217 protein-coding genes, 1 other RNA gene and 3 pseudogenes (2 of these 221 cut by a window edge) are annotated in these 230,686 nt (G+C 53.3%); 117 read left to right on the top strand and 104 right to left on the bottom strand.

All coding sequences use genetic code 11. From position 1 onward, the window contains the following. Positions 1-386 (top strand): annotated as a pseudogene (locus H616_RS15340) (DMT family transporter); its annotated part reaches 568 nt to the left of the window's first position; the annotation flags it as partial. A gap of 58 nt (positions 387-444) precedes the next feature. On the opposite strand, the gene trmB (H616_RS15695) reads toward H616_RS15340, so the two are convergent. Genes trmB (H616_RS15695) through thiS form a run of 3 tightly spaced genes read right to left on the bottom strand, consistent with a single transcriptional unit; the run spans position 445 to position 2,313 of the window. Then, complete coding sequence (gene trmB, locus H616_RS15695; RefSeq protein ID WP_027965792.1) at positions 445-1,248, bottom strand: tRNA (guanosine(46)-N7)-methyltransferase TrmB; 804 nt, start codon at positions 1,246-1,248, stop codon at positions 445-447. A 7-nt stretch (positions 1,249-1,255) separates the two neighbouring features. Beyond that, positions 1,256-2,053, bottom strand: coding sequence for a thiazole synthase (locus tag H616_RS0101640; protein WP_027965791.1), 798 nt, complete (start codon positions 2,051-2,053; stop codon positions 1,256-1,258). Positions 2,054-2,112: 59 nt separating this feature from the next. Further along, entirely contained in the window at positions 2,113-2,313 is a 201-nt protein-coding gene (gene thiS, locus H616_RS0101635; protein ID WP_027965790.1) for a sulfur carrier protein ThiS, read from the bottom strand. 136 nt (positions 2,314-2,449) lie between these two features. On the opposite strand from thiS, the gene H616_RS0101630 reads away from it, so the two are divergent. Continuing rightward, positions 2,450-2,845 (top strand): DUF423 domain-containing protein, encoded by a 396-nt coding sequence (locus tag H616_RS0101630; RefSeq protein ID WP_027965789.1) that lies wholly within the window; start codon positions 2,450-2,452, stop codon positions 2,843-2,845. On the opposite strand, the gene H616_RS0101625 is transcribed toward H616_RS0101630, so the two are convergent. Continuing rightward, positions 2,818-3,234 carry a PaaI family thioesterase gene (locus tag H616_RS0101625; protein ID WP_027965788.1) on the bottom strand — a complete coding sequence of 139 codons (417 nt, stop codon included), beginning with the start codon at positions 3,232-3,234 and terminating at the stop codon, positions 2,818-2,820. The genes H616_RS0101630 and H616_RS0101625 overlap by 28 nt on opposite strands. A 159-nt stretch (positions 3,235-3,393) precedes the next feature. Beyond that, positions 3,394-5,580 carry a malate synthase G gene (locus H616_RS0101620; RefSeq protein ID WP_027965787.1) on the bottom strand — a complete coding sequence of 729 codons (2,187 nt, stop codon included), beginning with the start codon at positions 5,578-5,580 and terminating at the stop codon, positions 3,394-3,396. A 219-nt stretch (positions 5,581-5,799) separates the two neighbouring features. On the opposite strand from H616_RS0101620, the gene H616_RS0101615 reads away from it, so the two are divergent. Both H616_RS0101615 and H616_RS0101610 read left to right on the top strand, forming a co-directional pair. Then, positions 5,800-6,801, top strand: coding sequence for an alpha/beta hydrolase (locus tag H616_RS0101615; RefSeq protein ID WP_027965786.1), 1,002 nt, complete (start codon positions 5,800-5,802; stop codon positions 6,799-6,801). After that, on the top strand, positions 6,798-7,298 hold the full coding sequence (locus H616_RS0101610; protein WP_240470512.1) for a hypothetical protein: 501 nt from the start codon (positions 6,798-6,800) through the stop codon (positions 7,296-7,298). The genes H616_RS0101615 and H616_RS0101610 overlap by 4 nt, the downstream gene beginning before the upstream one ends. Before the next feature lie 26 nt (positions 7,299-7,324). Here the strand turns inward: H616_RS0101610 and H616_RS14000 are convergent, their stop codons facing one another. Both H616_RS14000 and H616_RS13995 read right to left on the bottom strand, forming a co-directional pair. Beyond that, positions 7,325-8,917 carry a serine hydrolase gene (locus H616_RS14000; protein ID WP_084155629.1) on the bottom strand — a complete coding sequence of 531 codons (1,593 nt, stop codon included), beginning with the start codon at positions 8,915-8,917 and terminating at the stop codon, positions 7,325-7,327. 59 nt (positions 8,918-8,976) lie between these two features. Further along, positions 8,977-9,639 (bottom strand): annotated as a pseudogene (locus H616_RS13995) (ATP-binding protein); the annotation flags it as partial. Between the two features lie 141 nt (positions 9,640-9,780). Between H616_RS13995 and H616_RS13990 the strand changes: the two are divergent. The 5 genes from H616_RS13990 (at position 9,781) to H616_RS0101575 (ending at position 15,775) form a co-directional block, all read left to right on the top strand. Beyond that, positions 9,781-10,461 (top strand): heteromeric transposase endonuclease subunit TnsA, encoded by a 681-nt coding sequence (locus H616_RS13990; protein WP_022521280.1) that lies wholly within the window; start codon positions 9,781-9,783, stop codon positions 10,459-10,461. Further along, positions 10,454-12,382, top strand: a complete 1,929-nt coding sequence (locus tag H616_RS0101590) for a Mu transposase C-terminal domain-containing protein (protein ID WP_016916422.1) — start codon at positions 10,454-10,456, stop codon at positions 12,380-12,382. The genes H616_RS13990 and H616_RS0101590 overlap by 8 nt, the downstream gene beginning before the upstream one ends. Further along, positions 12,379-13,263, top strand: a complete 885-nt coding sequence (locus H616_RS0101585) for a TniB family NTP-binding protein (RefSeq protein ID WP_022521282.1) — start codon at positions 12,379-12,381, stop codon at positions 13,261-13,263. Before H616_RS0101590 ends, H616_RS0101585 begins: the two co-directional genes overlap by 4 nt. Continuing rightward, on the top strand, positions 13,263-14,351 hold the full coding sequence (locus H616_RS15790; RefSeq protein ID WP_081139052.1) for a TniQ family protein: 1,089 nt from the start codon (positions 13,263-13,265) through the stop codon (positions 14,349-14,351). Before H616_RS0101585 ends, H616_RS15790 begins: the two co-directional genes overlap by 1 nt. A gap of 518 nt (positions 14,352-14,869) precedes the next feature. Next, a complete protein-coding gene (locus H616_RS0101575; protein WP_016916423.1) occupies positions 14,870-15,775 on the top strand; it encodes a hypothetical protein in 906 nt (301 codons plus the stop codon). Between the two features lie 126 nt (positions 15,776-15,901). On the opposite strand, the gene H616_RS13985 is transcribed toward H616_RS0101575, so the two are convergent. Genes H616_RS13985 through H616_RS0101555 form a run of 4 tightly spaced genes read right to left on the bottom strand, consistent with a single transcriptional unit; the run spans position 15,902 to position 21,222 of the window. After that, on the bottom strand, positions 15,902-16,945 hold the full coding sequence (locus H616_RS13985; protein WP_016916424.1) for a L,D-transpeptidase family protein: 1,044 nt from the start codon (positions 16,943-16,945) through the stop codon (positions 15,902-15,904). A gap of 53 nt (positions 16,946-16,998) precedes the next feature. Then, positions 16,999-18,531: an apolipoprotein N-acyltransferase gene (gene lnt / locus H616_RS0101565; RefSeq protein WP_016916425.1), complete on the bottom strand. Its 1,533-nt coding sequence runs from the start codon at positions 18,529-18,531 to the stop codon at positions 16,999-17,001. 4 nt (positions 18,532-18,535) lie between these two features. Continuing rightward, positions 18,536-19,039 (bottom strand): signal peptidase II, encoded by a 504-nt coding sequence (lspA, locus tag H616_RS0101560; RefSeq protein WP_016916426.1) that lies wholly within the window; start codon positions 19,037-19,039, stop codon positions 18,536-18,538. Next, positions 19,036-21,222 carry a heavy metal translocating P-type ATPase gene (locus tag H616_RS0101555; protein ID WP_027965783.1) on the bottom strand — a complete coding sequence of 729 codons (2,187 nt, stop codon included), beginning with the start codon at positions 21,220-21,222 and terminating at the stop codon, positions 19,036-19,038. Before H616_RS0101555 ends, lspA begins: the two co-directional genes overlap by 4 nt. An 86-nt stretch (positions 21,223-21,308) precedes the next feature. On the opposite strand from H616_RS0101555, the gene H616_RS0101550 reads away from it, so the two are divergent. Continuing rightward, entirely contained in the window at positions 21,309-21,767 is a 459-nt protein-coding gene (locus tag H616_RS0101550) for a MerR family transcriptional regulator (RefSeq protein WP_082051477.1), read from the top strand. A gap of 28 nt (positions 21,768-21,795) precedes the next feature. On the opposite strand, the gene H616_RS0101545 is transcribed toward H616_RS0101550, so the two are convergent. The 4 genes from H616_RS0101545 to H616_RS0101530 all read right to left on the bottom strand — a co-directional run bounded on the left by H616_RS0101545 (position 21,796) and on the right by H616_RS0101530 (position 25,384). Then, on the bottom strand, positions 21,796-22,578 hold the full coding sequence (locus H616_RS0101545) for a ZIP family metal transporter (protein WP_027965781.1): 783 nt from the start codon (positions 22,576-22,578) through the stop codon (positions 21,796-21,798). 111 nt (positions 22,579-22,689) lie between these two features. Then, on the bottom strand, positions 22,690-23,679 hold the full coding sequence (locus H616_RS13980; RefSeq protein WP_051233885.1) for a M23 family metallopeptidase: 990 nt from the start codon (positions 23,677-23,679) through the stop codon (positions 22,690-22,692). After that, a complete protein-coding gene (locus H616_RS0101535) occupies positions 23,679-24,356 on the bottom strand; it encodes a DsbA family protein (RefSeq protein WP_022521292.1) in 678 nt (225 codons plus the stop codon). The genes H616_RS13980 and H616_RS0101535 overlap by 1 nt, the downstream gene beginning before the upstream one ends. Before the next feature lie 113 nt (positions 24,357-24,469). Next, positions 24,470-25,384, bottom strand: a complete 915-nt coding sequence (locus H616_RS0101530; RefSeq protein ID WP_027965780.1) for a cation diffusion facilitator family transporter — start codon at positions 25,382-25,384, stop codon at positions 24,470-24,472. Between the two features lie 205 nt (positions 25,385-25,589). Here H616_RS0101530 and H616_RS13975 point away from each other — a divergent pair, with 205 nt between their 5' ends. Beyond that, on the top strand, positions 25,590-26,075 hold the full coding sequence (locus H616_RS13975; protein WP_231125682.1) for a hypothetical protein: 486 nt from the start codon (positions 25,590-25,592) through the stop codon (positions 26,073-26,075). Here H616_RS13975 and H616_RS0101520 read toward each other — a convergent pair. Both H616_RS0101520 and merR read right to left on the bottom strand, forming a co-directional pair. Then, entirely contained in the window at positions 26,072-27,373 is a 1,302-nt protein-coding gene (locus H616_RS0101520) for an ISL3 family transposase (protein WP_027965779.1), read from the bottom strand. The two genes, H616_RS13975 and H616_RS0101520, sit on opposite strands and share 4 nt — an antisense overlap. 78 nt (positions 27,374-27,451) lie before the next feature. Then, positions 27,452-27,898: an Hg(II)-responsive transcriptional regulator gene (gene merR, locus H616_RS0101515; protein WP_006911920.1), complete on the bottom strand. Its 447-nt coding sequence runs from the start codon at positions 27,896-27,898 to the stop codon at positions 27,452-27,454. Between the two features lie 73 nt (positions 27,899-27,971). Here merR and merT point away from each other — a divergent pair, with 73 nt between their 5' ends. From merT to H616_RS13965, 7 genes are all read left to right on the top strand, one after another. After that, positions 27,972-28,322, top strand: a complete 351-nt coding sequence (gene merT / locus H616_RS0101510) for a mercuric ion transporter MerT (protein WP_027965778.1) — start codon at positions 27,972-27,974, stop codon at positions 28,320-28,322. 13 nt (positions 28,323-28,335) lie between these two features. Then, a complete protein-coding gene (gene merP, locus H616_RS0101505) occupies positions 28,336-28,632 on the top strand; it encodes a mercury resistance system periplasmic binding protein MerP (protein ID WP_022519794.1) in 297 nt (98 codons plus the stop codon). Positions 28,633-28,711: 79 nt separating this feature from the next. Beyond that, positions 28,712-28,888, top strand: coding sequence for a mercury resistance system transport protein MerF (gene merF / locus H616_RS13970; protein ID WP_240470511.1), 177 nt, complete (start codon positions 28,712-28,714; stop codon positions 28,886-28,888). 73 nt (positions 28,889-28,961) lie between these two features. Beyond that, entirely contained in the window at positions 28,962-29,201 is a 240-nt protein-coding gene (merF, locus tag H616_RS0101495) for a mercury resistance system transport protein MerF (protein WP_027965777.1), read from the top strand. Beyond that, a complete protein-coding gene (merA, locus tag H616_RS0101490) occupies positions 29,194-30,843 on the top strand; it encodes a mercury(II) reductase (RefSeq protein WP_082051506.1) in 1,650 nt (549 codons plus the stop codon). Before merF (H616_RS0101495) ends, merA begins: the two co-directional genes overlap by 8 nt. 5 nt (positions 30,844-30,848) lie before the next feature. Beyond that, a complete protein-coding gene (locus tag H616_RS15640; protein WP_169516148.1) occupies positions 30,849-31,052 on the top strand; it encodes a hypothetical protein in 204 nt (67 codons plus the stop codon). A 104-nt stretch (positions 31,053-31,156) separates the two neighbouring features. Further along, positions 31,157-31,651, top strand: a complete 495-nt coding sequence (locus tag H616_RS13965; RefSeq protein ID WP_246638315.1) for a bile acid:sodium symporter family protein — start codon at positions 31,157-31,159, stop codon at positions 31,649-31,651. Positions 31,652-31,761: 110 nt separating this feature from the next. Here the strand turns inward: H616_RS13965 and H616_RS0101475 are convergent, their stop codons facing one another. The 3 genes and pseudogenes from H616_RS0101475 to H616_RS13955 form a co-directional block, all read right to left on the bottom strand. Beyond that, positions 31,762-33,282: a hypothetical protein gene (locus tag H616_RS0101475; protein WP_050712864.1), complete on the bottom strand. Its 1,521-nt coding sequence runs from the start codon at positions 33,280-33,282 to the stop codon at positions 31,762-31,764. Between the two features lie 329 nt (positions 33,283-33,611). Continuing rightward, a pseudogene (locus H616_RS13960) lies at positions 33,612-34,460 on the bottom strand (YifB family Mg chelatase-like AAA ATPase); the annotation flags it as partial. A 96-nt stretch (positions 34,461-34,556) separates the two neighbouring features. Continuing rightward, positions 34,557-34,850, bottom strand: coding sequence for an accessory factor UbiK family protein (locus H616_RS13955; RefSeq protein WP_051233883.1), 294 nt, complete (start codon positions 34,848-34,850; stop codon positions 34,557-34,559). A 349-nt stretch (positions 34,851-35,199) separates the two neighbouring features. On the opposite strand from H616_RS13955, the gene H616_RS0101460 reads away from it, so the two are divergent. Further along, on the top strand, positions 35,200-35,538 hold the full coding sequence (locus tag H616_RS0101460; RefSeq protein WP_027965774.1) for a P-II family nitrogen regulator: 339 nt from the start codon (positions 35,200-35,202) through the stop codon (positions 35,536-35,538). Between the two features lie 50 nt (positions 35,539-35,588). Beyond that, on the top strand, positions 35,589-36,848 hold the full coding sequence (locus tag H616_RS0101455; protein ID WP_035572259.1) for an ammonium transporter: 1,260 nt from the start codon (positions 35,589-35,591) through the stop codon (positions 36,846-36,848). 2 nt (positions 36,849-36,850) lie between these two features. On the opposite strand, the gene H616_RS13950 is transcribed toward H616_RS0101455, so the two are convergent. The 8 genes from H616_RS13950 to trmB (H616_RS0101415) all read right to left on the bottom strand — a co-directional run bounded on the left by H616_RS13950 (position 36,851) and on the right by trmB (H616_RS0101415) (position 44,883). Continuing rightward, complete coding sequence (locus H616_RS13950) at positions 36,851-37,681, bottom strand: ion transporter (RefSeq protein WP_084155625.1); 831 nt, start codon at positions 37,679-37,681, stop codon at positions 36,851-36,853. A 37-nt stretch (positions 37,682-37,718) separates the two neighbouring features. Continuing rightward, positions 37,719-38,165, bottom strand: a complete 447-nt coding sequence (gene aroQ, locus H616_RS0101445) for a type II 3-dehydroquinate dehydratase (protein ID WP_027965772.1) — start codon at positions 38,163-38,165, stop codon at positions 37,719-37,721. A 63-nt stretch (positions 38,166-38,228) separates the two neighbouring features. After that, positions 38,229-41,210, bottom strand: coding sequence for a bifunctional [glutamate--ammonia ligase]-adenylyl-L-tyrosine phosphorylase/[glutamate--ammonia-ligase] adenylyltransferase (gene glnE, locus H616_RS0101440; RefSeq protein ID WP_027965771.1), 2,982 nt, complete (start codon positions 41,208-41,210; stop codon positions 38,229-38,231). A gap of 153 nt (positions 41,211-41,363) precedes the next feature. After that, on the bottom strand, positions 41,364-41,756 hold the full coding sequence (locus tag H616_RS0101435; RefSeq protein ID WP_027965770.1) for a diacylglycerol kinase: 393 nt from the start codon (positions 41,754-41,756) through the stop codon (positions 41,364-41,366). Positions 41,757-41,789: 33 nt separating this feature from the next. Continuing rightward, complete coding sequence (gene dacB, locus H616_RS0101430; RefSeq protein WP_027965769.1) at positions 41,790-43,241, bottom strand: D-alanyl-D-alanine carboxypeptidase/D-alanyl-D-alanine endopeptidase; 1,452 nt, start codon at positions 43,239-43,241, stop codon at positions 41,790-41,792. A gap of 139 nt (positions 43,242-43,380) precedes the next feature. Then, positions 43,381-43,710 carry a DMT family transporter gene (locus H616_RS0101425; RefSeq protein ID WP_027965768.1) on the bottom strand — a complete coding sequence of 110 codons (330 nt, stop codon included), beginning with the start codon at positions 43,708-43,710 and terminating at the stop codon, positions 43,381-43,383. Continuing rightward, positions 43,707-44,126, bottom strand: coding sequence for a PACE efflux transporter (locus H616_RS0101420; RefSeq protein WP_027965767.1), 420 nt, complete (start codon positions 44,124-44,126; stop codon positions 43,707-43,709). The genes H616_RS0101425 and H616_RS0101420 overlap by 4 nt, the downstream gene beginning before the upstream one ends. A 64-nt stretch (positions 44,127-44,190) precedes the next feature. Beyond that, positions 44,191-44,883, bottom strand: a complete 693-nt coding sequence (gene trmB / locus H616_RS0101415; protein ID WP_027965766.1) for a tRNA (guanine(46)-N(7))-methyltransferase TrmB — start codon at positions 44,881-44,883, stop codon at positions 44,191-44,193. Between the two features lie 209 nt (positions 44,884-45,092). Between trmB (H616_RS0101415) and H616_RS13945 the strand changes: the two genes are divergently transcribed. From H616_RS13945 to H616_RS0101385, 6 genes are all read left to right on the top strand, one after another. Then, positions 45,093-47,033, top strand: a complete 1,941-nt coding sequence (locus tag H616_RS13945; protein ID WP_084155649.1) for a beta-ketoacyl synthase — start codon at positions 45,093-45,095, stop codon at positions 47,031-47,033. Further along, positions 47,033-47,512 carry a pantetheine-phosphate adenylyltransferase gene (gene coaD / locus H616_RS0101405; protein WP_027965765.1) on the top strand — a complete coding sequence of 160 codons (480 nt, stop codon included), beginning with the start codon at positions 47,033-47,035 and terminating at the stop codon, positions 47,510-47,512. The genes H616_RS13945 and coaD overlap by 1 nt, the downstream gene beginning before the upstream one ends. Before the next feature lie 68 nt (positions 47,513-47,580). Continuing rightward, positions 47,581-47,832, top strand: a complete 252-nt coding sequence (locus H616_RS0101400; protein WP_027965764.1) for a YfhL family 4Fe-4S dicluster ferredoxin — start codon at positions 47,581-47,583, stop codon at positions 47,830-47,832. Positions 47,833-47,880: 48 nt separating this feature from the next. Continuing rightward, positions 47,881-49,248, top strand: a complete 1,368-nt coding sequence (locus tag H616_RS0101395) for an MATE family efflux transporter (protein WP_027965763.1) — start codon at positions 47,881-47,883, stop codon at positions 49,246-49,248. A gap of 92 nt (positions 49,249-49,340) precedes the next feature. After that, positions 49,341-50,648: a short-chain fatty acid transporter gene (locus H616_RS0101390; protein WP_027965762.1), complete on the top strand. Its 1,308-nt coding sequence runs from the start codon at positions 49,341-49,343 to the stop codon at positions 50,646-50,648. Between the two features lie 89 nt (positions 50,649-50,737). Beyond that, positions 50,738-51,262, top strand: a complete 525-nt coding sequence (locus tag H616_RS0101385) for an acyl-CoA thioesterase (protein WP_027965761.1) — start codon at positions 50,738-50,740, stop codon at positions 51,260-51,262. 113 nt (positions 51,263-51,375) lie between these two features. Here the strand turns inward: H616_RS0101385 and H616_RS0101380 are convergent, their stop codons facing one another. Together H616_RS0101380 and H616_RS0101375 are read right to left on the bottom strand one after the other, a co-directional pair. After that, on the bottom strand, positions 51,376-51,507 hold the full coding sequence (locus tag H616_RS0101380) for an entericidin A/B family lipoprotein (RefSeq protein WP_027965760.1): 132 nt from the start codon (positions 51,505-51,507) through the stop codon (positions 51,376-51,378). A gap of 90 nt (positions 51,508-51,597) precedes the next feature. Then, the gene (locus H616_RS0101375; RefSeq protein ID WP_027965759.1) at positions 51,598-52,344 is read right to left on the bottom strand and encodes a sulfite exporter TauE/SafE family protein; all 747 of its coding nucleotides are present in this window, start codon (positions 52,342-52,344) and stop codon (positions 51,598-51,600) included. A gap of 153 nt (positions 52,345-52,497) precedes the next feature. On the opposite strand from H616_RS0101375, the gene H616_RS0101370 reads away from it, so the two are divergent. After that, positions 52,498-52,920, top strand: a complete 423-nt coding sequence (locus tag H616_RS0101370) for an HIT domain-containing protein (protein WP_035572256.1) — start codon at positions 52,498-52,500, stop codon at positions 52,918-52,920. A gap of 28 nt (positions 52,921-52,948) precedes the next feature. Here the strand turns inward: H616_RS0101370 and H616_RS0101365 are convergent, their stop codons facing one another. Continuing rightward, positions 52,949-53,566 (bottom strand): hypothetical protein, encoded by a 618-nt coding sequence (locus H616_RS0101365; protein WP_156906402.1) that lies wholly within the window; start codon positions 53,564-53,566, stop codon positions 52,949-52,951. Between the two features lie 202 nt (positions 53,567-53,768). Between H616_RS0101365 and H616_RS0101360 the strand changes: the two genes are divergently transcribed. Further along, on the top strand, positions 53,769-54,242 hold the full coding sequence (locus H616_RS0101360) for a Dps family protein (RefSeq protein ID WP_027965756.1): 474 nt from the start codon (positions 53,769-53,771) through the stop codon (positions 54,240-54,242). Between the two features lie 114 nt (positions 54,243-54,356). Here H616_RS0101360 and H616_RS0101355 read toward each other — a convergent pair whose 3' ends face one another. From H616_RS0101355 to H616_RS13940, 6 genes are all read right to left on the bottom strand, one after another. Then, positions 54,357-55,559, bottom strand: a complete 1,203-nt coding sequence (locus H616_RS0101355) for a GIY-YIG nuclease family protein (RefSeq protein WP_027965755.1) — start codon at positions 55,557-55,559, stop codon at positions 54,357-54,359. Continuing rightward, a complete protein-coding gene (locus H616_RS0101350) occupies positions 55,552-57,615 on the bottom strand; it encodes a DEAD/DEAH box helicase (protein ID WP_027965754.1) in 2,064 nt (687 codons plus the stop codon). Before H616_RS0101350 ends, H616_RS0101355 begins: the two co-directional genes overlap by 8 nt. Before the next feature lie 13 nt (positions 57,616-57,628). Then, entirely contained in the window at positions 57,629-58,639 is a 1,011-nt protein-coding gene (locus H616_RS0101345) for a virulence RhuM family protein (protein WP_027965753.1), read from the bottom strand. Continuing rightward, complete coding sequence (locus tag H616_RS0101340; RefSeq protein ID WP_027965752.1) at positions 58,636-59,400, bottom strand: hypothetical protein; 765 nt, start codon at positions 59,398-59,400, stop codon at positions 58,636-58,638. Before H616_RS0101340 ends, H616_RS0101345 begins: the two co-directional genes overlap by 4 nt. Beyond that, positions 59,397-62,132 carry a class I SAM-dependent DNA methyltransferase gene (locus H616_RS0101335; protein WP_027965751.1) on the bottom strand — a complete coding sequence of 912 codons (2,736 nt, stop codon included), beginning with the start codon at positions 62,130-62,132 and terminating at the stop codon, positions 59,397-59,399. The genes H616_RS0101340 and H616_RS0101335 overlap by 4 nt, the downstream gene beginning before the upstream one ends. Positions 62,133-62,252: 120 nt before the next feature. After that, positions 62,253-64,418, bottom strand: coding sequence for a tRNA(Met) cytidine acetyltransferase TmcA (locus H616_RS13940; RefSeq protein ID WP_051233879.1), 2,166 nt, complete (start codon positions 64,416-64,418; stop codon positions 62,253-62,255). A 305-nt stretch (positions 64,419-64,723) separates the two neighbouring features. On the opposite strand from H616_RS13940, the gene dctP reads away from it, so the two are divergent. From dctP to H616_RS0101310, 4 genes are all read left to right on the top strand, one after another. After that, positions 64,724-65,827 carry a TRAP transporter substrate-binding protein DctP gene (gene dctP / locus H616_RS0101325; protein ID WP_027965750.1) on the top strand — a complete coding sequence of 368 codons (1,104 nt, stop codon included), beginning with the start codon at positions 64,724-64,726 and terminating at the stop codon, positions 65,825-65,827. A 177-nt stretch (positions 65,828-66,004) separates the two neighbouring features. Continuing rightward, positions 66,005-66,505 (top strand): TRAP transporter small permease subunit, encoded by a 501-nt coding sequence (locus H616_RS0101320; RefSeq protein WP_027965749.1) that lies wholly within the window; start codon positions 66,005-66,007, stop codon positions 66,503-66,505. Then, the gene (locus H616_RS0101315) at positions 66,502-67,836 is read left to right on the top strand and encodes a TRAP transporter large permease (RefSeq protein WP_027965748.1); all 1,335 of its coding nucleotides are present in this window, start codon (positions 66,502-66,504) and stop codon (positions 67,834-67,836) included. The genes H616_RS0101320 and H616_RS0101315 overlap by 4 nt, the downstream gene beginning before the upstream one ends. A 37-nt stretch (positions 67,837-67,873) precedes the next feature. Continuing rightward, on the top strand, positions 67,874-68,551 hold the full coding sequence (locus H616_RS0101310; protein WP_051233877.1) for a fumarylacetoacetate hydrolase family protein: 678 nt from the start codon (positions 67,874-67,876) through the stop codon (positions 68,549-68,551). Positions 68,552-68,626: 75 nt separating this feature from the next. Here the strand turns inward: H616_RS0101310 and H616_RS0101305 are convergent, their stop codons facing one another. Further along, positions 68,627-69,583, bottom strand: coding sequence for a homoserine kinase (locus tag H616_RS0101305; RefSeq protein ID WP_027965746.1), 957 nt, complete (start codon positions 69,581-69,583; stop codon positions 68,627-68,629). Positions 69,584-69,778: 195 nt separating this feature from the next. Here H616_RS0101305 and polA point away from each other — a divergent pair, with 195 nt between their 5' ends. The 3 genes from polA to H616_RS13930 all read left to right on the top strand — a co-directional run bounded on the left by polA (position 69,779) and on the right by H616_RS13930 (position 73,730). Further along, positions 69,779-72,586, top strand: coding sequence for a DNA polymerase I (gene polA / locus H616_RS0101300; protein WP_027965745.1), 2,808 nt, complete (start codon positions 69,779-69,781; stop codon positions 72,584-72,586). Between the two features lie 98 nt (positions 72,587-72,684). Continuing rightward, a complete protein-coding gene (locus H616_RS15175; RefSeq protein ID WP_051233875.1) occupies positions 72,685-73,080 on the top strand; it encodes a DUF4878 domain-containing protein in 396 nt (131 codons plus the stop codon). A 50-nt stretch (positions 73,081-73,130) separates the two neighbouring features. Then, entirely contained in the window at positions 73,131-73,730 is a 600-nt protein-coding gene (locus tag H616_RS13930; RefSeq protein ID WP_051233873.1) for a YiiX/YebB-like N1pC/P60 family cysteine hydrolase, read from the top strand. Here the strand turns inward: H616_RS13930 and H616_RS0101285 are convergent. Both H616_RS0101285 and H616_RS0101280 read right to left on the bottom strand, forming a co-directional pair. Further along, positions 73,684-74,034 (bottom strand): hypothetical protein, encoded by a 351-nt coding sequence (locus H616_RS0101285; protein WP_027965744.1) that lies wholly within the window; start codon positions 74,032-74,034, stop codon positions 73,684-73,686. The genes H616_RS13930 and H616_RS0101285 overlap by 47 nt on opposite strands. Positions 74,035-74,235: 201 nt before the next feature. Beyond that, complete coding sequence (locus H616_RS0101280; protein ID WP_420835253.1) at positions 74,236-75,255, bottom strand: Fe(3+) ABC transporter substrate-binding protein; 1,020 nt, start codon at positions 75,253-75,255, stop codon at positions 74,236-74,238. A gap of 305 nt (positions 75,256-75,560) precedes the next feature. Between H616_RS0101280 and H616_RS0101275 the strand changes: the two genes are divergently transcribed. Further along, complete coding sequence (locus tag H616_RS0101275; protein WP_051233871.1) at positions 75,561-76,739, top strand: ABC transporter ATP-binding protein; 1,179 nt, start codon at positions 75,561-75,563, stop codon at positions 76,737-76,739. 6 nt (positions 76,740-76,745) lie between these two features. On the opposite strand, the gene H616_RS0101270 is transcribed toward H616_RS0101275, so the two are convergent. Beyond that, on the bottom strand, positions 76,746-78,383 hold the full coding sequence (locus H616_RS0101270) for an ABC transporter permease (protein WP_420835254.1): 1,638 nt from the start codon (positions 78,381-78,383) through the stop codon (positions 76,746-76,748). A 502-nt stretch (positions 78,384-78,885) separates the two neighbouring features. On the opposite strand from H616_RS0101270, the gene glnA reads away from it, so the two are divergent. Continuing rightward, positions 78,886-80,292 (top strand): glutamate--ammonia ligase, encoded by a 1,407-nt coding sequence (gene glnA, locus H616_RS0101265; RefSeq protein WP_027965740.1) that lies wholly within the window; start codon positions 78,886-78,888, stop codon positions 80,290-80,292. A 76-nt stretch (positions 80,293-80,368) separates the two neighbouring features. Here glnA and H616_RS0101260 read toward each other — a convergent pair whose 3' ends face one another. After that, on the bottom strand, positions 80,369-81,082 hold the full coding sequence (locus H616_RS0101260; RefSeq protein WP_027965739.1) for a ZIP family metal transporter: 714 nt from the start codon (positions 81,080-81,082) through the stop codon (positions 80,369-80,371). Between the two features lie 90 nt (positions 81,083-81,172). On the opposite strand from H616_RS0101260, the gene H616_RS0101255 reads away from it, so the two are divergent. The 3 genes from H616_RS0101255 to glnG all read left to right on the top strand — a co-directional run bounded on the left by H616_RS0101255 (position 81,173) and on the right by glnG (position 84,400). After that, positions 81,173-81,835, top strand: a complete 663-nt coding sequence (locus H616_RS0101255) for a DUF4124 domain-containing protein (RefSeq protein ID WP_240470510.1) — start codon at positions 81,173-81,175, stop codon at positions 81,833-81,835. Between the two features lie 95 nt (positions 81,836-81,930). Next, positions 81,931-82,977: a nitrogen regulation protein NR(II) gene (gene glnL, locus H616_RS0101250; RefSeq protein WP_027965737.1), complete on the top strand. Its 1,047-nt coding sequence runs from the start codon at positions 81,931-81,933 to the stop codon at positions 82,975-82,977. After that, positions 82,970-84,400, top strand: coding sequence for a nitrogen regulation protein NR(I) (glnG, locus tag H616_RS0101245; protein WP_027965736.1), 1,431 nt, complete (start codon positions 82,970-82,972; stop codon positions 84,398-84,400). The genes glnL and glnG overlap by 8 nt, the downstream gene beginning before the upstream one ends. 36 nt (positions 84,401-84,436) lie before the next feature. On the opposite strand, the gene H616_RS0101240 is transcribed toward glnG, so the two are convergent. Further along, positions 84,437-86,251 (bottom strand): aminopeptidase P family protein, encoded by a 1,815-nt coding sequence (locus tag H616_RS0101240; protein ID WP_027965735.1) that lies wholly within the window; start codon positions 86,249-86,251, stop codon positions 84,437-84,439. Between the two features lie 205 nt (positions 86,252-86,456). Between H616_RS0101240 and H616_RS0101235 the strand changes: the two genes are divergently transcribed. After that, positions 86,457-87,794, top strand: coding sequence for a deoxyguanosinetriphosphate triphosphohydrolase (locus H616_RS0101235; protein ID WP_027965734.1), 1,338 nt, complete (start codon positions 86,457-86,459; stop codon positions 87,792-87,794). Between the two features lie 54 nt (positions 87,795-87,848). Beyond that, positions 87,849-88,619, top strand: a complete 771-nt coding sequence (locus H616_RS0101230; protein ID WP_051233869.1) for a ribonuclease T2 family protein — start codon at positions 87,849-87,851, stop codon at positions 88,617-88,619. A gap of 28 nt (positions 88,620-88,647) precedes the next feature. Here the strand turns inward: H616_RS0101230 and H616_RS0101225 are convergent, their stop codons facing one another. From H616_RS0101225 to H616_RS0101215, 3 genes are all read right to left on the bottom strand, one after another. Continuing rightward, entirely contained in the window at positions 88,648-89,541 is an 894-nt protein-coding gene (locus H616_RS0101225) for a nuclease-related domain-containing protein (RefSeq protein ID WP_027965732.1), read from the bottom strand. Between the two features lie 84 nt (positions 89,542-89,625). Then, entirely contained in the window at positions 89,626-90,000 is a 375-nt protein-coding gene (locus H616_RS0101220) for a translation initiation factor Sui1 (protein ID WP_027965731.1), read from the bottom strand. 46 nt (positions 90,001-90,046) lie between these two features. After that, positions 90,047-90,730 carry an HAD family hydrolase gene (locus tag H616_RS0101215; protein WP_027965730.1) on the bottom strand — a complete coding sequence of 228 codons (684 nt, stop codon included), beginning with the start codon at positions 90,728-90,730 and terminating at the stop codon, positions 90,047-90,049. Positions 90,731-91,063: 333 nt separating this feature from the next. Here H616_RS0101215 and folE2 point away from each other — a divergent pair, with 333 nt between their 5' ends. After that, complete coding sequence (folE2, locus tag H616_RS0101210; protein WP_027965729.1) at positions 91,064-91,957, top strand: GTP cyclohydrolase FolE2; 894 nt, start codon at positions 91,064-91,066, stop codon at positions 91,955-91,957. Positions 91,958-92,020: 63 nt separating this feature from the next. On the opposite strand, the gene H616_RS0101205 is transcribed toward folE2, so the two are convergent. Both H616_RS0101205 and H616_RS0101200 read right to left on the bottom strand, forming a co-directional pair. Then, a complete protein-coding gene (locus H616_RS0101205) occupies positions 92,021-92,848 on the bottom strand; it encodes an iron chelate uptake ABC transporter family permease subunit (protein ID WP_035572250.1) in 828 nt (275 codons plus the stop codon). Further along, complete coding sequence (locus H616_RS0101200; RefSeq protein ID WP_027965727.1) at positions 92,841-93,611, bottom strand: ATP-binding cassette domain-containing protein; 771 nt, start codon at positions 93,609-93,611, stop codon at positions 92,841-92,843. The genes H616_RS0101205 and H616_RS0101200 overlap by 8 nt, the downstream gene beginning before the upstream one ends. 162 nt (positions 93,612-93,773) lie before the next feature. Here H616_RS0101200 and H616_RS0101195 point away from each other — a divergent pair, with 162 nt between their 5' ends. Further along, entirely contained in the window at positions 93,774-94,823 is a 1,050-nt protein-coding gene (locus tag H616_RS0101195) for a zinc ABC transporter substrate-binding protein (protein WP_156906401.1), read from the top strand. Positions 94,824-94,916: 93 nt separating this feature from the next. Here the strand turns inward: H616_RS0101195 and H616_RS0101190 are convergent, their stop codons facing one another. Continuing rightward, positions 94,917-95,303, bottom strand: a complete 387-nt coding sequence (locus tag H616_RS0101190; RefSeq protein ID WP_027965725.1) for a Fur family transcriptional regulator — start codon at positions 95,301-95,303, stop codon at positions 94,917-94,919. Positions 95,304-95,605: 302 nt separating this feature from the next. On the opposite strand from H616_RS0101190, the gene pyrB reads away from it, so the two are divergent. After that, a complete protein-coding gene (pyrB, locus tag H616_RS0101185) occupies positions 95,606-96,637 on the top strand; it encodes an aspartate carbamoyltransferase (RefSeq protein WP_027965724.1) in 1,032 nt (343 codons plus the stop codon). A gap of 6 nt (positions 96,638-96,643) precedes the next feature. Here the strand turns inward: pyrB and ruvX are convergent, their stop codons facing one another. From ruvX to H616_RS0101165, 4 genes are all read right to left on the bottom strand, one after another. Then, positions 96,644-97,087 carry a Holliday junction resolvase RuvX gene (ruvX, locus tag H616_RS0101180; RefSeq protein ID WP_027965723.1) on the bottom strand — a complete coding sequence of 148 codons (444 nt, stop codon included), beginning with the start codon at positions 97,085-97,087 and terminating at the stop codon, positions 96,644-96,646. Further along, entirely contained in the window at positions 97,087-97,644 is a 558-nt protein-coding gene (locus H616_RS0101175; RefSeq protein WP_027965722.1) for a YqgE/AlgH family protein, read from the bottom strand. Before H616_RS0101175 ends, ruvX begins: the two co-directional genes overlap by 1 nt. Before the next feature lie 155 nt (positions 97,645-97,799). After that, a complete protein-coding gene (gshB, locus tag H616_RS0101170) occupies positions 97,800-98,768 on the bottom strand; it encodes a glutathione synthase (protein WP_027965721.1) in 969 nt (322 codons plus the stop codon). 85 nt (positions 98,769-98,853) lie between these two features. Continuing rightward, positions 98,854-99,531 carry a CvfB family protein gene (locus H616_RS0101165; protein ID WP_027965720.1) on the bottom strand — a complete coding sequence of 226 codons (678 nt, stop codon included), beginning with the start codon at positions 99,529-99,531 and terminating at the stop codon, positions 98,854-98,856. A 161-nt stretch (positions 99,532-99,692) separates the two neighbouring features. Here H616_RS0101165 and H616_RS0101160 point away from each other — a divergent pair, with 161 nt between their 5' ends. The 5 genes from H616_RS0101160 (at position 99,693) to H616_RS0101140 (ending at position 105,453) form a co-directional block, all read left to right on the top strand. Then, on the top strand, positions 99,693-100,859 hold the full coding sequence (locus H616_RS0101160) for an iron-containing alcohol dehydrogenase (protein WP_027965719.1): 1,167 nt from the start codon (positions 99,693-99,695) through the stop codon (positions 100,857-100,859). 289 nt (positions 100,860-101,148) lie between these two features. After that, complete coding sequence (gene ugpB / locus H616_RS0101155; protein ID WP_027965718.1) at positions 101,149-102,477, top strand: sn-glycerol-3-phosphate ABC transporter substrate-binding protein UgpB; 1,329 nt, start codon at positions 101,149-101,151, stop codon at positions 102,475-102,477. A 169-nt stretch (positions 102,478-102,646) separates the two neighbouring features. Continuing rightward, positions 102,647-103,531 (top strand): sn-glycerol-3-phosphate ABC transporter permease UgpA, encoded by an 885-nt coding sequence (gene ugpA, locus H616_RS0101150; RefSeq protein WP_027965717.1) that lies wholly within the window; start codon positions 102,647-102,649, stop codon positions 103,529-103,531. Between the two features lie 19 nt (positions 103,532-103,550). Beyond that, the gene (gene ugpE / locus H616_RS0101145; protein WP_027965716.1) at positions 103,551-104,399 is read left to right on the top strand and encodes a sn-glycerol-3-phosphate ABC transporter permease UgpE; all 849 of its coding nucleotides are present in this window, start codon (positions 103,551-103,553) and stop codon (positions 104,397-104,399) included. 1 nt (position 104,400) lies between these two features. Then, positions 104,401-105,453 (top strand): sn-glycerol-3-phosphate import ATP-binding protein UgpC, encoded by a 1,053-nt coding sequence (locus H616_RS0101140; protein ID WP_027965715.1) that lies wholly within the window; start codon positions 104,401-104,403, stop codon positions 105,451-105,453. Positions 105,454-105,509: 56 nt separating this feature from the next. On the opposite strand, the gene H616_RS0101135 is transcribed toward H616_RS0101140, so the two are convergent. Both H616_RS0101135 and H616_RS13925 read right to left on the bottom strand, forming a co-directional pair. Then, positions 105,510-106,868 (bottom strand): esterase-like activity of phytase family protein, encoded by a 1,359-nt coding sequence (locus H616_RS0101135; protein ID WP_027965714.1) that lies wholly within the window; start codon positions 106,866-106,868, stop codon positions 105,510-105,512. A 70-nt stretch (positions 106,869-106,938) separates the two neighbouring features. Then, complete coding sequence (locus H616_RS13925) at positions 106,939-107,652, bottom strand: HAD family hydrolase (RefSeq protein WP_051233867.1); 714 nt, start codon at positions 107,650-107,652, stop codon at positions 106,939-106,941. Positions 107,653-108,100: 448 nt separating this feature from the next. Between H616_RS13925 and H616_RS0101125 the strand changes: the two genes are divergently transcribed. The 6 genes from H616_RS0101125 (at position 108,101) to H616_RS0101095 (ending at position 114,548) form a co-directional block, all read left to right on the top strand. Continuing rightward, positions 108,101-108,571: a hypothetical protein gene (locus H616_RS0101125; RefSeq protein WP_027965713.1), complete on the top strand. Its 471-nt coding sequence runs from the start codon at positions 108,101-108,103 to the stop codon at positions 108,569-108,571. Positions 108,572-108,642: 71 nt separating this feature from the next. Continuing rightward, positions 108,643-109,092 carry a pyridoxamine 5'-phosphate oxidase family protein gene (locus tag H616_RS0101120; RefSeq protein ID WP_051233865.1) on the top strand — a complete coding sequence of 150 codons (450 nt, stop codon included), beginning with the start codon at positions 108,643-108,645 and terminating at the stop codon, positions 109,090-109,092. A gap of 145 nt (positions 109,093-109,237) precedes the next feature. Beyond that, entirely contained in the window at positions 109,238-109,726 is a 489-nt protein-coding gene (locus H616_RS0101115) for a GNAT family N-acetyltransferase (RefSeq protein ID WP_027965711.1), read from the top strand. 89 nt (positions 109,727-109,815) lie between these two features. Beyond that, a complete protein-coding gene (locus tag H616_RS0101110; RefSeq protein ID WP_027965710.1) occupies positions 109,816-110,559 on the top strand; it encodes a 3-oxoacyl-ACP reductase family protein in 744 nt (247 codons plus the stop codon). 504 nt (positions 110,560-111,063) lie between these two features. Next, positions 111,064-112,716 (top strand): ATP-binding protein, encoded by a 1,653-nt coding sequence (locus tag H616_RS0101100; protein ID WP_027965709.1) that lies wholly within the window; start codon positions 111,064-111,066, stop codon positions 112,714-112,716. Continuing rightward, positions 112,713-114,548 carry an ATP-dependent nuclease gene (locus H616_RS0101095; RefSeq protein ID WP_027965708.1) on the top strand — a complete coding sequence of 612 codons (1,836 nt, stop codon included), beginning with the start codon at positions 112,713-112,715 and terminating at the stop codon, positions 114,546-114,548. The genes H616_RS0101100 and H616_RS0101095 overlap by 4 nt, the downstream gene beginning before the upstream one ends. A gap of 157 nt (positions 114,549-114,705) precedes the next feature. Here H616_RS0101095 and H616_RS0101090 read toward each other — a convergent pair whose 3' ends face one another. From H616_RS0101090 to H616_RS0101080, 3 genes are read right to left on the bottom strand one after another with little or no spacing between them, the layout of a single operon-like run. Continuing rightward, positions 114,706-115,437 carry a 16S rRNA (uracil(1498)-N(3))-methyltransferase gene (locus H616_RS0101090; protein ID WP_035572246.1) on the bottom strand — a complete coding sequence of 244 codons (732 nt, stop codon included), beginning with the start codon at positions 115,435-115,437 and terminating at the stop codon, positions 114,706-114,708. An 8-nt stretch (positions 115,438-115,445) separates the two neighbouring features. Then, entirely contained in the window at positions 115,446-115,970 is a 525-nt protein-coding gene (secB, locus tag H616_RS0101085) for a protein-export chaperone SecB (protein WP_027965706.1), read from the bottom strand. A gap of 44 nt (positions 115,971-116,014) precedes the next feature. Next, positions 116,015-116,437, bottom strand: coding sequence for a rhodanese-like domain-containing protein (locus H616_RS0101080; protein ID WP_027965705.1), 423 nt, complete (start codon positions 116,435-116,437; stop codon positions 116,015-116,017). A 234-nt stretch (positions 116,438-116,671) separates the two neighbouring features. On the opposite strand from H616_RS0101080, the gene gpmI reads away from it, so the two are divergent. From gpmI to H616_RS13920, 3 genes are all read left to right on the top strand, one after another. Then, complete coding sequence (gpmI, locus tag H616_RS0101075; RefSeq protein WP_027965704.1) at positions 116,672-118,246, top strand: 2,3-bisphosphoglycerate-independent phosphoglycerate mutase; 1,575 nt, start codon at positions 116,672-116,674, stop codon at positions 118,244-118,246. Positions 118,247-118,262: 16 nt separating this feature from the next. Continuing rightward, entirely contained in the window at positions 118,263-119,414 is a 1,152-nt protein-coding gene (locus tag H616_RS0101070; protein WP_240470509.1) for a murein hydrolase activator EnvC family protein, read from the top strand. Positions 119,415-119,547: 133 nt separating this feature from the next. Then, complete coding sequence (locus H616_RS13920; RefSeq protein WP_035572244.1) at positions 119,548-120,852, top strand: S41 family peptidase; 1,305 nt, start codon at positions 119,548-119,550, stop codon at positions 120,850-120,852. A gap of 74 nt (positions 120,853-120,926) precedes the next feature. On the opposite strand, the gene H616_RS0101060 is transcribed toward H616_RS13920, so the two are convergent. From H616_RS0101060 to H616_RS0101050, 3 genes are all read right to left on the bottom strand, one after another. Then, positions 120,927-122,234: an FAD-dependent monooxygenase gene (locus tag H616_RS0101060; protein ID WP_027965702.1), complete on the bottom strand. Its 1,308-nt coding sequence runs from the start codon at positions 122,232-122,234 to the stop codon at positions 120,927-120,929. Then, positions 122,231-123,463: a 2-octaprenyl-6-methoxyphenyl hydroxylase gene (gene ubiH, locus H616_RS0101055; RefSeq protein WP_027965701.1), complete on the bottom strand. Its 1,233-nt coding sequence runs from the start codon at positions 123,461-123,463 to the stop codon at positions 122,231-122,233. The genes H616_RS0101060 and ubiH overlap by 4 nt, the downstream gene beginning before the upstream one ends. A gap of 172 nt (positions 123,464-123,635) precedes the next feature. Beyond that, positions 123,636-124,217 carry a UPF0149 family protein gene (locus H616_RS0101050; protein ID WP_027965700.1) on the bottom strand — a complete coding sequence of 194 codons (582 nt, stop codon included), beginning with the start codon at positions 124,215-124,217 and terminating at the stop codon, positions 123,636-123,638. A 172-nt stretch (positions 124,218-124,389) separates the two neighbouring features. Here H616_RS0101050 and H616_RS0101045 point away from each other — a divergent pair, with 172 nt between their 5' ends. The 3 genes from H616_RS0101045 to H616_RS0101040 all read left to right on the top strand — a co-directional run bounded on the left by H616_RS0101045 (position 124,390) and on the right by H616_RS0101040 (position 125,593). Beyond that, complete coding sequence (locus tag H616_RS0101045; RefSeq protein WP_027965699.1) at positions 124,390-124,689, top strand: cell division protein ZapA; 300 nt, start codon at positions 124,390-124,392, stop codon at positions 124,687-124,689. 55 nt (positions 124,690-124,744) lie between these two features. Beyond that, positions 124,745-124,930: non-coding RNA, 6S RNA (ssrS, locus tag H616_RS15330), on the top strand. Positions 124,931-124,951: 21 nt separating this feature from the next. Then, positions 124,952-125,593 carry a 5-formyltetrahydrofolate cyclo-ligase gene (locus H616_RS0101040; protein WP_027965698.1) on the top strand — a complete coding sequence of 214 codons (642 nt, stop codon included), beginning with the start codon at positions 124,952-124,954 and terminating at the stop codon, positions 125,591-125,593. A 580-nt stretch (positions 125,594-126,173) separates the two neighbouring features. Here H616_RS0101040 and ilvA read toward each other — a convergent pair. Next, positions 126,174-127,724, bottom strand: coding sequence for a threonine ammonia-lyase, biosynthetic (ilvA, locus tag H616_RS0101030; protein WP_276195107.1), 1,551 nt, complete (start codon positions 127,722-127,724; stop codon positions 126,174-126,176). Positions 127,725-127,867: 143 nt separating this feature from the next. Here ilvA and rpiA point away from each other — a divergent pair, with 143 nt between their 5' ends. Continuing rightward, on the top strand, positions 127,868-128,542 hold the full coding sequence (rpiA, locus tag H616_RS0101025) for a ribose-5-phosphate isomerase RpiA (protein ID WP_027965696.1): 675 nt from the start codon (positions 127,868-127,870) through the stop codon (positions 128,540-128,542). On the opposite strand, the gene waaA is transcribed toward rpiA, so the two are convergent. The 3 genes from waaA to H616_RS0101010 are packed head-to-tail and all read right to left on the bottom strand — an operon-like array spanning position 128,529 to position 132,358. Continuing rightward, positions 128,529-129,857: a lipid IV(A) 3-deoxy-D-manno-octulosonic acid transferase gene (gene waaA / locus H616_RS0101020; RefSeq protein ID WP_027965695.1), complete on the bottom strand. Its 1,329-nt coding sequence runs from the start codon at positions 129,855-129,857 to the stop codon at positions 128,529-128,531. The genes rpiA and waaA overlap by 14 nt on opposite strands. After that, on the bottom strand, positions 129,841-131,271 hold the full coding sequence (hldE, locus tag H616_RS0101015; protein ID WP_027965694.1) for a bifunctional D-glycero-beta-D-manno-heptose-7-phosphate kinase/D-glycero-beta-D-manno-heptose 1-phosphate adenylyltransferase HldE: 1,431 nt from the start codon (positions 131,269-131,271) through the stop codon (positions 129,841-129,843). The genes waaA and hldE overlap by 17 nt, the downstream gene beginning before the upstream one ends. After that, positions 131,261-132,358 carry a glycosyltransferase family 9 protein gene (locus H616_RS0101010; protein ID WP_027965693.1) on the bottom strand — a complete coding sequence of 366 codons (1,098 nt, stop codon included), beginning with the start codon at positions 132,356-132,358 and terminating at the stop codon, positions 131,261-131,263. Before H616_RS0101010 ends, hldE begins: the two co-directional genes overlap by 11 nt. On the opposite strand from H616_RS0101010, the gene H616_RS0101005 reads away from it, so the two are divergent. Then, positions 132,357-133,091, top strand: a complete 735-nt coding sequence (locus tag H616_RS0101005) for a 3-deoxy-D-manno-octulosonic acid kinase (RefSeq protein WP_027965692.1) — start codon at positions 132,357-132,359, stop codon at positions 133,089-133,091. The two genes, H616_RS0101010 and H616_RS0101005, sit on opposite strands and share 2 nt — an antisense overlap. A gap of 38 nt (positions 133,092-133,129) precedes the next feature. Here the strand turns inward: H616_RS0101005 and H616_RS0101000 are convergent, their stop codons facing one another. Next, on the bottom strand, positions 133,130-134,311 hold the full coding sequence (locus tag H616_RS0101000) for a glycosyltransferase family 4 protein (protein ID WP_240470508.1): 1,182 nt from the start codon (positions 134,309-134,311) through the stop codon (positions 133,130-133,132). 38 nt (positions 134,312-134,349) lie between these two features. Between H616_RS0101000 and H616_RS0100995 the strand changes: the two genes are divergently transcribed. Both H616_RS0100995 and H616_RS0100990 read left to right on the top strand, forming a co-directional pair. Continuing rightward, the gene (locus H616_RS0100995; protein ID WP_027965690.1) at positions 134,350-135,450 is read left to right on the top strand and encodes a glycosyltransferase family 9 protein; all 1,101 of its coding nucleotides are present in this window, start codon (positions 134,350-134,352) and stop codon (positions 135,448-135,450) included. Beyond that, the gene (locus H616_RS0100990; protein ID WP_027965689.1) at positions 135,447-136,223 is read left to right on the top strand and encodes a glycosyltransferase family 2 protein; all 777 of its coding nucleotides are present in this window, start codon (positions 135,447-135,449) and stop codon (positions 136,221-136,223) included. Before H616_RS0100995 ends, H616_RS0100990 begins: the two co-directional genes overlap by 4 nt. Here H616_RS0100990 and waaF read toward each other — a convergent pair. After that, positions 136,220-137,254: a lipopolysaccharide heptosyltransferase II gene (gene waaF / locus H616_RS0100985; protein ID WP_027965688.1), complete on the bottom strand. Its 1,035-nt coding sequence runs from the start codon at positions 137,252-137,254 to the stop codon at positions 136,220-136,222. The two genes, H616_RS0100990 and waaF, sit on opposite strands and share 4 nt — an antisense overlap. Then, positions 137,247-138,203 (bottom strand): ADP-glyceromanno-heptose 6-epimerase, encoded by a 957-nt coding sequence (gene rfaD, locus H616_RS0100980; RefSeq protein ID WP_027965687.1) that lies wholly within the window; start codon positions 138,201-138,203, stop codon positions 137,247-137,249. The genes waaF and rfaD overlap by 8 nt, the downstream gene beginning before the upstream one ends. A 118-nt stretch (positions 138,204-138,321) precedes the next feature. Here rfaD and glyQ point away from each other — a divergent pair, with 118 nt between their 5' ends. From glyQ to gmhB, 3 genes are all read left to right on the top strand, one after another. Next, positions 138,322-139,284, top strand: coding sequence for a glycine--tRNA ligase subunit alpha (gene glyQ, locus H616_RS0100975; protein ID WP_035572241.1), 963 nt, complete (start codon positions 138,322-138,324; stop codon positions 139,282-139,284). Positions 139,285-139,286: 2 nt separating this feature from the next. Further along, complete coding sequence (gene glyS / locus H616_RS0100970) at positions 139,287-141,353, top strand: glycine--tRNA ligase subunit beta (RefSeq protein ID WP_027965685.1); 2,067 nt, start codon at positions 139,287-139,289, stop codon at positions 141,351-141,353. Positions 141,354-141,564: 211 nt separating this feature from the next. Further along, positions 141,565-142,146, top strand: a complete 582-nt coding sequence (gene gmhB / locus H616_RS0100965; RefSeq protein ID WP_027965684.1) for a D-glycero-beta-D-manno-heptose 1,7-bisphosphate 7-phosphatase — start codon at positions 141,565-141,567, stop codon at positions 142,144-142,146. Between the two features lie 116 nt (positions 142,147-142,262). Here gmhB and gyrB read toward each other — a convergent pair whose 3' ends face one another. The 4 genes from gyrB to dnaA all read right to left on the bottom strand — a co-directional run bounded on the left by gyrB (position 142,263) and on the right by dnaA (position 148,535). Continuing rightward, positions 142,263-144,680, bottom strand: a complete 2,418-nt coding sequence (gyrB, locus tag H616_RS0100960) for a DNA topoisomerase (ATP-hydrolyzing) subunit B (RefSeq protein WP_027965683.1) — start codon at positions 144,678-144,680, stop codon at positions 142,263-142,265. A gap of 44 nt (positions 144,681-144,724) precedes the next feature. Beyond that, positions 144,725-145,822, bottom strand: coding sequence for a DNA replication/repair protein RecF (gene recF, locus H616_RS0100955; RefSeq protein ID WP_027965682.1), 1,098 nt, complete (start codon positions 145,820-145,822; stop codon positions 144,725-144,727). A gap of 42 nt (positions 145,823-145,864) precedes the next feature. Then, complete coding sequence (gene dnaN, locus H616_RS0100950) at positions 145,865-146,971, bottom strand: DNA polymerase III subunit beta (RefSeq protein WP_027965681.1); 1,107 nt, start codon at positions 146,969-146,971, stop codon at positions 145,865-145,867. An 82-nt stretch (positions 146,972-147,053) separates the two neighbouring features. Next, positions 147,054-148,535 carry a chromosomal replication initiator protein DnaA gene (gene dnaA, locus H616_RS0100945; RefSeq protein WP_027965680.1) on the bottom strand — a complete coding sequence of 494 codons (1,482 nt, stop codon included), beginning with the start codon at positions 148,533-148,535 and terminating at the stop codon, positions 147,054-147,056. 521 nt (positions 148,536-149,056) lie between these two features. Here dnaA and rpmH point away from each other — a divergent pair. The 4 genes from rpmH (at position 149,057) to mnmE (ending at position 152,971) form a co-directional block, all read left to right on the top strand. Continuing rightward, a complete protein-coding gene (rpmH, locus tag H616_RS0100940) occupies positions 149,057-149,191 on the top strand; it encodes a 50S ribosomal protein L34 (protein ID WP_027965679.1) in 135 nt (44 codons plus the stop codon). A gap of 13 nt (positions 149,192-149,204) precedes the next feature. After that, a complete protein-coding gene (gene rnpA / locus H616_RS0100935; RefSeq protein WP_027965678.1) occupies positions 149,205-149,579 on the top strand; it encodes a ribonuclease P protein component in 375 nt (124 codons plus the stop codon). Between the two features lie 198 nt (positions 149,580-149,777). Then, the gene (yidC, locus tag H616_RS0100930; RefSeq protein WP_027965677.1) at positions 149,778-151,484 is read left to right on the top strand and encodes a membrane protein insertase YidC; all 1,707 of its coding nucleotides are present in this window, start codon (positions 149,778-149,780) and stop codon (positions 151,482-151,484) included. A gap of 116 nt (positions 151,485-151,600) precedes the next feature. Next, a complete protein-coding gene (mnmE, locus tag H616_RS0100925; protein ID WP_027965676.1) occupies positions 151,601-152,971 on the top strand; it encodes a tRNA uridine-5-carboxymethylaminomethyl(34) synthesis GTPase MnmE in 1,371 nt (456 codons plus the stop codon). A 193-nt stretch (positions 152,972-153,164) separates the two neighbouring features. Here the strand turns inward: mnmE and H616_RS0100920 are convergent, their stop codons facing one another. The 8 genes from H616_RS0100920 to H616_RS0100885 all read right to left on the bottom strand — a co-directional run bounded on the left by H616_RS0100920 (position 153,165) and on the right by H616_RS0100885 (position 161,636). Continuing rightward, entirely contained in the window at positions 153,165-153,836 is a 672-nt protein-coding gene (locus tag H616_RS0100920) for a YiaD family glycine zipper/OmpA-like lipoprotein (RefSeq protein WP_027965675.1), read from the bottom strand. Between the two features lie 44 nt (positions 153,837-153,880). Beyond that, positions 153,881-155,056: a radical SAM family heme chaperone HemW gene (hemW, locus tag H616_RS0100915; RefSeq protein WP_027965674.1), complete on the bottom strand. Its 1,176-nt coding sequence runs from the start codon at positions 155,054-155,056 to the stop codon at positions 153,881-153,883. Then, positions 155,053-155,661 (bottom strand): RdgB/HAM1 family non-canonical purine NTP pyrophosphatase, encoded by a 609-nt coding sequence (rdgB, locus tag H616_RS0100910; RefSeq protein ID WP_027965673.1) that lies wholly within the window; start codon positions 155,659-155,661, stop codon positions 155,053-155,055. The genes hemW and rdgB overlap by 4 nt, the downstream gene beginning before the upstream one ends. A gap of 30 nt (positions 155,662-155,691) precedes the next feature. Then, positions 155,692-156,960 (bottom strand): P-loop nucleotide/nucleoside kinase family protein, encoded by a 1,269-nt coding sequence (locus H616_RS0100905; protein ID WP_027965672.1) that lies wholly within the window; start codon positions 156,958-156,960, stop codon positions 155,692-155,694. 48 nt (positions 156,961-157,008) lie between these two features. Next, positions 157,009-158,298: a glutamate-1-semialdehyde 2,1-aminomutase gene (gene hemL, locus H616_RS0100900; RefSeq protein WP_027965671.1), complete on the bottom strand. Its 1,290-nt coding sequence runs from the start codon at positions 158,296-158,298 to the stop codon at positions 157,009-157,011. A 210-nt stretch (positions 158,299-158,508) separates the two neighbouring features. Further along, a complete protein-coding gene (thiD, locus tag H616_RS13915; RefSeq protein ID WP_240470507.1) occupies positions 158,509-159,339 on the bottom strand; it encodes a bifunctional hydroxymethylpyrimidine kinase/phosphomethylpyrimidine kinase in 831 nt (276 codons plus the stop codon). Positions 159,340-159,359: 20 nt separating this feature from the next. Continuing rightward, the gene (hemJ, locus tag H616_RS0100890) at positions 159,360-159,791 is read right to left on the bottom strand and encodes a protoporphyrinogen oxidase HemJ (RefSeq protein WP_027965670.1); all 432 of its coding nucleotides are present in this window, start codon (positions 159,789-159,791) and stop codon (positions 159,360-159,362) included. Positions 159,792-159,848: 57 nt separating this feature from the next. Next, positions 159,849-161,636 (bottom strand): chloride channel protein, encoded by a 1,788-nt coding sequence (locus tag H616_RS0100885; protein WP_027965669.1) that lies wholly within the window; start codon positions 161,634-161,636, stop codon positions 159,849-159,851. Between the two features lie 156 nt (positions 161,637-161,792). Here H616_RS0100885 and argC point away from each other — a divergent pair, with 156 nt between their 5' ends. From argC to H616_RS13910, 21 genes are all read left to right on the top strand, one after another. Further along, positions 161,793-162,827: an N-acetyl-gamma-glutamyl-phosphate reductase gene (gene argC / locus H616_RS0100875; protein ID WP_027965668.1), complete on the top strand. Its 1,035-nt coding sequence runs from the start codon at positions 161,793-161,795 to the stop codon at positions 162,825-162,827. A gap of 100 nt (positions 162,828-162,927) precedes the next feature. Further along, positions 162,928-163,281, top strand: a complete 354-nt coding sequence (gene erpA, locus H616_RS0100870; RefSeq protein ID WP_027965667.1) for an iron-sulfur cluster insertion protein ErpA — start codon at positions 162,928-162,930, stop codon at positions 163,279-163,281. Between the two features lie 155 nt (positions 163,282-163,436). Then, a complete protein-coding gene (locus H616_RS0100865) occupies positions 163,437-164,195 on the top strand; it encodes a transporter substrate-binding domain-containing protein (RefSeq protein ID WP_027965666.1) in 759 nt (252 codons plus the stop codon). Between the two features lie 127 nt (positions 164,196-164,322). After that, positions 164,323-164,994: an amino acid ABC transporter permease gene (locus tag H616_RS0100860; RefSeq protein ID WP_027965665.1), complete on the top strand. Its 672-nt coding sequence runs from the start codon at positions 164,323-164,325 to the stop codon at positions 164,992-164,994. Continuing rightward, positions 164,991-165,782: an amino acid ABC transporter ATP-binding protein gene (locus H616_RS0100855; protein ID WP_035572233.1), complete on the top strand. Its 792-nt coding sequence runs from the start codon at positions 164,991-164,993 to the stop codon at positions 165,780-165,782. The genes H616_RS0100860 and H616_RS0100855 overlap by 4 nt, the downstream gene beginning before the upstream one ends. 542 nt (positions 165,783-166,324) lie before the next feature. After that, the gene (mnmG, locus tag H616_RS0100850) at positions 166,325-168,220 is read left to right on the top strand and encodes a tRNA uridine-5-carboxymethylaminomethyl(34) synthesis enzyme MnmG (RefSeq protein ID WP_027965663.1); all 1,896 of its coding nucleotides are present in this window, start codon (positions 166,325-166,327) and stop codon (positions 168,218-168,220) included. Next, a complete protein-coding gene (gene rsmG / locus H616_RS0100845; RefSeq protein WP_027965662.1) occupies positions 168,220-168,861 on the top strand; it encodes a 16S rRNA (guanine(527)-N(7))-methyltransferase RsmG in 642 nt (213 codons plus the stop codon). The genes mnmG and rsmG overlap by 1 nt, the downstream gene beginning before the upstream one ends. A gap of 60 nt (positions 168,862-168,921) precedes the next feature. Continuing rightward, positions 168,922-169,692: a ParA family protein gene (locus H616_RS0100840; RefSeq protein ID WP_027965661.1), complete on the top strand. Its 771-nt coding sequence runs from the start codon at positions 168,922-168,924 to the stop codon at positions 169,690-169,692. 41 nt (positions 169,693-169,733) lie between these two features. After that, entirely contained in the window at positions 169,734-170,642 is a 909-nt protein-coding gene (locus H616_RS0100835) for a ParB/RepB/Spo0J family partition protein (protein WP_027965660.1), read from the top strand. A 181-nt stretch (positions 170,643-170,823) separates the two neighbouring features. Continuing rightward, positions 170,824-171,210, top strand: coding sequence for an ATP synthase subunit I (locus tag H616_RS0100830; RefSeq protein ID WP_027965659.1), 387 nt, complete (start codon positions 170,824-170,826; stop codon positions 171,208-171,210). 14 nt (positions 171,211-171,224) lie between these two features. After that, entirely contained in the window at positions 171,225-172,049 is an 825-nt protein-coding gene (gene atpB / locus H616_RS0100825; RefSeq protein ID WP_027965658.1) for a F0F1 ATP synthase subunit A, read from the top strand. Between the two features lie 58 nt (positions 172,050-172,107). Further along, positions 172,108-172,335 carry a F0F1 ATP synthase subunit C gene (gene atpE / locus H616_RS0100820; RefSeq protein WP_027965657.1) on the top strand — a complete coding sequence of 76 codons (228 nt, stop codon included), beginning with the start codon at positions 172,108-172,110 and terminating at the stop codon, positions 172,333-172,335. Positions 172,336-172,411: 76 nt separating this feature from the next. Then, positions 172,412-172,882, top strand: coding sequence for a F0F1 ATP synthase subunit B (locus H616_RS0100815; protein WP_027965656.1), 471 nt, complete (start codon positions 172,412-172,414; stop codon positions 172,880-172,882). A gap of 10 nt (positions 172,883-172,892) precedes the next feature. Then, positions 172,893-173,432 (top strand): F0F1 ATP synthase subunit delta, encoded by a 540-nt coding sequence (locus H616_RS0100810; RefSeq protein ID WP_027965655.1) that lies wholly within the window; start codon positions 172,893-172,895, stop codon positions 173,430-173,432. Positions 173,433-173,448: 16 nt separating this feature from the next. Next, positions 173,449-174,993, top strand: a complete 1,545-nt coding sequence (gene atpA, locus H616_RS0100805; protein ID WP_027965654.1) for a F0F1 ATP synthase subunit alpha — start codon at positions 173,449-173,451, stop codon at positions 174,991-174,993. Between the two features lie 68 nt (positions 174,994-175,061). Beyond that, the gene (gene atpG, locus H616_RS0100800) at positions 175,062-175,946 is read left to right on the top strand and encodes a F0F1 ATP synthase subunit gamma (RefSeq protein WP_027965653.1); all 885 of its coding nucleotides are present in this window, start codon (positions 175,062-175,064) and stop codon (positions 175,944-175,946) included. A 66-nt stretch (positions 175,947-176,012) separates the two neighbouring features. Beyond that, complete coding sequence (gene atpD, locus H616_RS0100795; RefSeq protein WP_027965652.1) at positions 176,013-177,389, top strand: F0F1 ATP synthase subunit beta; 1,377 nt, start codon at positions 176,013-176,015, stop codon at positions 177,387-177,389. Positions 177,390-177,413: 24 nt separating this feature from the next. Next, positions 177,414-177,848 carry a F0F1 ATP synthase subunit epsilon gene (locus tag H616_RS0100790; protein WP_027965651.1) on the top strand — a complete coding sequence of 145 codons (435 nt, stop codon included), beginning with the start codon at positions 177,414-177,416 and terminating at the stop codon, positions 177,846-177,848. Between the two features lie 114 nt (positions 177,849-177,962). Then, complete coding sequence (mgtE, locus tag H616_RS0100785) at positions 177,963-179,333, top strand: magnesium transporter (protein WP_027965650.1); 1,371 nt, start codon at positions 177,963-177,965, stop codon at positions 179,331-179,333. 39 nt (positions 179,334-179,372) lie between these two features. Further along, entirely contained in the window at positions 179,373-180,170 is a 798-nt protein-coding gene (locus H616_RS0100780; protein ID WP_027965649.1) for an undecaprenyl-diphosphate phosphatase, read from the top strand. 55 nt (positions 180,171-180,225) lie between these two features. Beyond that, positions 180,226-181,359 (top strand): FAD:protein FMN transferase, encoded by a 1,134-nt coding sequence (locus H616_RS13910; protein WP_051233863.1) that lies wholly within the window; start codon positions 180,226-180,228, stop codon positions 181,357-181,359. A 51-nt stretch (positions 181,360-181,410) separates the two neighbouring features. On the opposite strand, the gene H616_RS0100770 is transcribed toward H616_RS13910, so the two are convergent. From H616_RS0100770 to H616_RS13905, 4 genes are all read right to left on the bottom strand, one after another. Further along, positions 181,411-183,057 (bottom strand): CapA family protein, encoded by a 1,647-nt coding sequence (locus tag H616_RS0100770; RefSeq protein WP_027965648.1) that lies wholly within the window; start codon positions 183,055-183,057, stop codon positions 181,411-181,413. A 69-nt stretch (positions 183,058-183,126) separates the two neighbouring features. Then, a complete protein-coding gene (locus H616_RS0100765; RefSeq protein ID WP_027965647.1) occupies positions 183,127-184,215 on the bottom strand; it encodes a M14 family metallopeptidase in 1,089 nt (362 codons plus the stop codon). 45 nt (positions 184,216-184,260) lie between these two features. Then, a complete protein-coding gene (locus tag H616_RS0100760) occupies positions 184,261-185,508 on the bottom strand; it encodes an MFS transporter (RefSeq protein WP_205619049.1) in 1,248 nt (415 codons plus the stop codon). 89 nt (positions 185,509-185,597) lie between these two features. Beyond that, on the bottom strand, positions 185,598-187,460 hold the full coding sequence (locus H616_RS13905) for a DUF1302 domain-containing protein (RefSeq protein ID WP_051233861.1): 1,863 nt from the start codon (positions 187,458-187,460) through the stop codon (positions 185,598-185,600). 280 nt (positions 187,461-187,740) lie between these two features. On the opposite strand from H616_RS13905, the gene H616_RS0100750 reads away from it, so the two are divergent. The 4 genes from H616_RS0100750 (at position 187,741) to H616_RS0100730 (ending at position 194,543) form a co-directional block, all read left to right on the top strand. Next, positions 187,741-188,832 (top strand): GlxA family transcriptional regulator, encoded by a 1,092-nt coding sequence (locus tag H616_RS0100750; protein ID WP_027965645.1) that lies wholly within the window; start codon positions 187,741-187,743, stop codon positions 188,830-188,832. 227 nt (positions 188,833-189,059) lie between these two features. Further along, a complete protein-coding gene (glmU, locus tag H616_RS0100745) occupies positions 189,060-190,427 on the top strand; it encodes a bifunctional UDP-N-acetylglucosamine diphosphorylase/glucosamine-1-phosphate N-acetyltransferase GlmU (protein WP_027965644.1) in 1,368 nt (455 codons plus the stop codon). A gap of 25 nt (positions 190,428-190,452) precedes the next feature. Then, positions 190,453-192,288, top strand: a complete 1,836-nt coding sequence (gene glmS, locus H616_RS0100740) for a glutamine--fructose-6-phosphate transaminase (isomerizing) (RefSeq protein ID WP_027965643.1) — start codon at positions 190,453-190,455, stop codon at positions 192,286-192,288. Between the two features lie 911 nt (positions 192,289-193,199). Continuing rightward, entirely contained in the window at positions 193,200-194,543 is a 1,344-nt protein-coding gene (locus tag H616_RS0100730; protein WP_027965641.1) for a sodium-dependent transporter, read from the top strand. A gap of 87 nt (positions 194,544-194,630) precedes the next feature. Here H616_RS0100730 and H616_RS0100725 read toward each other — a convergent pair whose 3' ends face one another. Next, positions 194,631-194,846 carry a PA3496 family putative envelope integrity protein gene (locus H616_RS0100725; RefSeq protein ID WP_027965640.1) on the bottom strand — a complete coding sequence of 72 codons (216 nt, stop codon included), beginning with the start codon at positions 194,844-194,846 and terminating at the stop codon, positions 194,631-194,633. Between the two features lie 227 nt (positions 194,847-195,073). Here H616_RS0100725 and hexR point away from each other — a divergent pair, with 227 nt between their 5' ends. The 3 genes from hexR to H616_RS0100710 all read left to right on the top strand — a co-directional run bounded on the left by hexR (position 195,074) and on the right by H616_RS0100710 (position 199,553). Beyond that, positions 195,074-195,928 (top strand): transcriptional regulator HexR, encoded by an 855-nt coding sequence (gene hexR / locus H616_RS0100720; protein WP_027965639.1) that lies wholly within the window; start codon positions 195,074-195,076, stop codon positions 195,926-195,928. A 183-nt stretch (positions 195,929-196,111) separates the two neighbouring features. Continuing rightward, on the top strand, positions 196,112-198,316 hold the full coding sequence (gene uvrD / locus H616_RS0100715) for a DNA helicase II (RefSeq protein WP_027965638.1): 2,205 nt from the start codon (positions 196,112-196,114) through the stop codon (positions 198,314-198,316). A 148-nt stretch (positions 198,317-198,464) separates the two neighbouring features. Continuing rightward, positions 198,465-199,553 carry a TRAP transporter substrate-binding protein gene (locus H616_RS0100710; protein WP_027965637.1) on the top strand — a complete coding sequence of 363 codons (1,089 nt, stop codon included), beginning with the start codon at positions 198,465-198,467 and terminating at the stop codon, positions 199,551-199,553. A gap of 70 nt (positions 199,554-199,623) precedes the next feature. Here H616_RS0100710 and H616_RS0100705 read toward each other — a convergent pair whose 3' ends face one another. Continuing rightward, the gene (locus H616_RS0100705; protein ID WP_205619048.1) at positions 199,624-200,025 is read right to left on the bottom strand and encodes an acyl-CoA thioesterase; all 402 of its coding nucleotides are present in this window, start codon (positions 200,023-200,025) and stop codon (positions 199,624-199,626) included. Between the two features lie 184 nt (positions 200,026-200,209). Here H616_RS0100705 and cysZ point away from each other — a divergent pair, with 184 nt between their 5' ends. Further along, positions 200,210-200,947 carry a sulfate transporter CysZ gene (gene cysZ, locus H616_RS0100700; protein ID WP_027965635.1) on the top strand — a complete coding sequence of 246 codons (738 nt, stop codon included), beginning with the start codon at positions 200,210-200,212 and terminating at the stop codon, positions 200,945-200,947. On the opposite strand, the gene ubiA is transcribed toward cysZ, so the two are convergent. Together ubiA and H616_RS0100690 are read right to left on the bottom strand one after the other, a co-directional pair. Next, the gene (gene ubiA / locus H616_RS0100695) at positions 200,937-201,830 is read right to left on the bottom strand and encodes a 4-hydroxybenzoate octaprenyltransferase (protein ID WP_027965634.1); all 894 of its coding nucleotides are present in this window, start codon (positions 201,828-201,830) and stop codon (positions 200,937-200,939) included. The two genes, cysZ and ubiA, sit on opposite strands and share 11 nt — an antisense overlap. A gap of 35 nt (positions 201,831-201,865) precedes the next feature. Beyond that, positions 201,866-202,414 (bottom strand): chorismate--pyruvate lyase family protein, encoded by a 549-nt coding sequence (locus H616_RS0100690; protein WP_240470506.1) that lies wholly within the window; start codon positions 202,412-202,414, stop codon positions 201,866-201,868. A gap of 103 nt (positions 202,415-202,517) precedes the next feature. On the opposite strand from H616_RS0100690, the gene H616_RS0100685 reads away from it, so the two are divergent. The 3 genes from H616_RS0100685 to H616_RS0100675 all read left to right on the top strand — a co-directional run bounded on the left by H616_RS0100685 (position 202,518) and on the right by H616_RS0100675 (position 204,554). Next, positions 202,518-203,678 (top strand): NAD(P)/FAD-dependent oxidoreductase, encoded by a 1,161-nt coding sequence (locus tag H616_RS0100685; RefSeq protein WP_027965632.1) that lies wholly within the window; start codon positions 202,518-202,520, stop codon positions 203,676-203,678. Positions 203,679-203,738: 60 nt separating this feature from the next. Beyond that, a complete protein-coding gene (locus tag H616_RS0100680; protein ID WP_169516150.1) occupies positions 203,739-204,119 on the top strand; it encodes an HU family DNA-binding protein in 381 nt (126 codons plus the stop codon). 78 nt (positions 204,120-204,197) lie between these two features. Next, on the top strand, positions 204,198-204,554 hold the full coding sequence (locus H616_RS0100675) for a hypothetical protein (RefSeq protein ID WP_027965630.1): 357 nt from the start codon (positions 204,198-204,200) through the stop codon (positions 204,552-204,554). A gap of 40 nt (positions 204,555-204,594) precedes the next feature. On the opposite strand, the gene H616_RS0100670 is transcribed toward H616_RS0100675, so the two are convergent. Together H616_RS0100670 and H616_RS0100665 are read right to left on the bottom strand one after the other, a co-directional pair. Beyond that, positions 204,595-205,101, bottom strand: coding sequence for a C40 family peptidase (locus H616_RS0100670; protein WP_051233857.1), 507 nt, complete (start codon positions 205,099-205,101; stop codon positions 204,595-204,597). Positions 205,102-205,144: 43 nt separating this feature from the next. Then, on the bottom strand, positions 205,145-205,600 hold the full coding sequence (locus tag H616_RS0100665) for a thioesterase family protein (RefSeq protein WP_027965628.1): 456 nt from the start codon (positions 205,598-205,600) through the stop codon (positions 205,145-205,147). Between the two features lie 72 nt (positions 205,601-205,672). Between H616_RS0100665 and gloA the strand changes: the two genes are divergently transcribed. Together gloA and H616_RS0100655 are read left to right on the top strand one after the other, a co-directional pair. Further along, a complete protein-coding gene (gloA, locus tag H616_RS0100660) occupies positions 205,673-206,206 on the top strand; it encodes a lactoylglutathione lyase (protein WP_027965627.1) in 534 nt (177 codons plus the stop codon). Between the two features lie 140 nt (positions 206,207-206,346). Further along, positions 206,347-207,333 carry a glycine betaine ABC transporter substrate-binding protein gene (locus H616_RS0100655; protein WP_027965626.1) on the top strand — a complete coding sequence of 329 codons (987 nt, stop codon included), beginning with the start codon at positions 206,347-206,349 and terminating at the stop codon, positions 207,331-207,333. A gap of 74 nt (positions 207,334-207,407) precedes the next feature. Here the strand turns inward: H616_RS0100655 and H616_RS13900 are convergent, their stop codons facing one another. From H616_RS13900 to H616_RS15635, 6 genes are all read right to left on the bottom strand, one after another. Further along, positions 207,408-208,931, bottom strand: coding sequence for an MFS transporter (locus H616_RS13900; protein WP_051233896.1), 1,524 nt, complete (start codon positions 208,929-208,931; stop codon positions 207,408-207,410). Positions 208,932-208,989: 58 nt separating this feature from the next. After that, positions 208,990-210,177: a beta-ketothiolase BktB gene (gene bktB, locus H616_RS0100645; protein ID WP_027965625.1), complete on the bottom strand. Its 1,188-nt coding sequence runs from the start codon at positions 210,175-210,177 to the stop codon at positions 208,990-208,992. A gap of 86 nt (positions 210,178-210,263) precedes the next feature. Further along, positions 210,264-211,247, bottom strand: coding sequence for a metal ABC transporter solute-binding protein, Zn/Mn family (locus H616_RS13895; RefSeq protein ID WP_051233855.1), 984 nt, complete (start codon positions 211,245-211,247; stop codon positions 210,264-210,266). A 35-nt stretch (positions 211,248-211,282) separates the two neighbouring features. Beyond that, a complete protein-coding gene (locus H616_RS0100635; RefSeq protein WP_027965624.1) occupies positions 211,283-212,176 on the bottom strand; it encodes a metal ABC transporter permease in 894 nt (297 codons plus the stop codon). Then, positions 212,160-212,894, bottom strand: coding sequence for a metal ABC transporter ATP-binding protein (locus H616_RS0100630; protein ID WP_027965623.1), 735 nt, complete (start codon positions 212,892-212,894; stop codon positions 212,160-212,162). Before H616_RS0100630 ends, H616_RS0100635 begins: the two co-directional genes overlap by 17 nt. After that, positions 212,894-213,055, bottom strand: a complete 162-nt coding sequence (locus H616_RS15635; RefSeq protein WP_169516149.1) for a hypothetical protein — start codon at positions 213,053-213,055, stop codon at positions 212,894-212,896. The genes H616_RS0100630 and H616_RS15635 overlap by 1 nt, the downstream gene beginning before the upstream one ends. 236 nt (positions 213,056-213,291) lie before the next feature. On the opposite strand from H616_RS15635, the gene H616_RS0100625 reads away from it, so the two are divergent. Continuing rightward, complete coding sequence (locus H616_RS0100625) at positions 213,292-214,374, top strand: DUF4349 domain-containing protein (protein ID WP_027965622.1); 1,083 nt, start codon at positions 213,292-213,294, stop codon at positions 214,372-214,374. A 140-nt stretch (positions 214,375-214,514) separates the two neighbouring features. Here H616_RS0100625 and H616_RS0100620 read toward each other — a convergent pair whose 3' ends face one another. Next, on the bottom strand, positions 214,515-215,384 hold the full coding sequence (locus H616_RS0100620) for a LysR family transcriptional regulator (protein ID WP_035572228.1): 870 nt from the start codon (positions 215,382-215,384) through the stop codon (positions 214,515-214,517). Positions 215,385-215,478: 94 nt separating this feature from the next. On the opposite strand from H616_RS0100620, the gene tmpA reads away from it, so the two are divergent. Both tmpA and H616_RS0100610 read left to right on the top strand, forming a co-directional pair. Next, entirely contained in the window at positions 215,479-216,624 is a 1,146-nt protein-coding gene (gene tmpA / locus H616_RS0100615) for a 2-trimethylaminoethylphosphonate dioxygenase (RefSeq protein WP_027965620.1), read from the top strand. Continuing rightward, complete coding sequence (locus H616_RS0100610; protein ID WP_027965619.1) at positions 216,621-217,220, top strand: HD domain-containing protein; 600 nt, start codon at positions 216,621-216,623, stop codon at positions 217,218-217,220. The genes tmpA and H616_RS0100610 overlap by 4 nt, the downstream gene beginning before the upstream one ends. On the opposite strand, the gene H616_RS0100605 is transcribed toward H616_RS0100610, so the two are convergent. The 7 genes from H616_RS0100605 to H616_RS0100575 form a co-directional block, all read right to left on the bottom strand. Beyond that, positions 217,217-218,113, bottom strand: a complete 897-nt coding sequence (locus tag H616_RS0100605; RefSeq protein WP_027965618.1) for an EamA family transporter — start codon at positions 218,111-218,113, stop codon at positions 217,217-217,219. The genes H616_RS0100610 and H616_RS0100605 overlap by 4 nt on opposite strands. Continuing rightward, the gene (locus H616_RS0100600) at positions 218,110-219,507 is read right to left on the bottom strand and encodes an FAD-dependent oxidoreductase (RefSeq protein WP_027965617.1); all 1,398 of its coding nucleotides are present in this window, start codon (positions 219,505-219,507) and stop codon (positions 218,110-218,112) included. The genes H616_RS0100605 and H616_RS0100600 overlap by 4 nt, the downstream gene beginning before the upstream one ends. A 76-nt stretch (positions 219,508-219,583) precedes the next feature. Continuing rightward, positions 219,584-220,402 carry a phosphonoacetaldehyde hydrolase gene (gene phnX / locus H616_RS0100595; RefSeq protein ID WP_027965616.1) on the bottom strand — a complete coding sequence of 273 codons (819 nt, stop codon included), beginning with the start codon at positions 220,400-220,402 and terminating at the stop codon, positions 219,584-219,586. A 17-nt stretch (positions 220,403-220,419) separates the two neighbouring features. Beyond that, a complete protein-coding gene (locus tag H616_RS0100590) occupies positions 220,420-221,541 on the bottom strand; it encodes a 2-aminoethylphosphonate--pyruvate transaminase (RefSeq protein WP_027965615.1) in 1,122 nt (373 codons plus the stop codon). A gap of 83 nt (positions 221,542-221,624) precedes the next feature. Next, positions 221,625-223,334 carry a putative 2-aminoethylphosphonate ABC transporter permease subunit gene (locus H616_RS0100585; protein ID WP_027965614.1) on the bottom strand — a complete coding sequence of 570 codons (1,710 nt, stop codon included), beginning with the start codon at positions 223,332-223,334 and terminating at the stop codon, positions 221,625-221,627. Next, positions 223,331-224,458, bottom strand: coding sequence for a putative 2-aminoethylphosphonate ABC transporter ATP-binding protein (locus tag H616_RS0100580; RefSeq protein WP_027965613.1), 1,128 nt, complete (start codon positions 224,456-224,458; stop codon positions 223,331-223,333). The genes H616_RS0100585 and H616_RS0100580 overlap by 4 nt, the downstream gene beginning before the upstream one ends. 61 nt (positions 224,459-224,519) lie before the next feature. Further along, the gene (locus tag H616_RS0100575) at positions 224,520-225,551 is read right to left on the bottom strand and encodes a putative 2-aminoethylphosphonate ABC transporter substrate-binding protein (protein WP_027965612.1); all 1,032 of its coding nucleotides are present in this window, start codon (positions 225,549-225,551) and stop codon (positions 224,520-224,522) included. Between the two features lie 205 nt (positions 225,552-225,756). Here H616_RS0100575 and H616_RS0100570 point away from each other — a divergent pair, with 205 nt between their 5' ends. The 7 genes from H616_RS0100570 to H616_RS0100540 all read left to right on the top strand — a co-directional run. Next, entirely contained in the window at positions 225,757-226,338 is a 582-nt protein-coding gene (locus H616_RS0100570; protein WP_027965611.1) for a DUF4202 domain-containing protein, read from the top strand. 332 nt (positions 226,339-226,670) lie between these two features. Further along, positions 226,671-226,988, top strand: a complete 318-nt coding sequence (locus H616_RS0100565) for a non-heme iron oxygenase ferredoxin subunit (protein WP_027965610.1) — start codon at positions 226,671-226,673, stop codon at positions 226,986-226,988. Between the two features lie 5 nt (positions 226,989-226,993). After that, entirely contained in the window at positions 226,994-227,299 is a 306-nt protein-coding gene (locus H616_RS0100560; protein WP_027965609.1) for a recombinase-like helix-turn-helix domain-containing protein, read from the top strand. A 42-nt stretch (positions 227,300-227,341) separates the two neighbouring features. Continuing rightward, positions 227,342-228,370 (top strand): aromatic ring-hydroxylating oxygenase subunit alpha, encoded by a 1,029-nt coding sequence (locus H616_RS0100555; protein WP_027965608.1) that lies wholly within the window; start codon positions 227,342-227,344, stop codon positions 228,368-228,370. 1 nt (position 228,371) lies between these two features. Next, complete coding sequence (locus H616_RS0100550) at positions 228,372-229,130, top strand: SDR family oxidoreductase (RefSeq protein ID WP_027965607.1); 759 nt, start codon at positions 228,372-228,374, stop codon at positions 229,128-229,130. Between the two features lie 201 nt (positions 229,131-229,331). Further along, positions 229,332-230,276, top strand: a complete 945-nt coding sequence (locus tag H616_RS0100545; protein ID WP_027965606.1) for a VOC family protein — start codon at positions 229,332-229,334, stop codon at positions 230,274-230,276. A gap of 5 nt (positions 230,277-230,281) precedes the next feature. Next, a protein-coding gene (locus H616_RS0100540) for an NAD(P)/FAD-dependent oxidoreductase (protein WP_027965605.1) crosses the window boundary here: on the top strand, positions 230,282-230,686 show its 5' portion. 804 nt of this gene lie beyond the right edge of the window; 405 of the gene's 1,209 nt are visible here — the first part of the coding sequence; its start codon is at positions 230,282-230,284; its stop codon lies beyond the right edge, outside the window.

Genomic DNA, 230,686 nt, shown 5'->3' with positions numbered 1-230,686 from the left:
TGTTAACACCTCCCAGCGCCAAAACTGCCACGTATCAGGCAGCTAATACCCGTCAGCATGAACCACTGGCACTGGCCACGCGCCTAGCATTGCAGGTCAGCGCCGCAGCGGGCCTATTTGTGGCCGCAGCACTACTACTAGAGCCCGGCTTGCCACCTCCGCCACCAGCCAATACCAGCGCATTGCTGGCACTGGCCTGGCTGGTTGTGTTGTCAACGTATGGAGGCTACGGTTTTTTTGTGGCCAGCTTAGGGCGTTTTGGTGTTACCACCACGTCAGGACTGATTGCCCTGACCCCTGCGGTCACCCTGATTATCAGCGCCCTGATGTTTGGCGAGCAACCCAGCGCGCTAGGTTTAACTGGGCTGATCTTGTCACTGTTCGGCGCGCTATGGGCGCTGGCTGCGGGTAACCAGCGCCGACGCCGTGCTGCCGTTTCGGGAATTAGTCAGCGCGGCGGTACATCAGGTCCCAGACACCATGTCCCAGCTTCTCCCCTCGGGTCTCAAACTTGGTCAGCGGGCGAAAGTCGGGGCGCGGGACATAAGGCGCCGTGTCGCCCTCCGCGCTATTGATGTAGCCTGGTGCAGCATCCAGCACCTCGGCCATCCATTCAGCGTACGCCTGCCAGTCGGTGGCCATGTGCAAAATGCCGCCGAGCTTGAGGCGAGTACGAATCAATTCAACAAACGCCGGCTGAACAATGCGCCGCTTGTGGTGTTTCTTTTTGGTCCACGGATCAGGGAAAAAAAGCTGTAAGGTATCCATGCTGGCTTCGGGAAGACATTGCTCCAACACCGCTAGAGCGTCTTCTCGGTAAACGCGCAGATTAGTCAGCCCGCGCTTATCAGCCTCATCCAGCAGTTTACCGACACCGGGGGCATGCACCTCAATACCGATAAAGTCGGTTTGTGGGTTACTCTCAGCCTGCTCAATCAATGAACCACCCATGCCGAAACCAATTTCCACCACCAACGGGGCACTGCGGCCAAATAGCTCGACAGGGTTTTGTCGCCCGTCCGCTATGCTTAGGCCCAGCCGCGGCCAGACCTCTTCAAGCCCGCGTTGCTGAGCAACGGTGGCACGTCCAGCGCGAATTACATAGCTTTTAATGCCACGCCGGTGCAGTGGGGCATCGGCACGCTCAGGGCCCGTGGTAGAGCTGGCTTGCTCAGTGTCCGCTGATGGCGTATCAGGCGTCGTATCGTCGCGTGTTTGCTCAGTCATACCCATGGTATCTTCAGTCATAAGTCTTTCATCGAGTGATGCGCCCTGCCAGCGGTGAAGAGGGCTCGGCCTTGCTACGACGCGGCATACGCCCAGCGAGGAAAGCCTCTCGCCCAGCGAGAACCGCACGCCGCATAGCGCTAGCCATCAACACGGGATGGCTGGCATGCGCGATAGCCGAGTTCATCAAAACTGCATCGCAGCCCAGCTCCATGGCTCGAGCCGCTTCCGAGGCAGTACCAATGCCCGCATCAACCAATACGGGAACACTGGCGCGCTCAATAATCAGCTGCAAATTGAACGGATTCTGAATGCCGTGGCCAGAACCGATCAGCGAACCCAGCGGCATTACCGCGCAGCAGCCCAGTCGCTCTAACTCAAGCGCTACAATGGGGTCATCGTTGGTATACACCATGACATCAAAGCCTTCCTTGACCAGAGTTTCAGCGGCTTTGAGCGTTTCTACCACATTGGGGTAAAGGGTACTGTCATCGGCCAAAACCTCTAGCTTGACCAAGCGATGGCCATCCAGCAGCTCTCGGGCGAGGCGACAGGTGCGCACAGCTTCTTTGGCATCATGGCAGCCTGCCGTGTTGGGCAACAGGGTGTAACGATCTGGTGAAATGGTGTCCAGCAAGTTGGGCTCAGAAGCACTCTGCCCCAAGTTAGTGCGACGTACAGCAAAGGTCACCACTTCAGCACCGCTGGCAGCAATAGCGTCGCCGGTCTCATCAAAATCACGATATTTGCCGGTACCCACTAGCAAGCGCGAAGAAAATTCATAGTCGGCAATGCGCAGGGGCGTATCCTGATAGAACTCAGTCATGGGAATCCTTGTAATGTTGGCAGTGAAAGCAGTCATTGTTTTTCAGGGCAACCCGCGTGTCAGCCACCGCCAATGGCATGAACAATCTCGATCCGATCACCTTCTACCAGTCTCATGGCCAGATGGGAACTTTTAGGAACAATATGTTCATTGACTTCCACCGCGATACGTCGCTCGGCCAAACCCAGTGCTTCAACCAGTTCGGCAACGGTGACTTCCTTTTCGACGCGATGCGCTTCGCCATTAAGCTGTATTTGCATAGCATCCTCTTGGGTCAGGTAAAAAAGGACAGGGGGCGTATTGTAGCCTCTTGACGTCATGCGGGGTACGTTAGCGGGCAATCTAAACAAACTGATTCAACATATTAGCTTCAACACATTTGCAAAGGAGTCACGCATGCAGGATCGCAACTGGTGGCTAGCAACCGCTCTGTCTGGCGCCATACTTGTAGCCGCTGGCGCTTTCGCGGCCCACGGGTTGTCGGGTCTTTTATCACCCAAGCTGCTGCAAACGTTTGAAACCGGCGTGCGCTATCAGGCCTGGCACACCCTGGCCATGCTTGGCGTGCTGGCATGGCGATCAGCCTGCCCGTTAGCTGGGCAACACCGAGTATTAGGGCTATGGATGCTTGGCATATTGCTGTTTTCAGGCTCGCTATATGCCTTAGCACTGAGTGGCGTTAGCCGTTTGGGCATCATCACGCCGTTTGGTGGCGTATTCATGATTGCAGGCTGGCTAGCACTCGCCTGGTGCGTCATGCGCACTCAGTCATCATTATCTGGCAGGACATAGGTCGCGGTCACTACGGCAACCGGTTCTTTTTCGCCGCTGGAAAATAGCAGCACTTCACCCACCGCTAAGCGGCGGCCCAGCTTGAGAATATGGGCGTTGGCAATTAAGTCTCGGTCACTACGTGGCCGCCGCAAAAAACGGCAGTGCAGGTCGCTGGTCACTGCCATGGGCTCAGGCCCAATTTGCGCCAAAATAGCCACGTATAGGCACACATCCGCCAGCCCCATCAACGTCGGGCCTGACACGCTGGCACCGGGGCGCAAATGCTCATCCTCCACTGCCAAACTCATGGTGGCGCGCATATCACTCACGGCCTCGATTGTGCCAGAACGCTGAGGGAACACCTCATCTAAGAAGTCTTCAATGGCAGAGGCCGTCATCATCGTCATGTGTCGCTCCCTACACGGCTGATGTTAGTAAAAACCTAAACTCTCAACTCTATCGATGCACCTTGGTCAACTTACCGCACACAGTAGCCGACCCTGATCACAAAAACATCGCCCCCGTGAAATGATCAACGAGGGCGATATCTCTACAGGCTGTTACCGTTAGCTGGCCTTGTGAACTTCACGCCAATGATGAAGCAGCGGCTCAGTGTAGCCCGATGGCTGAACACGGCCTTTAAAGATCAGATCAGAGGCGGCCTTGAAAGCATCAGACGCATCAAGGTTGTCACTCATCGGCGTATACGCCGGGTCGCCATCATTCTGTTTATCAACCACTTTTGCCATGCGTTCTAACGTTTCACGCACCTGCGCTTCGTCTATTACACCGTGCAACAACCAGTTGGCCAAATGCTGGCTTGAGATCCTCAGCGTGGCACGATCTTCCATCAAGCCCACATCATGAATATCCGGCACTTTGGACACACCAACACCCTGCTCTACCCAGCGAACAACGTAACCAAGAATGCCTTGGCAATTGTTGTCCATCTCCTGCTGGCGCTCCTCACTGGTCCAGTCGGCCGACTCTGCCACTGGCACGGTAAGAAGCTCGTCGAGTAGCTCATCACGCAGCTGTGCCTCATCCTCTGATTCTAGCTCACGCTGCACATCTTCTACGCTGACCTGGTGATAGTGCAAGGCATGCAGCGTTGCTGCCGTAGGCGACGGTACCCAAGCGGTGTTGGCACCCGCTTTGGGATGGCCCACTTTTTCTTCAACCATGGCCGCCATCAAATCAGGCATGGCCCACATGCCCTTGCCAATCTGCGCGTGGCCGCGCAGACCACAGGCCAAACCTACCAGCACGTTGCTGCGCTCGTAAGCGCTGATCCAAGGAGCGCTCTTCATATCGCCCTTACGGATCATCGGCCCAGCGTTCATGGCGGTATGCATTTCATCGCCGGTACGATCAAGGAAGCCAGTATTGATGAACGCCACGCGTGAGCTCGCTTGGGCTATACAGGCCTTAAGGTTGATCGAGGTGCGACGCTCCTCATCCATAATGCCCATTTTCAAGGTATCGCGAGCCATGCCCAGCAGGTCTTCAATACGCGAGAACAGCTCACTGGCAAAGGCCACCTCATCAGGGCCATGCATCTTGGGCTTAACAATATAGACTGAACCCGTGCGCGAGTTGCGCGGCTCACCTTCTGCCTTGTTGAGGTCGTGCAAAGCAATCAAGCTGGTTACGATGCCATCGAGAATGCCTTCAGGCAGCTCATTACCCTGCTCGTCAAGAATCGCAGGTGTGGTCATCAAATGGCCCACGTTACGCACAAACATCAGCGAACGGCCTTGCAGCGTCAGAGGCTCACCGCGCGGATTGTTCCACTGGCGGTCAGGATTCAGAGCACGTGTGTAGCTCTTGCCGCCTTTGGTAATTGCTTCACTGAGGTCACCTTTCATCAACCCCAGCCAATTGGCGTAAACCGCCACTTTATCCTCGGCGTCGACAGCCGCCACGGAGTCCTCACAATCCATGATGGTGCTAACAGCCGCCTCGACCACAACATCTTTCACATTGGCTGGGTCAGTCTTGCCAATAAAGTGATCAGCATCTATCTGAATTTCAAGGTGCAATCCATTGTTAGAAAACAGAATTGCCGACGGCGCACTGGGGCTGCCTTGATAACCAATCAGCTTACCCGGCTCTTTGAGGCCTGTTTCACGACCGTTTTCAAGCGACACGACCAAGCGGCCATCGCGTATGACATAACGCGTCGCCTCACTGTGGGAGCCAATTGCCAGCGGCACCGCACGGTTGAGCACACGTCGCGCATACGTCACCACTTTTTCAGCCCGCTTGGGGTTGAAGCTGGCCCCCTTCTCGGCACCCCCCTCTTCTGCGATGACATCCGTACCATAGAGCGCATCGTAAAGACTTCCCCAGCGGGCGTTGGCTGCATTCAACGCATAACGAGCGTTGTTGACCGGCACCACCAGCTGAGGCCCTGCCTGACTTGAAATTTCACGGTCCACATTGCTTGTAGTCACCTGCACGTCGTGCGGCGGCTCAACCAAATAACCGATTTTTTCCAGAAAGCTGCGGTAAGCGGCAAGGTCGCGTACCGGCCCAGGGTTCTGGCTGTGCCAGGTGTCCAACTCAGCCTGCAGGCGATCACGCTCAGCCAGTAACTGCTGGTTGCGCGGCGTCAATTCATGGAAAATAGCGTCCGCACCCTGCCAGAAATCATCAGGGGTAATGCCCGTGCCCGGCAACGCCTGCTCATTGATGAAACGGTCAAGTTCAGCTGCAACTTGCAGCCGGTGACGGGTGATGCGTTGGGTCATGAGAGCAACCTCCTAGTAAGAACCCGCCCTGCTTCAGGCCATGGGCAAATGCCGGATATGTGGACAAAATCACGTTATTACTTAATATTGTGGAAAAATTTTTCAGTTGTAAAGTGAGCCATCCCAACCCTTGGCAACTATCGACCAAAAGACTATTTAAGACACAATCTTTCACCGACTGCCGCATGACGCTAGCATGGCAAAATGATGGAGAAAACAATGCTCGACTTCAGCCCCTTGCTAGCACACGGCCCTCTCGCCCCTGCAGAGCAGAGCCTCATATTACGCCGTTATCTTGAGCATTACGGTATGGCACCTCTACTAACGGAGCGTGCCGGACTGGAAGTCGGCTACCTGGACGCTAAGGGGTATCGCCTCTGGACACAAATCTGGAGTCCCCCTACACCAATGGGCACCGCCTTCGTCGTCCACGGCTATTACGATCACCTTGGGCTATACCGCCATCTGATTGAACGCCTATTAGCTCATGGCTGGCGCGTCGTGTTGTGGGACTTACCAGGGCACGGTTTGTCTAGTGGCGAGCGCGCAACCATTGCTGACTTTGACGAATACGGCGAGTGCTTACGCAGCCTTCAACAACAATTGATGGCGCGTGGCCTTGCACCTCGTCCATGGTTTGGCGTAGGGCAAAGTACTGGGGCTAGCATTTTGGCCACTGATGCCTTGCGTCACGGCGGCGAAGACCACTGGGCTGGGATAGCACTACTGGCACCTCTGGTTCGCCCCCGAGGCTGGCCACAAACCAGCCTAGTGCACTCACTAGTCAGCCCTTTTTTAAGAAGCATTCCGCGCCGCTTCAATAACAACTCCAACGATGCCGAGTTTTCCAGCTTCCTGCGCGAACACGACCCGCTACAGCCAAACCGGCTCCCAGTCGAATGGATCAGCGCCATGCGCCGCTGGATTCCTCAGTTACTGGCATTACCGGCCAGCCAGATACCCGCCTTGATCCTGCAAGGAGAGCAGGACCGAACGGTAGATTGGCAGTGGAACCTGAAAATACTGACGGAAAAATTTCCGCGCGCTCAGGTCTACCGTCAGCCGGTAGCCCGTCATCACTTGGTCAACGAAACCGAAATCATACGTCAAGACCTGTTGGACACGTTGGGGCGCTTCATTGATAGCCTAGTCCCGGATGAGGCGAGCGACGACGTACCCGAGCCATCCGAGCCAGAACCACACAAAGGGCCAACGCTATGATGCGGCGACAACGGTTGATTCCACTACTCGTGCCGATCCTGCTGATGGCTCTGCTGAGCGCCTGCGCCAGCTCTCCTGACCGCCCCCAGACAGTTCGACAAACATTGCTTACTCTGGGTGAGCGCGGAGCCAATGCCGTGCTAAAGGCACCACAGCTACCAAAGCCCCAGTACGATCAAGTGCTGTTACTGGCCACACCAGAAATTGACAGCCAACTTGGCATTACCCCACAGCAGCTACTGGAAGGCCTCGCACGCGGACTGCTCAATGCTGACCAAGCCCCTCAGATTCTTGACTGGGCTAAGGAGCTGCCAGAAAACACCAACGATAACCTATGGTGGCTGGACAGCCGGCTAGAACTCACCTCGTTGCCGCTATCTGCCTCTGGCCGAGTAGTGTTGCCATACACACTAACTCTCACGCTACGTCGCCCCGGCAGCCAGGCTGCGCTATGGCAGACCAGCCTAGATGGCGCCTTAGACGCCAACGCACGCTAAGCCATGCTCGACCAGAAAATCGATACCTAACGGCCCTGCCGGTTAAATACCGCCAAGCCGTATTCATTGAGAAACTCCACCGTCATCGACCGCACCACACCATCACCTGAAACATCGAAGGTCAGCGAAGATACCGAACCTGATGGCATGTTTTCCGTGAATACGGGGAAATAGAAAACGTCACCCGCCCAGTGCTGCACCTCAAATGTCTGTTCATTTGGGCCAAGTGTCAGGACCAGCGTGGCGTCATTTTGCTGTATTTTCGCAGGGCCGAAATAAGCGTTGTCGTACTCCCCCTCCAACAACTCAAGATCAACGCTCGGCTCAGAATTCTTCGGGCGCTGCTGCCCCAAAAGTTCACCAAGGGGCGACGTCATTTGGGCAAATAACTGTTGATACCCCGCAAGCCATTCCCGTTGCACTTCGCCATATTGAACCAGATCCATAAATTGAGCCGTTATAGACTCAGCAGCGCCCACCGGAGCCGCATTGGTAAACACGGCAATGCCCAGCTCCTCTGACGGCAGCATCATGTAGTTGGTGCCAACACCCAAGGTAAAAGCTCCAGAGTGACTCAGCATGGTGCGCCCGGAGGCTTGAGTCGCCACATTGGTTCCGAAGCCGTAGAAGCTGGCACTCTCCACCGGCGTTGCAGGATGGCGTGAAATCACCTGAGGCGTAAGCGCTGGCGTCAGAGCCTCTTCTTCAATAATCACCTTGCCGTCATAGCGACCTTGCGACAGCAACATGATCATCCAACGCGAAAAATCAGCAACCGATGTACTGACCCCACCCGCTGGCGACTGAGGGTCTGGCATACGCTGAGCTATTGGCTCGAACATTCCCCCAACAATGGTATGGCTCACGGCGCGATTATCCTGTGCCATAAAGTCGTCGAACCGAGAGCTTGTGGAGGCCATACCAAGCGGCGCATAAAGTGTGTTTTCCGCCAGACTCGCCCAGTCCACTCCCGAGGCGGTTGCCACGGCTTCAGCACCAGCCGTCAACCCAAAATTGGTATAGGCATAGGTGTTGCGAAAGGCACCAAGAGGCAGATGTTTTAAGTGTTCCAGGATGTATTGCCGACCATACCCGATGTCTTCTAAGTCGTCTCCGGCATGATCAGGCAGGCCTGAGCGGTGAGCAAAGAAATCACCGATGCTGACATGTTCACTGACCCAAGAATCCTGCAGTTGGAACCAAGGCAAATACTGCTGAACCGAATCATCCCAACTGACGACGCCTGAACCCACCTGATGAGCGACCACACTGGCCGAAACAGGCTTCGACAGAGAGGCAATCTGGAACACGGTATCAGCGTCTATCCGCTCAGGCTTGCCTGCTTCACGTACCCCATACCCTTTGGCAAAAAGTATTTTACCTTGGTATACAACAGCCACCGCCAAGCCAGGAACACCTGTTTCTGTCATGGCCGTTTCGACTAAGCCGTCAAGCTGATCAACCGCATCCTTAACCTGGGCGGCAGTAATCGGCGACTCAACCACTTGCGCCCATGCTCCAGTCGCGCCAACGCCGAGTGCCAGAACCAGCGCCAACACGCCTCTTTTCGTCGTTCTAGACCAGTAAGCCACGCGTTTTCGTGCAATAACACTTTTCATAATACGGTCCCCACCGTGACTCGACATCAACGCACACGCTACATTTTAGTTACATTGTATTACCCCCCTTGTAGCTGGCGGTCAAGCTGGCGATAGCCAATTGCCTCCATCAACTGCTCACGGGCAGGCCGTGACTCACCGGCGAGGTCTGCCAGCGTTAACGCCACCCGCAAAACACGATGGTACGCGCGAGCCGAAAGTTTCAGCCGCTCTAGCGCAGCAGCTAACCAAGCCCGGTCGGCGCTTTCTAACGCACACACGTCTTCCAAATCACGGCCACTCAACAAAGCATTTAACGCACCTCGCTCAAGCTGGCGCTGCCTTGCCGCCAGTACCCGCTCACGCACATCGTCAGATGATTCACCGCGAGTTTGAGCGGTCAACTGCTCTGGTGGTAGTGCCGGCACCTCTACTTGCAGGTCGATACGATCCAACAACGGCCCTGACAGCCGTGCCTGATAGCGCTGTATCTGATTGGCGGTGCAGTGGCACTGCTGACGCGAATCGCCTAAATGCCCACAGGGGCAAGGGTTCATTGCCGCCACTAGCTGAAAACGCGCTGGATAACAGCGCTGATGATTGGCTCGAGCAATATAAATTTCTCCAGATTCCATAGGCTCTCGCATCACCTCTAGCACCTGACGCGGATACTCAGGCAGCTCATCAAGAAACAACACACCATGATGGGCCAGAGAAATCTCCCCTGGCCGAGGGCGCGAACCACTGTCATTTTCAGCAATTAGTGCGACCCTCAGGGCGTAATATCGGGCTATTATGGTAGTCTGTACAGGATTGAGTGCGACAGAATTAATAGCAATTGATGCGACAGGTCTTGTTTTATTCAACATTTGGTGCGACTGCCCATGCCACTGCCTACATCCGTTCGTAAAATCGGCCCTACCCGACGAAGTGTGTCTGGCTACTATGCCTTTCGCGGGGAGGAGTCTATTGCGTTCGAGTCGACGCTCGAACGTGATTTCCTCATCAAGGCTGACTTTGATGTGAGCGTCCTTGGTGTGATATCCCAGCCGTGCGAGATCCCGTTTCATCATCCCGTGACCGGTAGGCGCTACACCTACACACCTGACTATTTGGTTTATTACCGTCTCGGTAACCGTCATTACAGGGATTACCCAAAACCTCTCCTGGTGGAGGTCAAACCACGGGAAAAGTGGCAAGCACATTGGCGTGAATGGTCGCCTAAATGGAAGGCGGCGATACGGCATGCCAACAATGAGGGCTGGGCGTTTCGCATTCATGATGAAAGCCGCATTCGTGATAAGACCTTGGACAACATTACCTTCCTAGCGCGCTACAAGCGGATGGTGTTTCCCTCTGTCGAAAGCCAGGCAGTCCTCAACACGGTGAGGGAAATGGGGGTGGCGACCTTGGATTACCTGCTTTCTCGGCACTTTATGGGCGATATTTACCGGGCAGAGGGGATTGCGCATTTATGGCATCTACTGGCGACTCGGCAGTTAGATTGCGATATGGCCCAATCCTTCAGTCCTCTATCGGAGGTATGGGTACCCGATTATGAATAACCATCGTGGCAGCGCAACTGAACCCAATAACGGCGTCGCCCAAACACGCCAACACTTGCAGATTATGGTGGGTGAGCAGGTTCAGAAAGATGGCACCGTTTACCGAATTTCCCAGGTGCTCGATTTTGAGACAGTCATTGGCATTGCCGTTGAGTCCGGGCGTAGTTGCCCGCTTCGCATCAAAGAACTAGCGCCTCTCAATAGCGGGTCCGTATCCCCTGAGCAGGATATGTCCGAGATTGGGGATGCCGATTGGCGGGAGGCCGAGCATCGCTTTTCCATCATTAAGCCCTTGGTGGATCGCCATACGGTGGGGCGGGATGCAGCGGAGGAGCGTGCGAAACAAACGGGGGTTGATACGGCTACGATCTACCGTTGGTTGAAGCGGTATAAAGCGACGGGCTCGGTGCTCGCATTGATTCCTCAAAAGCCAGGGTGGAAGAAGGGAAAGTCGCGTATTCCCGCGCATGCCGAGGCAGTGATTCAGGAAGTCATCAAAGAGGTGTATTTGACGCTGCAGCGTCCGTCCGCACAAAAAGCGGTACAGGAAGTCATGCGGCGCTGCCATGAACGGCGCATCGACCCGCCGAGCCCTGGTACCGTTCGTGCTCGTCTGCGTGATATCCCAGAGCGTGACCGGTTGCGTGGCCATGGTTTTAGAGACAAAGCCATTAACAAGTTCCAGCCGGCTGCCGGAAAATTTCCCAATGCGGACTATCCGTTAGCCGTTATGCAGATTGACCACACGCCTGCCGATATTATTTTGGTCGATGACGTGTATCGCAAGCCGATTGGTCGCCCATGGATTACGTTGGCCATGGACGTGTTTACTCGCATGGTCACGGGGTATTACTTGTCGTTTGACCCGCCCTCTGAAACATCTGTCGGCATGTGTGTGGCGCACTCCATGCTTCCTAAAGATGAGTGGTTGCTACTGCATAATGTGGAGGCTGAGTGGCCGGTATGGGGCACACCCGCCACGATTCATGTCGATAACGGCCCAGATTTTCGCTCTGAGACGTTTCGGCGCTCATGCCTAGCCTATGGGGTCAACCTTGAGTTTCGGCCTGTTAAGCAGCCTCGTTATGGTGGCCACATTGAGCGGGTACTGGGCTCTCTTCTAAAGGAAATCCATAACCTGCCTGGGACGACCTTCTCCTCCATTAAAGAGAAAGAGGGATACGATCCAGAGAAGCACGCGGCCATGACGAAAAGCGAGTTTGAAGAGTGGCTGGTGACGTTGATTTGCAAGGTTTACCACCAGCGCCTTCATTCTGGGATTGGTATGTCGCCGATGAAAAAGTGGGAAATTGGTGTGTTTGGCAATGCGGATGTGCAGGGAGTGGGATTAGCGCCGAGGCCTGCTGACAGGCTCTCTGTATTGCTCGATTTTTTGCCCAGCTTTCAGCGTACGATCCAGACCTTTGGTGTGACCATCGATGGCATAAACTATTACGATGAAGCGCTAAGACCTTGGATCAATGCCAAAGATCCAGACATGCCAGACAAGAAACGCACCTTTGTTTTCCGGCGCGACCCTCGCGACATTAGTGTCATTTGGTTCAAAGACCCGGAGCTCGGGCACTATTTTCGCGTGCCCTTTGCCAATCTTGCCCTCCCCTCGATGAGTGTTTGGGAGTATGCCCAAGCTAAAGCGCGCCTTCGGCAGGAAGGAAGAAACTCGGTCAATGAGACTGAAATTCTACGCGCTATTAGTGAGCTGCGAACCCATGTGGAGGAGTCGCAAGCACGTACTAAGCGAAGTCGCCGTCAGGCACAACGACGTAAAGAGCATGAGAAGAAGGTGACGCCTGCAGATCCCCTTTTACATGCGCCCTCAACTGCGGCCCCTAAAGAGACACCCGCTCAAGGGGACGGTCTTTTAACGGGTGATATCGATGTGAACTGGGACATAGCATGAGCACACACCTTCATCCTGATCTTCGTCACGTCTTGGGGCTGTCCGCTAAAGAGCGAATGGAGTTTATGGATCAACCGCGCTGGTTGGGCTATCCATTGGCCAATCGTGTCATTGAGGTCATGCGTGGGTTGATGGAGAAGCCCAGTCGTCCTCGTATGCCTAACCTCTTGCTCGTGGGTGACTCCAACAACGGAAAGACAACCATCGTTCAACGGTTTCGTAAGCAGTACGGTGAAGGCTACGTGAATGAAGACGTAGAGCCCGTGAAGCCTGTTGTTGTCACTCAGGCTCCCCCGAGTGCCGATGAGAAAAGTCTGTATATCGCAGTGCTAGAGAGTTTCTGGGCTCCCTACCGGCCTACAGATCCTGTTCCCAAGCTGCGCTACCAGGTGATTCATCAACTGCGTGCTTGCCATACGCGCTTACTGATCATCGATGAGTTTCACTCTCTGTTAACCGGTGGTGCTGTTAAGCAGCGCGAAACGATGAATGCCATTAAGCTTTTATGCAATGAGCTAATGATTCCCATCGTTGGTGTGGGGACGCAAGATGCTGTGCGTGTGCTGCATTCAGACCCACAGCATGCGAGTCGCTTTGATGTGGTCGCGTTACCAAAGTGGGAGCTCAATCAGGAGTTTCAGAAGCTGCTCGCTGGCTTTGAGAAGATATTACCTCTCAAACATCCTTCCCAACTGCATGAGCCCCAATTGGCGACCCAGCTCCACGCGATTTCTGGCGGTAATTTGGGTGACCTGCACCGGCTGCTGATTGAGTGTGCAAATGCCGCTATTTTGTCTGGAGCTGAGTGCATCGATGAGAAAATTATTCAGAGTAAATCATGGGTGCGGCCCACCCGTGGCATTAGGGAAGTGATGCTGTAATGACCTGGGCGCTGAGTGTGCCCCTGCTGCCTGAGGAGTCCCTTTCATCATGGCTCGTTCGGGCGGCGTTGCGACAGGGGTGTGATCCTTTGTCGCTCACCGGGGCTATTTGGCCAACATGGCGTATATGGACGAGGGACATTGATAGGGAAATACCCCTCGCAAGAATGCGCCCATTAGTGAATGCCTCGGGGATATCTTCCGCTAAGTTTCAGAAAGCGGGGATGCGGGACGATTGTGAGAAAGTGGTCGGTTACTCGTTACCGGAAACCCGGACTTGGCCCTGGTTGTTGGCACTCGGCAGCCGAAATCGAACCCGCCATGGAGGACAACAGGTATGCACGTTGTGCTTGGCAGAGGACTCAACCCCCTACTTGCGCCGGCACTGGCGATTCGCTTGGCACACTGGGTGCCGCTTTCATGGGGTGCAGCTGGTAGATGAGTGCCCAGCATGCAAGGCCCCTATAGAGCCCCATCGCCTGACAGCGGAAGATCAACATTTAGCTCAATGCAGCCGGTGTCATAACGATTTTAGAAAGGCGGTATGCACGTCGCCTTTACCTGAAGCGTTCAGTGTTCAAGTGATGGCTGATCGTGTGTTAGAACAGGATAAGGTGACGTTTAGGCAGGCCTCTATCGCACCCGCCGATTGGTTTTCTATGGTGGCCTTTTTTATTGGCGTTATACGGCGTGCAAGTCGGCGGCCTGTGTCACCCCTGGCCGATGCGCTTCTTTCATTGGGCATTTCGGTTACGGATTGCCGAATGCCTGTGTCTGGCCTGGCGTTTGAGCTGCTGGCTGTCAGCGAGCGTAGTGCCTTATTGGTAGCGTTGGAACGCTTGCTCAGTATGGGCCTTGAAGAAACGTTCAGCGTTCTGGTCGCGTGCAATGTCAAAACGAGCGCGCTTCATGATCCCCGAAGGTCGCCCCCCGTTGTGTTGTTGCCGCTGCTATCACGGTTATCTCACCACCCTCATGGGCCGCATCGCCGCCGTGTTCCCCCGGCTTGTCGCCCCATGTCGGAACGCGCTGTTAGAGCCTCATGGGCGCGTTTAAAACGCAGAATGAAAGCGGAGCCAACCTCTTGAATCAACACCAAACGGTCGACTGCGATGAGTGTGGCCGAGAAGTCTCCAAATTGTGGCGACGCCATAAAGGGCACGGCTACTGTTCAACTTGCTATGCTCGTGTGTTTAAGCGGCGGATGTGCCCACGATGTGGTGAGTTAGCCCGTCTGCCTAAGAATGACCCAGACGCCGTCTGTCGTCAGTGCAACGTTGACAAACCGTGTGCACGATGTGGAAAAGCCAGTTCAGACTACAACATCGGCAAGGTCACTCCCTACGGCCCTGTCTGTATCGCCTGCGCTCCCTATTTCAAAGAACCAGAGCCCTGCGAGGCGTGTGGGAAAGCATCTCAACGTCTTACCCGAGTGGCGCGTATGGGGCATGATCATCGCTTATGTCCACGCTGTTCGACAGCAGACCACGGTACCTGTTCTGCATGTCGTCGACATCGTTTATTGGTGGTGGCACCCAACGGGGATGCGTTGTGCAAAGCCTGTAATGAGCAAGGGGAAATTGCCTGCCCATCGTGTGGTAATCCCATGCCAGCGGGTCGAGGTGATGCCTGTGAGCCCTGCTATTGGACGCGAACATGCCGTAAACGCATCACCATTGGCCAAGCCGGTATCACTACCAAAGCGTTAAGTGAGGCCTTTGGGGAATTTGGTGAATGGCTGATTCGTATCACTGGGCCGCATAAGGCTGCCCTCAAGATCAATCATTTCTTCTCGTTCTTCCTTGAGCTCGACCAGGCATGGTCACGGATACCGAGCTATTCGGAGCTACTTCATCACTTCGGGGCGGAGGGCTTGCGGCGTGTGAGGCTTCCCATGCGATGGTTGCATGAAGAGCAAGGGGTAGAGCCGGATCACCAAGCAAAGCGGATCGACTCAGAGAAAAGACGTATTCAAGCGTGTCTCAGTTCTATGCCGTTCGCTTCGCTATCAGACCAAGTGCTGCAAGCCTATTGGCTGCAATTGGAAACCCGTATAGAGGCGGGCAAAACGTCCCACACCTCCGCACGACTTGCACTAAGAGCGGCAGCCGCATTGCTACTCGCTACTGACCGGGAGGGGCAGCGACTGCCTCAACAGGGCGATGTGGACAACTATTTGCATGCGGTGCCCGGACAAGCAGCCTCGGTCACGGGGTTTACTAATTTCTTAAATCGCCAACATGCCACCACGTTGGCTCCTCGGGTGGATGTAAAACGGGCAAGAAAGCGGCGAAAAGAAACACTAGCCCGCACCCTGATGACGATGGCCCGGTGTGCTGATCAAGGAGAGGCCTGGAGGGAGGCATGGATCGTTGCTGCCATGGAGTATTTCCATGACACAAAATTAACGCAGAAAATGCTTCGACAACAGACCGTAGAGCGGACGACAGACGGGATACAGGTGGTAGTGGGTGGCGTTACCTACTGGCTGCCTCTGGATATTGAGTGCTAAGACACTGATAGCGCGCAGTCACTTGGAGGGCCCCGCGACTCTGTAGGCGAATGTCGCCCCGCCGTTTGGACGGGGCTATGGCTCTCTACCTATATGCCAGGGCTCAACGGGGTGCCAAAAGGCGTGTCATGACCGTTGAGATGACGTCAAAACCAGGTCTTCATAAATGCCCTTGATAGCCTTCTCTTCTGGGCTGTGGCGCTGTGGCTCCTGTTCCTGCTTTGGATGTAGTGGGGTTATAAGCCCGTTAGAGAGTGACAGGACATCGCTGAGCTGCTCGTAATCGAGGTTTACGTTATCGACATTGTATTGGTTAAGGCGTGTCATGGTCTCTGTGAGTGCGGTCATACTGTGCTCTTCTTCTCCAAGCGGCGGAAAGGCTTGAATCAGCGGCTGACCGCCTTCCCAACCTATCTTGATCGGCTGATTGATGATGTTGACTTGGGTGCCGGGTGGAATGCGGTCAAATATAGATTCGATGTCTTTGGGTAACATGCGGATACAACCTCGGCTTGCGCGCATGCCAATGCCATCGGGCTGGTTGGTGCCGTGAATCAAATAGCCATCGAAGCCTAGGATGATGGCATGGTCTCCTAGCGGGTTATCGGGGCCGGGCGGTACAACGCTTGGTGCGGTTTCGCCGCGTGCTTCCGCTTCACGTTTTACCGACTCAGGCGGGTACCATGCGGGGTTTTTAATGTTCATGGTAGTCTCGGTCACACCAAGGGGTGTATCAAACCCTTCGCGACCGATGCCGATAGGATAGGTCTCAACGCGCGGTGTCTCACCGGTTTTGACATCTGGGTAGTAGTAAAGCCGCAGCTCGGCGATATTGATGACGACCCCAGTACGCTCGACATTCGGCAGGATGAAGCGTCCTGGAATGGTTACTTCAGTACCCACTCCGGGCACCCAAATACTGACCTCTGGGTTAGCACGTACAATCTCCTGGTAGCCAAGGTTGTGACGTCTGGCAATATCAATCAGAGTATCCTCGTAATTCTTCACGATGAAGGTGTCAGCCTCTCCGATAATATTGCCTTCCTCAGGTAGCGGGTAATGCCCCTTGGGCCATTCCGTCTCCTGGGCAGTGGAAGGTTGTGCCGCCATGGCGACAGGGAGCCATGCCAGAAACGAAACCATCACACTCACGATGAAGCCGATCTGCATTGGCCATGGGAGGAATCTCTTAAGTATTGCTGCGTTCTTTGCCAAGAGCATCGCTAGGTTCCTTTTTCATCTAATGCGTCGTTTTTTGATCGAGATAAGTTCAGTTGTAACCCGAGCAGTGTCAGCACCGCAGCGAGTATCCAAGCGGGGCCACTACCGGTGCGTGTGAAAGGAGTTAGGCCCTGCATCGGGGTCACCTCGCCCGTTAAACTGGCCTGTTCAAACTGTGGGGCACGGGCTGTGACGTGACCTTGTGAATCGATGATGGCCGTCACGCCATTACTGGTAGCTCGAAGTAGGTGACGACCATTTTCTAAGGCACGTAGACGCGCCATTTGAAGATGTTGGTGTGGGCCAATGGAGCGCCCAAACCACGTATCGTTGGAAACCGTTAATAGCAGCTCGGCATTACGCGCCTGTTGGGCGACATGGTCGGCAAAAATGATTTCGTAACAAATGGCATTGCCAATGGTGGCTCCAGCCACGTGTAACGGAGCCTGTTCGCCTGACCCTGGGGTCAGGCGAGGTACTGGCAAGTCGAAAAAAGCAAGGGTGCCAGCGAGGAGACTTTGGAATGGCAAATACTCGCCAAAGGGCACCAAGTGCGCCTTCTGGTATTCGCCCTGCACATCATTTAGCCCTATGACGCTGTTATAAGAGCGCCCTTCACTGTCGCGTTGCAAAATGCCGGTCAACAAGGCGGTGTCAGGCCCCAGGTCGGACGCTACTTGCTCAAGTATTTGCTGTGCTTCCTGCTCAAGCATGGGAAGGGCTGCCTCAGGCCAAACGATGAGATCGATATCCCTTGCTTGCTCCCGTGTCATCGTCGTGTAGATACTGATCGCTTCGCGCTGCCCTTGGGCAGTCCACTTAATGCGCTGGTCAAGATTCCCTTGCAGCAATGCCACCCGGATGGGCTTGCCAGCCGGGGTTGTCCATTGGGCGGGCAATAGGAATGGAACGATCCACAAGGCGGCCATTGGGACAAGGAAACTCCAGCGGCGACGCAGTACCTCTACCCCTAACGTACCTGTCAGCGCGGTCATGAGTGACAGCAAGTACACACCACCAACGGGCGCCCATGGGGCTAGTGGAGAATCAATCTGAGAGGTGCCCAGCAATAACCAGGGAAAGCCGGTGAGCATCCAAGTGCGTAGCCATTCGCTCACCACCCACATACCGGCAAAGCTAAGAAAGGCGAACCGTGGCCCCGTGATGCGTCGATAGAGCCCAAAGGGGACTGCAAAGAAGAGCGCCAGGACGCTGACAAAAAGAGTGGTGAGGAGCATCGCCACCAAGGCCCCGGTGCCACTGAAATCGTGAATAGCAACGAAGACCCACGACGTGCCTGAACCGAACAGGCCTACCCCATAGCACCACCCACGCAGGGTGGCCATGGCGGGCGTTAGCGACGCTATTCTCCAATAGACCAGTGCCACGCTCACTGGGCCAAGCCACCATAGGGAAAAGGGGGCGGCACTCAAGGTGGTCAGCACCCCAGCGGCGAGCGCTACAACGCAATCGACTATTGGTGAGGAGCGCCCAGCAAAAAGCGTATATTCTTTATCTTTATCGACCACATCCATAGCGTTACTCAGAGCGCTTAAAAGCAGGACTTTCACGCCATAACGCCACCGCGAACATCAATACACCGGCAAATAGCGCGATATCGGCCATGTTAAAGGCGGGCCAATGCCATTCGCCCCAGTAAATGTCCAGATAGTCGACGACGTACCCTCGCGCTAAGCGATCAACAGTATTACCGAGCGCGCCGCCAAGAATCAGGCTGTACGCACAGGCCTCCAAGCGCGACAGGGGTTTGCATAGCTGCACAACCAATACGACGACCACCACCAACGCTAAACCAAGAAAGAGGTAGCGCTGCCAACCCCCTGCTTCTGCGAGAAAGCTGAAAGCGGCTCCTGTGTTCCCGGTATAAACCCAGTTAAAAAACGGCGTTAGCGGAATGACTTGGCCAAACGACATCTGGGCATGCACAATTTCCTTGACCAGTTGATCGGCTAGAGCCATCACGCAAGCTAATGTGAACCATGGCCAGCGACGTGAAGGGCTATCGTTTGGCGCTGTTCTCATGACGTTGTTTTTCCTTGTGACAGGCCTGTCATTGCGGTACTGGGCGAAAAGCGGTAACCCAGCAGTCGCATGGCGTTCAACGTCACCAGGACGGTAGCACCGGTATCGGCCATCACCGCAATCCACATGCCGGTAATACCCAGCGCCGTTGTAACTAGGAAAATGGCTTTTAAGCCAAGGGCGAGAACAACGTTGGTTTTCACATTGCGCAGCGTGGCACGAGAGAGGTCTATCAGCTCAGCGATGCCGGTAACGCGGTTCTTGAGCAAGGCTGCATCGGCGGTTTCCAACGCCACATCCGTGCCACCCCCCATCGCGATACCCACATCTGCTGCCGCGAGTGCCGGTGCATCGTTGATGCCATCGCCTACTTTACCGATGGGGCCACGGCCTGCCGCTTGCCAGTCTCGAACATACGCTGCCTTGTCTTCAGGCATTAGTTCGCCGTACGCTTCAATGCCTAAGCGACCCCCCGTGGCAGCGACGGTGCGGGCATTATCACCGCTGAGCATGACCGCCTGTACGCCTAAACGGGATAGCGCCGCTAGGCCTTCCATGGCATCTTCGCGTGGCTCATCGCGAACCGCGATCAAGCCCAGTAAACGCTCGCCTTCGACGAGGAGAGCGAGGCTCTTACCGGCTTCTTCTAACGCGACAATCCGAGCACTGAGACTTTCCTCAAGGATGACTTTCTCGTGAAGGTGACGAGGCGTCATTAAGCTCAGCTCGCGACCCTCCACCTGGCCGGAAACACCGCGCCCCGCCAGAGCGCGGCCGCCGGTGACGGTGGGGAGGTTGATGCCCGACTGTCGGGCATGCTCAACGATAGCCGTGGCGATAGGGTGACTGGAATCCCGCTCTATTGCGGCGGCGAGCCGCAATACGCTGTTATCGTCTTCCTCAGCAATCCAAGACTCCACATCTGTGACTCTTGGGGTACCCGCAGTGAGGGTGCCCGTTTTATCTAATGCCACCAAGCGAAGCTTACCTAACTGTTCAAGAACGGCTCCCCCTTTGATCAGTAGTCCGCGCCGAGCTCCCGCCGAGAGACCGGCGGCGATGGCGGCAGGGGTGGAAATGACTAACGCGCAGGGGCATGCGATTAACAGCAATGCTAACGCACGGTAAATCGACTCCGACCATGCCATGGTCGATACCAGCGGTGGCACTATCGCCATCAGTAGGGCGAGTAAGACGACGGCGGGCATATAGTAATACGCAAAACGATCAATAAAGCGTGCTATCGGTGCCTTGGCGGCCTGTGCTTCTTCAACCAGACGAATAACGCGTGCGATCGTATTGTCATCAGCGCCTCGTGTTACCTCCACCTCCAGGGCGGCATCAAGATTCACTGTGCCAGCAAAAATGTCATCACCAGGCGCTCGCGAACGAGGTATGGACTCGCCGTTTACCGGCGACTCGTCAATGTCGGAGGTGCCCACCAGGATGCGTCCATCGCAGGGTACGCGATCACCGGGCCGCACCAGCACACGCTGACCGGGTTTAAGTGACTCCGCCGAGACATCACGCAGATGGCCGTTGTCCATCAGCCTCGCCGTTGAGGGTGTTAAGTTTGCCAAGGCTGAGATACTGCGGCGCGCCCGTGACGCAGCTACCCCTTCGAGTAGCTCACCTACGGCGAACAAGAACACGACCATCGCAGCTTCAGCAGCAGCATTGATGGCCAATGCGCCAACCGCAGCGATGCACATCAGCATCTCGATGGTAAAGGGGTTGCGCATTTTGAGGGCGCCCCAGGCACTCTGCGCAATGGGCATTAAGCCGACCAGCGTGGCCAGAATGAACGGCACATTACCCAGCGCAGGCCATGCTAAACGAAGCGCGAAGGCTACGATCAGCAGATTTCCCGTGATAATGACCAAGCGCCCTTTAGCGGTTTGCCACCAAGAGGATGAAGCACCAGATGCGCGTGTTTGGCCAGCAGGGGAAGTCACTTGATAGCCTAGTTCGTTCAGGATGCCCTCAATGGTCTGTTGCGAGGGGCCTCCATGATCGCGCTGGTGAATCTTCACCGATCCTGTGACGGAGCTTGCCGTGACTTCCTCAATGCCGTCCAGCCGCTCTAGCGCCGACACAACCTTGCGCTCACAACCGCCGCAGTCCATGCCTTCAACACGCAGTGTCAAGACGGTAGGCGCTGTCGCCTGCGTTGATGTTTTCATGGTGCCTCTTCTCCCAATGAGCTATGGTTTTGAAGTGTAAACCTTGTAGCAACTACAGCTTCAAGCCCTGCGTAAGGAGTTTTACCATGTCGATGATGGGGCAAAGTATCAGCATTGGTGAGTTAGCACGACGAGCCGATTGCAAACCTGAAACGGTTCGCTATTACGAGCGTATTGGGCTGTTGCGCGATGCGACACGAACCGGCGGAGGACAGCGCCGCTATGGAGACGACGCTGTGCGGCGCTTGACCTTTATTCGTCATGCCCGTGACTTTGGCTTTTCGGTGGAGTCAGTGCGAGAGCTTTTGGCCATGTCAGATCAACCTGATATGCCTTGCCAAGAAGTCGATGCCATCGCCACGCATCACCTAAAGAAAGTGGAGTCCCGCCTTCAACGACTGTCCATACTGCGTGAGGAGCTTCAACGGATGGTCACACAGTGTGCCGGTGGTAAAGTGGAAAGCTGCCGAATCATTGAGGTCATCAGTGATCATCAGCTCTGTATCACTGAAAAATCGCACGGAGGGGCTCACGACTTGGGTTAGCACTAACGCTACGCCCCACGCCCAATGGTTAGCCCAGCGAAACATCCAAAAACAGCATGAGTACCAATCCGATGGAGAGGCCCAGCGTGGCCTTTTTTTGGTGCCCGCTCCGATGAGTTTCGGGAATAATCTCATGACTGATCACATACAACATCGCCCCCGCTGCAAAGGCCAACCCCCAGGGCAGTAGCGCTTGTGACATGCTGATGACTCCAGCGCCTAATAAGCCACCCAACGGCTCAACAAGCCCCGTAAGGGCGGCAATCGTCCATGACCGCCAACGTGAATAGCCCACGCTTAGCAGTGATACTGCTACGGCCAGTCCTTCTGGGGCATTCTGAAGTCCAATGCCAATCGCTAGCGGCATGCCTCCTTCGCTTCCCCCTGCGCCAAAGGCCACGCCAACGGCCAGCCCTTCTGGCAGGTTGTGTATCGTAATGGCAATAATAAACAACCAGATACGGCGTAGTGAGGCAGCCTCTGGCCCTTCTCGCCCCTGTTCGAAGTGCTCATGAGGTAAGAGCTCGTTCAGTAGTGCGACCATTCCAATCCCTAGCAAAATGGCCGCACAAGCAATGGCAGCAGGTACCACGCTACCGCCATAACGCAGCTCCGAGGCTTCTAAGGAGGGTATGATCAGTGAGAAGAAAGAGGCCGCTAGCATGACACCAGCGGCGAACCCCAACGCTAAATCGCGAACACCACGATTCGGTGTTTTGGTAAACAAGACAGGAAGCGCCCCTACAGCCGTCATCAAGCCCGCCGCAAGGCTTGCCAATACCCCCATGGTGACGGGAGAAACCTCTTCCATACCGATTACCTGTGTTGTGATAGATGAGTGATTACACGGCTTGGGTTCCATAACGAGACAAGCGCACGTTCACGTTACTAACCCCCATGCAACGTTGTTAAGCACGAGTGGTTACGGCTCGTTAAACGAGATCAAGTCATAAAGTGACGCCGTACCGATAGCTTGTTCTAAGCGATCTCTTGCCTCGTAAAGTGACGCTTGATATTCACTTTGAGTCGGCTGTTCGCCTAGCATGATGCGTTGACCTTGACCAAGGGGGTCAACAGGCTGGTTATTGACTCTCACTTCGTAATGTAGGTTGGGCCCCGTGGCGACCCCAGAGGCACCTACCTCTCCGAGCGACTCTCCCGCATTGACTAAATCCCCAACCACTAGCTGTGGGGAAAATCGGCTAAGGTGTGTGTAGCGACTGATTGCCCCTGTGTCGTGCTCCACCTCGATCACCTGCCCATATCCCCCTTGGCGACCCATAAAGGATACGCGCCCAGGTGCGGTGGCAATGACCGGCGTTCCTGTCGGCGCAGCCAAGTCAATTCCATTATGAGGACGCATCCCTCCATACACAGGATGTCGCCGATTCCCAAAGCGAGACGTTAAGCGGGCACTAAGCACGGGCAACCGCAACGTGCCTAGCAGGGTGTCGCTTTTGAAAAGAGCTACGTCCCCCTTTTGGGTGACCGGCCATATGACCTCCAAGGGCTCTGCCTGATCAGGCAGAGCGGCATAACTGAGGCGTGGTGGCCCAACACGGGCGCCGTCCTGGCGTCGATCTTCCTCCCACACTAATTGAATACGTTCACTGCCAGAAAACTCCAGCGGCGCTGCGATAAACTCGCTGAGCAGTGTTTCCAGTTTAGTGGCGAAACGCGTTGGGACACCTTCTGCTGCCAAGGCCTCGTAGAGGGTGGTATCAATGACGACATCACGCCCAAAGGTTAGGGTATCAACGCTATCGAGCGGTAATGTGCCTTCTTGCTCGCTAGCCGCCTGTAACTTGACAGGGCTAAGTTCAGACGGAGGCAATGACAGATGCGTTTGCCAATTGGCTTCGGCTAGCAAGGGGTAAAAGCCCACCAAGCCTAGTAACCACCAGCGCTGCATCACTGGCCATCCTCTTCCCCAGAGATCTCCGCTACTTCACTCTCGACGGCATCAATCAGCTCTTGCATACCAAAGGGGTCTAAAGGCTCGCCATTGACAAAAAAGGTAGGTGTTTGGCGAATCTGATTGGCTCTGACATCCGCCATGTCTTGGTCAATCACCGCCTGCACCTCAGCAGAAGTCAGTTGCTCTTCGGCAGCCGCTAAATCAAGGCCTCCTTGGCTCGCGATATCGAGGATAGCGGATTCATCAAAACTGCCATGTGAAGCCCATTGATCCTGGCGAGCCAGCAGCCTCTCCAGTACCGGTTCAAAGACGCCCTGACGACGAGCAACTTCTAATACCCGAATGGCCTTGTCCGATACGTCGCCGTGGAAAGGAGTGTAGCGCACGATGAGCCGCACTTTTTCTGGGTAGGTTTCCAGAATACTTTTTGTCAGGGGATAGAAAGCACGGCAGGCTTCGCAAGCCGGATCGAAGAATTCCACAATCGTCACCGGCGCGTCTTCTCGTCCCAAGATGGGGGAGTGTGAACGCACCAAGGAGTCCTCGGCCTGGACACCGCTCTCTTTTGCTGCCTGAGCTTGCATGTCTAAGAGGGCAGGCTTCGATACGGCGACGATCGCAGCGGTCAGCATTAACGTACCGGCCAATATAAAAGACGCTTTTTTGAACATGTTTCTCTCTCTGTCTCAACGATGGGGTGGAAAAGTAGGGTTGAAAAATAAGCCAATCGCTATGGGAGTAAGCTGCTCGCTATCTACCTGAGCTGGGAGCCGGCCTCGGTCTGTCACTCATGCCCATATAGATTGGCATTTTGATGCGCGTGGTCACTATGCTCAAACTCTAGGCTGGAATGAGCAATACTGAAGCGCATTTTAAGCTGCTCCTTGATCTCTGCTTTGACGGATTCAAGCTGCTGCCAGCCGGTTTCTGTCAGAACCACGTGGCAGTCAAGGGCTGCCATGTTTTCCTGCATCTGCCATAGATGCACATGGTGAATATCCTGGACTCCCTCGATATCTCGTACGGTCTCAACGACTGCCTGCCCGTCAATGTCCGGGGGAGATCCCAGCATTAGCGTACGGATAGGGCCGCCAATTTCAGAGAAGGCTAGGTAAAGAATATATAGCGCAATCCCTATCGTGATCGCGGGGTCTACCCAGCGCATGTCGTACAGTAAAATAAGCGAACCACCGATAATCACGGCGATGGAGGCAAACGCATCCGATAAGTTATGCAGAAAAAGGGCGCGGATATTGACACTCTCTTTTTGCATTGACCACGTGAGCATGGCGGTAAGGGCATCGACGACGAGCGCGACGCCACCAATAATCACGATCGTCCATCCCTCTATCTCAGGGGGATCGACCATCCGCATAGCGCCTTCGTAAATCAGGTAGACACCGACAATAATGAGGGTGGTGTAATTGATGAGTGCTGCCACTATCTCGATGCGGCCATAGCCAAAGGTCATATGCACATCGGCAGGCCGTCTGGCGATTTTACGAGCAGCAAAGGCAATGACTAATGCTGCCATGTCAGAAAAGTTATGTAACGCATCAGCGATCAGCGATAGGCTCCCCGCCATAATGCCACCGACGATTTGAGCGATGGTTAAGAGCCCATTGGCCCAAATGGAGATGCTGACGCGCCGGTCGCCAGAGGCAGGATCAATGTGGGGATGATCATGATGATGTCCCATCTGTTACCTTCTCTCGAATTATCTGTTCTTGGTACTATAAAACCTCTAGCAACTAAAGCTTCAACCCTTGAGCATTATCTATTTGCATCGCTGGATTGGGAAGCACGTCCCTAGCTACCAAGCGAGCCATGGCGCGCTGGGCCGAAGGTGATCATGTTTTAGGTGCGGGGCTCAATCCACTTCAACCGGTAACGTCTAATCCACCATGGGTAGATTCATTTATTTTGTCGAGGCGCACCTTGTCTGGTTTGTAATCGTCGTCGCGGGGGGAGGCTTACTCTTTCCGGCCACCGGAATAATGCTTAAGTTCGCGATTGGGCCATTACTGGCATTACTGATGTTGATTATCAGCCTCACATTCGATGCGCATGCAGTGCGCATCGTGTTCCGAAAGCCGTCACGGCAGTTGTTGGCATTGGGGCTGGTCTATGGGCCTATGTCGATTGCCGGGTGGCTAACGGGCCGTCTATTTTTTGGAAGCGGCCCGCTGGCTGCTGGCCAAACCTTGCTCGGCACGCTGCCGACAGATGTGTCCTCTCCTCTTTTGGTACTGATGGCAAAAGGCAATGTGGCGCTTGCCGCTGTTTTCAACGCAGTCAACACCGCGTTATGTCCGTTTATTGTTCCCTTCCTGTTTTGGGTATCCGGATTAAGTGGTAGATGGAGCCCCCTTGCTCCTTCGAACCCTTAACTCTCCCAGAAGGTTGATAGATCGACGCCGTAGTTTTTCTCAGGCTCGGGAAGACCCATGCTGTAGGTCATGGTGGCCTTGCCCAGGAAGGGGGATTCCTTGATCTGCGGCACCTTCTTCTTGTGCTTGGTGGTGTAGAGCATCCGGGCCCGCATCACCTCGAATGAGTAGCCCCGGCCATCGCGGTTCTTGTCCTTGGCCAGCCGATTGATCGACTCCGTGAAGGCGTTGGTGATTGGGGTGTCGGTTTCGAAGTAGGCCAGCACCTCCTCGCGCCATCCGCTGACGGCGCTGACGAGATCCTTCCACACCTCTTTCTGCCCCTGTGGAATGTCGTCAATCCAGCGGGCCAGCGCCTTTTCGGCATCACGCCGGGTGGTGCTGTCCCAGATGTGGTAGAACCGCTCCTTGTGCTCGTAGGCCGCCAGGAGCTGAGGGAAGGCCCCTGTCCATGTCTCCATGATAAGCTGCTCGCGATCTGAAACGTCGTGGGCACGCTTCAGCAGGATCTTCCTATCGCCCTTGAGGGTCCGCCGCTGGTTTGGCTTCAGATCCTTCCTGAGTCCCTTACGCACCTTCTCCAGGGCTTCGTTGGCCATCCGCACCACATGGAACTTATCGACCACAATGCGAGCCTGCGGCAGTACCGCCTGGACAGCACGGCGGTAGGGTTTCCACATATCCATGCTGACGATCTCGACCTGGTGGCGCTCGGTCATGCTCATGAGGCGCCTCGTCACCGCGTCCTGCTGGCGACCGGGCAGCAGGTCCAGTAGGGTACGCTCCTCCAGGTTGGTCAGGATGCAGCGGTAGCGGCGGTTCAGGTACAGCTCGTCGATCCCCAGGCAGCGGGGTGTCTCGAAACGATGCCAGGCTGCCAGGAACTCAGCCTTCTTCTTGAATATCTCGCGGACAGTCTTCTCGTCGAGGCCCGTGGTATCAGCCACGTAGGCGTAGGGGTGATTGAAGGCTTCCTTCTCGACGTGGTTGTAAAGCCTCCGCGTCATGCGGTGATCGTCTACCATTTCCGGAAGAGCTGGCCGGAACGTCCTTCCACACGCCCGGCAGGTGTAGCGGCGACGGACCACCCAGAGGGTGACCCGCTTTCCGTGGATGGGTAGGTCGCGATAGGCCACATCGCGCTTGCCGAACCTGACAAACTCACTCTCAACGCCGCATTCCTCGCAAGCTAGAGGCTCAGGAGCTTCGACCTGGTAGTGGAGATCATGCTCTTCCATCTTGGTGCCTAGGACGTGGTACTCGGGAAGGTGAAGGATGTTGTCAGGCAAGCTAGTCATGCAAACTTTCCTTGTCGACATGGTCCATAGATGATCGCGACTCTTTGACCGCGTTGTTTTCAACGAACTGAAGGTGAGTTACTCCCTTGGGTCTTCTGCTTCTCTGAGCCCTTCATGCAATGACGCAATTAGCGGGCAAGTGATATTGCCTTGTTGTGCATGGCATCTGTCGACCATTTCGCTCAGCACCTTCTCAATTCTTTCAAGCCTGTCGATCTTCTCGCGAACGTCCCCTAACTTGTGCTCTGCGAGAGCACTGGCTTCTTGACAGTGGGCGCCATCTTCCAGCCGAAGTAGGTCACTGATCTCATCCAGACTAAAGCCCAGCTGCTGCGCCGTTTTCACGAACGTCAACCTGTCGATATCGGCGGCACTATAGCGTCGAATACCTCCGGGAGGGCGTTCGGGCTCCGATAATAGCCCTCGTCGCTGGTAATAGCGGATTGTCTCGACATTGACGCCGGCCGCCTTGGCCAGGCCGCCAATGGTCATGGTGTCCGCCACTTTATCTGCATGTCTCTTCATGATGCTTGACTCCGTACCAAGCTACGGAAGTAACCTTATCGTAGCTCCCCCCATCCCGAAAGGAGAATCGTCAATGCGGACATCTAAAACGGGGCGAGGGCCCCTGGCCGCCGGAGGAGTCGCGGCCCTCCTGGCCTCGGCGTGTTGCCTCGGCCCGCTGGTGCTGATCACGCTGGGCGTTTCCGGCGCCTGGATCAGCAATCTGGCGGCGTTGGAGCCCTATCGCCCGCTCTTTATCGGCGTCGCGCTGGTGGCGATGTTCTTCGCCTGGCGTCGCGTCTTTCGGCCAGTGGAAAAGTGCCAGCCGGGAGAGGTGTGTGCCGTGCCACGGGTCAGGACGGGCTACAAGGCGATCTTCTGGCTCGTATCGCTGCTGGTGCTAATCGCCCTGGTATTCCCCTACATCTTGCCCCTGTTCTATTAAAAGGAGATCTACCATGAAAGCTCGTTTCGCCTTCATCGCGCTACTCGCCCTGCTCAGCACGCCCGCCTTAGCGGCCCTGCAGACCGTGACGCTGTCGGTGCCGGGCATGACCTGTGCCGCCTGCCCGATCACCGTCAAGGCCGCCCTCAACAAGGTGGACGGCGTCTCGCAAGTCGACGTGAGCTACGCGGATCTCGAGGCCGTGGTCACCTTTGACGACGCCCGAACGTCGGTGGAGGCATTGACCGAGGCCACCATCAACGCTGGGTATCCATCAACCCCGACATCCTCGCAAGCGGATCGAGAGTGATCATGAAGAATCCCAAGCCCCTGCTGCGCGTGAGCGTGATCGGCACCGTCCTGGTGGCATTGTCTTTACGCCGATCCTGGTGATCCTGCTTGGCACGGTGGGCCTGGCGGGGCTGACGGGCTATCTCGACGTTGTGTTATTGCCGGCCCTGGCCTTCTTCATCGGCCTGACCATTTATGCGATTTGGCGTAAGAAGCAGTTCGACGCCTGTTGTGACAACGGCTCTATCAAATCAAGGAATACGCCCCCTGAGTGACATCAAGCAGCTGCACATCGCGGTCATCGGGTGAGTTGTTTACGAGCTTGCCCGCCACGGTGAAGGAATAAGCGTGAAAGATTCGCAGAAATTTTTAAGCGTCGTGCTTGGCACCGGGTTGATGGTGCTGTGTTGCGCCGCGCCAATCGCCCTGGTGCTATTCGGTACGGCGGGCCTGGCCGCGTTGGCAGGCTATCTCGATTACCTGCTGTTTGCCGCCCTGGCCATCGGCTTACCTCTCTACGCGCGATACCACAAGCGGAAGCAGGATGCCGGCTTTACTAATGAAGACTCGGAGAAACGTGATGATTGAACTCAACGTGAGTGGCATGACCTGTGACCGCTGTGCGGATCATGTCAGGGAAGCCCTGGAGAAGCTGCCCGGCGTGCAGTCGGTGGAGGTATCCTATCCTCAGGGGACGGCATCGGTAGCCGTTGATCCGGAGACACCGGCCTCGGCGTTGACGTTTGCCGTGACCCGACTTGGCTACCAAGCTCGACTGGCCAACAGTGGGCCCACTTCCCCGGCAGGCGCATCGGTGTCCAAGGGCCGTGATGAAGACGCCCCGCACATCGCGGTGATCGGCAGCGGCGGCGCCGCCATGGCGGCGGCCCTGAAAGCCGCCGAGCGCGGCGCCCGGATCACCCTGATCGAACGCGGCACCGTCGGCGGTACCTGTGTCAATACAGGCTGTGTGCCTTCGAAGATCATGATTCGCGCGGCCCATATTGCCCACTTGCGTACGGAAAGTCCCTTCGATGCAGGCCTGAGCGCCCAGGCGCCGGTGGTGGATCGGGCCAAGCTGCTCGAGCAGCAGCAGCGACGTGTCGAGGAACTGCGTGACGCCAAGTACGAGGGGATTCTGCGCGACCACCCGGCCATCACGGTCCTGCACGGCGAGGCCCGGTTTATCGATGCCCATAGCCTGATGGTCAAGCTGAACGAGGGCGGCGAGCAGGTCGTCCACTTCGACCGCGCCTTAATCGGTACTGGCGCCCGACCGGCAGTACCGCCGATCCCGGGTCTTGCCGACACCCCCTACCTGACCTCTACCAGTGCGCTGGCCCTGGACACCCTTCCCGAGCGGCTGATTGTGATCGGCGCCTCGGTGGTGGCCCTGGAACTGGCCCAGGCCTTCGCCCGGCTGGGCAGCCGGGTCACGGTGCTGGCCCGCAGCCGCCTGCTCTCCCAGGAAGACCCGGCGGTAGGGGATGCGGTGGAGGCGGCGTTTCGCCGCGAGAGCATCGAGGTCCTCAAGCAGACCCAGGCGAGCCGCGTGGACTACACCGACAATGAATTCATTGTCGATACCAACGCCGGCACCTTGCGGGCGGATCAACTGCTGGTGGCCACCGGACGGACACCCAATACCGAGGCCCTGAACCTGGCGAGCCTCGGCGTGGAAACCGCACGTGGGGCGATTCTGGTCGATGAGCATCTGCACACCACGGTGCCGGGGCTCTATGCCGCCGGTGACTGCACCGATCAGCCGGAGTTCGTCTATGTCGCCGCCGCCGGGGGCAGCCGGGCTGCCGTCAACATGACCGGGGGCGAAGCCACCCTGGACCTGAGCGCCATGCCGGCGGTGATCTTCACCGACCCCCAGGTGGCCACCGTCGGCCTGACGGAAGCCGAGGCCATCGAGCAAGGCTTCAGCGTCGATACCCGCGAGCTGGACCTGGAAAACGTGCCGCGTGCGCTGGTGAATTTCGACACCGGTGGTTTCATCAAGCTGGTGGCCGAACGCGACTCGGGCCGGTTGCTGGGGGTGCAGGCGGTGGCGGGGGAAGCCGGTGAGCTGATCCAGACGGCGGTGATGGCGCTACGCGCACGCATGACCGTACACGACATCGCCAATGAGCTATTTCCCTACCTGACCATGGTGGAAGGGCTCAAGCTCTGTGCCCAGACTTTCACCAAGGATGTGACGCAGTTGTCCTGCTGTGCCGGGTGAACGATATGAGCGCGACCGTGGTGCCACTGGGCGGCGGCACCACGGGTTTTGGGCATGGACACCACAGGGAGCTCTGTCACGATGAACACGACACTACCCGATTGCGGGATGATGGGGGCGATGGGCTGGATAATGCCAGTGATCGGAATTGCCCTACTATTGCTGCTGGTCCTGGGCATCGCCTGTTTGGTGAAGTATCTGCTCTCTAGCAAGTGAGCGTACTGAGCGAGCCATCAACCAGCTAATCCGTTGTGGGTTGAGTTTGTCGGCCACCTTTCTCTCTCGCATACCAACCAGATAATCCGGATACCCCCTGTTTTTATGGCTCACCGGCCTTCAGTTAGACGTGCCGCTTGGATCAATTATTCTTGAATTAACACTAATCGTGCTTCTTCCTACCGTGATTGGGGTCAGCTTGCGTACAAAGTTCTCGGCTTTCTTTGCACGGCATGATTCAGCGTATGCAGGGATAGGGTCGATTCTGTATCTGCTGATCCTACTCGCCGTGGTCGGGCCGAATGCCACCACGATCATTGGCTATGGCTGGTATGCGTTTGTGATTGCGGGCGCGGCCCTGTGCCTCAATTTGATTGGGTACCTGGTAGGTATGTCCTCACGGTTACTCACCTCTGATCGCAAAGAGGTGATTACCTATCTTTTCACGGTCAGTAAAAAGGAATTCAGCATCGCTGCAGCGTTTGTCGCTGTTTCCGGCTTGCCATCAGAGATCGCGATTCCAGCCGCTTTTTTTGCCGTGATTCAAATGATCACTTCGCCCATCGCAGCGAAGATCCTCGCCCGCCACTGAAGGGATGGCCGTATCGGCTCTTCGTCAGAAGAGCAACCTGCACACGGGGTGTACAGGTTGCTCTTAGCGACAAAACAGACACCGCTACTCATAAAGGTGGCAAATAGTACCTATGCTAAGTCACTGCGACCAATACTGACCTTGCTAAAAGCATTTAACACAGAGGCTTCGCAGGGTATCTGTTCCTTTTTGGATTTAGGGTGCTTGAACGTATCGGCGAATCCTGGGCAGTGACCAACTAGTTTTTGGACAACACCTTCTACGTGCCGCACGTTAGACAGCACTTGGCGTAACCACTGCTCGAAGCTGCCTTGGTGGCTCAGCGTGAAGACTAAACCTTTATAGGAAGGAGGCTTGGATGCCTCCTCGCTACCGCCAGCTCTGGGTTTTGGAGGGCGTCGTTGGATCTCCATGAGATAGAGCGTTTGATCTAACACATGCACCCGAACGACGAGCACCCCGCGAGGTACCTTGGTCTGAGTATCAATGTAAACCCAATTAGCGACTGACGTTTCCACCTCCTCGTCTATTTCGAAAGGTTCGAGGCTGATCAACCGAGGGTCGGGGGAAGTGCTAAAGCCGTCTTCAAAGGTAAACCAGCTAACGCCACGAATCGTTTCGGGATAGGCCGATTGCAAATAGAGAAGCGCATTCCACATATCACGTAGAAAGCCCTGTGATTCCAGTGTAATAGGAGCATGAATAGAGGCCTGTCCGACCCCTTTTCCTGATCCATGCGGCTCCCCAGTGGAGAAAATAGTTTCGTCACCCGGAACGGGGACGCCTCGTGTATCGGGCACATTTTTTCGAGTATATCGTTTATCCAAGACGGCGCGAGGCTTACCTAAAATAACGAATTCGTCCTCAGGAAGGTCTAGCCAAGAAGAGCCATGGTCGGGCTCTTCATCATCCGTCAGGTCAATGACATCGGGGATGTCTTGAAGCTGATGATAGGGAAATTGAGTGGGAGCATCATCGCCATCGGTGGCTGGTACTGTCGTTGACTTCTCTCTTTCGCGGTGGATCGTGGCACCATCGGGCTGCGTACAGCCTAATATCTGCAAGCCTAGGAATGTGTTGCCACCATCAATTGGAACGCCAGAAACAGAGATTTCCCCGCTGCCTTGAAACCATGGGGTGGCTTTTAAAAGCATCTCATCTGGCGTGGAGCTGGTTTCAAATTGTGAATATATATATTTTGCAGCGCGCTTGGCATACGGATCGTACAACATATGCGCGAGCAAAATGGCATCGTGTTTATGAACATGATAGGTAAATTTGACAGGCCACGTACCTGGGGATGCAGGCGCATCAAGCGGTCGATAAAGACGTTTTTTGACTTCTTCCCAAGGGTAAGTGGCGAGCACTCGCTTGATTTCAGAAGATCGGCCGTAAACGCGAATAAAAAATTCTGTGCAAGGGATGAGCAAGTGTTTGCCATCTGGAAGGTCAAATTCAATCAGGTATGTTTTGTGCTGATTTTTCTGGGGTAAGTAGTTCGAGTCATGAAAAGCGGTATAGAGGCTTCGTCCTGATTGTCGTAAATCATCTAAGGTGACAATTCGCCAGCCGCCTGGAGAAAAAGAAACGGAGAATTTTCTTTCCTCGTAGGCAATACGCGAGCTACTCACGCCCTTTTCCCATACTGACCCTATTCTCAATAGCCCAAGATGCGTTAAGACAGTCTCACGTCTCATCACGCCTCCTAAGTTATTTTCATGGTCGATGGTTCTTAAGAAGATATGGATTTTAGGGACGCTTCGTAAGCGATTGTTCTTAAATATAGGCCCGTACCACCAAACGACCAAGCGCTCTGCCTCGTTTTTTAGGGTGCCATCATGGAAGCTAAAGGTTCTGGATTGTTTAAGAGAAACGGTCACAAAGGCGCACTCTATGTAAACTCAACATAGAGATTGTCGCAGCAATTATTGTTTAGTCGCAACAATTGTTGGAAATGACAACCACCGCCCACTAAGGCCACAGCACTGGCCGTATGGTGCGGCGTGCGAAAAGGCCGCTGCCCCCAGCCCGCCGTAATGGGTAAACCGCTGACCGAGCGTACCGCCGCCACTTCCAGCGCTTCCTCCTCACTCAGCGGCGGGAGGATGCCGGGTAAGCGACTCGCCAGCATGGTTTTGCCCGTACCCGGTGGGCCACAAAACAACAGGTTATGGCCTCCCGCCGCCGCCACTTCTAATGCCCTGCGCGCTTGGAACTGGCCACGGATATCACTCAGATCAGCAATATCTGCTAACACTTGCTGAGGCGGTGATGACATCACATGCGCTGCAATTGGTACTTGGCCCAGCAGGTGCGCCACCACGTCACGCAAGTGATTCGCAGGGTAAACCGAAACATCGCCAGCCAATGCCGCTTCATCGGCATTGGCGGCAGGTACAATCAGCCGGTGCCCAGCGCGGCGTGTCGCCAGCGCAAAAGGCAATACGCCTTGTACTGAACGCAGGCCACCATCCAGCGCCAGCTCACCAGTGCACTCCATACCATCAAGCGCGTCAGCAGGAATCTGGCCCGACGCCACCAGCAAGCCCAACGCAATTGGCAAATCAAAACGCCCGCCGTCCTTAGGCAGGTCGGCGGGCGCAAGATTCAACGTAATACGGCGTAATGGAAACTCAAAGCCAGCATTAATCAACGCGCTACGCACACGCTCACGACTTTCCTTAACCGCTGCTTCGGGTAAACCCACTAACGTAATGCCAGGCAGGCCATTGGCCAGATGAACTTCTACAAGCACCTCGGGGGCCTCAAGACCAAGGCCAGCTCGAGTGCGAATAATCGCTAGTGTCATCAGCGTTCCCTCGCTTAGATATGCTCAAAGCCTAGACCAGAGCAGCGAGAGACGCGCACCAATATCTGTTTTTCAATCGGATTCTGTGATTCTGAATCAGCCCTCAGAACGTTTTGTGGTGCCTGTCTCTGTCTCCGTGGCTGTCTTGGCCTCCAGCGCCGCCTCCAACGCAACCACCTGTTTTTCTAACGCCTCGACTCGGCTGCGAGTACGCTGCAGCACATCCATCAGGATGTCGAAATCTTCTCGGGATACCAATTCGAGCCGATCAAAGGCACTGCGTACCACTTGCTGAACGCTTTTTTGGGCGTCTTCCGGCGCCTGTGAAAAGTCCTGTAAACGCTCACCAACCTGCTGAGCCAAACGATTGAGTCGATCCTGACTGATCATGGTGCAGTCTCCTGAACGCTACCTAAGCAATAGTAAATGAATCTGTTCACAGGATACGCAAGGCCTGCCTTCTGTGCATTCCTGTTATGCGTCCTATCGGTTCGCCCTATCTATGTGGCTGACAACACGACAGCACAGGCCTTTTACGCACCAAAATGGTGCGCAAAGGGTTGTCACGTGTCTGGTGTTGACCTAATGCTTCGCGACAAACGTTAAAAGCCTTCCAAAGAATTTTTCTAACATGCTGATTTTTTAACAACATTTAAAACTTCCGGCACGAACTATGCATTGACTTAGCGAACCCCTCCATTGCGGCACCGCCGCTTATGCCACCTTTGGGAGAATCGTAATGAAGCTGATTACCGCGATCATCAAGCCTTTCATGCTCGATAACGTACGTGAGGCGCTAGCTAGCACCGGCGTACAAGGCATTACCGTTACAGAGGTCAAAGGCTTCGGCCGACAGAAGGGTCATACCGAGCTATATCGCGGCGCAGAGTATGTCGTCGACTTTCTTCCCAAAATGAAAATCGAGGCAGCCGTAGACGATGAACGCCTAGAAAGCGTGCTCGATGCGATCTGTACAGCAGCCAATAGTGGAAAAATTGGTGATGGAAAGGTCTTCGTGACCGCTCTCGAAGATGTCATTCGTATCCGTACAGGAGAGCGTGGCGCTGATGCGGTGTGATTTGAAACAGCTTTTTGATTGCCACAAGGCATAGTTACGGAGATAAACACATGAATGCACTAAATGAGCTGAGCCAGTTGTCTTATGCGCTCGATACATTTTACTTTTTGATCTGCGGCGCATTGGTAATGTGGATGGCTGCAGGTTTCTCAATGCTTGAAGCTGGCCTGGTCAGATCAAAGAATACCGCCGAGATTCTCACCAAAAACATCGCTCTATTCGCCATTGCCTGCACCATGTACTTGGTGGTGGGCTACGCCATCATGTACTCAAGTGACGCTGGCGGAGTTCTACCACGGCTGGGCATGCTAATTGGCGCTGAAAACAGCCTCGATACGATATTGGCCGGTGGCGATGATGCACCCTACTATGCTCAACGTGCCGACTTTTTCTTTCAAGTTGTGTTCGTGGCAACCGCCATGTCCATCGTTTCTGGGGCGGTGGCTGAGCGCATGAAGCTATGGGCCTTCCTGGCCTTTACCGTAATCATGACCGGGCTGATTTACCCTGTCTCCGGTTACTGGACCTGGGGCGGCGGCTGGTTGAATAAGCTGGGTTATTTCGACTATGCCGGCTCAGGCATTGTCCACTTGGCGGGTGCATCAGCAGCCCTGGCTGGTGTGTTGGTGCTAGGACCTCGAAAAGGAAAATATAGTAAAGACGGTGCCATCTTTGCCATTCCCGGCGCCAACCTTCCTTTGGCAACGCTAGGTATGTTCATTTTGTGGATGGGGTGGCTTGGTTTCAACGGGGGGTCGGAACTGAAGATTTCTGATGTCGTGTCAGCCAACAATGTCGCTCAGGTATTTTCCAACACCAACGCCGCTGCGGCTGGTGGCGTTATCGCGGCCCTACTGCTAGCCAAACTGTGGTTCCGTAAAACAGACCTTACCATGGTACTCAATGGTGCCATTGCTGGCCTGGTCTCTATTACCGCTGACCCTTTATCACCCACCGTATTAGGCGCCACACTGATTGGTGCCGTAGGTGGCGTACTCGTCATCGTCGCCATCGTCACGCTCGACAAGCTACAGCTTGACGATCCCGTTGGGGCGATTTCTGCTCACGGCGTCGTCGGCATCTGGGGCGTATTAGCAGTACCGCTGTTCAACGCAGACGCCAACGTTTCCTCCCAACTGGTCGGCATTCTAGCCATCAGTGGATGGGTGTTTTCAGCCAGCCTGATAGTGTGGCTAGCTCTCAAGGCCATCATGGGAATTCGCGTCAGCGAAGAAGAAGAATACAGTGGGGTAGACTTGGCCGAGTGCGGCTTAGAAGCCTATCCGGAGTTCAGCTCCAGTAGAAAGTAGTATCAGGACTCATCTGAGGTATTGTCTGGCGGATCGCGAGGCGGTACCTCAGATACAGGGGTTGCTCGTGGCGGGGAAGCCCCATGACTTACAGGCAACTCCGCACGCAGGGCATCGAGCTCTTTACGCAAGGAAACAACCTCATGATAGAGCTGACGCGTTAGCTCACGGCTTGCCTTGTGCTGGCGAGCATTTTCGTCTTCTTGATCGCCGATAAACAAGGAACTGATATAGGCAGCAAAACTACCAAATAGCCCGACACCAGCAACCATCAACGCCACAGCCACCACTCGCCCTAACGTAGTCATTGGGTAGTAGTCACCATAGCCAACTGTGGTTACAGTCACAAAAGCCCACCACAGCGCTTCTTCAGCGGTATCAATACTACTTTCAGGATTGGGGCTTTCCACCAGCAGTATGGTCATTGAGCCAAATGCGACCAATAACAGCGTTGCCGTCGCCACCGACGCAAACAGCCCTTCAGCACGGTTGCGAAATAGGATACGCCAGATCATATGCAGCGACTTGATCGCCCGTAGCACTCTAATAACCTGCACCACCCGCACCAAACGCCCAGCAAACAGTAGCCCAGCGGGGATGCTGGCCAATAGGTCAATCCACCCCCAGCGCATGAAGCGCCACTTACTGGGGGCCGCACGAAAACGAATAGCAAAGTCGAGGAAAAAGAAAAAGCACACCACCAAATCGATGTAGTGCAGCAATTGCGACATTTCGTCAGACAAGTCAAAAAGCACGTCTACAGCAAGCGCGCCAATGACATAAAAAGACAACACCAGAATCATCAGCTGAAATGCTGATAGATTTTCTTTCATGGACTCCGCCTCTTAACGCACCACCCCCATCGCCACGTCACGCGTTAGGCTTCTCGCTGGCTATCAATGCGCTCAGCGCAGCCTGATATCCCTGACTACCCAGCCCAGCAATCACGCCATCAGCACGCAGCGAGACATAAGAATGATGACGAAACGCCTCTCGCTTATGCACATTAGACAAGTGAACTTCAATCACCCGCCCTTCAAAAGCATTAAGCGCATCAAGAATGGCGACTGACGTGTGGGTATAAGCGGCAGGATTGATAATGATTGCCGCCGTAGCATCGAGACGCGCGGCATGTATCCAGTCGATCAATTCGCCCTCGTGATTACTCTGCCGGCAAGTGACCTCCCAGCCAGCCAATACTGCTTGCTCGCGTAGCCCATTATCGATATCGGCCAGCGTTTCATCACCATAAATTTCAGGTTGCCGAGTCCCCAGCAGGTTGAGGTTAGGGCCGTGCAGAACCAGTACCTTGTTCATGTGTGCTTCCTAGATATGCAGAAGTAATACAGCAATGCATTAGCTGATTTGATAGTTAGCATCTCATGCTGTCTCTGACGCCAGCAATTTATGCCATAAGGCAGCGACTGCCTCGCGGTGAGCGGCAAAGGCGGCCACGTCGCCCTGGGCTGGCTGGCCGATAAGCGAGGCTCGATGGGCCCCGCTTCGGCAAGCCAGGTAAGCGTCTCGTAATCCATCAGCCTCACTGGGCAATAGTCTACCGCTCGCCTCTAGGGTATCGAGAATCCGCATATTATCACTCCACTCAAGCAGTTCGGGCGTCTCATGAGCCATGGCTAACACCGCAAACTGGCACACAAATTCGATATCCACCATACCGCCCGCATCGTGCTTGAGATCAAACATCCCAGGGGCCGCTTTGCCGCCTAGGTGCCCACGCATTTTTTCACGCATTTCAACCACATCACGGCGCAAATCCGTCAACGATCGCTCGCGCCCCAGCACCTCTGCGCGCAGCTGCTCGAAGCGCTCTGCTACGTCAGGACTACCCGCGACCACCCGAGACCGCACTAGCGCCTGGTGCTCCCAGGTCCAGGCTTCCTTACGCTGATATTCGGCAAACGCATCAAGGCTTGCGACCAATAAGCCAGAGTTACCGGAAGGCCGCAGGCGCATATCCACTTCATACAAGCTCCCCGTGGGAGTCACCGCGGTTAGCAAGTGAATAATGCGCTGACCAAGCCGAGTAAAGAAAACGGCGTTATCGATAGGTCTCGCGCCGTCGGTTGCCCCCTGGCTCGACCCATCATGCAGAAACACCAGGTCAAGGTCGGAGCCATAACCCAGTTCAATGCCCCCCAGCTTGCCATAACCAACAATCAAAAAGTCTGGCTGCTGACCACTACGCGAACCGTCGTGGCGCTCAGGAAAGCCGTGTTTACGCGTGAGGTGCTTCCAAGCCATCACTAACACGGCATCAAGAATCACCTCGGCGATATAGGTTAAGTAGTCACTCACTTTCATCAGGTGCCGAGTACCCGCAATATCTGAAGCTGCCACATGAAGTACCTGAGCATGTTTAAAAATACGCAGGGCTTCTAACTGGGCTTCTTCGTCATCTTCTGGAATCCGACCCAAGGCCTGACGAAGCTCATCGGCCAGCCGCTGCCGATCTGCCGGGGTATACAGCGTTTCTGGCGTTAATAATTCATCAAGTAGAATAGGATGACGTGCCAATTGCTCGGCGATCCAAGGGCTGGCGCTACACAACCGCATCAAGTGATCAAGCGCACCTGGGTTTTCCCGCAGCAAGGCCAGATAAGCCGTGCGCCGTAGCACGGCTTCGACCAGTGGCAACACGCTGGCTAGGCTACGATCAGGCGTCTCACTGACGGCGGCGGCATCCAGCAATAGCGGCATCAGCGCATCTAGGCGAGCATAGCCGATACGCTGCATAGACTGCACCGCGCGCGAGTCACGCAGGGTACGCAGCCGTTTAAGGCTGTCTGCTGGGTGATGAAAGCCGCCCTTAGCAAGCAAGGCACAGGCATCGTCCTCAGGCTGATCATCACGCCACAGCACGCGCCACTGCTCCAACGCAACACCATTACCCTCATCGACAGCCTGGCTGTCTTCTTCGAATTCGTCTTCAGGGTCAGCGATGACCGCATCGAAATGACGGCGCACTCGATCGTGCAGAGTATCGAGCACCTCACTCAGCGCCGCCCAGTCGGGCTGGTGCATGGCAAAGGCCACGCGGCAGCGCCCTTCCTCATCATCTGGTAGCGTTTGGGTTTGGCGGTCTTCTCTGGCTTGCAACACGTGTTCTAGGTCACGTAAATAAACATAATCTGGCATTAGCTCGTCGGTTACACTGGGCGGCAACAGGTTCAAACTAGGCAGTCGCTCCAGTGCCAACTTCAACGACGTAACCTGCAACTCTGTATCGCGCCCACCACGAATCAGCTGGAAAGCCTGCGCCACAAACTCAATTTCGCGGATACCACCACGCCCCAGCTTAATATTGCTTTGCATGCCCTTGCGACGCACTTCCCGGTTGATCATCGCCTTGAGTTCACGCAGCGATTCAATCGCACCGAAATCGATATACTTGCGATAGACAAAAGGCCGCAAGGTATCGAGCAGCTCTTCCCCGGCAGCAATATCACCGGCCACCGGCCGGGCCTTGAGCAAGGCGTAACGCTCCCACTCGCGCCCTTGGTCTTGATAGTAGCTTGCCAGCGATGCAAAGCTTCCCACCAGCGGCCCGCCGTCACCCAGCGGGCGCAAGCGCATATCAACGCGAAACACAAAACCGTCAGCGGTCATGGCGTCCAGCGCACCTATCAACTTCTGACCCAGCTTGGTGAAATATTCCTGATGCTCGAGAGACTTGCGCCCTCCATGGGTCTCACCTACGGAAGGGAACGCAAAAATCAGATCAATATCTGATGACAGGTTAAGCTCGCCGGCCCCCAACTTGCCCATGCCCAACACTACCAGCCGCTGAGACTTACCATCCGGTTGCAGCTGAGGATATCCCCAGCGCGAGGATAAATGCGCTTCAAGCCAACCCAGCGCCGACTCAAGGCATACCTCAGCCAGGCGTGAGACCGCCGCCGCGGTTGCCCACATATCACTGCCCGGCGGGCGAATTAAGTCGCGCCATATGATGCCCAGCATGCGTACCCGACGAAAACGGCGCAGCACCGCATACAATCTGGCTTCATCCTCAGCCTGCTCCAAGCACTCCGCCAGCGCCTGACCCAGATCAGGCAGCGGCTGCGTCAGCTCACCACTGGCCTGCAGCTCAAACAGTAATTCGGGATAGCGCGCCAGTGAGTCCAGCACGTAATCGGAAACCACCAAAACCCGCGCCAGTTCAGCTCGACGCGTATCAGACAGCGTTTTCCAGCGCTCGCTGGGAGCGGGCGCACTCTGCAACTCGGCAAGATTGTCTGCCTGCTCAAGCGCCTCCCGTAAACGAGACTCAGCATGCCTCAGCACACCTCTCAGCGACTCGGGAACACTATCCAGCGGCAGGAAATCATCAGGTAAGGCCATGGGGAGCTCGCTTGCAGAAGGAAAACAACCTCAGCATACCCAAGCACAGGCGCGAACGGCCAGCCAAAGCAAGCGATAAGCATCAGGCGCTTAGCCTGCCTGGGTCGCGTAAGTTCAGGCGTTAGTGCACCTCTGCTTCGCTTATCAAACGGGCTAACCTCCTGCTAGGCGTGCCCACAGCAGCAAGCCCCAGGTCAGCCCCGCAATACACAACGCCAGCATCACCGCGGCTGAGCCAATATCCTTGGCGCGTCCAGAAAGTTCATGGTGCTCAGGGCCGATGCGGTCCACGACGTTCTCTACGGCACTGTTGAGCAGCTCAACAATCAGTACCAGCAGGCAACTACCGATTAGTGCAATCCATTCCAGCGGTTCACGACCCAGCCATACCGCCAGCGGCAGCAAAATTACGCATAACGACAGTTCCTGACGAAAAGCGGCTTCATCACGAAATGCGGCTCGCAGCCCTTTAAACGAATAGCGAGTGGAGTTAACCAAGTGGCTAACGCCCGTGCTACTGGCACGAGGTTGCTTATCAGGCGTCATACGTACTCTCCTTGCATTGCCCTAAAACGGTTATCAGTTCGCATTTATCATCGGCTCAAGGTCAGCGGCAATGCTATCAACCACTCGGGTCCAGCTCAGGTAGGGCGTAGATGCTGTGCCATTAACCAGCACCGTAAACACGCCCCAACGATTCGTGCGAGTCCGGAAATAGCCCGTCATGGCACGCACAGTAACTGGCTGACTGAGGGTGCCGGTCTTAATCATGACGTTGTTCTGGAAGGTTGGCGAACCACGACGAATAAAGCGCATCACGCCATTTTCTGGCGACTGCAGGCCTGCCACGAAGCTGGGAAACAGAGAGGAGCGTTGAAACATGCCCTCCAGCAGTACGTTGGTACCAGCGGCGGTCACGCGGTTGGTGGTGGTCAGGCCGCTACCGCTGTCTAACCTGAGCGGCCCTTGGCCTGGCAAGCTGTGTGCAAAGGCGCTAACGGCAGCTCCGGCCTGAGCAAGATCGGGCCTTGGGCTATCCACCAGGTTCAACGCCATCATATCGGCCATGAAATTGTTGGAGTAGTTCAGCATGCGCAGCAGCCCTTCCTGCAACGGTTTACCATCAACCGCCGCCAGCTGGTGTGAGCCGCTGACGGGCTGAAGGGTGCTGATAGCGTAGCCATCACGCACACTGATGCCTGACTGAGTCAGCATATCCAGCAACAACTCGCCAGTCTGGGCAGCAGGGTCTGAACTGGCGCGGTAAAGCTGTCGTGGATAGGCGTTGGTAGAAATCTTTCCCGATACCTGCAGCACGTCACCATTGACATCACTCACACGGCGCGCTGACAACTCTGTACCGCCATTGGCGGCTTGAGTCGTGACACTATTTTCAATGCGCGGCAACGCCACCTTGCTGTCACAGCCGACAACGCGAGCAGGCTGGCCAGCCTGCTCTGCTGGCGCAACCGCGACACACCAACTGCCATAGTTAACGCCAACTGAGCTAAGCAACGCGCTATACGCATTATCAGAGCGCTCAGACACACGGCAACGGTCAGTTGTCAGACACTTTACTGGGCCAAAACGCCACTGGCTGATAATTAACCGCCCGTCAACCTGACGCACACCGGCCTCATGCAGCCGTTGAGCCAGTCGCCACAGGTCTTCGCTGGTAAAGCCCGGGTCGCCGCCGCCATCAAATACCAAGTCCCCTATCAGCACGCCATTGGCATCGGGTTTAGCTTGGCTCATCAGACGAGTAGTAAAGCGGTGCTGTGGGCCGAATTTGTCTAACACCGCGGCGGCAGTGTAAACCTTGGTAACTGACGCTGGAGACAGCTCACGAGCAGGCGACATACTGCCCAGGATACGGCTCGGGTCGTTGCCCACAGGCAGTAGACGAGCCTCTGCGCCGATCTGAAACCCCTCACTTTGCAGGGTTGCTAGCGATGGAAAGCCACTGGCCAATGCAGCAATGGGAAGCCACAACAAGAGAAAAAAACACACCAACAGCGGGCGAAATAGCATGGGGCATCCTGTCCGAGCATGAGAGTTAGATAGGCAATAGCGTAACGCCATGATGATCATCACCGAGCGCTCGGCAAAAGTGTCCTTATAACGCCCACAGTTTACCTGCACCACCGGCACGTTTCGACTCTGAAAACGCTCAGTGGGGCGACACGGTCGACCACAGCTGAATGATCAACACGCCGCCAACAATCATCGCCATACCTAATATTGCTGGCAGATCGGGCCTCTCGCCATACACCACGACCCCCACCATAGTGACCAGCACAATACCCAGCCCAGCCCAGATGGCGTATGCCACGCCTACCGGCAGGCTGCGCAGTACCAGCGACAACATATAAAATGCTAGCCCGTAACCTGCCACTACCATCAAGCTTGGCCACAGCCTTGTAAAACCCATGGAAGATTTAAGTGCCGAGGTAGCAAACACTTCAGCCACAATCGCCACAGCCAAATATACATAACTCATACAGAGCTCCTTGCTGCCAGCAGTCGTAACATCAGATGGTCAAACAGCGTATTGAACCCCATGGCATAAAGTAAGAAAAAGATCATAAAGCCAATATCCATCACAAAGGCATCAAGTAGGCCAATTTCAAGCCACCAGGCAATTAGCGGCAGCGTAGTCACTAACAGTCCCAGCTCGAAACCCATCGCCTGAGCGAAACGCTGTCTCAACGTACGGCGACGGCTGGGCACCCAGAGGTCAAAAATCCGATTCCAAACCAGATTCCATAACATAGCCATAGTGGCAATTACTGCCGCCAGCCCCCCAATTTCCAACAGGCCATGGCCACTCAACCAGCTGGCCAGCGGTGTCACAATGAGCAGGCCACCCAACTCAAACAACGACATATGAACAACCCGCTCTTTCCAAGTACGCATCGCTTACCTCTCCACCATCAGATACACATCACGCTTTTGGGCAATGCCTTATTTTTTGGCGACGCTATCGGTCAATCGGTAGCAGACCAGGACGATACGGCAATGTCGCCACCAGCCGCCATAACGGCTGACCGCTGCGATGATATTTCGCCTCGAAGGGCGTCAAAAAGTCATTCTCAGGCTGATACTCCTCAACATCCACTTCAATGCCAGCAACCTGATACAACGCTAGAGCAAACTCTTGAACGTAGATTTTCCAATTAGAGCGCAGCTCCAGTTGCCCCCCCAGTGCCGCAATAGCCGGAAATACCGGATGCCCAGGCCAGCGCATCTTAAAATGCCCGGGCTTCGGGTAAGGGTTCGGATAAAGCAGATAATGGCGCTGCGGCTGCCACCCCCCAGCCAGCGCCAAACGCCAGAAATCGATCAAATCTGCGCGCACCAACAACGCATTGGCCGGCAGTTCTCCATGATCACGAGACAGCCGGTCGGCACTACGGTCTATACCAATCACAATGTTGTCAGGAAAACGCCTAGCCAAGTGGCGCGTAGACAGCCCAACACCACAACCTGCATCAATGATCAGCGGCGATTCAAGGTGCCGGCATCGCCACGCATCCGCCTGTTCAAAGGCTATTCGGGTGTGCTCAGCAACAGGCTTACGCAGCGGGTATTGCAAGGCACGACCCACGCGACGGGAAAGATCCTGGTGCGGCGCTGTCTGGGCACTTAAAACGCGCCGTGAAGTGTCAGGCATCATGGTTACAGGCTCGTGAAAAAGTGTATTTCATGGCTAAAACGGCACATTCTACCACTAGCGAGCCATCAGTCTGCGGTGGTCAATGACGCCACACCAACCCAAGTGCTATGATCCCTATCCTGCTTTGAGATATATCATCGACTCCCAATCGCATTACATTGCACAATGAGGACTCCGGCTTGTCACATTTACCGGTGATCGTAGGCATGGGCGGCATCAATCCCGCCGGCCGCACTTCTGGGCATCAAGCGTTTCGCCGTACCGTGCTCAGCGCCCTGCCCGACGATATCCAGACCCGCACATTATTGGGCTTGGCCGCTATGATGCGACTAGCCAGCGTAGGTGATGACGGCCAATGGCGTGATGCTAACGGCTGCTCACTTGACGTAACCTCTCTGGCGGAACAGACCTGCCAGCAGGTGCTCAACCACACGTTGATTCGTCGTATTGAAGACCCACGTTTCAACGATGAAGGGTTGCCAGCCAATCGTCGTGCCAGTCTGGCTCTTGAGCAACCACTCACGTTTCGTCTCTCGCGTCGTCAACTTCCCGAGTCACTGCCCGCCGACTGGCAGGTGCAGGAAGTTGACCGCAAAACTCTGGAAGTCACAGTACCCGCCAGTGAAATGAGCGTAATGCTGCCCGACGCCCGCCACGCAAGAGTACGCACGGCAGGCCAACTACCCAGCGGTTTCGCTCCCGAAACGCTCTACCACAGCGTGCATCACCCGCGCGGGCTGGCGATGTCGGTTTTTGCCGCCAGCGACTGTCTCAACGACAGCGGTTTGAGCTGGGAATCGCTGATTGATCGGCTCGACCCCGACCAAGTCGCTGTTTATGCAGGCAACTCCATTGGACAGATGGATGAGCCCGGCTGGGGCGGGCTGCTCAAAAGCTTTGCTGATGGCAAGCGTGCCACCTCAAAACAGATGCCACTGGGCTACGGCCAAATGCCCGCTGACTTCCTGAATGCTTATGTGCTGGGCAGTGTAGGCGCCACTGGTGCGGCGTTAGGCGCGTGTGCCAGCTTTTTGTACAACCTGCGCTTGGGTGTTGATGATATCCGCTCGGGTCGTCGTCGTATCGTCATGGTTGGCACCGCTGACGCGCCGATTACCCCAGAAGTTGTCGAAGGTTTTCGCGCCATGGGCGCACTGGCCGATGACGACAGCCTCAAGACACTCGACGCACTAGAGTGCCTGACCGACGCCGACTACCAGCGCGCCAGCCGTCCTTTTGCTCGTAATTGTGGCTTCACCATGGGCGAAGCCAGCCAGTTCATCATGTTGATGGACGATGCCTTAGCGCTAGAAGTAGGGGCCGACATTCTCGGCAGTGTGCCAAACGTATTCGTCAATGCTGATGGCTGGAAACGCTCAATCTCAGCCCCTGGCATCGGTAACTACATCACGCTGAATAAAGCCGCAGCTCTAGTGCGCGACTTACTCGGCAGTCACTCCCTACGCGAACGCACCTTTTTACACGCCCATGGCACCAGCACGCCGAAGAACCGTGAAACCGAGTCTCACGTGTTCGACCAGGTCGCTAAGGCCCACGGGATCGAACAATGGCCCGTCGTAGCCATAAAAGCGTTTATTGGCCACTCCCAGGGTAGCGCCGCAGGCGACCAGCTAGTCAGCGCCTTGAGCAGCTTTCAGCATGACCTGTTGCCCGGCATTCCTACGCTGGATGACGTAGCCGACGACGTGCACGCTCAGCGCCTGCGTTTTTTCCAAGAGCCGCTGGCTTTCCGTGGCGATGCATCGTTCATTAATGCCAAAGGATTTGGCGGTAATAATGCTACTGGCGTGGTGCTGTCCCCTGATGTTACCGAACGCTTAATGACGAAGCGTCATGGCAAACCGGCAATGGAGGCATGGCGTCAGCGCCGCGCAACCACACGCCAAGCAGCGGCGGCTTATCACCAGCGCGCTGACCAAGGCTACTTTGCGCCGCGCTACCGCTTTGGTGACGGCGTGCTGGAGGGGCCTGAGCTTAGAGTAGAGGCTGATGCTGTACACATCCCCGGCTATGCCAACCCCGTCGCCATGACGGTCGACAACCCCTTCGGTCGACTTAATGACGGCCAAGAAGACCTTGATGCGCATTCTGATAACCGCTCTAGTGATCATACGAAGGAGCCCTGATGCAGGCTGCAATCTATCCCGGTACGTTTGATCCCATCACCAACGGACATTATGAAATGATCAGCCGTGCCAGTCGGCTGTTTGAGCGGGTGGTGGTGGCTATTGCCGGACGTCCCGAAAAGAGCCCTAATCTAAGCCTAGCGGCGCGCATCGAGCTAACCCGCGAAGTGACAGCTGGGCTTGATAACGTCGAGGTCATTGGCTTTTCGGGATTACTCACCGAGCTGATGGAAAAGCAGCAAGCACATATTATTCTGCGCGGCCTGCGCACAGCGTCTGACTTCGAATACGAGCTGCAGCTAGCCAACATGAATCGCGCTCAGATGCCCGAGCTAGAGACGGTATTTCTGACCTCAGAGGCCCAACATTCTTACATTTCGTCGACCCTGGTACGTGAAATTGCCAAGCTAGGCGGCGATGTATCAAAACATGTGCATCCCGCTGTCGCGCAAGCTCTACGCAGCCATTATAATACCTGATTAATATACTCAGCTTTTCCCGCTGATAGCTAACACCATTCTGGCTGCAAACTCCACGAGGCACCCCCATGGCACTGATGATCACCGATGAGTGCATCAACTGCGATATCTGCGAACCCGAATGCCCTAACGAAGCAATTTCAGCAGGCGATGAGATCTATATTATCGCACCTGAGCTGTGTACCGAATGTGTTGGGCATTACAACGAGCCCCAGTGCCAACAAGTATGTCCCGTGGACTGCATTCCACTCGATCCGCAGCGGCCAGAAAGCCGCGAACAGCTAATGGAGAAATACCAGCGCATCATTGCCGAGCGTTAATCTCAGCATCAACAGCCTGCTTCACATTAGCGATGGTAAGCCCGCCTCATGACAGAACCTTCTACTAGCTACCGGCGTTTGTGGACACTGGCTTGGCCCATCATTCTCTCCAATATTACTGTGCCGCTGTTGGGGCTGGTGGATACTGCCGTTGTCGGCCACCTGCCAGATGCGCATTATCTGGCTGCCGTCACGCTGGGTGCCACGTTATTCAGCTTTCTGTTCTGGGGATTTGGCTTTCTACGCATGGGAACCACCGGCCTTACCTCCCAGGCCGCTGGACGCGATGACGACGAAGCCGTGCGCAACCTGCTGGGGCAATCGCTACTGCTGGCTATAGCGCTAGGGGCAGGGCTGATTATTGCTGGCAGCCCTTTGATTAGCCTAGGGTTATGGCTGCTTGATGGCAGTGAGCAGGCCTCTCTGCTGGCCGCCGAATATGCCAGTATTCGTCTGCTTTCAGCCCCCGCCGTGCTGGCCAACTATGCGATTCTCGGCTGGTTTCTGGGCCAGCAAAACTCGCGGGTAACATTGGCCATCATGCTACTCACCAACGGCGTCAATATTGTGTTTGACCTGCTGTTCGTCATTGGGCTTGGCATGACGAGTAATGGCGTGGCCTGGGCCACTGTAATTGCCGACTATAGCGGCTTAGCACTTGGCCTATGGCTGATCAGCCGCCAATTAAAACGTCTCGAAGGCCGTTTTTTGCGCCACCACCTGCTCCGTTTGGCTGCCTACGCAGAACTGTTCAACGTTAATGCCAATCTATTTGTGCGCACCCTGGGGTTGCTGTTTGCCATGGCGTTTTTCACCGCTCAGGGGGCGGCACAGGGCGATATTGTTCTAGCCGCCAACGCCGTGCTGCTACAGTTCATTATGCTAACCTCCTATGGCCTGGACGGCTTTGCTCATGCCACCGAGTCGCTGATTGGCCGAGCCATCGGCAAACAAAACCCTCACATATTCAACAGCACCCTTCGCGCTGCCACGCTCTTATCCGTTATCACCGCTGGCCTCGCCACCCTCGCCTTCCTTATTGGTGGCCAAGAGCTAATTGCCCTGCTTACCGGCCTTGATGCTGTACGTGATACCGCCGCGATCTATCTACCGTGGATGATTGCCCTACCGTTGATTGCCGTTTGGAGTTATCTGCTTGACGGTGTATTTATCGGCGCTACCGCCATCAAACAGATGCGTAACAGCGTATTTATTGGCTTAACAGTATTCTTGACACTGTGGTGGGCATTTCAGTGGCTATTCCGCCAGCAGTTACTGGCTGACGGCTTACTCAACCATGCACTATGGTTATCTTTCATGGTGTTCTTTATCGTCCGCTCGGGAGTACTGGTTGCCTACCTGATGCCCTTGCGCCGCCGCTATGGTGACACCGGCGAAGCCACTGGCACGCCCTGATCATAAGGCTCTTTGACACCCTAAAGTTTAGTTGTAAAACCTCTGAAGCAACGCTGATAACAACGTGGCTCAACAAAAAAAAGGATACCCAAATGCTCAGACTTATCTCCCGACCTGCCGTCAAACTGGTTGAGCGCTACCTGCCCGACCCCTACGTTTTCGTATTACTGCTAACGGTGATTGCCGCTGCGGCTGCCATAGGCATTGAGCGCCAATCACCGTTAGCAGTATTAGAGTACTGGGGCGATGGTTTCTGGGGCCTGCTCAGCTTCTCTATGCAGATGCTATTAGTGCTGGTCACTGGCTTCATGCTGGCCAGCTCCCCGCCCGTCAAGCGCCTGCTACAGCGCCTGGCTGGGCTGGCTAAGAATGCTGGCGCTGCCATTGTGCTGGTCACTCTGGTGTCGTTACTGGCCAGTTGGATCAACTGGGGCTTCGGCTTGGTTGTCGGGGCGTTATTTGCCAAAGAGCTAGCTCGGCAGATCCGCGTTGACTACCGACTACTGGTCGCCAGTGCTTACTCAGGGTTTTTGGTGTGGCACGGCGGCCTGGCGGGCTCCATCCCGCTAACCATTGCCACCGATGGCCACTTTTCTGCGGCACAAATCGGAGTCATCAGCACCAGCCAGACCATTTTTTCGTTTTTCAATCTCGTCATTGTGGTTGCCTTGTTCATCGCGGTACCGCTAATTAACCGATTGATGCTGCCCAGCGAAAAAGAAAGCATCTATATCGACCCCGCACTTCTGGACGATGACGAGCCAACGCGTAAGCGCCTGACCCGCCCCGCCGAGCGCTTGGAAAATAGCATGACACTGGCGTTGCTGGTCGGTGTGCCGGGGCTACTTTACCTAGTCAACTATTTTGTTGGCGGCGGCGGCCTCAACCTGAACGTGGTCAACTTCATGTTCCTGTTCTTAGCCATAGTGCTGCACCGCACACCCCAAAGCCTGCTTAACGCCCTGAATGAAGGCATCAAAGGTGGCGCTGGCATCATCATCCAGTTCCCCTTCTATGCTGGCATCATGGCTATCATGGTTCAGTCGGGCCTGGCCGAAACCATGTCAACGGCACTAGTCTCTATTGCAACAGAAACCAGCCTACCGTTCTGGTCATTTATTAGTGCTGGCATCGTTAATATTTTCGTCCCTTCAGGTGGTGGCCAGTGGGCTGTACAAGCTCCCGTCATGCTGCCCGCCGCCGAAGCACTAGGCGTAGACATCCCACGGGTTGCCATGGCTGTTGCCTGGGGTGATGCCTGGACCAACCTGCTGCAGCCCTTCTGGGCACTACCCGTACTGGGTATTGCCGGACTCAAGGCCAAAGACATTATGGGCTTCTGCCTGATCCAGCTGCTGTTTACCGGTATCATTATTTCCGTCGGCCTGACTTGGCTATAGCGGCATCTGCAGCCAGCTTCATAGCCCAGCGCCAAGACACTTCCTAACACAACCCAAGCGTCTCAAGGACGAGCCAAGGACCATTGCCAATGACTTATCACAACCTGCCCGGCCCCCATGAACTGTCAATGACGGTACTGATGACCCCGGATATGGCCAACTTCAGCGGCAAGGTTCACGGTGGCGCCATTCTCAAAAAACTTGATGAAGTGGCCTATGCCTGCGGGAGTCGCTACTCGGGAACCTATGTCGTCACCCTATCGGTTGACCAAGTGCTGTTCAAACAACCGATCCATGTTGGCGAACTGGTGACTTTTTTGGCCAGCGTCAATCACGTCGGGCAATCTTCCATGGAGATCGGCATCAAAGTGATTGCAGAAGATATCCGCAATAAGTTGATTCGTCATACCAATAGCTGTTATCTCACGATGGTGGCCATGAGTGACGATGGCCAACCAGTCAAGGTGGAGCCGTTAGAGCTCAACACACCGATACAGAAACTGCGCTTTGAAAAAGCGGCTCGCCGTAAGCAATTACGCAAACAAGCCGAGAGTGAAGAGCGCCGTGTCAGCCGCGAACTAGAAGAAAAGATACGCCAGAACACCTCGGCATAGACGCCCCCTGTAACACGCCACACAAGCCCCTGATGCAACGGTGCCAGGGCAGTAACAACATGGGTGCCTCATTGGGCACCCATGTTCTGTATCAAAACACTCAGCGTTAGCGATCAGCTGGACGACTTCTGAATCGCTTCCCCGCCTTTCTCAATATCCTGCCCCACACCGCGCACAGTGTTACAGCCTGCCAGCAGCGACAGAGCCATCAGCCCAGCCAACATGAATAGTAAACCTTGTTTCATCGCTCTTTCCTCGGAACAGAGATTGTGAAATAACAACAACGCCTTCAATTTAGCCGCAATCAAGTGGCATAACGCAAATTCGACACCGCTTCAGTACAGTAAAAGTCGCACAATAATGGCTGCGATAGCCGCAAGAGTCAGCCACCTTACCCACAGCGCCCCTTGTGGCCCCATATTCACCTTCACAGCAAGCCAGGCACCGGTCATGCTACCGACGGCCAACACCAGGCCATAACTCCAGCGCACTTGATCGTTAAATACGAAAATTGCCAGCGCAGGCAAGGTGTACAGCAACACAATCAATACCTTGAAAACGTTTACCTGAGCCAAGTCTATCTTCAGCATGCGATACAACACGACGATAAACAGCACCCCGACACCGACTTGGATAAAGCCGCCATATAAACCAATGCACAGCATCGCCAAGTACACCATCGGCGTCAGACGCTCAGGAGTCAGTGGCTGGGTATCAACGGCTCTCTGAGGGAGTAGCATCATCACGGCAGCCCCCAGCATGACAACAACCAGAATCGCTTCAAACAGCGCATCGCTGACCCGTAACGCCAACCAAGCGCCCAACAACGAACCCACCACAGCAGGCACCGCCAACCGTAGGCTAAGTGCAAACTGACTGGCACCGGCACGCCGAAAATTGCTGACCGCTGAGATACTCTGCAACACGATTGACACACGGTTAGTGCCGTTCGCTGCCTGTGGCGGCAACCCTAAAAACATCAACAGCGGCAGCGTCAGCATCGAGCCCCCTGCCGACAACACATTAATAAAACCAGCTAACGTGCCAATACCCAGCAAAGCCACTATCTCGAACCACGCCATCACACTATCCCCATTAGTTAACTACAGTGCCCAAACCTAACGACCTGCCGTGACATGAGGAATAGCGCCGCGCCTATGTCATCATACAGGCCAGTAACGTCATCTATCTGTCTTGCTATTCAGCGCTCATATCTCACAATAAGGAATCACCGCATGCCTAGCTTCACGCCCGATGCTCGCTTGGTGGCCGACAGCCATCTCGTCGCCGAACTCCCCCTGTGTCAACTACGCATGATGAACGACCAACGTTATGTCTGGTTGATCCTGATTCCGCGTTACGCCGATATCCACGAAGTTTATGAGCTTTCTGCCGCCGACCAGCGGCAGTTATGGCAGGAAGGCACCTTGCTCGGTCAGGCAATTAAACAGCACTTTGCTGGCGATAAACTCAATATCGCCACCTTAGGCAATGTGGTTTCACAGTTACATTTGCATGTTGTGCTGCGTCACCAGCGTGACCCCGCCTGGCCGGGGCCCGTTTGGGGCCACAGCCCAGCCGAACCCTACACTAATACTCGGCAGAGTGAGATGCGTCGTCAGCTACTCACACTGATTAACACCATCCGCTGGGAATAGCCCACCCTCACCGAGCAGAAGAACAGATTCACTGGCGCTGAAGCGCCGGCACTTGCTCAACCAGTGCCGCGGCAGCCTGCTTTGTTAGCAGGCTACGTAGCGATTGACAAAATACAGCATCCGAACCGTCGCGTGAGGCCTTTAGCTCCCCGCGCCAGCCAAACGTTCGCATATCTCGGCGGACCTGCACCTGTCGGCCATTCACGCGCACTGACACCTGCTCAATCAAAGTGGCATCTTCACGCTCTCCGCGCCCCATGCCATCCATTCCAACCGAGATACCCACACCACTGCTGAAACCGCCACCGCTTCCACCCAACACAAAACCGCCCAAACTTGGCCGAGGCGTGTGTCTGTCATAGTAAACCGTGGGGCTGGAGCGCTCAGCACTGACCAGTCCGATCCCCGACTCTGCCGCTCGCACCTCAAAGCCCTCGCTTTCCAGTGCTGCGGCTACCTGGGCGACGGTCATCGGCGAAAAGCTGTCTGGCAAGGCCCAGTCACAACTGGCATGAGGCGCACTCTGTGCAGCAAGTGGCGGCGAGGCGTTTGTCTGACAACCCGCCAACATGATAGCCAGCACAAGCATTACCAGCAGCGACATGTGCCTAGCCAAGAACATAGTGAACTTCCTGTATTGAAACATCGCGCACTCCCTGTTGCTGTAGACAACAAATCATCGCCCTTGAAGAGCCTAAGGTCCATCCTCATGTCATATAGTAAGACTATGGTGCTGATACATAGAATGAGCTAACGATAGTTTCCGTCTCTTCGGTATCATTTTGTTCGTACCCTTTCATCCAGCACGTTACTAAGGATGATGAAGCAACGACTAAGGAGAAGTAAGCATGTCTGATACCAATAGCATTGGTCTGCACGAAGCTAGCGCCAGCCAGCTGGCTGAACAACTTAATTCACTCCTGTCGAACTACCAGCTGTTCTACATGAACGTGCGCGGCTACCACTGGAACATCAAAGGTTCTGACTTCTTCGAACTGCATGTCAAGTTTGAGGAGTTCTACACCGACTTACTGACCAAGGTTGATGAAGTTGCCGAGCGTATTCTGACCCTAGGCCACCAGCCAGTACACGCTTACAGCGATTACTTCCGCCTTTCCAGCATCGAAGAAGACAAGAACGTCACCGACGGCGAAACGTGTGTACGCGGTGTATTGAAAGGCTTTCAAACGCTGATTGAGTTACAGCGCGAACTGCTCTCAGTGGCTTCTGATGCCGATGATGAAGGCACCGCTGCTCAAATGAGCGACTATATTCGCGAGCAGGAAAAGACGATCTGGATGCTCAACGCCTACCTAGGCTGAATTTGAGCGAAGAAAGTAGCGAACTGAATTTTAAGTTCACGGAGCTAACAAACAAGGGCCTGCGCCACGGCGCAGGCCCTTTTGTATATGTCATTGCATAGGCAATAGCATGTCTTATACCGACGTTAGACCCGCCGTTTGCGGATCATACACAACTCCCGTAATCGACCCGTCGCGCATCCGCGCTACCGCCTCGTCGATCACGTGTAAGGGCACCAGAAACCACTCGCGTGGCTTAACCGGGTGGCCAAAGCGGTCTTGAATCGTCAGCTCAAGCTGTGCGGGGGCGAATATTCGATGAAAAAGCGCTTCCAGTTTGCGGCGGTTAATACCGGCCAGCTTGTAGGTGGCGACTACCTCCACATCCGCCAGCAGGTAGGTAGCATCATGGGCGGCGTTTGCGATGCGAGCTTCGACCTTGCCACCTGTCACGCCGATTTTGTGGATCAGCTCGCGATGTTCCGCCACAAACGAATGCTCAGATAGGCTGCGCAGCACGTAGATGGTGCCGCTTTCTATATCGTTTTCTTCCCAGGTCTCGCTGAAGCTGTTTTCAGTGGGCTGTTGTTCAGCAAACAGAGGTCCGGCATCGGGTTCGGTAATACGGCGGCTGGCCTCATCTTTGTAGAGCGCTCTAACCAGCGACAGGCGTAGCAGATTGCTTTCTGTGCCGTTGGAGAAAATCACTCGCAGACGGGCATCTTTCTTGCCTTGGGGTGAATCAAATTCCTCACCCTCCTCGGCCACATAAGCCGCTTGCCCATCCACGATGAACCACTGCCCGACCTCGATAGTAGCGTTCTTGCCAAAACGACGCGTGGTTCTTAGCCCACTTTTCAGCTCGCTTTCTATTTGCTCAAACAGCGGCTGGTAGGTCGTAAAATCGTCGCACTTCTCTCTGTTGGCTACCTCTTCAGCGGCACGTTTCTCGGCGCTTGAACGCACATGCTTTAGCTCAGTCAGCTCAGACGCCCCAGAAATCCCTGAAAGCTCAATCAGCAAGGCGTCATCGTCCAGCGTACCTGTTGCGTTCACGTCGCTGGTACTGTTGCCATCTAACAAGCCTTGGTGATCAAGGAGTTCCACTAGGGTTCGGCACTCATCAAGCGAACGGATGCGATCAAGACGTACGGCATAGAGCCGTTCAAAAATATCGTTGCCTTCACCGTGCTGGGGTGCACGGCCATGCTGCTCAACAAAGCGCTGAATCTCTTCAAAACCAGCAATGATGCGCTCTTCACGTGCCGAAAGGCCTTTCTTCTTCTCAGGTTGAGCTAACTCATCAAGCTCGGCGCGCAAGTCGTCCAGATCAGTCATAACGCCCCTCGTCTTTAAAGCGTACGAATGCAGAAGCACCTTCGGCCATGCGCTTTTCCCAGGCATCTTGGGAACTGATAGAAGGCAAGCGCCCTCGCTCTTTTTTAAATTTGACCGCTCTCATCGCCAGCTCTTTGGCTTCATCAGGCGTCAGATTGGTACGTTTGCCAGAGATGACAGCAGCCACTTGCTTCAAGCTGTCTTCGCTCATGCTCTTGGCCAGAATCGCGTAGGCCTCACTGAAAGGGTTGATGCGATCAATTAAATCAATATCGAGCTCCCGCACGTCCATGGCGAACTTGCGGACCCCTGCTATTAATGCGGTGTTAGGCTTTGGCTCATTGCTACCAATATCGACAGCCTCACTACCCGCTAGCAGCTGCTTGGCCTGCTGGGTGAGGTTGAGCGCAGCGATGGCATGCTGGCGAACGGCTTCTTGGTCTTGCTCGTCCAGATTGGGATAGCGCTCTTTGATGATCTTGCCCATGCGTACCTGAGTGAGCTCTTCAGGCACCAGTTCTTCATCAAACAAACCGCGCTCAATGGTGGTCTTGTCCTGCACGAAGCCTGTAATCACCTCATTCAGGTCTTCTTGGCAAATCCGGGTCGCTTCTTCGCTTTTGAGTTCTGCCAACCCCTTGATTTCGATGTGATATTTACCGGCTTCTTCGTTAACGCCTACGTTGCATTTGCTGGGGTTGTAGCCTTCATCACCGTAGTCAAACCCTGCTTGCGGGCCGCTGGTGGGGTGCTTTGGCTTGAACTCAAAGCGCGGTGCTAGCACTTGCTCCATCAATAAGCTGGCAGCGATGGCTTTTAGAGTATCGTTAATGGCTTCGGTGACGGCCTGTTCAGCCGCATCCGGCTCAGCGATCAAATTCGTAAAGCGTGCCCGTGTCTTGCCCGGCGCATCCCGCGTGGCGCGACCAATGATCTGCACAATCTCCGTTAGGCTGGAGCGGTAGCCCACCGTCAACGCATGCTCACACCAAATCCAATCAAAGCCCTCTTTCGCCATGCCCAGGGCAATGATGATATCTACATGGTCACGGTTATTTTTCTGCGCAGGGTCTTTCAATGCGCTCGATACACGCTCACGTTTGGTTGAATCATCATCTACCAAATCAGCAATTTTAAGCAGCCGCCCTTCTGGCGTTTTCACCAGTTGAAAACCAGTGGCCGGATCAGCCCCCTGCCACTCCCCCAACGCTTCGATGATGTGTTCAACCTCACGTACCTTATCCTTAGAGCTCTCGCGAGAGTTGACGTTGGGAATATGAAGAATGGTCTTCTCAGCAGGATCAAGCACTTTGAGGATGTCATCAGCGTACGAGCCAGAATAAAAGTAGTAGCCGATATCCAGCTGCTTGAGGTACTCGTACCCGTTAAGCTGCTCGTAATAGGTGTAGGTCACCGTATCAAAGCGCGACTCATCCTGCGGGGCCAACACCGCCTCGGTGTCGCCTCGGAAGTAGGAGCCGGTCATCGCGACGATGTGGACCTTATCGCGGTGGATAAAGCCGCCCAAGTGAGCACCTAACTTATTGTCGGGGTTGGCCGAAACGTGATGGAACTCATCTACAGCGATTAAGCGGTCATCAAAGGCTGCTAACCCAAACTGATCAATCGCAAAGCGGAACGTGGCATGGGTACACACCAACACCTTGTCGCTACTTTCGAGGAAAGCGCCTAACGATTTGACCTTGCCGCCATTGTCCGTGCCTGGTGCGTTGCACAGGTTCCATTTAGGTTCTACATGCCAATCAGCCCAGAAACCATAGTCACTCAGCGGCTCGTCATTAAAGCTGGAGCCGATAGACTTTTCCGGCACCACGATAATCGCCTGTTTCAGCCCCTGGTTGTGCAGCTTATCCAGCGCAATAAACATTAAGGCACGACTTTTGCCGGATGCGGGTGGTGACTTAATCAGCAGATACTGCTCGCCTCGCCGCTCGTAGGCACGCTCTTGCATGGGCCGCATGCCCAGTTCATTGGACGTGGTAGAACTGCCATTGCTGGCGTACGAGACGGAAACTGAAGGTACTCTTTTCGTCATAATGCAATCCCTGTCAGAGCTTCTTGCCCTTGTATTTGAGGTCTTGTTCCAGCTGTTCGATTTCTTTTAGGTCAGCGGCATCGGCTGCTTTTGCTTCCGCCGTGCGCCGTTGCTGGTCGAACACCTCATAACGCTCACGGGCAATCTTTTCCATGTTTTCACGGCTAACCGAGCCTGCGCCTTCGAGGATGGGCTGGTCATTAAACGCCAGCATCTTATCGACGTTGTTACGCCAGAAATCCAGAGTAAGTTCTTTCTGGTTCTTGACCCTGAGCTCTGCCTGTTCGAGGAAGATCACCACCAAACGGTTTAGCGTGTCGATCTCGTCAGCCGTTAGGTAGTTTTTGGCCACGATGACATCTTGCTTGCGAACCCGTGAGCCACTCCAGTTAGTCAACGCCATATTGGGCATAGTCGGGTCTGAGCGTTTTAAGATCAGCTCAGCAGCGGTGTGGCTTGTGGCCGCATACAGCAGCTTGTTTTGCACTTCGGCAAAAAACTGTGCCGTCTCGCGTTCGCGAGCCTGGTAGTCAGAGCTAAGCGCAAAGAGATCGCGAACTTTCTGGTAGAAGCGCTTTTCCGAGGCACGTATGTCACGGATGCGCTCCAAGAGCTCATCGAAGAAATCCCATCCACCTGGGTTTTTAAGGCGCTCGTCGTCCATCACGAAGCCCTTAATCAGAAACTCCTTCAGGTGAGTGCTGGCCCACTGGCGAAACTGCACGCCGCGAGACGAGCGGACGCGATAGCCAATGGCCAGGATCAAATCGAGGTTGTAGTAACTGATCTTCCGCTTGACCTGACGCTTACCCTCGGATTGAACTGTCAAGGAATCCTTGACGGTTGCCAAAGGGTCTAACTCATTGTCTTCAAATATATTTTTGGCGTGCAGAGAGACGTTCTGCTTGGTGGTTTGAAACAGCTCAGCAATTTCCAGCTGGCTTAGCCAGATACTGCCGCCTTCTACACGCAGGTGCAATTGGGTTCGGCCATCGTCCGTGGTGTAGAGAATCAATTCGCTCATGGCTGCCCCTGCTGCTTAAAGGTATGGAACTTATCCAGCAAGCAATAAAAAATCTCAGCCTGCTCGCCCTCTTGCGTTGTAGGGCTAATTGCTGGCTTATCGCAGTAGTCGGTAAATTTCTTTAACTCATCCAAGTTCTTGAGCACAGGAATATCGAAAGCGCCCCTGGTATCGATACGCCTAAGGCCACAGGAGTGATCTTTTCCGCGTTCGTGTGTGAGGTATTTCTGATACGCATACTCAACGCTGTCTTTCAGATAGAAATAAAAACGCCCTTCACCAATCGCGACCCAATCAGGTGCAACTGCGATTTTTTTGCCGCCATCAAAAATCACAATGTGTATTTTTTTCAGCAATAACTCACTTTTGAAAGCACCCACATAGTAGGCGCCGTTCCCTATTTCACTATGGTAACCAATCTCTCCGCGTGTCCACTCCTGCCGATAGTCAAGGTGTGGCATGTCCTCATCAACAGGTGAGAGCGTGAATTCTGGGTTAGCAACGTAGTAATCACTCGACCCCGACTTTTCCCACCCCATAACGTCGAGAAGGTTTTTTCTTATCTTCGAGAGTGGCGATTCCTTATCTTGACGATGATGATAGATTTCCAGGCCTACCAAGCCGCTAGCAAAAAAAACAAAGACAGGCCAAGTCCAATGCGTTGGAGACTGGTCAACGTCTATAAAAACGGCGACCACGCCAAATAGAACGAAAAGAACCGCCTTCAGTAACGATGAGTAGTTCTCCAGCAACCCTCTCATGCAGACGCCTTAGCTGTCATCTTGGTATACAGCTCAAACAGCTTCTCCAGGCGCTCCGTATCATTCTTGAAGCGACGCCCGATGTAGATGCGCTCTAGCACCTCATCATTTCGCTCATGGGCCTCACGCAGATTGTCGGGCATTTTTTCAGGGTCGTAGAGGTCAGCGATTGTGGCAGGAAAATGCGTTTCACGAGCCAGCAGAATATTTTCAGCGCAGCGGGTCAAATCGGCTTTATTTTTTTCGGTTAAGTTTGGAACAGGGAAAGTATTCCAACCCAGATCGTTTGAGTACCGATAATCTTCTTTTAATCGACCACAGATTGCTGCTATCCATGTAAAATGGATTTTAGATAGCAAAATAGACAGCTGCCATACTTCACAATCGTATATCCCAAAGGCTTGCCCAGAAAGACGGGCTTCCGAATTTAAAAGACCACATGGAATGTAGTCACGCCTTACCGAATTCATAATCGGTATAATGACGGTGCTTTCTTTCCCGCAATGCATTTCCCGAAACTGGTGGGGATAGTTTGCGAGCTTTTGATTTCCACGATCAGGACTATCAAGCCGAACCTGCCTTACGCTGGATATTCGAGAAGCCAATCCTTTAATCTGCATTGCCTCGCTAACGTTCTCATCAGTTATCCATAGGCAATATCTTAAAATATTATTATTAAACTCTCTAGAACCATAATAACGCTTAATAAATTTTTTAGCATTCGTCGATACAGCTTCGAGCTCCTTAAACTCAGAATAATTAAGCGATAGAAACCCTCCATCGTTAGCTTTATTCCCAAGCTGCATTAAACCTAAATCGATAGATAAAGGTTTTGTTCGTGTTGCAACATAAACCCCGGAGCCTGGCGTGAGATAAGCAGAGATGGAATCCACTTTTTTTCGCTCAGTCTCTGTATAAATATATTTATCTCGATTACTTTCACTAGTAAAACCCACAATTACACACATAACAGCCGCGTTGTGAGTTGCACTATTAGCCCACTTAAAAGTGGTATGCGCAAAACACAATTCGCTCCCTGAGGCTTCAATCTCTGACCATATCAGTGGTGCTTGGCGTCCCTGGCAGATCGAATTTGTAGCTACAAATGCTGCCACGCCAGAGTTTTTTCTGAGAAAATCCGCTGCCTTAACGAGCCAGCAAGCTACATAATCAATATAGCCATACTTTGGCACTCGGTACTCAAAGACACTTTTCATCTCAGCTTTTTGGTCGCTACTCAGCTTACCTTTTCCCAAATAGGGGGGATTGCCACAAATATAAGTTTCTCCCCCCTCATTCTCAAAATCGATCTGCGCCTGATCCAACGGTGACTCAAACAGATCATCTGCGTGAAGCTTAACGCCGGTTCCTGTTGGCGGACAAATGCTCAGCCAATCTAGCCGCAGGGCATTACCGCAGGTAATCCAGTTATCGGAGCTGAGGGGTAAAAACTCGGCCAGTGCCAGCTTCTTACCACGATAATGCAGGTCACACTGGTACTCGGCAATAATCAACGCGAGGCGAGCAACCTCAGCTGAGAAATCTCGCAACTCAATGCCTCGGAAATTGGTCAGCGGTATATCGGTTGGCCGATTTGGCTCACAACGACGCTGATTGATCTCTGCCTCAATTTCACGCACCTGCTTGTAGGCTATGACTAAGAAATTACCCGAGCCGCATGCAGGGTCAAATACGCGAATTTTGGCCATGCGGTTGCGCAGATTCAGCAGTTTGCGGGCGTTGTCGCCTGCGTCTTCCAGCTTTTCGCGCAGGTCATCCAGAAATAGTGGGTTCAGCACTTTCAAAATGTTCGGCACGCTCGTGTAGTGCATGCCCAATGCACCGCGCTCTTCGTCGTCGGCCACCGCCTGGATCATCGAGCCGAAAATATCAGGGTTGATCTGTGTCCAGTCTAGGCTGCCGATGTGGAGTAGATAAGAGCGTGCAATTTTGCTGAAACGCGGTACGTCGACACTGCCGGAAAACAGACCACCGTTTACATAGGGAAACTTCCCCGCCCAGCGGGGGATGTTCGCAGCAGCATGCTCTTCTTTCCGCGTGTTCATGGCGCGGAAGATTTCGCTAATCACTTCATGGGTATTGACAGAATCTCTGGCGCTCATTTCTGAGACGGTGTCGGTAAATAACCCGCTACCGGCAAAGATGTCCGTATCTTCGGCAAAGAAGCAGAAAATAAGCCTAGCCATGAAGTGATTCATCTCATGGCGCTGCTCTTCCGTGCCCCAGCTTGGGTTATCTTTCAGAAGCTCCACATATAGCCGGTTCAGGCGGCTGGTGGCACGAATATCAAACGAGCTTTCACGCACCTGCTTAACAGTGGTGATGCCCGCCAGGGGCAAAAAGAAACCGAAGTGATCCGGGAATTCTTCATATTTGCAGGCAACCGTCTCGCCGCTTTCCAGCTCCTCGGCCTCTAGCATCTCACCATCGGTGGCAAGCACGAACTTCGCCTTGGCACGCGGAGTCGCAGGGCTAGCCTTCAACGCAGCTAGGGTTTCGGTAACGGCACCAGCCTCCGCCACCGCGATATGGATATTGTTGGTCTGCAGCACACCACCCAGATCAGAGCGATTGGTGCTACCAGAACGCAGACGCTTGATAGTGGTGGCTTTGCTGCCAAACGCCTCCAGAAACGCGAAAGGAAACTCCTTTGAATCAAAAGGCTGACGGGCAAGCTCCGATATGGCTTCTTCAATTTCTACGGCGTTCATGGTGTTCCAGTGGTTCAAGAGGCTCTTGTAAAAAAACGCTTGTTCAACGCGTTTGTTAAAGCCATAACAAAAAGTAGTGGCTCTAGTTTACACATTTCCCTTTCCCGCAAGGCGGGTCCTTTAGCAGGTAGACAGCTCGGCACATCCCAACAGCTCGGTCAGCTGCTTACGCCGCCACGCATCCACTTGTCGCGCACCGGTGAGCCCCAGCCGCGTGGCTAGCCAGTTATCGCTGCGCCCTTGAAAAGCCCACCCCACGAGGAGGGCAAGTGCCGGAGTGTAAAGCCCAGCCCGCATGCAGTGGCATAATAACGCTTGAATAGCTGGACGGCTCATCGCGGCGTCGCGGTTAGCCAATGCCACATCGTGAAGGTCTTGCACGTCACTGTCGTGCCAGAGGCTTGAACCACTAACACTCGGTGCTTCGGCCAACAGCTGCGTGGCAATTTCGGGGACAAGTTCTCGCAACTCAAACGCTAACAGCCCTGGCAACTGGCGATGAAAACGCTGAACCAGCCGTTGCTCCAAGAGCTGCCCCTGTGTACTGGTGGCAGTCAAAACCATGACGGCATGCTCACCGGTAGAGGTTTCTCGGGCTAGCCCTAGTCTCACGCTGCTCATGCCTTCATTGCGCCAAAACGCCATCAACCCTGGCTCAGCACCAAAGCTAGCACCCAGCAAAGCAATACCCTGCTGTGCTGCAAGCTCGCGCTCCGCCTCAACCAGCCAGTGGCCCAGCCCCTCCCTGCGGCGCTGTGGATGCACCGCAATACGCAGCACTCGACGCAGTCTCGCGGTCAGCGCATCACGCTCACCGGCATGGGCAGCCAACGACTGGGCTAACAAATGGCCGCGCAAACGACGCTCTCCCCGGGCGACATGCTCGGCAAGCTCGGGGGAGAAACCGCCTTCATCAGCAACAATCATTACTGCCTGGGGGCCGTTATCGTCTTCCAGTGCCACCAGCCGCGTGTCCGGGGCATCCAGCAGCCGGCGCAGATCGCTTGGCGTGGTGCGATAGTGGGCCTGCACCAGTAGGCCGAAGAATGCCCGCAGGCGCGGTTCATCATGACTCAGCTCGGCGGCGGATAACTCAATTCGGCGCAATTTGCCATAGCTAGGCGACGCGGGCTCGGCATCCAACATCAGCAGCTGGCTAGTCAGCATCTCCAGAGGGTCGTTTAGCGCCCAGCGGATGGGCTGGCTCAACGTCATCGCCTGCCAGTTGGGGGTATGCTGTTCCAACCGCTGACGAAAGCGCAGCGCAAAGCCACGCCCAGCGCCTTCGTAACCGTGCACGGTGGTAGCAAAGGCCATGCGTGGAAAAGCAGCCAGCCATTGCCCTAATAATGCAGCAGGAATGGCGGCGGCTTCATCCACCAACAGGCACTGGCCGAGGCCTCCCGCCTCTCCGCGCGCAACTCGCTCACACAACGCATCTGGGGCAATAAAGCGCACCGCGCCAGCATTGACATAAAATGCCAAACCACAACGATCGCCATGCGGATACAGGGCAGCCAAGCGTGCAAACAACGGCTCCACCGCACTAGAGCGCGGCGCGGTAATTAATATTTCCGTGTCGCCAGCGGCCAGGCGTCTAGCACAGGCGATACCCAGCGCAGCACTCTTACCACGCCCACGGTCAGCCGTAATCACCAGGGGACGACGACGGCGCAACGCCTCCAGCCTAGCCACAACATCGGCTTGATCTTGGGTGAGGCAGTCGGGGTCATCCGGTAGCACGGCGGGCTCGCGAGTCATCGGCCATTCAGGAATCTGTGGGGACTCCCCCGCAGACCACCGAATCACTCGGGAAGACTCACCCAACAGCCGAGCCAAACGTGCTAGATAGTGTGAGCTAAGCGATTCAGCTTGCCACGGGTACGCCGCCAGCCGAGCATAGTCAGCATCTGGGGCTGTGCCCCAATGCTCAGGCGTCATCAAGATCAATAGCCCACCTGCTCGCAACGTGCCCGACAACGCGCCGAAGGCATCGGGATCAAACCCAGCACCGGGTGACACGGCATCCAACACAATCAGATCATGCTCACTGCCTAGCAACTGTCTCGCCTTGCGTATCGGCAACATCTGGCTAGCCACCTCGGGCGGCACATCGTCACTGCCACTCACCCACAACGGTGCCTCAGCAGATAACGCCAGCCACAGTGAACAGGCACGATGCTTGCAATCCTGCGCGTCCCCCGTCAGCCATACCAACCCGCGCCAACGACGCAACAGTAATTGCTGCTGGGTATCACGTAGTGCCTTAAGAGCGATTGACGACATTTTCTGCGTCCTATGACGTTAAACTTTGGTCGTGTTTTGCGAAAAAGTCGATAAAAGCGACCCAAGGGTTTTAGCGGCCTTGCCACCGGCAGGTGATGATTTTCATCCCTTAGTAACCACTCACCTTCTTGATTTTAAAAAGCTTCTGTTCATAAGATATTTTCAACTATACGCTGCGCTGGCGCCTGACTCGTAACCTAAAAATACTCGTTCTTTGCACCATGAGCATGCTAGCGTATTTGTGATCTTCAGACGCACCAAACCACTGCTACTCCAATGTAATAATGATAATCAAGGGAGCACTTATGAAGAGATCATCGTTCATCATGACCACGCTGGCCGCCGGTATTGCAATGGCCGCCATCAGCAGCAGCGCCATGGCCAAGGAAGAATGGACCATGACCACCACGTGGCCAGATAACCTGGACCTGATCCAGATTGATCGCCACTGGGTTGAGCTGGTCAATAAACTGGCTGGCGATGAATTGGAAATCAATTTCCGTGCCGGTGGTACCCTAATGCCCGGCACCGAGGTGTTCGACGCAACGGAAACCGGCAGCATTGAAGCAGCGGGCGATTGGCCGGGTTACTGGGCCGGCCTCAGCCCGGCATTCTCGCCATTGGCCACCACGACCAGCCTGTTCAACGGCGTGGACTACCTAAACTGGATTCAGCAGTGGGGTGGCTGGGACCTTTATCAGGAAGTCTATGGCCAGTACAACATGGTCTACCTGCCCTACGGCATTACCAACAACGAGTCTGGCTTCCGCGGTAATACACCAATCGGCAGTCTGGCAGAGCTTGAAGGCAAACGCTTGCGCCTTTCGGGCCGTGACCAAGGCCGCGTGTTAGAAAAGCTAGGCGGTTCTCAAGTGACGCTGGCAGGCGGCGAAATCTATCAGGCTATTGAGCGTGGTGTCATCGATGCGGGTGAGTTCTCTACACCAGGCGTTGACTACAAGGCGGGCTTCTCTGAGGTAGCAGACAACTGGTCCGTGCCAGGCTGGCACCAATCAGCCAGCGTGTTCGGCGTAATGATTAACAAAGATGCCTGGGATGCGCTTTCTGAAGAAACTCAGGAAAAGCTGAAAATTGCCGCCGACGCTACTATGACCTGGTCGCTGGCCTGGTCTGAGCGCGAGTCCAACGAAGGCACCAAGAAATTTATTGAAGACGGTACCGAGATTAACCAGCTATCTGCCGAGGATTTGGCTGAAATCCAGAAGGTTACCAACGAGGTAATTGTTCAGGGTGCCTGTGAAGATCCGCTGCATGCCAAGGTGTATCACTCGATGATTTCTTACATGCAAGACTACGCCACTTGGCGTGATATCAGTGCGCCTTACAACATGAGCCGCGTGATCGACACCCTTCCGTCACTGGAAGAAATTGAGGCCTGCATGGAGTAATACGCGCTGCTGCAATTCTCTTTTGAATTCAGGGCTAACATCGGCCGCTGTCCTCTCGGCGGCGGCCGATTCGTTTCATACCGCGTAGCGTTACCGACGTATTCTCGGCTAGCACGCGGAAGCTGACACACTGCTCCCAGTTCAACTCATACGGCAACGCCACACGAGACCTCGCTCATGAATGCCATTGCCAGAGCTATCGATGCCCTTAACGAAGGGTTCGGACGCCTGATCGCTCCGCTGCTCGCCGTGATCACACTCATCGTGATCTACGACATCGCCATGCGCTTTTTCTTCGGACGCCCCAGCGACTGGGCCTTCGATATCACAAAAATGTTGTTTGGTGCCCACTTCATGCTAATGGCCGCTTACGGCCTGCGCCACCATGTGCACGTAGAGGTTGACGTAGTAAAACGCCTGCTGTCGTTGCGTGGCCGCGCACTCATCGAACTGCTCGGCTACGTCATTTTCTTTACTCCCTTTATTTGGATGCTGCTGACCTACGGCTGGCGCTTTTTCGAACGCTCCTTTACCCGCGGTGAAACCACCTACGGCATGGTGTCGATTCCGGTGTACCCGGTGAAAGGCGTCATCGTTGTTACCGCCGCTCTTCTCCTGTTGCAGGCCATTGCGATTGTCCTGCGTGCCATTCAAGTACTACGGGAGGAAGCCGCATGAACCTGAGTCCTGAACTGCTCACTCTTTTCATGTTCGGTGGCCTGCTGGTCGGTCTGTTCATGGGTCATCCGCTAGCCTTTGTCTTGGGCGGTGTCGCCGTGATGGGCGCTCTGCTAGGCCCAGGCATCAAAGTGCTTGGTACACTGGTCAACAATATCTACGGCAACTCCATGGACAATTATGTCCTGGTCGCTATTCCACTCTTCATTCTCATGGCGCGCTTTCTTAACGACTCGGGTGTCACCGAGAAAATGTTTGATGCCATGCGCCTGCTGCTGGCTAACCTACGCGGCGGCCTAGCCCTAACCGTAGTTATCGTCTCGGTGCTGTTGGCGGCCACTACCGGCATTGTGGGAGCGTCTATTGCCGTCATGGGTATGATCGCCCTAGTGCCAATGCTCAAATATTCCTACAACAAGGAACTGAGTACCGGCGTCATCATGGCCAGTGGCTGTCTTGGCATTCTCATTCCCCCTAGCATCATGCTGATCTTGATGGCCAGCTACTCGCCGGTTTCAGTCGGTGCGCTATTCGCTGGTGCACTGGTGCCGGGCCTGATGCTTGGTGTGATGTATGCCCTCTATGTACTGATCATCTGCATGATCAAGCCAAGCTATGGGCCAAAAGTTCCCGCCGAAGAACGTGCTCAGGTGTCTACCAAACAACTGTTGGTGATGCTGGCTAAGTATGTACTGCCACCCATGTCATTGATTCTTGGTGTCTTAGGGGCCTTGTTCACGGGCATTGCCACGGCGACTGAAGCCTCGGCAATTGGTGTGTTCATTGCCTTCATCCTGTTTTTGATCTTCGGTGACCGCAAGGTCTCGACCTGCTACTGGACGCTCATCGAAGCCAGTAAAACCACCACCATGGTCATGCTGGTACTGGTCGGTGCCACTGCCTTCACCGGCGTTTTTTCACGCGGTGGTGGCATGAATGTCATCAGCGAGCTGGTCATGGCAATGCCTGGCGGCACGGTCGGTGCGCTGATCCTGATGCTGTTCCTAGTGTTCATACTGGGGATGTTCCTGGACTGGACCGGCATCGTACTGCTCAGCTTCCCGATCATGCTGCCCATTGTCGAAAGCATGGGAGTGGATGTGCTGTGGTTCGTGGTCATGGTGGCCGTGGTACTACAAACCTCGTTCCTGACCCCACCTTTCGGCTATGCGTTGTTCTACCTGAAAGGCGTCGCACCACCAGAAATTGAAACCCTGGATTTGTACCGTGCGGTTATTCCGTTCTGTGCTCTTATCTTACTGGCGTGCGTCCTGATGGCATTTTTCCCAGCGCTGGTCACAGGCCTGCCCAGCCTGCTGCTAGGGCGCTGACGCCAATGAAACAGCCACCTGAGAAAGGAGAAACTGTGTGAGCTTTACACTGCAACTTACCGATGGGCAGCTGTTTTCTCAGCCCTTGGGCAAAATCGTCTGCGTCGGCCGCAACTACGCTGACCATGCCAAAGAGCTAAACAACCCGGTGCCGACAGCACCGCTGTTGTTCATCAAGCCGGTAACTAGCGCCGTTAACCTGATCGAGCCATTAACGGTGAATCATCATGACGAGTCCGTTCACTTTGAAACCGAGCTGACCTTACTGATCGGTGAAAAGTTACGCCATGCCAGCCCGGAACAAGCAGAACGCGCCGTGGCAGGCATTGGCTTAGGACTAGATTTAACCCTGCGTCAGTTGCAGTCGCGGCTCAAAGAAAAAGGTCACCCTTGGGAAATTGCCAAGGGCTTTGATGGTGCCTGCCCGCTATCGCCGTTCGTCGCTCTCAGCGCCACACCAGACTGGTCTGCACTGGAGTTTACGCTGTCCATCAACGGTGAGCTGCGTCAGCACGGCTTAAGCTCGGAAATGCTGTTCCCGATTCCACAGCTACTGGCCGAAATGAGCCGCCATTTCACCCTGCTGCCAGGCGATGTGGTACTCACTGGCACTCCCGTAGGCGTCGGCGTCCTTGAAGCGGGCAGCGAGTTAGCCTTCACTCTGAGCAACGGGCAGGACACTCACCTTGAACTCACCACCCGAGTGGCTGATTAACCGAGCCTACGTTTCCCACTCGCTATGCAACAAAAAAGCCGTCGATCGACGGCTTTTTGCTGTGAGGCGTTTTATTCAAGCAGCTGGCTCGGGCAGCGGCAAGGCGCCCTCTGCAATACGACGCTTAAGAATGATGCGAAAGTGCTCTGGGTCATGAGGCGTAAGATCGTGGGCTGGTGGGTCGACATACACAACCAGCAAACGTGACAACCAGTAACGTAACGCCGTCATACATAACATGGTTGGCCACAGCTCACGCTCAGCTGGAGTCAGCGGGCGCTGAGCCAGATACGCCCCAAGCAATACATCATGGCGTTCCGCATTAATCCTGCCATCCGCATCGGTCGCCCAGTCATTAATAACAATGGCCAAGTCAAACAACAAATCACCCGTACAACCATTATAAAAATCGATGAGGCCGCCCAACTGGTCGCCATCATATAGTGTGTTGTCGCGGAACAGGTCGCCATGAATCGCACCTTGCGGCAACACAGCATCCGAAAATGCCTCCTGGTAGCGGTCGACCTCGTCTTTCATCAACATCTGGTCGTCACTGGAGATATAGCTCAGCACCTGCGTGTGCATGGCCTGTAACCAATACACATCACGCGGGTTTGGACGATGCCCAGTAAAGTGCTGCGACACACGGTGCATGCGTCCCAGCGCATCACCCAGCGCCTGACACTGGTTCAGGTTAGGATGTTTGGGATAGGCACCCGGCAAGCGTGGAAACAGCAGCGCAGGCTTTCCGGCCAGGCTGTGTAAAGCAATGCCTTCCCTATCATGCACCGGGCCAGGCACCGGCAGACGATGGTCATCGAGGAAATCCAGCAGGCTGACAAAAAACGGCAGTTCAGCCTTGTCCCCCTGCTCAAACAGCGTCAGCACCAGCTCACGCCGGTCAGTCGTCACGAAAAAGGTGCTATTTTCCGTTCCGGCAGGTACACCTGCCAAAGAAACCAGCGAGCCCACATCATAACGTTCCAGAAACGCCGCTACCTGGGCGTCGTCAAGCGGTGTAAATACAGCCATTTGTCATCCCAACCGGATTTTCCAAGGCGCTTATTGTACCCAACTACATCGCATCACACGACGCATGATACGCCTTCAATACGACTTCGCTCAGCCACAGCAGCGCAAAGCGCCGCCGCAATGCGTATCATAGCGACGATAAAATTTACTCATTACCCCGTTTTCTTTACCCAATTACCTGACGGACACCGACTCATGACCGACACGCCTATCGTACTCGTCGACGGTTCCTCGTACCTATACCGCGCCTTCCACGCCCTACCGCCGCTAACCACTTCGAATGGTCAACCGTCGGGTGCCATTCGCGGCGTGCTTAACATGCTCAAGCGGTTGATCAAAGACTACCCCGCAAGCCCCATGGCAGTCGTGTTTGATGCGCCGGGCAAAACCTTCCGCGACACCATGTTTGATCAGTACAAGGCTAATCGCCCCCCCATGCCTGATGAGCTGCGCGCACAGATCGCCCCGCTGCATGAGTGCGTCAGGGCGCTGGGGCTACCACTGTTATGCATTGACGGGGTAGAAGCTGACGATGTTATCGGCACACTCGCGCGCCTGGCCACCGACGCCGGGCGCGACGCAGTGATCTCCACCGGTGACAAAGACATGGCCCAGCTAGTTAACAGCCATATCACTCTAGTCAACACCATGAAAGATGAAACTCTGGACGTGGCTGGGGTGGAAGAAAAATTCGGCCTGCCACCGTCACTGATCATCGATTTTCTGGCGCTGATGGGCGACAAGGTCGACAACATCCCCGGCGTACCAGGCGTGGGCGAGAAAACCGCACTGGGGCTGCTACAAGGCATGCAAGGCGGTCTTGATACCATTTATGCCGACCTCGACAAGGTAAAAACACTCACGTTTCGCGGCGCAAAAACACTTCCTAAAAAACTCGAAGAGCACCGCGACCAGGCCTATTTATCGTATCAACTTGCGACTATCAAGACCGACTGTGAACTTGAGCACGGGCTGGACGATCTGGCCATTGCCGAGCCCGACCGCGAGGCACTCAAAACGCTCTACCGCCAGCTTGAGTTCAAGGCATGGTTAGCCGAGCTGCTGGAGGGCAACGATGAAGGCGTCGATGACATTGAGCGCGGCACCCCAGTGGAGCCTACCCCCCCTCACCAAGCCAACGCTGATGCGGCGGTAGCGGCAACCAGCAGCGCAGCGCGAACTGACATCATCATCACCGAACAGGTTCAGCTCGACGACTGGCTTGAGCGGCTACGCACCGCTAGGGCGTTCTGTTTTGACCTGGAAACCACCAGCCTGAACTACATGGAAGCCGATATCGTCGGCGTCGGCCTAGCGCTAGAGCCGGGCGAGGCGGCCTATATTCCACTGGGCCACGACTATTTAGACGCTCCCGAGCAGCTCGACCGCAAGGCCGTACTGACCGCCCTGAGTGAGGCGCTCAGTGACGAGCGTATTACCAAAATTGGCCAGAACCTCAAGTACGACATCTCCGTTCTGGCGCGCTACAGCATCGTGGTCAAAGGCCCGCTGATCGACACCATGCTGGAGTCTTATGTTCTCGACTCCACTGCCACTCGCCACGACATGGACTCATTGGCACTGAAGTACCTGGGCGAGACAACCACCTCTTTTGAAGACGTCGCCGGCAAGGGAGCCAAGCAACTCACCTTTAACCAAATCGCGCTAGAACAGGCGGTACCTTACGCCTGCGAAGATGTGGATATCACGCTGCGTCTGCATCAATTATTACGCCCCAGAGTCGACGCTACGGGCCGTTTAGCGACAGTGCTCGACGAGTTAGAGCACCCGCTAATTCGTGTGCTGTCGCGCATGGAACGCCACGGCGTGGCCCTGGACGCCAAACGCCTACACACCCATAGCCAGGAGCTGGGTGAGCGCATCCGCGAACTGGAGACCAGAGCCTATGAGCTAGCCGGACGCGAGTTCAATTTAAGCTCGCCGAAACAGCTGGGCGAAATCCTATTCGAGGAACAGGGCATCCCTGTACTCAAGAAAACGCCCAAAGGAGCGCCCTCTACTGCCGAAGCGGTACTGGAAGAACTGGCACTGGATTACCCACTGCCCAAAGTGATCATGGCGCACCGGGGCTTATCTAAGTTGCGCTCCACTTATACCGACAAACTGCCCAAGCTGGTTGATCCGGCCACCAGCCGTTTACATACCAGCTACCATCAGGCGGTTACCGCCACTGGGCGACTGTCGTCATCCGACCCCAACCTGCAGAACATCCCCATCCGCAATGAAGAAGGTCGTCGCATCCGCCAGGCATTCATCGCTCGGCCCGGCTACCGTATCGTCTCCGCCGACTACTCGCAGATCGAGCTGCGTATCATGGCCCATTTATCGGAAGATAAAGGCTTACTACAGGCCTTTGCCGATGGCCGTGACATTCATGCCGCCACCGCGGCTGAAGTATTCGGCGTAGCACTGGACAAAGTCAGCGCCGATCAGCGTCGCAGCGCCAAAGCCATCAACTTCGGGCTGATTTACGGTATGAGCGCCTGGGGACTGGCCCGCCAGCTGCACATCGAGCAGAGCCAGGCCAAGGTATATATCGAACGTTATTTCGACCGTTATCCTGGCGTAGCGCGCTACATGGAGCGCATTCGTACCCAGGCCGCCGAAGACGGCTTCGTTGAAACCGTCATGGGGCGCCGACTGTACCTGCCGGAGATTCATGCCCAAAACCGAGCCCGCCGCCAAGGTGCCGAGCGCACCGCCATCAACGCCCCGATGCAAGGCACCGCAGCGGATATCATCAAGCGTGCCATGATCGACGTTGACAGCTGGCTGCAGTCCCAGGCGGAAACGAGGAACAGCGACACCTTCGACGCCTGGATGGTCATGCAGGTCCACGATGAGCTGGTCTTCGAGGTCAAAGAAGATCAGGTTGAAGCGTTTATCGCTGAGGTGAAAACGCGGATGCAGGACGCCGCCCAGCTAGACGTGGCGTTAGAGGTAGAAGCCAACCACGGCGCCAACTGGGATGAAGCGCACTGAGCCACGCCAAAATGATGTATAATTTTATTAGCTTTTCTTGAAGCAAACCCGACTAGGCAGCCGCCTGTCACTCTCAGTTCGATACAAGGATGTGTGAAATGAACGTGATACTGCGAACTCTGGCTCTGTCTCTAGCAGCCCTTTTGCTGGCCGGCTGCGGCGGCAGCGACTCTCCTCAGGAGGTCTTAACTGAGTTTTACGAAACCGTCGCCGACAATGACGCCGATAAAGCCATTGACTACGTCTCTACGTCTGGGCTCAAAGAATCAGAAATGAGCATGGCCAAGGGCAAGCTACAGATGATAGTGGGAGAGTTCTACGGTAAGGCCGAAGACAAGGGCGGACTCAAAAACATCGAGATCACCGATGTCACACTCAGTGACGACGAAACTCAAGCTCAGGTCAAGGTCGTGCTGACCTTCGGTAACGGCGAAACCATGCGCAGCACCGACAAACTTGTCAAAGAGGACGGTGACTGGAAACTCAGCCTCTGATCACGTTTGCTCGGCAGTTTGCTCGGCAACTACGGGGGCTTCCCGCTGGGTTGATTCTACTGCTCACTGGCAATGCCTGGGCGCTTGAACACCCACCAGCCCCCGGCGACATGGTCTTCCGCCAAGGCACTGAACCTGTCAGCGATGTGGTGATGGCTATGGACAACAGCGGCTACAGTCATGTAGGCATGCTAGTAGGCGAGCCGGATAATTGGCAGGTGCTTCACGCCATCCCCGAAGCTGGCGTTACCCTTGAGCCACTGGCGAGCTTCATTGCGCCAGAGCAGGCTTCCCTCCATGCTATCTACCACATAGAGGCGAGCCATAAGCTGCGCCAGCAAGCCGTCGCTTTCGCCGAATCTCGACTTGGCGAACCCTTCCGTATCACTGCTCATGACGCCAGTATTGAAATCGATCATGAAGCAAGCCCCAGTACTGGCACCTACTGCACGTTGCTAATCCATGATGCTTGGCTCGCCGCCGGCCTAGACCTACAAGCATCTTTTAAGAGGATTAATATGCCGCTGGCCAGAGGTGACTTCTTACTACCCAGCGGCCTACAGGCATCACCACTAACACACCTTATTTCACAAGATACGATAATCAGCGGTGATAAAAATACAGATAAGCAAGCCCAAACGGAGCAATAAAAACAGCCCATGACCAACACATCAATATGGTGAAAAATTTTACGGGCAACATGATAATGAGCGGAAGAAAAAATACATTGTCGCCCATTATATAACCGACAATCTGCTCATAAACGAAACGGGCATAGGGATAAAGCAACGTGTTAATTACGAAAAATAACACGGCAAAAAGCGGCACAACCTCTCCACTAGCTCGAGTTACCAAAAAATAGAGACAAACCGACAGACCAAGCCCGAATAAAAATTGCCTAAAGTAGTAATGAACAGACAGGCCGCCAAACGTATTAGCAAGCAACGAATGCATAAGATCTTTCCTTCCATGGAATAAAAACACTGAGTAACTAATTCAGCTTAGCTATATAGCACCGACACCTCTCAATATTAACATAAGCTAAACAAGATGAACAGGAGTGCAGCTAGCCTCCAAACCCCAAGGCCCGCAACAGTTAAACTGTCGCGGGCCTTGGCTTCCAGTGCGGGCTGTCAGGCGATTAGCCGTCCAAGCTTAACGCCAGTCGACACGATCAAAGATCTTCACCGCTTCTGGGTTATTGTTGCCCAGCTCGCTGATGTTCAGATCATCTTTTTTAAACTCGCCCCAGCCCATCAGGATTTCATTCATTTCCACCCCATCAACCACTGGGAACTCGTAGTTGCCGCTGGCCAGCAAGTGCTGAGCCTCGTCGGAAGACAGGAACTCCAGGAAGCGCACGGCATTGTCGTGGTTCGGCGCACCTGCCACAACACCGGCACCACCAACGTTGACGTGAACACCACGGTCATCTTGGTTGGGGAACAGGATCTCGACCTTTTCGGCCACTTCACGATCCTTGGCATCATCAGAATTCATCAAGCGTACATAGTAGTAGTGGTTACTAACGGCGACATCACACTCGCCGCTGGCCACACCACGAAGCTGGTCACGGTCACCGCCTTCTGGGCTGCGCGCTAGGTTATCGACCACACCCTGCGCCCACTTCTCAGCCTCTTCCTCACCGTGGTGGGAAATCATGGAAGCCAGCAATGACTGGTTATAGATGCTGTTAGACGAGCGAATACATACCTCGCCCTCAAGCTGCGGATCAGCTAATGCTTCATAGGTGGCAATATCAGCTGGGTCAATTTTTTCCGGGTTGTAGAAGATCACCCGTGCACGCTGGCTGAAGCCAAACCATTTGCCTTCAGGGTGACGCATGGAATCTGGCAGGCGCTCATTAAGCACCTCTGATTCAATGCTATCGAAAATGCCTTCCTGCTCTGCACGCCACAAACGCCCAGCGTCAACCGTCACCATCACATCCGCAGGGCTTGCCGCACCTTCGCGCTTGATGCGCTGGATCAACTGATCAGAATCACCCTGCAGCGCATTAACCTTGATGCCCGTTTCCTCGGTAAACGCGTCATACAGCGCTTGGTCAGAGTCATAGTGGCGCGCGGAGTAAATATTAACTTCTTCAGCGGCCTGCACAGCAAAACTGGCGCTGGTCATGAGAGCAGCTAAGGGCAGGACGATTCGGCGTTGCATTGACATCGGTCACCTCGGGTGGCGTTAAGAGAACTAATGATAACGAGTTGCATTTAGTTTTTTTAATTGAAACGCGTCGCCCTCTTCGCGTCAAGCCCCATTCACATCTCGCCTGATCCTCATCAAAAAACGCCCTCTCGGCCACCACTAAAATAGCCGTACTTTTACAACATAGGCAGTCTCAAGCCCCAAGCACTCCGCTGCCCCCTGATATTCAGAATAAACACGCCCAAAATAGCAACGCACTTAGGAAGCTTTCGCGTTATCATTAGTGGTCAAATCACCAAACGGTCGGGATATCCGCAATGCCCAACAATCAGACAGTGACCAGGCCCGTCGCCCCATCACCTCAGCAGCAAACTGCCACGCCTTCTGCTGCCGATACTGACATACCCGTACTGACGATGCGCAACATACGTCATGCCTATGATGGCGACAAAGGCCACATTGCTGTTGAGCACGTTGACTTGGATATTTTTCCCGGAGAAGTCGTCTGCCTGCTAGGGCCGTCTGGCTGCGGAAAAACTACGCTGCTGCGTATCGTCGCTGGCTTAGAGCAGGTTCAACAAGGCAGCGTCACACTTAACGGCACGGTGGTTGGGCAAGCCGGCATGTACCATCTCCCTCCCGAAAAGCGTAACGTCGGCCTAGCGTTCCAGGAATCTGCCCTGTTTCCCCACCTGAGTGTGCTGGAAAATGTCATTTTCGGGCTTGAATCACTACCTCTCCGGGCACGCAAAGAACGTGCCATGACGCTACTTGAGCAACTAGGCATGGCTCAACATGCAAAAGAATACCCGCATACCCTGTCAGGCGGACAACAGCAGCGCGTAGCACTGGCCCGTGCTCTAGCGCCTTCACCACAATTGATGCTGCTGGATGAACCGTTTTCCAGCCTGGACGCTCGGCTGCGCGATCAAATTCGTGACGACACACTGCATGTGCTAAAAGATGTTGGGGCAGGCGCTCTGCTGGTTACTCACGACCCCGAAGAAGCCATGTTCATGGCGGATCGTATCGCGCTGATGCGCGACGGCCAAATTATTCAGATCGGCACCCCTGAAGAGCTTTACTGCACACCCAACGACCCATTCGTGGTGCGCTTTTTTGGTGAGGTTAACGAGCTGTCAGGTGTCGTCTGGCAAAACCGAGTGATCACACCACTTGGCGACGTCGACGCCCAGGGAATGGAGGATGGCACACACGTGCGCGTCATGATTCGCCCTGAAGCACTCTGTATTAAAGCAATCGACCAAGAGCCTGCTGCCAACCACGACAATGAACACAACAGCCATGTTCTGATGGCGCGCTTATTGGGGCGCACCAGTTTGCTACACATTTGTGCCCACGGTGCTGATGGCAACGAAACGCACATGCACGCTAGAGTGCCAGGCGTGTTTCTTCCCCAAGAAGGCCAACCTATCAACCTAAACTTGGATTGCTCACAGGTGTTCGTCTTTCCTGTCGAAAATAACGGCTTATAATCCCCCCTACTCTCCGGTGCTGCGGCGCGAGCCGCGCATCGCCATACTCAGCAGTACCACCGGAATAATTCCCACCGCAACAATCGCCAATGACGACGTCGCCGCTTCGGCAAGCCGCTCATCTGCCGCTAAATTATGTGCGCGTACCGCTAGCGTATCAAAATTAAACGGACGCAAAATAATCGTCGCTGGCAGCTCTTTCATGACGTCAACAAACACCAGAATACCAGCGGCAAATAAGCTGCCACGCATAATCGGTGTATGTATTCGGCGCAACGTGCCTCCAGCCGTTTTACCCAGCGTTCGCGACGCCGCGTCCATACTGGGCGTAACCTTACCTAAGCTGGCCTCCAGCGCATTAAAAGACACTGCCAGAAAACGCACCACATAGGCATAAATCAGAATGAATGCCGAGCCGCTGAATATTAGCCCAACAATCATGCCGTAATTATCACGAGTGTAGGTATTAAGGGTGTGATCAAGCCAAGCAAAAGGAATCAAGATACCCACCGCAACCACCGAGCCGGGAATCGCATAACCCATCGCAGCAATGCGCGTGGCCGTGCGTGTCAAAGAGCCAGGGTGCAAGCGCGCACCATAGCTAAGCAAAAGCCCGAAACCCACTGCTGCTAGCGCCGCAATCGTTGCCAATATCAAACTATTACCCGCAATCGATACAAACGCACTGCCCAGCAAGCTGTCACCGGTACGCATCGCCATGTGCCCGAGCAAAGCTCCGGGGAGAATGAAACCAATCAATACCGGCGTAACGCACGCCGCGATTGCCGCTACGGCCTTACCGCCACGCAACTCAAAATACTGCAGCTGCTGATAACGACCCGCACTTTGATAATAGCGTCGCTTACCACGCGACCAGCGTTCCAATAGAACAAAAATGATGACAAAAGCCAGCAGACATGCCGCCAGCTGAGCGGCAGCTATCTGCTCACCCATACCAAACCAAGTGCGATAAATGCCGGTAGTAAAGGTGTCCACGCCAAAATACTGCACCGCACCGAACTCATTGAGCGTTTCCATCAGCGCCAGCGATACCCCACCAACAATCGCTGGCCTCGCCAGTGGCACAGCAATAGTTGTGAACAAGCGCCAAGGGCCACGCCCCAGCGTTCGCCCAACATCAAGTACACCAGCCGACTGCTCCAAAAAAGCTGCCCGTGCCAGCATATAAACATAAGGATAAAGCACCATGGTGATCAGCATGGCGGCACCAGGCAAAGAGCGAACATTAGGGAACCAGTAGTCGCCGCGATCCCAGCCAAAGAGTTCTCGCAGTAGCGTCTGCACAGGCCCTGCGTATTGGAAAAAATCCGTATAGGCATAAGCAATGACATACGTGGGTACCGCCAAGGGTAGCAGCATGGCCCACTCAAAAATCTTCCGCCCCGGAAAACGACACATCACCACTAGCCACGCCGTCCCCGTGCCAATGGCAAACGTGCCGATACCTACAGCAATAACCAAAAACAACGTATTCAGCAGATAGCGAGGCAACACTGTACTGGCTAGGTGAGACCAAATATCTCCCGCAGGCATGAAGATATGCACCAAGATCACGATCACTGGTAGCGCCACCACGGCAGCAATACCCAGTGTCAGAATGCTCCATACATCAAAGCGCGGCAGCCGAGACTTCGCCGTAGCAGGCTTGGCAGCAGTGGTTCGAGACACGAGTGACTCCTTGCCGGTGAGTAGAGAAGCAGCCTCGCAATGAGAGCATTTTACCGGCGCGAATATTATCAGTTGAGCCGCTCGACTGCAGCTAGTTGTCACCACTATGCCCGCGCACCAAAACAAGAAAAATGATGTTTTCTAGCACCACATTGGTGCAATAAAATATCTCAAACACTTACCTTCTACGCTGACTCGCTTCGTCTAGCATGAAAGCCAACACTAGAACAAAAATAAATCATAATAAATTCAAACATATACAATATATAATTGAGAAACAAAAAAAATGGCACGGTTTATGCATTTCTATCTGTGTATTCACACTTTTACTGTAAGCACCTGTGTAAAACACGCTGTACCCCGTAAGATGGGAAATCAGCAATGGTCGCAAGGCGCGACCTAGCCGGTGCTTTTTTGCAGAGACATTTTTGCCTTACGCTCACTCTGGAGGATGTTCATGTCCGACAAGACACTCGCCCTTATCGAAGAACACAACGTCAAATGGGTTGATCTACGCTTCACCGATACCTGTGGCAAAGAACAGCACGTGACCATTCCGGCCAGTGCTGTCGATGAAGAGTTTTTCGAGAACGGCCAGATGTTCGATGGCTCATCGATTCGCGGCTGGAAAGGAATCAACGAATCCGACATGATCCTGCGCCCAGATGATGGCACAGCTTTCCTCGATCCGTTCACTGACGACACCACACTGATTTTGCGCTGCGACATCATTGAGCCTGTCACCATGCAGGGCTATGAGCGCGACCCACGCTCCATTGCCAAACGTGCCGAGGCGTTTCTGCAGGCCACTGGACTGGGCGACACGGCTTTTTTTGGCCCAGAGCCTGAGTTTTTCATCTTTGATGAGGTGCACTGGAAAACTGACGTGCAAGGCACCATGTTCAAGATTTCCTCTGAGGAAGGAGCCTGGGCTACCGACAGTGTGGTTGAAGGCGGCAATCACGGCCACCGACCGCGCCTCAAGGGGGGCTATTTCCCCGTGCCTCCGGTCGACAGTTTCCAGGATATTCGTGGTGCCATGTGTAATACCCTAGAAGCCATCGGTCAAAGCGTTGAGGTTCACCACCATGAAGTGGCTAACGCAGGGCAGAACGAGATCGGGGTTAAATTCAATACCCTGGTTAAGAAAGCCGATGAAGTTCAGGAAATGAAGTACGTTATCCACAATGTGGCTCATGCCTACGGCAAGACTGCCACCTTCATGCCTAAGCCTCTGGTGGGTGATAACGGCAGCGGTATGCATGTACACCAGTCGTTCTGGAAAGATGGCGTCAACCAGTTCGCCGGTGATCAGTATGCCGGGCTCTCTGATATGGCCCTGTATTACATCGGCGGCGTAATCAAGCATGCGCGCGCCCTGAATGCCTTCTGCAACGCCTCCACCAACTCCTACAAGCGTTTGGTGCCAGGCTTTGAAGCACCGGTCATGCTGGCCTATAGTGCTCGCAACCGCTCAGCGTCGATCCGTATCCCTTACACCGCCAGCCCCAAGGGCAAGCGTGTTGAAACGCGTTTCCCTGACCCAACCGCCAATCCATACCTGTGCTTCGCGGCACTGCTGATGGCGGGTATCGACGGTATCAAAAACAAGATTCACCCCGGCGATGCGATGGATAAAAACCTTTATGACCTGCCGCCGGAAGAAGGCAAGGCCATCCCTACCGTGGCCGAAAGCCTAGACCAGGCACTGGTTGCGCTCGATACCGATCGCGCCTTCCTCACCGAAGGCAATGTGTTTACCGACGATATGATCGACGCCTATATCGCCCTCAAGGAAACTGAGGTTGAGCGACTGCGCATGGCAACTCACCCAGTCGAATTCGACATGTACTACAGCTGTTAATTATTGGCTAAGCCAATCAGCTGAAAACAAAGGGCACCTGACGGTGCCCTTTTTTCATGCTCGCCGTAGTTAATAGTTAACTAATCAACATATCGCCACCCAACCCCAAGGCAAAGCCCAGTACCGCACCTAAAGGCGGCGCCCAGTGCTGATCAAGCCGCGCTTCGGGGGCTAAATCCTGAAAGATCGAATAAAGAATCCCGCCCGCGGCAAACAGCATGATGCCTGATACCAACTGAGGGTAGTGCGACAACCAAAACAAGCCGCTAAGACCGGCGACTGGCCCAAGTAATGCCATCGCGGTAAACGTTAGCAGCAGCCGATACCTGCTGTAGCTTGTAGAGCGCCCCAGCTCTTGAATGGCACTGAAGCCCTCTGGAAGGTTCTGTAGTGCCATCAGCGCGGCCAGCAGTACACCGCCTTCACCGCTCAATGCAAAGGCTGCACCCAACGCCAGCGCCTCGGGAACGAAGTCCGCTAGCATCGCCGCCAATTGGCTAGCTTGGGTACCACTACGCTGAAGCCACACATCCAACCCCATGAACCCCAGGCCTCCGGCCAGCAAACACCCAACAGCTATCGGCATCTCCAGCTCAGCAGACCCTTCTGGCACCAACACCAGTGCCACGGCTGATAACAGCGCACCGCCACCAAATGCGACAATGCCGTGCCTTAATTCGCTATCCAACCAGGCAGGGCCAAGCCGACCGACGCCCGACAACCACCCCCCCAAAGGCATGGCCATACCCGCCATCAACGTCAACAATATCACCGTATGCCAGCTTTCCATGGATAGCGTCTCCCGTGTTTGTGTGCGCCAAGCAACTATACTACTAATACATCATCGAAAAGTGATGACTGGGCCAAGGAGGGCCCCCAGATGAGTCATAAAACTCACCCGCTATCCTCTCGCCTCACGCTTATCGGTACGATGCTCTGCGCCACTATTTTTCCGCTGAGCTTACTGCCTAACCAACAGGCTCAGGCCCAGAGTATCTATCAAACAACAGACAAGCATGGCAATGTCGCCTTTACTGACAACCCTCATCACGGCGGCACACGTATCCACCTTTCACCACTGCCACTGCTCCCCTCCATGGCGCCACAACAAATAGCGCCCATCGCTGCATCACAACCCATGCCTGAGGCGAACCAGGCACAAGCTAGCCCAGGCCAGCCGTTCATGCCCTACGACACCTTCGCCATTAATACACCGGCCAACAACCAAACCTTGCCACAAGGTGCCGCTGGCAACGTTCAAGTGTTATTGAACATCCGTCCGACCTTACGCAAGGACCACCAGACACGTCTGTTGCTAAACGGCAACGTCAGTCAAAGCGCCATGCACACCACCACCTTCATGCTGTCGAATCTTAGCCGCGGCTCACACCAGCTACAGGCTGAGTTACTTGATGCTTCTGGCACCGTACGACACCGCACACCGGCACAAACATTACACGTTCACCGAGCCAGCATTCATATGCCGCATAACCCCAACAATCCCAACGCCTCTCCCCGCCCTGTCATAAAACCCACACATTAAGCATGTACCAACGCCAAATGTTCAGGTATTACTGATCACCCAGCCTGCTCTTCATAGCCAGCCAAACCATGAACTCTCGGGACCAACACTTAGGCATGTACCAACGCCTGCTAGAACACATGTCCACCGCTGTCTTGCTACTCAATGACCAATTACAGCTACAGTGGATGAACCCAGCAGCCGAGGCGCTACTGGCGCTCAGCCTTGCTCGGGTTCGCGCTCAAGCATTACTTGAGCTGATCCATGTCGATGAGACTATCGGCGAACGTCTTTCCCAGTCACTGCGGGAGCGTCACCCTTTTACCCAGCGCGAAGCACGGCTGACACTTGCCACCGGTGACACCCTAACGGTTGATTACACGGCCTCGCCGATCAGCGAACATGAGTTGCTGCTAGAAGTAGAGCCTCGGGATCGGCTGCTACGAATCTCTCGCGAAGAAGCACTCCAGGCGCGACAAGAAACCATCAAAATACTGACACGCGGACTGGCCCACGAGGTCAAAAATCCACTGGGCGGCATCCGTGGCGCAGCCCAGCTGCTCGAACGTGACCTGCAAGACCCTGCCCAGGCCGAGTTTACCCATATCATCATTGAAGAAGTGGATAGGCTCCGCGACCTAGTCGACTCCATGCTCGGCCCCAACCACGTTGTTCGCCACAGCGCGCTGAACATTCACCGGGTACTTGAGCACGTGGCGGTCTTGTTGACGGCGGAATACCCTTGCATCAACATCATCCGCGACTACGACCCCAGCCTGCCTGCGCTTCACGGCGATGAGTCCCAACTGATTCAGGCCATACTCAATATCATGCGCAATGCCGCACAAGCCATGATTGAAGGCACCACTGAGCAGCCCGAACTGGTGCTTCGCACGCGAGCACGCCGCCAATTCACCCTGGGTGCCAAACGTCACCGTCTGGTCTGTAAAGTGGCCATTATCGATAATGGCCCAGGTATTTCCGACGGTTTTGGAGAAACCCTGTTTTATCCCATGGTGTCTGGTCGTGCTGAAGGTAGCGGCCTGGGGCTATCCATTGCCCAGTCAATCCTGCACCAGCACCACGGACTCATCGAATACGAATCACGCCCCGGCCACACCGAGTTTCGCCTGCTGATTCCCCTGGAGACACCCCATGACTGATGTCGCCCACGTTTTGGTCGTTGATGACGACCGCACCATCCGCTGGGTACTTGAGCGCGCGCTTGATCAGCCAGACTTAAACGTCGAATGCGTGGACCGCGCCGAAACCGCATTAACCAAACTGCTAGCAGACCCACCCGACGTGCTACTGACGGATATTCGTATGCCAGGCATCAACGGCCTCGACCTGCTAGCGCGAGTACGCGACGCGCAGCCAGAGCTGCCCGTTATCGTGATGACAGCGCACTCCGACCTTGATAGCGCAGTCGCCTCTTATCAGGGCGGTGCTTTCGAGTATCTCCCCAAGCCGTTCGATGTCGACGATGCCCTAGCGCTGGTACGGCGTGCAGTGGCTCATGCCCGAGAGCGCAAACAGCCACTGGCGGCCCCCGAAGACCAAGACGCCGAAATCATTGGCGCAGCACCTGCTATGCAAGAAGTCTTTCGCGCCATCGGCCGCCTCTCTCAGTCGCATATCACGGTACTAATCAATGGCGAGTCAGGAACAGGTAAAGAGCGCGTGGCTAAGGCACTACACCAACACAGCCCTCGCGCCGCTCAACCATTCATTGCACTGAACATGGCAGCTATTCCGCGCGACTTAATTGAGTCCGAACTGTTCGGCCATGAGAAAGGGGCGTTTACGGGTGCCACCGCACAGCGCCAAGGCCGCTTCGAGCAGGCCAACGGCGGCACGCTGTTTCTCGATGAAATCGGCGATATGCCTGCCGAAGCCCAAACCCGACTGCTGCGAGTGCTAGCCGATGGGGAGTTCTATCGAATCGGTGGTCATATTCCGGTGCAAGTCGACGTACGTATCATCGCCGCGACCCATCAAAATCTCGAAACACGGGTAAGTGAAGGCCATTTTCGCGAAGACTTGTTTCACCGCCTTAATGTCATTCGCGTACGCTTACCCACACTGGCCGAACGCCGCGAAGACATACCACTGCTCGCTCGCCACTTCTTGAGCGAAGCCGCCCGCGAGCTAGCCAGCGAAACCAAAGTTCTCACCGAAACTGCCGAACGCGAGCTTACCCGCATGCCATGGCCCGGCAACGTGCGCCAACTGGAAAATACCTGTCGCTGGCTTACTGTCATGGCCTCGGGGCGTGAAATTCTAGTGGAAGACTTACCGCCCGAACTGCTGGACAGCAATCAACCCACACCCACGCAGAATACCGCAACAGCAACACCTGATGACTGGCAGAAAACACTGAGTCACTGGGCGGAACAAGCCCTGAATGAGGGTAAGGATTCCCTGCTGCAACACGCGGTCGCAGACGCCGAGCGAGTACTGATCCGCGCCGCACTCAAGCATACCGGCGGTCGCAAGGGCGAAGCTGCCGAGCACCTCGGCTGGGGGCGCAACACCCTGAGCCGCAAACTCAAGGTGCTACTACCCGAGTTATCGGATGACTAGCTGTTGCCCCGCCCCCGCCACAACCGCATGGGGTCTCTAGCGAGCCAACGGCTGGGTGCGCTTTTCAAGCCAAGCCAGCGCCTCGCCTTCAAGCTTAGGCGTCAACCGCTCTCTAACATCAGCGTGATAGTCATTCAGCCAAGCAATTTCATCGTCAGACAATAGCGCAGGATTGATAGGACGCGTATCAATAGGACATAGCGTCAACGTTTCAAAGCGCAAAAAATCGCCAAACTGACTGTCATCCGCTGGGCGGTTGGCAGCCAGGTTCTCGATACGAATACCCCACTGACCCGGACGATAAAGACCGGGCTCTATTGAGGTAATCATGCCTGACTGCATAGCACCTTGGGGAGTGGCCGGCGCATGCCAGGAAATCACCTGAGGGCCTTCATGCACATTCAAAAAATAGCCCACCCCATGACCCGTGCCGTGGCCATAATCGCGCCCAGTGGCCCAAAGCGGTGCTCGCGCAATGGCATCCAGCTGTGGCCCGGGAATACCCCGCGGAAACTGAGCCCGCGAGAGCGAAATTGTGCCCTTAAGCACCAACGTATAATCATCACGCTGCAAGTCGCTGGTCTCGCCCACTGGCACAACTCGGGTAATATCCGTGGTGCCACCAAGGTACTGACCGCCAGAATCAATCAGCAACAACCCGTTGCCTTTGATCTGTGAGTACTGCTGTTCGGTCGCGCGGTAGTGGGGCAATGCCCCGTTAGCATTGAAGCCAGCAATCGTGTCAAAACTGCGGCTAACAAAATGCGGCCGCCGAGCACGCGCTGCGGTGAGCTGCTCATCCACATCTAACTCCGTCAACACCTCACCACGCGCCAACGCGGCCTCCAACCATGCAAAAAATTCACACAACGCAGCACCGTCTTCTTCCATGGTACGGCGAACATGGTCAAGCTCAGCGTCGGTCTTACATCCCTTGGCCAAAGTGCTGGGCTGAAACGCCTCACAGAGGGCCGCGCCTTCAGGCAGCGCTTTGCGCGTTGCCAACGAGATACGCGCCGGGTCTAGCAAAATGCGTGACGTCGCTGAAAGCTGGCTGAGTCGGGGCGCCCATTCGCTGTAGTCAGCGACATCAATGCCATCCTCACCCAGCGCCGACATCAACGAGGCATCCAACTTACTGGGCATTACAAACAACGTGGCACCCTGCTGGCCAACCAGCAAATGCGACAGAAATACCGGATTAAACGCAACATCGCTGCCACGCAGCTGGGTCAGCCAGGCAATATCATCTAGGGTAGAAACCAAGTGCCAGTCCGCGCTTTTCTCGGCCATGGCCTCACGCAACTGGGCTAAACGCGTGCTACGCGGCTCATCCAGCCACTCCTGCGCATGGGCATAAATTGGCGCTTGCGGCAAAGCGGGGCGTTGCGGCCAAATCGCATCTAACAAATCCGGCCCGTGACGACGACGAATGCCTGCCGGTGCTAAATAGTCCGCCAGCTTTCGCGCCATGGCCAACGAGACTACCGCTGGGTCAAAGCCCACACACTGGCCCTCCTCCAACGATTCGGCCAGCCAGTGCATCGGCGCATCCGACTGGCCTGGCTGTAACTTCATCAGCGAAATGCCGCTGCCTGCCAGTTGCGCCTCAGCCTGTTCCCAGTAGCGGCTGTCTACCCACAGCCCCGCATCTTGCTGAGTGACGATTAAAGTCCCTACCGAGCCATCAAAACCCGACAGCCAAGCTCGCCCCGCCCAATGCTCCGGCAAATACTCTGAGCTGTGGGGGTCAGAAGATGGCAGCCACCAAGCATCTATGTCGTTCTTCTGCATAGCCTCACGCAGATCGGCAAGCCGCTGGGCTGCTGGAAACGTTGCGTTGTTACTCATCTATTGCACTCCTGTCGTTACCCGCAGATGGGACAGTGAAGGCTGCGTCGCCATTTTCTAAAGTCATCAGAAAATGGGCAGCATTAGCGAATCATACCTGTCATCATCGCGCTCAGCAGCGCCTACAAGCAACTGCTGCCGCAGAGCTGACTAGGCGAGTGGCACCGTAACGGCGAGAATACAGGCTTCAAGGAGAACACTCTGCATGACGCAAATGAGCTGGCAGCGCTTACTTGATCCAACACGGTTGCACGATACTCGGGGTGCGCTTCCCGAAGAACCAGGCCGCAGTCCCTTTCACAAGGATCACGATCGTATCGTGTTTTCTGGGTCATTCCGCCGCCTGGGCCGCAAAACGCAGGTTCACCCGCTAACCGAAAACGACCACATCCATACACGCCTCACCCATTCACTGGAAGTTGGGTGTGTCGGTCGCTCGCTGGGCATGAGTGTTGGCGAAGCACTTCACCACCGGCTGCCCGAAGCTATCACCCCAGCGGACCTAGGCGTTATCGTCCAGGCAGCTTGTCTAGCGCATGATATTGGCAACCCGCCCTTTGGGCACGCGGGCGAATATGCCATTCGCGACTGGTTCAAGAGTGCAAACATCAACGGCAGCGGCTTACTTGATGGCCTGTCTGAAGACGAGCGCCACGACCTGCTGACTTACGAAGGCAATGCTCAAGGTTTCCGCATCGTCACCCAGATTGAATACAATCAGTTTCGTGGCGGCATGCGCCTAACCACAGCAACCTTGGGCACTTTGCTGAAATACCCGTGGACCGTCTCGCATGGCGGCAAAGCAGGCAAGTTTGGTGCCTACCAAAGTGAGGCGCCACTGCTATCCGAGCTAGCTGACCGCCTTGGCCTAATATCACAAGGGGCGCAACGCTGGTGCCGTCACCCACTGGCCTGGCTGGTCGAAGCCGCTGACGATATCTGCTACGCGCTGCTCGACCTAGAAGACGGCCTAGAGATGGAGATTCTGGACTACAGCGAAGTCGCCGACGTGCTGATCCAAATTGCTGGAGGCGCACCCAGCGACTACCTTGCCATGCAAGAACAGGGGGCTTCCCGCCGCCGTCTCGTTGCAGCACTGCGTGGCGCCGCCATGGAGCGTGCTGTCAGCGACGTTAGCGACGTGTTTGTCCAGTACGAACACGAACTGCTAAGCGGCAGCCTACAACAGGATCTGTTGGCATTGTGTCATCCTGACCTGGACTGGGGCGTTAAGGCGGCTAAACAGCTGGCCCGCGAGCGTATCTTCCGCAACGAACGCAAAGCTAAACTGGAAATTGGCGCTTACACCACCCTGGGTATTTTACTGGAAGCGTTTATTGGCGCAGCCCACGAGCTGCACCATACCGGCAGCTCATCCTTCAAGCATGAGCGCGTATTGGCGCTAATTGGCGAAAATACCCCGCTGCCTTCTTGGTCGCTCTACGATAGCTACCGGCGTATGCTGGACTTCATTGGCGGCATGACAGACCACTTTGCCGTTGATCTAGCCCAGGAAATGGGCGGGCGACTGCGTGGCTACTGACCGTGTTATAAAAATGGCGATTAACGTGCCACAGACCATCAGAGCATCGAAACCATGCTAAATCTACTGTTAAAACGCCTTAACGCACTACTTGTCGCACTGCTGTTCAGCCACTCAGCCATGGCAGACATTCCAGCCATTCAAGCGGAAGGTTTTACGAGCTATACCCTTGCTTTAACTTGGCACGGCGGCTTCTGTGAAAGCCGCTCACGCCCACCGCGCGAATGTCGCAATGCCTCGTTGTCCCGCGGGGCTGACGACGGCTTTGTGCTCCATGGGCTGTGGCCGTCTCTGCCTCAACGACTACGCGAACAAGGCGTTACAGCCAGCCAATGGCGTAAAAAAGGCTGTTTTCTGGAATCTCCGCGCCCTAGCGGCAGCTTTTGCCGCAACCCACCATTAGCACTTTCCAGCAACCTCAGCGATGCGCTTGACTACAGCATGCCAGGCCGCGCCAGCTGTTTGGGCCGCTACCAGCACGCCAAACACGCGGCCTGTCTTGGCATCACTGCCGACGACCTGTTCGATACCTCAGTCGCGCTAGTAGAAACCGTCAACAACAGTGATTTTGGTACCTTTGTTCGTGATAACAGTGGCCACAGCGTCGACAGAAACGCGCTGATTGATGCTTTCGAAAACGCCTTTGGGCAAGGTACGGGGCGGGCTCTTCACCTAACATGCGGTGGGCGAGGTAAAGGCACACTGACTGAGGTGCGCATTGGTATTCATGCCGATCAACTCACCCGCTTCCCCGCGCGAAACAGCCTGATGCACTTGAACCGCGGCAACTGCGCACGACAAATCAAACTACCAGCCCCTAGGTGAGCAGCAGGCTTATTGGTCAGCCCAAGCCTCACAAAGCCTCCTGACGCCGCTGCAGCGCGGCGATTATTTCACGGTGGGTGGCAGGGTCCATGTCTGGCCCTTGCCAGCGCCTGAGTTGGCCAGCCAGCCCCTCTCCACTGACAACCCATAGCTCACTATGAGGTTCAGCCGGAAGCTCCGCCGCAACAACCTGCCAGCCGGGCAGCACCAGCACTCCCTGTACTGGCACGGTTTTACGCAACTCACGCTCTAACCAGACTGCCAGCCAACGCGTGGACTGAAGCGCCTCTTGCATCGGACGGCGCTCGTTCCAGCTACCAAACCGTAACCGCTGATGCTCTACCGTTACGATGTTATGTGACACGCCATCCAAACTAACGCTCGGCGTTCGGGCGCGGGTCTCAATAACAAATACACGGTTAGGTGTAACAACCACATGCCCTAGCGTGCGAAATTTTCCAGGCAGCCCCTTAAACACCACGTAGGGGTGCGACTCGGGGCGAATCAACCGTTTGAGCTCTTCACCCACGGCAAGCTCACAGGAAAGGCCGAGCTTAAGCCGCGTGATTTTCTGAAAATCACGAATCAGCCGCAGCCCGAAAACAAGCGCCAGTACGCTGATCAATGCGCCAATCATGGCCCACTCCAGCCATATCTGCTCGCTGGCAAATAGCATGCGCCCCATGCCATAAACCAATGGTGACAAAATGAGAATTGGCCCCAGGGCACCATTGATAAACAGACTTACAAAACATCGATCAAGGCGCTCGCGCAGTGTCTGCCCCGATTCATCAAGTGGTTGGGTATCGAAGGGAGAAAACGGCTGACTGCTCAGCAAATGACGCAGCGTTAACACAGCCGCACCGGTTGCAGCCAGCGGGAACAGAAACAACAGCGGCAGAAGGTACTCGAACCAAACCATGACGCTATGCCTTTATTCAGGAACACGGGCATGTTAGCCCAGTTATATGATCAGCCCACCTGAGCCTGACCATCGACTACTCTATTACCCACCGCTGAGCTTAACCCGATAACCACGCTGCTCTAGCTCAGTCTTGAGCACGTCACGTTGGTCACCCTGAATTTCAATCACACCCTCTTTCAGGGCGCCTCCCGTGCCACAGCGTTTCTTGAGTGCTTTGGCCAACGTTTTCAGCGCCTCATCCGCCAGCGGCACACCCTCAATTAACGTTACGCCTTTACCTTTACGCCCCTTGGTTTCACGGCGCAGCCGCACAATGCCGTCCAATGCTGCCAGACGCTGCTGTTCAGCATTCTCATCGCAACGGCACTGGCCTATGGACTCGCGGCACTCAGGGCAGATATCGCCATGTTCCGTGGAATAAACTAGCCCGCGCAGCTGATCCTGCATTGACGCCATGCACTACCTCTTTTGCTTTCCAATAGTCAAAAATAATCAGCGAAACTCAGCCGGAAGACAGCAGCTGGCGCGTATTGGTCAGGCGTGCAACGACTGTCGGGAGCTGCAACATGCTGGTAATCATGATGGCGCCTTCCGGTGTCGGCTCAACATCAGGAAAACGATTAAGGTGTACCACCACACAGCCGGCATCCAGCGCCGCCTTCACACCAACTAGTGCGTCATCAATGGCGACACAGTCTTGTGGATGATAGCCCATTTTATTCGCCGCATACTGGTAAAGGCCAGGGTCAGGCTTCCAGCAGCCCACTTCATACGCGCTAAACAGGTTGTCTCCAAACGCACGTTCAAGTGCCGTAGCGCTCAGCGAAGTACGCACTTTTCTTAGTGGCCCATTGGTCACCACCCCCATAGGATGCCCAACCAGCGCTGCCAAGGCTTCGGCGGCACCATCTATCATTTCAAGATCAACCGCCAGCCGCCGATCAAGATTGGCGCGCATGCGCTGCTCAAGCATCTTGAGGCGGTCAGCGTCCACACGGCCATAACGAGCTTCCAGCGTTGCCACGATATGGCGAAAACGCGCGCCACGAAACTCACCAACATAGTCACTGGCCCGAAACGGCAGCCCGGCCTCTGTCAGGCTATGCTCCATTTCTTCCGCCAACAGCGGCTCGCTGTCGACAAGGGTGCCGTCACAATCAAAAAGCAGACAGAGCGGGCGGACCATTGGCAGACCTCTCGGCATCAAGGGGCGTAGTTAATACCCAACCAAAACGTTTCGGGCATTGAGACTACTCATTAAAGACCAGTTTCAGCATTTTGTGAACAGTGTTTTTAAATGAAATCTGTCAATTCTTCTAGCGTATTCAATATTGTTCAAACACGCCACTTTGACCAACAACGCAACACTCGTCCATTGCCGCACAGCACATACCAGCGAACAAGGTTAGCAGACCACTTAATGTTATGTTATAACGTTTATTTTCCTGTGCTGTACGTTGCTTAGCACCGCACGCTCACCATGCCCAAAGCAACGTCAGCACTCTCAAGTGAGCATGACATGGAACAACACCCGCTAGAAGATATTGCCACCGCACCTGCCGAACACCTTGGTGCCTTAAGCTGGGTCGGAATGGAGGGCATCGCTCTGCCACTCCAAATCGCTGGTCAGCCTATTACTGGCCGCGCGTCAGCAGGCGTCAGCCTTGATGAGCCCACGGCCCGTGGTATTCACATGTCGCGCCTTTATCTAGCGCTGGCTGATTTAGCGCACCAAGAACTGACACTGCCGCAGATAGCCGCAGTGCTCGATACGTTTCTAGCCAGCCATGACGGGTTATCTGAAGCAGCGTTTCTCGACCTAGAAGGCGAGGCACTGTTGCGCCGCCCAGCGCTACTCAGCCCCCTTTCTGGGTGGAAAACATACCCTTTCACCCTGCGCTGCCGGCGTGATAGCAGCGGACTGCACGTCATTCTTGACCTCAGCGTGGGCTACTCTTCTACCTGCCCCTGCTCCGCCGCCCTTGCCCGTCAGCTGGTTCAACAAGCCTTCGACAAAAACTTCAGTGAAGCCCCCATAACCCACGAAATGGTTAGGGAATGGCTAGGCAGTGATCAAGGCATATTAGCCACGCCTCACAGCCAGCGCAGCCAAGCCCATCTTTCCGTTCGCGTCGCGCCCAACCAAGAATCATTACCTTTACTGGCACTGGTTGATCGTGTCGAGCAAGCTCTTGGCACCGCCCTGCAAACCGCCGTCAAACGCATCGACGAACAAGCCTTTGCCTTGGCTAATGGCCAGAACCTGATGTTCTGCGAAGATGCAGCACGGCGTCTTCATGCCACGCTGAGCGAGCAACCGAATATCTCAGGGTTTTCTCTGCGCGTGGTGCACGCCGAGAGTCTGCACGCTCATGATGCGGTGGCCCGCAGTGAGTGGAACTGGCAGGATTAATCACGCCCTTTGGTCGTAAACGCTTGACCACAGACAGACTAAGAAAAGCGAGAGCCGGGCGGCTTAGCGAAGAGCGTCAGAAGAGGCAGCAGGCCGTGCCAATTTACGCTTAAGCAGTGCCACAAAACTAGACAACACAAACAAAACCGCGGCCAAACAAACAATGGTGGGTCCAGTAGGCGTATCGAACCAATAGGCGGCCTGCAAGCCGCCTGTGGTTGAGGCAGCTCCAACCACGGCCGCCAATAGCACCATGGCCTCTGGCGTACGACAGAAAGGCCGAGCCGCGGCCGCAGGAATAATCAACAGGGCAGCAATCAATAACGCACCCACCACCTTCACCGCCACCGCAACCACTACCGCCAAAGATAGTGTTAACACCAGCTGTTCACGCTTAGGGTCAATACCGCTCGCTCGAGCAAGGTCTGCATCCAGTGTTGCGGTGAGCAATGCCGACCAGCGCCACCCCATCAAGCCCACCACCAATAACACGCCCACTGCAATGAGAGCCAAGTCTTGTGGAGCAACAGCAAGAATGTCGCCGAACAAATAGGCCATTAAATCCACACGGACCCCTGAAAGAAATGACACGGCCACCAGCCCGAAAGCCAGCGCCGAATGTGCCATAACGCCAAGCAACGTATCCATGGCATAGCCCCGCCCGCTCAGCAGCGAAACCAGTGTCGCCATCAGCAACGACACCACCAGTACACCCGCAAAAACAGAGGTTGAAAGCAACAACGACAGCGCCACACCAAGGATAGCCGCATGAGCGGTAGCATCACCAAAATACGCCATACGCCGCCACACCACGAAACAACCTAACGGCGCAGCCGCAAGCGCCACACCAAAGCCGGCCAGAGCAGCGCGTACCAAAAAATCATCAAGCATTAACATTGGCTCCTTGGTGACTGGCATCCGCCGTAGACGGCGCAGATGCAGCGGTAAAGTGGTCATGGTCGTGCCCGTGGCGATAAAGCGCTAGTGCATCACCGGTACCAGCACCGAATAACCCTTGATAAGCCGGCGAAGCAACAACTCGCTCGGGAGTCCCTTGGCAGCAGATATGGCGGTTCAGACAAACCACACGATCCGACGTACGCATCACCACATGCAGTTCATGGCTTACCATCAGTACGGCGCAGCCTAGCTCACGGCGCACTGCTTCAATTTGACGATAGAAGTCAGCCGTACCGCGATAATCAAGCCCTTGAGTCGCCTCATCGAGCAACAACAGGTCGGGTTTTTCCAACAAGGCCCGAGCAAGCAAAATGCGTTGCAGCTGCCCGCCTGACAGGTCGGTCACCTGGTGCTGCATCAGCCCAGGAACCCCCGCCTGTTCCAGCGCCTGACGTAACACTCGGCTCGAATGGCGGCGCGGCAAATTCAGAAAACGCGCCACCGTCAATGGCAAGGTAGGGTCGATAGCTAAGCGCTGTGGCACATAGCCAATCGTCAGGCCCTGCTCTCGCACTAGCTGGCCACGGGCAGGCTGCACGGCACCGATAATCACACGCAGCAAGGTCGATTTACCGGACCCATTAGGGCCAATCAAAGTGACAACTTCACCACGATCAATGTGCAGGTCGATATTCTCAAGAATGCAATGCCCCCCAAGGGCAACATGCAAATCATCAATCGACAGAAGAGGCATGGTGGGTCTCCGGTGTTGTCGTGACGAGGGCCGGAAAAACTGGCATCAGGCAACCATCGAGCAACGTTGACGTGACCACGAATGTTATAATATAACGATGGCTCTCTCAATAGCTCTGCTGATTGCCCACATAAAACTGCTCACATAACGCTTGGAGAAACCATGATGAACAAACTGCTACGTCCGCTCAGCCTGCCTTGGCTGATGGTGCCTGCTATTGCAGTGGCTGACGTACCCTCGGTAACAGTAGATATCCCCCCCGTCTACTCTCTGGTCGACCAGGTTATGGGGGAACTGGGCTCTCCTAAACTAATCATTCAGCCAGGCGCCTCACCCCACGGCTACGCCATGCGGCCTTCAGAAGCCGATGCCCTATCACGAGCAGATGTTGTTTTTTGGGTCAGCGATGATTTAACGCCATGGCTACCCAAAGTGCGGAAGTCGCTGGCAAGTGGCGCGGTAATGGTCGAGTTGATGGAGACTGACGGGACACAGCAGCTAGCGTATCGCCAAGGGGCGACGTTCGATGCGCATGACAACCATGACCACGACCACGACCACGACCACGACCACGACCACGACCACGACCACGACCACGACCACGACCACGACCACGACCACGACCATCATAATCATGGGCATGACTCACATGACCATCAAGCGCATAATCACACTCATGAAGGCATAGACCCTCATGGTTGGCTCGACCCTGTCAACGCACAAGCCTGGCTTGGCGCTATTGCTGAATCGTTAGCCAACCTCGATCCTGAGAATGCGGGCACTTATCGCCAAAACGCAGCGCAAGGTCAAGCCGAGCTGGACACCCTGATTAACACACTGAATGACCGACTAGTCGCAGCTCCGGAAGCACGCTTCATTGTCTTTCATGATGCTTATCAGTACTTTGAAAACCGCTTCGACGTACCAGCCGCGGGCGCGATTTCTTTAAGCGATGCCTCAAGCCCCAGCCCAGCACGCATCCGCGAAATTCAAACCCGCGTGTCAGACGAAGGCATTCAATGCGTGTTCCGAGAGCCACAATTTAACCCCGCATTAATCGACAGCGTATTCGAAGGTACGGGTGTTGAAACATCGATTGTCATCGACCCGCTGGGCGTTGGCCTACCGCTGGACACAACGCTCTATCCACAATTATTGACTCAACTCGCAGATGGTATCGTGCGCTGCGCCGAACACTCATTGACGCGCTGACTGACCCAAAAGCGCCCTTAAGCATGACAAGTGCTTCTCTCCTCGGGGCACACGGATGATCCACCACCGTGACCCCGAGGTCGGTATACCGCTTTAGCTAGATTCAGCGCAACGTCCGCAAATACCGTGCAATTCGATTGTCGCACTGCGTAACGAGAAACCTTGGCGGCTAGCCATATTCACCAGCTCACCCTGCAGCTCGGAATCCTTTAACTCATCGAATGCCCCACAGTTTTCGCAGATGATAAACGCCGCAGAGCCACGGCAACCACCCGGCAAGCTGCAGGCAGCATAGGCATTGAGCGATTCAAGGCGATGGACCAGACCAAGCGCCTGCAGCTTGGTCAAAGGGCGGTATATCTGAACTGGCGCACTAAACCCTTCCCCACGGAGCCGGTCAAGTAAGGCATACGCGCCTAATGGTGCATCTTCTTTATTCAAGACATCCAGCACCAACTGTTCTTTTTTGGTTAGCGTCATCACCCTGTCCTCATTGTCTTCTCGCCCCATTATTTCCAGTAGGCCACCATGCTTGCCATGCCTGTCAAAAATAGCGGTATATTTTCTTTTAAATCAAACGGCTCTAGAAAAGAAACGGTTCGAGAGGCTCACCCGTTATGGGGCAAAGACTAGCGACCTAGATGCCGCCCTGCAATGGCGCCAGCCACACCATACGGCATGGCCAACACCCCACTCAGGATTAATGCGCCGACTACTGCGTGAAGCCAGCGCCTGTGCAGAGTACACTAAGCGGCGTTATCCACCGCCAGCCGAGGCCTGCGATGAGCCCCCACCTGCTCTCCATTGATTCCCTGTCCCGCGATGATGTCAATCACCTGATCCGTGTCGCCGCACGCATGGAACCCATCGCCCAACGACGCAAGATCACCCGAGTACTGGAAGGTGCCGTACTTGGCAACCTGTTCTTCGAAGCCAGTACCCGTACTCGAGTCAGCTTTAATGCCGCCTTCTGTCGCTTGGGCGGCACCGTATGCGACACCACCGGCTTTACTTTTTCGTCCATGGCCAAGGGGGAATCGCTGTACGACACCAGCCGAGTGATGAGTGGCTACTGCGATGCCATTGTGATGCGTCACCCCGACCAGGGTTCAGTGGCTGAGTTCGCTCGTGCCACCAACGTGCCCGTCATTAACGGCGGCGATGGCCCAGGTGAACACCCAAGCCAAGCGCTGCTGGATATCTACACCATCAACAAAGAGTTCACACGGCTGGGCAAGACGCTAAACGGCGCCCATATACTGCTAACCGGCGATCTAAAATACGGCCGCACAGTGCATTCATTAATTCGACTACTGTCTCTCTTTGGGCCGATGCGCGTCACCTTAGTGTCGCCACCAGGACTTGAAATGCCTGCTGCGCTGATCGACACCGTTAGCGCCCGTGGATTACAGATAACCTCACGCGACAACCTAAATAGCGACTTCTCCGATGTCGACGTGGTGTACACCACACGTATTCAGAAAGAACGCTTCACTCAGGAAATGAGCGAAGGTTTTGGCGTGTTATCACGAGACTTCACCGTTGACCTGGCTTTCCTCAACCAGCGTTGCAATAACAACACGATTGTTATGCACCCGCTGCCCCGAGACAGCCGCCCCGAGGCCAACGACCTAGACGTAGACCTCAACGGCGACCCGCGCTTAGCGATTTTCCGCCAAACCGACAACGGTATTCCCATGCGCATGGCAATATTCGCCAAGCTATTGCAGGTTGAAGATCAGATTGAGAAAGACTTACGCGACGTGCGTTGGTTCGTACCGAAGACCATCGGCGTGGACGACGCCGGGTTTTAACTCAACTCAAGCGCTCGGCAAGCCTTCTTGCTGCGCCAGCCAAGACTCAAGAATCAGCACCGCAGCAATACCATCGACGCTTTCAGCACGATAGTTGCCGCGGTGCCCTGCCTGTTTAGCAATTGTCTTGGCTTCACGGGTTGAGCCGCGCTCATCAGCCATCTCACAGGGCACCCCAAAACGCCCATAAAGACGCTTACCGAACTTACGCGCACGGGTGCTCATCACACTTTCACTGTCATCCATGTTGAGCGGCAACCCAACCACAAACAAATCGGGCTGCCATTCTTTCACTAGCGAAGCCACCTGCTGCCAATCGGGAATACCGTCGCGCGCGGGTAGAGCTGGTAACTCACGGGCTTTGCCAATCAGCTCATTGGCCACCGCGACACCGATACGCCGCGTACCAAAATCAAACCCGAGAATTAGCCGCTGGCCCATGGCAGTCATTAACTGTGCCCAGCTTCACGCGTCATCAGGTTCAGATCAACACCCAGCGCACCGGCACTGGCCTGCAAGCGTTGCTCTGGCGGTAGCTCAAACAAAATGTCAGCTCGGCCTTCCACCGTTAGCCAAGCATTATCTTTAAGCTCTTCTTCAAGCTGGCCGGGCTCCCAGCCCGAACACCCCAGGCACACCAAAAAGTGCTCTGGACCTTCGCCCTTTGCTAACGCCTGCAAAATATCCATCGAAGTGGTCAAAGCAATCTCTTCGCTCACCTGCAGGCTGGAGTCCCAGTCGCTGCTGTCACCACGATGCAGAATAAAGCCACGATCTTTATGCACAGGGCCGCCAAAATACACTGGGGCACTAAGGGCCGACGGGTCCTGAATTTCAAGCTCCAGCTGCTCAAGCAGCGCATCAAGCGTCAGCTCCAAGGGGCGATTAACCATCACTCCCATGGTGCCATTGTCGTCGTGGTCGCAGAGATAACAAAGCGACCCAGCAAACGGGGAATCTTCCAAATGCGGCATTGCCATCAGGAAGTGATTTTTTAGGCTTAGCATCAACGTCTCCGGCAGGGCTACTGCTCGCCGTATGGTAAATCTTGCCAACAGGAAAAATGAGCAAGAAAGCAACAGGCCACGGGAACTCGCAGCAATTGCTCTCACTCTTATCTCGCATTAATTGTAACACTTATCCCTGCACAACTGAGTGCAGGCTATGCTTGCTGGCCGTCAAAGTGGCGGCGAATAACGTCCATCAAGTCACTGGCAATATCTGTGCCGCGCTGGTCGTCAATTTCACGCACGCAGGTTGGGCTGGTGACGTTAATCTCGGTGATGTAATCGCCGATAACATCAAGGCCGACAAAAATCAGCCCCTTCTCACGAATCATCGGCTTCACCTGATCCACCAGCCATAAATCACGATCCGTCAGCTCACGGCTAACCCCTGTGCCACCCGCCGCCAGATTACCGCGCGTTTCACCGGCCATCGGGACTCTCGCCAAGCCATAAGGCACCGGCTCGCCATTTACCAGCAGAATGCGCGTGTCGCCGTTTTTAATCTCAGGCAGATAGCGCTGAGCCATAATCTGGCGCTGGCCATTGTTAGTCAGCATCTCTAACACCGCACCTAAATTGCGGCCATCTGGCCCAACATGGAAAATACCACTACCGCCCATACCGTCCAGCGGCTTAAATATCACATCGCCGTGCTCAGCATGAAAGGCGCGCAGCTCACTGTCGCGGCACGAAACCAGTGTCGGCGCACAGCACTGCGGGAACTGCTGAGCAAACAGCTTCTCGTTACACTCCAGCAATGCACGGGTTGGGTTAACCACTAACACACCGTCACGCTCAGCAAAGCCCAACAGATGCACCGCATTAAGAAAATGCTCATCAACGGGTGGGTCTTTGCGCATCAGGATTACATCGAGATCAGCCAATGGCCTAACCGCAGGCTCGCCCAGCGAATACCACCGTTCGGTATCACGATAGACCTCAAGGTCACACATTCGCGCATGAGCGCGACCATCGCGCAGGAAAAGATCCTCCTGCTCCATGTAATGCAAGGACCAGCCACGATCACTGGCAGCCCATAGCATGGCCAAGCTGGTATCTTTTTTGTAGGTCAGGTCGGCGATGGGGTCCATCACCACACCAATCCGCAATGTGCTATCGCTCATGATTCCTCTCGTCGGTACCGCGCCTGAGCGCACCGGAATAAAGTCTTGGGCAGTATGCAGCAGCCAGCAGAGTGACTCCAGCGACTCAGCTCGACCGAGACGCCTCACCTACTGCCAGCCGAATGCCGTCAGGCTCAATCACAATACGCTGCTGTTTATAAAGTCGGCCAATGGCTTGCTTGAACGCGCCCTTGCTAACACCTAAGCGCGCTTTGATCTCGCCTGCGGGCGAGGCATCGCTCAGCGACAGATAGCCACCGCTTTCGCGTAGCGCTTTAAGTACCGTGTCGCCCACCACATCCAGTCGCGCCGAGCCAGAGGGCAGCAACGACAAGTCTAGCCTGCCATCTTCCTCACGCACGCGCTTAACGTAACCCTGAACACGCTGGCCACGGCGCAGCGGCCGAGTCACATCATCGCGATACAGCAACCCCCAAAAGCGGCCATTCACCGTCGCTTTGTAGCCCAAGTCAGTCTGCTCAGCGACCACCAGCGCTACCTCATCACCGGCGTTTAGCCCTACCGCTTCATCGACCAAATGGCGGTCCAACCGTTGGGTAGCCACGGGCCGCCCCTGGTCATCTTCATAGAGCAATACCAGCACACGCCGACCAACAGTAGGCCGAAACTGCTGCTCGCCATAGGGCAACAGCACATCGCTGGCATGGCCCCAGTCGAGAAAGGCGCCAGTATTATTGACTGCCACTACCGGCAGGTAAGCCACCTCGCCCACGGCCGCTTGGGGCTCTCGCCCACGGCGCATAGGCTCACGGCGCGAGACACCATCACGGGCAGGGCGGCGATCACGGGGATCAGACATATAAACTTTTCCGCAAAATGAACGTATTGCTCTTAGTATGGGGGCGAGGCAACAAGATACAAAGGACCATATGCCGCCCAACCTCTAATAATAACGGAGCTACCATGTCATCCCAGATTATTCTGCCGCGCCTGATGCAAGTTGGCGACAACGCCAGCCAAGAGCTGCCCGCCGTATTACACAGCCTTGGCTGCCAGCGCCCGCTGATTATCACTGACAAAATGATGGTGCAGCTTGGCTACAGTAGCCAACTTCACACCCTGCTTGCCGAGCACAATATCGCCGCCGATGTCTTCGACGCCACCGTGCCAGAGCCCACAGTTAGCTCCATTCAGGCGGGGGTAAACATGGCGCGTAACGGCAACTACGACTGCCTGATTGCGCTGGGCGGCGGCAGCCCTATCGACAGCGCCAAGGCCATCGCGATACTCGCCAAACATAGCGGCGAAATGTACGACTACAAATTTCCGCGCCAGGTTAACGAAGCGGGCCTGCCGATCATCGCTATTCCCACCACCGCTGGCACCGGCTCTGAAGCCACGCGCTTCACCATCATTACCGACGAAATCAGCGACGAAAAAATGCTATGTGTCGGCATGGGCTTCATGCCAGTCGCCGCATTGATCGACTATCGCCTGACCCTAAGCCTGCCACCGCGCACCACCGCCGACACCGGCATAGATGCCCTAACCCACGCCATGGAAGCCTACGTCAGCAAAAAACGTAACCCCTACAGCGACAGCCAAGCTCTTTCGGCCATGCAACTGATCGGCCCTAACCTGCGCCGCGCCTACTACAATGGCAACGATCAGCAGGCCCGCGAAGCCATGATGCTTGGCTCCACCCTGGCTGGCATCGCCTTCTCTAATGCATCGGTTGCGCTGGTTCATGGCATGAGCCGCCCCATCGGCGCTCATTTCCACGTACCCCACGGGCTTTCTAACGCCATGCTACTGCCCAGCGTAACCGCCTACTCGATACCCGCCGCCGCCGAGCGCTATGCCGACTGCGCTCGAGCCATCGGCATTGCCAGCGAACAGGACAGCAACGACACCGCCAATAGCAAACTGCTCGATGAGTTAACCGCGCTAAATGCAGAACTGCAGGTACCCACACCCGAGCAATTCGGCATTGAACGCCAACGCTTTGTTGAATTGATGCCCAGCATGGCAGAACAGGCGCTAGCTTCCGGCTCCCCCGGCAACAACCCCCGCGTGCCCAGCGCCGACGAAATTATCGCTATTTACCAGCAACTGTGGCCAGAAAGCTGACGTAACGTAACCTCAACAGCCTAACCAAAAGCCGCCGTTTTCAACGCTCTCCAGCGAAGCAAGCGGCGGCTGTTTAGCTTGAGTTTTACGCCTAGATGCCAATCACACCGAACGAGAAAGATATATAAGGCCAGAAGAGCACCACACCTATGACATTCAGGCGTCTTATCGCCCCTTCATCCCGCCTTCATCAAAGCGTCACTTATATTATCTATAGTTTAGTGCGCTCAATAACCTCAGCAATCATATTTCATTTTCTGACTGGGTTCGGGTCTATAAGGAGTTTTTTATGTCTTGTTTCACATTACGCACTGTTTCAGCGGGTATCGCGGCAGCAAGCCTTAGCTTATCGGCTCACTCAGCAACTGAAATTACCTGGTGGCACTCTATGGGTGGTGAGCTAGGCGAGCGCTTAAGCACCATTGCTGAGGAGTTCAGTAACTCTCAGGATGAGTTCGTCGTTGTGCCGTCTTACCGTGGAGAATATGAAGAATCCATGGTCAACACCATTGCCGCGTTCCGCGCAGGTGAGCAGCCTCATATTGTTCAAGTCTACGAGGTAGGCACGGGTACGATGATGGCAGCCGAAGGTGCTGTTTATCCCGTCTACCAACTAATGGAAGACCACGGAAATAATTTTGATCCGTCAGCCTATCTTCCGGTAGTAACAGGATATTACACTGACACCAATGGCAATATGCTTTCTATGCCATTTAACTCGTCAACACCCATCCTTTATTACAACAAAGCTATTTTTGAAGCCGCCGGACTTGATCCCGAAACCCCGCCATCAACATGGCAGGAAATGGGAGAAATGAGCCAAAAAATTCTTGATTCTGGTGCTGCTTCATGCGGTTTCACGATGGGTTATGCCGCCACTTGGGTGGGTTTAGAAAACTTTTCAGCGTTACATAACCAGCCATTTGGCACGCTGGAAAATGGCTTTGGCGGCCTAGACACTGAGTACAGCTTCAACGGTGAGCAACAAGCACGTTTTTGGGACCAGCTAAAAGAATGGAGCGATAGCGACATCTTTATGTATGGCGGTCCCGCTGAAGGGTCCGATGCAGCACCGGCCTTCAATTCCAGCAATTGTGCTATGTACATGAACTCCTCTGCATCGCGCGCTAATGTCATGGCAAATACCGACTTTGACGTTGGCTTTGGCATGCTACCTGTTTACAGCGATGTCGATGGCGCACCGCAAAACTCTATTATCGGTGGTGCCACCCTATGGGTGCTATCAGGCCATGATGATAGCGAATATGAAGGCGTCGCGAAATTTCTTGACTACCTCTCATTACCCGAAGTTCAAGCAGAATGGCACCAGGGCACTGGTTACTTACCCATTACCATGAAAGCCTTTGAACTTAGCCAAGAGCAAGGCTACTACGACGAAAACCCTGGGACAGATATCGCCATTAAGCAAATTAACCTTAACGAGCCAACGGCTAACTCGAAGGGTTTACGCTTTGGTAACTACCCCCAGGTGCGCATGGTGTTAGACGAAGAGCTTCAAGCCGTACTTTCGGGCAGCAAAACAGGGCAAGAAGCGCTTGATGATGCCGCTGAGCGTGGCAATAAAATTCTTCGCGAATTCGAAAAAGCCAACCAATAATGCACTAAGCGCTCATCGCACAGCCCCAGCTTATACAGGCTGGGGCTTCTGCAACTCCTCGTTGATTTTAACGCTACCGCAGCATACGGGCACCCACCTATCGGCCTTTCGCCGAACGTCGCTGCCGTCAGCTATCTAGCTCATTGTTTCCGTAAGAAAGGATGACCCCATGCAGACCAAACGGTCTACTTACCAGAACCGATGGCTACCTTATCTTTTATTAGCACCTCAGCTAATCATTACACTGGTATTTTTCATATGGCCTGCTAGCCAAGCCGTAAAATCTAGCGTTGAACGCACAGACCCCTTCGGATTCAAAACAACGTTTATAGGGCTAGAAAATTATGCGCAAATACTCGCAGACATAACGTATTTAAATGCACTAGGAAGAACCGCCGTTTTTTCTGTGTCTGTTACATTACTTTCTATGGGAATAGCCTTACTCCTAGCAGTGTGTGTTAACCGTGTATTACGCACGTCTAAATTTTATACCACTCTCTTGGTCTGGCCATACGCAGTTGCGCCAGTGGTTGCCGGGGTGCTCTGGTGGTTTTTATTCAACCCAACAATTGGGCTGATCCCCCACCTTCTTGACTGGTTCAACATCAACTGGAATCACCGTGTATCAGGCACTCAAGCGATGATTCTGATAACAATAGCTGCCGCTTGGAAACAGGTATCGTATAACTTTTTATTTTTCTTAGCCGGCCTTCAGTCTATTCCTCAGCCCTTGATAGAGGCTGCCGCAATTGACGGAGCAAAGCCATTTAAAAGGTTCTGGAGCATTGTTTTCCCTTTACTCTCACCCACAACATTTTTCCTAATTATCATCAACATAAACTATGTGATGTTCGACACGTTTGGGGTGATTGATGCAACCACAAAGGGCGGGCCAAACCAAGCAACAATGACTCTTGTCTACAAAATATATAACGACGGTGTTGTTGGCCTTAATATCGGCTCATCATCGGCTCAATCCGTCATGCTAATGGGCATTGTTCTCCTATTAACGTTTATACAATTTCGCTTTGTGGAGCGTCGGGTAAACTACTGAGCATTACAAGGATCTTCTCATGGTGGAAAATAGGCCGTTTCTCGACTTCATGACACACCTGGTTCTGATAACCGGGGTCATCGTTGTCGCCTTTCCTGTTTATGTGGCTTTTATTGCCTCTACACATGAACCTGACGCTTTTGTCCGTGGCGTCATGCCACTGTTACCTGGGGACAACCTGATTGAGTCCTACTCAACAATGCTCAAATCAGGCTTGGATATTGGCGGCACCCCACCGGTATGGCTAATGCTAGGCAACTCCCTGGTTATGGCGCTTATTGTTGCCTTTGGGAAAATATTTATTTCTATTCTTTCTGCCTTTGCCATTGTGTATTTCCGGTTTCCTTTCCGAATCCTGGCTTTTTGGATCATTTTTATCACACTTATGTTGCCCGTTGAGGTGCGGATCATCCCCACCTATGAGGTCGTGGCCAATCTAGGAATGCTAAATTCTTATGCCGGCTTGACCCTTCCTTTAATTGCCTCAGCAACCGCAACCTTTTTGTTTCGACAGTTCTTCATGACCGTTCCCGACGAGCTAATGGAAGCCAGCCGCATGGACGGCGCCGGCCCGATGAAATTCTTTCGTGACATTCTCATCCCGGTTTCTGTCACGAATATCTCGGCGCTATTTGTGATCATGTTCATCTATGGCTGGGTTCAGTACCTCTGGCCACTGCTTGTCACCACCGAGGAAGGGTTTTACACCATCGTAATGGGAATAAAGCGCCTGATGGCTACCGCTGACAGGGAGCCAGCGTGGAACCTGATCATGGCGACCGTAACGCTCGCTATGCTTCCCCCTGTACTTGTGGTGCTTTTCATGCAGCGACTCTTTGTAAAAGGCCTAACCGAAACGGAGAAATAAGATGGCTAGCATTACGTTGGAAGGCCTTAAAAAAACCTATTCAGGCGATGTACACGCTGTACAAGGCATCGACCTAACTATTCAGGATGGCGAGCTTGTTGTGCTAGTCGGCCCGTCAGGGTGCGGAAAATCAACGCTTTTACGCATGGTTGCCGGGCTTGAAACCATCACCCAGGGCACACTAAAAATCGGCCACCAAGTGGTGAATACACTGGAGCCTGCTGAACGCGATATCGCCATGGTATTTCAGAACTATGCGCTTTACCCCCACATGACGGTATATAACAACCTCGCTTACGGGCTAAAAAACCGCGGCTTCAAAAAAGAAGAGATTAAAAAACGCGTACACAATGCCGCCAAAATTCTTGAAATAGACGATTTCCTAGAGCGCAAACCACGCCGGCTCTCTGGTGGCCAACGCCAACGTGTGGCCATGGGCCGCGCACTGGTACGCGACCCAAAAGTGTTTCTGTTCGATGAACCCCTCTCAAACCTTGACGCTAAGCTACGTGTTCAAATGCGGGTGGAAATCAAAAAACTACAGCGCCGCCTAAAAACCACTAGCCTGTATGTCACCCACGATCAACTTGAAGCCATGACGCTTGGCGATCGCTTAGTGGTACTGAATGCTGGAAAAATCGAACAAGTCGGTACGCCAATGGAAATTTATTCCCGCCCAGCCACCATGTTTGTTGCTGGATTTATCGGCTCTCCTGCAATGAACATGGTGCCATTGAAGTATATTCAAGACATTGATAATAAAAACCTTTCCCTCAACCTTCCCGCCCCGACCGACACTCTCGGAATCCGCCCTGACGCTATCTGTCTGTCCCCTCCTGAGTCACCTCACTTAACCATTGAGGCAACCCTAGAGCTGTTTGAAGCCGCAGGTTCCGAAAGCCACTTATATATACGCCTCGCAAACAGTGAGCAACCAGCGGTTATTCGCACCAACGGGCAACCACCGCAACATGAAGGCGAAATGCTCCGCGTATATGTTGCCCATGAAGCGCTTCACCCTTTTGATAGCCGCACCGGAAAACGCACCGATTAAACCTCTAAGAAGCTGGGGCCACCGCCTCGCACTAGGCAGCCCCAGCTCAGCTCAAGCTATCGAGCGTTCAGAAAATCAGCAACATCAAGCAGAATGAACTCATTATCGGCCGCCGCATCTAGCTGTCGGCCCGTGGAGCCTGGCAGGTTATTATCATTCGCCACCATGATATGCCTGTCGTCTACCTTCACTACGTTTTCAATAGTAAAAAACGGGAAGGTGAACTGCGCACTCAAATCGCGATTCGCCTGAGTATCGAGTCGGCTTTTATCGTCAGGGTCGGCAATTGCCATCAGATCAACGTAGCCTAAGCGAGCTACTCGGCCATTTTCATCCAGCGTGGAAGTGTCAATCAACACCACTCGCTTATGCTTGGCCGGGTGCGGAAAACAATCGGGCCGGGCGTCGCCCTGGCAAGCCAAGCTGGGGTCTCCTTCACCGTTGTCACGCTCTATTACTAAGGCACGGTCGCGGTCAATAAAGTTAAAGTCGCCAATGGCGGTGGCTCCATCAGCCAGCGGAAAACGAAAATGTTCTCCGGTCCATTCACCTGCAACGGGGTCGAAGGCCATAACGTTCAAGTCACGGCCATCTGGCTCACCATTGGCATCAAGCAAGGGCTTCTCCAGCATCGCCCATAACAGCCCCGTTTCAGGCTGTAGTGCCAACCCTTCAAAGCCGCCTGAGCGGGGAACCTGCCAATCGCTACCCACATTAGCCAGCGCACTGATGCTGGGGTTATCCGGGCTTTTCAGCGTGGCACCGTTCAACTGCGTGGGATATACCGCTCGTATTGTGCCGTCTAGCCCAGCGCGAATCAGGTAAGGACCAAATTCTTCACCAATCCAAATTTCATCATTCACCAACTGAATACTTTCGGGGTCGAAATCGGCACCAGTTAAGTAGCGAGACTCAGTACCTTCGTAAGCAATACGGAAAGGTATTTTGGCGCCTGGGTCGCGTAAATAAATTGTCTCTTTAACGTCAACTTGGCCGGTATCGAAGTTCGGTGCCATGCGGTGGAAAAACAACATGGCATCTGGGCTGTTAGCTTTAGAGCCAAAGCCGTTATCAGTCAGCACGTAAAAGGCACCATCTGCGTCTTGCTCCATCGCAAAGCCTGACAACCCTTGCAGTGGTTGGCCAATAAACGGCGTAGCCAGCTCGGTGCTGCGGTTACCGTGTAAGGCACCGGTGTTGCCATACCGGCTCATAGGAACCTGGTTGCGCGTGGCGTCAATAAACTTACCGCTTAACCAGGCATCTTGAGGCGCATCAGCGGGCGGGGTAAGCAGTGACAGCGCGGGTATCCAGGCATGGCCAACCAACGTGGCGGTATACGATTTCTCTTCCGCTTGAATGACACCGCTCAAGCCAAGAGTGGCCAACAGCACGGCGCGAGATATTCGCTTCATTTCTACTCCTGTTACATTGAGTTAACAATCAGGCGTAGTAAAAAGGCGATTGAAGACAAGCGCATTACAGCTAGGTGACGATAGTAAAGTAGCCGTTAGCGGCTTGATCAAAACCCGCGGCTTTATTGCCACGCCACTGCAGGCATGGCCACCCCTCAACACGGGCCACTTCAGCCAACACTGGGTCAGGGTTTACCGTGATGGCTCGGTCGACTCGGCTAAGCAGCGGCAGATCATTTTGAGAGTCAGAATAAAAGCTTACATGACTGGCTATCATATTCTGTTCAGCTAACCACGCATTCAACCTAGCCACTTTACCAGCGCGGTACGAAAGTTCGCCGCGAGTCTCGCCGGTAAATCGGCCATTTTCACTTACCAGATCAACAGAAATGACATCGTCAATGCCGAGCGCTTCGGCGACTGGCCCAACTAGGTGACGCGATGAAGCGGAGATGAGTAACAGCCTGTCTCCTTGCTGCTGGTGTCGAGCCAGTAACTCACGCCCCTGGGGAAATAGCCGCGGTACAATCCTCGCCGAGACAAAAGTCGCCACCTCTTTACTTACCTCATCCACCTCCCGCCCAGCCAAGGGCGCAAGGGTCAGGGCTAAGTAATCTTCCAGCCTGAGCCGGCCTGCGTGATAGGCCGCATTCATTGACTGCGTGCGTGCCAGGAACTCGCCAGGCGACGTGACCCAACCACGCTCGACCATCCAGTTATTCCAAAGCGCACTACAGTCGCCATCCGGCAGTGTGTCATCAAGGTCAAACAAGGCGAAACGCATGACATCCTCCAAAGGCCAAGTAGCAACGGCTCAATAGCCTGCGCCAACGGCATGACAGGGGCATGACATATGCACAACCCGACAAAACCAGGCACCTCACCAGCGCTGACTAACCACCCGATAGCGACTTCACAGCAGCAACAAGCACAGGCCATTACGCTTGGAAGATATTTACCAACAACGCCTTTCGCCGCTTGGGATTCATCGACCAACAATGCTAAATTAAGCTAATGCTTATAGGAAAGGCTGAAACAACAGCAAACGCCTGCGACGTATAATGCAACACGCCTAGCGACTTATGTTCTCAAACAGAGCCATGGTAATTTATGTATATGTCAAACAGCTGTCGAGCCAACGTATAGGCAAAATAACATTATGGAAGGCACGCGCATTCAAGTGAATAAACGAGCGTGCTACCTACTACCTGTTAGGTTCAGGAGATGCTGAGATGTTTGAGTTTCTCATCGTGGGAATTTCCATATTTGGTGATGGCCATTGGAGCTGCTCCTATGAATATGAGTATCCTCAGCAAAATGTAAGAGAAAAATTCATTAGCGATATTAAATACGACAATGATCTTTCGTATGTTTCTTCAAGCAAAATAATTTATAGCCACATAAATGAAAACGAGGTGTTTGCCCAGTTCTCATATGAAGGAGAAGGCGTGGCCAAAGTGCAGGGTAACCAGTTTTACCTCGACGGGCATGTGTTCAATGTAGTGAAGGATTTCGACATAACTGGACATTTCGGAGATGGATACACTAACGAGATTTTAGAATTTTTCAATGCGCCAATAAGCCCCGAAGAGGCGACGTTAACTGTGATCTCAAGAAGCAGCACCAACATGGTGGTTGAACATGAACGGTCCGGAACGCTCACGGAGTGCGAGGCACTAAGTCGTGAGCCGTACAACACTTAACCAATCGCGTCACGCGGAAAGGCTAAAGTGAGCTGGTACGCTTTGGCGTTATACAATAAATGGCGTTCACTATGAAAATGATAGATTATTCGGAAAAAAGTGTTCTTTGTTGGCTAGCAACGAGTGATCTTGATGCAACCCCCAATGTCTCACCAAAAGAGATTTTTCAGTTCTTAAATGAAGACCACATGCTCATCGCCAATATAGCGTCACCAGAAAGTGAGCGGAATATTCGAAGCAACCCACAAGTATGCGTATCATTTATCGATATTTTTGAGCAACGAGGTTTCAAAGTAAAAGGCTCTGCGCGGGTAGTTACTTCCAGTGATACTGAGTGGACTGGTTATCTATCTATTTTGGCAGAGCTTGCGGGCGAAAACTTTCCAATAAATAGCATTTTTGAAATTACAGTAAAGTCATCATCGAAAATTCTAGCGCCAAGTTATTTTTTATTCCCAAAAACCACCCCGGAAAGCCAGGTAAAGGGCGCTTTATTGACATACAACGTCCAGAAAAAATAGTTGCACAAAGAAGCATTTAAGAATGATTTATAACGCTTAACATTTTTGAATTATGTTTGGCTTTCATGTTTACGGCACAGTAATTTTAGGTTAAGCGGCAACGTTTATCATACCTTAATCTCAGAGTTACTAAAGAGAAAAAGCAGTGAATATTAGAGAAGCAATAAAAGAAGACTGGGATTCGATATGGCCAATATTCCATGAAATAATTCTGGCCGGTGAAACATATGCATACGAAACGAATACCACCAAAGAACAGGCTGAAAAAATCTGGTTAGAGGCACCACGCAAGACCTATGTATTTGAGGAAGATGGCAGAATATTAGGTACGTATTACTTAAAAACCAATCAAGCCGGCCCTGGTAAGCATGTTTGTAATTGTGGGTATATGGTTTCTTCACTGGCAAGGGGCAAAGGTCTAGCTACATCCATGTGTGAGCATTCTCAAAAAATAGCAGTGGAGCTGGGCTACAAAGCCATGCAATTCAATTTTGTTGCATCAAGCAATGAAGGTGCTGCTCGCCTATGGGGCAAGCTAGGCTTCGACATCGTTGGTCGTTTGCCAAAAGCATTTAACCATCCGACACAAGGCTACGTAGATGCCTTGGTAATGTATAAATGGCTACACGCATAATAAGGCCAGTCAGCAGAACACGCTGAAGCGAGCTGGGGCGCTTTGGCGCTAGGCATTTCGTATCATTCATCAATAATGGAAAGAGAACCATGAAACATCAATTTAAAGGAAAGCGCGTTTTGGTAACAGGCGGCAGTCGTGGAATTGGCGCGGCCATCGTTACACGTTTCGCCCAGGGTGGCGCAGATGTCGCCTTAACGTATTCCAACTCGGCGAAACGCGCAGAAGACATGGTAGAACTAGCCAAAAATCTGGGTGTAAAGGCAATTGCTATTCAGGCAGATAGCGCAGATGCCAATGCCGTTATAGCGGCAGTTGAGCACACCGTATCTGAACTTGGTGGCATTGATATTCTTGTCAATAATGCTGGGGTGGCGCTGATGGCACCTCTTGAGGAATTTACATTAGAAGACTTCGATAAAACCTTGGCGGTAAATGTCCGCGCAGTATTTGTTGCAACGCAGGCGGCAAGCAAATACATGCAGCAAGGAGGTCGTATCATCAATATTGGCAGCACCAATGCTGAGCGTATGCCGGTCGCTGGTGGCGGTGTCTATGCCATGAGCAAATCCGCACTGCAAGGCTTGGTTAAAGGCCTGGCTCGGGACTTAGGCCCACGCGGAATAACCATTAATAATGTACAGCCAGGGCCAGTGAACACAGAAATGAACCCAGAAAGCAGTGAATTTGCCGAAACACTTAAGGGGTTTATGGCGTTATCTCGCTACGGCACTGTCGAGGAAATTGCTAGCATGGTAGCTTATTTAGCGAGTACTGAAGCGGGGTATGTTACTGGCGCAAGTTTAATGGCCGACGGTGGATTTAGCGCATAGCACTCCTACCAAGGCTAAGTACGGCGACGCCTGCGACATAACGGCTTCGCCTCTATTCCATAAAACCACGGACCTCGGAAACAGCCATGCTGGCTGGGTAACGCACACCATGAAAGCGAATGACACCGCGTATTCAATAGCAGTAAGTTTTCTCGGTACGCGGGCTGTAACGCGTCACCCACATGGCAGCCTTGACACAATCCATAAGCTTTGGCGGCTTGGTCTGCGTATCCATACAACAGCTTCTTTTTTGTATATCTATACAGTATTATTGGTTCCGGCAAATCGCGCAAGCGCGCGAACTCTGGATAGGTGGCCGAACTATATTTAGGTGCTTGAAAAATCAATGAGTTGGAGGAAATGACGCGCGCCAGATAATATTATTGAACGCGCAAGGTTGTTCATCCAATATCAGGACGCGCAGTCTAATCACTGTTAAATGGCCTTGCATAACCTCAGCTTAAAACTGTGGCGAAATCCTCTAACTAATAAGGAAGTTATAAATTGACAACATCATTAAGAGAAGATGCATTAAAATTTGGTAAAATTAAAGAAGTTGACGGTGCCTCAATTATACTTCATGCAGATATTCTAGAGCGCGAGTTTCAAGGTATAAAGCACTGCGCTGAGGTTGGTGCTTATGTTAACTGTGGCGGAGCGCACGGTAATACAATTTGTACCATAAGCAAAGTTCAGATCACTGAAATTGAGAAAACAAAAAGATCAGATGATGGGTTTGAAATTGTTAGGGAAGAGAGGAAAGTAGTAACCCTTTCAATATTGGGTTGTGCTATTAATGGTAAGTTTAATCGAGGCACCAAACGTCTTCCCACAATAAATTGTGATACATACTTTCTTAGCAGTGACCAAGTAAACCAATTAATAGGCATAGACCTAGAAGAAGACAAAGAGCACTTTTGCGTTACTGATTCAAACGATGATAATCAAACGTATTTAAACTTAGATAAGCTAATGGGGCGGCATACAGCCATATTGGGTACTACAGGTAGTGGTAAAAGTTGTACCGTTGCATCGATAGTTCAATCAATATTATCAAGCTATGAGTGCCCTAGAATATTATTTTTTGATATTCATAATGAATACCCTTCAGCATTTGGCTATAACGATAAAGCACCAAACGAAGACTTTAAAAATAGAACAAATGCAATTCCTTGGAATAAATTTACACTCCCATACTGGTTTTTAGATTTAGAAGAGTTCTTCGGTGTTTATAATCTTGAGCCTGGATCTAATCAGAAAGCCATAATAAAAAGGCTTATAACGAAACAAAAAGAAATAGAAGCTAAAAAGCAAAATATTGATGATGTAGTAGTTTCTGCAGATTCACCAATATTTTTCAATATTGATACTCTTTTAGATGAAATAGTAACTGAAAGAGACGCTCAAAATAATGCCACAGCCAAGAAACCATATGAGAGCATTCTCCTAAAGCTCCAAGCTGTTCGACATGATACTCGTTACTCATTTCTTCATAGGAAAATTAATAGTGAAACCTCAATAGTCGAATACTTTGAATTTATATTAGGCCTAGCTAAATCTGAAGCATACTTAAACATATTAGATTTAAGTGGCTTGCCATCAGAAGTAAGAGCTGTATGTGTTGGTGTTATATCAAGATTGTGTTTCGATTTTAAATATTGGGATATAGACCCTGAAAACATTCCTCTTAACTTAGTATTAGAAGAAGCTCACACTTATATTCCAGAAGAAAGCGATTCAAAATTCAACATAGCAAAAGAACGGGTTGAAAGAATTGCTAAAGAAGGCAGGAAGTACGGTATTGGTTTGACAGTTGTTACCCAACGCCCATCAAATGTTTCTACGACAGTGTTATCGCAATGTGGTACATACATTGCCCTTCGACTTACCAATGATCTAGACCAAAACAAGATTAAAAGGTTATTGCCAGACACATTAGCTGGTCAAGTTGACTTCTTACCTAGCCTTAGAGACGGTGAAGCATTTGTTTCTGGAGATTCAATTAATTTACCAAGAAAAGTTCAATTTCGAGAGCCTAACCCAATGCCTAGAAGTAATGATGTTAGATATCATAAGTCTTGGAAGTTAGGGAAGCCTGAGAGCTATTCATTAAAAGCCTTGGTTGACTCTTGGCATAAGCAGGAAAAATCTAAATGAAGATTGACTCCATAAAACTTTGTGGTTGGCGCTCATATGATTTAAATGGCGTCTATATGAGCGGCTTAAAGTCAATTAACTTAATTATTGGACCAAATAACTCAGGGAAATCTAATTTAGCGAAATATTTTAATTACTTAAAAAGTATAGCTAGTGAAAACCTGAATGTTGGAACTGCGATTTCAGTTGCCACTGAACTTGATGAAAGCCAAACATGGGGCTGGGAAAAGGAGAAAATTAACTGTGAAATTTTACTTTCAAACGATAATATCTTCACGGAAAATGATAAAATTTCTTATACGGTAAGTGAGAATGAAGTTACGCTAGATTGCTACCATGACGTTAGTTCTAATACATCTGTTTTAAACATGAAGGTTAATGGTAAGCATATCTTCAATGATAGTAATTTAATCTGTTCTGATTTGGAAGCAGATACATGGATAGACCCGACTGACGATGTAGCAGGGTTTAGTGATAATGAATTTTATTGGAGAAGTTTCTTAAATTCATTGGTATTTGTTGACCCTATTCGACATCACTCGCGTAATTCGAATAATGAGCAAAGCTACTATTTTGATGGCGCAAAAATTATTGAAGAGCTTGATAAGTTAAGACTCGACAGAGCAACTCCATCAAACTGGGCTGGATATAAAAAACAAATTAAGCTGTGGCTAACTGATATTTTATCTGAGCAAGTAACTAATATTGAAGTTGTAGATAAGGATTTAAATCTTGAGTTTACATCAGGACTATCCTTTTCTTTAGATCAGTTAGGTACTGGGGTTTCTCAAATAGTGATGTTGCTATCACACCTTTGGATTAACAAGGAAGTCAATTTAAACGTCTTTCTTGAAGAACCAGAAGCCAATTTACACCCAGAAGCAGTAGTTAAACTTATAAGTATTTTTGAGAAAGAGCTAATAAATCATAGATTCTTTATCACTACTCATTCTCCATCCCTTATTGACTGCCTAAATGAAAACTGGGCTGTATACAGAACTTTAAAATCGCCCAATGGCGCAAGCTCGATTACCCCGAATGACAATGTAATCAAGTATTATGAAACATTAGATTCATTGGGCGTAAAAGCTTCTCAAATACTTCAAGCTAATACTGTTTTATGGGTTGAAGGGCCTAGTGATAGGATTTACTTGAAAAAATGGATTGATATATATTCTGACGGAGAACTGAAAGAAGGAAAAGACTACTCCTTCTTATACTTTGGTGGTACAAACTTAGCCTCTTTCACAGTACTAGATGATATTGGTGAAAATCTAATTAATATTTTTAGCACCAGTAGGAAGGCATGCTTGATTGCCGATTCTGATTGTTCTTCGCAAGCAGACCGAGATGATGAGGGTTTTAAAGCATATCTAAGTTCTATGTTGGATAAACTTCGAACAGCCAATGCTGATAATGCTGGTTTAGATTCAACATTAGATGATTATGTCAAAGTGTGGATTACGGAAGGTCGTGAAATTGAGAATTATATTTGCAAAGATCTATTCTTTGATATTTTAACTAGTCAAGGTTTCAAGCGTGAATCAATTGGTCAGGGAAATAACCATAAGAAACTGTCGTTAAAATCAACTCAAGCTTCAGACTTTATATTCGAAAAATTTGATTCATTCGATAAAGCTATTTCCGATTGTTATCAATTTGATGATGCTACTCAGCCAGATGCACCTTCATTGAGTAATATTGCTTTAAGTTATGCAAGAAAAAAAGTACCTATTGCTAAAGCGGTAGTCGATAAGCTCGATAAAACACATTGTTCGATGCATGACCTAGAAAATAAACTGAAAGATTTAGTTGAGTTTATTCGGAAATAGTTTGGTTGGAATCGGCCATTTAACAAGGCCATTAAGTCGGATTCGTAACAGCTTGCTCGGTTCCACTTCGTTTCACATTTTAGCAAGCTATTGCTCACCGCTTATGGCGGCGTTAAACACAAGATACGTTGTTCACCCCTTAAGCGAGCGTTATTCCTCAAAAATCCCCGAACCGGTCCTGTAGCAGCGCTAGCGCGACAACGGGGGCGGTTTCGGTACGCAGGATACGTGGGCCAAGGGTGAGGGCGTCGAAGCTGGCAGCCTGGGCGTTTGCTACTTCTGCAGCGCTAAGCCCGCCTTCGGGGCCTATCAACAGAGCAGCGCTTGCTGGAGTGTCTTGGCGCTCTAACGCACCGGGAGTCCCAGGGTGTAGCACCAGCCGCAGTGCTTCGTTGCGTAGCGCCAGCCAATCAGCCAGTGCCATGGGTGGATGAACAGGAGGCAAGGTAGCACGGCCACATTGCTCGCAAGCGCTGGCAGCAACGGCTTGCCAGTGGGCGAGCTTTTTGGCTTCGCGGTCGCCTTTGAGGCGCACGTCACCGTGCTCGGTATAGAGCGGCGTAATGGCGGCAACCCCCAACTCAACGGCTTTCTGAATGGCGTAGTCCATCCGGTCGCCCTTCGAGATCGCCTGGCCCAGGTGTACCGCCAACGGCGACTCGCCCAGCCCTTCGGTAACGCTTTCTATGCGTGCCACTACGCGCTTGCGTTCGGCTTCGACCAGCACGGCGCACGCTTCGTTGCCGTTACCATCAAACAACCGCAACGGTGCGCCCGTGCCCAACCGCAGCACTCGGGCAACATGACGTGCCGGCCCTTCAGGCAGAACGACCTCGCCGCCGGCTATTAGCTCGGCGGCGAGGTGGATGCGCGGTCCGCGAACCGTCATCGGTTGCCTTACTCAGCCGAGGGCGCGTTGTCGCCCTGCTGTTCAACGTCCTGCTTCTTACGCTGAGCGTAGATAGCTTCAAAGTTAACCGGCGCCAGCATCAGCGGCGGGAAACCACCACGGTTAACCAGGTTATCGATGCACTCGCGGGCATACGGGAACAGCAGGTTAGGGCAGAACGCGCCCAGAGTGTGGTCTAGCTGAGCCCCTTCAATGCCACCGATGCGGAACAGACCGGCTTGCTCAACTTCGGCCAGAAAAGACGTTGCACCGTCTTCATTGTGGGTCACTTGCGCGGTAACTTTGACCACCACTTCGTAGAGGTCGTCACGGATGTGGCGCGAGCTGGTGTTAAGGTCTAGCCCAACCTTAGGCTTGAAGCCCGCTTCAAAGATGGTTGGCGAGTTCGGCGCTTCAAAAGAAATATCTTTTACATAAACGCGCTGCATAGAAAACTGCACTTGCGGGCGCTCTGCATCACCGGCCTGGCCAGCCTGTCCGTTGGCTGCGTTTGGCGTGTTGTCTTCTGCCATGAATACTGTCCTTTTGGGTCAATGATTCGAAATGATTGGGCTGTTTACTTCCTAACCAGCGGCAAGCTGTCTGACTGCCACTGCATAATGCCACCCTGCAGTTTAAAGACGCGCTCAAAACCGGCTTTACTCAGTTTGGCCTGGGCAGCGCCCGCGGTTTGACCAGTTTTGCACACAATAATGATCGGCTCGCTCTTGAACTTGTCGAGCTCGCTCATACGATCCTCCAGACGGCTCTGGGGAATATTGCGCGCACCAGCAATATGGCCGGTTTTGAAGTCCTTGGCCTCGCGGGTATCTACCACAATGGCATCTTCGCGGTTGATCAACTGGGTCGCCTCGCTGGTGCTCACGCCATTAGACTGAGCACTACGCATCTCATAAACCAGCCAGGCCAGCAGCACCACAACAAAGGCACCCACCAGCAGCGGGTTATTCATTACAAATTCAATAATCTGGTCAATCATGACGTAGGCTAAACTCTTGTCAGGTGCGTGTCAGGTGCGCGGTAGTAAGTCGTGATAACAGTGTCCGATACATCAGCGCGGTTAGTATACATGAAGCCGTAGCTCCACGACTCAAAGGGTGTACCAAATGACGTCTGGTAAGGCCATGCGATATGATGCCGTAAGCGAAGACAAGTCGCGACCCCAGTCACACTTGCTGCTGGGATCGGGTCAGGCCCCAACACGAGACAAACCATGAACGATGCTACCACCTCTACTGCCCGCCCCGTGGCGCTGATCATCCTTGATGGCTACGGACACAACCCAGACGCCGTACACAATGCCATTATGGCGGCCAACACGCCCACCATGGACAAGCTGCAGCGTGAGCGCCCTGCAACGCTGATTCATACTGATGGCCGCAATGTAGGGCTGCCCGATGGCCAAATGGGTAACTCTGAAGTTGGCCATATGAACCTGGGTGCAGGACGCATTGTCTACCAAGACTTCACCCGCATCACCAAGGCGATAGAAGATGGCGAACTGGCAGCCAACTCGGTATTAACAGCGCCTATTGATGCCGCGGTGGCGGCGGGCAAGGCCGTACATTTAATGGGCCTGCTGTCGCCCGGCGGCGTACACAGCCATGAAGACCACATCATCGCGGTGGCCGAGCTAGCGGCAGCGCGCGGCGCTAAACAGATTTACCTGCATGCGTTTTTGGATGGCCGCGACACGCCGCCACGCAGTGCCCAGGCGTCTATTGAGCGGCTTAACGCTCGTCTGGCTGAGCTGGTTGGTGCCGAACACGGGTTTATCGCCTCGCTGATCGGACGCTATTTCGCTCTGGACCGCGACAACCGCTGGGACCGCGTTGAACAGGCCTATCGCCTAGTTACGGAAGGGCATGCCAGCTATCAGGCCACAACGGCTCTGGCTGGGCTGCAGGCAGCCTATGCCCGTGACGAGAATGACGAGTTTGTCACGGCCACAGCCATTACTCCCCACGGCCAGCCTGTGCATGTGGAAGATGGCGATGCGCTGTTGTTCCTGAACTTCCGCTCTGACCGTGCCCGCGAGCTGAGCCGCGCATTTGTTGACGACGATTTCACCGGTTTCAGCCGTAACCTGCGCCCACAGTTGGCGGGTAACGGGCTGGTCAGCCTGACTCAGTACGCGGCAGATATCGCAACATCAATTGCCTTTCCGCCAGCCACGCTCAACAACACCCTGGGTGAGTTGATGGAGCAACGCGGCCTCACTCAGCTTCGTATTGCCGAAACCGAGAAATACGCTCATGTAACGTTTTTCTTCTCTGGCGGCCGCGAAGAGGAATATCAGGGCGAAACCCGCATTCTGGTGCCCTCGCCCCAGGACGTGAAAACCTACGACGAAAAGCCCGAAATGAGCGCCGTCGAGGTCACTGATCGGCTAGTCGCTGCTATTGCGTCGGGCGACCATGACCTGATCGTGTGTAACTACGCCAACGGCGACATGGTCGGTCATACCGGCGATTTCGAGGCGGCTGTAGCAGCCATTGAAGCCGTAGATGCTTGCATTGCCCGCGTGGTGGAAGCCATCGAGAAAGCGGGCGGCGCTTGCTTGGTCACCGCCGATCACGGTAACGCCGAGCAAATGGTCAACCCCGATACTGGCGCACCCCAAACCGCACACACCACCTTTCCGGTGCCGCTGGTTTATGTCGGCCAGCGCTCACTTGAGCTAGCGCCCGACGGCAGGCTATGTGATATCGCCCCCACCCTGCTAACGCTGATGAATCAGCCAATACCCGCGGAAATGACCGGCCTAAGCCTGATTCGCGAGGCCTAAGGGAGTGCGATTGGCCTTGGCCCAACGTTCGCGCCTGAAAACCACGCTGCTAGCCGCAGTGCTTGGGCTATGCCTGCTGCCGATGTATGCGGCAGGCCAAAGCGTTAATCAGGCCAAGGCCACACTTGATGACATCGGCCAGCAGATCAAGAATGCCAACCGCGACCTGGCGACCACTCATTCGGCCCGCGACAGTGCCAGCGCCGAACTGCGCGCGCTGGAAACCAAGCTGGCCGACACTCACCAGCGGCTGTCTGCGCTACAGGAAGAGCAAAACACCCTAGAGCTCAGCATCGGTGAACTACAAGCGCGTCAGGAGCACCTTAACCGCGCGCAAGAAGAGCAACTGCAAGCACTGGCAGAACAGCTGGATGCTCTCTATCGGCTGGGCCAGACGCCACAGCTTAAACTGCTGCTCAACCAGGATGATCCGGCGCAGCTTGACCGCATCCAGACCTACCTTAATCATCTCACTCGGGCTCGCCAAACCATTCTCAACACACTGGCCCAGCTAGAAAGTGCGGTGGCTGAAAACACCCAAACGCTCCATGAACGAGACAATGAGCTGAATATTCTGGCCGAGTCTCTTGAGCAAACCAGCGCTGATTTAGCGCGCCAAGTGGCCCAGCGTGAAACGCTGGTCAAACAATTGAACGAGCAATACGCCAGCGAAGAAGCGCGCTTGGTGAAACTGGACCAAGATCGCGCTCATGCCGAACGTATTTTGCAGCAGGTTCAAGAAAAGCTGGCACGTATGAACCGCCCACCGCCCTCTACAGGTATCGAACAAACCCGAGGAGATTTGCCCTGGCCAGCCCAGGGGCGAATTATTTCAGGGTTTCGTCATGGCCGGGGAGTACACCGTAACGGGCTCGTTATCGCCGCCAGTGAAGGCACCCCCGTCACGGCAGTACATGCCGGCCGCGTGGTGTTTGCCGACTGGATGCGCGGCTTTGGTAACATGTTAATCATTGACCACGGTGACAACGTCATGACGCTACATGCGCACCTACAGCACTTTTCGGTAGACGTTGGCCAGCCGGTGCAACGTGGTCATACGCTGGGGGCCGTGGGCTCTAGCGGCGGGCAGCCTATCGCTAGCCTGTATTTTGAAGTACGCCGCAACGGCAAGCCGATTAACCCCAGGCAGTGGATGGCACGGCGCTGATTCGGTCAGCACAGCCAACGCAACACGACCCGAGCCAGAACGACCCGAGCCACACAGAACGGGTCAGCTATTCCCAGTCCGCCAGTGGCACGCTATGCTGCCAATACACTCGCTTCAACTCATGAGAGCCTGAATGCCTTCACGCCTCTTTACCAATTTGCTTCCTGCGCCGCGCGTTGCCGCGGCGTGGTTAAGTACCTGCTTGCTGGCGCTGCCGCTGGCAGCTAACGCTCAGCAACCGGATGACTCCGACTTACCCGTGGCCGAAATTCAGGCCTTTGCTGAGGTTTTCGAGCGCATCAAACGCGCCTATGTCGATGAAGTCGACGATGCCACGCTGTTGCAAAACGCCATGCGCGGCATGCTCAACGAACTTGACCCGCACTCGGCCTATTTGGATGCCGACGCATTTCGCGACATGCAGGAAAGCGCCAGGGGCGAGTTTGGCGGCGTGGGTGTCGAAATTGGTAAACGCGACGGCCAACTCATGGTAATTACGCCGCTGGATGATACACCGGCAGCTCGCGCTGGCATCATGGCCCGCGACGCCATCCTGCGTGTCGATGACACCCCTACCGAGGGGCTGTCGCTGCAGGAAGCGCTGGAGGTTATGCGCGGTGATATCGGTACACAACTTGAATTGACGATTCTGCGCGATGGCGAAAGCGCACCGCGCAACATAACGCTGACACGAGAAACGATCAGCACACGCAGCGTAAAACATGACTTGCTGTCACCGGGTTACGGTTACTTACGCATCAGCCAGTTTCAGTCCAATACGGGTGAACAGGTCAACGAGGCGCTTGCTACACTGGCTGCCACGGGCGAGCTTAAAGGGCTGGTACTTGACCTTCGCAACAACCCTGGCGGAGTGCTTCAGGCCGCCGTTGATGTGTCTGACAGCTTTCTGGAAAGCGGTTTGGTCGTCTATACCAAGGGGCGGCTGCCGGGTATCGACCAGCGCTTTTCGGCAACAGCCACCACCGCCGCCCCAGATATCCCGCTGGTTGTACTAATCAATGACGGCAGTGCCTCGGCAGCAGAAATTGTCGCCGGTGCCATACAGGATCAACGCCGCGGCGTGGTGATGGGCACCAAAAGTTTCGGCAAAGGGTCGGTGCAGCAGCTAATTCCTCTGGGTGAAAATGAAGGACTCAAGCTCACCACCGCCCTGTATTACACGCCCAATGGCCGCTCGATACAGGCGCGAGGCATTACCCCGGATGTGGAAGTGGTGCGCGGACGTCTTGAAGTCTCTGAAAACGCCTCACAACGCCTGCGCGAAGCCGATCTTGACGGCCACCTAAAAGGCAACAATGACGTTCCCGAATACAATATTCTCAGTACCCGGTTGGAAAACGACTACCAGCTGGGCGAAGCACTCAATTTGCTTAAAGCGCTGGATGTGCTCGGCGAGCGGGCGCCGAATCGGCCATAGCTAGATAGCTACCCTGCGACAAGCATCAACGCAGGCACCGGCACCGCTTGGCGCAGCACAACGACTGATGCGCCTTAGCGCGTGGCTTTACGGCACGACAGTGGCAACCGCCCGCGCTGGCCACTCGCCTGCTGAAGAAGCAAACGCTTCACTAGGCCAAGACGATCGATGCCCGACATGCCCATATTACGCATGAGCGTCAGCGCCGGATGCTCGGCACCAAACAAGCGCCAAAAGCTCTCCATCAGTTTGAGCATCGAGGCATTGTCACCACGCCGACGTCGGGCATAACGCGCCAAACTCAGTGGGTGCCCTGCAGGAAGCCCACGCTTACGCGCCAACAACCACTCTTCGGCTAACACAGCAGCATCCATCAGCCCCAGGTTAACGCCCTGCCCAGCCAGCGGATGAATGCTGTGGGCGGCATCGCCCACCAACACAAGCCCCGGCAAATGATATTGATCGGCATGACGCTGAGTTAGCGGTAACCCATAAGCACGATCAACCGCTTGGGTTTCACCCAGCCGATGGTCGATACCCGCCGCTAGCGCCCGCCCAAGTTCCTCTGCCGGCAACGCTTGGAGTTGCTTGGCATGCGCCGGCGTAGTTGACCAAACAATTGAGCTATACCGCGAGTCGCCATCTACCGTTAACGGCAAAAACGCCAGCGGGCTACCGTCAACAAAGGCTTGGCGGGCCACACCACCATGAACGCGCTCATTTCTGACCGTGGTCACCACCGCGACATGGCCCGTATCCTGGCTTTGATAGCCAATACCGGCCATATCGCGCAACGCTGAACGGGCACCGTCGGCGGCAACTATCAACGGTGCGGTAATTGTCTCACCGTTCTCAAGCACCAACTGGTACCCATCGGTTTCATCATCCCCATAACGAACACGCTGGCTTTCAAGCCCTGAGACTCGCACACCAAACCGTTGCTGCACGTTAGGTAGCTCTGCTAAGCGTGTTTCAAGCGCAGCAACCACCACATCGTTTTCCACAATATGGCCCAGCACAGGCAAGCCCGCTTGATCGCCAATGAAATTTACCTCGCCGCTGCCTGCGGCGTCCCACACCTGCATGGCGTCGTAAGGCGTAGCACGGCGCGCGATAATCGTTTTCCAAACACCCAACCATTCCAGCAGGCATTGCGACACAGGAGAAAGCGCGCTAACTCTAACAGCCGGCTTGCCACGTCCTACCGCTTGGCTGTCCAGCTCGGTGTCTCGGGCATCCAGCAGCAATACACGAATACCTTCAATGCCCAACAAACACGCCAAACCTGCCCCCACCATGCCACCGCCAACAACCACAACCTCTGGCGGCAGCTCTCCGCTGACATTGTTGTTGCCTGTTTCGCTGAGTTTTGTATCGCTCACCGTAATACCCCCATGGCTCGGCGGGCCAGGCCGTGTCTGAGTGGCCCTGCCAGATTAAATCCTACCAGCCCCGCGGCGCGGGCATGAGACAATAGCCGATGCTCAACACCAAACAGCCGAATCAGCCCGTCGCTAAAGCGAATCACTCCATCACGGTCCGCCTCTCGGCGCTGTTCAAAATCAAGCAAGGTCGTGAGGCTGCCCAACGGCTCGCCCTGTTCGAGCCCTTCAGAAAGCGCCGCGACTAAATCCATGACCCCACGAAGCGCCAAATTGAAACCCTGGCCAGCAACGGGGTGTAAGGCATGCGCCGCATTGCCCAAAACAGCCAGCCCTGGGCGCACCGTTTCTTCAGCAGTAATCAAGCTAAGCGGGTACGCGTAACGCTGGCCGACACGCCGAAAACGCCCGGCGCGGTCACCGAAAGCACACTGCAGCTGCGCAAGGAAGTCTCCATCAGAAAGTGCCATACGCTGCTTTTCCAAGCCCTGCTCATGCGTCCAGATTAGCACCATGGTTTGGCCGGACATCGGCAACAGCGCAATAGGCCCCTCGTCGGTAAAGCGCTCATAGGCGATGCCTTTATGGGGATGGCTCACCTCAACGCTGGTAATTAGTGCCACCTGCTCGTAATCACGCACTTGGCTGTGGATACCCAGTTTTTCCTTGAGCCCCGAGCGGCCACCATCAGCCAATACCGTCAAACCTGCCTCTAGGCGATTACCGTCTGACAGTGTAAGCAAATGACCCGCAGCCACCGGCTGAATGTCTTCAACCCGTGCAGGACAGTGCCAGCCCAGCGGCAACTCGGCCAAACGCCGATGTAACACTTGGCCCATCCAAGCATTGGGGATGACATACCCCATGGCCTGCTGGTCAAGATCTTCAGCGCGTAATCTGGCTGCCCCCAGGCGACCACGTTCACTGATATGGATACAACGGATCGCCATGGCACGCTCAGCCATGGCCTCCCATAGCCCCAAGCTCATAAAGTGCTGGGCCGAGCCGAGTGCAATCGCACTGGCTCTGGCGTCAAAACTGGGCTGCCCGCGTTGCTCGCTGGCGTCAGTGAGTGAAGGTAACGGCGCCGCTTCAATAACCGCGACCGAGAGCTGGTGCCGGTCAATCAGCTCAGACAGCGCGCAGCCCAAGCTGGCACCCACCAGGCCACCACCAATAATCGCCACATCAACCTGCTGCGGCGCTGGTTTTTGATCATCTTCCCGCATGACGCACCCCACAGCCATAATGTAATTACGTAAAAAAATATATCGGGCTGTTTGAGGCTTTTAAAAAACTATTTTATCGCCAAAAAACAGCTAGCTAAGCAAACGCCAAGCAATCATCAAGCGGCGCAAGCCTGTCTTTGCTCTGGAATAGCCCGTGCGCTCAACACAACATTCAATGCTGTGTTTCCGAGCCATCAGAGCGCTCCACCTGCGGGACGCCGGGGTGCTGTTCGGTATACAGCAGCATGGCAGCCATACGGGCGTGCTCAGCTAGTGAAAACAAGTCGCCCTCGTTTTCGGCGCTGTCATCAATATCTGTTTCCATCTCACCCAGCCCACGCAAATCGTCTATGGCCTCACGCAGATCATTCGACCAGCGGGCGCTGGTTTTTTCGTCGGTATCATCAATGACCTCTAAAAACCCCTGCGTCCACTCTTTAAGACCCTGGGCCTGCTCTGCCAAAGAAAACAGCTCATCTGGCAACAATGGCTCAAATTTCAGCTCGCTAGCCGATAGGCCCTCCAACGCCTGACGCCGCCAACCTAGCAGGTGTTCGGCCGACGCTTGGTCTCTGGGCTGCTCAACGCCCAGGTTCAAGCAAACCGCTTCAAGCCAAGCTTCAGCGCTCAAGTCATGCAACGCTAGCCCAGCGCTAAGGCGGCCATCAAGAAAGGCCGGCGATTGCATGCTGCCATGTATCAGGAATACATCGGCAATCGTGGAAAAATCTTGGTGTTCATCGATCAGTGACATAATAGTATCCATGCTGGTAGGCCACATGCCGCGTTGACCACGGTTAAGCGGCTCTCTTATAGTGGCTCGCTTAGAGTAACGAGAATATTCCACCCGAGATGTTAACGCATCGGGCCACCCGGACGCGCTCCTATCGAGATGTCACGCCCGCGGCCCACGCCGGAGCCCCGTAATGACCGACGCCCAGCGGCCAACAATCGACATCACCCTGCTCGACAGGCAGTACACGATTGCCTGCCCAGAAGACAAACAGCAGCAGCTGGATCGTGCTGCGCAGTATCTTGATCGCGCCATGCAGGGCATTCATTCGCAACGCAAAGGAATGGACCGTGAGCGAATTGCCATCATGACAGCACTTAACATCGCCAATGAACTGCTTGAGGTGCTAGACGAGCGGCGAACTGGCGAACAGCAAATGACGGAGCTTACCGAGCGCCTGGATCGCGTCTTGAACAAGCCATCAAACGGCTAACGCTTAAATACAACGCGCCCCTTTGGTACGGCGGGTCATTCTGCTAGGATAGCCGCGTTCCCTGGGGTGTTTGCCAGTTGTTCATCGTCCCTCGAGCCTATGCGCTTTACCCTGGAGGCCAATAGCTAGTCGGTCCTGTGTGCATGTCCGTGCGACGGAAAGCCTGACGGATCGACTGCTGGCCACCGCCTTGAACCAGTAGGTTCAAGGGCCAGAACAGCAGCGGCACCTTGGGGAACCCTCTTTCTGGATGGCAGCACAGATGACCCAGCAGCTTCAGGCTCTTAGCACTCAGCAGCTTCAGGACCGACGCGCTCTGCGTAAAATGCTGCGGCAACGGCGTCGTGCTCTTAGCCCAAAACAGCAAAAAAACGCCTCTAACCGCCTGACACAGCGCTTACGCCAGCTGCCTGACATTCAGCGCGCCCGCCACTTGGCCCTATATCTGCCCAACGATGGCGAGATTGACCCCACAGCGTTATTGCCCTGGTTAACATCTCGTAACGCTCGGGTGTATCTGCCCGTGCTCAGACCACTGGCTGATAACAGTCTGTGGTTCGTGAATTACCACCCACAAACCCCCATGGTGGCCAACCGATTCGGTATCTCAGAGCCCTCCACGCGCCATGCAGCACATCCATCACGCAGACGCCCAGCCTGGGCGCTAGATGTCATTCTGCTACCGCTTGTGGGCTTTGATGAGAATGGTGAGCGCCTAGGTATGGGCGGCGGCTTCTATGATCGCACCCTCGCTCGGCTGAAAGATAACGGTTCACGCCCTCGTTTGATCGGCATCGCTCACGACTGCCAAGGTGTCGAGCGCTTACCCACCGCCCCTTGGGATATCCCGCTGGACGCCATTGTCAGCGATAGTCGGCTGGTTATTCCTGAGCACCACAGATAAACGACGAACGGCTAATGAAAAAGCGACTGCATTTAGCCCATGAACCTAGGCTTGGCAGTCGCTTTTTTATCAGCATTTCATACATCAATTGTTAGAGATTGCCTCTCAAATGGTTGGTTAACCAACCAGCGCCTGAGCGTAGCCCGTAACCACAACACCGAGTGCAAACACCATCACAAGAACCATGATCATGTCGGGTTTACGGTTCATTATTGGTGCCTTTATTTAATTAATTAAAAGTTAATAACAATTTACAAAAATTCATTCAAGCCAATACCAACAGCTTGATTTACAGACATAAGATTAACCAATAAACACACACGTGACAACCGCCGCTTTTAACACACTGAAAAATTTTTCTTTATTTATGACTAAAGATTAACAATAAATCATTTTTTGATCTGGCGCATGTATCAGCTAAATAATGATAAGTAGATTTTCTGAAAACACAGTGATAGCCAACATTAGACAAGCTAGCCCGCCAAAGGTTCATTTTTGCCCCGTTCAATCCTGAATCACGTTGATACAGGATTGAACGGAGGCGTATTTACAAGCATTTTAAAAGGAGTGAGTACTCACATCACGCCATGAACAACTGATAGGCGGGGTTTTCAGACTCTTTCCAGTAGCGGTAGCCAATCGCATCAAAGTAACCTTCAACATTCGCTCTATCGCCATTAGGCACTTGCATGCCAACCAGCACTCGGCCAAATGCCGCTCCGTGGTTACGATAATGAAATAATGAGATATTCCAGCCTTGCGGTAAGTGCGTCAGAAAGTTCATCAATGCGCCGGGGCGCTCCGGAAACTCGAAACGGTACACTTCTTCTTCAAAGTGCTGCTGCGGACGCCCACCCGCTAGGTGGCGCAGATGAAGTTTAGCCAATTCATTATCGCTCAGGTCTTCAACTGGGTAGCCTGCTTCACGCAACCGCTCAATCAATGCCTGGCGGTCCTGCCCGTCCGGTTTGACCTGCACGCCAACAAAAATGTGCGCCTGATCCCCTCCTGCGTAACGGTAAGCAAACTCCGTCACCATACGCTTGCCGATGGTGCGGCAGAACTTCTTGAAGCTACCGGGCTTTTCAGGAATAACAACGGCCAGTATGGCCTCACGCTGCTCTCCCAGCTCTGTGCGCTCAGCAATATGCTGCAGACGGTCAAAATTAGTATTGGCACCAGAGTTGATACACAGCAACGTCTGATTTTCGATCTCATTATGTTGAATATATTTCTTGAGACCTGCCAGCGCTAAGGCGCCAGAGGGCTCCGACACGGCCCGCGTGTCGTCGAAAATATCCTTGACTGCCGCACAAATCTCATCGGTATTAACCGTAATCACACCATCCACTAGGTCGCGCATCAGCGCGAAGGGGACTTCGCCAACCTGTGCTACAGCCACGCCTTCGGCAAATACACCCACTTGTTCAAGCACCACGCGCTCACCGGCCTCTAGCGCGGCCTTAAGGCAAGCGCTATCTTCCGACTCAACGCCAAACACCTTAATTTCAGGGCGCAGATACTTCACATAGGCAACAATACCGGCAAGCAACCCGCCACCGCCTACCGGTACAAAAATAGCGTCCAGCGGGCCGGCATGTTGACGCAGAATTTCCATCGCCACTGTGCCTTGCCCAGCGATAACATCAATATCATCAAACGGTGGAATGTAAGTGTAGCCGTGCTCGTCAACCAACTCGCGTGCATGCTCGACAGCCGCAGCAAAGGCATCGCCTTTGAGCACCACTTTAGCGCCTCGAGCACGAACCGCCGCCACCTTAATTTCAGGTGTGATTTGCGGCATGACAATAATCGCTTTCACTCCCATCAGCTTGGCCGCCATGGCCAAGCCCTGTGCATGGTTACCGGCTGATGCAGCAATCACGCCTTTGCTCTTCTGTTCATCTGTTAGCTGCGCCATTTTGTTATAGGCGCCACGAATCTTGAATGAATAGACGGGCTGCAGGTCTTCACGCTTGATCAATATCTGATTTTTGAAACGGCGTGACAGAAAAGGCGCCGGTGAAATAGGCGTTTCGTGTGCGGCCTCATAAACATGGGCCTTGAGAATTTTCTTAACAGTAGCTTCAAGCATCCTGGTATCCCGATGGGTAACACGAGCACACCGCAAACGCGGCCGAGGTGTAACGAATGTGCAACAAGGAAAAACCTCCTATTGTTAGCACTGAAATAACCTTGCCGTCCAGCATGCGAGAGCTGGCTCGCTTATAATGTCGCTGCATTTATCATCCAACATATAAGTGAGCCTTCCCCATGACCCAGGACGAACTCAAAGACGCTGTGGCTGCAGCAGCCATTGACGAGATCCGCCCGCTACTTGGGCGCGATGTTGTTATCGGCATTGGTACCGGCTCCACAGCTAACTGTTTCATTGACCGCCTGGCCGCTCTGCAAGGTGAGTTTCGCGGCGCTGTCGCCAGTTCTGAAGCCAGCGCCCAGCGCCTTGTAAGCCATGGCATCGATGTCTTTGAGCTTAATGAAATAGGTACACTTCCCGTCTATGTAGACGGTGCAGACGAAGTAAACGCTCACTTACATATGATCAAAGGTGGCGGTGCTGCTCTAACTCGCGAGAAAATTGTTGCTGCCTGTGCTCAGCGTTTTATTTGCATTGCCGATGCCTCAAAACGGGTTGAGCGCTTGGGCAACTTCCCATTACCGGTCGAAGTTATTCCCATGGCTCGCTCCTATGTCGCCCGCGAGCTGGCCCAGCTAGGGGCTGAGCCAGTCTACCGAATGGGCACACTAACCGATAACGGCAACCAAATTCTTGACTGCTATGACTTCGCAATAAGCGATCCACTGACGATGGAAGCGCGAATCAACGCCATCGTCGGTGTTGTGACCAACGGCCTATTCGCTGCTCGTGGGGCAGACCTGCTACTGCTGGGAAGTAAAGACGGCGTAGAAAAAATTAGCGCCGCGTGAAGGAAGGCAACAGCACATCTAACCCAGCCATGGTGCGCTCAAGCGCGCCACGGTTGGCTTCCACCACGCGCTGAGCCGCCTCACCCAGCTGGCGCCGAGCGACAGGATCGCTCAACAAGCGCTTCAACACGTCAGCCAACGTCACCTCATCCTCCACCTCCACCAGCGCATCAGCCGCGCGCATCACCTCTGCCACATCGCTAAAATTGGCCAGCTGCGTACCGCTAACGACCGGTATGCCAAATACTGCCGGCTCCAGCAGGTTATGCCCACCAACAGGCACTAGGCTGCCACCTACGAACGCCAGTTGCCCAGCGCAATACAGCGCCTGCAGCTCGCCCATGGTATCGCCCAGATAAACAGAGGTTGCCTCATCCGGCAGCTCGCCTAAAGAACGACGCGCCAGCGTAGCGCCTTGTTCGTGACACAGCTGTGCTACGGCATCAAAGCGCTGCGGGTGTCGCGGCACCAAAATCAGTAGCGCATCCGGCAACCTTTCACACAACAGGCGATGGGCGGCCAAAACCTGCTCGTCTTCTCCAGGATGGGTCGACCCGGCAACCCACACTGGGCGTCCCGACACACAAGAAAGCAAGTGCTTACTTACCTCAAAGAGCTTTCTATCAGAGGAAACATCAAACTTTAGCGACCCCGTTATCTGCGATTTTTCAGCGGCCATGCCCAAGCAATAGAAACGCGCGGCATCTGCCTCAGATTTGGCACCTAACCAGTCCACATGGGAAAGCGCATCGCCCATCAAGCGTCGCACTTTGCGATACCCAACAAAGGCGCGCTCAGAAAGCCGGCCGTTAACCACGGCAACCGGCACGCCATAACTTGAGCAGGACGCAAGCAGGTTAGGCCACAGTTCGGTTTCAAAAAAAATAGCCAATGAAGGGCTCAGGCGTGCCACAAAACGACGGGCGGCACAGGGAAAGTCTAACGGCACAAAATGGTGGCGAATCATACCGTTGCTGTTGTTGGCCAGCCTCAGGGCTTGCTGAGCACCAGTAGCTGTCATGGTGGTAATGACTAATGGACGTTGCGGGTAAGCTTTCCGCAGCGTGTCAATTAGCGGCTTTGCCGCGACAACCTCTCCCACTGACGAACAATGCAGCCATAGTGAGCGCTCACTACCACTCAGGCAGTCAGGGGCAGCGGGGATATAGCCCAAGCGCTCCAAGCGCGATCGCCCAGGTAGCTGCTCGCGCCAAACGCGATGCCATATCAGCGGTGAGAGCGCCATCAACGTGGCGCTATAAAACCGCCGAATCCAGGGGTGACCGGCCACTTGCTGGCTAGCGCTCGCGGTCAAGAATGGTCGAAATCATGGCGGTGGTGGAAACACCGTCTTCAAAGTCAAGCACACGCACGTCGCCTCCTGCAGCCCGCACAGCGTCACCTCCTGCAATATCATCAGGATGATAATCCCCGCCTTTCACCAGCACATCGGGTAACACCGCTTCAATCAACCGTTGAGGGGTATCTTCTGTAAACGGCACCACCCAGTCCACAGCACCAAGGCCCGCCAACACCTGCATACGCCGCATTAGCGGGTTAATCGGCCGTGCTGGGCCTTTAAGGCGTACCACCGAGGCATCGTCGTTAACCGCCACAATCAACCGTTCGCCCAAGCGACGCGCCTGCTCCAGATAAGCCACATGGCCAGCGTGCAGGATATCAAAACACCCATTAGTCATTACCACACGCTCACCACGCGCCTGAGCCGCCTTGACTGCAGCCAACAGTGCCGTTTCCTCGATAACGCCATAGTCGCCCAGTGTATTGCCGTGCAGGGCGGTATAAAGCTCAGCAATAGACAGCGTTGCGGTGCCCGGTTTAGCAACAACCAAACCCGCCGCCAAATTCGCCAACAGCATGGACTCAGGCCAGCCATGCCCTGCCGCCAGCGCCAGGCCCAGTACACCTATCACGGTATCGCCCGCGCCAGTCACGTCATAAACTTCACGGGCTCGTGTGGGCAAATGTAGTGGCTCATGGCCTTCGCACACTAACGTCATGCCTTTTTCGCTACGCGTGATAAGCACCGCTTCGAGCGCTAGCTCCCTACGCAGCGCTTCGCCACGCAGCGCCAGAGTGGCATCATCGGGGCAGTGCCCCACAACTGCCTCAAACTCGACCAGATTTGGCGTAATAACACTGGCCCCTCGGTATTTAGAAAAATCACTACCTTTGGGGTCCACCAATACGCGTTTGCCTTGCGAACGCCCCAGAACAATCAGTTTCTGAACGTCTGACAGCGTGCCTTTACCGTAGTCAGAAAGAATCATCACGTCTGCAGAAGGCAGTGCTTCTTCGACTTGAGCAGCCAGCCCTGCGGGGTCTACCTGCTCCAAGCCTTCTTCGAAATCAAGACGGATCAGTTGCTGGTTACGGCTCATTACCCGCAGCTTAGTAATCGTTGGTATTTCGCTGTCATAGTCGAAGTAAGTACTTACACCGGAGTCATTGAGCCGCTGTTGCAGGCGCTGGGCATTATCATCATTACCCACCACACCAGCCAACCCGGCATGAGCCCCCAGGGAGGCAATATTCAGTGCCACATTGGCCGCACCGCCAGGGCGGTCTTCGGCCTCACCAACACGCACCACCGGTACGGGGGCCTCGGGCGAAATGCGAGAAGTAGCACCATGCCAATAACGGTCGAGCATCACATCGCCCACCACCAACAAACGGCTATGCTCTAGGGCGGTCAGATTAAGCTTCATAAGGTAGCTCCGTTATCTTGCGGCTTGCTGAAGCGGCCAGCAGCGCGTCGAGCGAGGCGATGACATCATCTGCGGTAATTAACGACATCGCTTCTGGGTGACGAACCCTCTGCCCCCAGGTAATGGTTTCAGGGTCTTTATGCAGATATTCGCGCACCGCGTCAGGGTAGCGATTAACGACAAAATCGCGCCAACGCCAGGGGCCGGCTCGGTCAGGATTGGTCGTGGCAAAAAGCCCCACCACAGGTGTGTTCAGCGCATTAGCCATATGAACGGGCCCTGAGTCTGGTGCGACCACGGCCCGCGCCCGGTCAATCAGCGCCAGCAATCCTTTAAGCGATGACTCGCCGATCAGGTCAATCACTGCCCCTGGCTGAGAGAGCTCAGCAATACGTTGCCCTACCTCACGCTCTTCAGTGCTTCCTCCTCCGGTTAGCACTGTCGGCAGGCCGTGCTGAACCCACAGGTGCTCTACCACCGCGGCATAGCCTTCAGCAGACCAGTTACGAAAATTGCGTAACCGCGGGTTAGCGCATGGACTCATTAGTACATAGGGCCCCGTTCCGGCCAGCCCAACAGCTTCTTGGTATGCCGTTTCGGGAATGGATAGTCCCCATTCTGGGGTGAGATCTTCAACGCCCAGCAAGCGTGCGAAGTCCATGAAAGAATCCAGCACATGGGCGCGTGGGTGCGCAGGCAGCTGGCGCTGGGTAAACCAGTGCTGAGCATCTTTGGCGCGCGCTTTATCATAGCCGACTCGCACGTCAGCCTTCAGACCTAGCGACAGCACGCTAGCACGCAACGCCTGCTGCATATGCAGCAAAACGTCAAACCGAGTGTCGGCCAGCTCACGCCACAGGGCGCGCATGCCGGACAGTCCGCTTGTCTTGTCATAAACGACAAGCTCGACCCCAGACAGGCCCGACAGTAAACTGTATTCGCCCTTGCCGACGATCCAAGTGATTCGCGCCTCGGGCCACTGGCGTTGAAGGGCGCGTACCGTTGGCACCAGGTTACAGACATCACCCAGAGCCGAGAGTCGCAGCACGCCGATATGTGCAGGCCGGGCGGGCAGAGGATGCTTCATGCGATTGGCAACATTTCAGACAAGAAAGACCTGCATTCTATATGATGCTGAGCGTTTATGTGACGCCAAGCATTATCCGCGTATTCAGGTGGCGCATTTCACGCCCGATTTCTGGCGTAATCAGCAGCGGGTATTAGGTACAGCACCAGGGCGTGGCAGCAGCGTATTTATCAATCCCTCTAACTTAAGCAGTGACCCTGCCTGGGTGCTTCGCCCTTATTTGCGTGGCGGGATGGCGGCAAAAATCAGCCGACAGCGTTATCTATGGACAGGGCTTGAGCGCACTCGCGCATTTTGTGAAATGCGCTTGTTAGCTAAGCTTTACCAGCAAGGGCTGCCGGTACCTCGCCCAGTAGGAGCCTGTGTTACCCGCGCTAAGCTCACCTGGAGCGGAGCGCTGATCACCGTCTGTATTCCTCAGGCCCGCACATTGGCCGACCTGGTGCTGGCGCATGGCGCTGATTCCACCCTACTCGAGCAGGTCGGCAGTGTTATTCGCCGTTTTCACGAAGCGGGGCTTGATCATGTTGATCTCAACGCCCGCAACCTACTGATTGATGCTGAGAACAAGGTCTGGCTGATCGACCTGGACCGTTGCCGGCTGCGCCGCCCAGGGCGGTGGCAGTCGGCCAATCTTGCACGACTAGGCCGCTCATTGGCTCGCTTTGACAACGCCTCTGACAGCGCCATGGCAGACATTCAACTTGGCTATCGCAATGTCTCTTCATCTTGATTATTCATACCTTAAAACCGAAGTAAGTACTTACTTTTTTATGGCATTAACAAGGCTTCCGTGTAAGCCTCAACCAACCGAGCTACATGGCGCTGCTGGGTGAAGTCTCGCGCCACTTGCTGCTGCCCAGCACGCCCCATCTGGCAACGAAGATTCGCGTCCTGAATGAGCTCCAGCATAGCGTGTGCCCAGCCGTTAGCGTCATCAGGATCAACCAAACGGCCAAATGTTGGGTTGACCAGCTCAGCAATGGCCCCACTATTGGCACCGATCACTGGGCGTGATGCGGCCATAGCTTCAATGACCGTGAGTCCGAAAGCTTCATTGCGTGAAGGCACGCAAACAATATCCAGCACATTCAGGCAGTGTGGTAGGTCATTACGGAACCCGGTGAACGTCACCTGTTGTTCAAGTCCGGCCTTCGCAACCCGCTGGCGCAACTCAGCCACCAAGTCTGCATGGCTGCCTTGCTCTGCCGTCAACCCGCCGATCACAAGCGCATGCCAGCGCTGCGACGAAGGTATGTCAGCCAACCGCACCAGTGCGTCAATGAAAACCCGCTGCCCTTTTCCCGGAGTAATACGGCCAGGTAAACCAATAGCGACTGCACCTTCGGGAATCCCCAGTTCAGCGCGAAATGCCTCGTGCTCCTGAGGCCCCAGCGGCGTGTCATAAGACGCTGTATCAATGCCGAGATACAGCCGCTCGATACGCTCGGAAGGTAGCGGAAAAGCAGCAAGGTTACGTTGACGTGTTGTTTCACTGATCGAAAATAATCGCGTTACCCGACCATAGGCCCAGCGGTGGTACAGGTCACGCTTGGGTCGCGTCACCCCCATATGATCCGTAAAAAACAACCGCAGCCGTGAATTGAGGGTAACCAACAAGGCCCCCAAACGCAGGTCACTGGATTTATGGCAGTGCAGTACGCGAATATCATGGGCTTTCAGGTAGCTTAGTATCGACGTTACCGATAACAGCGCCCGAGTGCGCGACGACATCGTTAGTGGTTCGATACCTGCACGACGTAAACTATCAGCCACTAGAGAGCCTTCAAGCGCCAAGCCGTGGACCTCCCACCCTTGGCGCGTCAGCTCCGGTATAATTCGAGCAGGATACATCTCCAGACCGCCCCAGCCGCTCGAGAGACACACATGCATGACCTTACGAAAATTCGTCTTGTGAAAATCTGCCTTATGAGACTCTGTTGTATTGAACAAGGGGTCCTCCTTGACGGTAACGGGACGCGAGAGCCCCAATGAAACATACCCAAGCTACCGAACCCAGCAAAATACTGGTCGTACGCAACGATAAACTGGGCGACTTCATGCTGGCTTGGCCTGCGCTGGCCACACTCAAGGCGGCATCGCCCAAGCCACACATTACTGCGCTGGTGCCTAATTATACGGCAGCCTTAGCCAGAGCCTGCCCGTGGATCGATGACATTATTCTTGATCCAGGCGACCAGGCCGATGCTCAAGCTCAGCGAAAACTGCGCCAAGACGTCACTGAGCGAGGCTTTGATGCGCTGTTAACGCTGTTTTCCACACCGCGTATCGGCTGGCTTGGCTGGCGCACTGGCATCAAGTTACGCCTAGCACCTGCCACCAAGTGGGCACAGATTTTTTATAATCGGCGTGTCACGCAGCGTAGGTCCCGCTCACAGAAGCCGGAATATATTTACAATATCGAACTGGCCGAGGCGTTGCTCAACGAACTTGGCATAACGCTTCCTGAGCGCCCTGTGCCACCTTACTGGCCAATAGCAAACGACCAGCGCAGCCGCCAGCGACACGCCATTACACAAGCACTTGGAATACGCGCAGAGAATGACGCAGATACGCCTTGGATCTACCTCCATCCTGGCAGTGGCGGCTCAGCAGTTAATCTGACTCCCAGAGCGTATGCGCTGCTGGCACAGGATGTCGACAGCCGTTGTCGCTCAGCGGGCCTCACTCCTCACTGGATCATTACCTCTGGGCCGGGTGAGGAAGCCATCGCCGACTCGTTGTGCAACACCATGCAAAACTGCCACCTGAAAGCTTCCCGTTTACCGCCAGGCAGCGGCATTGTTGCCTTTGCACATCAACTGTCAGCGGCAGACATGTTTATCGCTGGCTCTACTGGGCCACTGCATATTGCCGCCTGTTTAGACCGCCCCACCGCTGGCTTCTACCCTTCACGGCGCTCAGCTACCCCACTGCGCTGGCAAACCTGTAATCAGCCGGCCCGACGGCTAGCATTTTGCCCCCCCTCTGATGCTGATGAGGCTGACATGCAGTCCATTGACCTGCCAGCTGCCGCAGCGCAAATTGCTCAACAGCTGACTGACACGTTCACACAGGAGATCCGTGAATGACGCCTATCACCGGCATTATCATCACGCTCAACGAAGCCGATAATATTACAGAATGTATCGCGTCACTGAAGCCAGTGTGCGATGAAATCATTGTGGTCGACTCTAACAGCCAGGATGACACCGCAGTACGGGCAACAGCGGCTGGCGCACAAGTCATTTCTCAGTCGTACCTAGGCGATGGTCCGCAGAAAGCGTTTGCCGTTCCCCAGGCTAAGAATGACTGGATCCTAGCGCTGGATGCCGATGAGCGCTTGGATGACGATGCCATTGCGGCAATTCATCAGCTGGCATTGGATGACCCGAAAACAGCTTATCGCTTTCGGCGGCGCAATTTTGCTGGCCATCACTGGGTAAAAGCTGCCGGGTTCTACCCAGATCCGGTCACTCGGCTGTACAACCGCACCACATCAGGCTATCTGCCCAAAAAAGCCCATTCATCGGTTAAGGCGCCTAAGGAGGTCGACCTCAACGCCCATATCTGTCATTTCACCTATCGTGACTTGTCACACTGGATTACTCGTATCAACCAGCTATCAAGCCGCGACGCCTGGGCCATGAAAGAGCGCGGGAAAAAGCCATCAAACTGGCGTCCAGCGCTGCATGCCATCAATGCCATGCTACGCAAGCTGATTTTCAAGGGCGGTATTTTTCAGGGCGCTGACGGTATGACGGTAGCTATCACCACCGCCTTTCATGCCTACATGAAATACGCCAAGCTCAACGAGCTGTATGAAAACGAACGAGCCGCCAAACACAACGACTCGACCGATTAACCGGCTGTCTGCTCCGCTAAAATGGCGTGCAGTAAGCGTTCTGGAGAAAGATGGTTCAAGCAATTGGTATGCCCCAAAGGGCACACGCGTTTGAAACACGGCGAACAATCGAGCGCCAGATAGTGAATAACAGCGTTGCTGGTCATGGGGGGGGTGTAAGTGGGCGAAGAGGAACCGTAAATCGCCTGAATCCTGGTACCCGCTGCCGCTGCTACATGCATTAACCCCGAATCATTGGTTACCGCCTGCTGACAGGCGGCTAACAGATCTACCGCATCTGCCAGCTGGGTACGGCCGCATAAGTTATACACATGGCCCAAGCCTTCGGCGATGGCATCACCATCACTTTTATCCTTGGGCCCTCCCATCACCCATACCTCAAACCCGCGTTCGACCAGCGCCTCAGCAAGGCGATGGAAGTGCGCTAGTGGCCATTGCTTAGCCGGGCCGTATTCCGCCCCTGGCATGAAAGCTATCGCTGGGCGATTTGCCAATGCCAGCTCGCTCAGCAAACGCGCTTGGTTGTCTGGGTCACAACGCAGCCGAGGCGCTGGCAACGCAAAATCGCCCCGCTGTGCGGCTTCTTGGCTGATACCCAAAGAAACAAAACGTTTGACCGTCTGATCCAGCACGGCCTTATCGAGCTGACGACGCTCATTGAGCAGCACCAAGCGCTGCTCACCGATAAACCCTGTGCGCTTGGGAATGCGCGCCAGAAATGGCACCAGCGCAGACTTCCATGAGCGCGGCAACACAATGGCACGCTCAAAGCGCCCGCGCAGCTGGCTAGCCAGTCGCCAGCGCGTAGCAAAACCGAACTCACCATGCCCTACCTCAAGCGCTACCGCTTCATCCACCTCATCCATGCGTTCTATAATCGGCAACGACCACGCCGGCGCGACTACACAGAGATAGGCACTAGGGTTGCTGGCCTTGAGTGTCATGAACAAGCTCTGCGCCATCACCATGTCGCCGACCCAGGATGGGCCGACCACGAGAATGCGCTCGCCAGAAATGCCAGCGTCAGCCATTCAACTGCTCCAGATACTCGCGCACGCCTTGAGCTACTGTGCGGAACTCCTTGATATACCCTGCATCACGCAGCTTACTGATATCGGCCCGGGTATAACTCTGATAGCGGCCCTTAAGTTCATCGGGAAACTCAATAAAATCGATCTGCCCACGGCCATAATAATCAACTACTGCCTCACCAATCGCCTTGAAGGGTTCGGCGCGGCCCGTGCCAAGGTTAAAAATGCCAGAGGCGTCGGGGTTATCGAGAAACCACAGGTTCACGTCAACCACATCACCGACGTAAACGAAGTCGCGGCTCTGCATACCGGCGTCGAAACCATCCCAGGCACCAAACAATTTAAGATTCTGGCCGCTGGCAATCTGGGTATGGTGGTGATATGCCACGCTGGCCATCTTACCTTTGTGCTGCTCACGCGGACCATAAACATTGAAGTAGCGAAAACCTACCACCTGACTTTCAAACTCGTGCTGACGTGCGCGCACATACTGGTCAAACAGCAGCTTGGAATAACCATAAACGTTAAGGGGCTTTTCATGCTCCGGTGCTTCAACAAACACCTCGCTACCACCGTAGGTGGCCGCCGACGAGGCATAAATAAACGGGATACCTTGGCGCTGACAGAAGTGCAGCAGCTCTTTGGAGTATTCAAAGTTGTTCTGCAACATGAAGCGGCCATCCCACTCGGTCGTATCCGAGCAGGCACCTTCATGAAAAATCGCTTCGATAGGCGGTAAATGTGAAGGCTTGCCGTTAAGCGCCGCACGAACCCGCTCAAGAAAGTCATCTTTATCCAGGTAATCGCCTAGCGTGGCATCAGCCAGGTTCACGAACTTGGTGCCGTCGCGAAGATCATCCACAACCAAGATATCGTTATGGCCACGGGCATTCAGTGCCTTTACCAGATTCGAACCGATAAAACCGGCTCCGCCTGTCACTACAATCATGGAATCATCCTCTTTTTTTGCGGGCCATACAGATTGCTGAAGGACTGCGCCTATAACCCACCTCTCGGGAATTGTATACTTGACGGCTCGTTAATTCATGGCCAATGGTGCTTCTCCAATGACACAGTCGATGCCAGACGTGACAACCTTTCAGGGACTGATTCTTGCCCTGCAGCAGTACTGGGCCGATCAGGGCTGCGTAGTACTCCAGCCGCTGGACATGGAAGTCGGCGCCGGTACGTTTCATCCGGCAACCTTCCTACGCTCCATCGGCCCAGAAAATTGGAATGCTGCCTATGTGCAGCCTTCCCGTCGCCCGACCGACGGCCGCTACGGCGAAAACCCTAATCGCCTACAGCATTACTACCAGTTCCAGGTAGTAATGAAGCCTTCACCGGAAAATTTTCAGGAGCTATTTCTAGGCTCGCTCAAGCACCTAGGGCTTGATCCGTTAGTGCATGATATCCGTTTTGTTGAAGATAACTGGGAATCACCAACGCTGGGCGCTTGGGGCCTGGGCTGGGAAATCTGGCTTAACGGCATGGAAGTCACCCAGTTCACCTACTTCCAACAAGCTGGCGGTATCGAATGCTACCCCGTCACCGGCGAGCTAACCTATGGCCTTGAGCGCATTGCCATGTATCTCCAAGATGTGGACAGCATCTACGACCTCGTCTGGACCGTGGCTCCAGATGGCTCGAAAGTTACCTACGGCGATGTCTATCTACAAAATGAGCGCGAACAATCAGCCTACAACTTTGAACATGCTGATGTTGATACGCTGTTTGGCCACTTTGACTACCACGAAAATGAGTGCACCAAGTTGCTGGAGGCCAAGCTTCCATTGCCCGCCTACGAGCAAGTACTCAAGGCATCACATACCTTTAACCTGCTCGATGCTCGTCACGCCATTTCAGTAACCGAACGCCAGCGCTACATTCTGCGCGTACGCACCATGGCTCGTGAAGTGGCTCAGGCCTATTACAATTCACGCAAAGCTGCCGGCTTCCCATTGGCTTCCGAGGCACTTCGTAACGAACTGCTTGAGCAAGACAATCACGCCGAACAGGGAGATGCATAAGCATGACTGCCCATACCCTACTGGTTGAACTCGGTGTAGAAGAATTGCCGCCGAGCGCTATTGATAGTTTATCCGATGCGTTTGCAGCAGGACTAAAACGCGGCCTTACCGACGCAGGTGTTACCTTCGGCCAGGTCACGGCTCATGCCAGCCCTCGCCGCCTGGCTGTTACCATCGACGCGCTGGCTGACAAACAGCCGGACCGTGATGTCGAGCGCCGCGGCCCTGCGCTAGCAGCCGCATACAAGGATGGCCAGCCGACCAAGGCTGTCGAAGGGTTCGCTCGTTCCTGCGGAGTCAGTATTGATCAGCTGATCCATCTAGAAACTGACAAAGGGACTTGGCTTGGCTACCGCGATGTACAACAGGGTGAAGCCACTGTAGCACTGCTACCGGCCATTCTTGAAAAAGCCATTGCTGCACTGCCGGTACCCAAATACATGCGCTGGGGTGCATCACGAATTGAGTTCTCTCGCCCTGTTCATTGGTTAGTCATGCTCTACGGCAATGATGTGGTATCGGCTAATGCGCTTGGCTTGAGCGCTGACCGTATCACTTATGGCCATCGTTTCCATGCCCCCCAGCCCATCACCCTTGACCACGCTGACGACTATGTTTCAGCGCTGAATAACGCCTGGGTACTGGTTGATAGTGACGTTCGTCGTGAGCGCATCCGTGAGCAAGTACTCGCTGAAGCCGAGTTAATGGGCGCATCTGCCGTTATCGACGAAGACTTGCTGACCGAAGTCAACGGCTTGGTGGAATGGCCAGTGGCATTGGCCGGTAGCTTCGACGAACGTTTCCTAGACGTGCCAGCAGAGTGCCTGGTGTCGTCCATGAAGGCTAACCAGAAATACTTCCACCTGCTGGATGAAAACGGCAAGCTCAAACCAGCGTTTGTCACCATTTCCAATATCGACAGCCAAGATCCCGAACAAGTGATTTCTGGCAACGAAAAAGTCATTCGCCCTCGCCTAGCCGATGCAGCCTTCTTCTATGAAACTGATCGCAGCAAAAAGCTTGCTGAACGAGTGCCGCTGCTTGAGAGCGTGGTGTTTCAAAAGCAGCTGGGCAGTTTGGCTGACAAAGCCAAACGCAGCGCAGTTATTGCCGCTCATATTGCTAACCGCATCGGCGGTGATGAAAGCAACGCTCAGCGCGCCGCTAGCTTGGCTAAATGCGACTTGATGACAGAGATGGTGCTCGAATTTCCCGAGCTTCAAGGCATCATGGGCCACTACTACGCTAAACACGATGGCGAGGATGCAGAGGTCGCTCAGGCAATTGAGGAGCAGTACCTGCCGCGTCATGCTGGCGATGCCATTCCTACCACTCGTACTGGCCAGGCACTCGCCATCGCTGACCGACTGGATACCTTGACCGGTATTTTCGGTATCGGACAGCGTCCAAGTGGCACCAAAGACCCCTTTGCTCTGCGCCGTGCGGCTATTGGTGTGCTTAACATTCTGATTAAAGGTGAGCTCTCGCTGGATCTTCGCGAACTACTGGAGTTAGCAACCGCTCAGCACCATGACCTATCCAAAGCCGATGGTCTTGCCGATGATGTACTGAACTATATGCTCGACCGATTCCGTGCCTGGGCACAGGAAGAAGGTATTGGCCCTGAAACTTACCTGGCTGTGCGTGCGCGGCCAGTTACTGCACCGCTGGACTTCGCTCGTCGCCTGAGAGCCGTTCACCAGTTTGCCGGACACGAAGAAGCCGCCGCATTGGCTGCCGCTAACAAACGTGTTTCTAACATCCTTGCGAAACAGAAGCATAGCGGAAGCACGACGGTCGTTACCGAACTTCTTCAGGAAGATGCCGAGAAGGCACTTCAACAGGCGCTGGACGACCGCCGCTCTGCGGTGACACCGCTGCTTGCCGAGGCTCGCTACAGCGAAGCGTTAGATGCTCTGGCCAACCTTCGCAAACCCGTCGATAGCTTTTTTGACCAAGTAATGGTCATGGCAGACAATGATGCCGTGCGCAACAACCGCTTAGCACTGCTGGCTAGCCTGCAGGCGCTATTTCTGGAGGTCGCGGATATCGCCGAACTGCAGCACTAAGCGTTGAAAAACAGCTAGCACCTCACCGAAAATAAATAAAAGCATTCCCAGGCGCCATGTTTCATGTGAAACATGGCGCTTTTTACTCTCTAGCAACGAAACATTTCACAACACTCAGCACAAAACGCCCCCGGCAGAACACGCATTGTTTCACGTGAAACACCGGCTTAAACTGACCAGGGTTCTTCTTATTAGTACAAGGCTTTCCAGAATGGCTCAAAAACTCGTCATCCTCGACCGTGACGGCGTTATTAACCACGACTCGATTAACTACGTGAAACGTGTCGAAGAGTGGATTCCCTATCCCTCTTCAATCCAAGCAATTGCACGCCTGACCAAAGCAGGATACCGAGTAGCGATTGCTACCAATCAGTCAGGTATCGCAAGACAGTACTACAACACAGATACGCTAAACCAGATTCACCAACGGATGAGCGATATCGTGACAGAAGCAGGAGGTCACCTTGATCATATTGCTTATTGTCCACACGTGGATGCCAACGAATGTGATTGCCGCAAACCGCGCCCAGGCTTGCTGTACCAAATCCAGTCAGCTCTTGAGCTGCCCGATTTAGAAGGCTCTTGGATGGTAGGCGACAGCTTACGGGACATTCAGGCGGGTAGCCGTGCAGGTTGCCAGCCTGTTCTCGTGCGCACAGGCAACGGCAATGACACCCTACGGGACTGCCCCGACATCACCCGCCTTGTTCCTGGCACCTTGGTATTCGATGACTTAGCGAGTTTTGTTGAGCAGTTATTGAGCGCATCATCGAAAAACACTCACACCGCTTAATTCGGTATAAAAAAAGCCCCGACCACTAGTTAAATAGGCGGGGCTTTAGCATTGCATTACGACTTACGTTGACACTGTTACTTACCTGGCTGTTTCACGTGAAACAAAAAAGCAAGTTAGACATCCAGGTTTGCCGTCAGCGCATTGCGATCAATAAACTCTCTGCGCGGCTCGACTTCGTCCCCCATCAATGTGTTGAACATCATATCTGCCGCAACAGCATCCTCAATGGTTACACGCAGCATACGGCGCGACTCTGGATCCATGGTGGTTTCCCACAACTGGTCGGGGTTCATCTCTCCCAGCCCCTTGTAACGCTGAACTGACAGCCCTCGCTGGGCCTCAGCCATCAGCCATTCCAAGGCTTGAGTAAAGCTAGATACCGGCTTGCTGCGCTCGCCTCGGGCAACTTTTGCGCCCGCTTCCAGAAGGTTTTCCAGGCGCTCACCTAATGCAGCTAAAGCGCGGTAATCGATGCTGTTGAAGAAGTCCTCGCCCCAGACATAGTCGGTAGTCACACCATGCACGACCAGCGATGCCGAGGGTAAGAAGAAACCACGCTCACTGTCTTCTGTCAGGCTGAAGGTATAACGCGGGCCACCCTCATGAGCGATCAGTGCATCAATCTCGCTTTGCAGACCATCAATCCAAGTCTGCATAGTGATGCGATCAGTGAGATTACTTTCCTCAAGCGGCGCTGCATAAACAATCCGTTGCAGCACAGCATTTGGATATACGCGTGACAAGCGCTCAATACGCTGCATAACATCACGGTATTGATGCACCAGCTCTTCCAGCTGCTCACCTTGAATAGGCGGCGCATCAGCATTAACAAAAAGCCGCGCGCCATCCAGCGCCGTAGATGTCAGATAATTGGTCATAGCTTCCTCATCTTTGAGGTAGCTTTCTTGCTTGCCGCGCTTGATCTTGTATAGCGGCGGCTGCGCAATAAACACGTGCCCGCGTTCAATCAGCTGGACCATTTGGCGGAAGAAAAAGGTTAGTAACAGTGTACGAATATGCGAGCCGTCTACGTCAGCATCCGTCATGATGATGATGGAATGATAACGTAGCTTGTCAGGATCGAACTCTTCGCGGCCAATACCACAACCCAATGCAGTGATCAGCGTACCGACTTCAGCAGAAGACAGCATTTTGTCGAAACGTGCTTTTTCAACGTTAAGAATTTTACCCTTCAATGGAAGAATGGCCTGGGTGCGGCGATCACGCCCCTGCTTAGCACTGCCACCAGCTGAGTCACCCTCCACCAGATACAGTTCAGAAAGGCTGGGATCTTTTTCCTGACAGTCAGCCAGTTTTCCAGGCAGGCCAGCAATATCGAGCGCCCCTTTGCGGCGCGTCATATCCCGCGCTTTACGAGCCGCCTCGCGGGCTCGCGCAGCATCAATCATTTTACCAACAATGGCCTTGGCCTCATTGGGCTTCTCGGTCAGATACTCAGAAAACAGCTTCCCCATTTCCTGCTCAACCGCAGTCCGGACCTCTGACGAAACCAGCTTCTCCTTAGTCTGAGAAGAAAATTTCGGGTCTGGCACCTTCACCGAAATAATTGCCGTCAAGCCTTCCCGAGCATCATCACCAGATGTCTGCACTTTCGCCCTACCAGCTAGGCCTTCTGCTTCAATATAATGATTAAGCGTACGAGTTAAGCCAGCACGAAACCCAGCCAAATGAGCACCGCCGTCGCGCTGGGGAATATTATTGGTGTAGCAGAAAATATTTTCGGTAAAGGTGTCCGTCCATTGCATGGCCACTTCAACACCCACACCATCTTCCCGCTCTTCATTGAAATGAAAAACAGGATTCAATACCGTTTTATTGCTATTAAGATGATCAACGAAGGCTCGCAACCCACCCTCATAATGAAAGAGCTCTTCCTTCCCAGAGCGCTCATCAAGAAGGCGAATAGCCACACCTGAATTAAGAAACGATAACTCACGCAGGCGCTTGGCTAAAACTTCATAATGAAATTCAATGTTCTCAAACGTTTCAGCAGACGGCCTGAAGTGAACTCGGCTGCCACTTTTCTCTGTTTGACCGACCACTTTCAGCGGAGAGGCAGGCACCCCATGATGGTAAACCTGTTCATGCACTTCATTATTTCGCCAAATAGTAAGCTTAAGCTCTTCTGACAGCGCGTTAACAACAGACACACCTACGCCATGGAGCCCACCAGACACCTTGTAGGAATTATCATCAAACTTTCCGCCAGCATGCAGTACCGTCATGATGACTTCTGCTGCAGAAACTCCTTCTTCCTCATGGATATCTGTGGGTATTCCGCGCCCGTTATCACTAACAGTAATCGACTCACCAGGATGAATGACTACGCGAATTTCGCTGCAGTGACCCGCCAGCGCTTCATCAATGGAGTTGTCCACCAGCTCAAAAACCATGTGATGAAGGCCTGTGCCATCATCGGTATCACCGATGTACATGCCAGGCCGCTTGCGTACCGCATCCAGGCCCTTGAGCACCTTGATGCTTGATGAATTGTAAGCCTGCTCGGTCATTTATTACTCCATCGTAGCGTCTGTCTGTCCATTGGCGACCTCTACTATCTTTTCTCGATTTCGCCATGTTTCACGTGAAACATCGAAACTGCCGTGTCCGTTTGCCAGCCGCCATTTAGTGCCTCTGGGTCAACACTGGTAATGAATGCCTGGCAGCGCATTTTTTCAAGCCACTGGCAGAATACCCGCCGATGACCAGCATCCAGTTCTGCCGGAAGGTCGTCGACGAGGTAAAGGCATGAGCGCCCTGTCGCCTGTTCCAACAAGCGCCCTTGAGCAAGCTTGAGCGCGCTGACAACGAGCTTTAACTGCCCTCGGGAAAGCACCTCAGTAGCTGGCCGCTTACAATAGCGAACAGCCATATCAGCACGCTGCGGCCCTTGCTGAGTAAAGCCCATTTGCCGATCCGTGCCTCGCCCCTGCAACAGCACCTCAACTAATTCTCGTTTCCGGTCCCAGCCTCTTGTGTAACGCAGTTCTAAGCCCGGTAAATCAATCAACCCACTAAGCGTTTCAATAAATACTGGATCAAAAGCCTGCATCCAATCACGACGCATGGCATCAAGCGCTTCACCCCAGTTTACTAATTCCTGGTCCCAAACATCGAACGCTGAAGCGTCCATTCTATCATGTCTGAGCAAGGCATTCCGATGTTTGAGCGCTCTACGAAAGTTGCGCCAAACCGTCATGAAGTCATGTTTCACGTGAAACACACCCCAATCAATAAACTCACGCCTGCCACCTGGCGCCCCCTCAAGAAGGCGAAACGCATCAGGGTTAATCAGTTGCAAGGGTAACGCCTCAACAAGCCGAGCAAGGCGATCAACTTTCTCGCTGGCTAGACGAATCTCCAGTTCGCTGGCGTCTCGGTGTCGTCGAATACCTACCGGCACAGAGGGAGCGCCAAGCGGCTCACTAGGCAGACGCGCGTGCAAAAGGAGCTGGTCGGATTCGTGAGATATCGCATGACGAAGGTGCCTGGTTCGAAAAGACCGTCCCATACCTAGGATATGAATTCCTTCCAACAGGCTGGTCTTGCCGCTACCGTTATCGCCAACAAACACATTGATGTCAGGGCTTGGCTCTAGCACAAAATGCTTAAGATTCCTAAGCCCTTGAAAGGAAAGATGATTTATAGGCATGTAACGCCTTTTTTGGCAGCACAAAAAGTCCTGCCAAAACGATTAAAGGCGCATTGGCATGACAACATAAAGTGCATCACCACCACCCGGCTCCTCTAGCAGAGCACTGCTGCTTGAGTCCGCCAACGTGATTTGAACACGATCCTCATTAAGTACACTGAGTACATCAATCAGGTAGCTGACGTTAAAACCAATCTCCAGGGATTGGCCGCTATATTCCACACCAACATACTCTTCGGCTTCTTCTTGCTCAGGGTTGTTAGCCATCACCTTGAGGCTACTTTCTTCAAGATAGAGCCGCACACCGCGATATTTTTCATTAGATAAAATGGATGCGCGTGACAAAGACTGACGCAAACCCGCACGATCAGCAATCAGCACTTTGTCTCCCCCTCGAGGTACTACACGGTCATAATCGGGGAACTTGCCATCAACCAACTTGGACGTGAAAGTAAAGTCACCGGTATGGGCCCGCACATGGCTTGTGCCCAACGTTAAGCTGACGGGGTCGTCACCATCGTCCAGCAAGCGCACCAGCTCTGTTACCCCCTTGCGCGGCAAAATGAGCTTATGTGTCTCACTCAGGGGCGTTTCTACTGGGCGGGTACACATCGCCAGGCGGTGGCCGTCAGTTGCGACAGAGCGCACCATATTGCCACTGAACTCCAACAGCATACCGTTGAGGTAATAGCGAACATCCTGCTGCGCCATAGCAAAAGCAGAGGTATCGATGAGGTGTTTGAGCGTTCCCCGCGGCAAACTCAGCTCAATATCAGACTCGCTATCATCAATGCTCGGGAATTCTGCAGATGGCAATGTAGATAGCGCAAATCGTGAACGCCCACTACGCAACACAACACGATCATTTTCTTCCAACGAAAATTGCAATTCCGCCATATCTGGCAATGACTTGCAGATATCCATCAGCTTACGAGCCGGCAAAGTAATGCTGCCAGGCTGATCAACATGACTCGCGATTGTGCGCCCCACCAACTCCACCTCAAGATCACTGCCTGTCAGTGACACCTGATCCTGCTCTACCTGGACCAGCACATTGGAGAGCACCGGCAGAGTATTACGGCGGTCAACTACACCAGCAACAAGGGCTAGTGGTCGCAACAGTGCTTCTCGGGAAATGGAAAATTTCATTTCGTCTCCGCGTCTTGTCCTGTAACGATCCAAATCTACCGCACGCGATTCGGATCAGTCTGAGCGTTGTATCAATATCAGATCAGCTGGTCAGTAACCGCAGCAGATTCTGGTAATCTTCGCGAATATCCGCGTTTTCTTCCTGTAGCTCTTTCACTTTTCGGCATGCATGCAGAACCGTTGTATGATCACGGCCTCCGAAGGCATCACCAATTTCTGGCAGGCTATGGTTGGTCAGCTCTTTGGCCAATGCCATCGCCACTTGCCGTGGTCTGGCAATTGAGCGCGAGCGCCGCTTTGACAGCATTTCATTCAGCTTCAGCTTGTAATACTCAGCAACCGTGCGCTGAATGTTATCTACTCCAACCTGCTTGTCCTGAAGCGCCAGGAGGTCTTTGAGAGACTCGCGAATGAAATCCTGAGTAATGGGCTTGCCCATAAAGTGAGAGTCGGCAATGACTTTTTTCAGCGCCCCTTCAAGCTCACGAACGTTAGAACGTATTTTCTTGGCAATAAAAAACGCCGCTTCGTGGGGCAAGTCTACCTTGGCCTGGTCGGCCTTTTTCATCAGGATTGCGACTCTGGTTTCAAGCTCAGGAGGCTCAATTGCCACCGTCAACCCCCAGCCAAACCGCGACTTCAGACGTTCTTCTACTCCACTGATCTCTTTGGGATAGCGGTCAGAGGTAAGAATCATTTGCTGGCCGCCCTCAAGCAGCGCGTTAAAGGTGTGGAAAAACTCTTCCTGAGACCGCTCTTTGCCAGCAAAAAACTGAATATCATCTATCAACAGCGCATCGACACTACGATAAAAGCGCTTGAAGTCGTTAATGGCATTCAGCTGCAGCGCCTTGACCATATCAGCCACAAAACGCTCAGAATGCAGATAGACAACCCGAGCATTGCTGCGCCGAGTGGCCAGTGCATTACCTACAGCATGCATCAGGTGGGTCTTACCCAAACCAACACCACCATACAAAAACAACGGGTTATACGCACCACCAGGATTCTCTGACACCTGGCGTGAAGCGGCTTTTGCTAATTGGTTCGACTTACCTTCGACAAAAGTATCGAAAGTAAAGTTAGGATTCAGCCCACTGTTATGTTTGATGCTGCCCTCTACCTGCACTTGCCGCTCAGCAGGGCGCTGGAACTCACTGCTCGTGCCCTCCCTCGCGGGCCGGCTACCTGCATCACGGCTGCTATCAGAACCACCACCCACTGCTGGAGTGTGTATAGAAGAAGCGCTAGGTGTAGCAGATACAGGCTGACCCAGCTCGCGTGGCATCGGGGCAGATGGCGGAGCAGCAGCACGGCGGCTACCAACCACGACGACCAATTTAGGTGGCTGACCTGATGAAAAATCACGCATTAGCTCCGTGATGCGCTGCACATATTTGTCACACACCCAGTCGCGCACGAAACGATTGGGAGCCAACAGTCGCAACTGATTAGCCCCTTCTTCTTCCTCTGCTTGAAGAGGACGAATCCAAGTATTGAAATGCTGTGAGCTGAGCTCATCCTGCAGGGTTTCCAGGCATTGTTGCCAAAGTACAATCGACACGCGGCCGCACCCCTGGGTTAAAAAGCGAATTTAAGAACGGCGGTTATTGTATCGCTCAAAAGCACAGTTATCCACACCCAGCGAACCGGCGACAACTTGTGGAAAAGTGGCAATAGAGACAGGTATTTTATGGTGATGGTCTGTCAGCATTGTTAGCGCTGTGGGTAACATCGCATGTTATTCACCGATGATCCACAGCTTTCCAGCGGCTTGCCACACGCTTTTTCACAGAGAAATCACAAGCTCAACCTTTTGTTTTAAAAAACATTAAATAGATTATCAACAGATTTTATCCCCATACATAATAACAAGGTATTACAGAACTTCTATATAATAGTTATTATTAAGGGTAATTCTGGACAACAACAGAAACCCCTCTCATCTCATCAGAAGAATTGCGCCGCGCCGCGCAAGTCTCTACAATCTCCGGTCCTTGACCGAATCTGTTTGGATTCCGAAAGGAACCCAACACCAATGCAATACCCGATTTTTCAGAAACCTACTTGTGGGAATGACCTGTTATGAAACGCACATTTCAACCCAGCGTTATCAAGCGTAAGCGCAACCATGGCTTCCGCGCTCGCATGGCCACCAAAGCCGGCCGTGCTGTCCTGGCGCGTCGTCGCGCTAAAGGACGTAAGCGTCTCAGCGCCTGATTGCTGATTGCGCGTGTCCTGTCAGGGCTACCCCCGGCGGCTGCGATTGCTGACCGCCGGTGATTATCGTCACGTATTTGATACGGCAACCTGCAAGGTACATGGCAAAGGCTTGATGGCACTGGCAGCACCAAGCAACCTGGGGCATCCGCGCCTTGGTTTGATTTTCAGCAAGAAAAATGTGCGCCGCGCCGTCGACCGAAATCGCTTCAAACGTATCGCACGAGAGTCCATCCGGCTTCGCCAGCACCAGCTCCCACCTGTGGATATTGTGCTGCTGGCACGGCGTGGACTTGTTGAGCTGGATAACGAAACGGTTCATCGACAGCTTCATGGCATGTGGCGACGCTTAGATCGAGAATTACAGAAACTCGAAAACAGCCGTTGACTATCTGAGTGCCATGACCACAAGCCTTCGCCGTTCACGTTTTGTCATTCACGTTGATGTACTGCTTGACGAAGCCGTGTTAAGCACCGACGCTCAGTACCTGACATTGGCCTGCCCCTGGCAGGCTTTTGTTCATCTCAGGTGTGCGAGCTATGTTTCGCCATCGGAATGTTCACTCCCCCATCGGGCAGACCCTTCATGGACATAAAACGACTATTTCTGCTGATTCCACTGGCGCTTCTTGCCTACCTGATCATCGTGCAGTGGAACAAGGACTACGGCCAGCCAGTCACCGCGCATCAGGCGCCACCGACGGTAACCAACCAGCAAAACAGTGAGCCCTCGGGGTCAGCTGATAGCGCGTTATCAGCCCCCAGTCAGCCGGCCAGCAACGATGGTCTTGCAGGCTCTCTTCCTGGGCAGGTTCCTGTGCAGGCCGCCACTAACAGCCGTGATCTGATTGCTATTACCACCGATGTTTTAGATCTGCGCATCGACCCAGTTGGTGGTGATGTGGTCTATGCGGCGCTGCTTAAGCATGATCAGACCCAAGAAGGTGACCAACCCTTTGTGCTGCTGAACATTCCCACAGCAAATAAAGGGGGTTCGTATTACACCGCAAAATCTGGGCTCAGCCTGAGTGACTACAAAGGGCGTATCGACTACACGTCACAAGAGCCGGAATATCGCCTCGCAAAAGGGGATGATCAGTTGGATGTTGCGCTCACTGCCAACATCAACGGAGTCGATGTCATCAAACGTTTCGAGCTGGAACGTGACAGCTATGCAGTAAAAGTTTCTTACCATTTAGCCAATGAAAGTGAGACACCCGTCACGGCACGCTTTATCGGCCAGCTCGTCAGAGACAACAGCCCCGACCCGTCTAGTGGCCCCAAAATGGGCATGAAGTCTTTCTTGGGTGCGGCTTTTTCATCGCCTGATACACGCTATGAAAAAATCAACTTTGATGACATTCAAGAAGGAAAAGTTGATAACCGTGATGCCAAAGGTGGCTGGGTTGCCATGATCCAGCATTACTTCACTACGGCTTGGGCTCCCCCTCAGAATCAGCAAAACCTCTACTACACCAGCACCGATGCCCAGGGCCGTAACTTGGCCGTGTTTGCCGGCCCCAATGTCACCGTGGCACCAGGTAGCAATGCTGATCTAGAAGCAACGCTATATATGGGCCCTAAGGTGCAAAAAGACCTCAAAGAAGTCGCGCCTAACCTGGAGCTGACCGTCGATTTTGGCTGGCTATGGTTCATCGCCAACCCGCTGTTTTGGCTGCTCGAAAAGATCCACAGCCTGATAGGTAACTGGGGCTGGTCTATCGTTCTCTTGACGGTGATGGTCAAAGCCGCATTGTGGCCACTATCTGCCAAGGCATACAAATCTATGGGGCGCATGCGTAAGCTCGGCCCAGAAATGCAACGCCTGAAAGAGCAGTTTGGCGACGACCGCCAGAAAATGTCTCAGGAAATGATGAAGTTCTACCAGAAGGAAAAGATCAACCCTCTGGGTGGCTGTTTGCCAATACTGATACAGATGCCGGTATTTATTGCCCTATACTGGATGTTGTTAGAGTCGGTTGAGCTGCGCCACGCGCCTTTCATGTTCTGGATTCATGACCTGTCGGTCAAAGATCCTTACTTCATCCTGCCGATTCTGATGGGTGCCTCGATGTTTGTGCAACAGATGCTCAACCCGACACCTCCAGACCCGACTCAGGCCAAGATCATGAAGATGCTGCCTATCGTCTTCACTTTCTTCTTCCTGTGGTTCCCTGCTGGTCTGGTCATCTACTGGGTAACCAACAACGTCATTTCGATCGCGCAGCAGTATTACATCACGCGTCAGATTGAAAATGACCCATCCGTCGGCAAGGGGCTTAAGACCAAGTAGCCCAACGGTTGATCACACTCTGATCTACCCGATTTCAGGCCCCCGCTTTTGCGGGGGTCTGGCGTTTATGGCCGCTGATACTGACAATATGAGCATCATACTTTCAGGAGCCACTGATGGCTGAACACCTTTATACGCAAGATACCATTGCCGCTCTGGCAACCCCTCCAGGCCGCGGCGGTGTAGGTATTATTCGTGTCTCTGGGCCTGCTTGCCGTGATATCGCATACGCCGTACTTGGAATATATCCCGAACCAAGAAAAGCACTGTATACCCCCTTCAAAGGCGACACAGGCCCCCTCGATGAGGGAATTGCCCTTTACTTCCCAGGCCCACATTCTTTTACAGGAGAAGATGTTCTTGAGCTACAGGGTCACGGCGGCCCGGTTATCATGGACATGTTGCTTGAACGCTGCCTACAGCTAGGTGCTCGCTTAGCCCGGCCCGGCGAATTTTCTGAACGTGCCTTTCTCAATGACAAGTTAGATCTCGCTCAGGCAGAAGCCATTGCAGACCTTATTGAAGCGAGCTCACGTAGCGCTGCTGAAAACGCACTGCATTCCCTACAAGGGGAGTTTTCTAGCCGCGTCAAAGCGTTAGTAGAACGTCTTATTCAATTGCGGCTATTTGTTGAGGCCGCCATCGACTTTCCTGAAGAAGAAATCGACTTTCTGGCTGATGGGCAGGTGGAGGCCAAACTTCAGAACGTCTGTAATGAGCTCCGTAAAGTGCATGCGGCAGCTGGCCAAGGCGCACTGATGCGCGAGGGCATGAATGTTGTGATCGCCGGCCGCCCCAACGCCGGAAAGTCCAGCCTACTCAACGCGCTAACTGAACAAGATACCGCTATCGTTACTGATATCGCTGGCACCACGCGTGACGTACTGCGTGAGCATATCCAGCTGGACGGTATGCCACTACATATCATAGACACCGCAGGGCTCAGGGATACCCCAGACGCTGTGGAAAAAATCGGGGTCTCCCGCGCCTGGGCAGAAATAGAAAAAGCCGATCGCGTGCTACTGCTGCTCGATGCAACTACTACCAAAGCCACTGACCCAATGATGATCTGGCCGGAGTTTGTTGAACGCTTACCAGATCAAAGCCGGCTAACCCTGGTGCGCAATAAAATTGATACTAGCGGCGAAGACGCAGCTATCGATTTATCCACACCCCAACCGGTTATCCGCCTATCAGCACACACTGGTGAGGGTGTGGATAACCTAAAAGAACACCTCAAAAGTGTCATGGGCTTTTCAGCTACCACTGAAGGGCGGTTTTCTGCGCGTCGTCGTCATCTGGATGCACTAGAACGCGCCGCCAATGCGTTAGCTAATGGCCAGGCTCAGCTGCAAGGTCACGCGGCTGGTGAACTACTCGCCGAAGATCTGCGCGATGCTCAGCAAGCACTGAATGAGATTACTGGTGAATTTAGCGCCGATGACCTGCTAGGAGAAATATTTAGTAGCTTCTGCATCGGGAAGTGATTTCTAACCATGGTTAACGCACGTCTGCATTATTTACAGGGATATGATAGGTAGTATTTCGAGAGACCACGTCTCAAAAAACATCGATACGTAACTAATAATTCATTACGTAAAAAATCAACAAGCCCGCTGTACCTGAGTTACAGCGGGCTTGTTGATATCGATTGGTATCGGTCAATACACGCGGGTAATACTACGGTTGCGCAATCGGGCTCAAGGTAATTTCTACGCGACGGTTTTTAGCACGTCCGTTTTCCGTGTCATTACTGGCAATCGGTTGGTTTTCACCGTAGCCCATCATGTTCAAGCGATTACCGGACACACCGGTTTGCATGAGGTAATTTCCAACACTGCGCGCACGACGTTCAGACAATCCCTGGTTGTAGCCTGCATCCCCTGTGCTATCTGTGTGGCCAGCGATATTCACTCGAGTATCGGGGTACTGGATCAATACACTAGAGACATCATTAAGAGCACTTTTTGCAGTTGACGTCAGATTGCTGGAATCAAACCCGAAGGTTACGCCGCTGGGCATGTTAAGAGTAATATCGTCGCCACGGCGATCTACCTCTATTCCTGTTCCCTGCATGTTTCGGCGCAATTGCTGTTCTTGTTTGTCCATATAGGCACCAATGCCGGCACCAGCGGCAACACCAACAGCAGCGCCAATCAAGGCACGGTCACGACGACTGGTGCTGCCCTCTCCACTCAGTGCCCCCGCCGCCGCTCCAACAGCCGCACCAATAGCAGCACCGGTGCCAGTATTACCGCGTTGGGTCTGTCCTGAGTACGGATCATTAGTGGCACAACCTGCCATTAACATGACAGCTGCCAGCGGGGCAATAAAACGCGTTGTCCTATACATACAAACACTCCTTCGATGAAATAAGCGGAATTAACTGGAATCTATCATCTGCTTTGGCCTGTTTCGTTAATCATAGCCAACAGTTCATTCAGAAACAGTAGACCGCGCTCCGTCGCACAAAACTCATCCTTGTCATCAATTAACAGCCCCGATTCACGTGCTCTGCCAAGGTGGGCCTCTAACTGTTGGCGCGTTCGGCCTGTATTGAGATGCCATGATGACATCGCGACACCTTCTGTCAGTCGCAACGCATTCATCGAAAATTCTAGCGGTAACTCGGCGTCTTCTAAGCGGCGTTGGCCAGCAACAAATCCTCTAGGATCGTGGATTCGACGCAAGTATGAATCGGGTTGACGTACTTTCCAGCGCCGTTCAATAAGCAGTTCATGGCTACGCGCAGCACTGATTTTTCCGTGAGCACCTGCACCAATACCCAAATAATCACCGAACTGCCAATAGTTGAGGTTATGCTGAGAACGGCAATGATTAGCCGCATAAGCTGAAATTTCATAACGCTTGAATCCCGCCGACTCAAGCCGCTCATGGCCAATATCCTGAATATCCCACAGCGTTTCTTCCTGCGGAAGAAGCGGTGGGTGCGAGTGGAATTCGGTATTAGGCTCAATAGTGAGCTGATACCAAGACAGATGCGTAGGCGACAAAGCAATCGCCTGATCCAAGTCGGCTAGTGCCAGCTCTGGGGTCTGCTCTGGCAGGCCGTGCATCAAGTCGATATTGAAATTATCGAAGCCAGCACGTACCGCTTCATCAACAGCCGCCAGCGCATCCTGGCCACTATGAATCCGCCCCAGTGCCTTAAGCTGAGGTGAATGAAAGCTCTGCACACCAAGCGACAGTCGATTAATACCGGCCTGCCGGTAACCTGTGAAACGACCGTGTTCCAAAGTGCCAGGGTTAGCTTCTAGAGTGATTTCAATATCATCGGCCAAAGGTAAGCGAGCAGCCAGAGCATCTAACAAGCGCTGATAAAAATTAGCACTCATCAGACTGGGCGTCCCCCCACCAATAAATACGCTGACCAGCTCACGCCCCGCAACCAACGGCAATTCTGCATCCAGGTCGGCAATCAGAGCATTAAGGTAATCTTCTTCAGGCAAATCCTCATGACGACCCACGCCGTGTGAGTTGAAGTCACAGTAAGGACATTTGCGCACGCACCAAGGCACGTGAACATAGAGAGATAGCGGAGGAAGTCTCACGCTTGATTTCCAGAAGACAACCGCTCTACGAGCCGCCTGACTGCACGCCCACGATGACTAAATTGATTTTTCTGTGTTGCATCCAGCGCCGCAGCCGTTTTGCCCAGGCCGGTGACGTGAAATAACGGATCATAGCCAAATCCGCCATCACCATTAGGTTCTTCCAATATTTTTCCTTCCCAACTCCGCTGGACAATAATCGGCACAGGATCGTCAGGATGACGCATCAACACGACGACACACCAATAACGCGCTGTACGCTGAGCCGAAGGGACCTCGGCTAATAAGTGCAACAGGTGTTGATTATTACGCTGATCACTTTTTGGCTCACCGGCGAAGCGTGCAGAGTAAATGCCCGGCTGGCCATTAAGGGCATCCACTTCTATACCTGAGTCGTCAGCTAACGATGCCAAGCCACTGACGCGGCAAGCTTGCCTGGCCTTAAGCAATGCATTTTCGACAAAAGTGAGCCCCGTTTCATCAACCTCGGGTACACCGAATGCCGACTGAGCTATCACCTCATAACCCAGCGGCGTCAGCAATTCATTGAACTCACGCAGCTTGCCGGCATTTCCACTGGCCAGTACTAATTGAGTGGCTTTCATTGTCGGGCTTCCTGTCGGCTGAACAACGGCTCAACAGAACCTGACGTTTTCCTTAATCAAGGAAGCCAGAGTTTCTGCGGCATTGTCAGCGGTGGTATCAAGTCGAACGAGATGTAACCGCTCTTCATCGTCAAAGGGTTCAAAGGCTTGTCGCTGGGTATCAAACAACGCAAGACACTCCGCTTCCGTCATGCCCAAGCGCACCGCGCGCTTACCTAAACGGCGCCTGAGCGTTGTTTCATCTGCCTCAAAGCTAACCAATAACACAGGCAAACCACGCTTCTCGGCTTGCTGCCATAGAAGACGACGCTGTTCACGTGTCAGGCTAGTGCTATCAACACATGCAGGGATCCCCCCGTCTAGCAACCAGCCTATGCAGTCGGCCAGTCGCTGGTAGGTGGCCGCGGTTATCTCCGGCGAGTATTTATCCACAGGGCAGGCACTCTCACCCTGCTGTGGATTATTTTTAAACTCACTGACCCTCCGTCGCTCGCTATATGAAGTTAACCGCACCGCCCCAAGCCCCGTTACCAGCGTTCGGGTAAAGCGACTCTTACCACTGCCGGAAACACCAACGCCAATAATTAATGGCGGGAAACGAAACTCTGCATATTGCTCAGCAAGGCTAAGATAACCTCGCGCCAACCCAAGATGCTCAACCATCCAGGAGGAGGGCGACATCTCGCCCAGCGCTTCATGAGTCTGTTGGTGCAGCGCTGCCCACGCGGCACGTAAGCTCGCCAACACCAAATAAAATGAGAGCAAACGGGCTATAGGGTAGTCACCGCTGTGACGCAAGTAGCGATCCAGCGCATCGCGAGCCAGCTCTTGCCTGCCAGCCATTTTCAGCCCGACCAGAAGCGAAGCAAGGTCTTCGGCAGGATCCTGACATGCATCGATACCGCACTGCTCAGCCACACGACCAACGGCCTGCGCCAGCAACACCTGGTTGTCGTCTATCAGACGATGATCCCCATGGTCTCTGGCCCAGCTACACGGCAACGCCCGATGAGCACGAGTTTCTATCTGTGGTGTCAGGCGCTCAACACTTTCCCACAACCAGCCACCTAACGCCTTAAGCCGACGTTGATCTTCATCACCCTGCAGGGCATCACCCAAACCTCCCAGACACAGCGTTATCTGACGTGCCAACGAGTCAAGCAGTTGCGATGCACTATCGCTATGGGTGGCATGATGTTCCTGCCATTCACTCAGCGTTTCGATGAGTGAATCAAGCGTCAGGCTTTGCGTATTAGCTGACGCCTGATGTGGTGAAGCCTTTGGGTCGCGCTGCGTCATACTGATTCTCCTTGGTCCTGACTACCTGACACCAGGCCAAACACCTGCTCAGCGTTTGCCCATCGTGGCAAATACCGCCTCAGCTGCATCAAGAGTTGCCTGAATATGCTCAGGCGTATGTGCACTGGACATGAAACCCGTTTCAAACGCTGAAGGTGCCAAGTAAACGCCTTGGTCAAGCATACCGGAGAAAAACCTACGGAATGCTTCACTATCACAGGCAGTCGCTTGAGCAAAGTTATCCACACGACTCTGGCCGGTGAAGAAAAGTCCGAACATACCGCCAGCACTTTGGGTAATCAGGCTGATCCCTGCCGCCTTGGCACGCTCTTCAAGCCCCTGGCACAGCGTATTAACACGCTGTGCCAACGCATCATGAAAACCCGGCTCACGCACTTTGCTAAGCAGTGCAACGCCAGCGGCCATGGCCAGTGGGTTACCTGCTAATGTACCTGCCTGATAAACAGGACCCAGCGGAGAGATTTTTTCCATGATATCGCGACGCCCACCAAAAGCGCCTACCGGCATACCGCCACCAACGATCTTACCCAAGCAAGTCAAGTCAGGGGTGATTCCATAATGGGCCTGAGCCCCTCCCAACGCGACGCGAAAGCCAGTCATCACTTCATCAAAAATCAATACGCTGCCGTGTTGGTTACACACATTACGCAATGCCTCAAGGAAGCCTGGCTGAGGAGGAATACAATTCATATTCCCAGCGACTGGTTCAACGATGATACAGGCAATCTGATCACCAATTTCCTCGAAACAGTCTTCCACTGCATCAATATCGTTATACGACAACGTAACGGTGTGCTCGGCCAAAGACGCTGGCACACCTGGCGAGCTTGGCTCACCATGAGTCAGTGCGCCAGAACCCGCTTTCACCAGCAAAGAATCCGAATGGCCATGATAATTGCCCTCGAATTTGACGATTTTGTCGCGTCCGGTATAACCACGAGCCAAGCGTATCGCTGACATGGTGGCTTCCGTACCAGAACAGGTCATACGAACCATTTCGATGGACGGAATAATGTCGCAGATTAGGTCAGCCATGGTGGTTTCAACCGCCGTTGGCGTACCAAATGACAATCCCTGTTCAAGACGCTGACGCACAGCATTAAGCACTTCTGGGTCAGCATGGCCGGTAATCATCGGTCCCCAGGAATTCACATAGTCGATATAGCGCTTGCCTTCCACATCGTAAAGATAAGCGCCTTGAGCTCGCTCCATGAAAACGGGTGGGCGGTGCAGCCCTTTGAAGGCACGAACCGGCGAGTTCACACCGCCAGGGATGTGTTGGCAAGCCTGTTCAAAGAGCTGTGCAGATGTGGTCATATCAACCCCTATACCCTGTTGAAGGAAAAGTAAATATTTACTGGAAGCCTTGTATGACGCGGCCTAAGCTTGTGGATAACTTTATGGAAAACCTTTTGGTAAGCCGTGGGTTTTCCGTGGAAAGCTGGTGCATTTCTGCCAATCAATACCTCTTGGGGCATCATTTTCAATGACCATAGCTGCAAAAACCAACCACTGGAGTGTCCACTATCATACCGCTGTAAAAGGAATGGTGAACGAGGTATTTGGTAACTGCCATAACCGCCGTGGCAAGTACTGGTCCTTTCCAGGCTGCCAGCCTCGCTTAAGCGCTTGCCAAGTAAAGGCCTGTGCCTGCTCACAAGCACTAACAACACCTTCCCCTATGGCTAAACGTGCCGCCAATGCGGCAGCTAGAGTGCAGCCCGAACCATGATAACTGCCCGCTAATCTGGGCCATTGCCACTGCCGATCACCATGCGGGCGGTGCAACGTATGCATCACATGAGACACAGCAACACCTGGAACAGGGTCATCGGTACCGGTCACCAATACAGCCTGACATCCTCGGTGCAAAAGTGCAGTGGCACGTTGAGTGTCATCGGTACTATCAGGCCCAGCCAGGCGCGCCAGCTCATAACGGTTGGGCGTCACAATATCCACTTGAGGCAGCAGCAGCTCACAAAACGTATCAACAAGCTCAGCATCCGATAACTCAGCACCACCGCTTGCTTTAAGCACGGGGTCAACAATGACCGGCACACCAGGGCGCTGCCGAATGATTTCCATAACCGCTAACAGGCTGTCAATACTCGCGATTAGGCCAACTTTGATAGCCGCCACGGGAAGGTCTTCCAATGCGTTAGCCATCGCTCTGATTTGCGAACCACTCACCGGAGCAACTGCTTGTACATTACGGCAGTTCTGCACCGTCAATGCTGTGGGGATTGTCATTGCCCAGCCACCACAGGCCGCAATTGCTTCGCTGTCCGCCACCAGCCCCGCCCCTCCGGTTGGATCATGACCAGAAAACACCAGCACGATGGGAACATCAGCTGACACAGCAGGCACCATCCTGTTCATCAGAACGGCTTCAAGACGGCAAGAAAGACAATGATCAGTAAAGCAATAACGGGTAATTCATTGAAAATACGGAAAAAGCGATGTGTTTTTGTACACCGGCCTTGAGCAAACTGTTTCAGGTAAATCATGCAGACGTGATGATAAACGATCAACAGCAGTACCAGTGTCAGCTTGATGTGCATCCAGCCTTGAGAAAGCCAGCTGGGCATCAGATACAGCAGGGTGCCACCGAACAACAATAACGCAATCATCGACGGCATCATGATACCCCGATATAGCTTGCGCTCCATCACAATAAAATGATCTATCGCCTGAGTTTCTCCCTTGTCACGGGCCATAGCGTGATACACAAACAGCCGGGGGAGATAGAACAGTGCTGCAAACCAGGTCACCATGGCAATTAGGTGCAGGGCTTTTATCCACAAGTACATCGTGGCTCCTTAATCAGATTAGTCAGACGGTCCTGTTTCATTTTTCCACGCGTCATTTTACCTGTTTTTTGTCGTGGACTGGTCCTCGTAGCGATAGTAACGCTCAATCGCACTGCGTGTGATGATACCGGAAATGCGTGGTTTGTCAGGCCGACGGCCGTGTACCACATACAGCGCATCTACCGGATTCTCATTAAGACACTGGTAAGCCTCCGACAAAGTCGCCTGAAGATGAATGGGCGCCAGCTCTAAGCGCTCCCCAGGAATTTCCAGCAAGTCAAACATGCCCTCGGCGTCGATCAATACATCATCGGCGGTGTGTTCCAGCAGCCAGCGAGCCAAATGTGCCGCATTCATTGCCAGAGCTGGTTTATCATCGCTGGAGCGTTCAATAATGATCCACTCTGGATTCGCATCCAGCAAAGCACTCGCCTGCTCATAACTCAAACGCCTTCTGGTTCGTGTGAGATTTCTTTCCATAACCGCAGGTACAGAAATACGGCTCAGCGCTTGCATCAAGGGTTGTTGCAAAGGGTGCATGCCATAACGCGTTACGCTAATAAAAAAACCATCACAGCCACATAACTGACGAGCCGTCAGACAGGCAACCACCACTGCGAGCATGCTTGGTAACATCAGCTGCGGGTTGTGTGTCAGCTCCAGCAGCGCCATCAGTGCCGCCATGGGTGCCTGCAATACGGCAGCCATCATAGCCGCCATACCAATCAAGGCATACAAAGCCGGATCAGTGTGCACACCAGGTAACAGCATATTGCCGACCATGCCACACAAGGCCCCAGCCGCACCCCCCGCCACCAAAATGGGGCCAATAATACTCACCGGTACTCGACAGGCGACAGCACCAGCGGTGAGGATAAGTTTGCCAATGGCTATTGCCATCAACACATCAACCGCAACGTTCCCTTCTAGGGTTAAGCGCATGCTGTCATAGCCCATACCTTGTACTTCGGGATACCAGAATGCTGTCAGCCCTACGGCAACACCGACTAACCCCAAACGTAAAGCAAATGGCAGAATATCCAAACGCGATGCGCTGCGTGCCAAGCGTACAAAACCACCGGCAAGCAGGCCGATCAGTAACGCACTGGCCGCAATCCAGGGCAGGTGGATAAAAGAATCCATTTCTACGCCGGCTTTCTGAAAAGGTGGGTCAAATCCAAATACCGACTGAGAAATCACCGATCCCATGAAAGAAGCGAGAATAACCGGTATAAAGCCCACAGTGGTGTACTCCATCATCACCACTTCCATGGCAAAAATGACACCAGCCAAAGGTGTATTGAAAGAGGCAGAAATGCCCGCTGCAGTGCCGCAGGCAACTAACACACGCAAACTGTTGTGAGGCAATTTCAGCGCCGTACCTAAGCCGCTGCTGGCCGCGGCCCCAAGATGAATTGCCGGCCCTTCTCGCCCCGCCGACAAACCACCAAGCACAGACACCAAACCTATCCACCACTGACTTATCCAGTTGCGAATTGGAAAACGCCCCTGTTGATAAGTCAGGCGTTCAATCACATGAGCAATCCCAATCTGATGACGACTGCCGCCCGAGTGTAGAGCTAGCCACCCGCCTATGAGCGTGACGGCTAATAACGGTAAGGCACTACGCAGCATCGGCGTTAACTGCTCGAATGCTTCAGGATCATTATCCGGCATGAAAAACATCGCACCCAGCTTAAGCAGCATGCGAAACAACGTCATCAGACAGCCAGTAATCACACCGGCGATAACGCCCAAAACACACAGCTGGGGCAACGCATCTACACTGGCTAACTTGCGCCGGAAACTTTCTAAACTAAAGCGATGAGGGTTGGAATTTGACAAGCCATCTTCCTTTTCAAACACAGTCCATGTTATCCACAAGCTTGGTCTGATAGGTTTTCATCTTCGTACCGGTACCAATGATAGGCTGCTTTGAGTTAGCTTCACCTATCTTGTGTATCATATTGTCAATCAAAGCGCTTACATGAGGAATCCACTGTGATCAAGGTCGGAATCGTCGGCGGTACCGGATACACCGGCGTCGAACTACTCAGGTTGCTGGCGGGGCACCCCCAAGTCTCCATTGAATGCATTACCTCGCGCAGTGAGGATGGAGTTGGCGTTAGTGAGCTCTATCCGAACCTGCGAGGTCATTATGACACCTTGAGTTATAGCATGCCGGACCCCGAGCGTTTAGGTAGCTGTGATGTGGTTTTCTTTGCTACCCCTCATGGTGTCGCGCATTCCTTGGCAGGTGATCTGCTGGCGCGAGGAACCCGAGTCATCGACCTATCTGCTGACTTCCGACTGCGAGATGCCAAACTATGGGCCGAGTGGTACAACCAGCCCCATGGGGCCCCACAACTTCTGGAAGAGGCGGTTTATGGCCTGCCCGAAGTCAATCGCGATAAAATTCGTCAAGCGCGCTTGGTGGCTGTCCCCGGTTGCTACCCTACAGCGGTGCAGTTAGGGTTACTGCCACTACTGGAAGCAGGCGTAGTCAACACCGACCCGTTAATTGCTGACTGCAAGTCCGGCGTTACCGGCGCAGGTCGCAACGCCAAGATTCCCTTTCTGCTGGCCGAAGCCAGTGAGTCCTTGAAAGCCTATGGCGCTTCAGGCCATCGTCATTTACCTGAAATTAACCAGGGGTTGGAAGATGCTGCAGGGTCTTCGGTTGGGCTGACATTTGTGCCACACCTAATTCCAATGATTCGCGGTATACACGCCACACTTTACGCCAAATTGAATCAGCCGGTAGACGATCTACAAACGCTATTTGAGCAGCGCTATGCCAATGAGCCCTTTGTTGATGTAATGCCCGCTGGCAGCCACCCTGAAACACGCAGTGTTAAAGGAGCCAACGTCTGTCGGCTAGCTGTGCATCAGCCCCAAGGCAGCGATACCGTCGTCGTACTTGCCGTCATCGACAATCTGGTCAAAGGCGCTTCCGGCCAAGCTATTCAGAACCTTAACCTGATGTTCGGTTTCGAGGAAAACACGGGATTACAGGCACCTGCACTACTTCCCTGATGCCATCTTTTCCCTATTTCTGAACAATTGTTGACCCTTTTGCTCAGGAATGGGGATAATCGGGGCTAACTCTCATCCAATCGCTCCCGAGGAGTTTCCCATGAGTGATGTTGAATCATTCGAACCAACTCCGCTAATGCTCTCTGACAGTGCTAAAGCACAGTTGAATCGGCTAATTGAAAAAGAAAGCAATACAGCACTCAAGTTGCGTGTGTATGTCACTGGTGGCGGCTGTTCCGGCTTTCAGTATGGCTTTGATTTCACCGAAGACGTTGCCGACGATGATACCCAGGTCGATTTTTCAGGCGTTTCATTGGTTGTTGACCCCTTGTCATACCAATATTTGGTAGGCTCAGTTGTCGACTTTGAAGAAGGACTGGCAGGTGCACGTTTTCTGGTTAAAAACCCCAATGCCACAACCACTTGCGGCTGTGGCTCCTCCTTCATGATCTGACTTTTTTATTAATCAACGTTGGCAACTAAACGTTGACAAAACGCAAAAGCCAGCACCTCTTTTAACTTGACGCTTGTCATTCAAGCCGCCATTGTAATCTGTATGCTTGATATTCATGCATTCGCTATTTTTCAATAAGCTATGAGGAATAATAAATGAAACACTCTCTCAAAACGCTATCTCTTGCTAGTTGTATGGGCCTTAGCGTAGCTTTTAGCGGCATGGTTGCGGCAGATACGGTGAAGATAGCCACCGACCCCAGCTTCGTCCCTTTCGAAATGCTGGACCAAGAAACCGGCGAAATGACCGGCTTTGATATGGATATCATCCGTGAAATTGCTGATCGAGCTGGTTTTGATTACGAAATCAACACCATGGATTTCAATGGCATCATTCCAGCCGTTCAAACAGGTAGCGTGGATATCGCCATTGCCGGTATCACCATTACCGATGAACGCACTAAAATTGTTGACTTCTCATCTCCTTACTACGATAGCGGCCTGCAAATTTTGGTTAGCGCTGACCAGGAGGGTGTGGAAACCATTGACGACTTATCTGGCATGAAAGTCGGCACGAAAATTGGTTCCACCAGTTACGACTTTTTGACTGAGAACCTGAGTGACGATACTACCATCACGCCTTACCCTGGCTCTGCCGACATGTATATGGCCCTGATGGGCGGTAGCGTTGATGCAGTGTTCTATGATGCACCAAATGTTGGCTACTTCTCTCAAACTCGTGGCAATGATCGCGTCAAGGTTGTAGGCCCTCTCTATGAAGGTCAACAATACGGTATCGTATTCGTCAAAGGCAGCGACCTAGTCGAGCCAGCCAACGCGGCACTAGCTGCCATGCGTGAAGATGGCACCTATGATGAGATCCATAGCAAGTGGTTTGGTAGCAGCAACGAGTAATACCTGAGCTTTCCCATGGTTGCTGATTCAGCTACCACTCTGTTGTAGCGGCACGGTATTCCTGATGCTCGAACTCAGGGATAGCGTGCCGTTTTCTTGTTAACCCTGTGCCCGCGGAGCTCCAATTGTGGACATCACTTTCCATTTCAACTGGCAAGCTGCCTTTGATTCAATCCCTTATCTGCTGAAAGGGGTGCCTTATACGCTACTAATTTCCTTTGGTGGCCTGGCTATCGGTTTCTTGCTGGGTATTTTCTTCGGCCTGCTACGTATCAGTCCTATGCAATGGCTACGCTGGCCCGCTATCACCTATATTGAGGTTTTCCGCGGCACCCCCGTACTGGTGCAGGTTCTTTTTATTTTCTATGGGCTACCTCAGCTTCTCGGCGGCCCTATTGATGCTGTCACCGCGGGTATTGCAGCCATTGCTGTTAACTCAGGTGCCTATATCTCAGAAATTGTACGAGGTGGCGTTCAATCCATTGAGCGTGGCCAGCGCGAAGCAGGACTTTCTCTTGGCCTATCACGAGTGCAAACCTTTCGCTATGTCATCTGGCCTCAAGCGTTTCGCCGCATGATTCCAGCCTTAGGAAATCAAGGCATCATCAGCATCAAAGATACCTCTCTTTTTGCCGTGATAGGCGTTGGTGAGCTGGTACGTCAGGGACAGATCTATATTGCAACAACGTTCAATGCACTCGAGGTGTATATGATGGTTGCCATCATGTACCTGATCATTACTCTGACACTCTCAATCGCACTACGCATGCTTGAACGCAAAGGGCTAGTTGGACAATGAATAAAGACACCACACTAAGCAGATCCTCGGTTGATACTAACGCTACACCTATCGTATCCATGCAGAAGCTCAACAAACACTTCGGCAAACTGCATGTTCTGAAAGATGTTGATCTTGAAGTGACTCCTGGTGAAGTCGTTGTGATTATTGGTGCCAGCGGATCAGGTAAGTCCACCATGATTCGCTGCATCAATGGGCTAGAAGAGTTTCAGAAAGGGCAGCTTACTGTAGACGGAAACAGTCTTTCCCCTGATGGAAAAGCCAATCGAGCCCTACAACAAATTCGTACTGAAGTTGGCATGGTATTCCAACAATTCAATCTCTTCCCTCACCTCAGCGTACTGGACAACGTTACCCTGTCACCGATGAAAGTGCGCAATACTCCCCGTGCCGAAGCGACCCAAACAGCCAACCGCTTACTCGAACGAGTGGGAATTGCTGATCAATCCGACAAGTACCCAACCCAGTTGTCAGGCGGCCAGCAGCAACGTGTGGCACTAGCCAGAGCTTTAGCAATGGAACCTAGGCTCATGTTGTTTGATGAGCCCACGTCAGCACTTGATCCTGAAATGATTGGTGAAGTGCTCGATGCTATGCGTGAGTTAGCCCGCGAGGGGATGACCATGGTGATTGTAACCCATGAAATGAACTTTGCCCGTGAGGTTGCCGATCGTGTGATCTACATCCACAAAGGCGAAATTGTTGAACAAGGCACACCAGAAGACGTGTTCGATAACCCTCAGAATGAACGCACACAAAGCTTTCTTGCTCGAGTACTGACGCACTAATTTTCTGGTTGTTCACGCACCATATTGAGCCCTGTCGGTTACGACAGGGCTTTTTTATGCCTGTGGATAATATTTTTTATGATGACCGAATGAACTCAGCTCACGTCAGGCAGACCGCCTGCTCTAGCTATTTTACGAACGGACGAGCTAATTGTTCACAGGTGTAAGGAAAAAGCATCTCAAGCTCTGTGGGCAACTGCGGGACAGTCATCGCTGTGCATAACCTTCTTTTTTACCCACAGCCACCACACAAGCTACGCGCAAGATTCAAGCACCTTTCAAACCTATAAAACAACAAGCTATCTTTTTGATATAGAAGAAATATATTGAGTTTTCAACAGATTTTTGCATGTCTAATAATTACAACATCAATAGAACTTCTTATTTATATATTTATTTTTATATTGTAATCAAAAACACAGGCTAACAGCATGAGTCGCCCTGTGTGGAAAACCCTGACGTTTACCCACAGGAGCAGTTATACTGCCGAGCTAAATTTCATTTTTCCTAGGCATTGGCTTTGATGCCAAACGAGGTGTTTCTTGGATTATCCCGACCGCTTCGACGTCATCGTCATTGGTGGTGGTCATGCAGGTACAGAGGCAGCTTTAGCTGCCGCCCGAGCTGGTAGTCAGACACTGTTACTGACACACAACATCGAAACACTCGGGCAAATGTCCTGTAATCCCGCTATTGGTGGCATTGGCAAAACCCATTTGGTCAAAGAAATTGATGCACTTGGTGGTGCTATGGGGCTGGCTACCGATGCGGGTGGTATTCAGTTTCGTGTACTCAATGCGCGTAAAGGGCCAGCAGTGCGTGCGACCCGGGCCCAGGCTGATCGTGCACTGTATAAAGCTGCTATCCGTAATACCTTGGAAAACCAACAGAATTTAACGATTTTTCAACAAGCTGCTGGCGACCTGATAGTTGATCAAGACAGGGTGACCGGAGTTGTCACCGAAACAGGTATTCGCTTTCATGCCCATGCGGTTGTGTTATGCACAGGGACTTTCCTTGGTGGTGTTATCCACATAGGGTTAGATACCTCTCATGCTGGTCGTGCTGGTGATCCGCCCTCCAATGCACTGGCAAAACGATTACGTGCAATGCCTTTACGGGTTGATCGATTAAAAACTGGCACGCCTCCACGTATTGATGCCAAGTCAGTAGATTTTTCACAACTTGACGAACAACCTGGTGATACGCCAACGCCAGTAATGTCGTACATGGGTAGCCAACAGATGCACCCACGTCAAGTCAGCTGCCATATCACGCATACCAATGCCCATAGTCATCAGCTGATTCGTGATAATCTTGACCGCTCACCTATGTTTAGTGGGGTTATTGAGGGCGTTGGGCCACGTTACTGCCCATCGATCGAAGACAAGGTTCATCGTTTTGCTGATAAAGACAGTCATCAGATATTTCTTGAACCCGAAGGTCTCAACACCCACGAGCTGTACCCCAATGGTATTTCCACCTCACTTCCTTTTGATGTGCAGCTGCAAGTCGTTCGCTCTATCCGTGGTTTGGAAAATGCTCATATCACACGACCTGGCTACGCCATTGAGTATGATTATTTTGACCCGCGCGATCTCAAACACTCGTTAGAAACGCGCTGCTTGCATAATCTATATTTTGCTGGGCAGATTAACGGCACAACAGGTTATGAAGAAGCGGGAGCTCAAGGGCTACTCGCTGGATTAAATGCCTCTCGGCGTGCCCAAGGCCTTGAGGCATGGTGGCCGCGGCGTGACGAAGCCTATCTTGGTGTATTAATTGATGATCTGATTACCCTAGGCACCCGTGAGCCTTATCGTATGTTTACTTCACGTGCGGAATACCGATTATTATTGCGCGAAGATAACGCCGATATGCGACTGACCGAAACAGGGCGCGAGCTCGGATTGGTTGATGACACACGTTGGAACAGTTTTTCCCGTAAGCGTGATGCGGTAGCTAGTGAAAGCCAGCGCCTTAAAAGCACGTGGATTCAACCGGGTAGTGAAGCGGCAAAAGCGCTTGAAACGCGACTACCTAAACCGCTGACACGAGAGTACAACCTGATAGATCTTCTGCGTCGCCCAGAACTTGATTACGCTAGCGTGGCACACCTCAACGGTGAACCAGTGAATGACCCGACGGTTGCTGAGCAAGTACAAATTCAAGCCAAGTATCAAGGCTACATTGAACGCCAGCAGGATGAGATTGATAAACTCAAGCGCCATGAAGCGACACCATTACCTGCCGATTTAGATTACAGCGGGGTGGAGGGTTTATCTAATGAGATTCGTCAGAAGCTCAATGAATCACGCCCTGAGACACTAGCTCATGCGACACGTATTCCCGGTATGACCCCTGCTGCAGTCTCGCTGTTACTGGTGTATCTCAAAAAACGCCGTCAATTGGGTGATAAACAGCAAATGGTTAATTAATGAACAGTGATAACAAGGGAATTGAGAAACGGCTTGATCAAGGCGTTGCACAACTTGGCTTAGCACTGGATGATCAGCAGCGTGACAAACTGTTGGGCTTGGTGAACCTGTTGCACAAGTGGAATCGTGCCTATAATCTCACCGCGGTACGTGACCCGCTGACCATGGTCAGCCGTCATTTACTCGATAGTGCAGCAGTTGCTCCTTTTGTCACTGGCCCTAGCGTACTTGATGTGGGGTCTGGCCCAGGGCTGCCAGGGCTAGTATTGGCGATTTTAAACCCATTGCTAAATGTCACACTGATTGACAGCAACGGCAAAAAGGTGCGTTTTCAGCGTCAGGCTGTCATGGAGCTAGGATTAACCAACGTAACGCCAGTACAAGCTAGAGTGGAAGGCCAGAAAACGCTGGATGGCCAATTTGATCAAGTGATTTCACGTGCCTTTGCCAGCTTGCCCGACTTTATTTCACTGAGTCAGGCATGGCTTGCAAAAGACGGTCAGTGGCTAGCCATGAAAGGCCCCGCAGTAGACGATGAACTGGAAGGATTGGCTGCTGATGTACGCGTTGTTGACCGCCATCGACTGATAGTTCCTTTTGAAGAGGGACACCGCTGGTTGGTTGTACTTGAGCAACATTAAATTCACCGGAGCCTGCGTCGAGTTATTCGCCGAGGTATCCGCACCCGCAAGGACGTTGTTGTGACCAAGATCATTGCTTTGACCAACCAGAAAGGCGGTGTAGGTAAGACCACTACTACCGTCAACCTAGCAGCGAGTCTGGCTGCTCTGGATCGCAAAGTACTTATCGTGGACCTTGACCCTCAGGGGCATGCCACCATGGGTAGCGGTGTCGACAAGCATGAGTTGGAAGCCAGCGTTCTTGATGTGATTCTTGGCCAACACCAGATCAGCGACGCCATTATAAACTGCCCCAAGGCAGGTTATGACCTGCTGCCAAGTAATGGCGATTTAACTGCGGCTGAAGTGGAATTGCTGGATATCAAGCAAGGGCGTGAACGTTGTTTGATTAACGCACTGGAAACAGTCAGCAGTGATTATGACGTGGTTCTGATTGATTGCCCGCCGTCGCTGAGCCTGCTGACCGTCAATGGGTTGACGGCCGCCAATGGTGTACTGATCCCGTTACAGTGCGAGTTCTATGCTATGGAAGGGCTCTCTGCACTCCTCGACACCATTGAGCAGATCAAAACCAGCGTAAATCCTGATATCGAAATCTTTGGTATTTTGCGCACCATGTATGATGGCCGAAATAGTCTAACCAAAGATGTTAGCAAGCAATTACGTGATTATTTTGGTGAGACCCTGCTGAAAGCCACGATTCCGCGTAACGTCCGCGTTGCTGAAGCACCCAGCCATGGTCTGCCAGTCACTAAGTACGCGCGCTTATCGCGAGGCAGTCAAGCACACCGAGTATTGGCCAAGGAACTGATCCGGCGGCTCTCGCTCTGAGTATATGCACCACTATTGCTGTTTGTGATTGAGGAAAGTCGATGACGCATAAACGTGCCCTGGGTCGTGGTTTGGATGCCTTGATTGGTGCAGGAGCCAAGCGCCGTGAAAGCCTTGACCTGCCTGAGGTGGTTGCAACCGATACACTGCTTGATGAAGCCACTAGCTCGGCAGATGAACGGCTTGAACGGCTGCCACTAGGGCAGCTAAGCAGAGGTCGTTATCAACCACGTCGCGAGATTCAGCCTGAAGCACTGGAAGAGTTGGCTGACTCTATTCGTGCTCAAGGTGTCATGCAGCCCATTGTTGTGCGTGCGGTTGGTGAGCAACGTTACGAGATAATTGCTGGTGAGCGTCGCTGGCGAGCTGCTCAGTTAGCCGAGCTGGACGTCATCCCAGCGGTGATTCGTGATGTTACCGATGAAGTTGCGTTGGCTCTCGCACTGATAGAAAACATTCAGCGTGAAAACCTTAATGCGATTGAAGAAGCGATGGCGATTAAACGCCTGATTGATGAATTTGAGTTGACGCAGCAGCAAGCTGCCGATGCTGTGGGTCGTTCACGTACACAGGTTGCTAACCTATTGCGTTTGCTGCATCTGGAGCCTGAGGTTCAGGTATTGCTTGAACGTGGCGATCTGGACATGGGGCATGCACGAGCGTTACTAGGCTTATCACCCGCGAAGCAACGAAAAGCGGCTCATGAAGTGATCAATAAAGACCTAACAGTGCGTGCCACGGAAGCCTTGGTTAAACAGCTGAATAAAAGCGACGCCAAAAAAGTTGATCAACCACCGACGTCGCCGGATATCACTCGGGTGGAAAATCAGCTGGCAGACATCCTGGGTGCGCCGGTCAATATTCAACATGGACGCGGTGGTAAAGGCCGCCTGACTATTCGTTATACGAGTCTTGAAGAGCTGGATGGCATCATTGAGCACATTCGCTGAATCAAATTATCTCGATGTTTAGTCTAATACTAGTCAAAATCAACGTGTTTCGGGTGTTGGGCGGTTGAAGCTAGTCCAGCGCTTCCCTATAATCGCGTCCAACTCGTGGATTCAATGCGCAGTGGAGTGACGCTCGGAAGTATCGAGCCATCGTAAGGCCGATCAGCGTAAGGACAATGGCATGGCCAGAAGGATCAGGCGACCAACAGTCCGTCGTATTTTGTTAATACAGCTGATGACCCTTGCGATAATGGCTGGCGTTGGTTTTTTACTGGGTGGTTTGGCTGACGCTAAAGCGGCTGTATTGGGTTGTGCAGTTGCTGTATTACCTAACCTGTATTTTTCTTGGCAGGTACTTCACCTAGAAGGTGGCCGTAACGCCAGAAAAGCAGTTAGTGGTTTTTATCGTGCTGAAGCAGGCAAGTTTAGTTTGACGGTGGCATTGTTCGCGCTGGTATTTGCTGCAGTGCCTCTCTCAAACCATGCTTTATTCTTTGGCGCTTATGTGGTGACGTTGTGCGCATACTGGTTAGCGCCATTGCTGAGTATGCACCGTACACCCAATTGACTTTGAGGCAGCTCATGGCAGGCAGTAACCTGACGACAACGGAGTATATCCAGCACCACCTTCAGAACCTGACCTTCGGGCTGCATCCTGATAATGGCTGGTCCATTGCCAAGACAGCAGTTGAAGCAAAAGAAATGGGGTTCTGGGCTATTCACCTCGACACCATGGGTTGGTCGATTGCCATGGGTGTGCTGTTTATCTGGCTGTTCCGCAAGGTTGGCAAAGTAGCGACGACCGGCGTGCCGGGTAAGCTACAATGCGCTATCGAAATGGTTTTCGAATTTGTGGAAAATACGGTGCGCGGAACCTTCAGCCACAAGAATTCGTTGGTTGGCCCAATGGCTTTAACGCTATTCGTGTGGATTTTCCTGATGAACCTGCTCAAGCTGGTTCCGGTGGATATCGGCCCGATGCTGTTTGCCAAGCTGGGTGTCGACTACATGAAAATCGTACCCACCACGGACCCCAACGGTACTCTTGGTATGGCGTTGGGCGTATTTATTCTGATTCTTTATTACAGCATTAAGGTTAAAGGCCCTGGTGGTTTTGCTAAGGAATTGTCCTTTACACCCTTTAATCACTGGTCGTTGATCCCGTTCAACCTGGTGATGGAAATCATTGGCCTGCTGGTTAAACCTGTTAGTCTCGGCCTGCGTTTGTTCGGCAACATGTTCGCCGGTGAGGTGATCTTTATCCTGATTGCTTTGTTACCGTTCTGGGTTTCCTGGACGTTGAACGTACCTTGGGCAATCTTCCATATTCTGATTATTACCTTGCAGGCGTATATCTTCATGGTGCTGGCGGTGGTTTACCTGAACTCAGCACACGAACAGCACTGAATCGCGTAACATCCGATAAACCCTTGAAACATTAATGTAAATCGACAGGAGCACTACCATGGAACTCGTCTACATCGCTGCTTCCCTCATGATCGGCCTGGGCGCACTGGGTACCGGTATCGGCTTCGCCCTGCTGGGCGGCAAGCTACTGGAAACGACAGCACGTCAGCCAGAAATGGGTGATCAGCTGCTGACCAGAACCTTCCTGATGGCTGGTCTGCTGGATGCCGTTCCGATGATCGGTGTGGGTATCGCGATGTACCTGATTTTCGTCGTCGCCGGTTAATTCGCTGTGCATACCGAGTGATTGTCACTCGGTTTGCCTCTTCCGGTAGCCACGAAACTGTCAGAGGTACGTCCTTGTGAATATCAACATGACGCTCATCGGACAGACGATTGCTTTCGCAATCTTTGTCTGGTTCTGCATAAAGTATGTATGGCCGCCGATCAGCAACGCGCTTCATGAACGTCAGCGTAAGATTGCCGAAGGCCTCGACGCTGCGTCTCGCGCGTCACGTGATCTGGAGCTGGCTGAAGCTCAGGCCAGTGAATTGCTCAGCGAAAGTAAGCAGCAGGCTTCTGAGATTCTGGAGCAAGCCAATAAGCGCTCAGCACAGATGATCGAGGAAGCTCGAGAGCAGGCGCGCCAAGAAGGCGAACGTATTGTCGCCAATGCCAAAGCTGAGATTGATCAAGAGATCAATCGCGCCAAGGATAGTCTGCGTGAGCAAGTATCACGGCTGGCTATTCAAGGTGCCGAGCAGGTGCTGGGTTCTGCCATCGACGAGAAGCAACACACCAAACTCGTCAACGACCTGGCCAACGAGCTTTAGGAGATAACCCATGGCGGAACTGTCTACCGTCGCGCGTCCTTATGCTAAAGCAGCATTTGAGTTTGCCTTGGAACAGGATGCGTTGGCGGATTGGTCCAGCATGCTGACTCAGGCATCGCAGGTCGTCAGTAATGACGATGTGCGCGCTAAAGTGCTGAAGCATCCGCGCCTCTCCAACGCCGATAAGGCAGAAATGCTGATTGACCTTTGTGGTGACAGCATTAACGAGCAGGTGGGTAACTTCTTGCGCCAGGTTTCCCGTCAGGGGCGCTTGGCGGCACTGCCCGATATTCTTGAGCAGTTCGAGACGCTTAGGGCCGAGCAGGAAAAGCGTATGGATGTAACAATCGTTTCCGCTTATCCGCTCAAAGATGCGCAGCAAAAGAAACTTGCCAGCGCGTTGGCCAAGCGTCTGAACCGTGAAATCTCCATTACCACTCAGGTGGATTCCGATCTTCTGGGAGGCGTGATCCTACGTGCCGGTGACACCGTTATTGACGGTTCGGTACGTGGTCGATTGAATCGCCTCCAGGAAGCCCTTTCCGCCTGAGTCTGAGGGACATGGCATGCAGCAACTGAATCCTTCCGAGATTAGCGACATCATCAAACAGCGTATTGAAAAGCTGGATGTCGCATCTGAAGCCCGTAATCAGGGCACCATCGTCAGCGTGTCTGACGGTATTGTGCAGATCCACGGTCTTGCCGACGCAATGTTCGGTGAGATGATCGAGTTCCCCGGCGGCATCTATGGCATGACGCTGAACCTTGAGCGCGACAGCGTTGGTGTTGTTGTGCTTGGCGACTACCTGCAACTGCAGGAAGGTATGACGGCCCAGTGTACGGGACGCATCCTTGAAGTGCCGGTGGGTCCTGAGCTGTGCGGCCGTGTGGTCGATGCACTGGGAAATCCCATTGATGGTAAAGGTGACATTAATGCCAAGCTGACTGACGCGGTAGAAAAAGTCGCTCCTGGTGTTATCACCCGTCAATCGGTTGATGAGCCGATCCAGACTGGCTTTAAATCAATTGACGCCATGGTGCCGGTTGGCCGTGGTCAGCGTGAGCTGATCATTGGTGATCGCCAGATTGGTAAGTCAGCAATCGCTATCGACGCCATCATCAACCAGAAAGGCTCAGGCGTGACCTGTGTCTACGTGGCTATCGGTCAGAAGCAGTCGACCATCGCTAACGTAGTGCGCAAGCTCGAAGAGCATGGCGCTATGGAGCACACGATTATCGTTGCCGCTGGCGCTGCTGATCCGGCTCCGATGCAGTTCTTGGCACCTTACTCTGGTTGCACCATGGGTGAGTACTTCCGTGATCGCGGCCAAGACGCACTGATTGTCTATGATGATCTGTCTAAGCAGGCTGTGGCTTATCGCCAGGTATCTCTGCTGCTGCGTCGTCCGCCAGGTCGTGAAGCCTATCCTGGTGACGTTTTCTATCTCCACTCCCGCTTGCTTGAGCGCGCCGCTCGCGTGAACGCCGACTATGTCGAGAAGTTCACCAACGGTGAAGTGAAAGGCAAAACGGGCTCGTTGACGGCGCTGCCGATCATCGAAACTCAAGGTGGCGATGTGTCGGCATTCGTACCGACCAACGTAATCTCGATCACTGATGGTCAGATTTTCCTTGAAGCTGATCTGTTCAACTCAGGTATCCGTCCGGCTATTAACGCCGGTCTGTCGGTGTCTCGTGTTGGTGGTGCAGCGCAGACCAAGATCGTCAAGAAGCTGGGTGGCAGCGTGCGTCTTGCCCTGGCTCAGTATCGTGAACTGGCGGCTTTTGCCCAGTTCGCCTCTGACCTGGATGAAGCGACTCGTAAGCAGCTAGAGCACGGTCAGCGTGTTACCGAACTGATGAAGCAGAGCCAGTATGCGCCGATGTCGGTTGCTGACATGGCAGTTTCTCTGTTTGCTGCTAACGAAGGCTACCTTGACGACATCGAGGTTAATAAGGTGCTGGACTTCGAACGCTCCCTGCATGATTACATGAAGGCCGAGCATTCTCAGCTGCTTGACAGCATCAATGAGTCCGGCGACTACAACGACGAGATCAAAAATGGCCTCAAAGCCGGTCTCGACAAGTTCAAGGCAACGCAGAGCTGGTAATTCTGATGGCTCGCCCTTAAGGGGGCGAGCTGGATGCTTTGTGTAGCCACGAACAGGGGTAGATCGCTATGGCAGCTGCAAAAGAGATACGCACTCAGATAGGCAGCATCAAGAACACGCAGAAGATCACCAGTGCCATGGAAATGGTCGCTGCGTCGAAGATGCGCAAGGCGCAGGAGCGGATGCGAGCCAGTCAGCCCTACGCCAAACAAATCCGTAAGGTGGCAGGCCATGTGGCCGACGCCAACCCCGAATACCGGCATCCTTGGATGTTGGAACGCGAGGTCAAGCGGGTGGGTTTCATTGTGGTCTCCAGCGACCGCGGTTTGTGTGGTGGCCTGAACGTTAATCTGTTCAAGGCTGTCCTTCAGCAAGCCAAACAATGGCAGGAACAGGGTGCAGAGCTAGAATTCTGTGCGCTTGGCTCCAAGGCAACGGCATTCTTTCGCAAGTATGGTGGTGCGTTGGTTGCTGCTCGTTCAGGTATGGGCGAAGAACCATCAACAACTGACTTGATCGGCAGTGTGAAGGTCATGCTGGATGCTTATGACGAAGGTAGGCTCGACCGGCTCTATGTCGTGTTCAATGAATTCGTCAATACCATGACCCAGAAGCCGATGGTTAATCAGCTTCTCCCGTTGGCGGCGGACATGGGTGTGTCTGCGAAAGACGAAGAAGAAAAGACGGCTCCCGGAGGCTGGGACTACCTGTATGAACCGGATGCCAAGGCGCTGTTAGATAGTCTGATCGTGCGTTTTGTTGAGGCACAGGTCTATCAGGCGGTCGTCGAAAATGTGGCGTGTGAGCAGGCCGCGCGGATGATCGCGATGAAGAGCGCGACAGACAACGCCGGCGATCTGATCGAGGATCTGGAACTGGTGTATAACAAGGCTCGCCAAGCGGCCATTACCCAGGAAATTTCCGAGATCGTTGGTGGCGCCGCCGCCGTATAGCGCCGGGGGAGGGCAATGCCTTCCCGGCAAGCAGGTTTCATTTGCAGGTTTTAGAGAGGAACCAAGATGAGCGGACGTATCGTACAAATCATCGGTGCGGTGATTGACGTAGAGTTTCCGCGGGACAATGTGCCCAAGGTCTACGACGCGCTGACGGTCTCGGGTGCCGAGACAGTTCTTGAAGTCCAGCAGCAGCTGGGTGACGGTGTGGTGCGAACTATCGCCATGGGCTCTACAGAAGGGCTCAAGCGCGGTATGGAAAGCGCCAACACAGGTAGTGCTATTTCTGTTCCCGTGGGTGAAGAAACCCTGGGTCGCATCATGAACGTGCTCGGTGAGCCGATTGATGAAGCTGGCCCGATCGGTGAGAAAGAACGCATGCCGATCCACCGCAAAGCTCCTGGCTATGCGGATCAGGCAAGCAGCAACGAGTTGCTGGAAACTGGTATCAAGGTTATCGATCTGGTTTGCCCGTTTGCTAAAGGCGGTAAAGTGGGTCTGTTTGGTGGTGCTGGTGTAGGTAAGACCGTCAACATGATGGAGCTTATCCGTAACATCGCTACTGAGCACAGTGGTTATTCGGTCTTTGCCGGTGTGGGTGAGCGTACTCGTGAAGGTAACGACTTCTATCACGAGATGGAAGAGTCCAACGTTCTCGACAAAGTTGCCTTGGTTTACGGCCAGATGAACGAGCCTCCCGGTAACCGTCTGCGGGTCGCACTGACCGGCCTGACGATCGCTGAGAAGTTCCGTGATGAAGGGCGTGACGTACTGCTGTTCGTTGATAACATTTACCGTTATACCCTGGCGGGTACTGAAGTATCGGCTCTGCTGGGTCGTATGCCTTCTGCGGTGGGTTACCAGCCAACACTGGCTGAAGAAATGGGTGTCCTGCAGGAACGTATCACCTCCACTAAGGATGGCTCGATTACCTCCATCCAGGCCGTTTACGTACCTGCGGATGACTTGACTGATCCGTCGCCAGCGACCACCTTCTCGCACCTGGACGCTACCGTGGTATTGGCGCGTTCGATTGCTGAGCTAGGTATCTATCCGGCGATCGATCCGCTGGACTCCACTTCACGTCAGCTGGATCCACTGGTCATTGGTCAGGAACATTACGATACAGCGCGTGGCGTGCAGGGTGTACTGCAACGTTACAAGGAGCTCAAAGATATTATCGCGATTCTGGGCATGGATGAGCTGTCTGATGAAGACAAGCTATCTGTTGCACGGGCGCGTAAGATTCAGCGCTTCTTGTCACAGCCGTTCTTCGTGGCCGAGGTATTTACCGGCTCGCCCGGCAAGTACGTGTCTCTGAAAGAAACCATCCGTGGTTTCCAAGGCATTCTCGACGGCGAATACGACGACATGCCGGAACAGGCCTTCTACATGGTCGGCACTATCGACGAAGCTGTCGAAAAAGCCAACCAAATGAAGTAATCCCTCCACTTGGGAGACGTCATCATGACGAAAAGCTTCAGATGCGAGATCGTCAGCGCCGAGGCGTCGATCTATTCAGGAGATGCCGCAGAAGTGGTGGCTACAGGCGTCATGGGGGATCTTGGGATCCTGCCTGGCCACACGCCACTACTGACTGAGTTGGCACCTGGTCCGGTGCGTGTCGTGCATGAAGGTGGTGAGGAATCTCACTTCTACGTTACTGGCGGGTTTCTGGAAGTACAGCCTCGTGTAGTCACTGTACTGGCATCTACTGCGGTTCAGGCTGAAGACCTGGACCAGGCAGCTGCCGAAGAAGCGCGTCAGCACGCACTGCAGATGATGAACGACAAGTCCGCGGAGCTGGACTATACGCGTGCTGCTGCCGAGTTGTCCGAAGCAGTAGCACGGTTGCGGACTATTCAACAGTTGCGCCGCAAGTCGGGTGACAGTCGAGGCTAATCGGGCCTGACTGTATGTCTGACCGTATGAGAAAAGGCGCCCTCTAGCAAAAAATTGCTAGGGGGCGTTTTTCTATTATCAGCAGGTTATGATGCCAACATTGGAGGGCATTGCATGCTACTCGATGAAAACCTGAATCATCATATGAAGGAATTGCTTGAGGCGCTGGAGCAGAACGATCAGGCGACTCTTGAGCAAAATCTGAAAGAGCTTCGTGCTGCTGATATTGCCGAGATACTGGCTTCTCTCGTCGATAACGACGCTGTGCCTTACTCACGTTCGTTGCTGGCGCGTTTGCCACTTGATCGGCGAGCCAGTGTGCTTGGTCATATGCATAACGAAGAGCAGCTGGCGTTGATTGGCGGCATGGAAGATGAAGGGCTGCTGGCACTGCTGGAAGAAATGGGCTCTGACGAACGGGCAGATCTCTATAAAGCCCTTGATGAAGGGCGGCGTGAAGCATTGCTACGGCGCATGGCTCACCAGGAGCGTGAAGAAGTTAAGCGTTTGGCCAGTTATGATGAAGGTACCGCCGGCGCTTTAATGACAGCAGGTTATGTGGCAATTCCCACTGGTATAACGGTATCACAAGCAATGATGCGGGTGCGTCAAACAGCACCCGATGCGGAGACGGTATATCAGTTATATATTGTGGATCCGAGTGGTGAGCTTGTAGGTACCATGTCGCTGCGCATGCTGATGGTGGCAAGCCCCGCCATGCAGGTTGATGAGCTAATGATTCGCGATGTTATCCACACCCATGCCAATACACCGCAGGAAGACGTGGCACGTATTGTTGCCCGCTATGACCTGTTGGCTTTACCCGTAGTGGATGACGCTGGGCGGCTGGTAGGGATTATTACCCATGATGATGCGCTGGATGTCATGGAGATCGAAGCGACTGAAGATATCCACAAGGGGATGTCTATCGGTGCGCTGGATGATGGGATTGGCCGCGTTTCTTTGGCTAGCCTGTATAAAAAGCGTGTGACCTGGCTGGTATTGCTGGTGTTTGGCAATCTGTTTTCTGGCGCTGGGTTAGCGTATTTTGAAGATATGATTGCAGCGCATGTGGCACTAGTATTCTTTTTGCCATTGCTGATCGGAAGTGGCGGTAATGCGGGTGCTCAAGCAGCAACGTTGATGGTCCGCGGAATGGCTACCGGTGAAGTGGGCGTGAAAGACTGGGGTAAGCTATTGAGCCGCGAGCTGTTGGTGGCGGGCGCTTTAGGCCTGACCATGGCGCTGGCGGTATCACCAATAGCTTACCTACGTGCTGGAGATGCGTTGGCAGTGGTTATTGCGCTGAGTATGGTAAGTATTGTGTTATTTGGCAGTTTGCTGGGTATGTGCTTGCCCTTTGTATTGGATCGCCTTGGTTGGGATCCTGCTACTGCTTCGGCACCACTAGTGACGACACTGATTGATGCTACTGGTGTCATCATATACTTCAGCATTGCTGTGATGATTCTGGATATCGCCTGACAGGCTTACCCAGCCATTTAACTTACTTTCAGGATTCCTATGGACTGGCTACACGCTGTCCTGCTGGCTTTCGTACAGGGACTCACCGAGTTCTTGCCGGTTTCCAGTTCGGCGCATTTGATTCTGATACCCGTTTTTACCGACTGGCCCGACCAAGGCTTGGCCTTTGACGTGGCGCTGCATCTTGGAAGCCTAGGCGCAGTGGTTGCGTATTTTCGGCATGAATTGGTTGCTATGACTTGCAGTTGGAGCCGTAGCGTTCGTGGTAAAGGCACAGATGATGATGCACGCTTGGCATGGTGGGTGATTGTGGCCACGCTACCGGTCTGTTTGATGGGGCTGATGTTTCAAGATGTTATTGAAACTCAACTTCGCTCGCCGTTGATCTTGGCGTTCGGGCTGATCGTTTTTGGTTTGCTGCTGGGTTATGCCGACTGGCGCTATCGCGGTCAAAGAAGTGAAGTCAGCATGAACTGGAAAGATGCCCTGTGGATAGGTTTGGCTCAGGCGTTAGCATTGATTCCTGGCACGTCGCGTTCCGGTATTACCATGACTGCTGCGTTATTACTGGGGTTTAATCGGGAGGCGGCGGCCCGTTTTTCGTTTTTGTTATCAATCCCGGTCATTGTGTTGGCTGGCGGCATGCAAATTTATCAGCTAACTGTTTCAGCCGTGGCGGTAGATTGGTCTGCTATGGCTGTGGGAGTGATAAGTTCTGCTATCAGTGCCTATCTGTGTATTCACTTTTTTTTAGTGTTTATTCGGCGTATTGGTATGCAGCCTTTTGTCATTTATCGGTTGCTGCTGGGCGCAGCGCTGATCTGGCTATACGGCTAAGCGTGCGGAGCTTTTCTGAAACGCCTCAACTGTTTACTTCGACCAGGGGGTCGTCATGCTGTCGCATCAACGCCAAGCATTACGGGTAGCATTGTTTCGTTTACCGGTGGTCTTGCTATTACTGTTTTTTTTAGTTGCCTGCTCAGAAAATGATCGACCGCTGGAGTCACCTGTCACCCTGCAGGGAGACATTTTTGGTACCTACTATCAGGTAACCGTGGCAGATGCGTTGACCCAAGGCCAGGCCAAAGAACTTGAAAAAGGTTTTGTGGCAGAACTGGATGCTATTGATGCTTCCATGTCGACTTGGAAAGAAGACTCTGAGTTATCGCGCTTTAATCGTGTGCCAGTGGGGGAATGGCAGACGCTTTCAGCACCACTGATGGAAGTGATGGATATTTCGCAGCGTGTATCCGATGCCAGTCATGGTGCCTTCGATGTCACCGTTGGCAAGCTGGTTAATTTATGGAGTTTTGGTCCCGAGGCTCGGCCTAAAAAAGTACCAAGCAATGCGTTAATTGCCGAACGTTTAGATGCGGTAGGCATGCAGCACCTAGAGCTGGATAACAGCGAGCTTAAGGCGCGTCGTCTGAAGGATATTCAGGTGGACCTGTCTGGTGTGGCGAAAGGTTATGCCACAGACCGGGTGGCGGCTTATCTTAGTGAACAGGGCTATGAACACTACTTGGTTAACCTGGGCGGTGAAATTAAAGTCAGAGGGTATCGTGACGCTGAATCAGAGCATTGGCGGATTGGTGTCGAAGTGCCGGTGAATGGGCAGCCCACAGCAGAGCAGATATTGCCATTGGAAAATATCTCAGTGGCGACATCAGGTGATTATCGTAATTATTTTGAACAAAACGGCCAGCGTTATTCACATACCATTGACCCACGAGATGGGCAGCCAATTCATCATCGCATGGCTTCGGTAACGATAGTCCATGACGCCAATGCAGAAGCAGATGCTTGGGCGACTGCTATGTCGGTACTGGGGGAACGTGAAGGGCTTGAGGCAGCAATACGCGAGAATATTGCCGTGTTGATGCTGGTGCGAGAAGACGGTCATTGGCAATCATTGGTTAGCCCGGCTTTTGCCGAGTACTTTGGTGAAGCGCTGATAAACGACATGAATGCGCGCATCGTAGGACAGGTAAAGCAGGATCTACCCCCTAATGACCCCGCAGAGTAAACGTGAGTGAGTGGGAAGCGATTTGATCCCGCCTTTTATATAAGCTAACTGCTAATACCTACTGAGACGGGAAAGCGGAGCGAGAATGCCGTTCCATACGTTGTTTTTCAGATGTGGCAGTTGGCTTATTTCCAGCTTGCTCAGGTTATACTTATCCGGATTTTTTATAACGTTATCAAATTTAACGATTCGACAATCGTAGCCTCCTTCTTCACGTTGAGCATTAATAAGGTAGATAGGTAGGGTTTGAAGGTTTGCTAAGTAGCAGCCTTTCTCTTCATCGCTGTTTTTTTTGATATCAAATTTTATGGTATACGCAAGCTTTGAGTTGCGGCTTTCCGGGTGGTAACTGACGAAATCTCCGAGTGCATAGACTACCAGTGCATCTTGCTTATTTTTCCTGGGGATAAGCTCTGCTGGCTGGCTGACATGGGCGTGATTGCCAATAATGGTATCAACACCACATTTAACTACCTTGTTAGCGGCTTCCCTGATGTTTTTATGAGGGTACATTTCAAACTCCCATCCCCAGTGACAGTAGGCGATAATCCAGTCAGCACCTTTCACCTTTGCTGCTACTACCTGTTGTTTAATAAGCGAGTAATCAGGTTTAGGATTGGTATCATTAAAACGGATGACATTAACTAGGTAAGGCATCTCATCAGGAATATCTTCTTCGTAGCCATTTAGGTCGAAGGTGTACGCTAGCATGGCAATTTTGATGCCATTTTTTTCTATTATGGTAAACCCATCTCGTTCTTTCCCTTCTTTAGCGTTACTTTTAGTCGTTCCGGAATAGTCAGCACCTGAGTTTTTTAGTATTGCTAGTGTTTCATCAACACCGCTGACACCCCAGTCCATCGCATGGTTGGTAGCTGTGCTGAAGTAGTTTATCTTGGCTTCATCACGGAATTTATGAAACATAGCTTTTGATGTATTCATTTTTGCGGGTTTGCCAAAGTCTTGAGTTCGCCCTAGATCCTTACTTTCATCGACGGTGGATTCTAAGTTAGCGCTAACAATATCGGCGTTGCTGTAAAAGTCTTTTATTTCATCAAATAAATGCGTTGTATTCTCTGGTGTTAGTATGTCCACTGCCAGCAAATCACCGGCACATGAAATACAGACGGATGAAGTAGAGTTGTTTTTTTTATCATATGGAAGGTTAAGGGTTTGAGATGATAATATTTCCTCTATTTCTGAGTTTTTCTCTGCAGTTTCTAATTGATTAAACCAATAACGGTAAAGCCATTTTAGTTTTTGGAAAGAGTTACCTGAAATGTTATACATGCCGGTTTCAGGCTGAGGGTAGTGAAACTCTTCGTAGAAAATATAGCTCACTAACAATATGGTGAGTCTAGCGAGAGAGAGTGAACTTATCGTTTCACCAAGTGGTGGTGGGTTGGCTGCAAAGCGAGGGTCGTTATATATAACCTCAATGATATTGTCCCCGCGTATTGTTCCAGGTTGCTCTAACAGTGATTGCGCCATGGCTAGGACATTTATTGGTCTCGTGTTTGCTACCCAGCCAGACAGTGCTTGGATATTTTTTGCCTCCTTAGCAGAAATTGTTTCAGTCATATGTAACTTGCCGTTTGCTACATCGCTAAGTATATTTATTATCTCATTCTCATGACTATCTAGACGGTTTTTGATGGACATAAGTATGTCTTTGATACCTTGGATGTAGGCACTCATCATATATACCTTTTTTCTTGAGTATGCGAGATAGGGGATATGCTATCTACGTTATTTTTGAGTATGCTTTTAATGATTTTTTTTGAGAAGGCCGCGTTGGGTTAGTTCTATCACCTCTCTGGCCTGTTCTAAAACCTGCTGTTTCCACGTATTAGTATCGATGTAGAATGCATCGCGTAGTTGACGTTTGATTTTTAATCGTAGGGCATCGTCAGTATTGGGGTGATTCTGCAACCATTGGTCGGCACGCAGAGCCTTGAGAACCGTTGGGCCGGGTTTTGTGCCATACTCTAAGGTCAATCCGTTGTATTCAGCCTGTGAACACTCCTCCATCACAGCTAAATCCAGGGTGCCGTTAAGTACAGTCGATGAAGACGTGCCGTCCGTATTAGTTGTTACTTTTTCTCCCCACCAGTGGCGTGCCCGTGCAATATCATCTGGATTATTGCGTCCTTTATAAATGCGCTCTCCTATACCACAAGGACCAAGTCCTGTATGAATATCGATCCAGCCAATGCGTTGACACTGTCTTCCCAAGCGCTGGATGATTTGACGCACTTGGTGGTTGCTCCATGTAGGCTCTTTGCCTGCAAAAAACAGCCCATCAGGGTGGCTATGCTGGCCCCGGGAAATGGCTGTTTGTAGCGCTTTAGTACCATGACGTAGGGCATAGCTTGCCAACCCAAGTGTACTGAATAACGTCGGGGGTTGGCGTTGTGGCAGTAGTAGTGATGCGATGGAACGGTAGTCGGGGTTATCTGGTAATGGGTGGTTGAAGTTAATGAAGTTACGGTTGAGGTCAACGTTATCTTCGTTAACTCGGCGTAGCCAAGAAAACCCATAAGGATTAATTGCATGTAAAAAAAGTACAGCTAAATCCTGGTTCTGGCAGCGTTCTATCCACTCATTATTACGCAAATGGTCTATTTGAATAGCTGATCCACAGAAACCTTCAACGCCATGAACGCCACTGCTTAATACCATTAAGTTAGACGCTGATGGTGGCCCTAAGAGTGCTACATCAAGAGCTAATTTCTCACCCTCGCTACCTAGTAATGGGTGATAGTGAGACTTAACATTTAGGCTGGCATCGGCGCAAGCCTTAAGGAAATTTTTCCGGGCAACTTTATAGCTTTGTGAGAAGCTGGATACGTCCATCAAGAGGTTCCTACTGATAAAGAGATATAGGCTGGTATCACGTGATTACGCCTGGCTGGTAGATGGTAATTCGATAGCAGAAGACGGCTTGTCATTAAGCTCTTGGCGACTGCGTTCTGGGTCGATCAGTAAAAGCCCAGCTAAAGTTGAAACCAGAAGTACGATGCCGAATAAACCAATGGCCATTTCAAACCCCGCTGCTAGATTTCCGTTCTGCCAGGTAATTGCGCGGCCGACGACAAGTGGGGCAAGCATTCCGGAGCTGGTGAGCAGGGCAATATGAATAGCGAGCATACTGGCACGTTGCTGAGCAGGGACAATGAAAGCGACAATGCTATAACCAAAGGCTGATAGTAAGTTAAGCAGGATGCTTCCAGTGAGAAATAACCCAAGCGTTATGGCTAGGTTAGTTGCTGTAAAGCCCATAGTGATATAAGCGGCAGCAGCAATTAGGCAAGCCACTAGTGGCGGAATAACCATTGCATGACGCACACTGGCACCGCGCTTCAAGGCGCGTTGAGATAAGCTCGATACAATAAGGTTGATTAAAATAACTCCTAAAGTAGTGGCTAACACTAAATAACCAGACTGCATTGGCGTCATACCTAAGCCATTCTGAAGGTAAGTGGGCAACCAACTATAGAGAAGTGCGTTAGGGAGGTAGCTACAGAAAGCGACTAAAGTGATGCATAAAAAAGTACGGTTTAGCAGTAGTTGGCGATAAGGTAAAGCGTGTGTGTTTGTACCATTAGGGTCGGCTACATCATCATGTTTTCCTTCAAGGCTATACCGTTGCCATAGCACCAGCCAAATGAGTCCGATGGCGGCAATAATAAAGTACCCTGTTCGCCAACCGTACTGCTCAATGACTGGAGGCAATGCAATAGCGCCAGCAATGGCACCAAGCATAATGGCTACCTGAATGAGGGCTGCAGGTAACACGCGTTCGCGAGGTACGTACCATTTGAAGCAGGCATGCTGAGTTACTGCTGTACTTGGTCCACAGCCGATTCCTAAGAGCATTCTGCTGGCAAGAAGGCTGAAAAAGCTGGTAGATACCGCAGCAAGCAACTGGGCAGACATGGAAATGACCGACATTCCGGTCAGTATCCAACGGCTTGGCATATGATTGGCAAGAAACCCTACAACGATGCCAGAAATTGAGTAGAGGAAGAAAAAAGCGCTACTTATTAAACCGAACTGCTCAGGAGTGAGCGCCAGTTCATCTATAATCTGAGGGCCTGCAAATGCAAAAACAGTTTTTTCCACTACGGTAATAATGACTACCATCATTAGCAGTGCGACCACCAGAGGGCGTCGTCTATCGGAAATAGGGTTCATTAGTAAGATGGCCTTTTATTGAGTATCCTTTAATAGTAGTGCTAGAAGCGAACACCGATACTAGCTTGGTACATGCTTCTATCTGCTATGAGGTTATAATCTCCGCCACCTATCTTTAAATAGCTGACATCAAAAATATAATTTTTATTAAATACTCCTTCTATACCAAAAATAGCGCCATATCGTCCTTCGGAAAAAACATTATCATAAGAATAGCCTTTAATATCGTACCCTAATGATAGTGATGGAGTTAAATTAAGCCCTGGTACGATACTGGTGTATTCGCTGGCCAGCTTGAACCGCGTTCCCCAAGAAAATGGTGTCACAAAACCTTTGACAGCACATTTTGCGGCAGAACCAGTGCAAGGTGCGTAGCTATCATGAGCCGCGGTACCAAAGCCGGGCCTTCCATAGCGTCGCTCATCGGTGCTGGGCAGGTCATGCACATATTTCATTCCAACTTCTGCCGATACTTTTGCTTCTCCTCCTAAGATATTTCCGAGAGGATGGCTAGCGCCTAAGTTTAATTGGCTAACACTAAAGCGGTCGTAGCCTGGTGCAACATACCCCGTTGGTGTGTTTGCTAGATAGCCTAGAGGGCCACTACCGCTTAGTAGACCGGTAATAAAGTCTGATCCATTCCAAGCCACGGGCTGGTTTGGGCGAAGGCTATATTCGGCATAAATTCCTGTGCCAGCGGGAAGCCGAGTTTTGAAGTTAACAGCGTACATGTCTATATCAGTAGGGAAGGCTCGCGTATATATAGCCGCAATTCCAGTTGGTGTTGCCTGACCTACGTTGGCAGCTGCAGGTGTCAGTATTCCAGGACCAATACGCGTGACATGAGTCAGAGGGTTCCTGCTAGTATAATTAGTGTAATAAAATCCAAAAAGTCCGACATCCTCCCATAAATAATGCAGCCCTATTCCAAATTGATTATCATTAGGATGATGATCTTTACCGCGTGTAACATAGTCTAGAGGATTGGCGATAGATTGCCCATCAGTTGTACGAATTCGTTGACTCTTTAGTGCGCTTAGAACACTCCCGTTAAGGGTGATTTTATCGCAGCCGGGTTGTGCATAATCACTGGTTGATAGAAAAGTTCCACACCCTGGTAGGACATCAGGATTAAAATCAAACTGGGTAAAAGCATCAACCTTTAAGTTATCAGTTAGGGATAATTCAGCATAAACTGATGGCATGGCAATAGTGCGGGCTTCGGCAATTGAGCTGGATCTGCGCATAGAGGCAATGTCAAATGCATTGACGGTATGCAGGCCACCTGGAATGGTAGTAGGTGTTTTCCAAGGAATAGAAAGGTTGCCTAATCTGACGTGAAGGTCATGCCCTGCAGGCTTAAAGTCGCCGTATACATAAGCATCGTTAATCACCGCATTGGAAAAGCGCCCCAAAGGGACAAACCCATCATCACTTAGAGGAGCTCCTGAGTGATAGTTATTATTTACACTACCATGATGAACACCTTCATGTTTTTGCGTATAGTCGTACCAGCCTTTTGCGCTAATCAGAAGCCCAACGTTATTTTGGCTTAGGTCAGCTTGTAAATAGGCGTCTGCCGATGTTGAGACGGCATCCCCACGCCTATAATTAAGGTTGCCATCATTAACAATGTTCATGCTATTCTGTGGACTTGTTAGGCGTTTGCTAGGGTTGTTTGCACGTCGAATGGTCCCTATGGAAAGTGCCCCTTTTACATTTAATCGAGTATTTCCTTTTTGCCATTCAATTCCCTCTCCTAGCCCTGATTCAAGGTCGCCAAAAACAAGCTCTCCAGCCGTGACTGGTGCTACTACCCCTAGACTAAAAAAAGAAGAGGTTAGACAGGCAAAAACGGGGTTTTTGACGGTTTTTTTCCATAGGTTGTTGCTCTTCTGTTTCACTGGTTTTTACCTTTTTAATATTTGTATTATTTTTTTAGTCTAGCTTTTAAATAGTTATCTTTGTAATGCAGATGTCGACATCAATAGAGCTGATATCGCCAATCAGCAGACGTAAAGATAAAATATTCACCAAAAAAATATATTTTTTTGGTTTTTTTAGATTTATTTTGGTGTTTAAGCCGATGGTTTTCTATTTTTTGGACGTTGTTTGAGGTGAGAAAATTTCGTAAGGTTAGTGTTTATATCGCCAAAAATAAAGCCAATGTAGACAGGTAAAATTATGAGTGTCCGTATCGACTTGCTTCACGGTCCACAAAGTTTGGATGGAACATTGTTTAGCGTCATCGATATTTTACGTTTATTTAATAACCTTTGGCAGCTACGAAATCCAGATAAGCGGGGCGCTTTTTTTTATTGGCGTCTTATTGATGCAAAAGGTAATGAGTTACCCATTCCGACGTGGTTATCAACTATGGAGCCACCCCCCAGGAGTCGTAAAGCTTTTCCTCCTTCTCAAACTGCTCTCTTTGTGCCAGGCGTACAGATGAAGAGCGTGCCAGATATGAATCGTGTGCTTGATGAATGTCGTGCCGAGGTAAACTGTATTGCACGCTATCATTCCCAAGGTCGTGTAATTGCCGCTAGCTTCAATGGGGCAGTGATGCTGGCCCGTGCGGGAGTTCTGGATGATCGACGAGCAACAGTAACTTGGATGATTGCGAATTGGTTTTCATCTCACTTTCCTAAAGTGAAATTGGCTATGGAGGGCCCAGTGGTTGCCGATGGATCGATATATACGTCTGGCACACCCGCTGGCGCGTTCGATTTAATGATTGAATTAATTCGTCATTTCGCAGGGGAAGAGTTGGCACAAACTGCTAGTAATGGGTTACTTTATCAGCCGTTAAAATTTGCGCACACTAGTCTTCATGCTACTGATATTTCTATTAAAACTAGGGATAGTGTTGTCTTCAGAGCCAAGCATTGGTTGCTACAGAATATACAAGCGCCGTACAGCCTGGAGCGGGTCGCTGAAGCAGTAGCTGTTAGTCCACGTACTTTATTACGCCACTTTAAAGAGATTGAGGCAATGACGCCTCTTGATTATTTGCATCAGCTTCGTGTTGAGCGAGCGAAGCAGTTGTTGGAAGTGACTAACATTGGGTTGACCGAGGTCATGGAATACTGTGGTTATCAAGACGCCAGTGCTTTTCGGCGCCTTTTTCGGCGTGCCACGGACGTTACCCCATCGGAATATCGGCGTCGATATACGATGCGTATATCCCGCCGTTGGTGGCGAGCCGATGAGTCTAGTGCCGATGATCTGATTAAAGATTTAGACATTGATCCTGCAGAAAAATTAACGCGTTAATTTTCTAGCCAGGTAGTGTTTTCCAACGGTTAGTCCTGTTGCATGGCATATTCAGCTTTTGTTCATGCCTCGATGCTGGCGCATATGTTTAACTCGGGCACCAGTTTAGAGTTGGAGCTGCCCTCTAGCGACGTCGTAGAATAAATTCGCGTAAAATGAGCCGCAGAAAGTGGGGTCACCCAGCCCAGCTCACAGATAAATCAATGGCAATTCGCCAAGGAGAAAACATGAGTCTTGATGTAGTAATCCTTGCCGCTGGCAAAGGCACGCGTATGCGTTCTGCACTACCTAAGGTGCTGCATCGGCTGGCGGGTAAGCCAATGGTGCGTCATGTGATTGATACAGCGGCTGGGCTAAATGCCGAACGAACTCATGTTGTGGTGGGACATGGAGCGGACCAGGTACGCAATAGTTTAGCGGAATGTGGGGTAGGTTTTGCGGTTCAAGCGGAACAGAAGGGCACTGGGCATGCTGTTGCTCAGGCGTTAGAGGCGCTTAGCGAAGGTCGTGTGTTAGTGCTTTATGGTGATGTCCCGTTGATTCGTCGTGAGACATTGCACCAGTTGCTTGAGCCAGTGGATGAGCAGCACATTGGTTTGCTCACCGTTACGTTGGAGAATCCCGCAGGCTATGGCCGCATTGTGCGCGATGCCGCTGGTAATGCGGTAGCCATCGTGGAGCAAAAAGATGCGAATGATGATCAGCTGACGATTCGCGAATGCAATACCGGCATTATGGCGATGACCGCAGCACAGCTGCGTCGCTGGTTGCCTGAGTTGTCAGCAGAAAATGCCCAAGGTGAATACTACCTGACAGATATTATCGCTATGGCTGCTGCCGAAGGTGTGAAAGTGGTCACCGCTCAGCCAGAGCGTGCCGTTGAGGTGGAAGGTGTGAACGATCGTGCTCAGATGGCGCGACTTGAGCGTGCCTATCAAAACGATATTGCCGAAACCTTGATGTCACAAGGTGTGGCCTTACTCGACCCATCACGCATTGATGTGCGCGGTAGCCTGACCTGTGGCTCGGACGTGGAAATTGATGTGGGCTGTGTATTTGAAGGTGATGTAGAGATTGGTGAGGGCGTGCGCATAGGCCCTAACTGTGTGATACGCGACAGCTATATCGGTGCGGCGAGTGTGATCGAAGCGCATAGCGTGTTAGAAGGTGCTGTTGTGGCGGGCCATAACCGCATTGGCCCCTTTGCCCGTCTGCGTCCTGGTTCACGGTTAGCGGTTGGTGCACGTATTGGCAATTTCGTTGAAACCAAAAATGCTGAACTGGGTGAGGGCAGCAAAATCAATCACCTGAGTTATGTTGGTGATGCTCGCCTGGGTCGCAACGTTAATATTGGTGCTGGCACGATTACCTGTAATTACGATGGGGCTTACAAGCACCTGACGGAAATCGGTGATAACGCCTTTATCGGTTCAAACACCGCCTTGGTTGCCCCGTTGAGCATCGGTCGGGAGGCAACGGTTGGTGCTGGCTCTACTCTGACTCGAGATGTTGCCGATAACGCGCTTGCTGTCAGCCGTGGGCGTCAGGTCAGCAAAGACAACTGGCAGCGTCCGGTAAAGAGCCAGACCCGCTAACAAAAGAATAGCTAAGGAGATCGCCATGTGTGGGATTGTTGGTGCCGTTGCACGGCGTAATGTACAAGGTATTTTGCTCGAAGGGCTCAAACGGCTTGAGTACCGCGGTTATGACTCTGCCGGAATGGCAGTGCGTGACAGTGAAGGAACGCTTCGCCAAGTTCGTGCTCTTGGTAAAGTTGCCGCGCTTGAAGACAAGCTAGAAGCACAGCCGGCGCCTGGCCATAGCGGTATTGCCCACACCCGTTGGGCCACGCATGGGCGGCCCAGTGAAGCTAATGCCCACCCCCATCTTTCTGGGGAGCGACTGGCTGTGGTGCATAACGGCATCATCGAGAATCATGAAGCGCTGCGTGCTGAGCTTGAGCCTCAGGGTTATGTATTTCACTCAGAAACCGATACAGAAGTCGTTGCTCACCTGCTGGGTAGCGAAACAGCCAATGGCGGCGACTTGCTCAGCCGTTTCAAACAGGTGTTAACGCGACTACACGGCGCTTATGCGCTAGCTGTTATGGATGCCGATTCACCCGATGAAATTGTTGCTGCTCGTGAAGGTAGCCCACTGGTGGTTGGCGTTGGTATCGAAGAGGCATTTTTGGCCTCTGATCCGCTGGCGCTGCTACAGGTAACGGATCGCTTTATCTATCTAGAAGAAGGTGATCTGGTACGGCTGTCTCACGGGGGAAAAATCGAAGTATTTAGCGCTGATGGCACGCCGGTTGAGCGGCCGGTACAGGTGTTTGAGCACGGCGATGGCGTGGCCAGTAAGGGCGAGTATCGCCACTTCATGCTCAAGGAAATTTACGAGCAGCCTAAAGTTATCGCTCAGACGCTAGAAGGTCGGTTAGCTGAAGATCATGTGCTGATTGAAAGCTTTGGCCCCGATGCTGAAGCGCTGTTCTCGCAAGCGAAGCAGATCTGCATTGTGGCATGCGGCACCAGTTATCATGCGGGGATGGTGGCCCGTTACTGGTTAGAGCGTTACGCCGGCGTGCCGGTGCAGGTCGAGGTAGCGTCTGAGTACCGTTATCGTAAAGTTGTGGTAACGCCAGATACGCTCTTCGTCACGTTGTCTCAATCGGGTGAGACCGCCGATACCCTAGCCGCACTGCGCTTCGCCAAGAAACAGGGCTACTTGGGTAGTTTGGCGATCTGTAACGTGCCGGGCAGTTCATTGGTGCGCGAGTCAGACCTTTCCTTGATGACCTTGGCTGGGCCAGAAATCGGTGTGGCATCGACTAAGGCATTTACTACTCAACTGACGGCGATGTTGCTGTTTACTTTAGCCATGGCCAGGGTGCGTGGTGAAAACCCCGCTCAGCAGGCCAGCTTAGTTGCGGCACTCAGAGGCTTGCCGGAAAAAACGGCCCGCGTGCTTGCGCTAGATACCGCTATTGAAAAACTGTCCATCGCTTTTGCCGAAAAACACCATGCACTGTTTCTGGGACGTGGCGCACAGTTTCCGGTGGCGTTGGAAGGTGCTCTCAAGCTTAAAGAGATCTCTTATATTCACGCTGAAGCTTATCCAGCCGGTGAGCTGAAACATGGTCCGCTGGCACTAGTTGATAGCGATATGCCAGTGATTTCGGTGGCACCCAACGACGAGCTACTAGACAAGTTGAAGTCTAATCTGCAAGAAGTTAGCGCCCGTGGTGGTGAGCTGTTTGTGTTTGCTGATGAAGGGGTTGGCATGACGGATGCCGATGGTATTACTGTGCTGCACCTGCCTGAATCGGCAGACGCCATTGCTCCAATACTTCACACCTTGCCGCTGCAGTTGCTCTCTTACCACGTCGCCGTACTTAAAGGCACCGACGTAGATCAGCCACGCAATCTAGCGAAGTCAGTGACGGTAGAATAACGTCCGCTCTGTTTTTTCGTCCGCTGGGCCGATAGTCATCTACTGACGTTCTTGGCTCAGCGGACGGCAAGCGTTGCATGCCTCTGTAACTCGAAGATATGCACTGTGCATCAGTGCCATGATTGAGTGGCCGGAATGATTTGGCTTATTGGTATGGACGACGAAAGAGTAAAAAGTGGTAGTCTCAAGTGGTGGTATGTGTCCTTTGCGTGGCTGAAGGCGAAATCATCAGCCTTACTGATGAGCTATCAACCACTAAATCTGCATACCCAAAAGTTAAAGCTCTGGATTCAAAAGAGTGTTCTTCTGATGACTGTCCATTTTGTCGGTACTTCACCTGACAAATGGTATTCAGAGCTTATACGTCTCTGTTTGTGAATAACTGATATCAGTAATGGAGTTGTAGTGGATTCAGTTATGGTATTTAGCAAAGAAAAAACGTTATCGGGTATGGTGTAGTAAAAATGTAAGGAAAAGACAGAAGCCCCGTAGTACGTGATATAGATAACGTTTAGACGGATTCTTTATCGGGTCGAGCTTAGCGATGGACGCATTGAGCGTGATAAAAACACGCCTTGAATACAGTGATTTTTCCTGTGGATAACTTAGGGGAAAACCTCTGTTTTTTTGTGTATGGAGTGGGGGGTTACATAGTGCCGCGGCGTCGGCCACATGGCCTATGCATGGTATGAGATATCCGTCATAGTCGGTTTTACGGTTTCGTAACCATCATTCTTCTAGTTTTCGCATGGTAGTTATCACATCGTGATCACTTCTTTTGGGGGACTCTGGTCATCCTTCCAGGGATCAGATAGATTTGTGATCATCAAGGCATTGTTTCAGCGTAATTTGCGAGTTTCATTGCCTTAAACAGTTATCAACAATCAAAAATTCACAACAGTAGGCTTTTTATGTCGAAACTTCCTCATGCGCAGTGGTCATCTAAGATGACCTTCGTTCTTGCTGCCACTGGCTCGGCAGTAGGGTTGGGTAATATCTGGCGTTTTTCCTATCTGGTTGGTGACAGCGGCGGTGCCGCTTTCGTGCTGGTTTATCTGGCTTGTGTGGCGCTGGTGGGTCTACCTATTTTGGTGGCCGAGTGGATGATTGGCCGTCGTGGTCAAGCTAATCCCATTAACTCCATGCTCAAGCTAACTCAAGAGAATAAACGTTCCCCCTTGTGGGCGGTGGTCGGGCTCAGCGGTATTCTGGCGGCCTTTTTGATTCTGTCGTTTTACAGTGTCATCGGTGGCTGGTCGCTTAATTACACGCTGGAATCTGTGACCGGTACGTTCAATGGCCAAGGTGCGGAAGGGGTTGGCGCGTTCTTCAGTGGGCTGTTGGCCAGTCCGGTTACTTTGGCGATGTGGCATACCGCTTTCATGGTGTTGGTTATCCTGATTGTGGGTCGGGGGGTGACCAAAGGACTTGAAGGTGCTGTGAAAACGATGATGCCTGCGTTGGTGATCCTGATGCTGGTGCTGGTGGGTTATGGCATGACCACTGGGCATTTCGGTGAAGCGATGGCTTTCATGTTCAGCCCTGATTGGAGTGCACTGACTCGCGAAACCGTGTTAGCTGCCATGGGGCAGGCGTTTTTCACCCTGTCGCTGGGTATGGGCATCATGCTGGCCTATGGCTCCTATCTGGGTGAAGACGTTAATTTGATCGGTACGGCTCGCACGGTAATCCTGCTGGATACCGCTATCGCTCTGCTTGCGGGTATTGCGATTTTCCCGATTGTCTTCGCCAATGGCCTGAGCCCCGGTGAAGGTCCTGGTTTGATCTTTGTCACCTTGCCGGTTGCCTTCGGTAACATGGCAGGCGGCACCTTGCTAGGCCTGATTTTCTTTTTGTTGCTAACGTTCGCGGCGTTGACGTCGGCCATCTCGTTGCTCGAGCCTACGGTGGAAATGTTGGAGGAGCGTACGCCGCTATCTCGAGTTGGCGCTACGCTGGTCGGTGGTGTTGCTGTCTGGGCATTAGGACTGGCTGCGCTAATGTCGTTTAACGTTTGGGATGATGTGCTGTTCTTCGGCCTTAACATCTTTGACTTGCTGGATACCGTTACGGCCAAGTTCATGCTGCCGCTGACTGGGCTGGGTGCTATCTTGTTTGTTGCCTGGCGTTTGAGCCGCGAGAGCGTATCCCAGGAGCTGGGTCTTTCCGGTGGTGCTGAAACTGTGTGGCTGTTCGTCGCCCGTTTTGTGGCACCGGTTGGTGTGATCGTGGTGTTTGTTAATAGCCTGTTATAAGTACTGGTGTTGAAAAATCGCTGTACTGAAGCCCCGCAAATAGCGGGGCTTCTTTATTCCTGGGGTGTCTTGCATGGGCTTGTGGCGCTAGTGGGTATTTTTTTCGAGACAATCGCCGTCGGATAGCTCTGATAAGCACGCGTTGAGGCGCCTAGCTTCTTTATGAAACTCGATCCCACGGCGGGCACGAAGGCTGCGTTGGGCAGCATTGCGGGTGCGTTGTTTGTGTTCGTTAACTTCCATATCCATGAAGATATTGAGTAGCTCGCTCTTGAAGGAGGTTAAACGTTCAACATTACGCATGATCGATTCTCCTACCTGCTGTGAAGGTGTGGCATCTCTATGATGCGGTGCGACACAGTACTTTTTACTATAAAACATTTGACAGTATGATGAATGAAGGTGAATGAATGCAGCATGGCGTCGATAATGAGCACCCTGTTGCGATCTGGCCTGAGGCATACTGTTACAATCATTTTGACTAAATGGCAGCGGCATTACGCTGCCAGCCTATTGACGAGGAGTCGCACGTGAGCCTTGGTCTGTTCGATGAGATGAGACGCCGTATGGAGCATTTTCGCCGCTCTGAACAGAAAGTGGCGCGCTTTGTGCTGCGTAATCCCGAAGACGTTATTCATATGCGGATTGTGGACTTAGCTACCGAAGCGAAGGTCAGCGAACCCACTGTGGTGCGGTTTTGTCGTGCTTTGGGTTGCGGAGGTTTTCAGGATTTCAAGCTCAAGCTGGCTCAGATGCTGGCGGCAGGTAGCCAGTTCGCTCAGTTTTCAATGAATGATAGCGACACTGTGGCTGAGTTTTCTCAGAGTATTTTTGACTCTACTGTCGGCACCTTGTTATCGATACGCGACCGGCTGGATAACGAGTCGTTAAGTCAGGCAATTAATGCGTTGGCGATGGCGAATCGTGTTGAGTTTTACGGTTACGGCGCGTCTGGTGCTGTGGCCTTTGATGCCCAGCACAAGTTTTTCCGTTTACAGATATCTACCGCGGCGTTGTCAGACCCCCACATGCAGAACATGTCGGCGGTGACTCTTAAGGAAGGCGATGTGGTGGTGGCTATTTCTCAGACCGGACGCACCCGTGCTCTGGTAGCCAGTGTTAGATTGGCGCGTGAAGCGGGAGCTACGGTGATCGGTATCTGCCCCCATGGTTCACCGCTGGCTGAGGAAGTGACGTTGCCGCTGTATATCGATGTACCTGAAGAAACCGAAATCTATACCCCCATGAGCTCACGTATTGCACATTTGGTACTGATAGACGTATTGGCGGTGGGTGTGGCCAAAACGCGCGGGCCCAAGCTTGCAGAGCAGCTCAAGGCCGTCAGGACGAGCTTGACGCCACTGCGCTTTCCAGAAATTAGTTAGATCGTTTTCTAAACTGGGGGGTTTACAGCTGAGCTTGTCGTCACTAAATGTGTTATCACCAAGCTCTCCAAAGATAGCGCAGCTAGGCTGGTATTGGCTGCCAGCTGCCGTCTCGGTGTGCCTTAATATGCTAAGCTGACGACCCATTTTTCAGCAGCGATCTCCTTGTATATGGTTTCTCCCATGGATGATGTCACGGCGATTCTCGACCACATGAATGCGGCTCAGCGCGAAGCTGTCAGCGCGCCCCAGGGTAATATGCTGGTGTTGGCCGGAGCTGGTTCGGGGAAAACTCGGGTACTGGTGCATCGTATTGCTTGGCTGATGCAGGCCGAAGGGCTTTCCCCTTATGCGGTGCTGGCCGTCACCTTTACCAACAAAGCGGCTCGTGAAATGCGAACACGCTTGGAAGCCTTGCTTGGTCTGTCGCTGCGTCACGTGTGGGTGGGTACTTTCCACTCCATTGCCCATCGCTTGTTGCGTACCCACTGGCAGGATGCGCGTTTGCCCCAGCATTTTCAGATAATTGATAGTGATGATCAGCTACGTCTGATTAAGCGCCTTCTCAAAGAAAATACTATTGACGATGAGCGTTATCCACCACGCCAAGTGCAGTCATTTATTTCGGGTTGTAAGGAAGAGGGGTTGAGACCTCATCAAGTTAACGTTAACGGTGATGCGTACTTGATGCAGATGGTAGACCTCTACGAGCGTTATCAGCTGACTTGTGAGCGTGGTGGGTTGGTGGATTTCGGCGAGCTGCTGCTGAGAAGCCTTGAACTGCTGCGGGATAATCCGGCGCTGTTGGCACATTATCGTGAACGTTTTGGTCATGTGTTGGTGGATGAGTTTCAGGATACCAACACCCTGCAGTATGCCTGGTTGAAACTGCTTAGTGGCATGCAGACGCCAATGACGGTCGTCGGTGATGATGATCAGTCAATTTACGGCTGGCGCGGAGCGCGTATTGAGAACATCCGTCGTTTTGAGCAAGAGTTTTCCGAAACAAAAACGGTACGGCTGGAGCAGAACTATCGCTCTACCAGCGCCATTCTTGAGTCTGCCAATGCGTTGATTAGCCACAATGCCGAGCGTATGGGCAAGGAGCTATGGACTGATGGCGAACAAGGCGAGCCTATCTCGGTTTATGGTGGGTTTAATGACCTTGATGAAGCACGCTTCATCGTTGATACCATTCGCGATAAGGTCAGCGAAGGCTTCAAGCGTAGTGAAATGGCTATTCTTTACCGTTCTAACGCCCAGTCTCGGGTGATAGAGGAAACACTGATTCGTCAAGGGGTTGCCTACCGTATCTATGGCGGTCAGCGTTTTTACGAGCGCATGGAAATCAAGAATGCTCTGGCCTATCTGCGGTTATTGCTTAACCGCAACGACGATGCGGCGCTAGAACGGGTCATTAACGTGCCAGCACGGGGCATTGGCACGCGCACCGTTGAGCTGTTGCGTGAGCGTGCACGCCTGGATAACACCTCGCTATGGCAGGCGCTGCATGATGGTTTGCACGACGGCTCTCTCAAGGGGCGAGCGGGCAATGCGGTTAGGGTTTTCAGCGATCTAATTGAGCGGCTGGATGATGAAACCTCGATGCTGGCGCTACATGAAATTATTGACCATGTTGGCGAGCGCAGTGGGCTGATTGAGCACCACCGTAATGAAAAAGGCGAGAAAGGCCAGGCACGCGTCGAAAACTTAGAGGAGCTTGTGACTGCCGCCAAGGCGTTTACTCAAGGTGAAGCGCTGGGAAATGCCGAGATTGGTGAAGGCATGGTAGCGCTGGAGGCATTTTTGGCTGAAGCGGCTCTTAATGCCGGTGATCATGAAGCCGATGAGTTCGAAGACTGCGTGCAGATGATGACCCTGCACTCGGCCAAAGGGTTAGAGTTTCCCGTGGTGTTTATTACCGGTGTGGAAGAGGGGTTATTCCCCCATAAGATGTCGTTGGAAGAGCCGGGGCGTCTCGAAGAAGAGCGGCGGCTGTGCTATGTGGGCCTGACGCGTGCTATGCAGAAACTCTATTTGACGCATGCAGAAGTGCGACGGTTACACGGCAAAGAAACGTTTCCTCGTCCTTCACGGTTTGTGCGTGAACTGCCTGAGCAGCATCTTGAAGAAGTGCGTATGCGTGGTCAGGTTTCACGCCCGCTTAGTGTCTCAAGGCCTCAGCCGTCATGGCGGCAGCAAGGTGTTGAGGCCGCTGGCGATTTACCTTCGTTGAGTCTTGGGCAGCGAGTCAGCCATCCGGTGTTCGGCGAAGGAGTGATTCTTGATGCTGAGGGTGAGGGTGAACGTGCGCGGGTTCATGTCAGTTTTGAAGGCGAAGGTGCCAAGTGGCTGGTGTTAGGTTTTGCTAAACTGACACCGCTGTAGAAAGTGGGGTGCCATTGAAACATGATGACGGTTAGCATTGACTATCAGCCCCTGTATTTGCCTGCCAAAAGTGCCTTTCACCCTGCGGAAAAAGCGAATACCAGCTGTTTCTAGTTGTGTCGATAAAAATCAATAAAGGAGTGACTTCATGCAACGACGTAAGTTTCTTAAAACTGCAGGCTTGGGTGCGGCTAGTGTGGCAGCAGCTCCTTTTGTTTCTACTGCGTCAGCCGATGAAACCATTACTTGGAACATGGTGACCTCTTGGCCCAAAAATTTCCCTGCCCTTGGAACTGGCGCTAATGACTTTGCTAAGCGTATTGAGCAGATGTCGGGCGGGCGGATGAAGATTCGTGTGCACGGTGCGGGCGAGATGGTGCCAGCGCTTGAGGTGTTTGATGCCGTGTCTGCTGGCACGGCTGAAATGGGGCATTCCGCTTCGTATTATTGGCGCGGCAAAGTGGCGGCAGCGCAGTTTTTCACCGCTGTGCCATTTGGCATGACCACCAATGAAACCAACTCTTGGTTATACAATGGTGGCGGTCATGAGCTGTGGGACGAGCTGTATGCGAAGCACAACCTTAAGCCGTTTGCAGTGGGTAACACAGGCACCCAGATGGCGGGCTGGTTCAAGAAAGAGATTAATTCACTGGAAGACATGCAGGGCCTGAAGTTGCGCTTGCCTGGGTTGGCGGGTGAAGCCATGGCTGATATTGGCGTGACCACTATGACGATTCCAGGCAGTGAGATTTTTACGTCATTGCAGACTGGCGTGCTGGACGCAGCAGACTGGGTGGGTCCCTACAATGATTTGGCGTTTGGCCTGCATCAGGTAGCTGAATATTATTACACCTCAGTGTGGAATGAGCCGTCAGCAATTCTGGAAGGAACCGTTAATCTGGATGCGTGGAATAGCTTGCCAGATGACCTTAAGGTGGTAGTCACCGAAGCCGCTCGAGCGTCCAATATGGCAATGTTCAGTGAGTTAGTGTTCCGTAACGCTGAAGCGCTGCATACCTTGACCGAGGAGCATGGTGTCAAGCTACGGACGTTCCCCACAGACGTTTTGGCTGCGCTGAAAGAAGCGTCTCAGAAGGTTATCCAGCGTCAGGTAGACAGTGATGAAGAGTCACGTAAAGTTTATGCATCGTACTCTGCTTTCCAGGAGACCGTGCGTGGCTTTACAGATGTTGGTGAGTTTGACTACCTGAAAGCACGTGATACGTTGACAGGTTGATTGTTGTGGGTTGTTTATAGACGAAAAAACGCCGGATGCTATTTAGAGTATCCGGCGTTTTGCTGCCTTGTTATTGCTTGACTGAACGAATGCGGCCTTTATCGTCTAGTGCGACCATGACGAAACGCGCTTCTGTGACTTTTTGCAGTTCATGTTTTTCACTTTCCTGGGGCAGGCGGCACCAGACCTCTACATCAATTTTCATTGAACTGCGTCCTGTTTCACGCACTTCGGTAAAAATATTGACCATAGAGCCAACCCTTACGGGGGAGAGAAAATCCATGCTTTCGATGGAGACAGTAGCCGTACGGCCACTGGCCATTCGGCTGGCGGCCAGCTCGGCGGCCTGATCCATGTGCGATACCAGCCATCCACCGGAAATATCGCCGTGCAGGTTGGTATCATGGCGGTTAGCGACCAGCTTGAGCGTCAACTGGCCCTGTGGCGAGGGTACATCATCTATGTCGGTCATCAGTGGTTGTATCGGCTTTGTTGTTTTGAGTTGTGAGACGCTAGTGTCAGATAATATGGGTTATCAGTGCCATGATAAGTGCCAGCGACTGATATTCAACCACTCTTGCTGCTGCCTGTTGTCGCAGGTCTTGCAGTGTTCAATGAATGATCGCATGTCAGACACACGTTAGAGGAAATTGTTCATGCTTGATGCGTTTACGGCACTCTCTCGGGGAACTCGCTTGGTCTATACCCCAGGGCTTCGCCGCTATGTGTTTTTACCAATTCTGGTTAATTTATTGGTGTATACAGGGCTGCTGTATTACGTCATCAGCCGATTTGGTGGTTGGCTTGATGGCTGGATGGCTATGGTGCCGAGCTGGCTTGAATGGCTTAACTGGTTGATTTGGCCGCTGTTTGTTATCAGTCTGTTGTTGATTGTGTTTTTCACGTTTACCTTGATCACCAGCCTAATTGCCGCCCCTTTTTATGGCCTTCTGGCTGAGAAGGTGGAGCGTGTGGTGACGGGCCAACCTCCAGTGGATGACCGAGGCATCATGCGTGCAGGTATGGATGCCATTGGTCGTGAACTGGTCAAACTGGGCTATATCCTGCCACGCATGTTGTTGCTGTTTATTATCAGCTGGATACCGGTAGTCAATATGATTGCCCCTGTGCTGTGGGGGCTGTTTACCGCCTGGACCATGGCAATTACCTACCTAGACTACCCCATGGACAACAACAAGGTGAGCTTTGCCGATATGCGCCGTCGTCTTAATGCACGGCGCATACCCACATTAACGTATGGGGGCTGGGTGACTCTGATTACTTGGCTGCCACTGGCTAACCTGTTTTTGTTGCCTGGCGCTGTGGCTGGCGCCGTGCTGATGTGGGACAAACACTACCGAGACCAGGGAAACGCCACTGCCGTTAGCCGCTGACGACTGGCCACAGGCTTAGAGCAATACCCGCAAAAACCACCATGCCCGACCATTGGTTATTAAGAAAGGCTCGGAAGCAGCGATCGCGGTTACGTCCTTGGGCTAGCCACTGCTGGAAGACAAAAGTGGCGGCCATGGTGGTTAGCCCTAACCAGAAAAAACCGCCTAGCGTTAATAGCCAGCCTGCCAGCGCCAGCAAAATCAACGTGGCGAGCTGAAACAGGCCAATCATCAGTGTGTCAGCACGGCCAAACAGTACTGCTGTAGATTTTATGCCGATTTTCAGATCGTCATCGCGGTCCACCATGGCATACAGGGTGTCGTAGGCAATCGTCCAGCTCAGATTGGCGGCAAACAGCAGCCAGCCCACTGTTGGTACTTCGCCTAGAACGGCACCGAATGCCATGGGAATCGCCCAAGAGAAAGCCGCGCCCAGAACGACCTGTGGCAGATGCGTGTAGCGTTTCATGAAAGGGTAAATAGCTGCCAGCGCCACGCCTACTAGCGACAGCAGTACGGTATACAGGTTGGTAAAGCACACCAGTATGAAAGAGGCGACAACCAGTAAGGCAAACAGCCCGAGCGCCTCGCGCTCACTGATTCGGCCGGTGGCTAGCGGGCGGTTCACAGTACGTTTGACATGGCCATCAACGTGTCGGTCGGCATAGTCGTTGATGACACAACCCGCGGCACGCATCAGGTAAACTCCGAGCACAAAAATCACTACTAGGTGTCGCTCAGGGATACCGTCAGAAGCAACCCACAGCGCCCAAAGGGTCGGCCACATTAGCAGCCAAGTGCCGATGGGGCGATCAAGGCGGGTCAGGTGCAGAAAGTCTGGAATGCGTGCGAGTCCCGTAGGACGCAAAAGTGATGAATCCATTGTGCGCTCTCGAATAAGTCGTAAATCGTCGCCAGCTATCGCGAAGGCAGCAGCCCCAAATTATCTGCCATGTTATCCAGGAAGAACTCCTGAACCAGTACCGTAAAGCGTTGGTGGTGAAGTATCGAGCGTCGGCCTAAAGGGCCAGGTATTTGATGGAATGGGGCCGGCGATCGGGTAATTTCGATGGCACCACGTTTGAGGCCAGGCTGACTAAAAAGCCAACTGCCCAGTGAGCGTTCGCCCAGGCCGTCAAGACGGTGGCCATTCAGCCGGTCCAGTGGCGCGACAGAGCGTGCGATTACCCAAGGCTGATCATTCAGGCACAAAGCGACCTCGCGTATCCAGGCCCAGCGGCCGATCGGCTGATCCAGTGCCAGCGCCTCATCACGGCTTGGTCTACCCAGCCGTTGGCTGAGCAGGCGAACACGGAAAGTAGCAGGAGCTCCAGCCTCTGTCAGGCGTGTTGTCAGAGAGTCGGTTGATGAGACCCACTGCCACCATGAGTGGCTTATTGCCGGGCGTGCGGCTGCCAGAGGCTGCCATTTTATCGTCCGCGCCTGTGTTAAACCCTTACTTACCACGTGATCACCACTTAATGTCTCTACTATGCCTGCATCCCATACCACGGGGCGCTAGTGTACCATGGCAAGTTTTTACGACTATGGCAGCAGAACAAGGATAGCAATGAGTGCTCCTGTGACCATTATCGGCTCTGGGATGGCAGGGTTTGGGTTGGCGCGTCAGCTACGTAGCCGTGACCCCCAGCGGTCAGTGACATTACTAACGGCCGACGGCGGCGATGATTACTCTAAGCCGTTGCTTTCCACTGGCTTTGCCAAACGGCTTTCACCTGAGCGGCTGGTGGCGCGCTCAGCGCTGCAGGTGGCTCAGGAGCTTGATATCACGCTGCGCACCCATACCGTTGTTGATGCTATCGATACCGGCTCGTGCTGCCTGCAACTGGGTGCAGAATCGTTGCCTTATAGCCAATTGGTCTTGGCGACGGGTGCCGCACCCAGGCAACCGTTTATGGTGCCTGATGAGCTGGCCGGCCGAGTGATGGCGGTGAATAATCTTGATGATTACCGGCGCTTTCATGCCGCCTTGGCAGCCTTGCAGCGTCCTGCCGACGTGGTGGTGGTTGGTACTGGGCTCGTCGGCTGCGAGTTTGCTGATGACTTGGTGGCTGGCGGTCATCGGGTAAGCATGGTTGCGCCAGAAGAAACGCTTCTGGCACGCTTGTTGCCCGCCGAACTAGGGCAGGCTTTGGGTGATGCGTTTATTAAGGCGGGTATTCGGCTGTACTGCGGCACAACGGTGCAGGCGCTTTATGACGCGCAGAATACGGTGGCAGTGCAGCTGAGTCATAATTCAGTACTTCATGCTGATTTCGTGTTGGTGGCCACCGGTCTACGCCCAGCTATGGAGCTGGCAAACGCTGCTGGCATCAACGTTACTCAAGATGGCATTGTGGTGGATCGCTATCTTGAAACATCGGTCAGTGGTATTTATGCCCTGGGTGACGTGGCTTGTGTTGATGGAGTCAACGCGATGTACGTTCAACCACTGCAAGCTGGGGCCAAAGCATTAGCCGCCACCTTATCGGGCAGCCCAACGCCGGTGAGTTATGGGGCTTGGCCTATTATGGTCAAGACATCATTGTTGCCGATTGTTTCCTTGCCGCCTGCGATATCGGCGGTACGTTGGCGTATTGAGGGAAGCGGGCGTGATCTGGCAGCATTTGCAGAGTCAGAGGACGGCCAATTACAAGGTTTTGCATTGACAGGAGACGGCGTGCGTCGGAAAGTCAGACTGGCGCGGTTAGCACCGCCATTGCTAGGCTAGTGATTATTCCCCTGCTGCACCCATGAAGTCATCAGGTATTGCGGTAGCGCGAATGTCTCCATGGTGACAAGGAAGCATAAAACAGTAACAACAGGGCAACACCGTCAGGAAGCAGTGGCCGGAAACGATTCCGGTTTCATACATACCGTCAGGAGAATCAACCCTATGCGCAAACCAGAACTTGCTGCAGCCATCGCCAAACAGGCCGACCTTTCTAAGGACAAAGCCGGACAGGTGCTCAATGTAATTCTTGAAGAGATCACCAGCAGCGTTGCTGATGGCAACGATGTTACCTTGATCGGCTTTGGTACGTTTACCGTTCGCCAGCGTGCTGCTCGTACAGGCAAAAACCCGCAGACTGGGCAGCCGTTGCAGATTCCAGCGAGCAAGACCGTGGCTTTCAAGCCCGGCAAAGGGCTTAAGGACGCAGTGCAAAAGTAAGCCTAAGCCACCAGCGGCTTGTCGTGTGCTGATGAGCCGCTGCTTTTCTCTTTTTCTCTTTTTGCTGGGGGCTAAGACATGATGTTACGAGTCATTCTCTGGCTACTGGGGTTTATGCTCAAGAAAGCACAGCGAAGTAAATCGGCTTTTCAGGAGCAGCTGGAGACGCGCCCACTTGACTGGGGCATTGCCACCGAAGATCTAGCGATTGCCAGATACTATCGGATGTCTGCTGATGGCATCGAAACAGGAACAGGGCTCCCTGTTGATCTTGATTTGGAATTACGTTTTGACAACCCACAAAGCGCTATGCGCATCTTGCGTAAGCCGACCCAAAAAGCCTTCCTCGACGGTATGATGAATGATCACGTTCGACTAGTTGGCGATAGCCGCGACTTAGAGCGACTGCAGGCGCTGCTTAAACATATTCGCTGATACACTTCAGTGACATGATGCCTAGGGCGTATGGCTACGCTCAGGGCGCAGGCCCTGAGGCACCCAAAAAACGTTTCTGCCAGTAATCCAATGATAGTTGGGTCGTTGTTACCTCTCGGCCACTGCCAGGCGCATGTATCATCTGATCATTGCCCAAATAGATTCCCACATGGCTGGCCTTACCATTCCCCGAGGTATCAAAAAACAACAGATCGCCCGGGCGAGCTTTCTTGATGGGAGGTAGCTGCGAGAACTGATCGCTTGATGTGCGTGGTACGCTGATGCCCGCTTTGCTGTAGCTGCGTTGTACCAAGCCTGAGCAATCCAGTCCGCTGAGGGAGTTACCGCCATAACGGTATGGTACACCGAGTGTTTTTTTCGCTTCGGCAAGAATTATCGCACGTTCAAAAGAAATACCGCTTTGCTCTTGGGTCTTGAGTTGTGGGCCAGCACAGCCGGCGAGCAGGGTAAGTATCCCTATCAGAATGACTGCCAGGGCAGTGGGACAAAAGGTTGGGGCAGAGCGAGAAATGGTTAGATATTTCATGGGAACCCCCGTGTGGTGTAGGAAGTATTATTGGTATTCGCGGTTAACGACTAAGGCCAACTTTCCGCCCAGCCAATGCCGGCCAGTTTTCGGCCTGAGCGTGGGGTAAGCGTGCAATGTGTTCGGTAATTGCTGTGGGGAAAGCCGCTGGACGCCCACTAACAGTGGCAATTCCCATCAACATTTGTTCGCTGGTCGCCAGGCATTGGTTGTGCTCGTCGAGCATTTCCATGAACACATGTAGGCGCTTGGTATCTCGGTCTAACAATATGATGTTTATGCCCAAGGACTGGTTCTCGTAAGCCTCACGGCGATAACAGAGGTGGGTTTCTAAGGTGTAGATAGTATAGGCATGCTGGTCGCGGCCCTTTTTGTCCAGTCCGATTGCGTCCATTAGCGCCTCAAGGGCCAGAGAGAATACCCGTGCGTACTCGGCATCGTTCATATGACCGTTATAATCTACCCACTCTGGGGCAACTCGCGTCTCAAGAATGCGCATGACAATGTCCTGTCAGTTCGTTAAATGACAATATACCAGTGCAGGCCCACAACGTGGGTAAAGGAGTTGATGATGAGTTTTCAAGGTGAGCAATACCCAGGTATACAGGCACCCGCTGCAGAGACAGAGGGCTTTCGGCTCAACCACACCATGCTGAGAGTAAAGAATCCTGAGGCATCATTGGCCTTCTATTCGCGAGTATTTGGTATGAGCGTACTGCGTAAGCTGGATTTCGAAGAAATGCGCTTTACGCTGTATTTTCTTGCCAAGCTGGAACCTACTGACGACGTGCCAGAAAATACCGATCAGCGTACCGTTTGGACCTTTTCCCAAAAAGGGTTGCTGGAGTTAACCCACAACTGGGGAACAGAGGACCAAGCAGACTTTGCCTATCACGACGGTAATGCTGAACCGCAGGGTTTTGGCCATATCTGCTTTTCGGTGCCAGACCTGTCTATGGCTGTGACTTGGTTTGACGCCAACGACGTGGTGTTTATTAAGCGTCCTGATCAGGGAAAAATGAAAGATGTTGTGTTTGTGAAGGATGTCGATGGTTATTGGATCGAAGTGGTCGAGGCGACCAAAATGGTAGGTAAAGGGGCGTGATCGTTTGCCCTTTGTATGGAGTGTGCCTCGCGCTGCGGCGGCGCAAATAGTCAGCAAGTGGTTAACCAGCGTTGCTGGATTTTTCTGGGGTGGTAAGGTTATGCGGTGTTTCAACATGGCATGACTGCCAAGGAGATCTGGTGAATCTAGCTAAACGACCCTCTACACACTTTCTTTTGGGAAGCGTTTTGTGCGCGCCCCTTGCCTTGGGCTCACTGGTTTTGAGCTCTCTGGCCCAGGCTGAAGCGCCTGATGCGGTTCGGTTTGCGGTTCCGCCATGGCCTGGGGTAACGGTAAAAAGTGAGGTAGCAGCCACCTTGCTTGATACCCTTGGGTATGCAACACAAAAGAAAGAACTGGGTGCAACAATTGCTTATCAGGCGCTGAGCCAAAACGAGTTGGATGTGTACTTGGCTGCCTGGTTGCCTGCTCAGCAAGGTATGTACGATACGTCGACTCAGGGCGAGAGCCAATTGGTTGACCTGGGCACTAACGTTGACGGAGCACGGCTGGGTTTTGTTGTGCCTAGTTATGTGTATGATGCGGGATATACCTCAGCCAAGGATCTGTGTAGCGAGGAGCTGCGAGACAAGGTCGGTGGCGTGTTGTACTCCATCGAAGTTGGCTCCGGCACGAGCGACCTGCTGGCAAAAATGCAGGATGAAGGGACTTACTGTCTTGATCAGTGGAACCTTTCTGAAACCTCCTCGACCGGCATGTTCAGTCAAGCAAAGTCGACAATAGACCGAGACGAGTGGATCGTTTTCTATGCTTGGACACCGCACTGGGCAAGCATCGAGTATGACATTGAGTTTCTCGACGATCCTGAAGATGCCTGGGGCCCCGATGGCGGCCGCAGTGATGTTCGCACGCTAGTAACTCACGAATTTGCAGAATCTAACCCCAATGCCGCTCGGCTGCTTGGCCAGTTGATCTTTAGTGCCGACCAGCAGAGTGAGATGATTCGTGGTTATAGCTATGAAGAGCGTGAGGTAGATGACGTGGCGCTGACTTGGATGCGCAACAATCCAGCGAAAATTAAAGCGTTCCTGGACGGAGTTACCACCCGTGATGGGCAACCGGCTTGGCCAGTTGTGCAGGAAACGTTGCAAATACCAGAGGCTTGAGCTGACGAAATCGGCATCATTTAAGGCGCCTGAGGGCGCCTTTCTCATACCTGCATGGCATAGTGAGTAGTGAGTTATTCAGCGATTGGAAAAGGCCTGTCAGCAGGCTCGCTATGTTGGCTATTTTTTCGGTAGCGCTGGTCTTTGATGGCAAGCCACAGAGCGCTGAGAATGATCAGTAAAACTAAGCCAAAACCGAGAGTGACGGCCACTGGCCAGCTTGATATGCCAAGTGTTGTGAACACTGCCGCTGTGATAACAGCAATACCGATGGAGGTGCCAATGCGCTGGCCGGTTTGCATGATAGCCCCAGAGCTTCCCGCATATTGCAAAGGCACTTCGGCCAGTGTCAGGGTTTGGTTAGGGCTAATAACGGAACCTTGAGCGATGCCGATCAGTGATAACGACACCAGCAACCACCAAATACTGACATAGCCACTTTGGTGCAACAAAATGATTGCAGCAGTCGCTATGACGCCTGTAATGGCGAATAAAAGTCCGCCAATAACCATTTTTCGGCCATAGGCCATGACTCGCTTACCAGCCCAGTGAGCGGCATAGGCAGAAATGAATGCGGCTGGAAGGCTTACCAGTCCCGTTTTTAGCGCCGTTTCCCCGAGCCCTTGCTGTAAATACAAAGCGACCAGCACCCAGATACTGGTCATGCCCATGAAATACAGCGCCATGATGAGTGCGCCATTGGTAAAGCTGCGGGTGGAAAAGATAGCCAAGTTCACCATCGGGCTACAGCCCTGCCGAGCATAGTAGCGCTCCCAGCGCACCCATATAGCGACAAGCAGAACACCCAGTGGCAGCAGTAACCAGGTCAGAATGGCAGAACGCGACTCCATGAACGGGAACAGCACAGAAAATACGGCTAACCCCAGTAATAATGAGCCAACAGGGTCAAGTAAGCGGAGAGTATGCTGAATTTTTCGCATGGCTCGGTGTGAGGTGCATGTTGAAGGCAGTGACGTCCGTGTAAAGAGCGGTCTGGGGAACCAGCGATACGCCATGATAATGGTCAAAATACCAATGGGCACATTGACAAGAAATGTCAGCCGCCAGCCAATATCAGGGCCACCAAGCTCAATTAGTAGGCCGCCTACTACTGGGCCGACACCGACGGATACCCCTACCGCACTGCCGAAATACCCAAACGCCTTGCCACGTTCGGCGCCTTGGAAATACTGTTGAATCATACCGACCCCTTGCGGGCTGAGCAGCCCTGAGCCGATGCCTTGAGTAAACCGCGCCACGTTTAGCCAAGTCGCATCCTGAGCCAAGCCTGAGGCAATGGAAGCCAGAGTAAAGATCACCACGCCGATGATGAAGATGCCACCACGCCCCATGATGTCACCTGCTCGGCCAGCAGCCACCAGGATCACGCCGAACGTTAATGCATAGCCCGAAAGCACCCACTGCAGGTCAGAGTGGGTAGCGTCCAGGCCACGCTGAATAGAAGGTAAGGCCACATTGACAATGCTGACACTGATCAGCGACATCACAATAGTGGCTAGCAATACCAATAGAATACGCCAGCGTATGGCATCTTGAATGTTATCAGCGCTTGGCTGCGAACTATCCTGACTTTTCACGAACGTGTCGCCCCCCGTTATATTGCGCTGATCGATGATCTTTTTGCGTAACAAGCCGTTATAGCCGCTCGATGAGCAGAGCAATGCCTTGGCCACCGCCAATACATAGTGTGATTAAACCGAAACGGCCAGCAGTACGCTCCAGCTCATGTAGCGCCTTGATGATTAGAATAGCCCCAGTCGCCCCCACCGGATGCCCCAATCCCACGGCACCACCGTTAGGGTTCAGGCGCTCATCCGGAAAGCCAAGATCACGTGCTACAGCGATGGCTTGAGCAGCAAATGCCTCATTTGACTCGATGACATCGATATCTTCTATGTTGAGCTTGGCCTGTTTTAGGCAGCGTCGCACCGCTGGCGTGGGTCCCAGGCCCATGACATTTGGCTCGACACCCGCGATGGCAGCAGTCCGAAGGCGCGCGCGGGGCTCAAGGCCACGCTGCTTGGCAGCATCGGCATGCGCCAGTACCAGTGTTGCAGCAGCATCGTTAATCCCAGAAGCGTTGCCAGCGGTTACTACGCCGTCTTTTTTGAAGGCGGGCTTCAGACGTGCTAGATCTTCTGGAGTGATGACTTCGCGTACATGCTCGTCATGACGAAAGATCACCTCATTGCGGCCTTTGCGTACCTTAAGAGGCGTGATCTGACTGTCAAAGCGTCCTGCGGCAATCGCCCGAGCGGCCTTTTGATGGCTGGCTAGCGCAAACGCGTCCAGTTCTTCACGGCTGAGTTCGTAGCGCTGGGCGATGTTTTCTGCTGTTACGCCCATGTGACCGCTATCGAAAGGGTCGCTGAGCGTACCCAGTGTCAGGTCAGTGATCGGCGCATCGCCCATACGAATGCCAAAGCGTGCGGCGGCAGGCAGCAGGTAGCCACCGCGGCTCATTGATTCGGCACCACCCGCTAGTGCTAGCTGGCTAGCGCCCATGGCAATCTGCTGGGCAGCGCTTACTACCGCCTGTACGCCGGACCCGCACAAACGGTTAACGTTAAATGCCCCAGCGCTGGATGGTACGCCTGACTCCAGTGCGATATGTCGAGCCAAGTAAGCATCGGCGGGCCCGGTGGTGATGATGTGGCCATAAACCGCATGATCAATATCGCTGGCAGCAACACCAGCCTCGCTTAGTGCTGCTTTGGCGGTGGCTGTCCCCATCTCATGGGGCGCTAAGCCCGCCAGACTGCCGCCAAAACTACCGATGGCAGTACGCTTACCGCCTAGAATAACCACTGAGTCAAGTTGCATTGGTAGTCTCCTTAATGTTTCCGACGAGCTAAGGCCAGGAATTTGAGCGTTTATAGCGAAAGGCTAGTTCCCTGCCTGCCTCGGCATCAGTCAGCCGTTGGGTGTGGTTCATGCTCAACTATCAGCGCATCGTGCAGTACTCGGGCGTTGTGGCGAAGCATGCCAAGCCAAGTCGCAGCATCGCCGTCGCTTGTTAGTGCATCGGAATACAGGCTGCCGGCAATCGGCACACCGGTTTCTTCGGCGAGTTGGTTGAGCAAGGCTTGGCTGGTCATATTTTCGTGAAACAACGCGCGGATATCTTGCTCGCGCACTACCTCGACTAACGCGGCTAAGTCGGCAGCACTGGGTTCGGCTTCGCTGGACACCCCAGCCGGAGACAGAAATGTTAGCCCATAGGCGCGAGCGAAGTGATCGAACGCGCGATGGCTGGTAATGATTTTGGTGGTGTCAGGAAGCTCAGCGAGCTGTTGCTGTATGTTGGTGTGAGTTGCGTTAACTTCGGCCAGATACTGTTCAGCGCGTTGACGGTAGGCTGCTTCGTTTTCAGGGTCTGCTGCGATCAGGCCGGCCAGAATATTATTGATATAGATATCGCCAAGTGCCAAGTCTTGCCAGGCGTGAGGGTCTTTCCCGCCATGATCATGGCCTGCACGATCGTGGTGGTCGTGTTCTGCATGATCATGGTGGTCGTGTTCTGCATGATCGTGGTCATGTTTTGCCTGGTTTAGGCGCGCTTCTACGCCGTCGGTGGCGGTTACCACAAGCCCGTGGTGGTCGCTGGCTTTAACCAAACGCTCCATCCAGCCTTCAAAATTCATGCCGTTGAGAACCACCAGGTCGGCTTGGCTAACGGCGCGAGCGTCGGTGGGGCGTGGGCTATAAACATGGGCGTCGGAGTCGGGGCCGACCAAGGCGGTTACCTCGACATTATTGCCGCCGATGTTCTCGACCATATCGGCCAAGATACTGAAGCTGGTGAGTACCTGTAGGCGCTCGTTAGCCAGTGCCGCAGGAGCCGCACTGAGCAGGGTAGCAAGTAGAGCGAGGGAGGCGAATGTGCGGTGCATGTCAGATGTCCTGGTGAGTTGGGTAGTCAGTCGGGTTACGCAGCAGGGGGTGTGGATTCGAGCGGCGCGACGCGGCGCCGAAAACGCGCAACAACACTGTGTTGTCGGCCAAATAGTGCTGAGAAAATATATGCCATACCGGCCAAGAGAATAATGGAAGGTCCCGATGGCAAGCCTAGGTGGTATGACAGCAATAGGCCAAAAAAGCTGGCGAGTACGGCAAGGGCGATAGCAATGGCGATCAGCCCTTCAAGCCGCTGGCTCCAGAAGCGTGCGGTAGTGGCTGGTAGCATCATCAGACCCACCGCCATTAGCGTGCCTAATGTTTGAAAACCGGCGGTGAGGTTGAGCACCACTAGGCCCAGAAACGTACCGTGTACCAAACCGCCGCGGACGCCCTGGCCGCGCAGAAATAATGGGTCTAAGCAGTCTACTACCAAAGCGCGAAAAATGGCGGCTAGCACTAGCACAATCAGGCTAGCAATGCCTGCAATCAAAACTAGTGCGGTGCTGTCTACGGCGAGGATTGAGCCAAACAGCACGTGGGTTAGGTCGACACTGCTGCCGCCCATTGATACCAGCATGACGCCTGCCGCCAGCGACATGAGAAAGAAGCTGGCCATGGCCGAGTCTTCCCGGTGCCCTGTTAACCGCGATACGCTGCCGGCAAGCAGGGCCACCAGAAGCCCTGAGATAATGCCGCCCAGGCTCATCATTGGTAGCGAAAAACCAGCAAATAAAAAGCCCAGTGCCACACCGGGTAGAATGGCGTGTGCCATGGCATCGCCAATCAGGCTCATGCCGCGCAACATCAGAAACACGCCTAGCGGTGGAGCGGCTAGCGACAAGGCGAGCCCTGCTACGGCGGCGCGGCGCATAAAACCGTAGCCAAAGGGCGCGAGCAACCAAGCATCAATCAGATCTAGCATGTGAAAATTCCGCCAAGGTAATGGGTAGGCGAGGCGCTCGGGGGGCAACGCCGCCCTGTTGTTCGATCAGGCGTTCAGGATTGACCCACTGCCCATGGCCGCCAGCCAGAAGGAGTACATCGTCGGCCAGTTGGGAGAGCTGCTCCATGTCGTGCAGCACGACAATTAGGGTAGCGCCCTGGCGGGCCATTTCACGCAGCGTATCCATCAGAATATCGACAGTATCGGTATCCACGTTGGCGAAAGGCTCGTCGAGCAGCAGTAATTCGGCCTCCTGCATCAAGGTACGACCAATCAACGCGCGCTGGCGCTGACCGCCAGACAGCTCTCCTAGCTGGCGGTGTGCCAGTTGCGAGATACCCAGCCGCGACATGATTTCGCGGCCGCGTCGGTAATGTGCCGCACAATAGCCTTTGAAGGCACCATGACTCGGCCAGGTGCCAGTCATGATCAGCTCTTCTACGCTCATCGGAAAACTCAGGTCTAGCGCCAGTTGCTGGGGAAGCCATGCACGCCGTTCTTTAGGTACCGTGCATTTTACTTGCCCACCGGCTGGCGTCAGCATGCCCATAATGGCAGCAATCAGTGTGCTCTTTCCTGCGCCATTGGCCCCGATAAGTGCAGTGATAGCGCCATCCTGAAAGCGTCCGTTAAGCTGTTCAAGTACGGTATGACCGCCTCGGGACAAGTGCAGGTTATCCAGTTGTAGGCGCGACATTAGCCCCACCACCCTGCGGCCCATGCCACGGCTAGCCATAATGCAGCGAGTGGTGCGAGCGACAGGAGTAACCGCCGCCAAGCTGACAGTGACATCAACGAAAAATGGCAAGGGCCTTCAGAGCGGTGACGATGGGTTGCTCGGGCGTGGCGATGAGCCATGAAATGTCTCCAGAAAATCTCAGGTCTTGGGCACCATGCGGGCAGCAGCAGGCAGAGCCGCGTCTGAGCGCAGGTGCTAAAGCATATCAGTTGCGCGGTCCTCACCCCATACAGTCGTTCTTTTTTACGGTGGCTGGCTGGCGCGGCGCAGTAAGAAAAATGGCCGTGTGCGTTAGCGCATCCTGGGTCCCAGCATGGCAATATGGGGCAATACGTTCTGTTGCTAAGGAAAGCTGATGGCTGCTTGGTTGCCCTGTGGGTTTTATGCTCGTCGCTTGGGCGCGGCTGGTCGTTCTCGGGTGTTGCTGCGTCGGGTGTTGCTATGGCTGTTGGTGTTAATGCTGCCAGTTGTGTTGGCTGGCTGCGATAACGCGGCGACGTCGCTGCAGCACTCGCCTCAGCCGCCACCTCAGCGTCAGGCTGAAAGCTTTTCGGGTAAACAGCTGGTGCGCCAAGCCAGTGTCCAGGGGCGAGCCGTTGTGAAGGATGCTGGCGCGGCTAACGCGAGTGGGCCTGACAGCAGCTCGCCTGATAGCGAAAGCCGTATCGAAGAACGGCGCAGCTACACGCTGGCATTTGGTGAAACCGATCCACTGGTTACCATGTATCGTGAGGTGCAAAAGGCCTGCCAAGAGAGTCACGATTGCCAGATAGAACAGGGCAGTTTGAACACGCCTCGTTACGGCAATGCGAATGGGCATCTGGCATTACGTATTGTGCGTGAGCAGGTCGATAACGCCGAAGCGGTGCGTTTGATAGCGGCTTCCCCCGAGCTCAGTGGCATTGAAATTACTCGTCAGGACCGCTCTCAGCAAATGATTGATACTGATGCGCGGCTGGCGCAGCAAATGGTTTTGCGTGAGCGGCTCAAGGAACTTGCTGAACAGGGGCGTGGCTTCAGCGAGCGGCGTATTCAAGACCTGCTGCAGGTGGAGCGAGAGCTAGCTCGCGTCCAGGGCGAGATCGAGTCTATGCAGGGTCGTCAGCGCCACCTGACCCGAGTGACTGACAGCGTGGCGGTTAATGTTCGGTTTGAACAGCAACGCCGCATTGAGCCGGCGCAGTACGGCGTGTTTTCTCCTTTGCTACGCGCGCTTGATCGCAGCGTGGCGTTGTTTTTTGAGTCGGTAGGCCAGGTGGTTCTGGTGGTTGTCTTCCTAACGCCTTGGGTTGTTATTGGTATTCCAGCGTTGTGGTTACTCAGCCGGTTATGGCGTCCACTGAGGTGTGTTTTTGCCAGCTTGGGTAGTAAGCGGCGGGCGCGCCAACGTGAAGCGCAACAGCAGCATGAAAACATCACCACTGAAAAACGTTCGTAGAGGCTGTGGCGCCCGCGGCTTCGTCCTGCTGAGGGCTGGCTTCGCTTTGCTATATCGATCAGGCCGCCTAACGGCGAGATGCTGCAGCCGTGGCGGGTTACATAGAATGTCAATCAAGGCGGTAAACAAGTCCGCGGGGGTTATTTTGAGGTAGGTTTCAGCTTATTCAAAATGCCCTCTAACTCACGGCCGATGGGCCGGTCGGTTTGCCAGGTTAGCCAGTAGCCTTGAGTCATGGGGAGTACTTCCTGCGTAGGTCGTTGTAGCTGGCCAGCCTGAAGGGGAGCTTGGCAGAGCGGCAACGAGCCCAGCATGACACCAGCACCCGCCTCGGCAGCACGCAGCGCTTGAACGTGGCTATCCAGCCGAATTTCTGGCGCTGGGCTAAGGGCGGTACCTAACCGTTGATCCCATTCTCGCCACCCGAGCCTTGGCCCGGCAATAGCAATGCGAGGCAACGTTTTCCAGTCATTCCCTTGTGTTAGCAGGCTTGGTGCAGCCATGGGGGTTAGTACCTCATCAAATAAGTGGTGAGCCGTTCGCCCTACCCAGTTGCCTTCTCCAAAACGAATCTCTAAATCAGCGTCGGCGTGAGCGTAGTCTGGCCAGCGGTGCATGGTCGACAGGGTTAAATGTCGCCCTGGAAGTTCTGCTTGAAGCGCGGGTAGCCGAGGAATGACCCACAGCACCAGCAGCGATGCCGATGCCATGAGGCTGAGGCGAGTTCTAGGGGCTGAAAAAAGGCTTTCGGCACTATGAGAAATTTGCTCTAAGGCTTGTTGTACATGAGGCAGCCAAGCCTCGCCTTGAACCGTGAGTGAGACGCCTCGTGCTTGACGTTCGAATACGGTGACGCCTAAGCGTTCTTCGAGATGGCGAATACGCTGGCTGACGGCGGCCTGGGTTAACCCCAGCTCTTGAGCTGCCGCAGTAAAACTCCCTAGACGAGCCGCGGCTTCGAAAACACGCACCCACTCAAGCGAGGGGAGTAGCCGGGTGGTATTAGCCATAAAAAAAACATACCTCTGATGGTGAAAATGGTTGATTGTCCTTATGTCATGGGCAGCGTCAAATAGCCAGTAATTCACCTGCCTGGAGTGTCCCGTGTTAGAGAATGCCGAACTGATAGAAGATGGTGCTTCCGTTCTACTGACGTTTAGCCAGGGAGAGCAGCGTCGCTTTCACGCTGTCTGGCTTCGAGATAATGCGCAGGATGCCGGTACTCGCTCACCGGATAATGGCCAACGGCTGATCAGCCTTGCTGATTTACCCGTCTCTTTAAGCCTTGTGGCGGCACGTATCGAGATGGGGGAGCTAGTTGTAACCATGGCGCCAGAGAGCAAGGATTATCGCTACGATGCCGCTTGGCTTTGGCAGCATGCTTATGATCGCCAGCCGCCTTCTCAGCGTGGCTGGTTGATGAAGGAAATTGAAACCTGGGACGCCACCTTGAGCAGCCGCCTGCCCAGTATTGCGATTTCCTCGCTTAATGACGATACCGCCAAATGTCAGTGGCTGGCAGCTATTCGTCGCTTTGGTATTGGCAAATTGACGGGTGGGCCCCTTCATAGCGGGGCTCTTCTCGATGTAGTGGCTCAGTTCGGGTATCCACGCGAGACTAACTATGGCCGCTTTTTCGATGTGCGCAGCGAAATTGCCCCGACTAACCTTGCGTTTACCGGCCTTGTATTACCCGCGCATACCGACAACCCTTACCGTGATCCCGTACCGACTTTGCAACTGCTGTATTGCTTGGAGAACTCTGCCGAAGGTGGCGATAACCGAGTGGTAGATGGGTTCCGTGCGGCACAGCAGTTGCGCGAGGAAGACCCTCGTAGCTTTGAGCTATTGGCGGGTTACTGTGCGCACTTTGAATACCTGGGGTTGGGAGATGTTTGTTTGCGTGCTCGGCGGCCGATGATTGAGCTAAATCCGGATGGCGAGATCATCGGTGTTCGCTTTAACAATCGCTCAGCAGCCCCTTTCCGTGACATACCTTATGCCGATATGGCGGATTACTACGTGGCTTACCGCCGTTTTGGTGAAATTCTCGAGTCCTCAGCGATGGGGGTAACGTTCAAGCTGGCACCCGGCGAGGCCTTTCTAGTGGACAATACCCGAGTGCTACATGCCCGCACAGGTTACGCCGGTGAGGGGTCGCGCTGGCTACAAGGCTGTTATGCCGACAAAGACGGTTTACTTTCTACGCTAGCTTGTCTTGAAGCAGCTGCCAGCGGAGATGCTACATGAGCTCATTAGCCGATTCTGTGGTGAACCAAATGACGCAGCTATTTGCCGACCAAGGCGCTAAAGCCTACTTGGGCGAGTCGGTAACCATGGCTGAGCATATGCTTCAAGGGGCTTGGTTAGCTGAGCAACAAGGTGAAAGCGACGAAATTATCATCGCGGCCTTACTCCATGACATTGGACATTTTGCGGGTGGCCGGGGGGTGTTTTCGTTGCAAGATACCGAAGACCGCTGTCATGAAGCGACTGGCTCGGCGTTAGTTGCACGTCATTTGCCGCCCGTTGTGGTGGACAGTATTCGTGAACATGTGGCGGCCAAGCGCTACCTTTGCGCAACACAGCCTGAGTATGCTGCGTGCCTTTCCAAGGCTTCTCAGCACTCGTTGCGTTTGCAAGGTGGCCCAATGAGTGCTGAGGAGGTAGAAGATTTCGCCCGCCATCCGCACCTGGACGCGATTCTTAAAGTGCGCCACTTTGATGATGCAGGCAAAGAACCTGGGCAATGGACGCCAGGTTTTGATCACTTCGCACCACGATTACGGCGCTTGGTAGAGGCGCATCATGCGGCGGTAACCAATACCCTGGAAAAACGGGGCTAGTTAATCACAACTGTCCACAATCCAATGAGCATTAATGCAGTACCTATCCATTTAATAGGTGCTGCTTTTTCTCGTAAAAGAATAACGCCAAGTACGACACCAAGGGGAATGGAGAGCTGGCGTATAGCGACGACTAGGCTGACTTCTTCCGTCAGTGTCATTGCCACTAATATCAACCCATAAGTGGTAAGGATCATAAACCCCGTCAGCAGCATAGTGCGGCGTTCATTCGCCCACAGTTTAGGCAAATGGCACCGCTCATTGGGTAAAAGAAGTACTGTTGGGATCCCCCAAATTGCCGTCATGATGGCTTGCAGCACCATGAAATTAGCGCCTGAGGTCATGTTGCTGTAGCCGCTGTTCAGCATCAAGTCGAGGGCATGTTTGTCGATCAGTGAGTAGCCAGTGGTTGCCATAGCTGCCAGTAACGCAAAGCCGAGCGCTGGAGAAACATAGTGTGAAAGCCGTAGGGGGCGAGGCCCCGTTAGCGGTAAGCAGAGAGCCCCCAGTAAAATTAGCCCCATGCCGAACAGGTCTAAATGGGTTAGCGAACGGCTACCCAGAAAACCGACGGAAACCAAGGGGACCAACATGACCGGAAGTGCGCGGGCAATTGGGTAAAGCACGCTGACCTCACCCCGCGCATAAGCCCAGGCGAGTCCACCCATATACAGCATTTGGCAAAAACCCGAGGCGGCTAGCCAGCCCCAAAAACTTGGGGGAAGTTGAGTCAACGGCGGGCCAAGCCAGAGCAATGGCGATAGCAGTAACGCGCCGCAACTCATGGCAAGCACAAAGAAAGCGAGTGATGGTGAGCGCTGCTTGCCCAAGAGATTCCAGCTGGCATGTAGACACACTGATACCAGCACTAACCCTAGTGCTAAAGGATTCATGGCGTTACTTTATCTGCTTTACTCGCGGCAGCGGCAAAACTCGCGAGCCATTCGTCCCAAGGCCGTGGGTGACGTTCAAGGTCTTCGGCGTTTTCCTTGCGACGAATAGCATTGCGCACCAGCAGTGAGCCCATATAACGAACGGGCTCTGGCGGAAAGTTGCCTAGTGGCCCTTGCGCCAGAGGTGAATGGCGCCAAGCATTATCTTGCTCTAACACCAGAGCACAGAGCAGCTTGGCACCCATGCGTGTCGGTCCTACGCCATTGCCAGAATAGCCAAAACCATAAGCAATATTGGGGTGGTCGGGCAGCGTGCCAAAAAAAGGCAGCCCAGTGACTGAGCGATCGGAAGGGCCGGTCCAGCTTGCTGCTAGAGGAATATCCGCAAGGCTTGGAAAGAAGCGCGTTAAGCTTTGCTGCAGTGCTGAGCGATAGGGAGAGGGTCGGTCAAAACACCGATGAACATGCGCGCCAAAGGCAAAGGTATTGCCCCCTTTGCCTAGCATCAGTCTTCCTTCTGGGGTGGTGCGGTAATAGTAAACGAAGGTGCGTGAATCAAGCACTGAAACCCCATCGCTCAACCCTGTTGCTGAGACAAGCTCGGGGGCTGGCTCCGTAATCACCATATCGCTGGAAACAATGGCGATGGTACGGCGGAGGCGAGGTAGTAGCCGCGCCGTCCAAGCATTAGTGGCAAGTACCACACGATCAGCAAAAATACGGCCGCCAGGGGTAACCACCTGAGCGGGCCGACCCTTTTCTAAGCTGAGCATGGGAGTGCTTTCAAAGAGTGTAACGCCTAGCTCTAGCGCTACTCGCCGTAAACCACGTACCAGCTTGGCTGGTTGTACCGTTGCTGCTTGGGGAGAGAACCATCCTTGAGTTTGGCAAGGTGAGCCACTGCGTCGCTTGACTTCCGAGGCACTTAAGGCACAAAAGCTCCCGATGCCTTGCTCGCTAAGGCTCGACATCAGCGGTGCAATAGCCGCCTGCTGGCGACTATTATTGGCGGTGAAAAGGGTACCGTCGTGGCGAAATTCTGCATCGATGCCGTGGTACTGACAAAAATCACCAATCTCGGTAACGCTGCGTTCGGATTCTATGACCAACCGCCGAGCTTCATCGTCGCCAAAAAGTCGTTTGAGAGTGGGGTACTTGCTGGCCCAGCCCAGTACGCACCCTCCATTGCGTCCGCTGGCGCCAGCACCGCAGAGGTCAGCTTCGATTAGCGTTACACGCAAAGAAGGGGCTTGTTGGCGTAACAGGATGGCTGTCCATAGCCCGCTATAGCCACCCCCAACGATGCAGATGTCGGTGTGAAGATCCTGTGTTAACGGGGGGGCTGGCAGCTCTGACTCAGTTGCTAGAGCCTGGTGTAACCAAAAAGGGCGCATGGAAACTTCCTTGACGAAAACTTCCCCGAGGTAAGCCTCGGGGAGGCAGGGCGATAGCGGTAGGGCGGGAGCTGAGTTAAGGCCGTTCGCCACGGGCAAGACGGGCGTTAATCTCAGCCACTACAGCGGGTAAGTCGGCAATGGTGTCGATCATAAAGTGTGGTTGGGCGGGGGCGAATTGTGCCTCGATACGAGCACGTTGTTCCGCCAGTAAGTTTGGCGCCATGTTGGTGTATTCGTTATGGCTAAGCCCCAGGGCATTGCCTGAACAGGTCAGCGCGACAGTCCACATGCCCGCGCTGCGCCCTTCAAGAATACCTGGTGCGGTATCATCAACCTTTACGCAAGCGGCCACGTCGCTCACGCCCAGCGCGATGACATTAGCTAATGCCTGGGCTGGGTGAGGGCGGCCATTGGGCACCTCGTCGGTGGCGACTACGTGATCTGCCTCGTAGCCGTTATCTTTGGCCCGAGCGATTACTTGCTCCATGACGATAGCGGGATAGCCAGAACAAGAGCCAATTTTCAGCCCTTGCTCGCGAAGCGTTGCGATGGCTTCTAGTGCCCCAGGAATCAGCGCCGAGTGCTCGCCGATTTTAGCAATTTGCAAGGGCATGAAACGTTCGTAAAGCGCTGTAACATCAGCGTCGCTAGGCATATGCCCAACCGCTTGCTTAAACCGTGCGGCAATAGCGGGGTTATCGCAAAGAGTTCGAATATGATCCCACTTTCCCATGCCCATGGGGCCACGAGCTTCCTCTAGGCTGAGTTCAACACCTAGTTCTGCAAAGGCTTCAACGAAAATTTGCGTGGGAGCAAAGGAGCCAAAATCGACAACAGTGCCGGCCCAGTCGAGGATGGCGCACTGTAAACGTTCGGGGTATTGGTATTGCATATGATGTTTCCTGTTGTTTAGGAGGCAATCGCCGGCTGACAGTTATCCACACCGAGGTTGGCTAAGGCGGTATCTACGGCGAGCAAGAGTTGCTCAATCACGCTGGTATCGAGGTGGCCGATATTGCCAATACGGAAACTTTCTACTTCGGTGAGCTTGCCGGGATAAATAATGAACCCTAGTTCTTTTAGCTCGGCATAGAAGCGTGAGAAGTCAAAGGCTGGGTGAGTCGGGCTGAGAAACGTCGTGATGATGGGCGATAGCCAGCGGTCGTCTAACAGTGTGTTGAAACCGCGCTGCCGCATTCCTGCGATGAGGGTGTCAGCATTCGCGCGATAACGCGCTAAACGCCCAGCAACGCCACCTTCGTTGGCATGCTCCTGCAATGCCTGAAGAAAAGCAGCGACGACATGGGTAGGTGGGGTGTAGCGCCACTGTCCGGTCTTTTGCATGTAATGCCACTGGTCGTGCAGGTCTAAAGCGAGTGAGTGGCAGCGGCCTGCACTCGCTTCCAGAGCATCACGTCGAGCAAGAATAAAACCAAACCCTGGTACTCCTTCAAAACACTTATTAGCGGAAGAAACCAACGCCAAAAAAGGAGTTTGTTGAGCATCTACTGGGATGGCACCAAAGGCGCTCATGGAGTCGATAATTAATTCGCGCCCTTCGGCGGCAACTACGTCAGCAATGGCGTCGATAGGGTTGAGAATACCAGAGCTGGTTTCGCAGTGAATTACCGCAACATAGCCTATGGTTGGGTTATCTCGTAATCGCTGAGCGACGAGCTGAGGGTCAGGAGGCGCTGTATCGCCAGTGTCGATAACTTCATAGGGGCGGCCGATACGATCAAGCAAACTGGCTAAGCGCTTGCCGTAGGCTCCATTAATCAGCACTAAGGTGCTGCGTTGTGGAGCAATGAGCGTACCCAGTGCCGCTTCTACGGCGAACGTACCGCTACCCTGAATGGGCACACAAGCATGACTGGTTTGAGCGTTGGCATAGTCGAGCAGGCGGCGACAAATATCGGCGGTCATGGCATTGAAGTCGTTATCCCAAGAACCCCAGTCTTGCTGCATGGCAGCTTTAACAGTAGTGCTGGTTGTTAGCGGTCCTGGCGTTAATAGATACGGGTCGGTCATTGGTTAGCTCGTTGGGTTACATCAGTTATTAGGGACACAAAATATTTGTATGAAACACGAAAAAAGTCATGAAAACGGTACCGCTAGGCGGTACTGGTTTGGCTGGTCTGTCGCCAACTCTGTGCGCGAGTCAACAGCAGTCGCGTTAGGGCAGCATGGGCAATTTTTACCGCTAATGAGGTAAAAAATATCAGCACGGCCATTGCTGCAGCGCTGGCAAAGTAGCCGGCTTCATCCAGGTGCATAACGGCGACAGAGGCAAGGCGAGTATCGCTGTTATAAAGGAAGACGACTGCCGAGACAGTGGTCATTGTATTGACGAAGAGGTACACCGAAATATCCAGCACGGCAGGGAGCGAGACGGGTAACGTTACTCGGCGGAAAGTGGTCCAGAACGGCACTTTTAGCGACGCACCAGCTGCTTCAAACTCGGGGTCGAGTTGCTTTAAGGCAGTCACTGATGTGAGGTGGCAAACAGTGTAAAAATGTACCAGGGTGTTGAGAACCAGAATAGCCATCGTGCCGTAGATCCAGTTCAAGGGGTTATCGGCCTGGTTAAAAAAGAAGATATAAGCCAAACCGAGCACCATTCCCGGTACCGCCATGGGCAACATAGCCAAGAAATGAAGTCCTTGGCGCAGGCTGCGATATCCCTCACTTTTTTCGATTAGCCAAGCATTGAAGAAGATAACCAGTGTGCCAATTAAGGCCACAGAAAAAGCCAGCGTTAAGGAATTAAACCAAGCTGCCCAGCCGCCTCCAGCTAATGCTTCAAAGGTGTAATGTTTAAATGTCAGAGAAAGGTTATAAGGCCAGAACTGCACCAAGGATGCATAGATGGCGGTGCCGATGATCAGCAGAATTGCGGCGCCAATGGTGTAACAAATAAAGGTGAAGCACCGGTCTCGTAATGGGCTGGGTGTTGGCTGCCAAGGCACTGCACGCGCGGAAAGCTGCGCTACCTGACGACGTTGAATCCAGCGGTCCACGACGAAGGAGGCGAGGGCTGGCAACAGCAAAATCACGCTGACCACCGCTCCCATTTGGAAATTCTGTTGCCCAACAACCTGGCTATAGATATCAGTGGCCAGTACGCTGAATTGGCCACCAATGATTTTGGGAACACCGAAGTCAGTAATAGCCAGTGTGAACACCACAAAAGCACAAGAGATCAGCCCATAACGCGCGCCAGGCAATGTAATGGTCAGAAAACTGCGCCACTTCGGCGTGCCTAGCGCCTCAGCCGCTTCATAGAGGCGCGCATCACTATTAGAAAGTGCGGTAGTCAGAATCATTAGTGCATGGGGAAATATCCAAAAGCACATACCTATAATGATGCCAATAGGCCCGTAAATGCTTTCGTCCATTAACACACCACGAAACCAGCCCTGATTACCAAACAGGTAAACCAGGCTGATGGCAGGCAGTAGCGACGGTGCCAAAATGGGTAGCAGCGAGATCATGCGAAAGACGCGCTTACCAGACATGCAAGTGCGGGTAATGCCATAAGCACACAGGAACGCTAACCCAACAACAATAGCTGTGCTGGTTAACGCGACAAATAGCGAGTTGGCGATAGAGCCAACCAGGGCTGGCGTATGAATATATTTGGCAAAATTGGCCAAGCCAACAAAGTCACCGCTGCGATCCTGTAGGCTCTTTATCAACATGCTGAATAGCGGAAACAGCAGTCCGATGACCAGTAAGCCGAGTGCCGCCAGAAGCGCTATTAGCCTTAACAGCGTTTCGCTGGAAAAGTGCTGCGATCCGAAGGCAGAGAGACGCGCTATCATACCCGCGCCTCCTGGCTCGGATAGAGGCGCAAAGCGTCAGTAGGCAGCTGAGCACCTAAAATGGCACCGGGTACCAGCCCTAGCGTTTCGGCATCGCGCAGCGCAACATCGGCGGTTAAGCGTTGCTGAGTATCCTCTAGGCTTAAGGTGACGCGTAAGAAGGCGCCGAGAAACTCGATATGCTCGACAAGCACAGCAAGGCCATCTTTTTTGGCGCAGAGCTGGATAGACTCGGGCCGAATGGCGAGCCGAGCCTGGTAATCATCAGCGTAATCATGGTTCGGGCATGTTAGAAGGCGCTGGCCCAAACGCAAGGCGTGACTACCTTCAGGGTGTACGTCGATAAAGTTCATGCTGCCAATGAACTCGGCGACAAAAGCACTGGCGGGCTGGCGGTAGATCTCTGCTGGCGTCCCAATTTGCTCAATGACGCCGTGGTTCATCACCACGATACGATCGGCCATAGACAGCGCTTCTTCTTGGTCGTGGGTCACCATAATGGTTGTAACGCCAAGGCGAGCCTGTAGCGCTTTAATTTGGCTGCGTAGATGAACGCGAACGCGGGCATCTAGGGCAGACAGGGGTTCGTCCAGCAGCAGTAAGCCAGGCTCAGTTGCCAGCGCACGGGCCAAGGCAACACGCTGTTGCTGGCCGCCAGAAAGTGCTGCGGGATATTTGGCTTCGCTACCCGCCAAGTCAACGAGGGCCAGTAGCTCGCTGACACGATTGCGCATCCCATGACGGTCGTCACGACGATTACGCAGGCCGTAAGCGATATTATCGAATACCGTTAGGTTGGGAAAAAGCGCATAGGACTGAAAGACAATGCCAAAGTCCCGTGACTGTGGCGGCAAGCGAGAGATATCCTGGCCCCGCTGAATGATGCGGCCGCTGCTTTGGGGCGCTAAACCTGCAATGGCCCGTAGCAGCGTGGTCTTACCGCAGCCAGAGGGCCCCAAAAAGCAGACAAATTCCCCTTCTCGTATAGACAAGTCAATTTTTTGTAACGCGGTGAAAGCGCCGAACTGCTTGGTTAGGTGATGAATTTCAAGGTGATTATCTGCGGAAAGTGAATGCGCTTTGGCATGAGTATCTAAGTGCAGAGGGTGGGTCAGTATGGACATACAAATACTCCTACGCCCCAGCGCTTCGCGCTGAGGCAGTGACGGCGAATAGCGGGAATACTTACTGGCTGTCGGATTTTCCGTCGTAACGACGCTGCCACTCTTCAAGCAGGCGCTCGCGATTGTTGGCTGCCCAGGAAAAGTCAGCATCAATCATGAGTTCGGTGATATTGGCCGGATAGTTTTCAATAGGCTGAGCGACGCCAGGGTAAGCGACGACGGCATAGCCTTCGTTGTATAGCTCGTTGGCTTCACGAGAGACCGCCCAGTCCATCAAGGTCTCAGCCGCCTCACGGTTTTCGCCTCCCTTAATGATGGCTGCTGCTTCCATATCCCAGCCCACACCATCTTCCGGGAAAACTATTTCGATGGGCGCACCTTGCGATTTAAGGCGAGCGCCACGGAAAGCAAAGGAAACGCCTGCGACCGCCTCACCCGAAGCCGCTAGGTTGCATGGAGCTGAGCCGGAGTGTGTGTAACGCGCGATATTGTCGTGTAGGCGATCCATGTAGCCCCAGGCTTCGTCTTCTCCCCACAGTTGCATCCAGCTAGCCACATCTAGGTAGCCCGTTCCTGAGGAGTTGGGGTTTGGCATAATGACGTGCCCCTTGAACTCTGGGCGAGTGAGGTCTTCCCACGAGGTAGGTATGGACAAGCCCTGGCGCTCACCCTCAATGGTGTTGTAGCAAATTGACGCTACCCAGGCATCAGTGCCCACCCAAGCGGGGTCCTGGCCATCACGTGATGCCGGATCGACAAACTTAGGGTCCAGTGCCTCAACCCCTTTTGGGGCATAGCGCGAAAGCATGCCTTCCTTTTCTAAAACCAGCAGGCTGGTGGCAGCCAAGCCCCATACAACATCGGCTTGAGGGTTATCCTTCTCAGCCAGTAAGCGAGCCGTGATCACGCCAGTGGAATCACGTACCCAATTGATTTCGATATCAGGGTAGGCTTCGTTAAAGCGCTCGGCGTACTTTTGGAGATCGTCGGACTCGATGGCGGTATAAACAGTCAGCTCGGTGGCAGCGATAGCACTAGAGCTAAAGGCTAGGGCAACAGCACTGCTTAGCAAAGCGCGAGTGAGCAGGGACATGTAGTTCTCCGAAGTCAGTAGGGAAGAGCCAGTTTTTATAGGCCGAGAGTGTGCCTTCCTTAGATGACAAAGCGGTGACAGTTAGTTGAATGTTTGGTGAGCGCCTAAAAGCAATTGACATCAAGCCGTTAGCCTAAAGGTGCCCTAACGACTAAGTGGCTAAACCGTGGGGTGCTTAATGGTTTTTTTACAACAGGAGTGTTTCATGAGTGCCTATGAGCAAGTATTTGATGCGCTAGACAGGTTGCATGCACAAGACCCGCGCCAAATTGAGGTTGGCGGTAAACACGTGCCACAAGAGCTATGGCACGCCAACCGTATGAGTGCTTGGCTAGACCAACTGGAAACATCTCCGGATGAGCTGACCTGCCTAGCCGTGCGTGGCCAGCATTTGCAGCGCTGGCAGCTGCCACGTAGCGACTATCCGCAAGGGCGAGTGGGATATTTGACGTGGCGTCGAGATCAAGGACTGCGGGCAGGGGAAACTACCGCACAACTGATGCGACAGGCGGGCTATAGCGCTGATCAGGCAGAGCAGGTGGCAAAAATGATCCGCAAGCAAGGACTGGGGCACGATGCTGGCGCGCAAGCAGTGGAAGACTGCGCTTGTCTGGTCTTTTTAGAAAACTACTTCAGTGACTTTTCAAAACAGATAGCGCATGAGCACTTGATACGCATTGTGCGTAAAACTTGGCAGAAAATGTCGCCAGCAGCGCATCGCTTAGCGTTGGAGCTGCCCATGACAGAGGAATCGAGAAGGCTCGTGGAAAAGGCTCTTTCGGCCTGAGTTGGGTGTATTCGAACGAGGCGCCGCCTCATGCTTCGCGCTCTTTTGATGTTGTGTCTTGTTGATATTGCTGGCTCGTCCTATGCGAGTGGCTAGATAGCCGCTTCTCTTTGAGAACCCCTTATCGAGCACTGCAGTTGACAGATATTCGTTATATCTAGTTGTTAATAAAAGAAAATATTACCTGCAATGGTTTGATATCTGGTTGATTTAAAACAAAAATAATATTTTATACGCAGTGTTTGACAGAATCTTCATCTGGCGCTAGGCTTTCTCCATATAATCATATTAAAAACTAAGTTTCATATGTGAAAACGACGAGGACAATCCCTATGTCTTGGATTACCGTCTGCAAGACCGAACAAGTACAAGAAGATTTCCCTTTTTCAGCCAAGGTTGATGGCAATGAGGTGGGTGTCTATCTGCTGGATGGCGAATACTACGCCCTTGGCGATGTTTGCCCACATGCTTATGCCTTGTTGTCTCAGGGGTTTGTCGAGGATGGTCAGGTAGAGTGTCCATTGCATGAAGCGGTCTTCGACATCAAGACCGGTAAGTGTCTCCGTGCACCTGCTGAGAGCGACGTGGATGTCTATGCTGTGCGGATTATCGATGACGCAGTACAGCTCAAAATAAAAGAAGAGGTGTGAGAACCATGTCTGATTCTGACTTGAATCCCCAGCTGAAAACGTGGGCACGTGTTATTCCTTCCTCTGAGCCCGGTAAAGGCCGTATTGAGCAACCCGGAGGATTCGACAACCGCGTCTGGCAGACACGTGAACGTGCTGCGGAACCTTTTGAGCTGGAGCTGGTTGCAGCGTTAGAGGAGGTTTTTGAGTCGGGAGCCACCGAGCTTCCGCAAGTGATTGCAGGCCTGAAAGAGCGTCATCGTCTCGATCGTCAAGGCAATCCTTGGAATGAGGAATCCTTCCTGAAAGAGATGGCGGTGTTGGGTCACTAATGTCCCTTCACACTTGTCGCTAACAAATAATGAGGCCGAGTCATGACTAATTCTTCTTCCTCCGATGCTGTTCAAGACTATCTCGATGCAGGGCTGCGCTCACTGTGGTATCCGGTGATTGCCAGCTGGGAGCTTGGTAGCAACCCTCTGGGCATCACCCGTCTGGGTGAAAATCTCGTGCTATGGCGTGATCACCAGGGTGTCGCCCATGCTGTCGAAGATCGCTGCCCGCACCGTGGTGCGCGCCTCTCCAAAGGGTGGAATCTTGGTGATCGACTGGCTTGCTGGTATCACGGTGTGGAAGTTGATGGAAGTGGCGTCGTTCGTGACGTGCCGGCGATGGAAAATAATCCCATCGTGGGGACTGCCTGTGTTCGCCACTACCCAGTAAAAGAGGCTCATGGCGCGGTTTTTATTTATTTCGCGACGGTGGATGGAGAAGAACCAGCTGAGTTGGTGCTTCCTGAGCAGCTGAGTGATGAAGCGTCCTACGGCAACTTCTTGTGTACGGCGACGTGGAAGTGCAACTACCAGTACGCCATCGATAACGTCATGGACCCGATGCACGGTACCTACTTGCACTCGGATTCTCACTCGATGGCGGAAGGGGATCGTCAGGCAGAGATGGTGCTGGAGCCTACTGAGGCTGGCTTTATTTTCAAGAAAACTGGCCAGAGCGGCGTCAACTTCGACTGGGTGGAGTTTGGTAACAGCGGTACCTTGTGGCTACGACTGTCTATTCCTTATCAGGCACGTTTCGGTCCTGGTGGGCCATTTTGGATTGTTGGCATGGCCGTACCTGAAGATAAAGACCATACCCGAGTGTTTTTCTGGCGTGTGCGCAAGGTAGAGGGTTGGCAGCGCCAAGTATGGCGGTTCTTCTATCGCACTAAGCTGGAAGGGCTGCATTGGGATGTATTGGAGCAAGACCGAGTCATTCTCGAGAGTATGGCACCGGATGCACGACATCATGAAAACCTTTACCAACACGACGTGGGCCTGTCGCGGTTACGTCGCGTCATGCTTAAGCTGGCTAAGAAGCAACTAGCTGAGCGTGGGGAGGTAGCCTGAAATGAGTAGCCACGGCCTCGCGGATAAACGCATTCTGATTACTGGTGCTGCCCGCGGCTTGGGGCGCAGCATTGCCGACGCCGCCGCGGCACAAGGTGCTCGGCTGGTGCTCAGTGATATTCGGGAAGAAGAGCTTGCCGCTACGGCAGACTGTCTTCGTCAAAAGGGCGCCAGTGTCGAATCATTGGTGATTGATCAGGCCAGTCCTTTATCTATCGAGAGTGGCATGTCTCAAATCGCCGAAGGTGGCGGCTTGGATGGGCTGGTCAATAATGCGGCCCTTGCCACCAATGTTGGTGGTAAATCGATGATGGAATATGACATCGACCTCTGGGACCGCGTCATGGCTATTAACGTGCGTGGCCCTTGGCTGATGACGCGAGCGGCTGTGCCATTAATGGCCGGCGCTAATTACGGCAAGGTGGTTAATGTCGCTTCGGATACCGCACTTTGGGGAGCTCCTCAATTGATGGCTTATGTGGCCAGCAAAGGGGCTGTTATCTCGATGAGTCGTGCCATGGCTCGAGAGCTTGGCGAACACAATATTTGTGTCAATGTCATCGCGCCGGGACTCACTCACTGTGAAGCGACGGAGTACGTACCAGAGACTCGCTACGCGCATTATGCAGACGGTCGTGCGTTGAAGCGTGAACAGCAGCCTCAAGATATCGATGGCACCGTACTCTACTTGTTATCTGATTGGTCTAACTTTGTTAGCGGGCAGGTGATTCCGATTAATGGTGGCTTCGTTTTCAACTAAGTGTTGTTGAAAAGAGCCATTCTTATGATCGCCAGAACGCCATCTCTTTGATCTGGATCCGGTTGGTACGTTAAGTCGACCGTGCTCCTTATAAAAAATAAACACGCACTCGCAAAGCCATAATTTTGCGAGACGGGCTCCTCATGCCAAAAAACAGGTTTGAGAGAGTGCCTGACAAGCTAACACATCAGGAGGTATAGGATGAGTATCGTCGGTATTGAAGAGCTGGAGTTTGGCGCTGTAGATGTTGAGAAAGGTAAGCGCTTTGCCGCGGATTTTGGTTTGGCACCGTTACAGGATGACGGAGATGCCAGCACCGCTGCCGTTTACGAGACGCTGGATGGCGCAAAGCTAAGTGTGCGGTCTATTGATGATCCAGCGCTGCCCGAGGCGTTTGAAGAAGGTGATACGCTGCGTCGCATGACGTGGGGTGCTGCCGATGCTGCAGCTCTCGACACATTGCGGGAACGCCTGAGTGATCAGCCTAGCTTCATTGACCATGGCGATGCGTTTGAGTGCCGAGATCCTAACGGCATGACGGTACGAGTGCGCGTATCGACACTTCGCGATGTTGAGCTGGACGTCACGCCGATCAATCAGTGGGGTGACATGCGTCGCGTTGATCAGCCTAGTCCGGTTTATGAAAACGCTAAGCCAGCCTCCATCGGTCATGCGGTGTTCTTCGTTGATGACCTTGAGGCCACCGAGCGTTTTTACCGCGAAAAACTGGGTTTTTCTGTCTCCGACCGTTATATCGACCGCGCTGTTTTCCTGCGTATGCAAAAGCGCGGCGGCCATCACAATCTTTTCCTGCTTAAGTTACCAACACGCGGACGCGGGCTGAATCATGTGGCCTTTACCGTACGTGATATCCACGAAGTCATTGGCGGCGGTTTGGCGATGACTCGTAAAAAGTGGACCACCTTTATTGGCCCTGGGCGTCACCCCGTATCGTCTGCTTATTTTTGGTATGTGAATAGTCCGTTGGGTGGTGCCTTTGAGTACTACACCAACGAAGACTATCTCACTGAGGCTTGGCAGCCACGCGAAATGCGCCACTCCCTAGAGTCGTTCACAGAGTGGGCCATCGAGGGTGGTATTGACGCGGAAACACGGCGTCAGAAAAAACCCGAAGATAAGGAGTAACACTCATGGCGAATCAGGCACCTTCGTGCATTGTCGTGATCGGGGGCGGTCAGGCTGCCGGCTATGCTTGTAAAGCATTACGCACAGAGGGTTTTGATGGTCGTTTGACAGTAGTCGCTGACGAGCCTCATGACTTCTATGAGCGGCCACCGTTGTCCAAGGGCGTCATTACCGATAGCGCGACACTACCTCGTTTATTCTCCGAGGATGTTGTTGAGGCCTTGGATATCGACTGGCGTCGCCCTCATCGGGCCGTTGAAATTGATCGCCAAGCCAGCGAGGTAGTGCTCGATAATGGTGAGCGGCTTGCTTACGATCGCCTGCTGATGGCTACCGGTAGTCGCCCTCGGATGCCAGTGCCTGAGTGGAATGCCATTGAGAATGTGATGACGCTGCGCTCTTGGGATGAC

Source organism: Halomonas halocynthiae DSM 14573 (assembly GCF_000425725.1).
Taxonomy (GTDB): Bacteria; Pseudomonadota; Gammaproteobacteria; order Pseudomonadales; family Halomonadaceae; genus Halomonas; species Halomonas halocynthiae.
The sequence above is the reverse complement of the archived record's forward strand: the minus strand, read 5'-3'. Positions and strand labels throughout refer to the sequence as shown.

Bases quoted from the DNA above. Each gene is read 5' to 3' on its own strand.
- trmB (WP_027965792.1), bottom strand. From the start codon at position 1,248: ATGACTGAAGATACCATGGGTATGACTGAGCAAACACGCGACGATACG.
- H616_RS0101640 (WP_027965791.1), bottom strand. From the start codon at position 2,053: ATGACTGAGTTCTATCAGGATACGCCCCTGCGCATTGCCGACTATGAA.
- thiS (WP_027965790.1), bottom strand. From the start codon at position 2,313: ATGCAAATACAGCTTAATGGCGAAGCGCATCGCGTCGAAAAGGAAGTC.
- H616_RS0101630 (WP_027965789.1), top strand. From the start codon at position 2,450: ATGCAGGATCGCAACTGGTGGCTAGCAACCGCTCTGTCTGGCGCCATA.
- H616_RS0101625 (WP_027965788.1), bottom strand. From the start codon at position 3,234: ATGACGATGATGACGGCCTCTGCCATTGAAGACTTCTTAGATGAGGTG.
- H616_RS0101620 (WP_027965787.1), bottom strand. From the start codon at position 5,580: ATGACCCAACGCATCACCCGTCACCGGCTGCAAGTTGCAGCTGAACTT.
- H616_RS0101615 (WP_027965786.1), top strand. From the start codon at position 5,800: ATGCTCGACTTCAGCCCCTTGCTAGCACACGGCCCTCTCGCCCCTGCA.
- H616_RS0101610 (WP_240470512.1), top strand. From the start codon at position 6,798: ATGATGCGGCGACAACGGTTGATTCCACTACTCGTGCCGATCCTGCTG.
- H616_RS14000 (WP_084155629.1), bottom strand. From the start codon at position 8,917: ATGAAAAGTGTTATTGCACGAAAACGCGTGGCTTACTGGTCTAGAACG.
- H616_RS13990 (WP_022521280.1), top strand. From the start codon at position 9,781: ATGCCACTGCCTACATCCGTTCGTAAAATCGGCCCTACCCGACGAAGT.
- H616_RS0101590 (WP_016916422.1), top strand. From the start codon at position 10,454: ATGAATAACCATCGTGGCAGCGCAACTGAACCCAATAACGGCGTCGCC.
- H616_RS0101585 (WP_022521282.1), top strand. From the start codon at position 12,379: ATGAGCACACACCTTCATCCTGATCTTCGTCACGTCTTGGGGCTGTCC.
- H616_RS15790 (WP_081139052.1), top strand. From the start codon at position 13,263: ATGACCTGGGCGCTGAGTGTGCCCCTGCTGCCTGAGGAGTCCCTTTCA.
- H616_RS0101575 (WP_016916423.1), top strand. From the start codon at position 14,870: ATGCCAGCGGGTCGAGGTGATGCCTGTGAGCCCTGCTATTGGACGCGA.
- H616_RS13985 (WP_016916424.1), bottom strand. From the start codon at position 16,945: ATGCAGATCGGCTTCATCGTGAGTGTGATGGTTTCGTTTCTGGCATGG.
- lnt (WP_016916425.1), bottom strand. From the start codon at position 18,531: ATGGATGTGGTCGATAAAGATAAAGAATATACGCTTTTTGCTGGGCGC.
- lspA (WP_016916426.1), bottom strand. From the start codon at position 19,039: ATGAGAACAGCGCCAAACGATAGCCCTTCACGTCGCTGGCCATGGTTC.
- H616_RS0101555 (WP_027965783.1), bottom strand. From the start codon at position 21,222: ATGAAAACATCAACGCAGGCGACAGCGCCTACCGTCTTGACACTGCGT.
- H616_RS0101550 (WP_082051477.1), top strand. From the start codon at position 21,309: ATGTCGATGATGGGGCAAAGTATCAGCATTGGTGAGTTAGCACGACGA.
- H616_RS0101545 (WP_027965781.1), bottom strand. From the start codon at position 22,578: ATGGAAGAGGTTTCTCCCGTCACCATGGGGGTATTGGCAAGCCTTGCG.
- H616_RS13980 (WP_051233885.1), bottom strand. From the start codon at position 23,679: ATGCAGCGCTGGTGGTTACTAGGCTTGGTGGGCTTTTACCCCTTGCTA.
- H616_RS0101535 (WP_022521292.1), bottom strand. From the start codon at position 24,356: ATGTTCAAAAAAGCGTCTTTTATATTGGCCGGTACGTTAATGCTGACC.
- H616_RS0101530 (WP_027965780.1), bottom strand. From the start codon at position 25,384: ATGGGACATCATCATGATCATCCCCACATTGATCCTGCCTCTGGCGAC.
- H616_RS13975 (WP_231125682.1), top strand. From the start codon at position 25,590: ATGGGTAGATTCATTTATTTTGTCGAGGCGCACCTTGTCTGGTTTGTA.
- H616_RS0101520 (WP_027965779.1), bottom strand. From the start codon at position 27,373: ATGACTAGCTTGCCTGACAACATCCTTCACCTTCCCGAGTACCACGTC.
- merR (WP_006911920.1), bottom strand. From the start codon at position 27,898: ATGAAGAGACATGCAGATAAAGTGGCGGACACCATGACCATTGGCGGC.
- merT (WP_027965778.1), top strand. From the start codon at position 27,972: ATGCGGACATCTAAAACGGGGCGAGGGCCCCTGGCCGCCGGAGGAGTC.
- merP (WP_022519794.1), top strand. From the start codon at position 28,336: ATGAAAGCTCGTTTCGCCTTCATCGCGCTACTCGCCCTGCTCAGCACG.
- merA (WP_082051506.1), top strand. From the start codon at position 29,194: ATGATTGAACTCAACGTGAGTGGCATGACCTGTGACCGCTGTGCGGAT.
- H616_RS15640 (WP_169516148.1), top strand. From the start codon at position 30,849: ATGAGCGCGACCGTGGTGCCACTGGGCGGCGGCACCACGGGTTTTGGG.
- H616_RS13955 (WP_051233883.1), bottom strand. From the start codon at position 34,850: ATGATCAGTCAGGATCGACTCAATCGTTTGGCTCAGCAGGTTGGTGAG.
- H616_RS0101460 (WP_027965774.1), top strand. From the start codon at position 35,200: ATGAAGCTGATTACCGCGATCATCAAGCCTTTCATGCTCGATAACGTA.
- H616_RS0101455 (WP_035572259.1), top strand. From the start codon at position 35,589: ATGAATGCACTAAATGAGCTGAGCCAGTTGTCTTATGCGCTCGATACA.
- H616_RS13950 (WP_084155625.1), bottom strand. From the start codon at position 37,681: ATGAAAGAAAATCTATCAGCATTTCAGCTGATGATTCTGGTGTTGTCT.
- aroQ (WP_027965772.1), bottom strand. From the start codon at position 38,165: ATGAACAAGGTACTGGTTCTGCACGGCCCTAACCTCAACCTGCTGGGG.
- glnE (WP_027965771.1), bottom strand. From the start codon at position 41,210: ATGGCCTTACCTGATGATTTCCTGCCGCTGGATAGTGTTCCCGAGTCG.
- H616_RS0101435 (WP_027965770.1), bottom strand. From the start codon at position 41,756: ATGACGCCTGATAAGCAACCTCGTGCCAGTAGCACGGGCGTTAGCCAC.
- dacB (WP_027965769.1), bottom strand. From the start codon at position 43,241: ATGCTATTTCGCCCGCTGTTGGTGTGTTTTTTTCTCTTGTTGTGGCTT.
- H616_RS0101425 (WP_027965768.1), bottom strand. From the start codon at position 43,710: ATGAGTTATGTATATTTGGCTGTGGCGATTGTGGCTGAAGTGTTTGCT.
- H616_RS0101420 (WP_027965767.1), bottom strand. From the start codon at position 44,126: ATGCGTACTTGGAAAGAGCGGGTTGTTCATATGTCGTTGTTTGAGTTG.
- trmB (WP_027965766.1), bottom strand. From the start codon at position 44,883: ATGCCTGACACTTCACGGCGCGTTTTAAGTGCCCAGACAGCGCCGCAC.
- H616_RS13945 (WP_084155649.1), top strand. From the start codon at position 45,093: ATGGGCGGCATCAATCCCGCCGGCCGCACTTCTGGGCATCAAGCGTTT.
- coaD (WP_027965765.1), top strand. From the start codon at position 47,033: ATGCAGGCTGCAATCTATCCCGGTACGTTTGATCCCATCACCAACGGA.
- H616_RS0101400 (WP_027965764.1), top strand. From the start codon at position 47,581: ATGGCACTGATGATCACCGATGAGTGCATCAACTGCGATATCTGCGAA.
- H616_RS0101395 (WP_027965763.1), top strand. From the start codon at position 47,881: ATGACAGAACCTTCTACTAGCTACCGGCGTTTGTGGACACTGGCTTGG.
- H616_RS0101390 (WP_027965762.1), top strand. From the start codon at position 49,341: ATGCTCAGACTTATCTCCCGACCTGCCGTCAAACTGGTTGAGCGCTAC.
- H616_RS0101385 (WP_027965761.1), top strand. From the start codon at position 50,738: ATGACTTATCACAACCTGCCCGGCCCCCATGAACTGTCAATGACGGTA.
- H616_RS0101380 (WP_027965760.1), bottom strand. From the start codon at position 51,507: ATGAAACAAGGTTTACTATTCATGTTGGCTGGGCTGATGGCTCTGTCG.
- H616_RS0101375 (WP_027965759.1), bottom strand. From the start codon at position 52,344: ATGGCGTGGTTCGAGATAGTGGCTTTGCTGGGTATTGGCACGTTAGCT.
- H616_RS0101370 (WP_035572256.1), top strand. From the start codon at position 52,498: ATGCCTAGCTTCACGCCCGATGCTCGCTTGGTGGCCGACAGCCATCTC.
- H616_RS0101365 (WP_156906402.1), bottom strand. From the start codon at position 53,566: ATGTTTCAATACAGGAAGTTCACTATGTTCTTGGCTAGGCACATGTCG.
- H616_RS0101360 (WP_027965756.1), top strand. From the start codon at position 53,769: ATGTCTGATACCAATAGCATTGGTCTGCACGAAGCTAGCGCCAGCCAG.
- H616_RS0101355 (WP_027965755.1), bottom strand. From the start codon at position 55,559: ATGACTGATCTGGACGACTTGCGCGCCGAGCTTGATGAGTTAGCTCAA.
- H616_RS0101350 (WP_027965754.1), bottom strand. From the start codon at position 57,615: ATGACGAAAAGAGTACCTTCAGTTTCCGTCTCGTACGCCAGCAATGGC.
- H616_RS0101345 (WP_027965753.1), bottom strand. From the start codon at position 58,639: ATGAGCGAATTGATTCTCTACACCACGGACGATGGCCGAACCCAATTG.
- H616_RS0101340 (WP_027965752.1), bottom strand. From the start codon at position 59,400: ATGAGAGGGTTGCTGGAGAACTACTCATCGTTACTGAAGGCGGTTCTT.
- H616_RS0101335 (WP_027965751.1), bottom strand. From the start codon at position 62,132: ATGAACGCCGTAGAAATTGAAGAAGCCATATCGGAGCTTGCCCGTCAG.
- H616_RS13940 (WP_051233879.1), bottom strand. From the start codon at position 64,418: ATGTCGTCAATCGCTCTTAAGGCACTACGTGATACCCAGCAGCAATTA.
- dctP (WP_027965750.1), top strand. From the start codon at position 64,724: ATGAAGAGATCATCGTTCATCATGACCACGCTGGCCGCCGGTATTGCA.
- H616_RS0101320 (WP_027965749.1), top strand. From the start codon at position 66,005: ATGAATGCCATTGCCAGAGCTATCGATGCCCTTAACGAAGGGTTCGGA.
- H616_RS0101315 (WP_027965748.1), top strand. From the start codon at position 66,502: ATGAACCTGAGTCCTGAACTGCTCACTCTTTTCATGTTCGGTGGCCTG.
- H616_RS0101305 (WP_027965746.1), bottom strand. From the start codon at position 69,583: ATGGCTGTATTTACACCGCTTGACGACGCCCAGGTAGCGGCGTTTCTG.
- polA (WP_027965745.1), top strand. From the start codon at position 69,779: ATGACCGACACGCCTATCGTACTCGTCGACGGTTCCTCGTACCTATAC.
- H616_RS15175 (WP_051233875.1), top strand. From the start codon at position 72,685: ATGAACGTGATACTGCGAACTCTGGCTCTGTCTCTAGCAGCCCTTTTG.
- H616_RS0101285 (WP_027965744.1), bottom strand. From the start codon at position 74,034: ATGCATTCGTTGCTTGCTAATACGTTTGGCGGCCTGTCTGTTCATTAC.
- H616_RS0101280 (WP_420835253.1), bottom strand. From the start codon at position 75,255: ATGCAACGCCGAATCGTCCTGCCCTTAGCTGCTCTCATGACCAGCGCC.
- H616_RS0101275 (WP_051233871.1), top strand. From the start codon at position 75,561: ATGCCCAACAATCAGACAGTGACCAGGCCCGTCGCCCCATCACCTCAG.
- glnA (WP_027965740.1), top strand. From the start codon at position 78,886: ATGTCCGACAAGACACTCGCCCTTATCGAAGAACACAACGTCAAATGG.
- H616_RS0101260 (WP_027965739.1), bottom strand. From the start codon at position 81,082: ATGGAAAGCTGGCATACGGTGATATTGTTGACGTTGATGGCGGGTATG.
- H616_RS0101255 (WP_240470510.1), top strand. From the start codon at position 81,173: ATGAGTCATAAAACTCACCCGCTATCCTCTCGCCTCACGCTTATCGGT.
- glnL (WP_027965737.1), top strand. From the start codon at position 81,931: ATGTACCAACGCCTGCTAGAACACATGTCCACCGCTGTCTTGCTACTC.
- glnG (WP_027965736.1), top strand. From the start codon at position 82,970: ATGACTGATGTCGCCCACGTTTTGGTCGTTGATGACGACCGCACCATC.
- H616_RS0101240 (WP_027965735.1), bottom strand. From the start codon at position 86,251: ATGAGTAACAACGCAACGTTTCCAGCAGCCCAGCGGCTTGCCGATCTG.
- H616_RS0101235 (WP_027965734.1), top strand. From the start codon at position 86,457: ATGACGCAAATGAGCTGGCAGCGCTTACTTGATCCAACACGGTTGCAC.
- H616_RS0101230 (WP_051233869.1), top strand. From the start codon at position 87,849: ATGCTAAATCTACTGTTAAAACGCCTTAACGCACTACTTGTCGCACTG.
- H616_RS0101225 (WP_027965732.1), bottom strand. From the start codon at position 89,541: ATGGTTTGGTTCGAGTACCTTCTGCCGCTGTTGTTTCTGTTCCCGCTG.
- H616_RS0101220 (WP_027965731.1), bottom strand. From the start codon at position 90,000: ATGGCGTCAATGCAGGATCAGCTGCGCGGGCTAGTTTATTCCACGGAA.
- H616_RS0101215 (WP_027965730.1), bottom strand. From the start codon at position 90,730: ATGGTCCGCCCGCTCTGTCTGCTTTTTGATTGTGACGGCACCCTTGTC.
- folE2 (WP_027965729.1), top strand. From the start codon at position 91,064: ATGGAACAACACCCGCTAGAAGATATTGCCACCGCACCTGCCGAACAC.
- H616_RS0101205 (WP_035572250.1), bottom strand. From the start codon at position 92,848: ATGCTTGATGATTTTTTGGTACGCGCTGCTCTGGCCGGCTTTGGTGTG.
- H616_RS0101200 (WP_027965727.1), bottom strand. From the start codon at position 93,611: ATGCCTCTTCTGTCGATTGATGATTTGCATGTTGCCCTTGGGGGGCAT.
- H616_RS0101195 (WP_156906401.1), top strand. From the start codon at position 93,774: ATGATGAACAAACTGCTACGTCCGCTCAGCCTGCCTTGGCTGATGGTG.
- H616_RS0101190 (WP_027965725.1), bottom strand. From the start codon at position 95,303: ATGACGCTAACCAAAAAAGAACAGTTGGTGCTGGATGTCTTGAATAAA.
- pyrB (WP_027965724.1), top strand. From the start codon at position 95,606: ATGAGCCCCCACCTGCTCTCCATTGATTCCCTGTCCCGCGATGATGTC.
- ruvX (WP_027965723.1), bottom strand. From the start codon at position 97,087: ATGACTGCCATGGGCCAGCGGCTAATTCTCGGGTTTGATTTTGGTACG.
- H616_RS0101175 (WP_027965722.1), bottom strand. From the start codon at position 97,644: ATGCTAAGCCTAAAAAATCACTTCCTGATGGCAATGCCGCATTTGGAA.
- gshB (WP_027965721.1), bottom strand. From the start codon at position 98,768: ATGAGCGATAGCACATTGCGGATTGGTGTGGTGATGGACCCCATCGCC.
- H616_RS0101165 (WP_027965720.1), bottom strand. From the start codon at position 99,531: ATGCGCCGTGGGCGAGAGCCCCAAGCGGCCGTGGGCGAGGTGGCTTAC.
- H616_RS0101160 (WP_027965719.1), top strand. From the start codon at position 99,693: ATGTCATCCCAGATTATTCTGCCGCGCCTGATGCAAGTTGGCGACAAC.
- ugpB (WP_027965718.1), top strand. From the start codon at position 101,149: ATGTCTTGTTTCACATTACGCACTGTTTCAGCGGGTATCGCGGCAGCA.
- ugpA (WP_027965717.1), top strand. From the start codon at position 102,647: ATGCAGACCAAACGGTCTACTTACCAGAACCGATGGCTACCTTATCTT.
- ugpE (WP_027965716.1), top strand. From the start codon at position 103,551: ATGGTGGAAAATAGGCCGTTTCTCGACTTCATGACACACCTGGTTCTG.
- H616_RS0101140 (WP_027965715.1), top strand. From the start codon at position 104,401: ATGGCTAGCATTACGTTGGAAGGCCTTAAAAAAACCTATTCAGGCGAT.
- H616_RS0101135 (WP_027965714.1), bottom strand. From the start codon at position 106,868: ATGAAGCGAATATCTCGCGCCGTGCTGTTGGCCACTCTTGGCTTGAGC.
- H616_RS13925 (WP_051233867.1), bottom strand. From the start codon at position 107,652: ATGCGTTTCGCCTTGTTTGACCTTGATGACACACTGCCGGATGGCGAC.
- H616_RS0101125 (WP_027965713.1), top strand. From the start codon at position 108,101: ATGTTTGAGTTTCTCATCGTGGGAATTTCCATATTTGGTGATGGCCAT.
- H616_RS0101120 (WP_051233865.1), top strand. From the start codon at position 108,643: ATGAAAATGATAGATTATTCGGAAAAAAGTGTTCTTTGTTGGCTAGCA.
- H616_RS0101110 (WP_027965710.1), top strand. From the start codon at position 109,816: ATGAAACATCAATTTAAAGGAAAGCGCGTTTTGGTAACAGGCGGCAGT.
- H616_RS0101095 (WP_027965708.1), top strand. From the start codon at position 112,713: ATGAAGATTGACTCCATAAAACTTTGTGGTTGGCGCTCATATGATTTA.
- H616_RS0101090 (WP_035572246.1), bottom strand. From the start codon at position 115,437: ATGACGGTTCGCGGACCGCGCATCCACCTCGCCGCCGAGCTAATAGCC.
- secB (WP_027965706.1), bottom strand. From the start codon at position 115,970: ATGGCAGAAGACAACACGCCAAACGCAGCCAACGGACAGGCTGGCCAG.
- H616_RS0101080 (WP_027965705.1), bottom strand. From the start codon at position 116,437: ATGATTGACCAGATTATTGAATTTGTAATGAATAACCCGCTGCTGGTG.
- gpmI (WP_027965704.1), top strand. From the start codon at position 116,672: ATGAACGATGCTACCACCTCTACTGCCCGCCCCGTGGCGCTGATCATC.
- H616_RS13920 (WP_035572244.1), top strand. From the start codon at position 119,548: ATGCCTTCACGCCTCTTTACCAATTTGCTTCCTGCGCCGCGCGTTGCC.
- ubiH (WP_027965701.1), bottom strand. From the start codon at position 123,463: ATGCGGGAAGATGATCAAAAACCAGCGCCGCAGCAGGTTGATGTGGCG.
- H616_RS0101050 (WP_027965700.1), bottom strand. From the start codon at position 124,217: ATGTCACTGATCGATGAACACCAAGATTTTTCCACGATTGCCGATGTA.
- H616_RS0101045 (WP_027965699.1), top strand. From the start codon at position 124,390: ATGACCGACGCCCAGCGGCCAACAATCGACATCACCCTGCTCGACAGG.
- H616_RS0101040 (WP_027965698.1), top strand. From the start codon at position 124,952: ATGACCCAGCAGCTTCAGGCTCTTAGCACTCAGCAGCTTCAGGACCGA.
- rpiA (WP_027965696.1), top strand. From the start codon at position 127,868: ATGACCCAGGACGAACTCAAAGACGCTGTGGCTGCAGCAGCCATTGAC.
- hldE (WP_027965694.1), bottom strand. From the start codon at position 131,271: ATGAAGCTTAATCTGACCGCCCTAGAGCATAGCCGTTTGTTGGTGGTG.
- H616_RS0101005 (WP_027965692.1), top strand. From the start codon at position 132,357: ATGCGATTGGCAACATTTCAGACAAGAAAGACCTGCATTCTATATGAT.
- H616_RS0101010 (WP_027965693.1), bottom strand. From the start codon at position 132,358: ATGAAGCATCCTCTGCCCGCCCGGCCTGCACATATCGGCGTGCTGCGA.
- H616_RS0100995 (WP_027965690.1), top strand. From the start codon at position 134,350: ATGAAACATACCCAAGCTACCGAACCCAGCAAAATACTGGTCGTACGC.
- H616_RS0100990 (WP_027965689.1), top strand. From the start codon at position 135,447: ATGACGCCTATCACCGGCATTATCATCACGCTCAACGAAGCCGATAAT.
- waaF (WP_027965688.1), bottom strand. From the start codon at position 137,254: ATGGCTGACGCTGGCATTTCTGGCGAGCGCATTCTCGTGGTCGGCCCA.
- rfaD (WP_027965687.1), bottom strand. From the start codon at position 138,203: ATGATTGTAGTGACAGGCGGAGCCGGTTTTATCGGTTCGAATCTGGTA.
- glyQ (WP_035572241.1), top strand. From the start codon at position 138,322: ATGACACAGTCGATGCCAGACGTGACAACCTTTCAGGGACTGATTCTT.
- glyS (WP_027965685.1), top strand. From the start codon at position 139,287: ATGACTGCCCATACCCTACTGGTTGAACTCGGTGTAGAAGAATTGCCG.
- gmhB (WP_027965684.1), top strand. From the start codon at position 141,565: ATGGCTCAAAAACTCGTCATCCTCGACCGTGACGGCGTTATTAACCAC.
- gyrB (WP_027965683.1), bottom strand. From the start codon at position 144,680: ATGACCGAGCAGGCTTACAATTCATCAAGCATCAAGGTGCTCAAGGGC.
- recF (WP_027965682.1), bottom strand. From the start codon at position 145,822: ATGCCTATAAATCATCTTTCCTTTCAAGGGCTTAGGAATCTTAAGCAT.
- dnaN (WP_027965681.1), bottom strand. From the start codon at position 146,971: ATGAAATTTTCCATTTCCCGAGAAGCACTGTTGCGACCACTAGCCCTT.
- rpmH (WP_027965679.1), top strand. From the start codon at position 149,057: ATGAAACGCACATTTCAACCCAGCGTTATCAAGCGTAAGCGCAACCAT.
- yidC (WP_027965677.1), top strand. From the start codon at position 149,778: ATGGACATAAAACGACTATTTCTGCTGATTCCACTGGCGCTTCTTGCC.
- mnmE (WP_027965676.1), top strand. From the start codon at position 151,601: ATGGCTGAACACCTTTATACGCAAGATACCATTGCCGCTCTGGCAACC.
- H616_RS0100920 (WP_027965675.1), bottom strand. From the start codon at position 153,836: ATGTATAGGACAACGCGTTTTATTGCCCCGCTGGCAGCTGTCATGTTA.
- rdgB (WP_027965673.1), bottom strand. From the start codon at position 155,661: ATGAAAGCCACTCAATTAGTACTGGCCAGTGGAAATGCCGGCAAGCTG.
- H616_RS0100905 (WP_027965672.1), bottom strand. From the start codon at position 156,960: ATGACGCAGCGCGACCCAAAGGCTTCACCACATCAGGCGTCAGCTAAT.
- hemL (WP_027965671.1), bottom strand. From the start codon at position 158,298: ATGACCACATCTGCACAGCTCTTTGAACAGGCTTGCCAACACATCCCT.
- hemJ (WP_027965670.1), bottom strand. From the start codon at position 159,791: ATGTACTTGTGGATAAAAGCCCTGCACCTAATTGCCATGGTGACCTGG.
- erpA (WP_027965667.1), top strand. From the start codon at position 162,928: ATGAGTGATGTTGAATCATTCGAACCAACTCCGCTAATGCTCTCTGAC.
- H616_RS0100865 (WP_027965666.1), top strand. From the start codon at position 163,437: ATGAAACACTCTCTCAAAACGCTATCTCTTGCTAGTTGTATGGGCCTT.
- H616_RS0100855 (WP_035572233.1), top strand. From the start codon at position 164,991: ATGAATAAAGACACCACACTAAGCAGATCCTCGGTTGATACTAACGCT.
- rsmG (WP_027965662.1), top strand. From the start codon at position 168,220: ATGAACAGTGATAACAAGGGAATTGAGAAACGGCTTGATCAAGGCGTT.
- H616_RS0100835 (WP_027965660.1), top strand. From the start codon at position 169,734: ATGACGCATAAACGTGCCCTGGGTCGTGGTTTGGATGCCTTGATTGGT.
- H616_RS0100830 (WP_027965659.1), top strand. From the start codon at position 170,824: ATGGCCAGAAGGATCAGGCGACCAACAGTCCGTCGTATTTTGTTAATA.
- atpB (WP_027965658.1), top strand. From the start codon at position 171,225: ATGGCAGGCAGTAACCTGACGACAACGGAGTATATCCAGCACCACCTT.
- atpE (WP_027965657.1), top strand. From the start codon at position 172,108: ATGGAACTCGTCTACATCGCTGCTTCCCTCATGATCGGCCTGGGCGCA.
- H616_RS0100810 (WP_027965655.1), top strand. From the start codon at position 172,893: ATGGCGGAACTGTCTACCGTCGCGCGTCCTTATGCTAAAGCAGCATTT.
- atpA (WP_027965654.1), top strand. From the start codon at position 173,449: ATGCAGCAACTGAATCCTTCCGAGATTAGCGACATCATCAAACAGCGT.
- atpG (WP_027965653.1), top strand. From the start codon at position 175,062: ATGGCAGCTGCAAAAGAGATACGCACTCAGATAGGCAGCATCAAGAAC.
- atpD (WP_027965652.1), top strand. From the start codon at position 176,013: ATGAGCGGACGTATCGTACAAATCATCGGTGCGGTGATTGACGTAGAG.
- H616_RS0100790 (WP_027965651.1), top strand. From the start codon at position 177,414: ATGACGAAAAGCTTCAGATGCGAGATCGTCAGCGCCGAGGCGTCGATC.
- mgtE (WP_027965650.1), top strand. From the start codon at position 177,963: ATGCTACTCGATGAAAACCTGAATCATCATATGAAGGAATTGCTTGAG.
- H616_RS0100780 (WP_027965649.1), top strand. From the start codon at position 179,373: ATGGACTGGCTACACGCTGTCCTGCTGGCTTTCGTACAGGGACTCACC.
- H616_RS13910 (WP_051233863.1), top strand. From the start codon at position 180,226: ATGCTGTCGCATCAACGCCAAGCATTACGGGTAGCATTGTTTCGTTTA.
- H616_RS0100770 (WP_027965648.1), bottom strand. From the start codon at position 183,057: ATGAGTGCCTACATCCAAGGTATCAAAGACATACTTATGTCCATCAAA.
- H616_RS0100765 (WP_027965647.1), bottom strand. From the start codon at position 184,215: ATGGACGTATCCAGCTTCTCACAAAGCTATAAAGTTGCCCGGAAAAAT.
- H616_RS0100760 (WP_205619049.1), bottom strand. From the start codon at position 185,508: ATGATGGTAGTCATTATTACCGTAGTGGAAAAAACTGTTTTTGCATTT.
- H616_RS0100750 (WP_027965645.1), top strand. From the start codon at position 187,741: ATGAGTGTCCGTATCGACTTGCTTCACGGTCCACAAAGTTTGGATGGA.
- glmU (WP_027965644.1), top strand. From the start codon at position 189,060: ATGAGTCTTGATGTAGTAATCCTTGCCGCTGGCAAAGGCACGCGTATG.
- glmS (WP_027965643.1), top strand. From the start codon at position 190,453: ATGTGTGGGATTGTTGGTGCCGTTGCACGGCGTAATGTACAAGGTATT.
- H616_RS0100730 (WP_027965641.1), top strand. From the start codon at position 193,200: ATGTCGAAACTTCCTCATGCGCAGTGGTCATCTAAGATGACCTTCGTT.
- H616_RS0100725 (WP_027965640.1), bottom strand. From the start codon at position 194,846: ATGCGTAATGTTGAACGTTTAACCTCCTTCAAGAGCGAGCTACTCAAT.
- uvrD (WP_027965638.1), top strand. From the start codon at position 196,112: ATGGATGATGTCACGGCGATTCTCGACCACATGAATGCGGCTCAGCGC.
- H616_RS0100710 (WP_027965637.1), top strand. From the start codon at position 198,465: ATGCAACGACGTAAGTTTCTTAAAACTGCAGGCTTGGGTGCGGCTAGT.
- H616_RS0100705 (WP_205619048.1), bottom strand. From the start codon at position 200,025: ATGACCGACATAGATGATGTACCCTCGCCACAGGGCCAGTTGACGCTC.
- cysZ (WP_027965635.1), top strand. From the start codon at position 200,210: ATGCTTGATGCGTTTACGGCACTCTCTCGGGGAACTCGCTTGGTCTAT.
- ubiA (WP_027965634.1), bottom strand. From the start codon at position 201,830: ATGGATTCATCACTTTTGCGTCCTACGGGACTCGCACGCATTCCAGAC.
- H616_RS0100685 (WP_027965632.1), top strand. From the start codon at position 202,518: ATGAGTGCTCCTGTGACCATTATCGGCTCTGGGATGGCAGGGTTTGGG.
- H616_RS0100680 (WP_169516150.1), top strand. From the start codon at position 203,739: ATGGTGACAAGGAAGCATAAAACAGTAACAACAGGGCAACACCGTCAG.
- H616_RS0100675 (WP_027965630.1), top strand. From the start codon at position 204,198: ATGATGTTACGAGTCATTCTCTGGCTACTGGGGTTTATGCTCAAGAAA.
- H616_RS0100670 (WP_051233857.1), bottom strand. From the start codon at position 205,101: ATGAAATATCTAACCATTTCTCGCTCTGCCCCAACCTTTTGTCCCACT.
- H616_RS0100665 (WP_027965628.1), bottom strand. From the start codon at position 205,600: ATGCGCATTCTTGAGACGCGAGTTGCCCCAGAGTGGGTAGATTATAAC.
- gloA (WP_027965627.1), top strand. From the start codon at position 205,673: ATGAGTTTTCAAGGTGAGCAATACCCAGGTATACAGGCACCCGCTGCA.
- bktB (WP_027965625.1), bottom strand. From the start codon at position 210,177: ATGCAACTTGACTCAGTGGTTATTCTAGGCGGTAAGCGTACTGCCATC.
- H616_RS13895 (WP_051233855.1), bottom strand. From the start codon at position 211,247: ATGCACCGCACATTCGCCTCCCTCGCTCTACTTGCTACCCTGCTCAGT.
- H616_RS0100635 (WP_027965624.1), bottom strand. From the start codon at position 212,176: ATGCTAGATCTGATTGATGCTTGGTTGCTCGCGCCCTTTGGCTACGGT.
- H616_RS0100630 (WP_027965623.1), bottom strand. From the start codon at position 212,894: ATGTCGCGCCTACAACTGGATAACCTGCACTTGTCCCGAGGCGGTCAT.
- H616_RS15635 (WP_169516149.1), bottom strand. From the start codon at position 213,055: ATGGCTCATCGCCACGCCCGAGCAACCCATCGTCACCGCTCTGAAGGC.
- H616_RS0100625 (WP_027965622.1), top strand. From the start codon at position 213,292: ATGGCTGCTTGGTTGCCCTGTGGGTTTTATGCTCGTCGCTTGGGCGCG.
- H616_RS0100620 (WP_035572228.1), bottom strand. From the start codon at position 215,384: ATGGCTAATACCACCCGGCTACTCCCCTCGCTTGAGTGGGTGCGTGTT.
- H616_RS0100610 (WP_027965619.1), top strand. From the start codon at position 216,621: ATGAGCTCATTAGCCGATTCTGTGGTGAACCAAATGACGCAGCTATTT.
- H616_RS0100605 (WP_027965618.1), bottom strand. From the start codon at position 218,113: ATGAATCCTTTAGCACTAGGGTTAGTGCTGGTATCAGTGTGTCTACAT.
- H616_RS0100600 (WP_027965617.1), bottom strand. From the start codon at position 219,507: ATGCGCCCTTTTTGGTTACACCAGGCTCTAGCAACTGAGTCAGAGCTG.
- phnX (WP_027965616.1), bottom strand. From the start codon at position 220,402: ATGCAATACCAATACCCCGAACGTTTACAGTGCGCCATCCTCGACTGG.
- H616_RS0100590 (WP_027965615.1), bottom strand. From the start codon at position 221,541: ATGACCGACCCGTATCTATTAACGCCAGGACCGCTAACAACCAGCACT.
- H616_RS0100585 (WP_027965614.1), bottom strand. From the start codon at position 223,334: ATGATAGCGCGTCTCTCTGCCTTCGGATCGCAGCACTTTTCCAGCGAA.
- H616_RS0100580 (WP_027965613.1), bottom strand. From the start codon at position 224,458: ATGTCCATACTGACCCACCCTCTGCACTTAGATACTCATGCCAAAGCG.
- H616_RS0100575 (WP_027965612.1), bottom strand. From the start codon at position 225,551: ATGTCCCTGCTCACTCGCGCTTTGCTAAGCAGTGCTGTTGCCCTAGCC.
- H616_RS0100570 (WP_027965611.1), top strand. From the start codon at position 225,757: ATGAGTGCCTATGAGCAAGTATTTGATGCGCTAGACAGGTTGCATGCA.
- H616_RS0100565 (WP_027965610.1), top strand. From the start codon at position 226,671: ATGTCTTGGATTACCGTCTGCAAGACCGAACAAGTACAAGAAGATTTC.
- H616_RS0100560 (WP_027965609.1), top strand. From the start codon at position 226,994: ATGTCTGATTCTGACTTGAATCCCCAGCTGAAAACGTGGGCACGTGTT.
- H616_RS0100555 (WP_027965608.1), top strand. From the start codon at position 227,342: ATGACTAATTCTTCTTCCTCCGATGCTGTTCAAGACTATCTCGATGCA.
- H616_RS0100550 (WP_027965607.1), top strand. From the start codon at position 228,372: ATGAGTAGCCACGGCCTCGCGGATAAACGCATTCTGATTACTGGTGCT.
- H616_RS0100545 (WP_027965606.1), top strand. From the start codon at position 229,332: ATGAGTATCGTCGGTATTGAAGAGCTGGAGTTTGGCGCTGTAGATGTT.